This is a genomic window from Micromonospora sp. LOL_025 (assembly GCF_048060285.1).
Lineage (GTDB): Bacteria > Actinomycetota > Actinomycetes > Mycobacteriales > Micromonosporaceae > Micromonospora.
Window position 1 is genome coordinate 112,216 of the sequence record NZ_JBHMIR010000005.1, and the last position, 214,953, is coordinate 327,168.

Consider the following 214,953-nt stretch of genomic DNA (forward strand, 5'->3'; position numbering starts at 1 on the left):
CCGGCCGGCCCCGCGCGCCGGCCGGCCGTGGCGGGGGGTGTCGAGCAGCCGGCCGGTGAGGGCGTCGCCGAGCCAGACCGCGACCAGCGCGCCCAGCAGGGTCGCGGCCAGGTAGCCCAGGGCCACCTCCGGTGCGCCGGCGTCGAGCGTCAGGCGGACGTCCACCGCGTACGTGGCGAAGGTGGTGTAGCCGCCGAGGACGCCCACGCCGAGGAACGGGCGCAGCAGCGGTCGGCGGCCACCGGAGCGCTCCAGCGCCGCCATCAGGACGCCGATCAGCAGGCACCCGGTCAGGTTGACGGCGAAGGTGGCCCACGGAAAACCCGTCGGGCCGTGCGGGACGGCGTGCTGGAGGCCGGCCCTGGCCAGGGCGCCGAGCGCGCCGCCGGCCGCGACGGAGCCGAGCACCGCGCCGGGGCGGGCGGCCAGCTCGCCCCGGTCGGCGGGTACGCGCAGGTCGACGTCGGGGTCGACCCGCGGATCCGGTCCGGTCACCTCGCCCTCCCCGCCGGTGCCACGGGCGTGGCCTCGGCGCGCGCCCGCCAGCCTAGCGTCCGGCGCGGTGGTCGTCGGGGCGTCAGCGCACCCCGGCGACGGCGGCGTCGGGGCCGCCCCGCCACACGGTGCCCACCTCGGCGAAGCCGGCGGCGGTCAGCGCGGACAGGTGCCAGGAGACCGGCGGGGTCCACTCCGGGCTGTGCCCGCTCGGGTAGATGTCGCGCCGCTGCGCGACGAGCGGCCGCAGCGCCGGGTCGGCTTCCGCCCGGTCCCACCACTCCGACCAGGACAGCGCGGCGCCGGCGGCGTACCGGGCCGCCCGCCGGTCCCGGGCCCGGTCGAGCAGGCGCTTGGTGAGCTGCGGCAGGGCGTCGTCGGGCATGTGGTCGGCGTTGACCAGGATGCCGCCCGGCCGCAGCAGGTCGCGCAGTTCGGCGTAGAGCCGTTCGAGCCGCTCGCCCGGCAGCCAGTGCAGCGCGGTGGCGGTGAGGACGGCGTCGTACTCGCGGTGGGGGAGCGCGGCGTGCCAGTCGGGCCGGTTCAGGTCGGCGGTGACGACGGTGACCCGGTCCCCGAGCGAGGCGCGGGCGAGGGCGAGCAGCGCCGGGTCGAGGTCCACCAGGGTCACCTCGGCGTGGGGGAAGCGGCGCAGCGCCCGGTCGGAGATGGTGCCGGTGCCGCCGGCCAGGTCGAGCAGCCGCAGCCGGTCGTCGTCGCGGACCGCGTCGACCGCGTCGAGCATCGCCGTGAACCGGTGCTCCCGGTCCGGCAGGTACGCCTCCTGCTGGCGGTCCCAGCTCTCCTGCCAGGCCGCGACATCCGTGATGTAAGGACTCATGCGGGCCAGGCTAGTTACGGAAGCGGGACGCGTCCAGATGTTGTTGCCAAAGATTTGCAACAAGTCCGTGCGGCGGACAGGGCACGGGCGCGGCGGCCCCGCCACGCCGGTACGCCGTTTTGTCGCGCCCGCCCCGGGGCATAGGCCCCCTACCTGGGGATTCGTCGAAAGGGGAGCGCGATGTCCGACACGACGACCTCCGGCGCGCGTCCGGCCGGGACGCCCCGGGACGGGCGGTCACGCCGCCGGGCGGAGGGGCCGCCGTTCCGCAAACCGAGGTGGCCCAGGGCGTACGCCTTCGCGCTGGTGACCGGGGCGCTGTTCCTGCTCACCTGGATCGCGCAGTTCGTCTTCCAGGCCACCGTGGCGAGCGACGAGGCGAGCCAGCACGGCCGCTCCTTCGCCTGGGCCGACTTCCTACCGCAGTTCCTCGCCGCCACCTTCGAGAACTGGCAGTCCGAGTTCCTCCAGTTGATCTGGCAGGCGGCGGGCCTGGCCCTGTTCTACCACTGGGGCTCCTCCCAGTCCCGCGAGTCCGACGAGCGGATCGAGGCGAAGCTGGACGCGCTGCTGCGCGAGCGCGACCTGGACCCGGAGAACCCCTGACGGGTGCCGTGCGCGGCCGGCGTACGGTACCGGGACCGGCGGTCGAGGGGACCGCCCCGGACGGGCGTGGAGCGGTCGATGGGCGGGACAAGCGGGGCGTCGAGCAGCGGCGGTACGGCTGGGGTGGCCGGGCGCAACGCCGCGTACGACATGTTCGCCGCCGACGTCGCCTCCCGGGGGCTCGGCATCGAGCTGGTGGACGCCGCCGGCGGCGCGGCGGTGGCCCGGATGCGGGTGACCGCCGCGATGGTCAACGGCCACGCCATCGCCCACGGCGGCTTCGTGTTCCTGCTCGCCGACACCGCCTTCGCGCTCGCCTGCAACAGCCACGGCCCCGCGACCGTCGCCGCCGGCGGCGAGATCAGCTTCGTCCGTCCCGCCCGCGAGGGTGACCTGCTGACGGCGCACGCCACCGAGCGCACCCGGTACGGCCGCAGCGGCATCTACGACGTCACCGTCACCCGGGACGACGGCGCGGTGGTGGCCGAGTTCCGGGGCCGCAGCCGCACCCTGCCCCCGCCCGCCGGCTGAACCCGCCGTCGTCCGGGGCCGCCCTCGTCCCCGGCCGCCCCTTCCGGTGCCCCCACGACGGGCTCCGCCGGGGCTAGCATCGGCGCGGTGCGAGTACTGGTGGTCTCCGCGCCGTTGATCGGGCACGTCGCCCCGCTGCTGCCGCTGGCCGGCGCGCTGCGCGACGCCGGGCACGAGGTGCTCGTCGCCACCGCCGCCGACGGGCTGCGGGCCGCGCGGCCCGGGGTGCCCACGCGCGACGTCGCGCCGGCGTTCGACTTCGGACGCATCGCCCGCCGCGTGCTGCTGCGCCACCCGCTGATCGCCCGGGCCGAGCTGGCCGGCACCGCCGGCACCCGGGGTGCCGGGCTGCTCTTCGGCGCGGTCAACGACCAGCTCGCCGACGGGGTGGTCGCCGTCGCCCGGCAGTGGAAGCCCAATCTCGTCATCCACGAGCCGTTCGCGGTGGCCGGGGCGCTCGCCGCCGCGACGCTCGGCGTGCCCGCCGTACGCCAGGAGAACGCCCTCTTGGACGGCCGCGAGCTGGCCCGGGCCACCCTGGCGCGGCTGGGGCCGGCGCTGCGCCGGCACGGCCTGACCGCGCTGCCGCCGCCGGCCGCCGCGATCGCCGTCGCCCCGCCCAGCGTGCTGCGTCAGGACGGCTGGCCGATGCGCTACGCCACCGAGGCCGGCGGCGAGCTGCCGGGCTGGCTGCGCGAGCCGGGGGAGCGGCCACGGGTGCTGGTCAGCCGCAGCACCCTCGTCGGCCCCGGCAGCGCCGGACCGATGCCGGCCGTCGTCGCCGTCGCCGACCGGGTCGACGCCGAGTTCGTGCTGGTCCGCCCGGAGGCGCGGCTGGCCCGCCGGGCGCTGCCCGGCAACGTGCGTACGGTCGACTGGATCCCGATCCCCGCGGCCCTGCCGACGAGCGCGGCGCTGGTCCACCACGGCGGCGCGGGCAGCGTCCTCAGCGCGCTGATCGCCGGGGTGCCGCAGCTGGCCACCGTCGGGGCGGGCGACCGGCGGCACAACGCCGAGCTGGTGGCCGCGCGCGGGGTCGGCATCGCGGTCCGCACCCGCGACATCACCGCCGACACCCTGACCCGGCTCGTCACCGACCCCGCGCTGCGCGACGCGGCGCGGCAGGTCAGCGCCGAGATCGCCGCCATGCCGGGGCCGGGCGAGCTGGTGCGGCGGCTGGAGTCGCTGCGCTGACCCGGCGCCGACGGCCCGCCGGCGTCGGCGCCCCGGCCCGCGCGGCGGGCCGGGGCCGTCGCCACCGTCAGACAGAATGTCCCGATGGGACACGTCGTGCTGTTTCATTCGGCCTACGGGCTGCGACCCGCCGTGTTGACGGCCGCCGACCGGCTGCGCGCCGCCGGTCACCACGTCGTCACCCCCGACCTCTACGGCGCGCCGGCCGTCGACACGATCGAGGAGGGCTTCGCCCTGCTCGACGAGGTCGGCGAGGCGGCCGTGATGGGCCGGGCCAGGGCGGCGCTGCTCGAGGCGCCGCCCGACGCGGTGCTGGCCGGGTTCTCCATGGGGGCCGCGGTGGCCGGCGCGCTGCTAGGCGAGCGCCCCGCCGCCGCCGCGCTGCTGCTGTTGCACGGCGCCGGCGGCGCGCCGGAGGCGGTCCGGCCGGGCCTGCCGGTGCAGATGCACATGGCCGACCCGGACGAATACCCCCCGGAGCCCGAGCTCGGCCGGTGGCAGCGGGCGATGACCGGGGCGGGCGCGGAGCTGAGCGTCCACCGCTATCCCGGCGTCGGCCACCTCTACACCGACCCCGACCTGCCCGACCACGACCTGGCGGCCGCCAGCCAGACGTGGGAGCGGGCGGTCGCCTTCCTCGACGGCCGCTGACGCGCCGCGCCGCCGTCCCGCCGTCAGCCCAGGCGGGCCAAGTCCTCGCGGGTGAGCCGGATCGCCCCGGCCGCCACGTTCTGCGCCAGGTGCTCCGGATCGCCGGTGCCGGGGATGGCCAGCACGTGCGGCCCCTGGTGCAGCGTCCAGGCCAGCCGGATCTGGTGCGGGGTCGCGCCGTGCGCGTGCGCCACCGCCCGTACGGCCTCGTCGTGGTCGCCGCCCGCGCCCGCCTCCCGTCCGGCGCCCGCGATCGCGAAGAACGGCACGAAGGCGATCCCCCGCTCGCCGCAGACGCGCAGCAGCTCGTCGGCCCACCGGTTGACGTCGAGGGCGTACGCGTTCTGCACGCACACCACCGGCGCGATGTCCCGCGCCTCGTCCAGGTGGTCCACCCGCACGTTGGACAGGCCGAGATGCCGGATCAGCCCGGCGTCGCGCAGCTCGGCGAGGGCGGCGAACCGCTCCGCCACCGAGTCCCGCTCGGGCCGCCGGACGATCCGCAGGTCGACCACGTCCAGGTGGTCCCGGCCCAGCCGGCGCAGGTTCTCCTCCACCTCCCGGCGCAGCTCCGCCGGGGTCAATTCGCGGTGCCGGGTCGCCTCGTCGAAGGACGGCCCGACCTTGGTGGTGATGACCAGGTCGTCCGGGTACGGCGCGAGGGCCTCGCGGATCAGTTCGGTGGCGTACCGGGGCGAGCCGGCGCCGACGCCGAGCGGTCCACCCGGCGACACGTAGAAGGCGGCCGTGTCGATGTGGTTGACGCCCAGTTCGACGGCCCGGCGCAGGACGCGGACGGCGCGCGCCCGGTCCGGGTCGACGGTGAGCCGCATGGAGCCGAACCCCATCCGGTGCACGGTGCGGTCGCCGAGCGTCCAGGTGCCGGCGGCGGAGGCGGTGATCTCTTCGACAGGCATCGGGCGAACCTAGCCAGTCGGCGCCGGCCCGCGCACTCGGTCGGCCGCCCGATACCGCCCGGGTCGGGTGCCTGTTAGCTTGGATCGTGGGGGAGATCCGCCTGGCCGCCCGCACCCGCCGCCGCGTCCGGCACCCCCGTTCGACGAAAGCGGCCAGCACCCTGCCGGCCCGCTCACGCCGCGATCGGCGTGCCGCGCGGCAGGACCCATCTCGGCCGCTGCCCGCGCCCCTGCCACCGTGCCGACCCGTCCGGCCCGGGGGCCCACGGGCCGTCGCCGTCGGCCGCTCCGTACGGGTCAGCCGCCCGACCGGGGCCGGCGGACCGGCTCACCCGGTCGAGGCCGGCAGCCCTGTCGGATCCGGTCGTCCGATGAGGGCCGGCCGTCGGGCCGGAGGCCGTCGGACCGGGGCCGGCGGTCAGGTCGGGGGTGGCCGTCGGATCGGGGCCGGCCGAGGGGACGCGATCGCCGACGGCGGTCCATCCGCGCAGCTCCACCACCCGGCCGCCCCCGACACGTGCCGGGGGGACGGCGACCGGCGGACCGGGCACGGGACGCGCCCCCGGCACCACCGCGACCCGGGGCACGTCGGCGACCCGGGGCAGGGTCGCGAGCCTGGGCAGGGCCACCACCCGGGGCGTGCTGGCGGGCCGGGGCGTTTCGGGGAAACGGGGCGTGGCGGCGGGCCGCCGCAGCGGTGCCGGGTGCGCCGCGCGCGCGTCCCGGGCCGCCGGGCGGTCGGCGTCGGCGCGCGCCGGCGCCGGCGGTACGGGGGTGGTGGGGGCGTGGACGACCACGGGCACCGGCGGCGCGTCCGCCTCCGCGGGCCGCCCGGCCCGGCGGGCGAACGCGGCCCGCGCCGCCCTCGGCAGCCGGGCGTACGCGAGCTCGCGGACCACCGCGTCGGCGACGGCGTACCGGCCGTCGGCGCGGGCGACCAGCAGACCCGCCACGGCCAGCGCGCGCAGCACCGGGGCGGCCCGCCCGGGAGCCCAGTCGAGCAGGCGCGCCACCGTCGCGGCGGTGGTGCCCGCGCCGACGGTGGCGACGGCCATCAGCACGGCCCGCCGCGCCCCGTCGAGGCGGTCCAGCCGGGCGTCGACCTCCCGGCGCACCACCTCCGGCACGGACTGCGCCGCGCCCAGCGACGCCACGTACGCGGCGGCCCGCCCCGGATTGCCGCCGACCAGCGGCAGCAGCCGGGCGATCGTCGCCGCCGGCCGGTCGGCCCGGCCGAGCAGGTGGCGCAGCAGCCGTCCGGTCTCCACGGGGCGCAGCGGCGGCAGCGCCAACCGGTGTCGCCGATCCCGCGGGTCGGGCCGTACGTCCGTCCGCTCCGGGCGGTGCGAGGCCACCACCACCAGCGGCAGTGACCGCGCGGTGGCCGCCGCGAAGAGCCGGTGCAGGAAGCGGTCCAGCGCCGCGGTGGCCCGGTCGAGGTCGTCCACCGCCACCACCACCGGCTGCCGGGCGGCGAGCCCCAGGAGCGCCTCCCGGGCCACCTCGGCGCCCCGCGCCGCGTCGCCGGAGCCGTCCGGCGTGGCCAGCAGCGCCTCCAACGCGGACACCGCCTCGGTCAGGCCGGCGGGCGGCACCAGGTCCGTGAGGGCGGCGGTGAGCCGTCGCCGTACCGTCGCGGGCGGCTCACCGGCGCGGAGGCCGGCGAGCCCGCGCACCAGGTCCGCGACGGGCGCCAGCGGCTCCGGGTACGGCGGGCAGTGCGCGACGCACCAGCGCACCGGCGCCCCGTCCACGGTCCGTACCGCCCGCGTCAGCTCGTGCAGCAGGCGGCTGCGCCCGCTGCCGGCGGGACCGACCAGCGACAGCCAGCGCGGGTCGCGGCCCCGGACGGCCCGGACGATCAGGTCCCGGGCGGCGGCCAGTTCCCGCCGCCGCCCGACCAGCGGCCCCTCGTGCCGGGCCGGGGCCGGTCGGATCGTGCCGGTGGCATGCCACACGTCGACCGGCAGCGCCTTGCCGACCAGCGCCACCGGCGGTACGCGGCGCTGGTCGACCAGCCCCACAGTCGCGCGGTGGGTGGCCGCGCAGAGCGCCACCCCGCCCGGTGGGGCGTACTCCTGCAACCGCGCGGCGGTGGTGATCACCGCGCCGCTGGCCACGCCGTGTCCGCCGTCGCGCGCCGCGGCGAGTTCCACCAGCGCCTCACCGGTGGCCACCCCGGCCCGGACCCGCAGGCGCGGCGCGCCGGGCGGCGGTCGCCGGTCGAGGGCCCCCTGGATCTCCAGCGCCGCCCGCACCGCCCGGTACGCGTCGAACCCGTCGGACCGGCGGGCCCCGAACAGCGCCATCACCGCGTCGCCGACGTACTTCTCGACCACCCCGTGCCACCGGCGCAGCACCCCGCCCACGGTGTCGAAGTACGCCCGTTGCAGGATCCGCACGTCCTCGGGGTCGAGCCGGTCGACGAGCGCGGTCGACCCGACGATGTCGACGAACAGCACGGTGACGAGGCGTCTCTCCTCCGGGACCGGCCAGCCTGCCGACGTGAGCCGCTGCGAACCGGCGACGATGGTGGGCATGGGCATCGCACCCGCCTTTCCCCACGGTGGCTGACGATGCCTCGGACACTGTCACCGATCCGCCGACGGGGGATCTGCCGAACGACGTATGTCGGTCGCGCGCAACCTTCGGTCGCAATGTCGACGCGAGGAGTACCACAGGCGCGAAAGACCCGTAGAACGGTGCGGGGCCCTGTGACTAGGCTGCGTGCCATGGCCAGCGAAGTGGACACCGCACCACTCGTCGGCCGGGCCGACCTGGTGACGACGGTACGGTCCGTGCTGCTCGACGACGTCACGCAGGGCAACACCGCCGCCGTCTTCCTCACCGGCGAGAGCGGCGTCGGCAAGACCCGGCTGCTGCGCGAGGTGGGCACCCGGCTGCGCGACGCCGGGGCCCTGGTGCTCACCGGCTCCTGTCTGGACATCGGCGACGCGTCCCCCCTGCACCCGCTGCTCCAGGCGCTGCGCCGCCTCGACGCCGAACTGACCGGTTCCGAGGCCCGGACCTCCTCGGCGGTCCGTGGCCTCCTGCGGGTGTTCGCCGAGGAGACCGCCGGCCCGGACGGCGCGGGGGCGCTGCTGGAGCGGGTCTCGCGTGGGTTGCACCTGATCGCCGAGGGGCGGCCGCTGGTGCTCGTCCTGGACGACCTCCAGTGGGTCGACCGGAGCACCCGCCAGCTGCTGCTCTACCTGCTGGCCGGGCTGGGTGACCTTCAGCTGTCCGTGCTGGCGGCGGTGCGGGCCGAGTCGTTACAGGGCGCGCACCCGCTGCGCCGGGTGCTCACCGAGCTGCGCCGGCTGCGTACGGTGCGGGTGCTCGACCTGGCCCCGCTGGACCGGGCCGGCACCGACCGGCTCGCCGCCGCCGTGGTCGGGCGGGCGCTCAGCCCGGAAGCGGCGGAGCTGGTGTGGCAGCGCAGCGGCGGCAACCCGTTCGTGGTGGAGGAGCTGGCCCGCGACCTGCGCGACGGCCGGGACGGCCTCTCCGACACGCTGCGCGAGATCTTCCTGGCCCGGGTGGACGCGCTGCCGCAGCACGCGCACACCGTGGTGCACGCGGTGGCGGCCGGCGTCGAGCCGGTGGAGCACTGGCTGCTCGCCCGGGTGGTGCGGCTGCCCGAGGACGAGCTGATCGAGGCGGCCCGGGCGGCGGTCGCGCACCGGCTGCTGGTCAGCGCGGACGACGGCTACCGGCTGCGGCACCGGCTGGTCGCCGAGGTGCTGGAGCACGAGCTGTTGCCGGCCGAGCGGGCCGCCCTGCACCGCCGCTACGCCGAGGCGCTCACCGCGGCCCCGGCGGAGCTGCACCAGGCGCGCCTGGCGCACCACTGGCGGCGGGCCGGCGAGCCGGCGCGGGCGTTGCCGGCGGCGATGGCGGCGGCCCGGGAGGCCGAGCGGCTGCACGGCTGGGCCGAGGCGCACCGGCACTGGTCGGTCGCGTTGCAACTGGCCGCCTCGCCGGGCGTCGCACCGCCGGACGTGGACCGGGTCACGCTGCTCAGGCCCGCCGCCGAGGCCGCCCACCACTGCGGCGAGCACGCCCGGGCGCTGGCGCTGCTGGAGGAGCTGGCCACGGCCGAGACCGACCCGTCGACCTGCGCGCTGCACATCCGCCGGGCCCGCTACCTGGCCGCCGCCGGCCGGTCGGCGCCGGCGGAGGCGGAGTACCAGCGCGCCCTGGAGGCCGCCGACTGCACGCCCCGGGAGCGGGCCACGGCCGCGGCGCACCTGGCCGAGCTGCTGCTGCACCTCGGCCGGTACGCCGACGCCGGCCGGCGGGCCCGGGAGGCGCTGGAGCTCTCCGCCGACGTGCCGGGCTCCACGTCGGAGGTGGTGCTGGCCAGCGCCGCGCTCGGCTTCTCCGAGGCGTACCTGGAGGACCCGGACGCCGGGCTGGCGGTGATGCGCCGCGCCCTGGAGACCGCCGAGCGCTCCGGTCGCCCCGAGGACGTGGCGTGCGCGTACCTGCACCTGGCCGAGCTGCTGACCGGTCCGCTCAACGTGCTGGAGGAGGGCGTCGTGGTGGCCCGCCGGGGCGCCGAGCGGGTGGCCGAACTCGGCCTGGGCCGCACGTACGAGACCCGGCTGCTGGCCATCGCCACCAACGGGCTGTTCCGGGTCGGGCAGTGGGCCGAGGCGGAGAAGGTCGTCGCGGCGGCGCTGCGGCACCGCCCCTCCGGCGCCGACGCGGTGGAACTGCTGCTGGCGCGCTGCCGGCTGTCGGTGGGCTACGGCGACATCGAGGCCGCCGACCGCGACCTGGACGCCGTGGCCACGGTGCTCGCCGGCGGCGGGGCGCGGCACGTGATCCCGCTGCTCACCCTGCGGGCGGGGCTGGCCATGTGGCAGGGCCGGCACGACCTGGCCCGGCAGGCGGTGCAGCGCGGCCTGACCGAGAGCCGCTCCGACGACGTGGGCATCCTCGCCGCGCTCGTGTGGCACGGCCTGCGGGCCGAGGCCGAGGCGCACGCCGGCCGCACGATCGCCGTGGACGAGACGGCGGTGCGGCGGCTGCGGGAGGTGGCCGACCGGGTCGCCCGCAAGAGCGAGCACGCCGCCCGGCCGGTGCGCGACGTGGTCGACGGCTTCCTGGCGCTGTGCGCCGCCGAGGTGAGCCGCCTCGACAGCAGCGACCCGGAGCTGTGGGCCCGCTCGGTGGCGCAGTGGGACCGCCGCCACCACCCCTACCCGGCGGCCTACTCCCGGCTGCGGCAGGCCGAGGCGCTGCTGGCCCGGCGCAGCCGCAGCGCCACGGCGGCCAAGCTGCTGCGGCAGGCGTACGAGGTGGCACAGGGGCTCGGCGCGGTGCCGTTGACCTCGGAGATCCGTACCCTCGCCGGCCGGGCGCGGGTGTCGCTGGAGGAACGCCCGGCCACCGGCGGCCCGGCCGCCGGGGCGGACGGCGACGAGCTGGCGGCGCTGACGGCCCGGGAGCGGGAGGTGCTCGCCGCGGTCGCCGAGGGGCTCACCAACCGGGAGATCGGCCAGCGGCTGTTCATCAGCGAGCGCACCATCGGCGTGCACGTCTCGCACATCTTCGACAAGCTCCAGGTCCGCACCCGGGTGCAGGCCAGCGCGATCTTCCTACGCAACCGGCCCGGCTGACGCGCGGCGCGGATACGTCGTTCTACTGATCCGGCCGGCGGTCGCCGGCTGGCAGGCTGTGCTGCGTCGCCGACGGCACGGGGGGTGCCGGGAACCACTGTGGAGGAGAGATGACGGAACCGGTGTGGGGGCCCGTGCATCGGGACATCGTCGATCTGCTCGCCGACCATCCGGCCGACGTGCCGGCGGTGGTCGACCACCTCACCAAGCTCCAGGACCTGCTGGTCCGGCTGCCTCCGCTGGAGGCGAGCTGCCCGCTGGCCGACTTCAACCGGCTGTACCTGACGATCACCGAGAGCGTGCTGAACGGCCTCTACGACGACCGGTTCTCCGACCCGGTGTTCCTGTCCCGGCTCGACGTGGAGTTCGCCGCCCGCTACTTCGACGCGATGCGGCTGTGGACCGACTCCAGCCCGGGCACGCCGAAGGCGTGGGCCTGCCTGTTCCAGCGGATGCGCGGGCCGGACGCCCGCCCGCTGCCGTCGGCCGCCGCCGGGGTGAACGCGCACATCAACTTCGACCTGCCGTTCGCGTTGGTGACCACGTTCGACAGCCTGGAGTCGGAGCCGGTGGACGGCACCGACCAGCACCGCGACTACCTGGAGATCAACAACATCTTCGCGGACAAGATCCCCGGTCTGCGGCGCGGCTACCTGGAACGGTGGCAGCTGCTCATCGACATGCTCAACGGCGACATCGACGACTGGTACCAGGGGGAGCTGGTCGAGTACACCCGCGACGTCGCCTGGCGCAACGCGCAGAAGATCTGGCGGTGCCGGCACGACCCGGCCGCCCACGAGTGCGAGCGCGCGCGGCTGGACGACACCGCCGCGGCGCTCGGTCGGTTGCTGCTCTCGCCCCTCGGGGCGTTCCTGCAGTAGCCGTGACGGGGGGTCCCCGCGCTCCGCACCCGGCACCCGGCGGAGCGCGGGGACGCGTCCCCGCCGGACCAGGGCCCGTCAGCCGGGGGGCGTCGGGCCCGAGGTCGGGGACGGTGCGGCGGTCCGGGGGTACGCCGGGTGCGGGGGAGCGGGGTTCGCGGGTCGGCCGGCCCGGGGGGTGTCGGCCGGCCCGCACGGGGTACGCCCGCGCCATGAGTCACCCGGCCCGTCGGCCCGCCGCCCGACCCCGTCCCCGGCCCGTCGCCCCGCCCCGTCCCGCCCGACCGGGCGCCGCCCGCCCCACCGGCCGGGGCGGCGCGCGATGACCGGCGGGGCACACCGGTTCGCGTTCCGCTTCGACCCGGTCTTCCGGCCGGCGCTCGCGCTGGTGGGCGTCCGGCCGGCGACCGCCTGGGTCGACGTCGACCGGGCCGAGCTGGTGGTCAGGTTCGGCCCGTGGCGACTGCGCACCGCCCGGGGCAACGTCGTCGACGTCGCACCCACCGGCCCGTACCGCTGGTGGCGGGGGATCGGCGTGCGCCTCTCCCTGGCCGACGCCGGCGTCACCTTCGCCAGCAGCACCGCCCCCGGGCTCTGCCTGCGTTTCGCCGAGCCGGTGCCCGCCCTGCTGCCCGGCGGGTGGCTGCGGCACCCCGGGGCGACGGTCACCGTGGCGGATCCCGACGCCCTCGCCCGGGTGCTGGCCGCCCGCGACGGCGACTGAGCCGTCCCGGCTTCACCGTTCGGGCGGGCGGCCGGCCGGCGACCGCCTACGGTCGGGTCAGGACCGCCGAGGGTGGGGACGGGACATGCGTGACGAGCACGGGCCGAGGTCGCGGCGCACGCGTGGTCGCCGGCCACCGCCCGCCGGCCCGCCACGGGACCTGCGCGCCGCCCGGGACCCGACCCGTCCCGGCGACCGCGCCGGACGCCCGGTCGCCGTCCCGGAGGCGCAGGCCAGCCCCACCCGGCCCGCCGCGCCGCTGAGCCCGCTGCGCCGGTGGCTGTTCGCGCACCGGGTGCAGCCGGTCGGCCCCGAGACGGCGGAGGGGCAGACCCGTTCGCACCCCTGGTGGCAGGTCATGTGCCTGACCGGGGTCGACTACTTCTCCACCCTGTCGTACCTGCCCGGGATCGCGGCGGTGGCCGCCGGGGCGCTCTCCCCGCTGGCCACCCTGCTCATCGTCGCGCTGACGCTGTTCGGCATGCTGCCCATGTACCGCAGGGTGGCCCGGGAGAGTCCGCACGGGCAGGGCTCGGTGGCGATGCTGGAGCGGCTGCTGCCGTTCTGGCGCGGCAAGATCTTCGTACTGGTGCTGCTGGGTTTCGTGGCCACCTCGTGGATCATCACGATCACCCTCTCCTCCGCCGACGCCACCGTGCACCTGCTGGAGAACCCGCACATGCCCGAGGGCTTCGGCGGCACCGGTGTCGCCGTCGGCGTCACCGTCGTCCTGCTGCTCGTCCTGGGCGGGGTCTTCCTGCTCGGCTTCCGGGAGGCGGTCGCGGTGGCCGTTCCGCTGGTCGCGGTCTTCCTGGCCCTGAACGCGCTGATCGTGGCCGACGGGCTGGTCGGGATCGCGACGGACCCGCGGACGCTGTCGGACTGGACCGCCGCGCTGACCGTCGGTGGTGGCCCCGGAGAGGTGGCCGTGACCGCCGTGCTGGCGTTCCCACTGCTGGTGCTGGGGCTCTCCGGCTTCGAGACGGGGGTGAGCATGATGCCGCTGGTCGCCGGCGGGGGCGCGGACCGCGAGGCGCGGCTGGCGGCGCGGATCCGCAACACCCGCCGGCTGCTCACCGCCGCCGCGCTGGTCATGTCGGTGTACCTGGTCTCGACCACCCTCGTGACCACCGTGCTCATCCCCGCCCGGGAGTTCGAGCCGGGCGGGGCCGCTGACGGCCGGGCGCTGGCGTACCTCGCCCACGAGCGCCTCGGGGAGGCGTTCGGCACCGTCTACGACCTCAGCAGCGTGCTGATCCTCTGGTTCGCCGGCGCCTCCGCGATGGCCGGCCTGATCAACATCGTGCCCCGCTACCTGCCCACCTACGGCATGGCGCCGGAGTGGGCCCGGGCCGTGCGGCCGGTCGTGATCGTCTACACCCTGATCAGCGTCGCCATCACCCTGGTGTTCCGTGCCGACGTCAACGACCAGGCCGGGGCGTACGCCACCGGCATCCTCGCCATGATGGTCTCCGCCGCCGTGGCGGTCACGATCTCCGCGGCCCGCCGCCGGCAGCGCGTCGCGGCCGGCGGCTTCGCCGTGCTCACCCTGGTCCTGCTGTACGCGCTCGCCGAGAACGTCATCGCGAAGCCGGACGGCATCGCCATCTCCGCGCTGTTCATCTTCGGCATCGTGGTCGTCTCGCTGGTCTCCCGGGTGACCCGGACGACCGAACTGCGCACGGAGCGCATCGAGTTCGACGAGCCGGCCCGCCGGTTCATCGCCGAGTCGCTGGCGCACGACGGCCGGCTGCACCTGATCGCCCACAAGCGGGCCGCCGGCGCGGTCAAGGAGTACACGGTCAAGGAGCGGGCGCAGCGGGGGATGAACCCCGTGCCCGGCGAGGGCGACATCCTCTTCCTGGAGATCGAGGTCGTCGACCCGTCGGAGTTCAGCCAGATGCTGCGGGTGCACGGCGTGGAGGTGGGTGGCTTCCGGGTGCTGCGGGCCGGCAGCCCGGCCGTCCCCAACGCCATCGCGGCGATCCTGCTGGCGCTGCGCGACGCCACCGGCGTACGCCCGCACGCCCACTTCGAGTGGTCGGAGGGGAACCCGCTCGGGCACCTGCTGCGCTATCTCATCCTCGGCCGCGGCGACACCCCGCCCGTCGTGCGGGAGATCATCCGCAAGTCCGAGCCGGACCCCGCCCGCCGGCCCGGCATCCACGTCGGCGGCTGAGGGCGGCTGCGCGCCTCCGCCAAGATGAATAGTACGCTTATTCATGTTCGGCGGATTTTGCCCGGTTCTCGTCCGTATCGTGACCTTCGGCGGCTGTCGCGACGTCAGCCGCCCCGCGTCCCGTTCGACGCGGCCGTGTCACGCACTGCGCGAGAGGCAGGGGAAGCCTGATGACGACGTATCAAGGGGGCCGCCGAGCCGCACCACCCAGGCGGCGGTCGCGGTGGTTCTTAGCCGGCGGCCTCGTGGCGGGCAGCCTGGTGGCGGGGGCGGCCGGGCTCACGGGTGTCGCCGCCGTCGCCGCCGACCGGGACCTGCCCGCCGCCTCGGACACGCCGTCGCTGGCGCTGCGGGCCGACGACCACTCCGCGGACCGCGGCCGCGCCGACGCCGTCGAGGACCGCGACCACGCCCGCGAGGAGCAGCGCGGCGGGAAGCCGGGCGGCCGCCCCGGGCGGCCGGGCCAGGGGCCTCACGCGGAGGTCGCGGTGCCGTGCGACTCGGCGAAGCTGATCTCGGCGCTGGTCCGGGCCAACGCCGAGGGCGGCGCCCACCTGCGGCTGGCGTCGAAGTGCACGTACGAGCTGACCCACGCCTTCCAGCAGCCCGACGAGTACGACGGCGGGATCCGCGACGCCCGGGAGGCCGCCGACAGCGCCGAGAACCCCGGCGACGCCGAGGCACCCCCACGCAACCCGCAGCACGACCGGGCCGGGCTGCCCGTCATCTACCACCCGATCTCCATCCGGGGCGAGGGGGCCACCATCGTCCGGGGCGTGCACGCCGAGGCGTTCCGGTTCTTCACCGTGCGCGACGGCGGGGAACTGACGCTCTCCGACGTCGTGCTCCGCAACGGTCTCTCCGCCGCCGAGGGCGGCAGCATCCACGTCGTGCACGGCGCGTCCGCCGTGGTCGAGCGCACCACGATCGTCGACAGCACCTCCCTCTCGGCGGAGGGGGGCGGTGGCGGGATCTTCAACGACGGGCACCTGGTGGTCACCGGGAGCACGTTCGTCGACAACCACGCCGCCGGCACCAAGGGCAAGGGCGGGGGCCTGCTCAACGGTGGCGTGCTGAGCCTGGAGACCTCGCAGTTCCGGGGCAACAGCGCCGTCGCGTACGGCGGCGGCTTCGCCAACTACCGGGGCGCGGCCGAGGTGCACTCGAGCACCTTCGCGGGCAACAACGCGGCGCAGGGCGGCGGCGTCGCCAGCTTCTCGGCCCGTACCCGGGTCGCCGACACGAAGGTGCTGGGCAACACCGCCCAGACCGGCGGCGGCATCGCCAACTCGGACGCGCTGATCTTCCTGCGCGGCCTGGAGGTGCGCGACAACACCGCCACGGGCAACGGCGGCGGCATCTCCACCTTCCAGGGCCTGGTCCCGCTCGACGACAGCGTCGTGTCGGGCAACACGGCGCGGGGCTCCGGCGGCGGGATCCACGCCCAGAAGTCGAACCTCCTGCTGCGCCACAGCGAGGTCGACCGCAACCACGCCGTCGGCGCGGCGTCCACGGGCGGCGGCGTCTTCGCGTCGCTGGGACAGGTCTCCCTCTACTCCAGCCGGATCACCGGCAACGTCGCCATCGTGAAGCCGGGTGGCCTCTTCGTCGACAAGGCCCGCGTCAAGGTCGACGACGAGACCGACATCATCGACAACGAGCCCACCAACTGCGAGGGCAGCAGGGTGCCGGTGGCGAACTGCTTCCGCTGACCGGTCGGCGGGCCGTCCCGGCCGGGACGGCCCGCCCAGACCCGGGGGCGCGTCCTCCCGCCCGTCGGCGATCATCGCGATCGCGGCGGGCGGTGCCGGACGCGCCCCCGCGCGTCGGAGGGCTCAGCCGAGGGCGCGCAGCCGGCCGGCGAGGTCGCCGGCGAAGAAGTCGAGGAAGCCGTCCGGGTCGGGGCCGGCGTTCTGCAGCACGACGTGGTCGTAGCCGGCCTCGACGTACGGGCGGACAGCCGCCACGTGCGCCTCCGGGTCCGGCCCGACCGAGAACAACTCCCGGACGTGGCGCTCCTCGACGTACGCGCTCGCGGCGTCGAAGTTGACCGGGTTCGGCAGCTCGCTCATCACCTTCCAGCCGGTCACCATCCACCGACTGGTCTCCAGCACCGCCCGTACGGCCTGCTGGTCGTCGGTGGCCCAGGCCATCGGCACCTCGGCGTAGCGGGGACCGTCGCCCCCGGCCCGCCGGTAGTGCTCGACGATCGACGCCTTCGGCTCGGTGACGAACAGGCCGTCGCCGAGTTCCGCCGCCATCGTCGCCGAGGACCGGCCGCTCGCGGCGACCGCGATCACCGGCGGGGTCTCCGGCAGGTCGAAGATCCGGGCGTCCTCCAGGTGCAGGTGCTTGCCCTCGTACGAGCGGTAGCCGCCCTGCCAGAGCAGCCGGATGATCTCCAGCGCCTCGCGGAGCCGCTCGTGCCGGCCCCGTACGCTGGGAAAGCCCTGACCCACCACGTGCTCGTTGAGCCGTTCCCCGGCCCCGACGCCGAGGGTGAACCGGCCGTCGGAGATCAGCGCCATGGTCGCCGCGGCCTGCGCGATGATCGCCGGGTGGTACCGGACGGTCGGGCAGGTGACCCCGGTGGCCAGGCCGATCCGCTCGGTCTTCGCCGCGACCGCCCCGAGCACGCTCCACGTGAACGACGAGTGCCCCTGGGTGTCGAGCCACGGGTGGAAGTGGTCGCTCATCTCGACGAAGTCGAAGCCGGCCTGCTCGGCCCGGACCGCCTGGCGGATGATCTCCTGTGGTCCGTACCCCTCCGAGGCGAGCTTGTAGCCGATCCTCATGCCGGTGCTCCCGTCCCGTGCGGCGCTGGTGGCGCAACGCCGGTTCCCGCGGCGAGGCCCGACAAACGTCGGGCCGGGGAGGCGCGACGCGGGGCGCCGGCACCGATGACCCAGCCTCCTAGGACGCCGTACGCGATGTGGCGCACCGCCCGCGGACCCGGCCCGACCGGTCCAACAAGCGAGAGGGACGGCGGGGAGAGTGACGGCCGGCCCGGACGGGCGTCGGCGAGAGGGACGGAGACGGGGAGCCGGCGTGGCGTCTCCGGACACGGCTCGGCCCGCGCCCCGAGTGGGCGCGGGCCGGAGGAGTGCGTCCTACTTGGACGGCTGGGGCAGTTCGCAGTCGACCTTCGGGTTGGCCCCGATGTAGTTCAGCGGCCCGGCGACGATGGTCACCAGGATCGTGCCGGCCTCGGCACAGTTCGTGTCGTCGCCGCTGTAGTAGCCGCGCTGCCCGGCGGCGACCGCGCCGATGATCAGCCAGATGACGACCAGGACTCCGAATATCGACGTGCCGCGCATCGCTGCCTCCGCAAGGGTGTGGTGGTTCGAGGTGATGGGCGTTGTACCCAATCGCGATGAACGGCTAACGGTGCCGGGCGCCGAGGAGCCGGCGCGGCGGACGGCCGACGGGTGGACGGACGAGGCTGCGGGCCGAGACGGTAGCGCGCGGCGTCGGCAGTCTGCGCCGACTCCGAGACCGAGTTGGAGGCGGCCCGCTGCCCGGCGCCGGCGGCGAGCCGATGCGCGGTACTCCGCTCGGGTTCGGCCCGGAACGCCGACATCGCGGCGCCCGGCGGACGGGCGCCGCGATGTCGGCGACGACGGCGAGTTCGTGCGGCGGACCCGATCCACCGGGTGTCGCCGTCCGGTGCCGACGGAAGCACGGCAGCCGGGGCGAGGCCGGTCAGGCGTCGGTGCCGCCCACCGGGGTCGGCAGGGCGGCGGCCGCCTCCTGCGGAGCGCCGGCGAGCACCTTCGCCTGCTGCGGCCAGGTCGCCAGGCTCGGCGCGGCCCGCAGCCCGGCCGCCCGGATCGTCTCCCGCAGGGCGGCCTCGTCCAGCTCCGCCAGCTGCCGGTACGTCCGGATGCCGGCCGCCTGCAACGCGGCGGCCATCTTCGGGCCCACGCCCTGGATCCGGCGGAAGTCGTCGGCGGCGTCGGAGTCGGTCGCGGCCGGGGTGTCCGCCTCGCCGCGCGGCGCCGGAACGACCACCGGCTCGGCCGGAACGACCACCGGCTCAACCGGCGCGTCGGCCGGCGTCGACCCGGGCCCGACGGGTGCGCCGTCGGCCGTGGCCGGCTCGACCGCGGTGGTGGCGGCCGTGGCCGGCTCGACCGGTGCGTCGGCCGGCTCCGGCTCGACGGGGGAGGTGGCCACGGGAACGGGTGCGAGCTTCGGCTCGGACGGGCCGTCGGCGGTGGGTGCGGGCGCGGTGTCGGGCTCGGTCGGGGCGACGACCGTCGACTCCGGCTCGGCCGGGATCGCGCCCGTCGGCGCCGAGGCGACGGCGGCCGGGACGGGCTCAGCCTCGGCGGGGGGAGCGGGCTCCGTCGTGGCGGTCGGGACGGGCTCCTCCGCCGGTCGGCGGTCGACGGGGCCGGTCACCTCGGCGGCCACCGGCAGCACGATCTCGTGCTCCGGCCGGGCGTCGGCGGCGGTGTCGGACGGCACGGGGTCGGTGTCGGGCGCCGGCACCGGGTCGCCGGTCAGCGCCATGTCGGCCGGGTCGACGTCGTCGGCCCGGGACGCGTCGGCCGCGACGATCGTGGCCGGCGGGGCGTCGGTACCGCGCGGGTCGGCGTCGGTCGGGGCTTCGGCCCCCGGCGCGGCGGGGACGCGGTCGGCGACCGCGTCCGGCGCGGGGTCCACGGTCACCTCGGGGCGCGCTTCGTCCAGGGTGGCGACGGGAGGCGGGTCGACCACCACGGCGGTCATGCCGGCGACCGGGTCACCGTCCACCATGGGGGAGCCGTGGGTGGCGGCCGCCGCGTCCTGCCGGCCGCGCCAGAACCAGCCGCCCGCCAGACCCACCACCAGAGCCACGATCAGTATCAGCCAGTGCCCGAAAGACCACGCCACGGCAAACCTCCCTATCGTTCACGTCCGGAAACCCGCGAGAAAAACTCGCCGCAGCTTCGCACACGCCCGATGACGCCGACAGGCTGGACCGGGTGCCGGCCGTGGCGGCGCGACGGGCCGCGACGGGCGGTGTCCGCCGGGGCGACGGAGGGTCGCCGTCCCTGGGTCCGCGCGGTCAGGCGGGTACGCGGGACCCCGGCGCCCACTGGCGGCGCCGGGGTCCCGGTCGGACGGTCAGTCCTCCTCGCCCCGGTAGCTGTAGAAGTCGTCGACGAACCGGCGCGCCAGGCGGGGTACCCGGCTGATGACGCCGAAGTAGCCCCGCGCGCCGAGCAGCGCGAGCCGGCCGACGACCGGTTTGTACATCCGGTCGTCCCCACTGGTGCCGCTGCGGTTGAGCGAGTCGGCGACCCGGGCGAACCCGTACGGCACCATCGCGGCCTCGTAGTCGGCCACCGCCTGGAGCAGCGTCTTGTCGCCGGTGGCGGCCAGCCGCAGTTGGCGGCAGAGCAGGGCGGCGTCGCGCAGGGCGGTGTTGGCGCCCACCCCGCGTCCCGGCGTCATCGTGTGGATGGCGTCGCCGAGCAGGGTGACGGTGCTGCTCTTCCAGGGCGGCACCGGCTCGCTGGTGGCCACCTTGATGGGTAGGGCGCTGCCCGGGTCGCTGCGGGCGAGCAGTTCGCGCAGACTGGGGTGCCAGTTGCGGGTGAGTCGCAGGGCGAGCAGGACCAGGTCCTCGCCGCGCAGCTGCATGACGTCGGGCGGGAACCGACGGGCCGTGCTCCAGACGACCAGGTTGATGTTGTCGCGGGTGTTGTCGTGGCGCAGCCCCGGCCAGCCGCGCAGCAGCTCGGCGTCGGCGGGATCGACGCCGGGTTTCAGCGCGCCGTCGCGGTCCCACTTGAACTCCATCACGTGCAGCACGCCCATCATCCCGCCGGTACCGAAGATCAGCGAGATGCCCTGTTCGAGCCGCTCGGGCAGCAGACCCCGGGTGTGCGGGGTCAGCGGGATCCGGGTGGCGATGTTGATGGTGCCGGCGTCGCGGGTGACCGCGTGCGGCAGGTACTGGCGGCGTACCGCCGAGTGCGTGCCGTCCGCGGCGACGAGCAGGTCGCCGGTGGCGGTGCTGCCGTCGGCGAAGTGCGCGGTCACGGTGCCGTCGTCGCGTTGGTCGTACCGGGTGAAGGCCTTGTCGAAGTGGACGACGTCCTCCATGCCCGTGAGCAGGACCTGGCGCAGGGTCATCCGGGCGACGGACCGTTCGGTGTCCACCGGGTCGGTGTCCGGCCGGAGCGTGAACGAGGCCGTGCGCCGCATGCCCTGGGTGATGACGTTGAAGTAGCGGGGGGAGCGGGCGCAGGTGGCGAGGTAGACGTCGAACAGGGCGGGCGGCAGGCACTCGCGCAGCGCGCGGCTACCGGTCGGCCCGATTCCGACCCGGTAGCCGAGCAGCCCCTCGCCGCGGGTGCGGTACCGCTCGTAGACGGCGACGCTGATCCCGGCCCGGCGCAGGCCGTGCGCCAGGCACAGCCCGCCCGTGCCGGCCCCGACGATCAGGACGTGGGGTGGTCTGGACGACATGGCGACCGCCCGTTCAGCCGGCCGGATGCGACGACGACGACGCCGCCGCGTCGGCGGCGTCCCAGCGGTAGAAGCAGCCCGCGATCGCGTCGCGTGGCGAGCGCCAGGTCGGCAGGTACGGCGTGGTGTGCGCGGACAGCCGTTCGTTGACCTGGCGGTAGAGCGGGTGGTTGCGGGCGTCGGCCAACGCTTCCGGGGCCACGTCGGCGGTCTCCATCAGGTGTACGCACAGGTCGTGCAGGCAGTACAGGGACCGGTGCCGGACCCCGGTGAGGGCGGGCAGTTCGGTCGCGTCGGACTCGGCGAAGATCTGCGCCACCCGACCCTCCGCGCCCGGGATGATCCTGCTGACGATCAGTAGACGGCTCATGGGACCCCTCTCGCCGGTGGCGCTCCGCGACCATGTCGGACACCACGGACTGTTGTGCGGCCCACCGTGCCCCGACGGCTGTCACCTGTCCGTCACTCGCCCCGCCGCGGCGGTGACGCCGCCTCAGCGCGCGTGGGGCGCGATCCGGGTGGACGGCGCTTGGCGGGGCCCGGCCGGGGCGGTGCGGGTGGCCTGGCGGATCGGCGCCAGGGTGTCGTCGAGCAGGGCTGTCATCGCCGCCGAGGGCTCCAGCCGCAGTTCCCGCAGCAGCAGGTCGCGGTAGACGTAGAAGGCGTGCACGGCCTCGAAGGCGTTGCCCTCGGCGAGGTGGATGCGGACCACCAGCCGGTGCGGCGTCTCGCGCAGGGGTTCGGCGGCCATCGCCTCCAACGCGGCTTCCAGGGCCGCGCCGTGGCGACCCGCCGACAGATGCTGGCCGGCCAGTTCCTCCAGCATGTGCAGGCGCAGCTGGCGCAGCCGCTCCCGGTCGGCCAGCACCCAGTCGTCGTACCAGCCGGGGAGCAGGTCGTGCCGGCCGGCGGCGAACGCGGCGGCGGCGCACGGGTCGTCGCCGTCGCGTACCCGCGCCGCCGTGCCGACGAGCGCGTCGACGTCGACCCGCACGACCGGGCCGAGGGAGACCGTGTCGCCGGAGGTGGTGATCGGGCAGCAGGGATCCTGGCGCAGCCGCCACAGCGCGGTCCGCAGGGACGACAGCGCGCGGTCCTCCGGCGCATCCGGCCAGAGCAGGCCGGCCAGGTTGCTGCGGGTGGCGCCGGGGCGCAGCCCGATCAGCGCGATGACGCGTTGCAGGCCGCGCGGCACCACGACCGGCGCGTCGCCGTGCAGCAGCCGGAACCCGCCGAGCAGGTGCAGGGAGATCTCGGCGTCGGAACGGCAATCGGTGGTCGGCGTCGATCGATCAGCGGCCACGGCGGCACCCCCTGCGGAACGCTCGTCCCGACTCGTCTGCTGTCCCCGGCGCGGCTGCCCATGACCCCACTGTCGGATCGCTCCGCCGCGGCACGGCGTCGCGCGCCGCGGCCGCCGGGCTGACCGTGACGAAGATTATCAATTGTGGTCACTCTCGGTCAATATCCTGTACGGGATCGCGCTTGCCTGTCGGCGCCCACGAGATCCCTTCCCAACTGCGGATAGTCCACGTCGGATGATCGGCGTCGCACAGCGGATGCACAGGTGGCGTCAACGCAGCGTCACGGAAGCTGCGTCGCCGCTCGGCGGTCGCCGGTGACGCCGCCGTGACGCCCGGGGCCGGATCGTGTCGCCAGTCGTCCGGCTCGGCCGGTGCCGTCGTCACCGACGCCGGATGCCGTGGAGGGAGGCCCGTCCATGGACCGTTCGCTGATCGTCGCGAAGGTGGTGCCGAGCGCCGAGGCGCGCGTCGCCGAGATCTTCGCCGAGTCCGACGCGACCGAACTGCCGCGCCTGGTCGGTGTCCGGCACCGGTCGCTCTACCGGCTGGGTGACCTGTACGTGCACCTGCTGGAGACGGAGGCGCCGGGCGGGGGAGCGGTCGAGGCGGCCCGCGGACACCCCGAGTTCGCCAGGGTGAGTGCCCGGCTGCGGCCGTACGTGTCGCCGTACCTGCCGACGTGGCGGGAGCCGCGCGACGCGATGGCCTGCTGCTTCTACCGCTTCGACGCCGCGCCCGTCGGGCGGTCGTCGTGACCGCCACCGCGCCGCGGGAGGGACAGCTCTGGTCCCGCTGCGGCGGCTGCGCCACCCTGCTGTACCGCAAGCGGCTGCGGCGCAACCTCGACGTCTGCCCCGAGTGCGGGGCGCACGCCCGGGTCGACGCGCCCGAGCGGCTGCTCCAGCTCGTCGACCCGGGGTCGTTCACCGCGCTGCCGGAGCGGCCGGGCGAGGTCGACCCGATCGGCTTCGTCGACCTGCTGCCGTACCCGCACCGGCTCACCGCGGCGCGGGCCGGCACGGGGCTGGCCGAGGCGGTCGTCTGCGGCACCGCCGCCGTCGGGCGGCATCCGTGCGTGCTCGCCGTGATGGACTTCCGGTTCCTCGGCGGCAGCCTGGGCTGCGTCGTGGGGGAGCTGATCACCCTGGCGGCCGAGCGGGCCCTGGCCGACGGGGTCCCGCTGGTCCTGGTCACCGCCTCCGGTGGGGCGCGGATGCAGGAGGGCGCCCTGTCGCTGATGCAGATGGCCACGGTCAGCCAGGCGATCGCCGCGCTGCGGGAGGCCGGACTGCTCACCGTCAGCGTGCTCACCGACCCGACGTACGGGGGCGTGGCCGCCTCGTTCGCCACCAACACCGACGTGGTGCTCGCCGAGAGCGGCGCGCGGATGGGCTTCGCCGGTCCCCGGGTGATCCGGCAGGTCACCGGCAGGGATCTGCCGGAGGGCTTCCAGACCGCCGACTTCCTGCTCCGGCACGGCCAGGTCGACATGGTGGTGCCCCGGCACGCCCTGCGGGGCCGACTGGTGGCGCTGCTCGCCGCCGCGCGGGCCGGGCGGCGGCCGGCGTCGCGTCCCGGCGTACCCCGGCAGGAGCCGTCGCCGCTGGTGGCGCGGCCGGCCGGCGGGGCCGCCGCCACGACGGCGCCGGGCCCGGACGCCGACGCCTGGGAGACGGTACGGCTGGCCCGGCACCCGGGCCGTCCGACCACGCTGGACTACCTGGAGACGGCGTTCGACGGCTTCGTCGAGCTGCACGGCGACCGGCTCGGCGCGGACTGCCCGGCCGTGGTGGGCGGGCTGGCCCGGCTCGACGGGCGGCCGGTCATGGTCATCGGGCACCAGAAGGGACACACCACCGCCGAGCTGGTCGGGCGCAACTTCGGCATGGCCAGCCCGGCGGGGCACCGCAAGGCGCTGCGGCTGATGCGCCTCGCGGCCCGCCTCGGCCTGCCGGTGGTCACCCTCGTCGACACCCCCGGGGCGGATCCCGGCGTGCGGGCCGAGGAACAGGGCCAGGCGGCGGCCATCGCGGAGAACATCCTCGCCCTGACCGTGCTGCCCACCCCCGTCGTCGCCGTGATCACCGGCGAGGGCGGCAGCGGTGGTGCGCTGGCTCTCGCGGTGGCCGACCGGGTGCTCATGCTCCAGCACGCCGTCTACTCGGTGATCAGCCCGGAGGGCTGCGCGGCGATCCTCTGGCCGGACCGGGGCGCCGCGCCGCAGGCGGCCCGCGCCTTGCGGCTGACCGCCCCCGACCTGTGCCGGCTCGGGATCGTCGACGACCTCGTCCCCGAGCCGGCCCCGGCCGCCCACCACGACCCGCAGGCCGCCGCCCGGGCGCTGCGCGAGGCGGTGCTGGCGCACCTGCTGCCGCTGCTCGACGTGCCGCCCGCCACGCTGGTCCGCCGCCGGCGGCAGCGCTTCCGGCGCTTCGGCGCCGCCCGCCTCGGGGCCCGGACGGGTGCCCGATGAGCGCCGGCGGGATCCCGGTCGACGTCCCGCCGTCGGCGCCCGGCAGGGAGGCGACGACCGCCGCGCGGCCGACGCCCGGCACGCGGGGCACCCCCGACGCGCACCCGGCGCCCGCCGGGCAGCCGGCGCGAGACGTGGCGTCGGCACCCGCCGGGCAGCCGGCGCGGGACGCGGAGCCGGCGTCCGCCGGGCATGCGGCGCGGGACGCGGAGCCGGCGTCCGGCGTGACGGCGGAGGCGGGACACGGGGTGGACGCCGTGCTGGCCGGGCTGCGGCGGCACGCGCGGCACCTCGTCACCGAGTTGGCCGGCCCGCTGCGGCGGGTGCGGCTGCGCAACGGGGACACGGTGCTGGAGGTGGAGTGGCACGCCGCGCCCGCCGGCGCCGCGCCCGCCGCGGCGTCCCCGGGGGTCCCGCCGCCCGTCGCGCCACAGTCCGACCGCTACGCCGTGCGGTCGCCCATCGTCGGCACGTTCTACCGCGCGCCGGAGCCGGGCGCCGCGCCCTTCGTCGCCCCCGGCGATCTGGTCCGTCCGGGGCAGGTCGTCGGCATCGTCGAGGCGATGAAGCTGATGAACGAGGTGACCGCCGACCGGGGTGGCCGGGTCGTCGAGGTCCTCGCCGCCGACGGCCACCCGGTCGAGTACGACCAGCCGCTGGTCGCGCTGGATCCGGTCTGAGGGGACGGGCCGCGATGTTCGAGAAGGTGCTGATCGCCAACCGTGGGGAGATCGCCCTGCGGGTGCTGCGTGCCTGCCGCGAGCTGGGGGTGCGTACGGCGGTGGTCTACTCCACCGCGGACGCCGACTCGGCCGCCGTGCGCCTCGCCGATCAGGCCGTGCGGATCGGGCCGCCGGCCAGCCGGCGCAGCTACCTCAACGCCGCGGCGATCGTGGAGGCGGCCCGGCAGGTGGGCGCGCAGGCGGTGCACCCCGGCTACGGGTTCCTCTCCGAGGACGCCGACTTCGCCGAGATCTGCGCCGACAACGGCCTGATCTTCATCGGCCCGCCGCCGGAGGTGATGTCCGTGCTGGCCGACAAGTCCTCGGCGCGGGCGCTGATGCGCCGGGCCGGGCTGCCCCTGCCGCCGGGCAGCGTCGCGCCGGTGCCCAGCGCCGCCGCGGCGGCGGAGGTGGCCGCCGAGGTGGGCTACCCGGTGATCGTCAAGGCGGCGGCCGGTGGCGGGGGCCGGGGCATGACGGTGGTCGCCACCCCGGCGGAGCTGCCCCGGGCGTACGCGCGGACCCGGGCCGCCGCCCAGGCCGCCTTCGGCGACGACCGGGTGTACGTGGAGCGGTACCTGATCGGTGCCCGGCACGTCGAGGTGCAACTGCTGTGCGACTCCCACGGCAACGGCGTGCACCTGGGCACCCGGGACTGTTCGGTGCAGCGCCGGCACCAGAAGCTGGTGGAGGAGGCGCCGGCCCCGGCACTGTCGGCCGGCACCCTGGAGGCCATCGCGAAGTGCGCCCTGCGCGGCGCCCTGCACGCCGGCTTCACCGGCGCCGGCACCGTGGAGTTCCTCGTCGACCCCGACGAACGGTTCCACTTCCTGGAGATCAACTGTCGGATCCAGGTCGAGCATCCCGTCACCGAGATGATCACCGGGATCGACCTGGTGCACGAGCAGCTGCACATCGCCGCGGGGGTGCCGCTGCGCTGGCGGCAGGAGGACGTCCGGTCGCACGGGGTCGCCATCGAGTGCCGGATCAACGTGGAGGACCCGGACCGCGGCTTCGCGCCGACGCCCGGCCGGTTGGAGCGCTTCGTCCCGCCCGGCGGCCCGTTCACCCGGGTCGACACGCACGGCTACGCCGGCTACCTGTTCGGCCCGCACTACGACTCCCTGCTGGCCAAGGTGGCGGTCTGGGCGCCGGACCGGGAACTCGCGCTCAACCGGCTGGAACGCGCCCTCGACGAGTTCGACATCGCCGGTCCCGGGGTCCGCACCACCATCCCGTTCGTCCGGCGGGTGCTCGACGACGCCGGGTTCCGCAAGGGCCGCTACTCCACCGGCCTGGTCGAGCAGTTGCTCGCCGGCCCGCCCGACGCACACCACAGGAGGCTCTGATGACCGTCACCCATGGCCGTCCGCTGACCGCCGAGATCACCGACATCCTGGTGGCCAACTGCGGGCTGGACGCCGAGGCCGCCGCCCGCGCCCCGGCCGCGTCCCTGGAGGAACTCGGCATGGACTCGCTGGCGCTGCTCGAACTCTCCGCCGTGGTCGCCGACCGGTGGCAGGTGCGGATCCCCGAACAGGCCGGGCAGCTCAGCATCGCGGGCGTGGCCGAGCTGGTCGGCCGCCGCGCCGGTACGCCCGGACACACCGAGAACAGCGTCCTCATCGCCGCGCCGCTGCCGCTGGTGTGGGACGTCACCAACGACGTCGCCAACTGGCCGCAGCTGTTCACCGAGTACGCCCGGGCGGAGATCCTGCACCGCGACGGCGACACGGTGCGGTTCCGGCTCACCATGCACCCCGACGAGAACGGCACGGTGTGGAGCTGGGTCAGCGAACGCACCGCCGACCCGGTCACCCGGCGGGTCGACGCCCGGCGGGTGGAGACCGGGCCGTTCGAGTACATGCGCATCCACTGGCGCTACGCCCAGGAGCCCGGCGGAACCCGGATGACCTGGGTGCAGGACTTCGCGATGAAGCCCACCGCGCCGGTGGACGACGCGGGCATGACCGACCGGATCAACGCCAACAGCGCGGTGCAGCTCGCCGTCATCAAGGAGAAGATCGAGCGGCTGGCCGGGGCGGACCGGGCGACGGGAGCCGGCGATGAGTGAGCGGACCCTGCGGCTGGTCGCCGCCGCCGACGTCGCGCCCGACGGCCGCCGCGGCGGCGAGCTGCGGGTGCTGCTCGGCCCGAAGACCGTCGGCAGCACCTCGGGTTTCATGGGGGTGGCGACGCTGCGCCCGGGGGAGCGGATCGCCGAGCACTACCACCCCTACAGCGAGGAGTTCCTCTACGTGGCCCGGGGCGCGATCACCGTCGACCTGGACGACGAGCCGGTGCCGCTGGCCGCCGGAGAGGCGCTGTTCGTGCCGCGCAACGTCCGGCACCGGCTGCGCAACACCGGGGAGGAACCGGCCGAGGTGGTCTTCCACCTCGGACCGCTGGCGCCCCGGCCCGAACTCGGTCACGTCGACACCGAGCTGGTCGAACAGCGAGGCGGGTCGTGAGCGCGAGGAGTGAGCCGGGGTTGCGCGCCCCGCAGTCGCGAACCGAGGTGGCGCCGTGAGCGGGCGCCGCACGGTGGTGACCGGCGTCGGGGTGGTCGCCCCCGGCGGCGCCAGCCGGGACCGGTTCTGGAAGACCATCACCGAGGGGCGTACGGCGACCCGGCGGATCACCTTCTTCGACCCGTCGCCGTTCCGCTCCCAGATCGCCGCCGAGTGCGACTTCGATCCGGTCACCGCCGGCCTCGGCGCGGCCGAGCTGCGACGCGCCGACCGCTACGTGCAGTTCGCCCTCGCCTGCGCCGCCGAGGCTCTCACCGACTCCGGCCTGGAGCTGACCGACGCCGAGCGGGACCGCACCGGCGTGGTGCTCGGCACCGCCGTCGGCGGCACCACGGCCCTGGAGCAGGAGTACGTCACGGTCAGCGACGCCGGCAGCCGGTGGCTGGTCGACGCCGGGCGCGGCGGCCCGTACCTCTACCAGGCGCTCGTGCCCAGCAGCCTCGCCGCCGACGTGGCGTGCCGGCACGGGCTGCACGGCCCCGCGCAGGTGGTCTCCACCGGCTGCACCTCCGGCATCGACGCGATCGGGTACGCCCACCACCTCATCGCCGACGGCGAGGCCGACATCGTGCTGGCCGGGGCCGCCGACTCGCCGATCTCCCCGGTCACCGTCGCCTCCTTCGACGCGATCAAGGCGACCAGCCCGGACAACGACGACGCGGTGCACGCCTCCCGCCCGTTCGACGCCGACCGGCACGGTTTCGTCCTCGCCGAGGGCGCGGCGGTGCTGGTGCTGGAGGAGGCCGGGCGCGCCCGGCGGCGCGGGGCGCACGTCTACTGCGAGGTGGCCGGCTACGCCAGCCGCAGCAACGGCTACCACATGACGGGGCTGCGGCCCGACGGGCTGGAGATGGGGCTGGCCATCTCGGCCGCGCTCAAGCAGGGCCGCATCGCCCCCGAGCAGGTCTCCTACATCAGCGCCCACGGCTCGGGCACCCGGCAGAACGACCGGCACGAGACCGCCGCGTTCAAGCGGGCGCTGGGTCAGGCCGCGTACCGGGTGCCGATCAGCTCGATCAAGTCGATGGTCGGGCACTCGCTCGGCGCGATCGGCTCGATCGAGATGGCCGCGTGCGCGCTGGCCGTGGAGTTCGGCGTGGTGCCGCCGACGGCCAACTGGAGCACCCGCGACCCGGAGTGCGACCTGGACTACGTCCCGAACGAGGCGCGGGAGCTGCCGGTCGACGTGGCGCTCTCGGTGGGCAGCGGGTTCGGCGGTTTCCAGTCGGCGATGGTGTTCCGCCGGCTGCCGGGGCGGGTGCTGCCGTGACCGCGCGGGCCGTGGTGACCGGCATCGGCGTCGTCGCGCCCAGCGGGATCGGCGTGGACGCGCACTGGCGTACGGTGCTCGCGGGCACCCGCCGCACCGGGCCGATCACCCTGTTCGACCCCGCCGGCTACCCCACCCGCCACGGTGGGGAGGTGCCCGGCTTCGACGCCGCCGCGTACGCCGACAACCGCCGGCTGGTGCAGACCGACCGGTGGACGCACCTCGGCTTCGCCGCCACCCGGCTGGCGCTGGCCGACGCCGGGCTGCCCGAACGGGCCCCCGACCCGTACGGCTACGCCGTGGCCCTGGCCAGTTCCTCCGGCGGGAACCTGTTCGGGCAGCGGGAGCTGCAACGGCTCTGGGGCGGGCCGTCGCGCACCGTCGGGGCGTACCAGTCGATCGCCTGGTTCTACGCGGCCAGCGTCGGCCAGCTCTCCATCCACCACCAGTTCAAGGGGCCGTGCGGGGTGCTGGTCGCCGAGGCCGCCGGCGGACTGGACAGCCTGGCGCACGCCGCGCGGGCGGTGCGCCGGGGCACGCCGGTGGTGATCGCGGGGGCGACCGAGTGCCCGCTGAGCCCGTACGCCCTGGCCTGCCAGCTGCGCTCCGGGATGCTCAGCGACTCCACCGACCCGGAGCGGGCCTACCGGCCGTTCGACGCCGCCGCCAGCGGCTACCTGCCCGCCGAGGGCGGCGCGGTGTTCGTGGTGGAGGAGCTGGGTCACGCGCTGTCGCGGGGCGCCCGCGTCTACGGCGAGTTGACCGGCTGGGGTGCCACCCACGACGCCGTGCACACCGGACCGGACACGGCGGGCGACCCCGGGCAGTACGCCCGCGCCATGCGGCTGGCCCTGGACCGGGCCGGCGTCGGGGCGGAGGCGGTCGACGTGGTGCTGCCCGACGCGCTGGGCGTGCCTCGCTACGACCGCAGCGAGGCCGTGGCGCTGCGCGCCGTCTTCGGCGACCGGCCGCCCCCGGTGAGCACCCAGAAGCCGCTGACCGGCCGCGCGCACCAGGGCGGCTCGGCGCTGGACGTCGCCACCGCGCTGCTCGCGTTCGGCCACGACACGCTGCCGGCCTCCGCCGGGCCGGACGAGGTGGCCGAGGGCTGCGAGCTGGACTTCCTGCGGGAGCACCGACGACCGCGCAGCCGGCTGGCGCTGGTCTGCGCCCGCGGCTTCGACGGTTTCAACAGCGCGCTGGTCCTGCGCGGGGCCGCGCCGCAGAGGGGAGTGACGCCGTGAGCGAGCAGGTCACCGGTTCGACGCCCGTCGGGTCCCGGGTCGGCGCGCAGCGGGGAGCCGACGCGGGCGGGCAGCGGGCGCGGGTGGTGTTCCTGGTGCGGGTGCCGCGCGAGCGTACGGAGGCGTTCCTGGCCGCGTACGAGGCGGTCCGGCACCTGGTGGCCGGGGGCGTCGCGGGGCACCTCGTCGACCAGGTCTGCCGGTCGTCGAGCGACCCGGAGCAGTGGCTGATCACCAGCGAGTGGGCGAGCCTGGCCGACTTCGAGACGTGGGAACGCAGCCCGGAGCACCGGGACCTGGTGCGACCGATGCGCGAGTGCTTCACCGACGCCCGGTCGCTGCGCTTCCTCATCCACGCCCAGACCCCCGCCACGTCCCCGGCCTGATCCCGCCCGACCTGCCCCGTCGTCCCGGCTGCCGGGCCGCCGCTGAGGGGGGCAGCGACGCCGTGGGCTGTTCGCCCACCGGCCGCAGGGCACGAGTGGAACACCAGGGGTGTCAACGACGAGCGGTGACACCCCTGGTGTTCCACTCGTGCGGTGGTGCGCGGGTGCGCCGCCCGGCACACGTCGTTCCTGGCACGTTCCGCCGTCCGGCGAGCCCGCTGGCGAGGGCCGCGCTTGTACCGGAGGGCGCAGTCGACTGGCGAAACGCGAGATCCGCCGGCCGTCCCGCTCGGCCGTACCTCCCCGCCCGGCCCGGGTGGCCGCACCGACGCGCCTGAAGACCGCCATCGGCCGTCCCGTGGACGTGCCGCGCCGTACGCACGAGGGGTCATCCGGCGGATACCCTCAGTCGACGTACGCGTCCGATCCTGCCCGCCGAACCGGTCGTGGGCAATCCGGCCGGCCGCCCTTTCTGATCTAGCCATTTGCATCTAGCTATGTGTCCGGACGGCGTCGTAAGGTTCCCCGCAGCACCCCGACAGGCACACCTTATGGGCGGTTCCGCCCTTATTGAGGCTGGGCGGTGAACGGTAGTGACCACGGGAGATCCTGCGGCGACAGACCCGCTCTGGGTTGACGAAATTCTGCTCGAAGGCCGTTCGACCGACATTTGTCTCCGACTGCCCGAACCGGTCGACCGGGGCATCCTGCGGCGGCTGGTGACCGACGCGCAGGCCCGCCTCGGCGCCGCCGGACTGCGCCCCGGGGGCGCCGCCGCGCTGCGGATGCCGCCCTCGCTGGCGTACGTGGTGAACCTGCTGGCCACCTGGCGCTGCGGGGCGCAGGCGATCCTGCTCGACCACCGGCTCACCGACCACGAGGTCGACCGGGCGCTCGCGCGGCTCACCCCGCAGGTGGTCGTGGCCCCGGTCCGCACCGGCGGCGGCGGACTGCGGGTCTTCGTCGACGTCACCGAGGGCGTCACCGCGTACGCCGACCGCCCGGCGGTCAGCGGGCACGCGGTGATCCAGCTCAGCTCCGGCTCCACCGGACCGTCCAAGGTGATCGGTCGTACCGCCGAAGACCTGGTCGCCGAGGTGCACCGCTACACCCGCATCGACGGCGTGGCGCTGCCCGGCGAGCGGATCATCCTGCTGCCCTCGATGGTGCACGTGCTCGGCCTCGTCGGTGGCCTGCTCCACGGCCTGCACGCCGGCGTCGAGCTGGTGCCGCCGGAGCGGCTCGCCGGCGACGCGGTGCTGGCCGCGATCGCCGCCGACGACTCGCCGGCCACCGTGCTCGGCGTCCCGTTCCACATCGGACTGCTCGCCTCCACCCGCCCCGCCGGGCCCCTGCCGCAGTTCAGGCGGATGACCACCGGCGGGGAGCTGGTGCCGTCCGCCGTCGCCCGCGCCTTCACCGACCGGTACGGCGTACCGCTGGGCAACATGTACGGGATGACCGAGGTCGGCGTCATCGGCACCGACCTGTACGGCCGGCACCGCCCGTCGATCGCCCCGGCGCCCGGCATCGAGGTCCGCGAGGTCGACGGCGAGCTGTGGGTGAGCTGCCCCGCGTCGCCGTACGTCGGGTCGAGCGACCCCACCCGCTGGGCCGACGGCTGGCTGCGCACCCGCGACGCCGGCGCGGTGGACCCGGACACCGGCCTGGTCACCGTCCGTGGGCGGCTCGACTCGCAGGTCTCCGTCGGCGGCCTGAAGGTCGACCTGACCGAGGTGGAGGCGACCGTCGCCGAGCTGCCCGGCGTCGCCGCCGCCGTGGTCGTCTTCGACAGCGGCATCACCGCCTACGTGCAGCCGGACGGACCGCTGTCGGAAGAGGTGCTCGACAAGCTGATCGCCGAGCGGTTGGCCGGCTACAAGCGCCCCCGCACCCTGCGTCTGGTGGATCAGTTGCCCCGTACCACCACCGGCAAGCTGGTCCGCTCGGCCGACGCCCTGCGGGCGGCCGCCACGTGAGCGCCACCCCGCGCCGCCCCGGCTGTCCCGACCGTCCCGTCCGCGCCGACCGACACGGCCCCGACCGGCACCACGTGCACCGGCACCGCCTCGTCGGCGGCCACCGCGACCGCCAGAACCAGGCCCCCGCCCACGCGGGGATGCCCGACGCGCAGCCGCCCGGCCCCGGGCGGTTGCCGCAGCCCGCCGTCGAGAACGTCGGGCACCGGGCGCAGGTCGCCGTCCACGGCGTCGGGCACCGGCCACAACGCCCCGTCGGGGTCCTCGGGAACCGGCATGAGCCGACGCAGACCGCCGTCGCGCAGCCCCGTCCCGAGCGCCTTGCCCACGGCCTCCTTCGCCGTCCACAGCCGCAGGAAGTCCCGCGCCCGCCCGTCGGCGTCACGCCCGGCCAGCCACGCCGCCTCGGCCGGCGCGAACCATCGCCCGGCCAGCGCCAGCGCCAGCGCGGGCAGCGGGCGGCACCACTCCACGTCGACTCCCACCGGGCCGGCTGCCCGGGCGGCGACCGCGACCACGCCGTCGGCCCGGCTGACGCTGACCGAAAGCTCCACCCGCGCCCCCGCGCCGGCCACCGCGACCAGCGGACGCCCGTCGCGGCCGCGCGCCACCACGATCTCCGTCTCCGCGCGGCCGAGCAGCGTGGCACCCGCCCGCCGCAACAGCCGCCCGGCCGGGAGCGGCCGACCGCCGACGCCCCGACCGATCCACACGTACGCGGTGTCCCGACCGGGCACCGGTGACTGGCTCACGGAAAGAGGTTAACCATGCGACCCGAGATCCGCGCCTTCGTCGTCGAGCAGCTCGAGGACATGAACTACGACGTCGAGGGCCTCGACGACGACACGACCCTCGGCCCGTCCGGGGTGGACCTGGAATCGTTGGCCCTCGCCGACCTCGCCGTACGCGTCGAGGACCGTTACGGCCTGAAGTTCGCCGACGACGAGTCCGAGAAGCTGGCCCTGATGACGGTCGGCGAGTTCACCACGATGGTCGCCGACCGGGTCGCCGGGGCGACGAGCGACAACGCCTGATGGCCGGTCAGCCCGACCTGGGACGGGCCGACCTGGTGGCCATGCTCGCCGAACTGGCCGGGAAACCGGCCGCCGAGGTCGGCGACCGGATCGGCTCCATGGAGCTGGCCTGGCTGGTGCACCTCGTCGAGCAGCGCCTCGACCGGCGCCTCGACCTCACCGACGACCAGCTCGCCGGGATCCGGACCGTCGACGACGCCCTGGCGGTCTTCCGGACCACCCTGACCGCCGCCGCCGATGGCTGAGCGGGCGGCCGTCCAGCTCACCGGCGCCCACGCGACCAGCGCGTTCGGCAGGGGAACCGAGGCGCAGCTCGCCGGCGTGCTCGCCGGGGCCCCGGCGTTCCGGCCGGTGGACCGCTTCGACACGACGCCCCGCCGGGTCGACGCCGCCGCCATCCTGCCCGACGCCGGCGACCTGACCGACGAACTCGCCGAGGCGGTCGACGCCGCCTGCCGGGACGCCGGGCTCGACGCCGGCCGCCGGACCGGCACGGCCCTGCTGCTGGCCGTGCACGGCGGCGCGCACGTGCCGGCGCTCACCACCGGACTGGCCGCCCGGACCGGGCTCACCGGCCCGGCCCGGGCGTACACCACCGCCTGCGTCTCGGCCAGCAGCGCGGTCGCCGCCGCCGCCGCCCTGATCCGCCGGGGCGACGTCACCCGGGCGGTGGTGGCCGCCGGCTACCTGGTCGAGCCGGACCAGTACGCGCTCTTCGACGCCGGTCGCGCGCTCGCGACCGACGGCGCGGTGCGCCCGTTCAGCGCCGGCCGCACCGGGCTGCTGCTCGGCGACGGCGTCGCCGCGGTGGTGCTGGAGTCGCGGGCCGTCGCCCGGGACGCGGTCGCCGACCTGCTCGGCTGGGGCCGGAGCGGGGACGCGTTCCACCCCTGCCAGCCGGAGCCGGGCGGGCGGGGCCTGGCCCGGGCGGTCACCGCGGCGCTGCGCCGGGCCGGGCTTCCGGCGGAGGCGATCGGGTACGTCAACGCCAACGCCACCGGCACCGGCCACAGCGACGCCTCCGAGGCGGCGGCGCTGCGCACCGCGCTCGGCGCGGTGGCGGCACGCGTCCCGGTCAGCTCCACCAAGGCGCTGCACGGGCATGCCCTGGAGGCCTCCGGCCTGCTGGAACTGGTGGTGACCGTGCTCGCCGTGCGGCACGGGAAGCTGCCCGTCAACGCCGGCTGGCTCGGCCCCGACCCGGCCTGCCCGCTGGACGTCGTCCGCGACGCGCCCCGGCCCGCCGCCACCGGGTACGCGCTGAGCCTCAACGCCGCCTTCGGTGGCGCCAACACGGCGCTGCTGGTGGGTGCGGCATGAGTCCGACCGCCGGGCACCCCGCCGACCGCCGCACCGTGCTGGCGGAGGCGGCCTGGCCCGAGCCGGGCGACGGGGCGCCACCGCCGGTGCCCGGGTACGTGCACTCCAGCTTCCCGCCCCTCGTCGCGGCCGTCGCCGAGCGCTGCCTGACCCGGGCGTACGGCCGGCGGCCGGCCCTCGACGGCGAGCGGACCGCGATCGTGCTGGTCAGCGCGGCCGGGGACCGGGCCAGCGCGGCGCACGTGCGTGCCACGGTCGCCGGCGGCGGCCGGCCCGGGCCGCTGTTCTTCTTCCAGTCGGTGCCCAACAGCGTGGCCGGGCACGTGGCCGCCCGCTGGGGCCTCGGCGGGCCGGTGGTCTGCCTCGCGCCGACCGGCGATCCGCGCGCCGAGGGCACCGCCGAGGCCGAGTTGCTGCTGCACGACGGCGACGCCGACCGCGCGTTGCTGGTCCTGATCGAACAGGCACCCGACGACGGCGGTGCGCGGGATGCGGGCGGACAGCCCGGGACCCGAGCCGTCGCGGTGCTGCTGGGGGGAGGAGACGCACCATGAGGAACAGGGGACTGCGTGGGGCGCTGGCCGCCGACGAGCGGATCGGCGCCGGCAACGTGCTGGCCCGGGTGCTGGCGCACGGCGCCGACCCGGACGGGCCCGGCCTCACCTTCGACACCGCCGTGGACGGCCACCCGGCCGGGCGGGCGCTCACGCTGGGCCGGCTCGACGAGCGGGTCGCCGCCCGCGCCGCCTGGCTGCACGAGCGGGGGATCAGGCCCCGCGACCCGGTCGCCGTGTGGGCCACCGCCGCCGCCGACATGGTGCTCAGCTTCCTCGCGCTGACCCGGCTCGGCGCGATCCCGGCGCTGGTGAACGGCGGGCTGCGTCCCGAGATCGCCGCCGAGTACGTCCGCCGGCTGCGCGGCGTCGGCGTGCTCGCCGACGACGCGCACCGCGCCCTGCTGGCCGGCCACGACCTCGGCGTGCCGGTGCTCGGCACGCCCGCCGAGGCCGGCACCGGCGACCCGGCCGCCGCGCCGGAGCACCACCGGCACCACGCCGACGACCCGGTCGTCGTCACCCACACCTCCGGCACCACGGGGGTGCCCAAGGCGGTGCTGCACTCGCACGCCAGCCTGTTCGCCGCCACCCGGCACCTGCTCGCCATGCCGCAGGCGCAGGGCACCGGCCGCATCCTCAACGCCCTGCCCGCCCCGCACACCGCCACCGTGCTCATGGTCAACCAGGCCCTCGGCAACTCCGCCGAGATGCTCCTGCTCTCCGAGCAGGGCGGGGAGCGGGTGCTGGAGGCGATCCAGCGCTGGCGCCCCGACGGGGTCTTCGGGTTCTCCGTGACGTGGGCGGAACTGGCCCGCTTCGACCTGGCCGCGTACGACCTGGACTCGGTGTCGCTGTGGTTCAACACCGGCGACTGCTCCCACGAGCCGCACGTGCGCCGGCTGGTCGCGGTCGGCTCCCGCGACGTGGTGACCCGCGGGGGGATCACCCGGGTGCCCGGTTCGGTCTTCATCGACGGGCTCGGCTCCAGCGAGATGGGGCACTCGATGTTCCACATCACCCACCGCGTCGACACCGACCGGTACGGCCGCTGCGTCGGGCGGCCCTACCGGTTCGCCAGGGTCGCCGTGCTCGACGCCGACGGCGACCCGGTGCCGGCCGGCGAGGTGGGCTGGCTCGGCGTCGACTCGCCGTCGCTGTTCCGCGGCTACTGGAACGACTCCGTCACCACGTACCGGTCCCGGCGACGCGGCTGGTACCTGACCGGCGACCTGGTGTACGCCGACGACGAGGGCCGCTACCACCACCTGGACCGGGCCGTCGACGCGGTCGACGCGGGGGACGGACGGCGGTTCTACACCGCGCTGTCCGAGGAGCGCGTCCTCGCCGCCTGCCCGGACGTCACCGACTGCACGGTCGTGATCACCTCGGGGGCCGGCGGGGTGGTCACCGACGTGCTGCTGGAACTCGCCACCGGCGCCGACCCCGCCGAGGACCGCACCGGGCGGGTCCGGGCCGCGCTCGGCCCGGACGTCGGCGCGACCCTGCGCCGGGTCGTACCGGTCCGCTCGGCCGACATCCCGGTCACCGTCACGGGCAAGGTGCGCAAGGTGGCCCTGCGGCAGCGGTACCTCACCGAGACGCCGTCATGACCGCCGTCATCACCGGGATGGGGTTGTTCACCCCCGTCGGGCGGGGCGTCGACGCCACCTTCGACGCGCTCTGCACCGGCCGGTCCGGACTGACCCGGCCGCCGGCCGGGCACCCGGCGGCCGGGTCGCTCGAGGTGGCCGGCGTGCTCCCCGACGTCGATCCCCGCATGGTCGCCACCGGGCCGGAGACCAGGGTGCTGGACCGGGTCGTGGTGCTCGCCCTGCTGGCCGCCGCCGACGCGCTCGCCGACGCCGGCATCGAGGTGGGCCGGGACGTCGACCCGGGTCGCATCGGGGTGATCGTCGGCGGCGTCGGCGGGATGGCCACCCTGGAGGCGCAGGTGCTGGCCCGCGCCGAGCGCGGCCGGGCGGCGGTCAGCCCGTACCTGCTCACCGGCATCCTGCCGAACATGCCGTCGGCCCGGATCGCCATCCGGTACGGCATCCGCGGCTACACCTCGTCGGTCGGCACCGCGTGCGCCTCCGGCGCCCAGTCGATCGCCGACGCGGTGCGGCTGATCCGCGCCGGGGAGGCCGACGTGGTGCTCTGCGGGGCCAGCGAGGCGCCGCTGTTCCCGACCTTCGCCGACACCTTCGGCAACGCCCGGGCGCTCGCCCGGGGCTGGGCCGACCCGGCGGCGGCGAGCCGGCCGTTCGACGCCCGCCGCAACGGCTTCGTCCTCGCCGAGGGCGCCGCCCTGCTGGTGCTCGAACGCGCCGAGCACGCCGCCGCCCGGGGCGCCGCCGGCTACGCCGAGGTCGCCGGGTACGGGGCGACGACCGACGCGTACCACCCGACCGCCCCGCGCCCCGACGGCGCCGGCGCGGCGGAGTGCATGCGGCGCGCGCTGGTCAGCGGCGGCGTGCCCGCCGCGCGGGTCGGCTACGTCAACGCGCACGGCACCGCCACGAAGCTCGGCGACATCGCCGAGACGACCGCGCTGGCCGAGGTGTTCGGCGCCGGCGGCGTGCCGGTCAGCTCCACCAAGGCGCTCACCGGTCACCTGCTCGGCGCCTCCGGGGTGCTGGAGGCGGCGGCCACCGCGCTGGCGCTCGGCCGGGGCCTGCTGCCGCCGACGCACAACCTCGACGACCCGGATCCGGCCTGCCCGGCGGACCACATCCGCGCCGAGCCGCGGAGGACGGACACCGGATACGCGCTGACCAACTCCTTCGGCTTCGGCGGACAGAACGTGAGCCTGCTGCTCGCGCGGGCCGCCCGGCCGAGGGACTGACCACGCACCATCCCGGGCGGACCGCGCCCGGACGGCAACCACGGGCAACCGTGAAAGGGCTGAGGACATGGACATCCGTGGGATAGACCACATCGAACTCTTCGTGGGCGACGCCCGGCAGGCGGCCTTCTACTTCGACCGGGCGGTCGGCTTCCAGCTGCGCGGGCAGGGCGGCCCCGAGACAGGGCTGGCCGACCAGCGGTCGCTGCTGCTGAGCCAGGGCGACGTCCGCATGGTGCTCACCACCGGGCTCACCGCAGAGCACCCGGCGTCGAGGTACGTGCAGCGGCACGGCGACGGCGTGGCCGTGGTCGCGTTGGAGGTCGACGACGCCGCCGGCGCGTACGCCGAACTGGTGCGCCGGGGGGCGGCGGGGGTGACGCCGCCGACCACCCGCAGCGGCGCGGACGCCGAGGTGGTGACCGCCGAGGTGGGCGGCTTCGGCGACGTGCTGCACCGCCTCGTGTCCCGCCACGGCGACCGGGGCGAGTTCCTGCCCGGGGCGATCGAGATGATCCCCTCCGACGGCGGCGGCAAGCTGCTCGCCGAGATCGACCATCTGGCGGTCTGCGTGCCGCCCGGGCAGCTCGACGAGACCGTCCGGCACTACCGGGACGTCTTCGGCTTCGCGGAGATCTTCGCCGAGCACGTGGAGGTCGCCGGGCAGGCGATGAACTCCACGGTGGTGCAGAGCGGCTCGGGGCGGGTGACCCTGGTGCTGCTGGAACCGGACCGCTCCCGCCGGCCCGGGCAGCTCGACGCGTTCCTGGACCAGCACGTCGGCGCCGGGGTGCAGCACCTCGGGCTGCGCACCGACGACATCGTCACCGCGGTGGCCGCCCTCGCCGAGCGGGGCGTGCGCTTCGCCGGCACCCCGGCCAGCTACTACGACGCCCTGGAGGCGCGCGTCGGCCCGGTGGACGCGCCGCTGGAGCGGCTGCGCGACCTCGGCGTGCTCGTCGACCGCGACCACGGCGGCCAGCTGCTGCAGATCTTCACCGAGTCCATGCACGTGCGCCGCACGCTCTTCCTGGAACTGATCGAGCGGCGCGGGGCGCGGACCTTCGGCAGCGGCAACATCAAGGCGCTCTACGAGGCCAAGGAACGGGAACTGGCCGCGGCGGGATCCACCGTCACGGCCCCGACACCGCAGGAGGTGCGGGCGTGACCGCGACCGAGTTCGAGCCGACGCTGACCGTCGAGGAGGAGGCGCTGCTGCCCTCCGAGGAGGACGTGGCGCTCTACGCCGCGCACGGCTGGTACCTGTCGAAGAAGCTGCTCACCGACGACGAGGTGGACGCCCTCGCGGCCGCCGCCGACCGGTACTACGCCGGCGAGCGGGACCGCCGCCTGCCGGTACGCCCGCCCAGGCTCGCCTACTGGGAGCCGTCGAAGGGCCCGGTGCAACGGCACAACGACTACGTCCACCACGAGCACGACGTGCTCGGGGCGATCCTGCGCAAGCCGCTGATCGGCGCGGTCGCCGCCCGCCTCGCCCGGGCCACCGAGATCCGCGTCTTCCAGTCCACGCTGATCCACAAGCCGCCGGTCTCGGGCGAGCCGTCGAACATCGTGCCCTGGCACTTCGACAAGCACTACTGGGCGTCCTCGTCGTCGGAGGACATGCTCACCGCGTTCATCCCGTTCCACGACTGCGGCGAGGAGATGGGCACCATCACGATGGTCGACGGCTCGCACCGCTGGGCGGAGACCGGCGCCGACGACACGGTGGTGCGCCACTTCGCCGACCGCGACCGCGACCATCTGGAGGAGATGCTCGCCGAGAACGCGGCCCACAACGGCGCGCAGATCCGCAAGGTGCCGATGGTGATCCCCAAGGGACACATGAGCTTCCACCACTGCCGCACCTACCACGGCAGCGGCGCCAACGTCAGCGGCCGCCCGCGCCGGGCGATCTCGCTGCACCTGCAGGACGGCGACAACGCCTGGCGGGCGTATCCGCTCTCCGACGGCACCCTCGCCGCGTACAACCACGACGTGCTGGTCCGCCGCACCGACGACGGGCGGCCGGACTACGCGGACCCCGAGTACTGCCCGGTCATCTGGCGCCACCGCGCCCCGCAGGGAGGCTGACATGTCACGGTACGACTGGGGAAGGACCCACCCGGGGATCGAGCGGCTGGAGAAGGCGGTGAGCGAACGCCGCGAGGCGGTCGTGCGGCACCCCCTCTACGCCGCCCTCGACACCCACGAGGCGCTGGTCACCTTCATGGAGCACCACGTCTTCGCCGTCTGGGACTTCATGTCCCTGCTGACGTCGTTGCAGCGGCAGCTCACCTGCGTCACCGTGCCGTGGATCCCGACCGGGCCGACCGGCAGCCGCCGGCTGATCAACGACATCGTGATGGTGGAGGAGAGCGACGAGCTGGGAGACGGGTACATCAGCCACTTCGAGCTGTACGTGCGGGGCATGCGGGAGGCCGGCGCCGACACCACCGCCGTCGACCGGCTGGTCGAGCTGCTGCGTGCGGGCCGGCCGGTGGCCGAGTCGTTGGTGGCGGCGGGCGTACCGGCGCCGTCAGCGGCGTTCGCCGGCACCACCTGGCGGATCATCGAGACCACCCCGGTGCACTGCCAGGCCGCCGCCTTCGCCTTCGGCCGCGAGGACCTGATCCCCGACATGTTCACCCAGGTCGTGGCCGTCAACGAGCGCAGCGGGCGGCTGCACACGTTCGTCGACTACCTGGAGCGGCACATCGAGGTCGACGGCGAGCAGCACACCCCGATGGCGATGCAGATGCTCGCCGACCTGTGCGGCGACGACGACGCCAGATGGCAGGAGTGCGCGGACACCGTCAACACCGCGCTGGTCGCCCGAGCCCGGCTCTGGGACGACATCCTCGCCGCCGTGAAGGAGGGGAGCGACCGGTGACGGGCGCCGACCCGGTCCGGCTCTACCGGACGGTCCGGCTGATCCGCCGCTTCGAGGAGCGGGCGATCGAGCTGGTGCACTCCGGGCACGTCGTCGGGGGCATCCACCCGTACCTCGGGCAGGAGGGGATCGCCGCCGGGGTGTGCGCCGCGCTGCGCGCCGCCGACGTGGTCGCCGGCACCCACCGGGGACACGGGCACGTGCTCGCCAAGGGCGCCGACCCGGCCCGGATGATGGCCGAGCTGTGCGGCCGGGTCACCGGCCTCAACGCCGGCCGGGGCGGCTCGATGCACGCCGCCGACTTCGGCGTCGGCGTGCTCGGCGCCAACGCCATCGTCGGCGCGTCCGGGGCGATCGTCACCGGCGCGGTGTGGGCGCGCCGCCGCCGGGGCGACGACATCGTCGGGGTCAGCTTCTTCGGCGACGGCGCGGTCAACGAGGGGATGCTGCTGGAGGCGTTCAACCTGGCCGCGCTGTGGCGGGTGCCGGTGCTGTTCGTCTGCGAGAACAACGGCTACGCCACCACCATGCCCGTCGCGGGCGCGGTCGCGGGCAGCATCCCCGGCCGGGCCGCCGCCTTCGGCATCCCGGCCGCCGTCGTGGACGGTCAGGACCCCGAGGCGGTACGCGACGCCGCGAGCGCCGCCGTCGACCGGATGCGCGCCGGCGGCGGCCCCGAGCTGATCGAGGCGCGGACCTACCGGTTCGACGCCCACCACACCTTCGAACACGCGGTACGCCTCGACTACCGCCCGCCCGACGAGGTGGCCCGGGGCCGCTCCCGCGACCCGGTGGACATCCAGGGCGCCCGGCTGCCCGCCGCCGTACGGGCCGACGTGGACGCCGAGGTGGAGGCGACCCTGGCGACGGCCGTGCAGTTCGCGCTCGCCAGCGCGGAGCCCGATCCGGCCGACGCCCTGGCACACCTGTACGCCAGCGGCCTGACCGCCCGCACCGGAGGTGGCTAGATGCCCAGACTGTCCTACCGCAGGGCGCTCACCCGGGCGCTCGCCGACGAGTTGGCCCGCGACGAGTCGGTGTTCCTGCTCGGCGAGGACATCCGGGTGGCCGCCTCGAACGTCACCGCGGGGCTGGTCAAGCGGTTCGGCCCGGACCGGGTACGCGATACCCCGCTGTCGGAGCAGGCGTTCACCAGCTTCGCCACGGGGGCGGCCCTGGCCGGGATGCGGCCGGTGGTGGAGTTCCAGATCCCGTCGTTGCTGTTCCTGGTGTTCGAGCAGATCGTCAACCACGCGCACAAGTTCCCGCTGATGACCGGCGGGCAGTGCGCGGTGCCCGTCACCTACCTGGTGCCCGGTTCCGGGTCCCGGACGGGCTGGGCGGGGCAGCACTCCGACCACCCGTACGGCCTCTTCGCCCACGTCGGGGTGACCACGGTCGTGCCTTCCACCCCGGCCGACGCGTACGGCCTGCTGGTGTCGGCGGTGCGGTGCGACGACCCGGTGGTGGTCTTCGCCCCGGCCGGGGCGCTGGACGTCCGCGCCGACGTCGACCTCGCCGCGCTCGCCCCGGTGCCGCTGGGCCGCGCCCGGGTGCACCGGCCCGGCGACGACGTGACCGTGGTCGCGGTCGGGCACCTGGTGCACGACGCCCTCGCCGTCGCCGAGGAACTGGCCGAGCAGGTGTCGGTGGAGGTGTTCGACCCGCGCACGCTCTACCCGTTCGACTGGGACGCCCTCACCGCCTCGGTGGCCCGCACCGGGCGGCTGGTGGTGGTGGACGACTCCAACCGCTCCTGCGGCATCGCCGGGGAGATCATCGCGACCGTGGTCGAGCGGGTGCGGCTGGTCGCGCCGCCACGGCGGGTCACCCGCCCCGACGGCGCGGTGCTGCCGTTCGCCCCCGCGCTGGACCGGGCCGTGCAGCCCAGCCGCGAGCAGCTCCGGACCGCCATCGGACACGTCATGAAGGAGGGATGAATGGACGACGCCGACTACCGCTGGCCCTCCGCCGCGAAGGCGTGGCTCGACCTGCCCGCGCCGGTACGCGCCGAGATGGTGGCCGCCGGGGCCGGAGCCTGGCGCGAGGTATTCGACGGCCGCGCCACGTACAACGAGCAGTGGCGCCTGGCCCGGCCGCCGGTGATGGACGACACCTCGCTGGGCGTGCTCAACGCCGTCGCCGACCGGCTCGCGCAGCTCCTCTTCGAGGCGTGCCGGCGGCGGGCCGGCACGGCGGGGGAGCTGCGCCGGCTGCTGGACGTCGCCGACGGCGAGACCCGGCTGCTCGACGACGACGAGCCGCTGACCGAGGCGCTGCTGGATGCCTTCCGCCCGGACGTGCTGCTCTGCGACGGGGTGCCCCGGTTCGTCGAGTACAACATCGACAGCAGCCTCGGCGGGGCGTTCGACGCCGACACCACGGTGCGCCGCTTCGTCGAGGTCTACCGGCGGCGCGGCCTCACCGACCGGGTCCGGCTGGCGGCGGCGCCCTCGGCGGTGGACCGGCGCTTCGCCGCGATCCGCGCCGGCCTCGGCCTGCCCGAGGGCGCCCGCGTCGCCATGCTTGTCGACTTCGACGCCGAGTACCCCGGACTCGACGACCCGCAGCGGTTCATCCGGCTGCTGTCGCCGGTGGTGGAGCGGGCCGCCGCGTGCGGCATGGACCTGGTCATCGCGCCGGTCTCCCAGGTCGCGCTCGACGACCGGAAGCGGCTGGTCGCCGGCGGCGCCCCGGTCGAGGGGGTGTTCCGGCTCTTCGTGCCCAACCGGGTCACCCCGAGCACCGGGGTCGACGCCCTGGAGGCGGCGCTGGCGGCGCGCACGGTGCCGATGTGGGTGTCGGCGGCGGCGTGGCTGGTCGCCAACAAGCGCGCCTTCGCCTGGCTGTGGGAGGACGCCGACGCGCTGCCGGCCCCCGACCGGGACCTGGTGCACCGGTACGTGCCGCGTACCTGGTCGCTGACGGCGGATCTGCTCGACCTGGCGGTGGCCGACCGGGCCGGCCTGGTGGCGAAGCCGGCCGACGGCTCCGCCGGGGTGGACGTGCTGATCGGCCGGGATACCGGCGCCGACGCGTGGCGGGACGGGCTGACCCGCGCCCTCGGGCGGGGCGGCTTCATCCTCCAGGAGTACGTGAAGGCCGACGACGTGCCGCTGGACTTCGTGCACATCGGAACCGGCGAGACGGTCGCCGCCGAGGTGCCGTACAGCATCGCCCCGTACCTGTTCGGCCGTCGGCCCGCCGGCGCCTGCATCCGTACCGGCTTCCCGGGCTGTGACGGCGTGCTCAACCTGGCCCGCGGCGTCCTCCTCTCCGGCCTCCTGACCACCCCCTGACCCGCCCCCTCCGACGCGTCGATCATGCAGTTGTGGTGGGGTGCACTTCGGACAAGAAGGGGTGAGCCCCGCACCACAACTGCATGATCCACGTCGAGGGTGGGGTGGGTTCGGGTGGGGTTGGGCGTTGGGGAACTGCGGGAGGTGGCGCGGGCGGCGTTCGGGGGCGGGCGGGTGCTGGTGTCGGCCGCGCGGTTGGTTGGCGGCACGAAGAAGGGCGTCTACCGGCTGAGCCTCGACGACGGGTCCACGGGTGTCGCCTACGTGTGGCATCCGGCGGAGGACTACTGGCCGGCGCGGGCGGCACCGGAGAGCGACGACCCGTTCGGGCAGGCCACCGGGGCGGGGCTGTTCGCCGCGGCGCACCGGGAGTTCACCGCCGCCGGGGTGCGGGTGCCCCGGCTGCTGCTCGCCCCCACCGCGGGCCTGTTGCCCGGCGAGGTGGCGGTGGTGCAGGACGTCCGGGGCGGCACTCTGCGGGACCTGCGCCGGCACGACCCGCGACGCGCCGGGGTGGTGCTGGCCCGGCTCGGCGACGCCGTCCGGAGCATGCACGCCCGCCGTCGCGACCGGTACGGCCGCCCGGGGCTCGACGGGCCGACGCCCGGGCGGCCGGTGGAGCGGATCGTGCTCGACCGGGCGCTGCGGGACCTGACCGAGGCCGCCGCCCGGGTGGAGCGGATCGCCGCCGTGCGGGACCGTCTCGCCGACGCCCTGGCCGAGCGGTGCGCCGCCGTGGCACCCCGCTCCCGGTACGGCCTGATCCACGGCGAACTCGGCCCGGACCACGTGCTGGTCGACGACCGGGACCGCCCGGTGCTCGTCGACATCGAGGGCGCGGTGTTCCTCGACGTGGAGTGGGAGCACGCCTTCCTCGAACTGCGCTTCGGCGACGCGTATCCGGCGCTGGCCGTCGACGGTCTCGACGGGAACCGGCTGCGCCTCTACCGGCTCGCGACGTATCTGTCCCTGGTGGCGGGTCCGCTGCGCCTGCTCGACGGCGACTTCCCGGACCGGGCCGGCATGCTCGCCATCGTCGAGCACAACGTCACCCGGACGTTGGACCAGCTCGCCTGAGCCGTCGCCGCCCCCGGGTGACGAACCCGCCGCCGGTCGCCACCCCCGTGCACGGTGTGGATGACGGGCCATCGACCGTCGTCCCGAGACAGGACGAGGCGAGGTTCGCAGGCTAGCGACGGAGGGTGCTGGACGGCGACTCCCCGAAGCGGGACCGGTACTCGCCGGCGAAGCGACCCAGGTGGGTGAACCCGTGGTCGAGGGCGACGCTCGTCACGGACGTGCCGGGCTCGGCCGCGCGTAGCGTGGCGTGGACCGCGTCGAGCCGGCGGGCGCGCAGGTAGGCCATCGGGGTGGTCTGCAGCTCGCGACGGAAGCAGTCCTGCAACGTCCGTACGCTCACCCGCAGCGCCTCCGCGACGTCTCCCACCGTCAGCGCCTCGGCTCGGTGTTCCGTCATCAGCGCGCAGGCGCGTTGCACGAGACGCCCGGGCGCCGGGTGCCTCGCCGGCTCGGCCAGCAGGTCGGTGTGGGTGTGGCGGTGGGTCAGCAACAACTTGCCGATGAGCGCCTGCTCGAAGCGGTCGACGATCCGTGGGTGGTCGAGGAGGGAGGCGCTCGCCGGTTGGGACAGCTCGTCGGCGAGGAAGTCCACTCCGCGCGCCCAGGCCGCCGCCGAGGGCGTACGCATGACCATGCCGAGGTCGAAGCGGAGCTGGCCCTCCACGGGTCGGCCGAGCAGCCGCGTGAGCTCCCGGTCGACCGTCTGCCGGTCGGCGTAGAAGATCCGGTGTGCGGACGCCCCGGACCACCGCATGTCCGAGGGGTCGTAGGGGGAGAGGACGGAGGCGGTGTCCGGCGTCGAGGTCACGGTGCGTCCGGCGTGACGAACCTCGGCCTTGCCGCCACGGGGGATCTGTACGAGGTAGAAGGTCTCCAGCGCGGCGGGCTGGATCCGCACCGCCTGCGCATACTCGAGGTCGACGACGCCCACGCCGCCCGATCGGCGGGCCGTCATCCGCAGGCGGACGCCGCGGACGCCCGGCTGGGGCGTCAGCCGGTGCGGGCAGAAGACGCGACCCACCTCCGCGCGGGCGCGCTCGATGTCGTCCGTCCTGACCGTCGTGGCAGCCATCTGGGACCTCCTGATCGAGCCGGGCCGGGGCGGCGGTGCACCGCTGGTGACACGCGGAACAACGGTTCGCCCGGAGGCTGCGGCCCTGCGCCGGGACGCCCTGCTGCGCCGAGACTAGGACGGGGGCGGGACGCTCGACAGAGGCGTGCTCCGAACCCGACACAAGGGAGCGCGGGAGGGCCTTCGCCGCGGCTGCGCGAAGTGGATGCTGCCCGCGTTCAACGGATAGCAGCCCCGCCCCCGCGCTCGTTAGCGTGCGATCGCCGCCAGCGCGCTGCTGTCGCGGCTCCCACCATCGGGTCGCGGAGTCTTTGGAGGTTCGCCATGAGGATCGCCGTCGTCGGTGCCGGATTCGCCGGCTTGGGCGCAGCGAAGGTGCTGCGGCAGAGCGGATTCGAGGTCACCGTGTTCGAGAAGGCGCCCGACGTCGGAGGCGTCTGGAGCAGCACCCGGAGGTACCCCGGGCTCCGCACCCAGAACAACAAGGGCACCTACCACCTCTCCGACCTGCCGATGCCCGCCCACTACCCGCAGTGGCCCTCCGGCGAGCAGGTCCAGCAGTACCTCGAGAGCTACGTGGACCGGTTCGGGCTCGGCTCCGCCCTGCGACTGTCCACGGAGGTCGTCACCGCGGAACTCGTGGACGACGAGACCGCGTGGCTGATCGCGTCGCGCCCGACGGGCGGCCGGGACCCCGCGACCTGGGAGCGGTACGACCATCTCGTCGTCGCCAACGGCATCTTCTCCGAGCCGTTCATCCCGCCCTTCGCGGGCCGTGCGGACTTCGTCGCCGCCGGGGGACGCGTCCTGGCCTGCGGGGAGTTCCACGATCTCGAGGCGGCGCGGGGAAAGGACGTCCTCGTCGTCGGGTACGGCAAGTCGTCCTGCGACGTGGCGGTCCCGCTGAGCGACGTCGCCGCGCAGACCCGCGTCGTCGCCCGTCAACTGCTGTGGAAGATGCCCAAGAAGCTCGGCGGAGCAGTCAACTACAAGTACCTTCTGCTCACTCGCATGGGTGAGGCGCTGTTCCGGTACATCAGCGTGAAGGGCTTCGAGCGGTTCCTGCACGGCCCGGGCAACGGTCTGCGTCGCGGCATGCTCGACAGCGTGGGGTCGGTCGCGACCCGGCAGCTCAAGCTGCGCGAGCTGGGTCTCGTGCCGGACGGGACCTTCGAGGACATCGCGCGGAGCACGGTCAGCCTCGCGACGGACGGCTTCTTCGAGCGGGTCGCCGACGGTCGGATCAGCGTCCACCGCGATCGTCAGATCAGCGAACTCCTGGTCGATGGGGGGCGGCCGGCCGCCCGGCTCGACGACGGCACGGTGCTCCCCGCCGACCTGGTCATCTGCGGCACCGGCTTCCGGCAGCACGTGCCCTTCTTCGACGCCGCCCTGCACGCCCGGCTCGAGGACGCCGCCGGCAACCTCATGCTCCACCGCCAGATCCTGCCGGTCGACGTCCCGCGGCTCACCTTCGCCGGCTACAACTCCTCGTTCTTCAGCCCGCTCGGCGCCGAGATGGCAGCGGTCTGGACGGCCGCGTACCTGCGGGGAGGGATCCCGCTGCCGTCCAGGGAGCGGATGCGGGTGCAACTGCGGACGCGGCTGGCCTGGATGGCGGCGCGGACCAACGGGCAGCATGCCCGTGGTACGAGCATCATCCCGTTCTCGATGCACAACATCGACGACGTGCTCGACGATCTCGGGCTCAACCTCGGCCCGTTGGCCCGCGCCCGCCAGTGGCTGCTGCCCGTCGACCCGCGCTCCTACCGCGGGGTCACCCCCCGCATGATCCGGCGCACCGCGGCGACGGCGGCCAGGGAGTCGGCGAGGGAGTCCGTCTGACACGCCGGGCTGTGGCGGCCGGGGTCAGCTCGGGTGCCGGGGGCTCGCGAGGTGGGCGCCGAGGCGGCGGACGGTCTCGGCGGCGGCGACCGCGTCGCTGCGGGCGCTGCCGTGCCGGCCGTCGCTGCTGTACATCGTCGGGTCGGCGGCGAGCGGGTGGTCGGTGAGCCGCACGTGCACGGTGCCGAGCCGCTCCGCGAGGGCCCCGGTGTGGGCGGAGAGCCGCCGCATCCGTTCGCCGAGGCCGGCCCGGTGCCGCTCCGGCACGGCCGGGCTGAGCGACACGTCGAACATGCCGACGGTGATCACGTCCGCGCCGGCGGCCTGGAGCGCCCCGATCATCGCGGTCAGTTCCGCGTCGACGGCGTCCGCGTCGTAGCCCCGCCCGAAGGCGTCGTTGCCGCCGCAGACCACCAGCGCCAGGTCGGGGCGGAACGCCAGCGCCCGGGCGAGCTGGGCGGCGCGCACCTCGTGCGCCCGCAGCCCTCGCAGGCCCAGATTGAGGTACGCCAGCTCCGGCCGGACGGCCCGCAGTTCGGCGGCGATCCGGTCGGCCCACTGCACGTCGGGATAGCCGTCGGCGGGCTCGCAGAGCCCTTCGGCCACGCTGTCGCCCAGCACCGCGAAGCGCCGCCACGGGTGGCCGCGCAGCAGCGCCGCGCTCTCCCCGTCGCGCAGGCACCACGGATCCGTCGCTTCGGTAAACGTCGATGGCATGCCGGCACGCTAGCCGACGTCCGGGGACCGGAAAAGGGCCTGCCGGAGCGGTGGAACGGTGCGGTCGGTCGGATTCCGGTGCTCGGCTGTCACGGGTCAGCGGGCAGGCGTAAGAGGTCGGGCATCGGAGTCGGTCTCCTGCGGCTGGTCGGTCTTCGTGCCGTACCTGGCGCGGATGATCGCGGCGTTGCGGACGGCTGCCGGGGTGAAGTCCGGTCGGTCGGTCGCCCAGGTGGTCGGGGCGACAGTCGCGGTCGGTCGGATGGCCGGCTGCGGCTGGGGGGTCGGGTCGGTCGGTCCGTGGCCACACCGCCGGTCGGCCCGCCGCCTTGTACAGCCGCAGGTCCTCTACCGCCAGCACCGGCGACTGGATCCTGTACTTCACCGCGTGACGCAGGGCCTGCGGCGTTTCGATCGGGGTGAGCAGCCAAGCCAACGAGGCGAACTTCGGGGCCTGCACGTCGACACGGCCGGCGGCGTGCAGCTCACGGCGGCGCTGCCAGCGGGCGGTGCGGGACCCGGTGAACACGCCGAGGACGGACATGACCGCCACACCGAAGGCAGGCAGGGCGTCCGTGCCCAGCTCGGCGCGGCCCTCGGCCTTGGCCTGGTGGTCGGCGTGCCAGTAGATGAGCGCGGAGATGAGGCGCGCCGACTCCGGACCGCGCTGACCGTACGCGGGAGACGGAGCGGCCGGCCGGGATCGGCCGGCCGCTCCGTCTCACCAGGTGACCGGCAATTCGTGAACGCCGAAGAAAGCGCTCTCGTGTTTGTACGACAGCTCCTCGAGCGGCACGGTGCAGCGCAGGTCGGGGAACCGCCGAAACAGGGTCTCGAAGACGATCTCCAGCTCCGCATTGGCGATGTTCTGGCCGATGCACTGGTGGATGCCGTAGCCGTACGCCATGTGCCCGCGCGTCGAGCGATGAATGTCGAAGGTGTCCGGGTCCTCGAAGAAGTCCTTGTCGTGGTTGGCCGAGGCGGCGAGGAGATACAGACCCTCACCGGCCGCGATCCGTTGTCCCGCGATCTCGACGTCCTCCTTGGCGATCCGGGGCAGAACCAGATCGCCGACGCTGAGGTAGCGGAGCAGCTCCTCGACAGCCTTGGGCCACAGGGCCGGGTCGGCTTTCAGTTCGGCGAGCGTACCGGGGTGTTCCAGCAGGACCAGCGTGCCGAGGGCGATCATGCTGGCGGTCGACTCGTGCGATGCGTTCAGCACGCTCTGGGCCGCGCCGGCGAGCTCGGAATCCGCCAGCTCGAGTTCGGCCGGTGCGTGCGCGAGTTTGGTGAGGATGTCGTCGCCCGGGTTACGGCGTTTCTCGTCCAACAGGGCGAGCATGTGGGTGCGCATCTCCATCACGGCGGTCCGGAGGTCGTTCATCGTGCCGCTGCGCTGGAGCAGGAGATTCGCGCGGGTCTGGAAGAAGTGGTGCTCGGACTCCGGCACGCCGAGAAGTTCGCAGGTGAGCACCGACGGCACCCGTAGCGCCACCAGGTTCACGAGGTCGGCGGGCTGGCCACTGTCCCGCATGACGTCCAGCGCATCGTCCACCATCCGCTGGATCCGCGGGCGCAGGGTGCGGATCTTGCGCATCGTGAAGTCGGGCATCAGCAGTTTGCGGTACACGTCGTGCTCGGGCGGGTCCATCCGGACGAACGACGAACGCCGTCCTTGTGGGTCCACCCCGGTACCGCCGGCCAGGGGAATGCCCGGGATGGTGCTGTCGCTGCTGATCCGGGGGTCGGTGAGCGCGGCCTGGACGTCGGCGTACCGCGAGACCAGCCAGACCATGCTGCCGTCGCGAAGCATGGCCCGGGACACCGGTTCCGTCGAGCGCAGCGTCTCGTACTCCGGGGGCGGGGTGAACGGGCACCCGGAGCGGCGCATCGGGAACGACGGCGGACTGTCGGCCTTGCCGGCCGACACGGTGGGGCCCAACGTTGCCATGCTGACTCCTGTTCGCAGGTGACCGCGATGCGGGGTGATCTCGTCTGTTGCCGCGCTGAGGAACCTACGATCCGCCGTGGAACAAGCCGGTAATCACCGGGTAAGCAACGTGGATCGGCGAATACGGCCGCCACCGGCTATCCCGATGAAGGTCCGTGAGGGGTGGGGCCCGTTCCACCGATTGATTACCGTCGAACGAAAAGGCGTCGAGATCCTGTTTCCGGACGTCATTCGCGCCAGAACTGTCGGGGAGGGCACCGCGATGGGTCATCTCGCAGACGACAACCTCGTGGATGTTGTCCTGGAGGGCGGTCCGGCGGACCTTCCGCCCGGACGTCGCCTGCTCAAAGCCGTGGCTGCCGGCGAGAGGGTGAAGATCGAGCACTACGGCGGCTACGAGCATTTCGAACGCCAGACGGGCGCCGATCCCGCGGACGACGGCGCGATCGCCTTCCGCTGGACGATGCGTACCCGGATCGCCGAATAGCGGCCGCGAGCATTTCCGACGTCGGGGTGAGGGAGGAAGTCATCGTGCGTTCGGACGAGTCCGGGGAAAAGACCGGCTGGCGGGTCGCCGTGAACCGGAACCGGTGTACCGGGTCGAGCATGTGCGAAAATGTCGCGGCCGGGCACTTCGCCGTGGTGGACGGCGTCTCTCGGCCGCTGGCCGAGGTGATGGAGCCGAACCCCGAGATCCGCGAGGCCGCCGGATTCTGCCCGGTGGAGGCCATCACCCTCGTCGACACGGTGACCGGCGAGGAGATTCCCCCGGCGTTCTGATCCGGAGCGAAGGGCCGGCCGCGCGCGGCCGGCCCTTCGCTCCGTGCGGTCTATCGGGCCGGATGCGCGGGATCTTCCTTCCCGGCCCGGCGCAGGCTGCGCGGGCGCATGTCGGTCCAGACCCGCTCGATGTGTTCGAGGCACTCCTGCCGGCTGCCCGTCCGGACACACGGAGTTCCTCCGGCGCCCGGCCGCCGCCGTCACGACGCCCGCCGGCGCGTCACTCCCACCGGAAGTAGCGGGCCGCGATGCCGCCCAGCGCCACGGTGAACGCCACCATCACGGCCAGGTGCAGCAGCGTGGGCCACGAGCCCGCCCAGGCGTCCTGCACGGCCAGGGACGCGGCGCCCAACGGGGTGAAGTCGGCGATCCTCCGCACCATTTCCGGCATCTGCGGCCCCGGCGTCCACACCCCGGCGAAGAACATCATCGGGAAGTAGATCAGCTGGCCGACCCCCGACGAGGCCCGGGCGCTCGGCGTGACCGCCGCCACGAGCAGCGCGACGGCGCACATCGCGCTCGCCCCGAGCGTGAACGCCAGCACGAAGCCGACCGCGTTGCCGGGCGGCGGGACGTCGAAGACGGTCGCCGCCACCAGCCAGGCCAGGCCGCAGGCGAGCAGCATTGCGCCGACGTTCACGGCCACCTGCGCGAGGAGCAACGCCGCCGGCGAGACCGGGGTGGTCGCCAGCCGGCGCAGGACGCCCCGCTCGCGGTAGCTGGCCACCACGGCCACCAGCGTCACCATCGTCACCGTCGCGATGGCCAGCGTCATGGTGATCGGCAGGTAGACCTCCACGGGACGCCGGCCGCCCATCTCGTCCGACGGGTCGCGGGTCCCCGGCAGGGCCAGGCCGAGCACCAGGATCAGCAGGGCCGGGAACGCGATGGCGAAGAACGTGCCGACCGGATCCCGGAGGAACAGCTTCGACTCTACGCGGACGATCTTGGCAAGGGTGGTCATCGGAGGCTCCTGGCAGAGGTGAGGGAGAGGATCGCGTCCTCGAGGGTGGGCCGTTCGACGCCGGGCACCCGGGCACCGGCGATCAGGCTGCGGGGAGTGTCGACGGCGACGACCCGTCCGGCCGCGACGACCGCCAACCGGTTGCACAGCCGCTCCGCCTCGTCCATGAAGTGGGTCACCAGCACGACCGTGACGCCACGGTCCCGGACCTGCCGGACCAGCTCCCACGTGTCCCGCCGCGCCTGCGGGTCCAGCCCCGTGGTCAGCTCGTCCAGGATCGCCACCGACGGGTTGCCGACCAGCGCGAGCGCGATCGACAGCCGCTGCTTCTGACCGCCGGAGAGCTTCGCGAACACCGTGTTCCGTTTGGCGGCCAGGCCCAGCTCGTCCATCAGCGCCCGCCAGTCGGCCGGCTGCGGATAGAACGAGCTGTACAGGTCGAGCGCCTCCCACACCTTGATCCGGTCCGGCAGTTGGCTCTCCTGGAGTTGGATGCCCAGCTTCCGACGCACCGCCGCGCGGTCCCGGCGCGGGTCCAGCCCCAGCACCCGTACCGATCCGGAGTCCGGGGCCCGGAGCCCCTCGATGCACTCCACGGTGGTGGTCTTGCCGGCGCCGTTCGGGCCGACGAGCCCGAAGATCTCGCCCTCGTCCACGCTCAACGACACATCCGCGACGGCGGTCTGGTCGCCGTACTGCTTGCGGAGGTTCCGTACCTCGATGACTGACATGCCGACGACGGTAGGAACCTTGCAGACTCGGGAGAATGGGCTCAACTGCCTGGTGGAGGTGTACCCAGCCCCACCCCCGGCCGGTACCCTTCCCCAGTGCGGCGGCGGTCGGTACGACGAAGACTCGCCCCATGACCCGCTTCGCGCTCGCCGTGCCACGCTGCGTCGCCCTGGTCGTGCTGGGCGTGACCGGGTTCGCCTACGGACACCTCCTCGTGCTCGGTGCCACCCTGGTGGTCACCTACCCGCTCGCCGTCTCCGGCCAGTTCCGGCTGACCGCGCTGGCGCGCCGGCTCGCCCGCGCCTGGGCCGGGGCCGACCTCCCCGACCCCGTCCGGTCGCCACCACGTGCACCGCACCGGCGCGAGGACGGCTGGTACGCCCACGAGGGCACGTTGTTCCGGTCGCCACGGCTGCCGGCGTTCCTGCTCAAGCTGGACCAGCACGCGAAGGACCCGACGCTCGGCCGGGAATGGCTGTGGCTGATCCTCACCCCGGTCACCGGCGGGCTCCCGCTCCTGGTGCCGCCCGCGCTGATCGCGGCCGGCGTGTTCCTGCTCGCCTCTCCTCCCTGGGATCCCGCGTGGTCGGTGCCGGTGGCTGTCGGGGCCGTCGTGGCCGCGTTCCTGCTCGCGCCGGGTGCGCTGCGGGCGTACGGGCTGTGGGCCGGCGTGCTGCTGGGGCCCGGGGAGCGGCCGCAGACGGCGGTCGGCCGGTGGGTCACCCGGGCGTCGGCCGCGACCTGGCGGGGGGCCGGCCTGGCCGGGCTGTCCCTCGCCGCGTTCGGCGGTCTGCTGCTCAACCTGCTCGCCGCAGCCCTGTCGTGGGGCGGGCTGCTGCCGTACACCCTGCCGGCCACGCGGTCACTGGTGCAGCTCTACCGGCGCTACGCCCGCACCTGGACGGGCCGCGACCTGCCCGCACCGTACCGGCCGTACCCGCCGTCGCCCAGCCCCGGAGAGGACGGCAACTACCGGGTCGGGCGGGTCCTGTACACCGACCTCCCGGCAGCCGTCCAAGGTCAGCGGCCGGGGTGGTTGTTCGGTGACCCGGCCACCTGGCGGGACCAGCTGTGGGCACTGGGCTCGGTCGTCCTGGCCCCGCTCTCGTTCGTCCCGGCGGTCCTGGTCGCCTTCGGGTTCTACGGCCTGTTCTGTCAGCCCCTGACGTGGGTGGGCTGGGCGGTGCCGATCGGCCTGCTCACCGGCTACTGGGCCACCCCGTTCTACCTGTGGTTCGGCATCGAGCACGTCGGCCTCGTCGCGCCGTGGTTTCCGGACTGGGCGAGCATGCCCGGCGGGCTGGTCATGGCGCTGCTCGGGCTCGGCCTGGCCAGCCCACTGGTGAGGCTGCGGCTGTCGTGGGACCGGCTCCTGCTCACTCCCACGGCGGCCACCGTGCTCGCCTCGCGGGTCGCGCACCTCGCCACCACCCGGGCCGACGCCGTCGACGTGCAGGCGGCCGAACTGCGTCGCATCGAACGCGACCTGCACGACGGCGCCCAGGCCCGGCTCATCGCCGTCGGACTCGGCCTGGCCGCCGTCGCACGGCTCATGGATACCGACCCGGTGCGGGCGCGGCGGCTGCTCGAACAGGCGCAGGAGACGTCCGCCGCCGCGCTGGCCGAGCTGCGCGACCTGGTACGCGGCATCCACCCGCCGGTGCTCGCCGAACGCGGGCTCGGCGACGCGGTCCGGGCGATCGCGCTCGACACCCCGCTGCCGGTGGACGTGGACGTCGACCTGCCCGGCCGGCTCGACGCGCCGGTCGAGTCGGCCGCCTACTTCGTCGCCTGCGAGGCCCTCACCAACGCGGCCCGCTGCGCGACCCACATCTCGGTCTCGCTGTCGCACCGCGACGGGATGCTCCGGGTGGTCGTGACCGACGACGGTCCCGGCGGGGCCGACCCCGCGGCAGGGACCGGGCTGCGCGGCATCCGACGGCGGCTCGCTACATTCGACGGAACCATGACCCTGCACAGTCCGCCCGGCGGACCCACCGTCGTCACCATGGAGATCCCGTGCGCGTCGTCCTCGCCGAGGACCTCCACATCCTGAGGGATGGGCTGGTCCTGCTCCTCGAAAGCCACGGTTTCACCCTCGCCGAGGCCGTCGGCGACGGGCCGGCACTGCGCGCCGCCCTGGCTCGGCACCGGCCCGACGTGGCCATCGTCGACGTACGGCTACCGCCGACCTTCACCGACGAGGGCCTCCAGGCGGCGCTGGCCGCCCGGCGGGACGTGCCCGGCCTTCCGGTGCTGGTGCTGTCCCAGCACGTCGAGCAGCTCTACGCCCGGGAACTACTGGCCGACGGCGCCGGCGCGGTCGGCTATCTGCTCAAGGACCGCGTCCTGAACGCCGACCAGTTCATCGACGCCGTACGCCGGGTCGCGTCGGGCGGCACCGCGATGGACCCCGAGGTGATCGCCAGGCTGCTGACCGCCGGCGGCACCGCCTCGCCCCTGACCCGCCTCACGCCGCGCGAGCGCGACGTCCTCGAACTCATGGCCCAGGGACGCTCCAACGCCGCCATCTCGCAGCGGCTGTTCCTCAGCGAGAGTGCCGTGGGCAAGCACACCGCGAGCATCTTCGACAAGCTGCGTCTCCCCCCGTCCTCCGACGACAACCGCCGCGTCCTCGCCGTCCTCACCTACCTCAACAACGTCTGAGGCGCAGCCGGTTCGTGTCGAGCCCGTCGACGGCCAGCGCCGGTCGGGCCGCCGAGCCGCGCCAGCACCCCCGGCCCGTCGCGGGTCACGCCCCCCGCCGGAGCTTGAGAGGGCTCGTCGCCTCCGGGTAGCCGGCCTACGCGTGCCGCCCCGCCCGGTAGGCCGCCGCGAGCCGCTTCGGCGCCCGGTCCTGCCACGCCTCGACGACCAGCTCGGCCAGCTCGTCGGGGTCGATCCGGTCGAGCCGGACGAGGACCGCCGGGTAGCCGTCGAAGTGCGGGGTGGTGAAGTAGACGGCCGGGTCGTCGGCGAGCAGCGCCTCCTTCGCCCCCAGGTCCGGCACCCGTACGCCGAGGACCGGACCGTCGGGCGCCGCCGCCCCCAGGGCGTCGAGGTCGGCGCGGCGCAGCGGTCGCTCCCAGACGAACGCCTTGTCACGGACCTTCCACGCGGGCGCCCCCTGGTAGGACGGGTGCTCGCCCGTCTCCGGCAGACCCAGCGCGATCCGGCGTACGTCCTCCCACGTGGCCATGCCCCCGACCCTACGCCCGACCCACGACACCCGGCGCCCGCTCGGCCGGCGCGGCGGTGGACCGTGGACGCAGTCCGGGCAGGAGCGGCAGCAGGGTCACGACGAGGCAGAACGCCGCCATGACCAGCAGGGCGGGGACGAGGCCGAGCGCGGTGGCCGACCAGCCACCCAGCAGCGCGCCCAGCGGCAGGCCCGCGAACGCCAGCGACCCGGCCAGCCCGATCACCCGGGTCTGCAAGCCGGCCGGCACCCGCTCGTAGATCGCCACCCCGAGCAGCGGGTTGACCGCCGCGATGCCGATGCCGGAGGCGAACGTCACCGCCAGCACCACCGCCAGTTCCTCGCTCAGCGCCAGGACCAGCAGCCGCGGGGCGCCGCCGAGCGCCGCACCGACGACGAAGGTCAGGTACCGGGGCAGCCGGGGCCCGTACGCCGTGAACAGCAGGTTGCCCAGCAGCGCGCCGGCCGAGAACGCCCCGAGCACCAGGCCCAGCCCGGCGGGGCTGCGCAGCACGTCGGCCACCCAGAGCGGGATGTAGACCGCGACGCTCGCGTTGACCGCCATGTTCAGCGCCGAGACCACCAGCAGCATCGTCAGCAGCATCCGGTCGCGGCCCAGGTGGCGGAACCCGCCCGCGAGCGCGCGCAGGTATCGCTCCGGCGCCGTCGGCTCCGGCGCCTCGGCCGGCGGCCGGACCAGCAGGCCGACCAGCAGGGCGCACGCGGCGAAGCTGGCGGCGTCGATGAGGAGCGCCTGCGTCACCCCGAACCACCAGACGAGCAGCCCGCCCAGCCCCGCGCCGAGCAGGGTCGCCAGCCGGCCCAACCCGTCGTAGACGGAGGTCAGCCGGATCAGCCGGACCCCGGCGGCCTCGGCGGCCGGGCGGAACATCACGTGCTTGACCCGGTCGCCGACGCCCCGCAGCGCGCCCACCAGGGCGACCAGGGCGAGCAGCGCGCCGAAGCCGAGCCACGGGGTGAGGGCCACCGCCACCATCAGCGCGGCGCTGCCCGCGTCGGCCAGGATGGAGGTGCGGCGCAGCCCGATCCGGTCCGCCCAGGGTGTGCCCAGGGCGCTGGAGAGCAGGTAGGGCAGCGTCTCGGCGGCGGCCACCGCGCCCATCTTCGCCGGGCTGCCGGTGGTCTCCAGCACCAGCCAGGGAATGGCCACCACCGAGATCCGGCTGCCCAGGTTCGAGATCAGGTCGGCGGCGACCAGGACGGTCAGTTCCCGCCGGGGGGTCACGCCAGGGTGCCGATCGACGCCTCGGGGTGCTCGACCGACGACGGGTGGTCCGCGGCGTGGCGGGTTCGCAGCGCGCGCTTGTCCACCTTGGCCGAGCGGTTGAGCGGCAGCCGGTCGACGAACTCCACCCCGCCCGGCGCCCAGGTGTCGCTGAGCTCGGCGGTCACCACATCGATCAGTTCCCCGGCGGTCACCGTCGCGCCGGGCGCCGGCACCACGTAGGCGTACGGCAGTTCGCCAGCCGCCTCGTCCGGCACGCCGATCACCGCCGCCGCCCGCACCTGCGGGTGCCCGGCCAGGACGTCCTCGATCGGGCGGCAGTGGATCGGCCAGCTGCGCCGCCGGGTGAGGATGCGGTCCTGCAACCGGTCGACGAGGTAGAGGTAGCCGTCGGCGTCGAGGTGCCCGACGTCGCGGGTGCGGACCCAGCCGTCGACCAGCGTCTCGGCGGTCAGTTCGGGCTGGCCGTGGTAGCCGGCGAAGCGCAGGTCGGTGTGCACCCACACCTCGCCGTCGGCGCCGGGCGGCAGCACCGTGCCGTCCTCGGCGCGGACCTCGACGCGTACGTCGCCGTAGGGTCGCCCGCAGGAGCGCAGCCGCTGCGGGTGCGCCGGGTCGTCGGTCAGCCCCGGCAGGGCGGTGACCACGACGGCCTCGCTGAGGCCGTACACGATGCGCAGCACCGGGCCGAAGCGGGCGATGGCCTGGCGCAGGCGGGCGGGCGCGGCGGGCCCGGCGCCCACGTTGAACATGAACATGGCGGAGAAGTCCGCGCCGTCCAGGGCGGGGTGGTCGAGCACCTCGTAGAGCATCGGCGGCGTGACGAAGGTCGAGTTGATCCGCTCCCGGTCGACGGTGGCGATGAACCGCGCCGGGTCCCAGCCCTCGCGCGGGAACAGCACCCCGCCGGTGAAGAGGTTGAACAGCGTGGTGATCTGGCCGCTGGCCAGCCACATCGGCGAGTGCGACAGGTGTCGCAGGGGCGGGTGCCCGGCGGCGCGGAAGTCGGCGGCCAGGGCGAGGATCTGCGCGTAGAAGCTCTCCCGGTGGTGCACCAGCTTCGGGGTGCCGGTGGTGCCGCTGGTCTGCAGGAAGGACTCCGGCGCCGGCACCTCGGCCGGCAGCTCGACCGCACCGGCGCGCGCGGCCGCGGCGAGGAGGTCCGGGCCCGCGCCGCCCGGGCCAAGGCAGAGCACGGGTACGCCGGGCAGCCCGGCGGCCAACTCCGGGCCGAGGCCGGCCGGGTCCCGGGCGTCGTGGACGAACGCGTCGGGGCGGGCCAGCCGGACGAACTCGTCGACCTCCCGGCGTGACGTCACCGGGGCGACCCACATCGTCCGGCAGCCCAGCAGGTGCAGGGCGAGCTGCACCAGCGGCCCCTCCACCGGGTTGCCGAGCGCGAGCAGCACCGCCTGCCCCGGCCGTACGCCGTGCCCGAGCAGGGTCGCGGCCAGCCCGCGCACCTGCGCGGCGACCTCGGCGTAGCTGAGCCGGTGTCCGTTTCCGACCAGCGCCTCCCGGTCGCCGAAGCCCGCGAACAGCTCCAGCGCCCGGTGCACGTAGTCGGCCCGTCGCTCCGGTCGGTCGGTCATCCGACAGCCCCCTCGCCGCAGAAGTGTGGCCGTGCCGGGCAGCCCGGGACGGCGCGGCGGCCGGGCGAGCGCACCGCCGCCGTCCGTGAGCGTAGGTACCACCGGCTGTCACCGGACAGAGCCTGAACGGCGCTCCGGCCGGACCGGAGGACATTTGATCGCGTCGATCAGGTTGATTGACGGTCGTGAAACGGGGCGGCTAGGTTTCTGGACCATCGTCCAGGCGGTGCCGTCAGCGGACGGCCCTGGGCTGCCAACGATGGAGGTTCAATGTCGACTCCGAAGAGATGGCATGTCGTCGCGTCCGCCGCCGCCCTGATCGTCGCCGGCACCCCGGCGATGGTGGCCAGCGCCGGCCCGTCGGACACCGAGGCGTCCGACCGGCGCACGGTCTGGGCGGGCAGCTGGGCCGCCGCGGTCACCAGGGGAAACGCGACCGGCCTGACCAACAACGGCCTCAGCGACCAGAGCGTACGGATGGTCGTGCACACCACCGTCGGCGGAGAGCGGTTCCGGGTCCGGCTGAGCAACTCCTACGGCGAGCAGGCCGTGCGGGTCGGCCGCGCCACCGTCGCGAAGCCGAACACCGCGACGCCCGACGACCTGTCCGACATCGACACCTCGACCCTGCGGACGCTGACCTTCGGCGGTGCCACCTCGGCCACCATGAACCGCGGCGCCGAGCTGGTCAGCGATCCCGTCGCGCTGCCCGTCGGCGACCAGCAGGACCTGGTGCTGACGGTGCACTTCCCGACCCCCACCGGTCCGGTGACCTTCCACGGTCAGTCCCGGCAGACCAACTTCATCGGCGCCAGCGACCTGACCTCCGCCGCCGGCGGGGCCGGGTTCACGATCCGGCCGAACTGCTGCTGGTTCTTCCTGTCGGGCATCGACGTGCAGCGCCGGCACAGTCCCGGCTCGGTGGTGGTCTTCGGCGACTCCATCGCCGACGGCAACGGCAGCACCGTCAACGCCAACAGGCGCTGGCCCGACCTGCTCGCCGACCGGCTCATCGACGCCCGCCCGGACGTACGCACCCCGGGCGTGCTCAACCTCAGCCTCGCCGGCAACCGGCTCAACCACGAGGGCCCGGAGCCCGGGGCGGGCGGCTTCCCCGGCTACCACGAACTCGGCCCCAACGCCCTGGCCCGGCTCGACGAGGACGTCTTCGCGCAGACCGACGCCCGGACCGTGATCACCCATCTCGGCATCAACGACGTCTGGATGTCGGGCGACTCCGCCGAGCAGATCATCGCCTCGCTGCGGCAGATCAACCAGCAGGTGAAGGCGCGCGGCCTGCGCAGCCTCGGGGCGACGCTCACCCCGTACGAGGGGCACGGCAACCCGGGGGTGTGGACGCCCGAGAAGGAGGCCACCCGGCAGGCGGTGAACACGTGGCTGCGCGGCAGCGACGAGTTCGACGGGCTGCTCGACTTCGACCGGGTGCTGCGCGATCCGGCGCAGCCGAGCCGGCTGCTGCCCGCGTACGACTCGGGCGACCACATCCACCCGAACGACGCCGGCAACCAGGCGCTGGCGGACGCCGTACCGCTGCGGCTGCTCGGCCTGTGACCCCGCCGCGGGCGGCGGGCGACCCCGCCGCCCGCGGCGCCGTCGATGGGGGAGACCGGAGGACCGTGGACGTCACCCAGCTGCTGACCCGTCTCTACAGCGACGAGGGCCGGCAGGACCCGTACCCCTGCTACGCCGCCCTGCACCGCCTGGGGCCCGTCAGCCCGGTGCCGGCGCGCGCCGAACACCGCTCGGTCGCCGCCGTCGCGGTCGGCTACGACCTGGTCAGCCAGGTGCTGCGCGACCCGCGGTGGTACAAGCAGGCCCCGCCGGACTGGCGGGAGCAGGAGGTGCTGCGCACCCTCCAGACCTCGATGATGTTCGTCAACCCGCCGGAGCACACCCGGATGCGGGCGGTGTTCGCGAGGACCTTCACGTCCCGCCGGCTGAACGCGCTGGAACCGACCGTGCACCGGGTCGCCGACGGGCTGCTGGACCGGATGGCCGACGCCGGGGACGCCGGCCTGGACTTCGTCGCGGAGTTCGCGTACCCGCTGCCGGCCCTGGTGATGGCGGAGTTCATCGGCATCCCCGTCGGGGAGCTGGACTTCTACCGGCAGCGGGTGGAGCGCATCGACGAGTTCCTGGACGTGGCGGGCACGACCCCGCAGCGCCTCGCCGCCGCCAACACCGCCGCCGCCGAGCTGCGGGACTTCTACGCGGAGCTGATCGACCACCGGCGCCGCCGGCCCGGCACCGACCTGATCAGCGCGCTGGTGGAGGCGGTCGACTCCGGCGACGTGGCGTTGACTGCCGACGAGCTGGTCAGCAACCTGATCGTGCTGTTCAACGCGGCCTTCGTCACCACCGTCTACATGCTCTCCAACGGGCTGCCGCTGCTGCTGGCCCACCCCGCGGTGGCCGCCGCGCTGCCCGGCGACGACGCGCTGACCCGGGGGGCCGTCGACGAGATCCTGCGGCTGGAGGCACCCGTGCACTTCCTGGCCCGGGCCGCGCCCCACGACACCGAGGTCGGCGGGGTTCCGGTGGGCCGCGACCGCAACCTGCTGCTGATCCTCGGCGCCGCCAACCGCGACCCGGCCCGCTTCCCCCACCCGGACCGTTTCGACCCGCGCCGGAGCGGACCGCCGTCGCTGGCCTTCGGCGCCGGCCCGCACTTCTGCCTCGGCGCCGCGGTCTCCCGCCTGGAGGGTCGGCTCGCGCTGCCCAGGCTGCTGGCCCGCTTCCCCGGGCTCGCCGTCGCCGAGGCGCCGACGTACAGCGGCAGCCTCTTCCTGCGCGGCGTCGACAAGCTGACGGTGCATCCCCGAGGAGGTCCCGCGTGAGCGTCCATCCGCAGGTGGCGGCGTACCGGGCCGCCCGCGAGGCGGCCGGCACCCCGCCGCTGTACACCCAGACCCTGGCCGAGGCCCGCGCCGCCGACCTCGCCGCGATCCGCGCCGGCGGCGGCGCGGTCGAGCCGGTGCACGAGGTACGCGACACGATCGTGCCCGGCCCGGCCGGCGACCTGCCGGTGCGGATCCACCGGCCGGCGGGGGAGGGGCCGCTGCCCACCCTGGTGTACTTCTTCGGCGGCGGATGGACCCTCGGTAGCGTGGAGACCGCCGACGGCATCTGCCGGCGCCTCGCCAACGCGGTGCCCTGCCAGGTGGTCACCGTCGGCTACCGGCTGGCCCCGGAGCATCCCTTCCCGGCCGCCGTGCACGACTGCCACGCGGCCACCCGGTGGCTCGCCACGCACCCGGAGGAGTTCGGCGTCGACCCGCGGCGCGTGGCGGTCGGCGGGGACAGCGCCGGCGGCAACCTCGCCGCTGCCGTCACCCTGCTGGCCCGCGAGCGCGGCGGGCCCCGCCTCGCCGCCCAGCTGCTGGTGTACCCGAACACCGACCAGAGCGTCGAACCCGACGGCGACGGCGAGGACCCGCTGCTGTTCAACCGCCGCTCGGTCGCCTGGTACCGGGGCCACTACCTCCCCGACCCCGCCGACGCGCGGCACCCGCTGGCGTCGCCGCTGCTCGCCGCCGACCTGGCCGGCCTGCCGCCGGCCCTGGTGATCACCGCCGAGCACGACCCGCTGCGCGCCGAGGGGGAGCGGTACGCGCACCGGCTGCGCGACGCCGGGGTGCCCACCACCCTCACCCGGTACGCCGGCATGGTCCACGGCTTCTTCGCCATGCCGGCGGCGTTCGACGACGGCCGGCGCGCCCAGGACGAGGCCGCCGCGTTCCTGCGCGACCGGTTCGGCGCTACGGCCACGGGTGCGACGGCCACCGGTGCGTCGGGCGGCGGTGCGTCGGATCTGTCGGGCGGCGGTACGTCGGGCGGCGGATCGGCCGGCAGCGCGGCGACCGCCGGTGGGAAGGGAGAGCGGTGATGGTGGAGGGCGTACTGCCGAGGTCGGACCTGCCGGTGGCGGAACCGTCGCCGGCCAGCCTGGCCGACTTCGCGGGGCTGGCGCGGGCGGTGCTGCCGCCCGACGTGTGGGACTACGTCGACGGTGGCAGCGGCGCCGAGACGACGCTGGCCGCGAACCGCCGCGCGCTGGACCGGGTGGCCGTGCTGCCCCGGGTGCTGCGCGGCGTGCACACCCCGCGTACCGAGGCCCGGCTGCTCGGCGCGTCGTACGCCATGCCGGTGGCCGTGGCGCCAATGGCCTACCAGCGGCTGGTGCACCCCGACGGGGAGCTGGCGCTGGCCGCCGCCGCCGGCACGGCCGGCGTGCCGTACGTGGCCAGCACCCTGGGCAGCGTGCCGATCGAGCAGATCGCGCAGGCCGGCGCGACGGTCTGGTTCCAGCTCTACTGGCTGCGCGACCGGGGCCTGGTCGCCGACCTGCTGGACCGGGCGCACGCGGCGGGCTGCACCGCGCTCACGGTCACCGTGGACGTGCCGATCCTGGGCCCGCGGCGGCGCGACGTGCGCAACGCGTTCGCCATCCCGCCGCACGTCGTGGCGGCCAACCTGCCGGCCGGCCGGGACGACCTCGCGCACACCGCCACCCCGGGGGTCTCCGCCATCGCCGCGCACACCGGCGAGGTCTTCGCGCCCGCGCTGACCTGGGCCGACCTGGAGTGGCTGCGCGGCCGTACCGCCCTGCCGCTGGTGGTGAAGGGCGTGCTGGACCCGCGCGACGCGGAGCTGGCGGTGGCCGCTGGCGCGGACGCCGTGGTGGTCTCCAACCACGGCGGCCGGCAGCTCGACGGGGCGCCGGCCACCGCGACCATGCTGCCGGAGGTGGTGGCGGCGGTGGCCGACCGGTGCGAGGTGCTGCTGGACAGCGGCGTGCGCGACGGCGTCGACGTGCTGCGCGCGCTCGCCCTCGGCGCCCGGGGGGTGCTGGTCGGCCGGCCGATGCTGTGGGCGCTCGCCGCCGGCGGCGAGGCCGGGGCACGGACCGCGCTCGAGCTGCTGGCCGGCGAGTTCCGCGACGCCCTGGCGCTGGCCGGCTGCGCCGACCCGGAGGCCGCCCGCGAGCTGCGCGTGCTGACGGAGGGCTGAGCGGTGGCCGACCCGGTGGACCTGCACGTCGCCGACCTGCACGCGGCGGTCGACGACCCGGCGCTGAACTCGATGAACTTCCTCAACGAGGTGGCGCAGCACTATCCCGACGCGGTGTCGCTGGCGGCCGGCCGGCCGTACGAGGAGTTCTTCGACGTCGCGGCGCTGCACCGGCACCTGGAGAGGTTCCGCCGGCACCTGGCCGACGACCTCGGGCAGAGCCCCGCGCAGGTGCACCGGACGCTGTTGCAGTACGGCCGCACCAAGGGCATCGTGCACCACCTCGTCGCCCGCAACCTCGCCGTCGACGAGGGGATGACGGCCGACCCGGAGGCGATCGTGGTGACCGTCGGCTGCCAGGAGGCGATGTTCCTGGTGCTGCGGGCGCTGCGGGCCGACCCGCGCGACGTGCTGCTCGCCGTCGCCCCGACGTACGTCGGGCTGACCGGCGCCGCCCGGCTGCTGGACCTGCCGGTGCGGCCGGTGCGGGACGGCCCGGCCGGAATCGACCTGGCCGACCTGCGCGAGCAGGTGCGCCTCGCCCGGGCGGCGGGGCTGCGCCCACGCGCCTGCTACGTGATGCCGGACTTCGCCAACCCGTCCGGGACCAGCATCGGCCCGGCCGACCGGCGGCGGCTGCTCGACCTGGCCGCCGAGGAGGACCTGCTGCTGCTGGAGGACAACCCGTACGGTCTCTTTCCCGCCTCGGACGCCGGTCGGCCGCCGACGCTCAAGGCGCTGGACACCGCGCGGCGGGTGGTCTACCTGGGCTCGTTCGCCAAGACGGTGCTGCCCGGCGCGCGGGTGGGCTACGTGGTCGCCGACCAGCGCGTCGCCGGCGCCGACGGCACGGTGGGGCTGCTCGCCGACCAACTCGCCAAGATCAAGAGCATGGTCACGGTGAACACCTCGGCCATCGCCCAGGCGGTGGTCGGCGGGGCACTGCTGGAGCACGGGTGCAGCCTCGCGGCGGCCACCGTCCGGGAACGGGCCGCGTACGGACGCAACCTGCGCCACCTGGTCGACGGCCTGGCCCGGCGCTTCCCGGCGGGAACCTCGCCGGTGCGGTGGACCGTCCCGGCCGGCGGGTTCTTCGTCGTGGTCACCGTGCCGTTCGCCGTCGACGACGCCCTGCTGCACCGCTCCGCCCGCGAGTACGGGCTGCTCTGGACGCCGATGGCGCACTTCTACGACGACGGCGCCCCGGTCGACGCGCTGCGGCTGTCGGTCAGCGCCGTCACCCCGGAGCAGATCGACCTCGGGCTGGACCGGTTGGCCGCGCTGGTCGCCGACGAGACGGCCCGCCGGGCGGCGACGGCCGACGTGGGATGACACACCGCGTTCACCGCGCGGCAAAGCGCGACTGCCCGTGTTTCGCCGTCCTGGGTGGACACTCATAATGGACGCCATGGTCGCCTGGGAGTACGCGTTGCTGGTCCGCCGTTATCAGGGGCAGGGCCGCAACTTCCATGTCAGCTTCATCTGGTACGGCCCGGACGGGTCGCGCCGGGACATCACCGCGTACGGCGACACCGCGATCGCGCACCTCAACCGGGCCGGCCGGGAGGGCTGGGAGCTGGTCTCCGCGGCCGAGGACGTGAACAACGTCCAGGGCAGCACCGAGGTGCACCGCTACCACCTGAAGCGGCCCGTCGCCTGAGGCCTCGGCCCGTCCCTCTCCTCCCCGCCGCCCCTGGTCCGGCTAGCGTCCGGCCGCCCCGGTGCTGCTTGGGTCCGGCCGCCGGGTCCGGCCGCCTCGGCGTCGGTTCGGAGCACGCCGCCACCCGTCTGCGGCGTGCCGGGCGCGCGGCGGTTGTTGCTAGCGTCTTCTCCCGCCGTCGCCAACCGGTCGCCCGCCCCGGGGCACCGACGCCGCGCGGCAGGAGGAGGAGGAGCCGTGGCGGCAGGAGGAGACACGACGCGGCCGACGGCCGGGCCGGCCCGGTTCGTCGTCGGCGTCGACTTCGGCACCCTCTCCGGTCGGGCGGTCGTGGTCGACGTCGCCGACGGCGCCGTGCGGGGCGGGGCCGTCCACCCGTACCGGCACGGGGTGATCACCGAGCGGCTGCCCGACGGCACGCCGCTGCCGCCGGACTGGGCGTTGCAGCACCCCGAGGACCACCGCGAGGTGCTCCGCGTCGCGGTCCCCACCGCGCTGCGCGCCGCCGGGATCCGTCCCGAGGACGTGTGCGGCATCGGCGTCGACGCCACCTCCTGCACGATGCTGCCCGCCCTCGCCGACGGCACCCCGCTCTGCGAGCTGCCCGACCTGGCCGGGCGGCCGCACGCGTACCCGAAGCTGTGGAAGCACCACGCCGCCCAGCGGCAGGCCGCCCGGATCAACGACGTCGCCGCCGCGCGCGGCGAGAGCTGGCTGCCCCGCTACGGCGGCCGGGTCTCCGCCGAGTGGCAGCTCGCCAAGGCGCTGGAGGTGCTGGAGGAGGACCCGGCGGTCTTCGACCGGGCGGAGCGCTTCATCGAGACCGCGGACTGGCTGGTCTGGCAGCTCTGCGGCCGGGAGACCCGCAACGTCTCCGCCGCCGGCTACAAGGGGCTGCGGCAGGACGGGCGGTACCCGTCGGCGGAGTTCCTGCGCGCCCTGCATCCGCGCCTCGACGGGCTGCTGCACCGCGTCGACGGCCCGCTCGTGCCGATGGGCGCCCGGGCCGGCGCTCTCACCGCCACAGCCGCCGCGTGGACCGGGCTGCCGGTCGGGACCGCCGTCGCGGCGGGCGCCATCGACGCGCACGTCACCGCCGCGGCGGCCCGCGCGGTCGAGCCCGGCCGGATGCTGGCGGTGCTCGGCACCTCCACCTGCCTGATCATGAACGCGGCGGCGTACCGCGAGGTGCCCGGCGTCTGCGGCGTGGTCGACGGGGGCGTCACCACCGGTGCCTGGGGCTACGAGGCGGGGCAGAGCGGGGTCGGCGACATCTTCGCCTGGTACGCCCGCAACGCCCTGCCGGCCGGCTACGCCGACGAGGCGCGCCGCCGGGGGCTCAGCCCGTACGAGCTGCTGGACACCCTCGCCGCCGACCAGCCGGTGGGCGGGCACGGGCTGCTGGCCCTGGACTGGCACAGCGGCAACCGCTCGGTGCTGATGGACCACGAGCTGAGTGGCGTACTGGTCGGGCTGACCCTGGCCACCCGGCCCGAGGAGATCTGGCGGGCGCTGCTGGAGGCCACCGCCTTCGGGGCCCGGACCGTCGTCGACGCGTTCACCGCCGCCGGGTGGCCGTCGACGAACTGACCGTGGCCGGCGGGCTGACCGACAACCGGTTGCTGCTGCGGATCTACGCCGACGTGCTCGGCCGGCCGCTGCACGTGGTCGACTCCGCGCACCCGGCGGCGCTGGGCGCGGCCATCCACGCGGCGGTCGCCGCCGGTGCGTACCCGGACGTGCCGGCCGCCTCGGCGGCGATGGGCGCCGCCCGGCGCGAGACCTGGCATCCCGACCCGGCCCGGGCGGCGGCCTACGACGAGCTGTACGCCGAGTACCGCGCCCTGCACGACCACTTCGGCCGGGGCGGCACGGACGTCCTGCACCACCTCCGCACCCTCCGCCACCGCCCCCACTAACCCCCTAACCCCCCCCCCCCCCCCCCCCCCCCCCCCCCCCCCCCCCCCCCCCCCCCCCCCCCCCCCCACCCACCCCACCCCGCCCCGTCCACCCAACGCGTCGATCATGCAGTTGTGGTGGGGTGCAAAACGGCCTCAGAGCGTATGAAGCGGGCACCAGAACTGCATGGTCGACGCGGTACCCGGGTACGGGGACGCCCCCGCTCGGTGGGCCGGGCGGGGGCGTCGGGGTGGTGCGGTTCAGCCGAGGTCGACGGCCGGGTAGAGCGGGAAGCCGGTCAGCAGGTCGCTGGCCTGCTTGGCGACCCGGTCGGCGACGGCCGGGTCGAGGACGTACTTGGCCTTGGACGCGGTGCCGTCCGGGTTCGCGCCCGGCGTGGTCTGGCTGAGCACGGTGTGGATCAGCTCGGCCGTCTCGTCCATCTGCGCGGTGCCCAGCCCACGGCTGGTCAACGCCGGGGTGCCGACCCGGATGCCGGAGGTGTACCAGGCGCCGTTCGGGTCCTGCGGCACGGAGTTGCGGTTGGTGACGATGCCCGAGTCGAGCAGCGCCTGCTCGGCCTGCCGGCCGGTCAGCCCGTAGCCGGAGACGTCGATCAGCACCAGGTGGTTGTCGGTGCCGCCGGTGACCAGCTTGCCGCCGCGCCGCAGCAGCCCCTCGGCGAGCGCCTGCGCGTTGTCGACGATCCGCTGGGCGTAGTCGGCGAAGTCGGGGCGGCGGGCCTCGGCGAGGGCGACGGCCTTGGCGGCCATCACGTGCGGCAGCGGGCCGCCTAGCACCATCGGGCAGCCCCGGTCGACCTGGTCGGCCAGCTCGGGCTGGCAGAGCACCATGCCGCCGCGCGGGCCGCGCAGCGACTTGTGCGTGGTGGTGGTGACGATGTGCGCGTGCGGCACCGGGTCGAAGTCGCCGGTGAAGACCTTCCCGGCGACCAGGCCGGCGAAGTGCGCCATGTCGACCATGAAGGTGGCGCCGACCGAGTCGGCGATCTCCCGCATGATCCGGAAGTTGACCTTCCGCGGGTACGCCGAGTAGCCCGCGACCAGGATCAGCGGCTTGAACTCGCGGGCCGCCTCGGCGACCTTGTCGTAGTCGACGAGGCCGGTGACCGGGTCGGTGCCGTAGCTGCGCTGGTCGAACATCTTGCCGGAGATGTTCGGCCGGAACCCGTGCGTGAGGTGGCCGCCGGCGTCCAGCGACATGCCGAGCATCCGCTGGTTGCCCAGCTCCCGGCGCAGCGCGAACCAGTCCGCCTCGGTGAGGTCGTTGACCTGCCGCACCTGGGCCTTCTTCAGCGCCGGCGACTCCACCCGGTCGGCCAGGATCGCCCAGAACGCCACCAGGTTGGCGTCGATGCCGGAGTGCGGCTGCACGTACGCGTGGGCGGCGCCGAACAGCTCCCGGGCGTGCTCGGCGGCGAGCGCCTCGACGGTGTCGACGTTCTGGCAGCCCGCGTAGAAGCGGCGGCCGACGGTGCCCTCGGCGTACTTGTCGCTGAACCAGTTGCCCATGGTCAGCAGGGTCGCGGGGGAGGCGTAGTTCTCGCTGGCGATGAGCTTGAGCGACTCGCGCTGGTCGGCGAGCTCGGCGCCGATGGCGTCGGCCACCCGCGGCTCGACGGCGCGGATCACCTCGAGGGCGCTGCGGAAGGCGGTGGATTCGGCGTTCAGCGACATGCGACCTCCAGTGACGTGCGGAAGGCCCAGGCGCTCGGCATGCGTCCTCATGACGGGACCGCTTCCCGATGGTTCTCCATCCCTACGCGCCAGTCACGGCCCGTGCCGATCCTACCGGGTCGACCCCGGCGCTTCCCGGCCCACCTCGCCCGCGCAGTGGGCCCCGGCGAGGTGGACGCGCGCCGACAGTGGGATTAACCGGCCCGGACCGGGGCACAGTACACCCGGGACGGCCACGGTGCGCGCGGACCGCCCACCGACGAGGGGAGTGACGAGCAGATGACCACATCGGGCACGGACCGGCCGTTCGCCGTGGTGACCGGCGCGTCCAGCGGCATCGGGTACGAACTGGCGGTCCAGTTCGTCGAGCACGGCTACGACCTGGTGATCGCCGCCGAGGACGACGGGATCGGCACGGCGGCGGAGCGGCTGCGGCGCGACGGTGGGCCCCGGGTGGATCCCGTCCGGGCCGACCTGACCCGCGCCGAGGGGGTCGAGGAGCTGGCGGCGGCGGTGGCCGCGACCGGCCGCCCGGTCGACGCGCTGGCGCTCAACGCCGGGCGGGGCGCCGGTGGGGAGTTCGTCGGGGGCACCACGCTCGCGGACGAGTTGGCCGTGGTCGACCTGAACGTGCGCTCGACGGTGCACCTGGCCAAGCTGCTACTGCCCGGCATGGTGCGGCGCGGCGCCGGTCGGGTCCTGTTCACCTCGTCGATCGCCGCCACCCTGCCGGGACCCTTCCAGGCCGTCTACAACGCCTCGAAGTCGTTCGTGCAGTCCTTCGCGGAGGCGCTGCGCAACGAGCTGAAGGACACCGGGGTGACGGTGACCTCGCTGATGCCGGGGCCGACCGACACGGAGTTCTTCGCCCGTGCCGAGATGGAGGACACCCGGGTCGGCTCGGGACGCAAGGACGAGCCGCGGACCGTGGCCGAGCAGGGCTTCGCGGCGATGATGCGGGGCGACCAGACGGTGAGCGCGGGTTCGCTGCTCACCAAGGTGCAGACCGCCGCCAACAAGATCGTCCCGGACAAGCTCAAGGCGGCGCAGCACCGCAGGATGGCCGAGCCGGGCTCCGGCAGCTGACCCTTCCGTGGCCCGGCGGCGGGTCGCGGGGGCCCGCCGCCGGTGCGGTGGAGCTCGCGGCCGGGCGCACCGCTGCCTAGGATCAGCGGCATGGCGGGGGAGGACGGCGAGGGCGGCAGCCTGCTCGCCATCAGCGACCTGCACGTCGGTCACCGGGACAACCGGGAGGTGGTCGAGGGGCTGCGCCCCGGATCGCCGCGGGACTGGCTGCTGGTCGCCGGGGACGTGGGCGACACCGTGGCCGACGTGGAGTGGGCCCTCGGCCTGCTCAGCCGCCGCTTCGCGAAGGTGGTCTGGGCGCCGGGCAACCACGAGCTGTGGACCCCGCCGGCCGACCCGGTGGCGCTGCGCGGGGCCGCGCGTTACGCGTACCTGGTCGACGCCTGCCGGCGACTGGGCGTGCTGACCCCGGAGGACCCGTACCCGGTGTGGCGGGGGACGGGCGGGCCGGTGGTCGTGGCGCCGCTGTTCCTGCTCTACGACCACAGTTGGCGCCCGGTCGGTTTCGACACCCCCGAGGCGGCGCTGGAGGAGGCGTACCGGACGGGGATCGTGTGCACCGACGAGTTCCTGCTGCACCCCGACCCGTACCCGAGCCGGTCGGCGTGGTGCGCCGCCCGCGTCGCCGAGACCGCGCGTCGGCTCGCCGAACGGGAGCCGGGACTGCCGACGGTGCTGGTCAACCACTGGCCGCTGCTGCGCGAGCCGACCCGGGTGCTGCGCTACCCGATCTTCGCCCAGTGGTGCGGCACCGAGTCCACCGCCGACTGGCACCTGCGCTTCGACGCCGCCGCGGTGGTCTACGGCCACCTGCACATCCCCCGTACCACCTGGCACGACGGGGTGCGGTTCGAGGAGGTCTCGGTGGGCTACCCGCGGGAGTGGCGGCCCCGGGCCGCGCCCCCGGCGCTGCGGCGGATCCTGCCCGGGCCCCCGGCGTGACGACGGGCCCCGGCGCACCGGGGCCCGTGGAGTTCCGTCCGCTCAGGCCGTCACCGCGTCCAGCGACTTCTTGATCGCCTTCGGGTCGGTCGGCTTGCGGGGCGCGTCGGCGCGCAGCGCGATCATCCGCTCGCCGATCTCCTGGAGCTGCTTACGGCCGAGGGCCTCGCGCACCTTCGGGAACCACTCCTGCTCCTCCTCCTCGACGTGGTGCAGGACGTTCTCGATCAGCACCGTGGTCTTGGCGTTGAAGCGCTCGTCGGCGGCGTCCATGGTGAACAGCTCGGCGCAGAGCACGTCGGCGACGTGGTGCTCCTCGTACGACTCGAGGATGTCGTCCTCCAGATCGGGCAGGAGCCTGCGGACCTCGGGATACATCACCTCGTTCTCGAGGTAGGTGTGGACCGTGAGGGCTTCCAGGATCTCGTTCACCAGCTTCTGTCGCCGCGCCGCCGGACCCTCCTCGGCATCCTGGAACGCCTTGAACAGGCGGCGCATCTCCTTGTGGTCCTCTTTCAACAGGACGATGGCATCGGTGGACACCGTTGACCTCCTCGCTCGGCTGACACCTCCCCCCGTACCCCCGGTATGAGCAGCGAAAACGGGTGGGGCCCGGCGGATCACCGCCGGGCCCCACCACGGGTCGTGCCGTGCTGTTACCTCACCACGTTGTACGCGTTGACCATGCCGGCGCCGTAGAAGCCGTTGCGCTTGCCGCCGGAGCAGGTCGCGTCGTAGGCGTTCGGGCCGGCCGCGATCAGCGGCACGGGGTTGTAGACGCCGCCGGGGCATCCGATCGCCTCGGCGGCGTTGCCCAGGAAGGCCGACAGCTGACCCGAGGTCATGCCCGGGTGCGCCGAGACGGCCAGGGCGGCCACGCCGGCGGCGTGCGGCGAGGACATCGAGGTGCCCTGCTTGTAGCCCCAGCCGTTGGTCTTCGTGGTGGTGTTGTAGGTGGTGGACAGGATGCCGTCGGTGAGGGTCGAGCTGGCACCCCGGGTGCGGAAGCGGGTGTCGCCACCCGGCGCCGTCACCTCGATCACGCCCTGGCCGTACGAGGAGTAGTAGCTCTTCTGCCCGGTCGGGCCGACCGCCGACACGGTCACCACGCCCGGCGCCTCACCCGGCAGGACGAGGCAGGAGCTGGTGAGGTTCTCGCGCTCCTCGGGCGTCCCGTTGTTCGGGCTGCCCGTGTCGGTGATCTTGTGAGCGAGGTCGAAGTTCGAGTTACCCGCGGACGCCACGTGCAGCACGCCCTTGCTCTGCGAGTAACGCAGGGCCCGCTGGACGGCCTTCCACACCGGACGCTGGCGCGCGTCGTTGCGGCAGTTGAGCTGCCAGGGGTCGATGTAGTAGCTGTTGTTCGTCACCCGCATGCCCTGCTCGGCGGCCCACATGAACCCGCAGACCGCGGCCTCGGGGAAGATGTAGCCGTCGTCGTTGACCACCTTGACGGCGGCCACCTTGACGCCCGGGGCGACACCGGTCACCCCGACGCCGTTGACGGCGGCGGCGATGGTGCCGGCCACGTGGGTGCCGTGGTCGGAGGTGGTCGGGTTCCAGGCGGACTCGGTGGTGTCGGTGACCCCACCGATGCAGGACGTGCTCTTGTTCTTCGCGATCTGGCTGGCCAGGTCGGGGTGGCTGGAGGAGATGCCGCTGTCCAGCACGCCCACCACCACGTCGGCGCGGCCGGCGTTGACGGCGTGGGCCTGCGGGACGTCGATCATCGGCATGTCCCACTGCTGACCGAAGAGGGGCTCCTTGGTCGGGTCGGCGGTCGTGTTGGCCGCCTCGGCCGCGGAGACCTCCAGGGTCTCGCCCTCGTCGAGGGCGGTGCCCAGGCCGGCCGTGGACGCCACCGAGTCGACGCCCGCGCCCGCCACGTCCGTGACGAAGTCGGGGTTGGTCGACCGGACGACGAGCACGCCGATCTGGTCGTAGCTGGCCACCACGGTGCCGTTGGCGGCGGCCACGCGGGCGGCCGCCTTGTCGGTCTTGGCACCCTGCGGCGCGAGCACCAGGAACGTGGTGTCCGGGCCGGCGGCCGAGGCCGCCGGGGCCACCCCGCCGGCGACGGCGAGGCCGACGCCGAGCGTCACGGCGGACGCGGCAGCCAGTGTCTTGCGACGGAGGTTCTTCACACAGACTCCCAGGGGCTGTTTCCAGCCGGGGTGCGCCCCCTGGCGGGGAGCGACCGGCGGGAGGCGGGCGGGATGCACGCCTCCGCAACCACCAGCGTCGCGGCGTCCGGTGGCGTTACACGCGTCCGCGGGGCCCGGTCGGGAGGTGTCAGACGGTCGCCAGGGTGTGGGGGATCTCGTCGAGCAGCTCCCGGGCGAGGAAGCCGATGCGGCCGAACCGGGGGACCAGCCGCTGACCGCTCACCGCGTGGGCGAAGGCCGCCCAGCACGCGGACTGTGCCGGCTCCGCGCCCCGCGACAGCAACCCGGCCAGCAGCCCGGCGCGGACGTCCCCGCTGCCGGAGGTGCCCAGGCCGGCGTCGCCGCTCTCCTCCCGCCAGCTCCGGCCGTCGGGGGTGGCGATGTGGCCGTAGAGCGACACCACCGCGTCGTACCGGCGGGCCAGCTCCGTCGCCTCGGCGTCGAGGTCCTCGCCGGGCTCCCGGTCGAGCAGGTGCCGGGCCTCGGTGAGGTTGGGGGTGAGCACCACCGGCCGGCCGGACCCGACCAGCAGGTCCGGGGCGTGGCTGAGGGCCCCCAGGGCGTACGCGTCGAGCACCAGCGACGTCTCCGGACCGGCCGCGTCGAGCACCAGGCGCAGCAGGCGGCCGGTCTCGTCGATGTCCTTCAGGCCGGGGCCGACGGCCACCACGTCCGCCTCCGCCACCAGGTCGCCCAGCAGCTCGCCGGGCCGCCCCGCGACCGCCCCCTCGGCGGTCTCCGGCAACCCCACCACCAGCGCCTCGGGCACCTGGATGCTCAGCGCGGCGGCGGTGGACTCGGCGGCGGCGAGCTGGAGCACGCCGGCCCCGGCCCGCAGCGCGGCCACGCCGGCGAGCAGCACCGCGCCGGGGGTGAACCGCGAGCCGCCGACCACCAGCACCGTGCCCCGGGCCTCCTTGCCGCCGGTCGGCACGGGCAGCGCCCAGTCCCGCAGCAGGCCGGGGGTGATCACCCGGGTGTCAGACCGGTTCGGCATGGACCTCGTCCTCCCTGGTCGGTCGGGCGCCCTGCTCGCGCAGGTGACCGACGTCGTTGAACACGTCCGGGGTCAGCCGGCCGTCGGCCCCGGCGGACCAGCCGGTGATCGAGCAGTTGGCGATCACGTGTTCGCGGGTCAGCGCCATCAGCTCCGTCTCGGTGAGCCCCTCCACGAGGTAACGCGTCAGGAAGACCAGGGCGTCGTGGCCGAACAGCAGCACGCGCCGGCCCTCGTGGTCGCGGCGCAGGTCGCCGAGGAGGGCGCGCAGGCGCAGCGCCACGTCGGTCCAGGACTCCCCGCCCGGCGGCCGGTAGTAGAACTTGCCGAGCCGGTCGCGGCGCGCCGCCTCCTCCGGGTGCCGCCGGCGTACCCCCTGCCCGGTCAGGCCGTCCAGGATGCCCAGTTCCCGGTCGCGCAGCCGCTCGTCGCGGCTGAGCGGGACCCCGGTGCCGGCCAGGGCCAGCTCGGCGGTCCGCACCGCCCGCAGGTACGGCGACACCACCGCCACGTCCGGCCGGCGGGCCTCGGGCAGCCCGGCCAGCCACCGCGCGGTGGCCCGGGCCTGCTCCTCCCCGGTCGGGCTCAACGGCACGTCCGCGTCCCGGTGGGTCAGGTCGATCAGCTCGGCGCCGGACGCCTCGGCCGCCGTGGCCGCCACGTTCGCCGTACTCTCGCCGTGTCGGACGATCCAGAGCGTCGCCAGTTCCGCCATGCCGCACCCCTACCCGGGCGCCGCCCCGGGTAACCGCGCCCGCCACCGGTGTCGTCCGGCGGGGGCGGCGGACGGAGACGGTGCGCCGGTCGCGCCGGGGTGCCGGTTCCGCACCCGGCCCCCGGCGCCGACAGCACCGACTCGCTGATCCCGGGCAGGGCGCGGGTCAGCGCCGGCGGTCCGGCGTGGGGCGGGCGACCTCGCAGACCTCCCGTCGGATCTCCTCCAGCCGGTCGGCCAGCTCCCGCGGCCGGCTCAGGGCCACCGGGTGCCCGCCGTCCATCTCGTCCGGGGTGATCCCCAACCGGTCGGACACCAGCTTCCGCAGGAAGTCGATGGGGAAGAAGCGGTCACCCCGGCAGAGCAGCGCCCGGGTCGGCACGTCCGGCCAGGCGGCGAGCGGCCAGGGCTTCTCGAACGGCGTCCCCGACTGGTCCTGGGCGTTCGCCGTGGCCTCCTCGACCAGCCGGGGCGGCAGTTCGTGGAAGAAGACGACGCCGGGGTCCTGGCCCTGCTCGGGCGTCCAGCCCTCGCGTTCGGCCTGGAGCCGCCGGGCCTGCGCGTAGCCGGTGCTGCTCCACCACTCGCCCGGTGACTCGCCGGGGGAGGGCACCATCGGGGTCAGCAGCACGAGCAGGTCCGCGTGGACCCGGTCGCACACCAGCGGGCCGGTGAACGCGCCGAACGACTGGGCCACGACGACCAGGTCCTTACGGTCCCCGACGGCCCGGACGGCGGCGTCGGCGTACTCCGCCAGCCCCGCCGAGTCGTCGTCGCACGGCAGGTCGACCGCCACCACGTCGTGCCCCCGGTCCCGCAACTGCTCCGCCAGCAGGTGCCAGTACCAGGGCCCGCTGCCCGCGGGCGGGATCAGAACGTAGGTCGCCACGTCAATACTCCTTGTCGATCCGGACCGTCGGTAGCCGGCGCCGCTGAGCGCTCAACGCGTCGCGGGCCCGGGTGAGCTGCTTCTCGCTGACGAGCAGTTCCGCACGGGCCGCCTCCCACTCGTCTCGGCTGACAACTCTCGGCTGGGTCATGGTGTCTCTCCTGCCTTGGTCCTTCCGGCGACGGCAGCGTCGCGCCGCACGCCGGCCACCCCATTGAGACGGCGGGGCGCGGGAGAACTCATCGCCGCCGCCATCCGTCAACGGGTCATCGGCAGCCCGAAGGCCGGAAAGACGTCGGGCGGGAGCGCGGTGACCTCCACGACCTCGCCAGCCTCGATGCGGAGCACGTCGAGGCCCAGCGCGTGGTAGTGGGACCGGCCCGGCTCCCGTACGTAGCAGGCGACGGCGGGCTGGCGGTTGGCCCGGGTGGGCACGTGACACCAGTCCTTCCAGGCGCCGGGCCCGACCAGCGCGGGCGCCAGCCGAGCACGTCGCGCAGGATGAGCACCGCCCGTTGCCGGGACGGCCCGGAGACCCGGGACGACGTCGGCGCGACGAGCGGACCCGGCTGCCGCTGGCGGCGGTCGAGGTAGTCGCGACAGGCGTTGGTGGCGATCCGGTAGAGCCAGGCCCGCACGGTGGAGCGGCCCTGGAAGCTCTCCCGGCCGCGCCAGGCCCGCAGGAACGTCTCCTGCACGAGATCCTCGGCGTCGTCGAACGACCCGAGCATCCGGTAGCAGTGCACCCGCAACTCCCGCCGGTGCCCGGTCGGTCAGCTCCGCGAAGGCCTGCTCGTCGCCCGACCGGAGGGCCGCGCCGGCCACGGTCACCCCGCTCCCGCCCGATCCCGCGCCACCTTCGCCCACGAACCGTCTCCCCCGCCCGGTCATCGGATCATCGACGCACCGTAACGCACCGCTGCGTCGAAGGACGGAGCCGTCACCGGCGTCCGGTTCCGGCCCGGGAGGCGTCTGACCAGATCCGCCGGGGCGTCCCGCGCGGCGGGGCGTGATCGGGGCGGGGTCGGGTAAGCGCTGCCTCCATCGATCACCGAGACGGGGAGGTGCGCCGTGGCCACCATGGTCAGGGAGCCGGCGAGCCCGGTGAAGGACCAGAACTACGACCTGATCCACGCGCTCCAGATGTCGTTGCAGCACATCTGGCAGCTGGAGAACTATGTCGCCGACGCCGACGCGCGGGGCGACACGGAACTGGCCACCTGGTTCCGGAAGATGCAGGAGAACAACCGCAAGGCGGGCGAGCAGGGCAAGAGGATGCTCCTGGCGCGCCTCCAGGAGGAGATGAGCTGAGTTCGACCCGCAGGCGGTCGGGCGGCCGGAGACGGGCCGCCCGGCCGCCGGGCGGGTTACGGTGTCAGGCGTGGCGACGCCGGCCGAGGAGATCCAGGTGGGGGAGCGGCTGGTGCGCGTCTCCAGCCCCGACAAGCCTTACTTCCCGGAACTCGGGCTGACCAAGCTGGACGTGGTGCGCTACTTCCTCGCCGTCGGCGACGGCGTCCTGCGCGCCCTGCGGGACCGGCCGACCATGCTGGAGCGGTGGCCGCGCGGCGTCTTCGACGGCGCTAAGATCGGCACCCGGCAGGACAACCGGGGCGACGCCTTCTACCAGAAGCGGCTGCCGGCGGGGGCGCCCGAGTGGGTCCGCACCGCCCACATCACCTTCCCGAGCGGGCGTACGGCCGACGAGGTCGCGCCGAGCGAGCTGGCGGTGGTGATCTGGGCGGCCAACCTCGGCACCCTGCGGTTCCACCCGTGGCCGGTCTCCGCCGCCGACGTCGAGCGGCCCGACCAGCTGCGCATCGACCTCGACCCGATGCCGGGGGTGGGCTTCGACCAGGTGGTGCCGGTGGCCCACGAGGTACGCGCGTTCCTCGCCGAGCTGGGCCTGACCGGCTATCCGAAGACCACCGGCGGGCGGGGCCTGCACGTCTACCTCTCCATCGAGCCCCGGTGGAGCTTCGGCGACTGCCGGCGGGCGGTGCTGGCGCTGGGCCGGGAGATGCAACGCCGGTTGCCGGAGCTGGTCACCACCACCTGGTGGCGGGAGCAGCGGGACCGGCCCGTCTTCGTCGACTACAACCAGATGTCCCGGGACCACACGATGGCCTCGGCGTACTCGATCCGTCCCACCCCGCAGGCGCTGGTCTCCGCGCCGCTGGACTGGTCGGAGCTGGACGACGTCCGGCCGGAGGACTTCGCCGTGACCACGATGCCCGCCCGGTTCGCCGAGCACGGCGACCCGCACGCGGGCCTCGACGACCGGCGGTTCTCCCTGGAACCGCTGCTGGAGCTGGCCGACCGGGAGGGGCTGGAGGCCCCGCCGGAGCGCTGAGCCGGCCGGTCGCGGCCCGCCGGGAGAGCTGGGCGCCGGCTCACTCCCACGGGCTGCGTTCGCCGTCGAACTCCTCGAAGACCAGCCAGGTGCGGGTGGAGAGCACGCCGGCGATGCCCTGCACCCGGCCCAGCACCACGTCGCGCAGGGTGGCGTTGTCGGGCGCCCGGACCAGGGCGAGCACGTCGTGGTCGCCCCCGAGCAGGGCGGCGTGCTCGATGTAGCGGACCCGGGCCAGTTCCGCCGACACCTCCCGCCAGGTGTTCTGCTCGATCTTCAGCGCGATGTACGCCGAGGTGCCCAGCCCCGCCGCCTCCGGCGCGACCCGGGCCCGGAAGCCGGTGATCACCCCGTCGCGCAGCAGCCGCTCGACCCGGGCGTACGCGTTGGTGCGGGAGATGTGGATCCGCTCGGCGAGGGTGCGCACCGACGTGCGGCCGTCGCGGACCAGCTCGTCGAGGATCCGCCGGTCGACGTCGTCCAGCGGTCGCGCCGAACGTCCCGTTCCGGCCGCCGGCTCCGCTGCGCCTCCGGACTCCTGGCTCATCCCGCCGCCCTTCCCATGCCATCCGTCCCACGTTTGTCCTGGATCTTGAGTCAATCATCCGACAGCAGGAGCATAGGCCCACCACACGTCCAGGAGGTCCCGCCGTGACGACCACACCCGAGGCGGTCCGCAGGGCATCCCCGCGCAGCCGCCGGGCGGCCACCCCGCCCGACCCGGCCAAGCCGCTGCTGCCGGCCACCGAGCCCGTCCGCCTGCTCGATCCGACCGGCACGCCGCTGCGCGCCCCCGCCGACTACCCCGAGCCGCCCGTCGGGGCGCTCGTCGAGATGCACCGGCGGATGGTCGTCGGCCGCCGCTTCGACGTCCAGGCCACCGCGCTGACCAAGCAGGGCCGGCTGGCCGTCTACCCGTCCTCGCGCGGCCAGGAGGCCTGCCAGGTCGGCGCCGTCCTCGCCCTGCGCGAGGACGACTGGGTCTTCCCGACCTACCGGGAGTCGATGGCCCTCGTCAGTCGGGGCATCGACCCGGTCGAGGTGCTGACCCTGCTGCGCGGGGACTGGCACTGCGGCTACGACCCCGCCGCGCGGCACACCGCCCCGCAGTGCACCCCGTTGGCGACCCAGTGCGTGCACGCCGCCGGGCTGGCGTACGGCGAGGCGTACCAGGGGCGCGACACCGTCGCGCTGGCGTTCATCGGCGACGGGGCGACCAGCGAGGGCGACTTCCACGAGGGCGTCAACTTCGCCGCCGTGTTCAAGGCCCCCGTCGTCTACTTCGTGCAGAACAACCGGTACGCGATCAGCGTCCCGCTGTCCCGGCAGACCGCCGCGCCGTCGCTGGCGTACAAGGGCGTCGGCTACGGCGTGCCCAGCGAACAGGTCGACGGCAACGACCCGGTGGCCGTGCTCGCGGTGCTCACCCGCGCGGTGGCGCACGCGCGCTCGGGCAAGGGCCCGTTCCTGGTGGAGGCGCACACCTACCGCATGGAGGCGCACACCAACGCCGACGACGCGACCCGCTACCGCGACGGCGCCGAGGTCGAGGCCTGGCGGGACCGGGACCCGGTGGTCCGGCTGGAGACGTACCTGCGGGCCCGGGGCGCGCTCGACGACGCCGCCGTCGCCGCGGTCGCCGAGGAGGCCGAGGCGTACGCCGCCGACCTGCGCACCCGCATGAACGCGCAGCCGACGGTCGACCCGATGAGCCTCTTCGACCACGTCTACGCCGAGCCCACCCCGCAACTGGTCGAGCAGCGCGAGCAGGTCCGCGCCGAGCTGGCCGCCGCCCAGGACGAGGAGGGTGAGCGCTGATGGCCGCCCTGACCATGGCGAAGGCGCTCAACGCCGCGCTCGCCGACGCGATGCTCGACGACGACCGGGTGGTCGTCTTCGGCGAGGACGTCGGGGCGCTCGGGGGCGTCTTCCGGATCACCGACGGCCTCCAGGCCCGCTTCGGCGACAAGCGCTGCTTCGACACGCCGCTCGCCGAGGCCGGCATCGTCGGCTTCGCCGTCGGCATGGCCATGTCCGGGCTGCGCCCGGTGGTCGAGATGCAGTTCGACGCGTTCGCGTACCCGGCGTTCGAGCAGATCGCCTCGCACGTGGCGAAGCTGCGCAACCGCACCCGGGGCGCGCTCAGCGTGCCGATCGTCATCCGGGTGCCGTACGCCGGCGGCATCGGCGGCGTCGAGCACCACTGCGACTCCAGCGAGGCGTACTACGCCCACACCCCCGGGCTCAAGGTCGTCACGCCGGCGACGGTGGAGGACGCGTACTCGCTGCTGCGCCAGGCGATCGAGGACCCCGACCCGGTCGTGTTCATGGAGCCGAAGAAGCTCTACTTCTCCAGCGCCGAGGCGCAGCTTCCCGCGGCCGCCGCGCCGATCGGCCGGGCGGTCGTGCGTCGTCCCGGCCGCGACGCCACCCTCGTCGCGTACGGGCCGGCGGTGCCGGTCGCGCTCGAGGCCGCCGAGGCCGCCCGCGAGGAGGGCTGGGACCTGGAGGTCGTGGACGTGCGCAGCATCGTGCCGTTCGACGACGAGACCGTCACGGCCTCGGTCCGGCGCACCGGCCGGTGCGTGGTGATCCAGGAGGCGCAGGGCTTCGCCGGGGTGGGCGCCGAGATCGCCGCCCGGGTCCAGGAGCGCTGCTTCCACGCCCTGCACGCCCCGGTGCTGCGGGTGTCCGGGCTGGACATCCCGTACCCGGCGCCGATGCTGGAGCACACCCACCTGCCGTCGGTGGACCGGGTGCTCGACACGGTGGCCCGGCTCCAGTGGGACGACCAGCCCGACGGGCGCTGGCTGAGCCGGGGGAGCGCGGCGTGACCACCGTGGACGGGGCGCAGGTCTTCCTCCTGCCCGACCTGGGCGAAGGGCTGAGCGAGGCCGAGATCGTCGAGTGGCGGGTCGCCGTGGGCGACGTGGTCACGGTGGACCAGAGCGTCGTGGAGGTGGAGACCGCCAAGGCCGTCGTCGACGTGCCCTGCCCGTACGCCGGGCGGGTCGTGGCGCTGCACGGCGCGGCGGGCGAGACCCGCCCGGTCGGCCAGCCGCTGATCACCATCGCGCCGCTGGACGGCGGCGCCGAGCCCGCCGGGCACGCCACCTACCGCGAGGAGGAGCGGGCCGGCTCCGGCAACGTCCTCATCGGGTACGGCACCGGCCACGGCGGCCAGGGACGGCGGCGTCGCCGCCCCCGTCTCGTGGCCGCACCCGAGCCCACCCCGGCCGGTCCACCGGCGGCTCCCGCCCCGGTGGCGGCGACCCCGGCCGAGTCGGCCGACCGTCCGCACGGCGCGGCGGCGCCCCTGGTCATCTCGCCGATCGTGCGCCGGCTGGCCCGCGAGCACGGCCTCGACCTGGCCACCCTGCGCGGCACCGGCCCGGGCGGCGTGGTGCGCCGGGCGGACGTGGAGGCCGCCGCGAACCGGGCGGCGACGCCGGCCGCCCGGCTCGCCGCGGTGCCGGACGAGCCCGTCGCACCGGCGGTCCCCGGGACCGAGGACCTGGTCGTCCCACTGACCGGCATCCGCAAGGCGATCGCCGACAAGCTCTCCCGCAGCCGGCGGGAGATCCCCGAGGTGACCATCTGGGTGGACGTGGACGCCACCGGGCTGCTGGAGACCCGCGCGGCGATCAACGCGGCGACCCCGGACGCGCCGGTGAGCATCCTGGCCCTGCTGGCCCGGATCTGCCTGTCCGGGCTGCGCCGGTACCCGCAGCTCAACGCCCGGGTCGACACCGAGGGCCAGCGGATCGTCCAGTCCGCCGGGGTGCACCTGGGCATCGCCGCCCAGACCGACCGAGGGCTGGTCGTGCCGGTGCTGCGGGACGCGCAGCGGCTGACCACCGCCGAGCTGGCCGCCGAGCTGACCGCGACCACCACGGCCGCCCGGGCCGGCACGCTGCCCCCGGCCCGGCTGACCGGCGGCACGTTCACGCTCAACAACTACGGCGTCTTCGGCGTCGACGGCTCCACCCCGATCATCAACCACCCGGAGGCGGCGCTGCTCGGGGTGGGGCGGATCGTGGACAAGCCCTGGGTGGTGGACGGGCAGCTCGCGGTGCGGAAGGTGACGCAGCTCAGCCTGACCTTCGACCACCGGGTTTGCGACGGCGGGGTGGCCGGCGGCTTCCTGCGGCACGTCGCCGACTGCGTCGAGCGGCCGGCGGTGCTGATCGCCAACGTCTGACCCCGGCCGCGACGGCCCCGGCTCCGCCTCCCGCGGCGCCGGGGCCGTCGCCGTCGCGGCCCGCGTTTCCCGGGAGACGGGCCGGGAATGCGGGCCGGGCAGTCCCGCCGAGGGGAGGACGAGGTGGCGTATCCGGACATGCCCTCCGCCGGCGGCGTGCGGCGTCACGCGGTGGCCGGCGCCCCGCTGCTCTGCGACGCCCGGGAGCACGGCCTGATCGGCGACGGGGTGGCCAACGACCAGCCGGCGCTCGCCGCGCTGGTGGACCGGCTCGGCGACGCGTACGCCGCCGACGGCCGGGCCCGGATCATCTACTGCCCGCCCGGGGTCTACTCGATGCGGGACTCGGGCACCGTGTGGCGTACCGGGGTGTCGCTCGTCGGTGCCGGCCCGGGGGCGACCCGCTTCGTGCTCAGCAACTCGGGCAACCGCGCCGACCCGGCGCCGCTGGCCTTCTACACCACGAACGAGCACGGTGCCGACCGGAACCGGCACCTGGCCGACTGCACCTTCTCCGACTTCGAGATCGACGGCTCGGGCGTGGCGTCGGCGGACTACAACCCGCTGGCCAAGGGGCTCGGTTTGCAGTACGTCGTGCGGGGCACCTTCCGCAACCTGTACATCCACCACACCGCCGCCACCGGCCTGGGCTGCGACTTCCTCCAGGACTGCCTGATCGAGGGGGTGCTGGTCGTCGGGTGCGGACGGCTGGACAGCGGCACCGAGATGGGTGGCGCCGGCATCGGCGTCGGCATCGGCGGCTGGGGCAGCGTCGAGCGGTTCAACATCGTCAACTGCAGCGCCGTGGCCAACGCCACCAACGGCATCTTTCTGGAGTTGCAGGAGGCGGACCACCTGCGCCCACGGGGAGTGCGGATCATCGGCTGCCACGCCCAGGGCAACCGCTTCGGCATCTCCGACTGGGGCGCCAACGGCCTGATCGTCTCCTCCTGCACCATGACCGGAAACCTGGAGGCGGGCTTCCACGTCTCGGCGAAGGGCACCACGCACACCGCCGGGCGGGGCGGCATCCTCACCGACTGCGTCATCGACGGCAACCTGCGCGACGGGGTCAGCATCGGCAACACCCCCGGCCCGTACACGATCCGCGGCAACCGGATCAGCGGCAACGGCCGGTACGGCTACCACCAGCGCAACCTGGGCGGGTCCGAGGAGCGGACCGCCGAGGAGATCGTCATCGAGAGCAACGACTTCTACGGCAACAGCGCCGACGCCATCCGCATCGACCGTCCGGTCCGCGACGCCTTCCTGGTCGCCAACCGGATCCGGAACAACGGGCGGCAGTGGGCGCCGGCGACGAGCGAACACGGCGACTCGGTGCGGTACACCGAGAAGTCGGTGGTGAACCGGAGGGCGAACTGGCCGAACGACGGCCACCGGGGCAAGGTGGTGCGGGTCGGTGAGCGGATCGCCGTGGTGGCGGCCAACGACGACACCGAGCTCACCCTCGCGCCGATCCGGCCGGACTCCCCGAGCGGGTGGAGCGGGGCCACTCCGGCGCCGGGCACCCCGTACGAGCTGCCCGCCGGGCCGCCGGTGCGGGCCGGCATCGCGATCAACGCGGCGGTCGAATCGGCCATCATCCGGGGCAACCGGGTCTGGGACAACCGGGAGCCGAGCACACAGAACCACGGTCTGTGGATCACCGAGCGGGGCAGCTGCGTGGACTGCCGGGTCGAGGACAACGACTTCGCCGGCAACGCCGACTCCGCCATCCGACTGGACACCCCACCGGTCGGCGGCCGGTGGGAACGCAACCACGGCTGACGACGCCCCGCGTGGGTCCCCGGCCCCTCGGCGGACCCCGCGTCGTGCCGCACGGAGTCGCCTCGCCGACGGTCGCGGTGGGGCCGACGCCCCGACGCCTGTCCCGCCGATACCGAGACGCCGTGGCAGAACCGGGACGCGGCGGCAGTCCGGGGGCCGGTGGTGGCGCGTCGGACGATTCCGGACGGACCCGGAAACCGGCGCGTGCGGCCCTATTCGGTGCAGTGGGAGAAATGCTTCCCATAATTGCTTTCGCGATTCCTCCGAAATTGCGCGCCCAGTCGGTGCGGCGTGGAGAGAATGTGGCTGAGGGACACCAATCAACGGGGGGACGCATCATGGAGTTGAGGCGGCGACTGACGGTGCTGGCCGTGACCATCGCGGCCGCGCCGTTGGCCCTCGGCGGGTGCACCGCCGACCGCAAACCGGGTGCCCGGCCGGCCGAGGGGCAGGCGGCGGCGCCGGAACTGACCGTCACGCCCACCGACCGGGCCCGCGAGGTGCCGATCACCGCCGAGGTGGGGACCGCGGTCAGGAACGGGAAGGTCACCGCCGTGCGGATCACCGACGACAAGGGCGGGCAGGTCGCGGCGGAGCCCCGGGAGGACGGCTCGGGCTGGGTGCCGAAGGCGCCCCTGGAGCCGCGGCGCACGTACACCGCGGAGGTGACCGCCACGGGCGACTCGGGAACGACGACGACCCGCAGGACCACCTTCACCACGATGCCGAAATCGACGAAGCCGGAAATCACCAGCACGTTGTACTTCGCCGGCGATCGGACGTACGGCACCGCCATGCCGGTGACCGTGGCGTTCGACCCACCCATTCCGAAAGAGGCCAGGGACGACGTGCAGCGGCGATTGTTCGTGAAGACGGATCCGCCGCAGCCGGGCGCCTGGTCGTGGGTCTCCGACGGCAGTCAGGCCTATTACCGGGCCCCCGATTTCTGGCGTCCGGGGACCAGGATCAGCGTCCGGGCCGGGCTGGAGGGCCTGCCGATCGGCAAGGACCGGGTCGGCGACTCCGACCGCACCGCCACCTCCCGGATCGGCCGGCAGGTGGCCCTGGAGATCGACAACGCGACCAAGCAGATGTCGGTGCTGCGCGACGGCAAGGTCGTCCGCCGGATCCCGGTCAGCCTCGGCAAGCCGAGCACGCCGACCTCCAGCGGCAAGATGGTGATCATGGAGAAGCACCAGCAGACGACGTTCGACACGCGGGGCTCGGCCGACCCCTACGTGGTCGACGTCGAGGACGCCCAGCGGCTGACCTGGGGCGGCGAGTTCATCCACGGGGCGCCGTGGTCGGAGGGGGACCAGGGCAGCACCAACGTCTCGCACGGCTGCACCAACGTCTCCGCCGCCGCCGCGGACTGGCTGATGGGAGTCACCCAGGTCGGTGACCTGGTCACGGTCAAGGGCACCGAGGTGCCGTTGACCGAGGGCAACGGCTGGACGGCCTGGAACGTCAGCTGGGACGAGTTCGTCAAGGGCAGCGCGCTGCCCGTGCCCGCCGGGCTGCGGCCGTCCCCGTCGCCCGTGCCGCACCCCGGTGCGGTGGCCGGGGGCTCCCCGGCGCCGGCGCCGTCCGTCCGCGGCGGCTGAGCCGACCGTACGCACACCCGGGGGACCGGTCCGCCGCCACGCGGGCCGGTCCCCCCGCGCGTCGACCGCACCGGGGCGTTCCGCGTCGACCCCGTCCGGCGGCGCGGCTCAGCCCAGCGGCACCCGGGCCACCCCGGGACCCGTGAGGCTGCCCAGCCACAGGCGGTCGCCGTGCTGGCGGACGCCGGTGACCATGTCGTACGTCCCGCGCGGGCCGTGCAGGGTCCGCAGCACCCGCCCCTCGCCGTCGACGAGGGCCACCAGGCCGTAGCGCAGCGGTTTCGGCTGCACCGCCGCCGGCAGCACCGCCACCAGCTGCCGCAGCCGGGGGTGGGGCAGCAGCCGCTCGACCACCGGCACGCGAGGGCTGGGCAACGCGATCCAGTACGTCCCGTCGCCCACCGGGGTCAGGTTGTCCGGGTACGCCGGCAGGTCGGCCAGCACGGTGACCGCGCCGTCGGCCAGCGCCACCCGCACCAGTCGATGGGCGGCGGTCTCGACCAGCATCAGCGCCGACTCGTCCGGGGTGAGCGCGAGCCCGTTGGGGAAGTAGAACCCGGTGCGGACGACGTCGGTGCGCCCGCTGCGCGGGTCGTACGCCAGCACCCGCCCGTTGGGCCGGTGTTCCAGCAGGTCCCGCTTCCAGTGCGCGAGCGGGAAACGGTCGGAGGAGTCGGTGAAGTAGACCGTGCCGTCGCGGGCGACGGTGGCGTTGTCGGCCAGGTGCGCCCTCGCCCCGAGGCCGCCCAGCTCTCGCACCGCCCCGTCACCGGTCACCCGCAGCAGCCCCCGGTACGCGTCGCAGACCACGAGGCTGCCGTCGAGCGGGTCGACCTCCACGCCCAGCGGCCGGCCGCCGGTGTCGGCGAGCGGCCGGGGTCGGGTGCCGGGAGGCGCGTCGACCGGCCACCACCAGAGCCGGCCGTCCTCCGTCCCGCTGACCACCCGGCCGGACGGGTCGACGACCACGTCCTCCGGGCCGGACACCCCGTCGGGCAGGGGCAGCAGCTCCACGGAGTCGAGCCGCCGGTCGGCGGGCGTCCACGGCCCGTCGAGCGGAGGCGGGACCGTGGCGGGCTCGCGCACGGGGCGGATCAGCCGGGGCGCGCGGCGGCGGGGGGCGACCATCGGCTCATTCTCGCCCGCCGATGTGCAGCTCGCAGGCCCTCGTCGCGTCATCCCTGAGGGGGATCCGGCAGTCTCCGGGTATGACCCTGGGCGTACCCGGATCCGGTCCCTCAGCAGGGCGGAAATGTCGGTGGTGGGGGATAGGTTCGTCGTATGCGACAGCGCGACGACCGGCTCCACGTGGACATCACCGTGGCCGACCACGAGGTGGAGGTGCGGGCGACCGGCGAGGTCGACATCGCCACGGTCGCCGCGTTCCGCTCCGCGCTCTGGCACGCCCCGGCCCGGCCCGTGCTCCGGCTGGATCTCTCCGGCGTCAGCCTGCTCTCCGCGGCCGGGGTGCGGGCGTTGGTCGGCGCGCACCTGCGCGTCCGGGCCCGGGGCGGTGAGCTGGTGCTGGTCCGCCCCGACCCGGTGGTCGAGCGGGTGCTGCGGGCCACCGGCCTGCACCGGGTCATCCCGATCGTGCACCCGTGCGCCGACCGGGAGCTGGTGCCCTGCTGACCTGCGGCGCCGGGGTCCGGGGCCTCCCGACGAGCGGGCCGGTGCCGACGGCGTCGTCCGCCATCCGCACCGGCCCGTGGCCCGGCGGTCTGCCGTCTGCTCAGCGGTTCGTCACCCGCTCAGCGGAGCATCGTTCGCTCAGCGGACGCCGAGCAGGTCGACGACGAAGACCAGGGTCTCGCCCGGCTTGATGACGCCGCCGGCGCCCCGGTCGCCGTAACCCAGGTGCGGCGGGATGGTCAGGCGGCGCCGGCCACCGACCCGCATGCCCACGACGCCCCGGTCCCAGCCGGAGATGACCTGACCACCGCCGAGCGAGAACTCGAACGCCTCACCCCGGTTCCACGAGGAGTCGAACTCGCGACCGTTGGAGTGCGCGACCCCCACGTAGTGGACGCTGGCCAGCTGTCCCGGCTGGGCCTCCGGCCCCTCGCCGACGGTGATGTCCTCGATGACGAGATCGGCGGGCGGCGCGCCCTCGATCGGACCCACCTCGGGCTTGCCCGAGCGGGCGCCTGCTGCCTGGTTCATTCGGGAGTCTCCTGCCGTTTCGGTCCTGATGTCCGTCACCCGAGATCCTGCCCGATGGCGTCCGGCCGATGCCCGGCGGTCCCGGCGCATCCGTCGCGGCCGGCCCTCCGGACGACGGCGTGCCGCGGCGGGGCAGGCGGAAGCGGGCGTCACCGGTGGTGACGCCCGCCGAGGGGGAGGTGCCGCGCCGGGTCACCGCAGCCAGGGGAACCGCCGCACGATCGGGAGCTTCGCCCACGTCGCGCCCAGGCCGAGGGTCGCGCCGGCGTTGACCAGTGCGAGACCGACCAGCAGCGCCGCGTTGATCAGGTGCTCGTCCATGAAGGGGTTGTTCTCGGGAGGCAGGACGACCGTCCACATCATCACGTAGAGCACCGCTCCGGCGACGGCGGCGAGGCGCATCCCGATGCCCAGCAGCAGCGCGACGCCGATCGCGGCCAGGCCGGCCATGAAGAGCACGTCGGCCCAGGCGGCCCCGGCGATGCCGTGGTAGAAGTCCGCGAACGGGCCGGCCGCGCCGAAGGTCAGGAAGCCCTTGGTGGGGCTGCCGCCGTTGATCCAGGCGTTCTTCGCCTCGGTGGCGAACCCCAGACCGAAGACCTTGTCCAGGAACGCCCAGAGGAACGTCCAGCCGAGGGCGATCCGGATGCCGGCGAAGACGTACCGGGCGGCCCGCTCCCTGGTGGTCCCGCCGGTGTGCCGGGTCTCCGCCACCGCAGCGTCGGTCCCGACGGTGGTGCGCTCGATCGTCGCGGCCATTGTCTCCACGTCCCTTCGTGTGCCTGGCACCGCGCTTTCCGGTGGCATTTCCATTGGACGCCCGCCGGCGCCGGTCGGGCAGGGCCGACCGGGCCCCACCGGACCGGGACCTTCGACCCCTCCCGCACCGGTCCGTACGGACGTGCCGGCCCGGTCCGGCGGCCCTGACCCGGCGGCCCGCCGCGGCCGTAGCGTCGCGGTGGGAACGACAGGGAGGTCGCGATGAGGACGTGGCAGGTGGGCGACGTGATGACCCGGGAGGTCGCGACGGTGGGGGAGGAGACCCCCTACCGGAGGATCGTCGACGCGTTGGTCCGGCGGGGCATCAGCGGGGTGCCCGTGGTGGACGGCGCCCGTCGGGTCCTCGGCGTGGTCTCCGAGTCGGACCTGCTGCACAAGGTCGAACGGGCGGGCCGCCCGGACGAGCGGCGGGTCTTCGAGGGGCGCCGGCGCCGCACGGTCCGGGAGAAGGCCGAGGCGCTGCTGGCGCGTGACCTGATGACCGCCCCGGCGGTGGCGACCTGGCCGGAGGCGACGATCTCCGCCGCCGCGCGGCAGATGGACCGGGAATCGGTGAAGCGGCTTCCGGTGCTCGACGACCTGGGCCGGCTCGTCGGCATCGTCACGCGCGGCGACCTGCTGCGGGTGCACCTGCGCACCGACGCGGAGATCCGTGAGGACGTGGTGCAGGAGGTGCTGCGCCGGGTGCTCGCGGTACGGGACGGGCTGGTCACCGTCCGGGTGCGCGGGGGCGAGGTTGCGCTCGACGGCCGGTTGGACCGACGCAGCGCCGTCGAGCTGGCAGGCCGGCTCGCGGGGCAGGTCAGCGGCGTGGTCCGGGTGACCAGCACCCTCGCCTACGACGTCGACGACACCACGCTCGCCGATCCGCACACGGCCCGAATCACCCCGGCGGCCTGACGCCCGTGCGGGCCGATCCGCCCGACGCTGGACGGGCCCGGTCCGCCTGATGTCCGTGCGGGCTGGTCTGACGTCCGTGCGGGCCCGATCCGCTGACGGCCGGTCCGGTCCGCCTGACGGCCGGACGGGCGGCAGGACCCGTCCGGGCCAACGGTGGCAGGGAACCGTCCGGGCCACGGTGGCATCGACTTGGCCGGACCGCCGCCGGTCGGTGGGCGGCTCGCCTAGGCTCGGAATCGGACGCGCTCCGGGCCCGCCGCCGGGCCATCGGGGGCGGGCCCGCGCCGCAGGCCGCCGGGGCACCCGGGCCGGCCGGGGCCGCGCGCCGGGAGCGGAACCGCCGCCGGGATGCGGAGGATGCCGGGTGGACGAGGCGACGTTCGCGGCACCTCTCTGGGCCTGGGCGGCGGTGGGCGCGGTCATCGCCGTCATGCTCGCCGTGGACCTGCTCTCCCACCGCGACGACCACGTGATCGAGCTGCGCGAGGCGCTGGTGTGGAGCGGCGTCTGGATCACCGCGGGGCTCACCTTCGGCCTGGTCATCTGGCTGTGGCGGGGCGGCGAGCCGGCCGGGGCGTACTTCTCCGGATACCTGCTGGAGAAGGCGCTCTCCGTCGACAACGTCTTCGTCTTCGCGCTGCTGTTCGGGTACTTCCGGGTGCCGGCCGCGTACCAGCACAAGGTGCTCTTCTGGGGGGTCCTCGGCGCGCTCGCGTTCCGGCTGGCCTTCATCTTCGCCGGCGCGGGGCTGCTGGAGCGGCTGACCTGGGCCGGCGTCGTACTCGGCGCCTTCCTCATCTGGACGGGGTGGCGACTCGCGGTGCGCGGCGAGCCGGACGTCGACCCCGACCGCATCCTCGCGGTGCGGGCGTTCCGGCGGCTGGTGCCGACGGATCCGGGGTACCACGGCGGCCGGTTCACCGTCCGGGTCGACGGCCGGCGCAGGGCCACGCTGCTGCTGGTGGCGCTGGTCGCGATCGAGGCCACCGACGTGGTCTTCGCGATCGACTCGGTGGCGGCGATCCTGGCCATCACCACCGACACGTTCCTTGTCTGGACGGCGACCGCGTTCGCCGTGCTCGGTCTGCGCAGCCTCTACTTCTGCCTGGCGGGGCTGCTGCGGCACTTCGGCTACCTGCGGTACGGGCTGGCCCTCCTGCTGGCCTTCGCCGGGGCGAAGCTGATCCTGGCCGAGACGCCGGTCGGGAAACTGCCGGTCTGGTTGACCCTCGCGGTGGTGGTGCTGACGCTGTCGGTCGCGATCGGGTGGAGCGTCGTCGACGCCCGTCGGGAACGGCGCCGGCGGGCGCGCGGGTGACCGGTCGAGATGGGGCTGCGGCGGTCAGCCCGGGTGCACGACCGGGTCGGCGAGCTGGGCGGAGAGCACGGCGGGCGCTTCGGCGAGCGACGGGCCGTACCAGGTCAGGTGCCTGCCGGAGAGCAGGGCGCAGGGGGTGCCGGGAAACGCCTCCGGCCCGTCGTCGGCGGTGAAGCGGTACGGCTCGTCGGGCAGCACCACCAGGTCCGGCGCGCGGGCGCGCAGCTCGTCGAGGGTCGGCCGGGGATAGCGCTCCAGGTCGTCGGCGTACGCGTTGGTGACGCCGAGCCGGCGCAGCACGTCGCCGGCGAAGGTGTCGGCGCCCAGCACCACCCACGGCCGCCGCCAGACCGGCACCACCGCCCGGCGGGCGGGTCGGTCCGCGGGCAGCCCGGCCCACGCCCGGCGGGCCACGGCGAGCCACTCCGGTTCGGCCGGGGCGCCCAGGTCGCGGAGCAGGTCCGCCAGTTCGGTCAGCGCCTCGTCGACGGTACGCGGGTAGGTCACCCGCACCGGCACACCGGCGGCGGTCAGCGCGTCGGCGTCCTCCCGGCGGTTCTCCTCGACGTTGAGCAGGACCAGGTCGGGGCGCAGCGCGCGCACCCGGTCGAGGTCCGGGTACTTGCTCCCGCCGACCCGCGCCACGTCCAGCCCGGCCGGGTGGGTGCACCAGTCGGTGGCGCCGACCAGCAGACCCGGCAGGGTCAGGGCGACGGCCTCGGTCAGCGACGGCACCAGCGAAACGACCCGCACCCGCGCACCTCCCGGTCCCGTGCGCCGACCATCGGCGTACCGGTCGATCATGCCCCGACCCGCCGCGGGGGTCGCGGCCCGGGCGACCCTTGCGAGGTCTCTACAACGTTGTAATACTCGGCTGGTCCCGTCAGGAGGTTCGATGAGGTCCCACTCCACCGCGCCCGCGCCGCGCAGCGACCAGCCCGCCGCCCCCGCCGAGGAGGAGGTCCCCCTGGAGGCGCTCGGCGACCTCTACCGGGACGGCATCACCGCATGCCGGGGCGCCTTCGCCGTGGACTGGGTGGACCGGGTCGGCGAGGACATCGAGGCCGCCTTCCGGGAGGCCCGCTCCCGCCCGGACGGCGCGGTCGGCCGCGGCCCGCAGCGGTGGTACGTGGAGATCCACCCCGAGCAGCTGCGCGGCTTCGTCGACCTGGTGACCCACCCGTGGGTGGTGTCGGTGTGCCGGGCCGTGCTCGGGCCCGACTACCAGATCGTCGAGCTCGGTTTCGACATCCCGTTTCCCGGCGCGGCCATGCAGCCGTGGCACCGGGACTTCCCGATGCCGGAGGACACCCGCCGGCAGCGGCGACTGACCTCGCTGGCCTTCAACCTCACCACCGTGGACACGGTGGAGGAGATGGGCCCGTTCGAGATCGCCCCGGGCACCCAGTGGGACGACGGACACGACTTCGACCACCAGATGTTCCCGCCCCGGGAGCGCTACCCCCGCTACGCGCAACGGGCGGTCCGCAAGTACCCGCAGCGCGGCGACATCTCCGCCCGGTCCGCGCTCACCGTCCACCGGGGCACGCCGAACGTCTCCACCCTGTCCCGCCCGGTGCTGGTGCTCGGCGTCGACGCGCCGGGAGCGGGCAACGCCGACCACCACGACATGGCGGTCACCCGGGGCTACTGGGCGGGCCTGCCCGAGCAGGTGCGCGCCCACCTGCCCTGCCCGGTGGTCGACACCCTGACGCCGATCCGGCAGAAGCACACCATCGAGGGCCTGGTGATGGGCGCGGAGTGACCCGGGCGGCCGCGCCGGCCTAGTCGGCGTCGCGGCGCAGCCAGCGCTGCCGGGTCAGCGCGTACTCCACCTCGCCGTGCTCCGCGCCGTCGATCATCTCCGGCCAGTCCCCGACGTACGTCCGCACGAGCCGTAGCCCGGACTTCTCCATGACCCGGCGCGACGCGGCGTTGACGGACATCGTGTTCGCGGTGACCCGCTCCACGCCGAGCGCGGTGAAGCCCTTGTCGATCAGCGCCCGGCAGCCCTCGGTGGCGAGGCCGACGCCCCAGGCGGAGCGGCGCAGCCGGTAGCCCAGCTCCACCTCGCGGGCATCGCCGTCGCGGGTCGGGCGGAACTCGAACCAGCCCAGGAAGTCGCCCGACCCCCGACCCAGCGCCGCCCACCACCCGAGTCCCGGCGGTCGCCCGTAGTGGGCGAGGATCCGGGGCAGGACGCGTTCCCGGACCGCCTCGGGCGGCGTGGGACGCCCGCCGGTGAGGTACCGCATCACCTCGGGGTCGCCGTCCAGCTCGACGAGCAGGTCGGCGTCGTCGGAGGTGAACTCGCGCAGCACCAGCCGCCCGGTGCACAGGAAGACGCTCACCCGCCCATCCCACCGGCGCGGGCGGGGGACCTCAAGCGAATTGCGGGCGCACGGCCCGGGGGCACCACCACCACGCCGGTCATGATCGACGGCCTAGACTCGCCCCGGCCGACGCGTCGGCCTCCGATCGGCGGCGGGACGGACGGATCAGGCGGATGACGGGCACCGGTGGTGGGGACGGCTCCTGGTTGCGCGCGGTGGCCGGGGACGGTGGGCGCGGCCCGCTGCTCGCCCGGGGCGGCCAGCTCGTGCACGGCCCCCGCCGGCTCGGCGAACTGGCGCACGGGCGTCCGCCGGGCGTCACCGGCAACCAGTGGAGCACGGCCAGCCGGGAGGGCTACGACCTCGTCGTCTGCGCCGCCGACACGGCCCGGCCGGTCTTCGCCGTCGAGATCGGCCCCGTCGCGGCCCCCGGCTCCGCCGGGCAGCGGGCCGAGCGACTGAAGAACGCGGTGGCCGAGGCGGTCGGCCTGGCGGTGCTGCGGATCGGGTCGCCGACGCTGCGGGCCGCGGAGCACGGGCGCCGGATCGTGGCGTACGTGATCGACGCGCGCGCGTACGCGGCCGTCGGCGCGGGGGAGCCCGACGACGCCGGGGTGTCCCCGGTCGGCTTCCGCGACATCCTCGGTCGGCTTCCCGACGGGCGGACCGGGCACGTCAACGACCTCGGCGCGCTGGCCCGGGCCGCCGCCGTCGAGGCGTACGTGGCGCGGCGGCTGGTCGACCCGATCGTGCGGGGATTGCACGTGCGCTGGACGGGCGGGCCGGCCGAGGGGTGGAGCTGGGTGCGGGTGCGCCCCGACGCCTGCCTCGTGGAGCGGGTGACGGTGCACGCCCGGCGCGTCTCGGCCGGGGTGGATCCGGGGCGGCTGGCCGAGGACCTGGCGGCGGTGGCCGTCGGCGAGCGGCTGCGCGCGCCGGACGCCGCCGAGCCGGCCCTGACGCCCTGGGACGAGTTGCTCGCCGAGCTCCGGCGGCTGGAGTCCCGGCACGACGAGATGACGGGCGGCTTCGCGTTCGCCCACCTCTGCGCGGACTGACCGCTGCGCCTCGGCGTGCCACCGGTCGCCGGCCCGGCGTACGTCACCGGTCGACGCCCGGGTTCCTTCCTGATTCCCCGATGCGCGTTGAACCTTCGCGCCGGACGTCCCGTACTCCTGCGGGAATGGACAGGATCTCCCGACCGCGCGGCGCGGCGCGGCGGACGGTGCGAAAGGGCATCGTCGGTCTTCGACGTGCCACCGGTTCGCCGCGACGGTTCCCGTCGGGGGTGTGCCCCCTCAATTCCGTCGGTCCGCCGAGATCTCGAACCCACCACCGGCTCGCGAAGGAGAGCAATTCGATGCGCAGGTCCACACGGGCGCGCCGGTCATCCGGTAGCGCGCGGAGCAAGCGACTGCTGGCCGTCGTCGGCACGCTCGCGGTCTTCGGCGGGATCGTCGCCGTGACCCAGATCTCGTCGGCCGAGGACCGCCGGGCCACCACCACCCGACCGGCCTCCGCCGCCTGCGTGGAGCCCAGCCCCGGCGCGACCGCGCCGAGCGGGCGGGGCACGAGCCGGACGTGGCAGGACGGCCGCTGGGTGCGCAACCACTGGGGGGACGGGCAGCAGTCGGTCGCCGAGTGCGAGCAGACGCGGGGCGGCGGCGCCGACAACGGCGGGTCGGCCGTGGCCTGCCCGGACGTGGCCGGCCGGCTCCCGCGGGTACCCGACCGTGCCCGCGCCGAGGTCGACCGGAACCTGAACCTGTTGCAGACCCAGATCGCCGAGGCGGACCGGCGGCTGGCCGCCGAGGGCCGGCGGGGCGAGGAGTTCGTCAGCACCTCGATCCTCGAGCCGCTGGCCGGCAAGCGCCGGGCGACGCTGGAGCGGATCACCGTCGCGATCGACCGGGTGGGCCCCCGGCCGCAGGGCCTGGCCCGGCTCGCCGAGTGCCAGGTGGCCCCGACCGGTGACAACGGCGGCGGTGGCAACAACGGTGGTGGCAACAACAACGGTGGGCCCGGTGCCGGGCTGGGGGTGATCGCGAACGACTGCGACGACAGCCGGTTGCAGCCGCACGACGGTTTCCAGAACGGCAACCGCTGCGTCAGCACCGCGTTCGGCGAGGTCGGCGCCGCGGCGAACAATCCGTCGCTGCTGATCACCGAGTTCCCCGACCGGGTGAACGCGAACCAGCCGTTCACCCTCCGGGTCTCCACCCGCAACCTCGTGCGGGACCGCTTCCTCGCCGCCGGCCAGGGCGGGTACTACGTGGAGAGCTCGCTGCTCAACGAGCAGGGACTGGTGCGGGGCCACTTCCACACCGCCTGCCGGATGCTGGACAGCCTCCGGCAGCCGCCGGAGCCGCAGGAGGTGCCGGCCTTCTTCGTCGCCACCGAGGACAGCCGTGGCGGCGCCGAGCCCGACGACGTGGTCATCCAGATCCCCGGGCTGCCCGGATCCGGCACCGCCCAGTGCGCGGTCTGGGCCGGCGACGGCTCGCACCGGGTGCCGATGATGGAGCGGGCCAACCAGACCCCCGCCTTCGACGTGGTGCGCATCGAGGTCGGCTGACCACCGGCCGGGGCCGTCCGGGGGCGTACCCCGGCGGCCCCCGCCGGCGCGCTCACACCAGTGCCGCCGCCTCGCGTGGGCCGTCGGCCCCGCGGCGGCCCGCGGGGCGGCGGTCCGCCGGGCCCGGGGCCGGACCGCGGCGATCCCGCCGGGCACGCCCCCGCCGCCACGCTGCCGGCCCGTGCGACCCGATCACGACCCCGGCGTACGCGGGGCTGAGGCCGCGTACCGACACCAGACAGACGCCGAGTGGGTGGCGACGAAACTGCCCAGCCGGTTGATCAGCGTGGCCGTCCGGAGGTGCCAGAAGGTGCGCGGCAACCGCCGGCCGGCTGGCTTCACCATCGCGTCACCCGCCACCCCGGGATCCGTACCGGTAATGCCCGACAAAGCCGTCGCTCATTACGCTCGGGAAGTGCGACGATCTCCGGAGGAGCCGGTGCGATCGTGGCGATGATCACGGTCGCGAGGCCGGCGGGCGGCCGGTTGTGGGTCGACCCGGGGCACCCGGGAGACCCGCCGATGGCCGGAGCGGCTAATGGGCCGGGCTGAGAATGGACTCGCGGCCGGGTGCGGGTCGTGCGAATGGACGGCCGTGGGAAAAGACCGGCGGGGCCGCGCTGATTCCTCAGCGTGACCCCGCGCGAGCCCGAGCGTGAGCCCGGCGCCGGTCAGCGGTTCTTGTACGCCTCCACGACCTCGACCGGGATGCGGCCGCGCTCGGAAATCTTGTAGCCGTTCTTGGTGGCCCATTCCCGGATGGCCCGGTTCTGCTCCCGGTCCATTCCCGAGCCGCCAGGCGCGCCTGCCCGGCGGGGTGTCCGCCCGGTGTCGGCCGTTCCGCGACCGATTCGCCGGCCAGCGTTGATGTACGGGTCGAGGGCCTTGCGCAGCACGCCCGCGTTCTCGTCGGAGACATCGATGGTGTAGGCCACGCCGTCCAGACTGAACTCGACGGTCCGGTCGGCCTTTCCACCGTCGAGGTCGTCGGTCAGGACCGTGATTACTTTTCTCGCCATCGTCAATTACTCCCTGTGTGGGGCGGGGTGTGGTCAAAGTTTGACGTATCCCATGGCGAATCCGCAACAAAGCGCGTCGTCCTCATTTCGGCGGGTCGCGTTATCGCGGGAAAACGGCTCGGCGCAAAGCCCGGGGTCAGTCGCCGAGCAGACCGGCGTGCCCGGCGAGCGCCGCCGCCTCGGCCCGGGTGGATACCCGCAACTTCCGCAGTAGCGCGGCCGTCATCCGCTTCACGGTGCGTTCCGAGACGTGCATCCGTTCGGCGATCTCGACGGTGCTGCGGCCCGCCGCGATGGCCTGGAGCATCGTGCGTTCCTCGTCGTCGAGGTCGACCGGGGCCGCCCGGCCGGGACGCAGCAGCGCGCGGAGCAGGTGCCCCGGCAGCACCGCCCAGCCGTCGAGGACGGCCAGCAGCGGGGGCAGCAACTCCTCCGGCTCGGCGGTCTTCGGCAGGTAGGCCTCGGCGCCGGCGCGCAGCGCCTCCAGGGCGGGGGCCGGGTCCTCCGCGCCCGACATGGCCACCACCCGCACCCGGGGCGTGGTGCGCCGGATCGCCGCCACGGCCCGGATCCCGCCCGGTGGCGGCATGTGCAGGTCGACCAGCGCCAGGTCGGGCAGGCAGCGGCTGACCAGCGAGGCGGCGGCCGACGCGTCGCCGGTGGAGCCCACCACCTGCGCCCGCCCGTCGGTCGTGGCCGGCAGCAGCAGTTCCAGCCCACGGACGAACAGCGGGTGGTCGTCCACCACGGCCAACCGGACGACGGGGGGAGCGGGCATGTCTGGTCCGTTCCCGAGCGGGTACCGATCATGCGGCCGAACGAGGGAGGTCGGGCGGATGCGCGGACGGCACGGGGGGCGGGGACCGCTGCGACTGCTCCGGTGGGCGGGGCCCGAACCCGGTCCGGCCGACCCGGCGGCACTGGACACCGACCCGGAACTGCTGCTGCGCGTGCTCTGCCACGAGTTCCGTACCCCCGTCAGCGCCCTCACCTCGCTCACCCGGGCCCTCGCCGACGACAGGCTCCCGCTCACCGGCGACGACCGGCGCGCCATCACGGCCCTGGCCCACGAGCAGGCCGTACACCTTCAGGGCCTGCTGCGTGACGCCGCCGCTGGCACCGGGGCGCTCGCACCGGCGGCGGACCCGGCGGCGCCGCTGGCGCAGGTCCTGCGCGGCGCGGCGGCCCTCGTGCCCCCGCACCGGCGGCGGACCGGGGTGACCCGGCGGGCCGGGGACTGGCCGGTGCCGCGGCGGCGGACCCGGCAGGTGGTGACCAACCTGGTGGAGAACGCGCTACGGCACGGTCCGGCCGAGGGCCGCATCGGCATCCACGCCGCGCTCGGCCGCTCCGGCCTGCGCATCGTCGTCACCGACGAGGGGCGGGTCGACCCGCCCCTCGTCGAGGCGCTGTGCCGGCCCGCTCCCGGCGCCGGAGCCTCCGGGCTGGGGCTGTGGATCGTCCGGCGGCTGCTCGCCGCCGACGGCGGGCGGCTGCGCCTGCACCGGCTGCGACCGCGCGGGGTGGCCCTCGAGGTGGTGCTGCCCGCGTTCCCGTGGACAGGTTGACCCCGCCGGGCCGCCGGTTGGCCCGATAGGGCCGCCCGTCGCGGGAACGGCCTCGGTGACAGCCCGACCGGCACCGAGGAGGACACGTGTTCAGCCACATCAAGGACCTGCAGTTCGAGGCCAAGCCGGACGGCCCGGACGCCGCGTTCGCCCGCCGGCTCCAGGAGATCCTGGGCGGCAAGTGGGGCGAGATGACCGTCGCCAACCAGTACCTCTACCAGGGCTGGAACTGCCGGCTGCCCGGCAAGTACAAGGACCTGTTCCTCGACGTCGGCACCGAGGAGATGGGCCACGTCGAGATGATCGCCACGATGATCACCCGGCTGCTGGAGAACGCGCCGCTGTCGTTGCAGGAGGCCGCTGCCGACAACCCGATGGTGGGGGCGATCTACGGCGGGTCGAACCCGGCGCACTTCATCCACGGCGGCGGCGGAGCGCTGCCGGTGGACAGCGCCGGCGTGCCCTGGAACGGCAACTTCATCACCGCCAGCGGCAACCTGATGGCCGACTTCCAGCTCAACGTCACCGCCGAGGCCCAGGGCCGGCTCCAGGTGGCCCGGCTGTTCAACATGACCGACGACCCCGGGGTCAAGAACATGCTGCGCTTCCTGCTGGCCCGCGACACCATGCACCAGAACATGTGGATGGCGGCCATCGAGCAGCTCAAGGAGGACGGCCTGGAGGAGATGCCGGTGCCGGACGCGTTCCCCGACTCCAAGGAGTTCACCGAGAAGTTCAGCTACACGTACCTGGACTTCTCGCCGGGCACCGACGCGTCGGAGGGGCGCTGGGCGTCCGGGCCGGCGCCCGACGGCAAGGGCGAGTTCCGCTACGACCACAGCCCTCGCGCCCACGCGCCCGAGCCGGTCCTGCCGCCCGGCGACCCGCGCCTCTACGGCACGAACCCGGGCCTCGCCAAGGGCGCCGTCAACAAGGTCAAGAGCAAGCTCACCTGACGCCGTCGCGCCGGGTCGTCCGCGAGCGGCGGACGGCCCGGCGGCACCGTACCGCAGGAGGTGTGCCGTGACCGAACTCGTGCTCCGCCCGCTCGCGGACGCGTTCATGCAGGTGGGTGTCTACGTCGCCGTCATGGTGGCCTTCTTCGGCTGGCTGCGCTGGCGTCACGGCGACCGGGTCACCGACGGGCTCACCAGTCGGCCCCGGCTCGGTCCGCTGGTCGGCGCCCTGCTGGGCGTCAGTCCCGGCTGCGGCGGGGCGATCATCCTGATGCCGCTGTACGCCCGGGGCAAGGTCTCCTTCGGCACCGTGGTCGCCGCCCTGGCCGCCACCATGGGGGACTCGTCGTGGGTGGTGCTCGCCTGGAACCCGGTCTTCGCCCTCAAGATCCATGCGTTGCTCTTCGCGGTCGGCCTGGTGACCGGGTACGTCGTCGACGCGCTCGGCATCGACCCGGCCCGCGCGGTCGACCGCCGGGTCGCCGCGGCGCCCGCGCCCGAGCTGGTCGCCCCGGCCGCCGCGGGCGGGCCAGACCTCGCCGGGTCGCGGCGGCTGCTCGGCGGGCTGCTGCCCCGCGTGCCGGCGTCCACGGCGTTCTGGGGGTTGACCACGCCGGCGTTCGCGGTGTCGGTGCCGGTGGTCTTCCAACTGGTCGACCCGGGCGCGCTCACCCGGTCCCTCGGGGGCGTCGACCCGTACCTGGCGCTGGGGGTGCTCGGCTCCCTCACGGCCGCGCTGATCTTCGCCGGGGGGCGCGGCAAGCTGGCCGACGACAGCCTGGAGACGGCGCAGCCCCGGTCGTTGCGGCAGACGCTGCGGCACAGCGCACACGAGGCGTCCTTCGTCACCGTCTGGGTCGCCGTGGCGTACCTGGGCTGGCAGGTGGTGACCACCACGACCGGCTTCGACGGCTCGCAGCTCGCCCTCACCGGGCTCGTCGGCGTGCTGGTCGGCGCGGGCATCGGCCTCATCCCCGGGTGCGCGGTGCAGATCGTCTTCACCGGTTTGTACGTCGGCGGCGGCCTGCCGCTGCCCACCCTGGTCGCCAACGCGATCAGCCAGGACGGCGACGCGCTGATCCCGCTCGCCGCGCTGCGCCGGCACTCGGCGGCGCTCGCCACCGTCGTCACCACCGTTCCGGCGGCAGCCGTCGGCGCCGCCCTGCTCGTGCTGCTCTGATCCAAAAGGGAGATCCCGATGTCCGTCGCGATCCCGCTCGCCCGCGCCCGTCGCAAGCTCCTCGCCTTCGCCGTGCTGACCGGCGTCGCCGCGGTGGCCGGCCTGCCGGGCTGGACGGTCGCCGCGCTGGCGCTGACCTGCCTGGCGATCCCGCTCGCCGTGGCGGCCGCCGGGGGCGCCGGCCTGGCGCGTGAGCTGCTGTGCCCGCGGCGCCGCCCGGCGGGCGGGGGTGGTCTGGGTCACAGCCCGGAACAAGGGGAACGATTTGTTACTTGAGTTGGACACGCTCAACTCAACGCGATAGCAGGTGTTCGATGGCAACTCTCCCGGTACTTCCCCTGACCGACGCCGTGCTCCTGCCCGGCATGGTGATCCCGGTGACCCTCGACCCGACCACCCAGGCCGCCGTCGACGCGGCCCGCGCCACCGGCGAGGGCAAGCTGCTCGCCGTGCCCCGCCTCGACGGCGAGTACGGCCCCGTCGGCGCGGTCGCCACCATCGAGAAGGTCGGCCGGCTGCCCAGCGGCGAACCGGCCGCCGTCGTGCGCGGCCTGTCGCGCGCCCGGATCGGCTCCGGCGTACCCGGGCCCGGCGCCGCCCTCTGGGTCGAGGCGACCGAACTCGACGAACCCGCCCCCGCCGGCCGCGCCCGCGAACTCGCCCGCGAGTACCGCGCCCTGATGACGTCCGTGCTCCAGCAGCGCGGCGCCTGGCAGGTCATCGACGCGATCGAGCGGATGACCGACCTCTCCGAGCTGGCCGACTCGGCCGGCTACGTGTCCTGGCTGAGCCTCGCCCAGAAGACCGGGCTGCTCGCCGCGCCGGACGTCACCGCCCGGCTGGAACTGCTCGTCGGCTGGGTGAAGGACCACCTGGCCGAGCAGGAGATCGCCGAGCAGATCAGCACCGACGTCCGGGAGGGGCTGAAGAAGTCCCAGCGGGAGTTCCTGCTGCGCCAGCAGCTCTCCGCCATCCGCAAGGAACTCGGCGAGGACGAGCCGGACGGCTCCGCCGACTACCGGGCCCGCGTGGAGACCGCCGACCTGCCCGACAAGGTCCGCGAGGCGGCGCTGCGCGAGGTCGGCAAGCTGGAACGCGCCAGCGACGCCTCCCCGGAGGCGGGCTGGATCCGGACCTGGCTCGACACGGTGCTGGAGATGCCCTGGGGCACCCGTACCGAGGACAACACCGACCTGGCGGCGGCCCGCGCCGTGCTCGACGCCGACCACGCCGGCCTGGCCGACGTGAAGGACCGCATCCTGGAGTACCTCGCCGTGCGCAACCGGCGGGCCGAGCGCAACCTCGGTGTCGTCGGCGGCCGGGGCTCCGGCGCGGTGCTCGCCCTCGCCGGTCCGCCCGGCGTCGGCAAGACCAGCCTCGGCGAGTCGATCGCCCACGCGCTCGGCCGCAACTTCGTCCGGGTCTCCCTCGGCGGTGTACGCGACGAGGCGGAGATCCGTGGCCACCGGCGCACCTACGTCGGCGCGCTGCCCGGCCGGATCGTGCGCGCCCTGCGCGAGGCCGGCTCGATGAACCCGGTCGTGCTCCTCGACGAGGTCGACAAGCTCGCCGCCGGCTACTCCGGCGACCCGGCCGCCGCCCTGCTCGAGGTGCTCGACCCGGCGCAGAACCACACCTTCCGCGACCACTACCTCGAGGTCGACCTCGACCTGTCGGACGTGCTCTTCCTGGCCACCGCCAACGTGGTGGAGGCCGTCCCCGGCCCGCTGCTGGACCGGATGGAGCTGGTCACCCTCGACGGGTACACGGAGGAGGAGAAGGTCGCCATCGCCCGCGACCACCTGCTGCCCCGGCAGCGGGAGCGGGCCGGGCTCACCGCCGAGGAGGTCGACGTCGCCGACGACGCCCTCGCCCGGATCGCGGGCGAGTACACCCGCGAGGCCGGCGTGCGGCAGCTCGAACGGTCCCTGGCGAAGATCCTCCACAAGGTCGCGGTGGCCCTGGCGACCGACCCGGCGCCGGTCCGCGTGGACACCGGCAACCTCGCCACCTACCTCGGGCGGCCGAAGTTCACCCCCGAGTCGGCGGAGCGCACGGCGGTGCCCGGCGTGGCCACCGGCCTGGCGGTCACCGGAGCCGGGGGCGACGTGCTCTTCATCGAGGCCACCAGCATGGAGGGCGAGCCGGGGCTGACCCTGACCGGCCAGCTCGGCGACGTCATGAAGGAGTCGGCGCACATCGCGCTGTCGTACCTGCGCTCCAACGGGCGCCGGCTCGGACTCGACCCGAACGCCCTCGCCGGACGGCGGATCCACCTGCACGTGCCGGCGGGCGCGGTGCCGAAGGACGGCCCCAGCGCCGGCATCACCATGGTGACCGCCCTGGCGTCGCTGGCCAGCGGCCGGCCGGTGCGACCCGAGTTCGGGATGACCGGCGAGGTGACCCTCTCCGGCCGGGTACTGCCCATCGGCGGGGTGAAGCAGAAGCTGCTCGCCGCCCACCGGGCCGGCCTGACCGAGGTGATCATCCCGGCCCGCAACGAGCCGGACCTCGACGACCTGCCCGCCGAGGTCCGGGAGGCGCTGACCGTGCACACCCTGGCCGACGTCGCCGACGTGCTCGCCCTGGCGCTGCGCCCGGCCGACGCCGACACCCGCCCCGATCCGGCGCTCGCCGCCGCCTGAGGCGTCGAGGAAGGGGACCCGCCACGCGGCAGGGCCCCTTCCTTCGTCAGAGGCGTGCGGAAGGGGAAGGCCCTCTGCCCGCACCGTCCTAGCGGCGGTCGCGCCGGTCGAAGTCCCGGTCGCGGCGCTCGCGCCGGTCGGCCCCGTCGAAGCGGCGCTCGCCGCCGCCGTCACCGTCACGGTCCCGGCGTACGGTCGCCTTGCGGCCCTTGATGGTGCTGCCGCGCAGCCCGGCGATCACCTCGTCGGCGACGGTCTGGGGCACCTCCACCAGCGAGAACCGGTCGGCGATCTCGATCGAGCCGATGTCCCGGCCGCTGATCCCGGTCTCGCCGGTGATCGCGCCCACCAGGTCCTGCGGGCGGACCCCGGCGCGCCGGCCCAGCCCGATGAAGACCTGGGTGGTGCCGCCGGTACGGGGCCGGGCACCGCCCCGGCGCTCGCCCCGGCCGCCGGCCTCCGGCCGCCCCTCGCGCGGTCCCCGGACGGGGACCTGGGGGATCTCCTCCTCGTCGTCCGAGCCCGGCGACGTCGCCTCGTGCGCCAGCTTCACCGCCGCGAGGGCCACCTCCACCAGGTCGAACTCGTCGGTCAGCGACTCGACGATCGCCCGGTACGGGTCGAGGTCGTCCTCGAGCAGGCTCTCCCGAAGCGCGCCCTGGGTCAGCTCCAACCGCCGGGTGCGCATGTCCGCCACCGTCGGGATCTTGTCGATGGCGATGCGCTGGCCGGTGACCCGCTCGATGGTCTTGAGCATCCGGTGCTCGCGCGGCTCGGCGAGGGTGATCGCCACGCCCTCCCGCCCGGCCCGGCCGACCCGCCCGATCCGGTGCACGTACGACTCGGGGGCGGACGGGACGTCGTAGTTGACCACGTGGGTGAGCTGCTCGACGTCCAGGCCACGCGCGGCCACGTCGGTGGCCACCAGCAGGTCGGCGGTGCCGGTGCGCAGCCGGCCCATCACCCGGTCGCGCTGCTCCTGGCTCATCCCGCCGTGCAGCGCCTCGGCCCGGTAGCCCCGGCCGTTCATGGTCTCGGTGAGCCGGTCGACCTCCTCACGGCTGCGGCAGAAGACGATCGCCGCCGTGGGGGACTCGACGTCCAGCACCCGGCCCAGCGCCGCCGGCTTGTGCGCCCGGGCGACGATGTACGCGCTCTGCCGCACCCGGGGCGCCTCGCCGGCCACCGGCTGCTCGCGGGCGATGAGGATGCGTACCGGGTCGGTCAGGTGCTTGCGGGCCAGCCCGTCGATGCGCGCCGGCATCGTCGCCGAGAAGAGCACCGTCTGGCGCTGCTCCGGCGCGTGCTCCAGGATCGCCTCGATGTCCTCGGCGAAGCCCATGTCGAGCATCTCGTCGGCCTCGTCGAGCACCACCGTGGCCAGCGAGCCCAGGTCGAGCGTGCCCCGGGCGATGTGGTCCAGCGCGCGGCCGGGGGTGGCGACCACGACGTCCACCCCGAGGTCCAGGGCGCGCAGCTGCCGGCCGATCGGCTGCCCGCCGTAGATCGGCAGCACGCGCGCGCCCAGGTCCTTGCCGTAGCGGTGGAACGCCTCGGAGACCTGCACCGCGAGTTCGCGGGTGGGCACCAGCACGAGCGCCACCGGGGCGCCGCCGGGCCGGTCGTCGGGCATCCGCTGCAACAGCGGCAGCGCGAAGGCGGCCGTCTTGCCCGTACCCGTCGCGGCCTGGCCCAGCAGGTCCCGACCGGCCAGCAGGGGTGGGATGGCCTCCCGCTGGATCGGAGTGGGCTCCTCGTAGCCCAGGGCGGTCAGCGCGCCCAGCAACTCGGCGCGCAGCCCGAGGTCCGCGAAGGCGCTCGTGTCGTCGAGGGCGTCGGGGCCGGGCTCGGTGGGCGGGTCGTGCCGTACGGGTGCGGAACTCATGCCGTCAAGCTTTTCATCACCGCCGCGACGCCGTTTCGCCGACCGGCACAACGCGCGCCCGCGCGCGTCCGGCAGGCGCCCGTCGCCGTGCCCCGGCGGGCTAGCCTGGCGGCGTGCGTACGGTCGAACTGGTCTGCTCGCCCGACCTGGAGGCCGCCGTGCGCGGGGCCTGGGAACGGCTGGCCGCGATGGGGCTGCCCAGCCTGGCCCGCAACGTCCACCCGACGAACCGGCCACACCTGACCCTCGCCGCGGTCGACGAATTCCCGCCCGGCGCGCAGCGGCGCCTGGCCGACCTGTTCGACGCGGCGTTGCCCCTGCCCGTGCGGCTGGACCGGATCGCGGTACTCGACGGCAGCGCCCCGCTGGTGTGGCTGGTGCACCCGTCGCCGGAGCTGACCGCCCTGCACGCGTCGGTCTGGGACGTCCTCGCCGGGGCCCCGGGACAGCGTCCCTGGCACGCGCCGGGGCGCTGGCGCCCGCACCTGAGCCTGGCGCTGCGCTTCCGCGACGCCGACCGCCGGCTGGCCCGCGCGGTGGCCGGCGCCGACCGCCCCGACGGTGCCTTCGTCGCCGGCCGCAGCTACGACGGACAGAGCCGGACGGTCAGCCCGCTCGGCGGTGCCGACCACCGCACCTGACTACTGGGGGCGCGCCCGCCGGGAGCCGGGAGCGCGATCGGGCCCCCACCGTCCGGCGGGGGCCCGATCGCGCGGGGTCAGCGGTGGAAGCGCAGGTAGTCGAAGTGCGCGGTGACCGCCGGGTCGGCGCCGCCGTGCGCGACCAGCCCGATCCGGGGAGTGGTGTCGGCCGGGAAGGTCCACACCCCGCCCCACGTCCAGTTCCGCCCGTCCCGGCTGGATCCGGCCCGGAACTCGTGCTCGCCGGTGGCCGGGTCGACCCGGTGCGCCAGCCGCAGCCAGGTGGTGGTCGCCGGAGTGCCGACGATGTTGCCGCCGTAGACCGGCTGGCCGGCGAAGGGCAGCTCGTAGCCGTACTCCACCTGCCGGGTGTTCCAGATGGCGACCTGCGCCAGCCGGGCGAACCGGTCGTCGTCGACGTAGGCGACCAGCCCGGCCTGCTGGTAGTTGCGGACGGTCTCCTCGCCGAGGTCCAGGGTCACCTTCGTCTCCACGACGTAGTCGCCGACGGGCGCGTCGCGCAGCAGCACGCCGGCGGTGTTGCCGGTGCCGGTCAGGTCGGCGCCCTGCACCGGCCAGCGCAGCGCCCCGCCGGACGCGGTGGCCGCCGGGTCCTGCCGGACCCACCGCCACGCCGGGTCCAGCCCGCCGGTGAACTCGTCGGAGAACGCCGGCAGCAGGCGGCCCGCCCGCGGCTCGGCCACGGCGTGGCGCACCGGTCGGTGCAGCCGGGCGACGCTGACGTTGTCGAACCCGGCGGCCCCGCCGGTCGCGGTGAGCGTGAGCCGTCCGGCCACCGGCCGCGCCAGCCCCAGCGACACCACGGCCAGTCGGTCGCCGAGCCGGGCCGGGCTCAGCTCGGCCACCAGTTGCCGGCCGCGGACCTCGACGGCGAGGTGGTGCCCGGCCGCGGCGTCGAAGCCGGCGGGCAGCGGCGCGCTCGCGGTGCGGTCGCCGTCGCTGGCGATCAGCCGGCCGGCGGCGGCGTCCACTCGCACCGAGACCCGGTCGCCGAGGGTGAGCCCGGCCGTTCCGGCGGCGGGAAGCCGCAGGTCGGCCTCCGCGCGCACGTCCCCGCCCACGGTCGTACGGCTGGTCAGCGCGCCGCTGCCGGTGAGCCGGCCGTCGGCGACCCGCCAGTCCCCGGCGCCGCGTCGCCAGCCGGCAAGCCCGGCGTCGAAGCGCTCGTCCACCCGGCCGGTGGTGACCGGCGCGGGCCGGGCGCCCTCGGAGGGGCCGGCGCCGGCGTTCACCGTCGGCCAGCCGTCGATCCAGTCGAGGCGGTCCAGCAGCATCGGCCGCTCGTTGATGCCGAACGGCTCGTCCAGGTACGGGTCGGCCCGGTCGATCGCGTGGTAGACGATCCAGTCCTGACCCGAGAGGTCGGTGAGGAAGCCGTTGTGGCCGGTGCCGATCCACCGGTTGCCGTTCTGGGTGAGCACCGGCGTGCCGCCGGCCCGGGAGGCGGTCAGCGCGATGCCGTCGCGGTCGACGAACGGCCCGCGCGGGTCGCGGGACCGGCCGACGTGCACGGAGTAGCCGGTGGCCGGTCCGGCGCAACAGTTGGCCGTGGAGGCGAACAGGTAGTACCAGTCGTCGTGGCGTACCACGTGGCTGCCCTCGAACTTGTTGTCGATGGCGACCAGGGTGGGCGCGCCGACGGCGCGCAGCCCGTCGGCGGAGAGTTCGGTCACCGAGATGCCGCCGTAGTAGCTGCCGTGGTAGAGGTAGTGCCGGCCGTCGACGTCGGTGAACTGGCTCGGGTCGATGGTCCACAGCCAGCCCCCGCCACCGCCGGGGCGGGGCGCGACCACGGGCTCGTCGGCGAAGGTCCACGGGCCGGTCGGGGTGGGCGCGGTGGCCGCGCCGACGGCGAAGTCACCCCCGTCGGGGGAGACGGTCGTGTCGGTGACGGTCACGTACATGACCCAGCGGTCGCCGATCCGGCGCACGTCGGGGGCCCAGAAGCCGGCGCCGGGGGCCGCGTACGCCGGGCGCTGGCCGGCTCCGAAGGCGTCCCCGACGTACGTCCAGTCGACCAGGTCGGCCGAGCGGGCGGTGGGCACGCCGTGGAAGGTCCCCTCGCCCTCGCGCAGCGGGTCGGTGGTGCCGTACGCGTACCAGAAGCCGTCCTCACCACGGACGATGACGGGGTCGGCGAAGGTGTCGGCGAACCCGGCCGAGACGGGGTTGCGGTAGCGGGGATCGGGTGTGGCAGCGGCCGGCGCGGACGCCGTCGCGGCCAGGACCAGACCGATGACGGCGGCGAGCGCCCCGGCGCGGCGGAGATGTCCCATCAGACCTGCCTCGGGTGCGGGAGTTCGATCAGGATCGGTGCGTGTCCGTTTGTACAAGGTTGGATACAACGTTGTAAAGACGTGCCGACGCTTCGGTGCCCACCGCAGGGTGCCCGTGCCAGCATGGGGTCCGTGACCATCCCCGCCCCGGACGGCCGGGCCCTGGCCCGGCTCGCCGCCCTGCTCGCCGACGACACCCGGGCCCGCATCTGCCTGGCGCTGCTCGACGGCCGGGCGTGGACGGCGGGGGAGCTGGCCAGGCTGGCCGGGGTGGCCCCCTCCACCGCCAGCGACCACCTCACCCGGCTGGTCCGGGGCGGGCTGTTGGTCGAGCAGCGGCAGGGGCGACACCGCTACGTCCGGCTCGCCGGCCCCTCGGCGGCCCAGTTGGTCGAGGATCTGGCCGGCTACGCGCCCGGGCGGTCCGAGCCGGCCCGTTCGCTGCGCGCCGCCCGTGCCGGCGCCGCCCTGGCGTACGCCCGCACCTGCTACGACCACCTGGCCGGGCACCTCGGGGTGCTGCTGCGCGACAGGCTGCTCGCGCGCGGTCTGCTCGATGGCGCCGGCGGGTCGGCGCTCACCTCGGCCGGGCGCGGCTGGTTGGCTGAGCTGGGGGTGCCGATCGCGCCGCTGCGGGCCGCCCGCCGTCCCCTGGTGCGCGACTGCCTGGACTGGACGGAGCGTCGGCCGCACCTGGCCGGCGCGTTGGGCGCGGCGCTGTGCGCCCGCTTCTTCGAGGCGGGCTGGCTGACCCGCGGCGGCGGACGGGAGGTCCGGCTGACCCGGGACGGTGCTCCAGCGCTGGCCGCCGCACTCGGTCTCGCCCCGGTCGATCTCGCGCGGCCCGCGACCGCGCCGGACGGCGGCAGCGGGCGCGCCTGAGCGGGCTGCGCTGAGCGGGCTGCGCCTGACGGGGTCGTGCCGGACCGGGCTGCGCCTGACCGGGCTGCGCCTCGGCCGCCCCGTTCGACGCCCTCAGACCTCGTCTCCGAGACAGTTCGCGGTCTCTCGGAACGGCTCGGTGTCCCGTCCGGCGGAAAGTGGCACTGGTGTCGGTGCCTGAGCTGCGGTTGTGCCAGGTCCGCGCGGACAAGATCAGGTTAGTCGTCCGGATCTACTTGGCACTGTGGGCGATGAGTGCGTCCAGCAGCTGCGACAGGCTGAGGCGTGGGTGGTGTTCGGGCTCGGGTTGGTAGTCGAGCGGCAGGTCGTGGTTGGTGGGCCGGTCGGCGTAGTTCGGTAGCGCCCAGCTCGGAACATGGCGGTGCTTGTTGAACTCCTTGTTGGCTTTCTTGGCGAGGGTCTCGTCGGAGGTGGCGTGGTTGACCGGGACGCCGTCGAAGGTGACCCGGCGGGTCTGCGGGAACGTGCGGTTGGGCACGACGGCATCCGGCAGGCCGGCCATCGCCCGCAGCCAACGGTCCGTTTCGTACCCGGTCCACTCCTGGGTGACGGGCCAGTTATGGGGGACGGGCTCAGGTCCGATCTGCCGGCTGATGTCGGCGGTGATGGTGAGCCGGTGCTCCGCGGAGGTCAGCGCCCGGCGGGCAACGGCCCGCCACGTAGGCGAGCAGAACAGCCGCGCAAGGTTGACGATCTCGGGGTAGAACGCGGCGAGGAACACCGAGGTGTTGAACCGGGTGCGGGTAGGGATGAGCAGGTCGATGCGTTCCTGCCAACTGCGGCGTCCGGGAACGTCGATACGTTGCTGAAACCGCCGGTCGACGCAGACGGCGATGGAGACGTCGAACGCGTTGAAGACGTGCCGCCAGCCTCGGCGGCGCAGCAGCCGGGTGTGCCGTCGCTGCGCGGTGACGAGTTCGGGGACCAGCCGCGCGAGCTGTCGAGGACGCAGGTCCGGGATGGTGGGGACCGGCGGGCCGATCCAGTAGCCGTGGCGGGTGCAGACGAACTCGTGGTGGGCGAAGAACCGGACGACCGGCCCGCCCGGGTGCCGTGCGATGCAGACGGGGCAGGCCCGTTGGGGAAGGTGACGCAACTCCCGCCAGCGCGGGGCGGGGCCACGCAGTTCGGGCATCGCGTGCGCGAGCGCGGCGAGTTGGTGGCCGGTCGCGGCGACGAGCCGCTGCGCGACGATGAGCTGGCGGCGCTTGCTGGTGCCGCCGTAGGGCACCGAAGCGCTGAGGTGCTGCCAGAGGTCTCGGTAGCCGATGGAGTGCAGTGCGGCGAGGCGCCGGACGTAGGAGGTGACGGTTTCCTGCTGGGCAGGCCGAACCGTGATCGGCAACCTTCGGATCATGCGGTCGTGGCGGCCGGCGCCCGTGGCGCCGGTGCGGGGCTGGGGTGGGTCGCGGCGTATGCCTCGGCGGCGTGGTCGAGGCGGACCCGGTCGAGGTGGGCGCGGGTCAGGTGTTCGGTGCCGTTGAGGATGGCGTCGATGGCGGCGCCGCGGACCAGGTGCGACAGGCTGCCGATCATGCCGGCGGTGCGCCGGTGCAGGTACTCGTCCAGCGCGGCGAGCGTTCCGGGCTGGTGGGCGCGCAGCGGCAGAGTGGCTTCCAGGCTGGCGACCAGGGCGTGCCAGGCGGCGCGTTGGTCGGCGGTGCCGTAGGCGAACGCGGTGGTGGGGATGGTGGTGAACCGGCTGGCGAGCTGCTGACCTCGGGGGCCGGCGAACAGGACGACGCGTTCGACGTTGACGCCGGCGTAGATGAACGTGGCGGGCAGCCGCTCGGCGAAGTATTTGAGCTGGTCGGACACCTCGGCCCCGGCGCGGGTGGCGAGGTTGAGGTTGTGCACCTCGTCGACCAGGACCAGCTCGACACCGACGTGAGCGGCGGTCGCGCAGACGGCGTTGGTCACGTCGGTGATGTTGGCCCGGCGGCCCAGCGGCAGACCGAAGAAGCGGGCGAACTCGACGGCCAGCATCCGGGGTGTGGCCGCGGGCGGGACGGTGACGTAGACGACCGGCAGCCGGTTCTTCTCGTGCGGGTGCCGGCGACGCACCGCGACTTCGTGGGTGCGGCCCAGCGCGGTGATTGCGGTGGTCTTGCCGGTGCCCGGGACGCCGGTGACGATCAGCCCGCGGCGTGCGGACAGCTGGCGGCGGTTGAGCAGCACCAAGCGCCGTGCCGTCGCCACGACCTCGGCAACGACCGGGGTGTTGACCATGACCAGCTCGGACAGGTAGTCGATGCGCGCGTCGTCGGTGTCGGTCCCGTCGCCGGCGGCCGGCGGGGTGGGCCGGCGGTCCACGAACCGCGCCCAGCCCTCCTTGGTGGTCAACGGCTCGTCGGCCAGGACCTGCTTGGCCTGGTCGGGCTGGCTCAGGTGCTCCATCGGGGCGGGGCCTTTGCCTCTCAATCGGAAGGGACGTTTGCGGCGGAGGCGCACCGAGACGGGAGCCGGGACTGTGGCCCTGCGCCGGGTCATAGCCAGCGCTCGGCTTCGGCGTCGACGTCGAACAGCCCGAACGGCTCCACCGGCGCCGGCCCGGCGCCGGGTGCGGGTGCGGGCGTGGGCAGGTCGATGACCTGCGCCTCGGGCAGCACCCGGCGGCGTGCCGCCCGGGTGCGGGCCGCGACGCGGGCCGTGGCCTTGTTCGGCGGCCCGTTGCCGGCGCGGGTGAGCAGCTCGTCGAGGACCCGGGCGACCTCGGTCTCGTTGTCGTCGGGCAGGCCGCGGGCGGCGGCCATCCGGCGGGCGTGGCGCCAGGTGAAGTCGGCGAACGGCGCGCTGACCATCGGCAGGTGCGTCCAGGCCGCGGTGATCCAGCCGGCCGGGGTGCGGACATAGACGTGGGACAGGTCGTAGGGGTCGTAGTGCACTTCCCAGCGCCCGCCCTGCTCAGCGACGGTGGAGCGTTCGCTGTGGGGCAGGGCGTCGTCGTAGGTGCGGTGGTCGATGGTGATGCCGTACTCGTTGACGTGGCGCCAGTGCACCGGCAGCAGCTCCAGGTAGTCGGTCCCGGACAGCGTCAGGGGCAGGTAGCCGGACACGGCGACCATCGCGGCGTAGGCGTCGTTCGGGCTGAACGCCCGGCGCGGCGCGTGCGGGTCGCGGAGCCCGTCATGGGGCCGGTGCTGCCACCCGGCGACGATCCACTCGTCGAGCAGGTCTTGCAGCTCGGGCAGGCTCCAGAGCGGCTCGTCGGTGATCCGGTCGCCGCGGCGGGTGACGTTGCCGCCGGTGTAGCCGGCGACGTGCTGGCAGAACAGGCTGGCGATAGAGGAGAACTGCCGCTCGACCAGCGGCTTGTCGGTCGGGGTGCCCTTGCGGGCCGGCTGGATAGAGATGCCCAGCCGGTCGCAAGCGCGGGTGAACACCTCGGAGACGAACACCCGGCCGTGGTCGATGACGATCGTCTCCGGGACGATCACCGGCTTGGCCGCGGCGGTCTCCAGCCGGGCGTCGATGTCGAGCAGCCGCGTGTGCGGCAGCCGGGAGGCGGACATGCGCAGCGCGGCCGACCAGCCGGGCCGCATCGGCTCAGGGACCAGCGTGCGGGCCAGGAGCAACGCGGCGTCGACGGCCTTGGTGCCGGCCGGGCGCAGCACCGCCGCGGCGATGGTGCGGGTGGCCACGTCGACGACCATCGTCAGCTCGGGGCGGCCGGGAACGCCGGAGTCCAGCAGCACCATCACGTCCAGCGGCGTGGAGTCGATCTGCACCAGCTCACCGGGCCGGGTGGCGAACGTCGGGGTGAACGGCGCAACCGGCCGGTTGGCCAGGGACCGGCGCGTGGTCGCCGCGCCGAACGAGTGCCGCCCGCCGGCCAGCACGCCGACCAGCTCGTAGAACGCGCTGCGACCCGGAATCGGCACCACCCCGGGCCCGTGCTCGGCGTCCAGCGCGGTGCGCACCCGTCGCATCAGGCGCCCGCGGGTGCCCGTCGAGGCGTGCGTCTGCGCGTCCAGTTCGGCGCGGATCGCCGTGACCAGCCGCTCGTCGGCCCGGCCGACCGGGTCGCTGCCGCGGGTGTATCGCTGGTCGACCAGCCCCCACAGGCCCTGCTCGGCGTAGCGCAGCCGCATCCGCGTCACCGTCCGCGCCGAGGTCGGCTGCCCGGCGGCGCTCAGCTCGACGGCCTTGGCCGCGTCGCGGTCCTTCAGCGTGCTCGCCGCCGGGTCGTAACCCGGCCGCGGCCCGGCGCCCTCCGGCGCTTCCGGTGCCCGGCCGGTGACCACCTCGACGAGGTGCCGCTCCCAGCGCCGGGCCCGCTCGAGCACCTCGTGCGGCAGGGTCTCCAGCAGCCCCAGCGGTTCCACCGCCGGCACCGCCTGCTGCTCGTCGAGCAGCTCGAAGTCCGCGGCGGCGAGCAGGAACGCCAGCAGCACCACCTGCGCAACCCCACCCCGCGAGCGCAGCCGCACCGACGTGCCGGCCAGCGCCACCACCTGGTGCTCGTCGCCGTCGAAACGCACCCACTCCCCGACACGCAGCACCGGCAACTTGCCCGCGCCCATCAGCAGGCCCCGGCCGTGGTCACGATGGTCGCCTCGTGCAGCCGTACCCCGAGGTCACAGGCCAGCTCACCGCACCACAGCAGGTGGAACAACACCGGCAGGACCGCGATCGGCTCACCCGCCGCGCCAGCACCGTCCATCAACTGCGCGGGCTCGGCGAACACCTCCCGCAACGCCGCGCCCACCGCCGGCAGCCGGTACCGCGGATGCCGGTAACCGGCCAGCCAGCGCACATTGCGCACCATCACCAGCTCCGGCGCGCCGACCAGCCGATACTCCCATCCGACCAGCTCACACGCCCGGCCAGTCACGGCGAACGCCGCGGCGTCACGCGGCTTGATCCGGTCGACTGGTCGGCAGTCCACCACCAGGCCCCGCCCGTCGGCCAGCCGGGCGAAGTAGTCCGGCGCGTGCGAACGGCGCCGGCCGGAAGCCTCGTCGTCCCAGAACAGCCAGAACGGCTGCGACGCGATCCCGGCCACCGCCGGGTCGAAGTCGAGCAGCATCAGGTGATCGCGCTCCAGCCACGACTCGTACCCGACGTGAGCGCCGGTCGTCGACGACCACCACAAGCCCGGGAAGTTGCGCTGCCGCTTGTACGACGGAAAGCCGCGTACCGGCTTGACCAGCTCGAACAGCACCCCCGCCGAGTCGATCAAGGAGGTGCGGACCTCCGATCCCTCGGCGCCGACGTAGCCGACCTCGAACTCAGCCGTCAGCGGCCCACCCAGGCCCGGCACCGCGCGCAGCACCCGGCACCGTACCGGACGTGCCACCTCAACCCGGACGCGTACTGGGTTCGGGGCGGAACGCGGGCAGACTTTAGAGTGGCGCCGTGAGCAACCAGCCGGTCCGCGACGCCTACTCGCACATGTCCGAGCAGTACATCGCCCTGTTCGATGGTGACTGGCAGGCCCACGTGGATGACACGGCCCTTGTCCGAGACCACCTCGTCGGCTTGGACGGCGCCGTGCTCGATCTCGGTTGCGGCCCCGGGCATTGGAGCGCCTACCTGCATTCGCTCGGCGCCAACGTGACCGGCGTCGACTTGGTACCTGAGTTCATCGGCTACGCCCGGACCCACTTTCCCGGGCCGGCGTTCCAGCTCGGATCAATGACGGACCTGGACCTTCCCGACCACTCGGTGGCCGGCATCCTCTCCTGGTACTCGACCATCCACCTACCGCCATCGGAGCTGGATGCGGTACTCGCCGAGTTCCGCCGGATGCTGCCTCCTTCCGGGAACCTGGTGATCGGCTTCTTCGACAGCGACGACGATGTGGCCGCGTTCGACCACAAGGTCCACACGGCATACCGCTGGCCCGTAGACACATTCTCTGCCCGCCTGGCAAAGGCTGGTTTCACCGAACTTCAGCGCTTGCAGCAGCAGTCCCCGGACCGCCCGGACCGCAAGTACGCGGCCATTGCCGCAACAGTCGCCGCGCCGTAGTGCCCGATCGGCACACAGCTGACTGCCGGTCGAGACCAAATACACGCACACTCATCGGGAAGCCTGTCAACTCGCCGAGAACCCGCTAACCTCGCTGAGACCGGACAGCACCGTACCGGACGTGCCACCTCAACCCGGACAGTGCCAACCTCGTGCCAAGTCATACCGGACGGTGCCAACTCAACGCGGACGGGACACTCGGGCCTCCTCCCTTGGAGGGACGGCGAGGAAGTTGATCGCTGCCCTCGCTACCGTTCGTGACGGGCGAGGAAATCACTCAGTGTTACTGCCGGCGTCCCGCCCGCTCGGTGCCCGCTGCGCCCTTTGCTCTGCATTCCTCGACGCACCACCGCGCTGAACTGGAGATTCGGGGAGGATGCGATGACCTAGGGCGCAAGATTCGTTGACCCTCAGTAGCTGTGGCGTATGTGGATGCAGAGCAAAGGAGCCGGAGGCATGATGGCCGGCCGGCTCTTGCCGTCACCGTAGGTGACTGTGTGGCTGACGTCGGCAGGTCGCGACGATCCGTGGAGCGGTCCCGTGGTCCGACCGCGACGGCACCGCGCGCGCCGGCAGCCGACGTTTCGGCGGGCGCCGAAGGGTTCCGGTCCTACCGTCGCGGGGAGACGACCGTCGCCGGCCCCACGGGCCCGACCATGATCGAGGTGGAACCCCGATGAACGCGCGCTGTGCCGCCTTCCACGCCCTGCACCGCGCCGCCCGGCCGCTGCTGCTGCCCAACGCCTGGGACCACGCCAGCGCCGCCGCGTTCGCGGCGCGCGGTTACCCGGCGGTCGGCACCACCAGCCTGGGGGTCGCCGCCGCCGCGGGCGTGCCGGATGCGGCCGCCGCCACCCGGGCGGAGAACCTCCGCCTGGCCCGGGCGTTGCGCCCGCTGCCGGTTCTGGTGACCGTCGACGTGGAGGCGGGGTACGCCGACGACCCGGCGGTCGTCGCCGGGCTGGCGGCGGAGCTGGCCGCGCTCGGGGTGGTGGGGGTCAACGTCGAGGACGGCCGGGCGGACGGCACCCTCGACCCGCCCGAGCTGGCGGCGGCGAAGGTGGCCGCCATCAAGGCCGCGGTGCCCGACCTGTTCGTCAACGCCCGCACCGACCCGTGGTGGCTCGGCACGCCCGATCCCCTGCCGGAGGCCCTGCGCCGGGCCCGCGCCTACCTGGCCGCCGGAGCGGACGGGATCTTCGTGCCCGGGGCGCCGGACGCCGCCACCGTCGCCGCGCTCGTCGGGGGGATCGACGCGCCGCTGAACGTGCTGCACCGGCCGGGCGGGCCCACCCTCGACGAGTTGCGGGCGCTCGGCGTGGCCCGGGTGAGCACGGGCTCGCTGCTGTTCCGGGCCGCGCTGGGCGCCGCCCTGGACGCCCTGGACGCCGTCCGGTCCGGCGCCGCGCCGCGCGCGGAACCGCCCTCGTACGGCGAGGTGCAGCGGTTGAGCGGGGCGTCCCCACCGTGACCCTTCGTGCGCGGCGGTGACCTCGGACATCCCGAAGGAGTAGATAGGAGGATTGTTCGGACTCATCCCTCCCGGTCCGATTACGGTGTGTGCAGGGCGATGCACAGTGATGTTGTGACGGGAGAGAGGACCCGACCATGCGAGTGCCCAGCCGAAGCCCGGGACAGCAGCCCGGTTCCTCCGTCACCCCCGCCGCCCCGGCCCGGCGGCGCGCGTTCGCCACCCCGCCGCGGTCCGCCGCGCCGGACCTCGACGCCTACCGGACGGCCGTGGCCGAGCTGCTGGTCGAGGTCGGCGCCCTGGCCGGCGCGTCCTGCACCGCCGCCCGGCAGGTGCTGATCGACGACCGACTGCGCGAGCCCGCGATCGCCGCCGTGCTCGACGCCACCCCGCAGGGGCTCGTCGGCGCCCGCGAGACGCTGCTGCTGGAGATGGCCCGCTACCAGCCCAACGCGCGCAGCTCCGCCGCCGACCTCACCGCGCTGGTCCGGATCTACCTGCTCTCCCGCGTCGACGTGATGTGGTGGCGCGACGCCCCCACCTTCCTCACCGACGCCCAGGTCGACGCCAGCCCCGAGCTGGTGGACCTGGAGTGGCTGCGCCGGCGGGACCTGCTGCGCTTCCGCTACACCGAGCAGCCGCGGACGCTGCTCCGCCGCGGGATACGGGCGGTGCGGCGCCGGCTGCGGCCCGACGCCACGCCGCGCACCGCCGGACTGCGGTTCCGTCGGGCCCGGCGCGAGATGGTGGCGCTGCTCAACGACGTCGCCCGGCAGTTCGCCGCCAGCACCCCGCCCGCCACGCCGCCGCTGTGGGTGACCAGCCTCGTCCGCAGCGCCGAGCACCAGCACCGGCTGCGCCGACTCGGATACGCCGCCATGATGCCCAGCGGGCACTGCCTCGGCTGGGCGGTCGACGTCGAGATGGAGTGGTTCGACCGCTTCGGCACGCGGGACACCCTGGCCGAGCTGTTGCTGGCCCGGCAGCGCGCCGGCGAGGTCAACGTGGTCGACGAGGGGCAGGCGTGGCACCTGTGCCTCGCACCGGCGGCGCGGCGGCGGCTGCGCCGGGCGTACGAAGCCGAGATGGGGGTCTGACCCGATGTGCGGCATCGCGTTGAGCCTCGGCCCCGAGGCCGATCCGACGATCTTCCGGCGGATGCTCGCCACCCTCGCCCCCCGCGGCGAGGTCACCGAGACCCGCTACGAGAACGGCCTGCTCACCGGCACCCGCCGGCTGCCGATCGTGGACCGGGAACGCGCCGTGCAGCCGTGGGCCTCCGCCGACGAGCGGTGGCTGCTCTGCTACAACGGCGAGGTCTTCAACCACTCGGAGCTGCGCGCGGAACTGGTCCGGCTGGGGCACCACTTCCGCAGCGTCGGCGACACCGAGGTGGTGCTTGCCGCGTTCCTGCAGTGGGGCGAGGGGATGGTGACCCGGCTGCGCGGCGAGTACGCCTTCGCCGTCGTGGAACGGGCCACCGGCCGGGCCTACCTGGTCCGGGACCCGCTCGGCGTCAAGCCGTTGTACTGGGCGCGGACGCCCGGCTGCCTGCACGTCGCCAGCGAGGTCAAGGCGCTGGTCGGGCACCGCGCCCCGATCGCCGAGGTGCCGCCCGGGCACCACGGCTGGGCCGAGCCCGACGGGCCGGTCCGGCTGCGCGCGTACGTCGACCTGCTGACCCTCGGTGAAGGGCTGCCGGTGGTGGACGACCCGGACGAGGCCGCCCTGCTCGTCCGTGCCGCCCTCACCGACAGCATCCGGATGCGGGTGGACACCGACCTCACCGTGGGGGTGGTGCTCTCCGGCGGGCTGGACAGCTCGTTGGCCCTGCTGCACGTGCGCGAGATGCACCCCGACTGCGTCGCCGTCACGGTCGGGGTGCCCGACAGCCCCGACGTCGCGTACGCGCGGCGGCTCGCTGAGGACCTGGGGGTGCCGCACGAGGTGGTCGAGGTGCGGCCGCGCGACATCCGGCTGGCCGACATCCGGGAGACCATCCGGATGTCCGAGCTGACCGAGTACGGCGACATCATCAACGCGGTGGTCACCGTGCCGCTGTTCCGCCGGCTGCGCGAGCTGGGCGTGAAGGTGGTGCTCACCGGCGACGGCTCCGACGAGCTGTTCGGCGGCTACCCGATGTACCACGAGGTCGGCCCCGAGGCGTCCCGCCGGCTCTTCCTGCACAAGATCCGCAATCTCTGCCGTACGGAGTTGCAGCGCGTCGACCGGGCCAGCATGGGGCACGGGGTGGAGGCCCGCGTGCCGTTTCTGGACCTGAGCCTGGTCGAGCTGGCGATGCGGCTGCCGATCGGGTTGAAGATGCGCGAGGGGCAGGAGAAGTGGATCGTCCGGCGGGCCTTCGCCGACCTGCTGCCCGACTACGTCCGGCGGCGGCCGAAGAACCCGATGTCGTACTCCTCGGGGCTGCACGAGCGGGCCCGGCTCTACAAGCCGTTCTTCGCCCGGCTGCACCGCTCGTTCGGCTACCACCTGCTCGAACCGGTGCGCCGCGACTTCGACACGGTGCTGACCCGGTGCGGCAACGACCTGGACCGGGCCATCGCCGACGGCCGGGCCCGGCCCGACTACACCCTGCTGGAGCACGCCCGCGACCTGGCGGGCGCGGCGAGGTGGAACGCCGCCCCGGTGGTGCGCCGGCTGGTCGGGCCGCGTCGCACCCGGGGCGACGAGGCACCGCTGCCTGGGTGACCGGTCGGCACGCACCCCTCGCGGCGTCGGCCGGGGCGCACCTCGCGACCGGACACGCCCCGCGCGCGGCGCGGATCAACCCGGGCGCTCGCGGGTAGTGGTGCGGGCATGGCGGGACTGGACGTGATGGTGGTCGGGCAGGTGGCGCGGGACCTCGTGCTGCTGGTGGACGAGGTGCCGAGGGCCGGCGGGAGCGCACCGGTACGGCGGCGGCGCGAGCTGCTCGGCGGCAAGGGGGCCAACCAGGCCGTCGGGCTGGCGCAGCTCGGCGCCGCCGTCGGTCTGCTCGGGGTGGTCGGCGACGACGAGGTGGGGGAGCGGCTGCTGGCGCTGGTGCGGGCCGACGGCATCGACGTCCGGTGGGTACGGCGCCGGCCCGGCACCCCGACCGGGCTCATCGTCGACGTGGTCGACGCCGACGCCGACTGGCGTTACCTTGAGGACCTTCCGGAGGCCACCCTGCTCACCGCCGACGACGTCGCCGGGGCGGCATCCGCGCTGCGGGCCGCGCGGGCCGTACTGGTGCAACTCCAGCAGCCGGCGGGGGCCGCCCTGGCCGCGGCCCGGACCGCCCGGGAGGCCGGCCGGCTGGTCGTGCTCGACGGTGCGCCGACCGACGCGGCCGACGTCGACGCGCTGCTCGCCGTCGCCGACGTGCTGCGTGCCGACGCGCAGGAGGTCGAGCTGATCACCGGCGACGCGCCGCGGGACGCCGGGGCGGGGCTCGCCGCCGGGCGTGCGCTGCTGCGTCGCGGCCCGTCGATGCTGGCCGTCGAGGTGGCCGGGGAGGGCAACGCGTTCGTCTGGCCGGACGGCGAGCTGTTCGTGCCGCTGAGCGAGACGCCCACCGTGGACGACACCGGCGCCGGGGACGCCTTCGTCGCCGCGCTGACCCTCGGCGTGCTGCGCGGTGAGCCCCGGGAGCGGGTCGCGCGGTACGCGGTCGCGGCGGCCGGTGCCACCGTCGGCCATCCGGGCGGCCGGCCCGCGCTGACGCCCGAGGCGATCCGCGCGCAGCTCGACCGGATCCCGGCCGGGTGACCGGCGCTCACCCGCAGGTGCCGACGGCGGCGACGGAGGCTTGTCCACCGAGGAGGGTTTTCCGCTTCCGGGGCCCGGGTATCCCGGAAGCCTGACCGAGAGGCGGGTGACTGACATGAAGCGCAATCAATACCACGTCGTGCCGAACGGTGGCGGCTGGAAGGTCGAGCAGGGCAATCAGGTCGTCGGCACGTTCGACACCAAGCAGCTCGCCGTCGAGGCGGGGCGCCGGGCGGCGCACGGCAACGAGCCGAGCCAGCTCGTCGTGCACACGTCCGACGGCAAGATCGAGACGGAGTACACCTACCAGAACGACCCGTACCCGCCGGCCGGCTGACCGCCGTCCGCCGTGGACACCAACGGGCCCGACCCCCGCGGGGTCGGGCCCGTCGGCGCGTGTGCGGCTACCAGCTCAGGTAGCTGGGCTGGGTCTGCACGTTCAGCTCGCGGTACCGCACGAGGTTGGCCGACCAGGTGCGCCAGTCGGTCAGCTTCAGCACGTCGAGGCCCTTGGTCATGTCGTTGGAGTAGATGTAGCCGTTGTAGTAGTACGCGGACCAGGTGCCGCCGCCGACGAGCCGGTCGGCCGAGATCGGGCCCCGCTCCCAGAACGCGATCTCCTTGGGGTTGGCCGAGTCGGTGAAGTCCCAGACGGAGATGCCGCCCTGGTACCACGCCTGGACCATGATGTCGCGCCCGAGCACCGGGATGAGCGAGCCGTTGTGCGCCACGCAGTTCTCGGTGTCGGCGTTGATCCGGGGGATCTTGTAGTAGCTGCGGAAGACCATCGTCCGGGCGTCACCGCGACCGGTGATGTCGTAGATGGCGTCGGCGCCCCGCTCCGGTCCGATGGCCTCGGTGCAGGTGGCCGCGCCGCCGCCGCCCAGCTCGTCGGTGAAGACCACCTTGGTGCCGGCGTTGTTGAACGTGGCCGAGTGCCAGAACGCGAAGTTGACGGTGTCCCGGACCCGGTTGATCAGCCGGGGGGCCTCCCGGTTCGAGATGTCCATCAGGATGCCGTCACCCATGCACGCGCCCGCGGCGAGATCCTTCTCCGGGTAGGCGGTGATGTCGTGGCAGCCGGTGGTCGCCGAACCGCCGGGCCGGCCCTCGTAGCCGCCGTCCGGGAAGAGGTTCGGGGCGGCCACCACCGCCGCGTCCGTGGGGGACTTCACCGGCACCTTGACGATGGAGATGGAGTCGTGCGGGGGCTGGCAGTCGGGAAACTCCGCCCGCGGGCTGTACGAGGAGACGTACAGGTAGACGGTCTTGCGGTCCTTGCCCGGCACGAGGGTGTGGGTGTGCGACCCGCAGGCCGTCTCCACCGCCTTGACGTAGCGGGGGTTGGCCTTGTCGCTGATGTCGAAGACCTTGATGCCCTCCCAGGACGCCTTCTCCGTCGCCGGCGCGCTGGTGCTGTTGCAGGAGTCGTCGCTGCGGGAGGAGTCGGTGGAGAGGAACAGCAGGTCGCCGTGGACGGAGATGTCGTTCTGCGACCCGGGGCAGTACACCTGCGACACCACCGTCGGCGCGGTCGGTCGGGAGATGTCGTAGACGACGAAGCCGTTGTAGTTGCCGGCGAAGGCGTAGCGGCCCTGGAAGGCGAGGTCGCTGTTGGTGGCGTCCAGCGGCGCCTGCTTGGGCAGGTTGGCGACCTGCCGGAGGTTGGGGCTGCTGACGATCTCGTCGACGCCCGGGATGGTGTTGGTGGCGCCCACCGTGCCCGAGGGGGCCGACCGCGTGGCCACGCCGGCACTTCCCGGTGCGGCGGTGGCGACGCTGGCGAGGAGTAGACCGGCCGCGGCCAGGCTCACGGTGGTGAGCCGCCTGGCCCGCAAGGTGCGGAAACTGGTCATCGGCGACGTCCTTCGCAAGGGGATGGCGATTGTGGACACCTTACAGTCCGAAGAGTTCCATCGATGTGATGCAGATCACATGAAAGGTCGTCCGTCGATGGATAGCATCGCCATGACCTCTACCGGGGGGAGTGGCCCATGACCAACCGTCGCGCGCGGACCCTGGCCGTCGTCATATCCGCGTGTCTGTTGGCGGTGGTGGTCGTCGCCCTGTCCCGTTCCGCCGGCGGCCCGACCACGGCGCCGGCGGGACAGGCTGCCGCCCCGACGTCCGCCCCGGCCGGCCCGAGCCGTCCCGCGGTGATCGTTCCCGGTCGGCCCGGCGAGACCGCCGCCGTCCGGCCCGCCGAGGAGATGCGCGACGTCACCACGGCCCGGCACAATTCGATGGACGTCTGGTTCGTCCGGATGATGATCCCGCACCACGCCCAGGCGCTGGAGATGGCGGAGTTGGCCGGCGACCGCGCCGGCGACCCGGCCCTGCGCGCCCTCGCCGAGCGGATCCGGGCCAGCCAGGGCCCGGAGATCGGCCTGATGCGGGGCTGGTTGCAGGCTCGCGGGCTCTCCACCGACGTGGCCGGGCACGACCACGGCGGCATGCGGGGCATGCAGACGCCCGAGGCCATCCGGCAGCTCGCGGCGGCGCGGGGCGCCGAGTTCGACCGGCTCTTCGTGCGGATGATGACCGAGCACCACCAGGGCGCGGTCCAGATGGCCACGGATCTGCTCAAGGTCGGCGCCGACCTGACCCTGTCGGAGTTCGCCAACTCCGTAGCCACCGAGCAGACCGTCGAGATCGACCGGATGCGCGAGCTGCTGGCCTGAGCGGGCGGTTGGCCCGGGCTCGGGGCGGAGTGACCCCCTGACCTGCGGCACGTACGCTGGGTGACCGTGAACCGCACGATCCTCGGCCGCCCCCTGCGCGGCGTCGCCTTCGACGCCTTCGTCTCCGCCACGGTGGCGCTGCTGGGCCTCGCCGGCCTGGCGAACCAGCCCGGCGGTGGCATGGCCACCCTGGTCGGGGCCGCGATGGCGGTGGCGCTGCTGTTCCGCCGGACCCACCCGTCGGCGGTCGCGGTGGTCGTGGCGGCGCTCGCGCTGGTGCAGGTGGTCGCCGGGTGGGGGCCGCTGGCCTTCGACGTCGCCGTGCTGATCGCCCTCTACAGCGTGGTCAAGTACGCCGACCGGCTCCGCGACGGGGTCCTCGCCGGGATCGGCGCGGCCGTCGGGGTGGTGCTGGCCGGCCTCCAGACCCAGGGCGTCATCTCCTGGTGGGCGACGGCGATCTACTACGGCCTGGTCACCGGGGCCGTCTGGCTGGTCGCGTTGAACGTCCGCACCCGGCGGTTCTACGTGCTCAGCCTCGAGGAGCGGGCCGCCACCCTGGAACGGGAACGCGAGGCGGAGGCTCGCGCCGCGGTCGCCGGGGAGCGCACCCGCATCGCCCGCGAGCTGCACGACGTGGTGGCGCACAGCATGGCGGTGATGATCGTGCAGGCCGACGGGGCGCGGTTCATGCTCGACCGGGACCCGGAGACCGCCCGCCAGGCGGTGAAGGTGGTCGCCGACACCGGCCGGCAGGCGCTGGAGGAGATGCGCCGGCTGGTCGGTGTACTGCGGGAGCCCGACGCGCCGGACGCGGAGGCCGGGCCCGGCGCGGCGGGTGCGCCCGACGACGCCGGGGCGAGCGCCGACCCGGCGCACCGCCGGTTGGCGCTGGTGGAGCTGCCCGCCCTGCTCGACCGGTTCCGCGCCGCCGGCCTCCGGACCCGGCACGCGGTCTCCGGCGAGCCGGCGCCGATGCCGCCCGGGCTGGAACTCACCGTCTACCGGGTGGTGCAGGAGGGGCTCACCAACGCGTTGAAGCACGCCGGGGTCGGCGCCGACGTCGAGGTCACCGTCACGCACGCCGAAGGCGCCGTGCTGGTCCGGGTGGTCGACGACGGACGCGGCCGGCCGCCGGTCAGCCCGGCGCCGTCCGGCGGGCACGGCCTGGTCGGCATGCGCGAGCGGGTCGGCGTGTACGACGGCAGCCTCACCGCGGGGCCGCGACTCGCCGGGGGCTGGCAGGTCGAGGCGCGGCTACCGCTACCGTCGACGTCCCCGACGACGGAGGTGACGGCGGCATGACGGTCCGCGTGGTGATCGTGGACGACCAGGCGCTCGTCCGCGCCGGCTTCCGGATGGTGCTGGACTCCCAGCCGGACCTGGCGGTCGTCGGCGAGGCGATCGACGGCGCCGACGCCCTGCGGCTGCTGGCCCGCGTCGAGGCCGACGTCGTGGTGATGGACGTCCGGATGCCGACCATGGACGGGGTGGAGGCGACCCGCCGGATCTGCCGGGACCGTCCCGCCGGATCGCCCCGGGTGCTGGTGCTCACCACCTTCGACACCGAGGCGGACGCCTTCGCCGCGCTCCAGGCGGGCGCCAGCGGCTTCCTGCTCAAGAACGTCCCGCCGGAGGAGCTGCTGGCGGCCATCCGGGTGGTCGCCCAGGGCGACTCGGTGGTCGCCCCGTCCATCACCCGGCGGCTGCTCGACCGGTTCGCCGGCCGGCTCGGCCCGGGGCCCGCCGAGGACCCCCGGATCGGCCAGCTCACCGAACGCGAGCGGGAGATCCTCCTGCTGGTGGCGCAGGGGCTCTCCAACGCGGAGATCGCCGCCCGGGTGCACGTCGCGGAGGCCACCGTGAAGACGCACGTCGGGCGGATCCTCGCCAAGCTCCAGCTCCGCGACCGGGTGCAGGCCGTGGTGCTGGCGTACGAGACGGGGCTGGTCACCCCCGGCGGCTGAGCCGGTCTACGACCCAGGTCGTACGGGCCCACCCCGTCAGGGGCTCCCCAGGTCGCAGCGGGATCACCACGCGCGGGTGGACGCGGTCGCACCGGCGGCGTCCATAGCGTCGGAGACGTCCCAGCCACGATCTCCACGGGGAGCTCCACGTGTCCGTCGCACCTCCCGCGCACGCCACCGCCGGCGTCGCGGTCACCGCCCGCGGCCTGTCCAAGCGGTACGGCTCCGGCCAGGCCGCCGTCGTCGCCCTCGACGGGGTCGACGTCGACTTCGCCGCCGGCCGGTTCACCGCCATCATGGGCCCCTCCGGCTCCGGCAAGTCCACCCTCATGCACTGCCTCGCCGGCCTGGACCGGCCCACCTCCGGCAGCGTGCGCATCGGCGACGCCGACCTCGCCGGCCTCGACGACAAGCGGCTCACCCTGCTGCGCCGCGACCGCGTCGGCTTCGTGTTCCAGAAGTTCAACCTGCTGCCGGCGCTGACCGCCGAGGAGAACATCGTGCTGCCCCTGGCGATCGCCGGCCGGCGGCCGGAACCGGCCTGGCTGCGCCAGGTCGTCGCGGCGGTGGGGCTCGCCGACCGGCTGCGCCACCGTCCCGCCGAACTCTCCGGCGGCCAGCAGCAGCGGGTGGCGGTCGCCCGCGCACTGATCACCAAGCCGTGGGTCATCTTCGCCGACGAGCCGACCGGCAACCTGGACTCGCGCTCCGGCGCCGAGGTGCTGCGCCTGCTCCGCGAGGCCGTCGACACCCTCGGCCAGACGGTGATCATGGTGACCCACGACCCGTCGGCCGCCGGGCACGCCGACCGGGTGGTCTTCCTCGCCGACGGCCGACCGGTACGGGACCTCACCGCGCCGACCGCCGAGCGCGTGCTCGACGCGCTCGCCGGCCTCGACCCGGCGCGCGTACCGGCCGCCGGCCGCGAGGCGGTGACCCGGTGATCCGCACGACCCTGCGCCAACTCCGTGCCGAGGCACTGCGCCTGATGCTCTCCTCCCTGGCCGTCGTGCTCGGCGTCGCGTTCATCGCCGGCACGCTGATCTTCGTCGACGGGATGCGGGCCGGGGCGTACGAGCGGGCCGGGGCGTTCGACAGGCACACCGACCTCGCCGTCCACTCCACCACCGACGACCCGTTGCCGGCCGCCCTGGTCGAGAAGGTGCGCTCCCTCGACGGGGTCGCCGCCGCCGAGGGGGAACTGCTCGGCTCCGGCGGCGTCGTCGGCGCCGACGGCCGCCCCGTGCTCGGCTACGCCGTCCTCGCCGCCATCCCCGTCGACGAGGCGCTGCGCTCGTACGACGTGGCGACCGGCCGGCTGCCCGACCGCCCGGGCGAGGTCGTGCTGGACGCCGCGACCGCCGACGAGGAGGGCTTCGCCCTGGGCGCTTCCGTACGCGTCGGCGGCGGCGGGGGAGCGGCCCGCCCGTACACCCTGGTCGGCACGGTCGACGTGGCCGGCACCGCCCGCGACGTCGGCGGTCCGTTCATCGGCCTGGTCGGCGCGGACGCCCTCGCCGTGACCGGCCAGCGGGGCTACGACCGCATCATGGTGGCCGCCCGGCCGGGCGCGGCCGAGGCGGCGCTCGCCGAGCGGGCCGCCGAGGCCGCCGGCGCCGGCGCGACCGTCAAGACCCGGCAGCGCATCCTCGACGACGCCGTGACCGACGCGGTCCGCGACCTGCAGCAGTTCAACATGGCACTGCTGACCTTCGCCGGGGTCGCCGTCGTGGTCGCCGGCTTCGTCATCGCCAACACCTTCGCGATCGTGCTGGCCCAGCGGACCCGTCGGACGGCGCTGCTGCGGCTGGTCGGCGCGACCCGGGGCCAGCTGTTCCGTGCCGCGCTGCTGGAGGCCGCGCTGGTCGGGCTGGTCGCCTCCGCGGCCGGCGTGCTGATCGGCGTGGCCGTGGCCGGCGGCATGAACCAGGTGCTGGCGCGGCTCGACGCGCCGACCTCCGGCGGGCTCACCGTCACCGGGTCGACCGTGCTGGTCAGCCTGCTCCTGGGCACGGCGATCACGATGGGCGCCGCCCTGCTGCCCGCGTGGCGGGGCACCCGGATCGCCCCGGTCGCCGCGCTCACCGACGCGGCGGTCCAGCCCGCCCGGGGCGCCGGCCGGCTCCGGCTGACCGCCGGGGCGTTGGTCTTCGCCGCCGGGATCGCCGCGCTGGTCGGTGCCGCGTACGCCGTCCAGGTGGTGCTCGTGGCAGCCGGCGGCGTGCTCGCCTTCTTCGGCATCGTGCTCTTCGGCCCGGTGCTCGTGCCGGCGCTGGTCCGGGTGCTGGGGTGGCCGGCCCGCAGGCTGTTCGGGGCCACCGCCGGCCTGGCCGTGGCGAACGCCGTGCGCAACCCGCGCCGGATCGCCGCGACCGCCACGGCCCTGGTGATCGGGATCGGACTGGTGTCGGCCTTCGTGGTCGGCGCCCGCAGCACCAAGGACGGCATCGAGCGCAGCGTGGACGCGGAGATCGGCGTCGACTGGCTGGTCACCGGGATCGGCGGGGACCTGCCGGCGCCGCTCGCGGCCGAACTGCGCGCCCGACCCGAGCTGGCGGTCGTGCACGAGCAGCGCGGCGCCGTCGCCGCCGGCGTGCAGATCCAGGCCGCGCACCCCGCCCTGGTGGCCCGGACGCTGACGGGCGTCGTGGCGGGCGACGTCGACCGGCTGGGACCCGGGTGGGTGCTGGTGCACCGGGAGCTGGCCGAGGCCCGGGGCTGGACGACCGGCTCCACCGTCACCGTGCGCGGCCGGTCGTTGCGGGTGGCCGCGGTCGTCACCGCCGACGGACCGGCGCTCGCCGGCAGCACCGTCCCCGACGGCCACGTGATCGACGTGGTGGACGCCGACTTCGCCACCCTCTTCCCCGACGAGCGGGGCTACCTGGCCGAGATCGACCCCGCCGACGGGGTCTCCGCCGACCGGGCCCGGGCCGCCATCGAGGCGGTGGTCGCCCGGTATCCGACGGCCAACCTGATGGACCAGGGCGCGTACAAGAAGATGCTCACCGCCACGGTCGACATGCTGCTCGCCCTCGTCACCGCGCTGCTGGGCCTGGCCGTGGTGATCGCGCTGGTCGGGGTCGCGAACACGCTGAGCCTGTCGGTGGTGGAGCGGACCCGGGAGAACGCCGTGCTGCGGGCGGTCGGCCTGACCCGGGGGCGCATGCGCGCCATGCTGGCCGTCGAGGCGGTGCTGATGGCGCTGGTCGGCGCGCTGCTCGGAGTCGGACTCGGCACCGGCGTCAGCGCCGCCGCGATGGCCCTGCTGGCCCGGATCAGCGGCGACTTCGCCGTGGTGCTGCCGGTGGGGCAGCTGGCGCTGATCCTCGGGGTCGCGGTCGTGGCCGCCCTGGTCGCCTCGGTGCTGCCGGCCCGCCGGGCGCTGTCCCGGCCGGTGGTCGAGGCGCTCGGCGACCAGTGACATCCGCCGGCCGGTCCCGTCGCCCGTCGAGGTGACGGGACCGGCCAGCGGTGCCGGGTCTACAGGCGTTCCACCACCGGGCCGGCACACCGGTTGCGGGTGTCGAAGACGTACCGGGCGTGCCGGGTCACCAGGTCGTAGTCGAAGTCGTCGTGGTCGGTGACCACCACCACCGCGTCCGCCGCGTGGACCTCCCGCTCGGTCAGCTCCACCACGAGCACGCCGCCCGGGATCTGGTGCGGCTCCGCGTACGGCTCCACCGCCCGGACGTCCGCGCCGAGGGCCTGCAGCCGCCGGGCGACGTCGACGGCGGGGGAGTCCCGCATGTCACCGGTGTTCTTCTTGTACGCCAGCCCGAGCAGCAGCAGCCGGGCCCCGCTGACGGCGCGGCCGGTCCGGTTCAGCCCGTTCATGATCCGTTGGGCCACGTGCTCGGGCATCTCGTGGTTGACGTCGTTCGCCAGCTCGATGAACCGGAACTGCCGCCCGAGGCGCCGCTTGACCTGCCAGGACAGGTAGCACGGGTCGATCGGCAGGCAGTGCCCGCCGACCCCCGGGCCGGGCCGGAACGGCATGAAGCCGAACGGCTTGGTCTCCGCCGCCTCGATCGCCTGCCAGACGTCGATGTCGAGGTGGTGGGAGAGCATCGTCAGCTCGTTGATCAGGGCGATGTTGACCTGGCGGAAGGTGTTCTCGATCAGCTTGGTCAGCTCCGCCACCCGGGTGGAGTCCACCGGCACGGTCCGTTCCACGAGCCGACGGTAGAACCCGTCCACCCGGGCGAGCGCGACCGCGTCCACCCCGGAGACCACCTTCGGGGTGTTCTCCAGGCGCCAGGTCCGGTTGCCCGGGTCGATCCGCTCGGGGCTGTAGCCCAGGTGGAAGTCGCCCGGGCTGCGCAGCCCGCTGGCCGACTCCAGCAACGGGCGCAGCAGCTCCTCGGTGGTGCCGGGATAGGTGGTGGACTCCAGGATCACGGTGCAGCCCGGCCGCACGTACGGGCCGATGCCGACGCCGGCCTGCTCCACGAAGCTGAGGTCGGGCGTGCCGTCGCGCAGCGGTGTGGGCACCGTGATCACGCAGATGTCGAAGCCCTCCGCGTCGGTGTACGCCGTGCTCGGCCGGTACCGGCCGCTGCCCAGCGCCCGGCCCAGCCGGTCGGCGGGGATGTCCTCGACGAACGACTCGCCCGACGCGAGCCGCTTGACCCGGTCGGAGTCGACGTCGAGGCCGACCACGTCCAGGCCGGCCTCGACGGCCCGCATGGCCAGCGGCAGGCCGACGTACCCCTGGCCGATCACGACCAACTTCTCAACGCTCACCCGGGCTCCCGAGGCCGACGGCGGAAAGGACCTGCTCGGGAGCCTAGGGCGATTTGTGTGCCCGTAAGTCCGGTTTGGGATTATCGGTGCCCGTGGGGTGACCGAAGCGTCACCACCGGATCACGCGGGGCGACCTCTGACGGCCGTCGGGACCCCGCGCGGCCCGAGTCGGGTGACCGCGACCTCGCCGAGCGACCGTCCGCCGGAGCCTGTGGAACGGGACCACCGCGCTGCGGCACCCGGAGGGGCCGGCGCCGGGCGTCAGACCACCGGCGGATTGGCCGGGTCGACCGGGGTGGTGGTCTGCGTCTCGGTCGGCTCCGGCGCCGGTGGGGTGGTCTGCGTCGGGGCGGGGTTGCTGGGCGTCGCTGCCGGGGGATCGTCGGTCTTGGTGGGATCCGGCGACTCCGGAGCCGCTGACCCGCTCGGCTGGGGAGTGACCGGCGGCGCGGTGGCCGACGGCGAGGGGCTGGAGGTGGAGCCGGTGGGCCGGAACGGCCGGCCGGGGTCGACGGGGGCGTCCTCCTGGTCCGCCGGCGCCTCGGCGCCGCCGCTCGGCTCCGCGGCCGGGGTGGTCGCCTGCGGAACCTTGACCGCCGGTGCGTCGGCCTCGCTGGTCATGCCGAGCGCCGCGCCGAGCCCGGCCAGCGCCACCAGCACCGCCGCCGCCGCGCCGACCAGGGTGCCGCGTCGCCTCCGGCGGGCGGCGGTCGCGGCCACCGGCACGTCGGTGCGGGTGCCCGGGTCGACGCCGCCCGCCGCCGCGGCGGCGGGCACCATGGCGGTCGGCGCGGAGGGGTCGGACACGGCGGCGCGGGCCGCCTCGGCCATCGCCGCCGCGCTGCTGAACCGGTCGGCCGGATCCTTGGCCAGGGCGCGGGAGACCAGCGCGCGGACCGCCTCCGGAACGTCGTGCGGCAACTCCGGCGGCTCGTCGTCGAGGTGGCGCACGGCGACCTGGAGCGGGTTGTCGCCGGTGAACGGCGGGCTGCCGCTGAGGCAGCAGTAGGCCACGGCACCGAGGGCGTAGATGTCGGTCGCGCCGGACACCGGCCGGCCGGCGGCCTGTTCCGGCGCCATGTAGAGCGCGGTGCCCGGCACGGCGTTCGTGCTGGTGATGCTGGTGATGTTGGTCGACCGGGCGACGCCGAAGTCGACCAGCACGACGCTGCCGTCCTCCTGCACCAGCAGGTTGCTCGGCTTGACGTCGCGGTGCACGATCCCGCCGAGGTGCGCGGCGTGCAGCGCCTGCGCGACCTGCGCGACGATCGCCATCGTCTCGGCCACGTCGAGACGCCCGGCGGCCTCGATCCGCTTGGACAGCGGCTGACCGGTCACGAACTCCATGACCAGGTAGTCGGCCCGCCCGCCGTCGGGCAGGTCGTCCTCACCGCTGTCGAAGACCTGGACGATGCCCGGGTGGCGCAGGGCGGCCATGATCCGCGCCTCGGCACGGAAGCGGGCGATGAAGTCGGGGTCGGAGACCAGCGCCGGCAGCAGGACCTTGACCGCGACCTGGCGGCCGAGGACGAGGTCCTTGCCCCGCCAGACGTCGCCCATGCCGCCCGTGGCGACACGCTCGTCCAGGCGGTAGCGACCGCTGAGTACGACCTCCGATGACAACACAGCATTACCGTACCCAGAGCGGCGGGGATCGGCGCGCCGCGTGCCGCCGGCCCGACCCGCGCCGCCCGCCCGGCGGGGGCAGCGGCACCCGGCCCGCCTCGGATAGGCTGTGAGCGCCCGTGGACCGTGTGTGACGACATTCCCCCCAGGTCCGCCGTGGGCTGGCCGAATGCGCCGCTGCCCGCGCCCGGCGAGGGGGTGCAGCGTCCCGGGCCCCCGCGTCGTTACGGCGACGGGCCGTCCGAACGGCTAGATAATTCTCACTCTTCTGCCCACCGGGGCGGGCTTGCCCGATCGACCCGGCGCTCCTAGCGTTAGCCCGACTCGGGCCCGCCCCACGGCGTCGCCGCGGCACCTGCGCCACCGGCCGTGCCGCCACGGCAGGAGTCCAGACGTACCATCCGGGCGACGCGGTCCCGGTCGTGATCAGGTCAGCGGGGGGCTGAGGGTGCGGGATCAGGTCCGTTTGCCGGACCGTGCTTGCCTCGCGCACGCCCAGGTCGGCGTGCGCCGCCGGCGCGTGTCCACGGGGCGGAAGCGGCGACCTCATGGCGGGTGAGCTGAACGAGGCCGTCGTGGCGGCCCAGGCCGGCGACGAGGACGCCTTCCGCTTCCTCTACCGCAGCCTCCAGCCCGGCCTGCTCCGGTACCTGACCGCCCTGGTCGGCGCGGACGCCGAGGACGTCGCCTCGGAGACCTGGTTGCAGATCTCCCGCGACCTGCCCAGCTTCACCGGTGGCGAGTTCCGGGCCTGGACCGTCACCATCGCCCGCAACCGGGCCATGGACCACCTGCGCCGGCAACGCCGTCGCCCCTCGCTGCCGGTGCCGGTGCAGGCGCTCGCCGAGCTGGCCGGCGACGCCGACACCGCCGAACGGGCCGGCGAGACGATCGGCACCGAGGCGGCGCTCGCGCTGATCGGCACCCTGCCGCCCCGCGAGGCCGAGGCCGTCCTGCTCCGCGCGGTCGTCGGGCTGGACGCCGAGACCGCCGGGCGGGTGCTCGGCCGCCGGGCCGGCGCCGTGCGCACCGCCGCCCACCGGGGGCTGCGCCGGCTCGCCGCCCTGATGGAGCGCTACGACCCGAGCCGGTCACCGGCCACCCCCGAGGCCGCCGCGCCGCCCCTACCGCGAACCGGCCGGCGGCAGGCGCCGCACGCCGAGCCGGCGGACGGCTGACGTGAGGGGATTCAGGATGTTCTTCCGCCGGACCGAGCGGCCCGCCGACCGCCGCGCGTCCGACCGGCTCCTCGAGGCCGCCCGTACGCCGGACGCCGAGGGGTCCGAGCCGCTCGCCCGGCTGCTCGCCGCCGCCGCCGCCCCCGCCCGCCCCGGCGAGCTGGCCGGCGAGGAGGACGCCCTGGTGGCCTTCCGGGCGGCCCGTGCGGCCGCTCCCGCCGCCGGAGCCGTCCCGTCGCCACGCCGACGGCGGTTCACCGCCGGCGCCGTGGCCTGGGGCGCGGGGATCGCCGTCACCGCGACCGCGGGCGCCGCCTTCGCGGCCGTCACGCTGGACCGGGCCGACGACCCGGTCCCGCCGCCCCGCCCGGCCACCCCGACGTCGGCGGCCCCGACACCGGCCACCACGGACCCGCACCGGGACGGACCGACCGGAGACACCGCTGGCCGCCCCACCGGGACCCCGACCCGCTCCTCCGCCGCCGCGACCTCGGGCGCGCCCGTCCCCGGCCCCACCGCCGGCGACGCGCCGGGGACGCCGCAGCAGCGCACCGAACAACTGCGCGGGCTCTGCCGGGCGTACCTGGCCAAGAAGCCGGCGCAGCGGGAGAAGTCCCTGGACAGCCCCTCATTCGCCCACCTGGTGACCGCGGCGGGCGGCCGGGAGCAGGTCGAGGACTTCTGCGGGGAACTGGTGCCCGAGGCGGCGGCGAAGGAGTCGCCGGACAAGCCGAAGAAGGGGCCGCCCCCGACCCCGACCCGCTGACGTCCCTCGCGGTCGGTCCCGGCCGCCGATTCTCCCGCCCGTCGCGACGGGCGGGCGCCGCCCGTTTCCGCCGCCCGTTCCGGCCGGTCACGCGGAATTCGTCTGCTAGACAGGAGTGGGTGGGGCCACCGACGCCCGCGCCGATGACGGTGGGTGGCGTTACGGTGACACGGAACGGAAGTCGGCCGGGAAGGGGGCCCATGCCGTGGTGACGTCGCCGGAGCTCGACCGGACCACCGTCCTGCGGGAGTCCGCCGCCGCCGAGGGCCACCTCGCGCGCATCTGCTTCAAGACCGGCCCGCCGACCCGCACCGGCGTCGAACTCGAATGGACCGTGCACGACGCCGCCGACCCCGCCCGCCCGGTCGACGGCGAGCGGCTCCGGGCGGCCCTGGGGCGACACAGCCCCCGCACCCTCGACCGCGCGAGTCCCGCCGAGCCGCTCCCGCACGGTGGCACCGTGACCGTGGAGCCCGGCGGGCAGTTGGAGATCTCCACCGCGCCACGCTCCTCGCTCGCCACCCTCATCCACGCCACCGACGGCGACATCGCCGAGCTGAGCGGCCTGCTCGACGCCGCCGGGCTGGTCCTCGGGCGCAGCGGCATCGACCCGCACCGGCCGCCCCGCCCGGTGGTCGAAGGCCCCCGCTACCGCGCCATGCGCCACGTCTTCGACCGGCGCGGCCCGGCCGGCCGGACGATGATGTACAGCACCGCCGGTCTCCAGGTCTGCCTGGACGCCGGGGAGCCGGAGCACCTGCCGGAGCGCTGGGCGGCGGTGCACGCGCTCGGGCCGCCCCTGCTGGCCGCGTTCGCCACCGCCGACCGGCACGCCGGGCGCAGCACCGGCTGGGCGTCCGCCCGGATGGCCGCCTGGTACGGCATCGACCCGGCCCGCACCCGTCCCGTGTGGACGCCGCTGACCGACGCCGACCCGGTCACGGCCTGGACCAGGTACGTCCTCGCCGCTCCGCTGCTCTGCGTGCGCGGCGACGGCCCGGACTGGACGCCGCCGCCGGGGATCACGTTCGCCGACTGGGTCGACGGGGCGCTGCCCCGGCCGCCCACCACCGACGACCTCGACTACCACGTGAGCACCCTCTTTCCGCCGGTGCGACCCCGGGGCTACCTGGAGCTGCGCTACCTCGACACGCAGCCCGGCCGGGGCTGGGTGCTCCCGCTCGCGGTGCTCGCCGTCCTGCTCGCCGACCCCGGCACCGTCCGCGCGGCCCGCGCCGTCGCCGGGCCGGTGGCGCACCGCTGGCACGCCGCCGCCCGCCACGGCCTGCGCGACCCGGCGCTGGCCGCCGCGGCGGCGGACCTGTTCGACCTGGCCCTCGCGGCCCTGCCCCGGCTCGACCTGCCGGCGGCCCTGCACGACGACATCGACCGAGGCGTACGGCGGCGACGGGACGCCGCGGGGAGGAGTCACCGGTGACCGGAGCGACCACGCGCCGGGCGGGCCCGGAGCAGCTGCGCAGCCGGATCGCGGCGGAGCTGGAACGCACCCGCGCCCGCACCGCGCTGCTGACCGAGGCGGTCGACGAGGCCGACCTGACGCGGCAGCACTCGCCGCTGATGTCCCCGCTGGTCTGGGACCTCGCCCACGTCGGCAACCAGGAGGAGCTCTGGCTGGTCCGGGACGTGGGCGGGCGCGAACCCGTCCGGCGGGACATCGACGACCTGTACGACGCGTTCAAGCAGCCCCGCCGGGACCGCCCGACGCTGCCGCTGCTGCCCCCGCAGGAGGCCCGCGCCTACCTGCTCACCGTCCGGGACAAGGTGCTCGACCTGCTGGACCGCGTGGCGTTCACCGAGCGGCCGCTGGTCGCCGACGGCTTCGCCTTCGGCATGATCGTGCAGCACGAGCAGCAGCACGACGAGACGATGCTCGCCACCCACCAGCTGCGTGCCGGCCCGGCGGTGCTGCACGCCCCCCCGCCGCCGGAACCGACGGTCCGGGTCGACGCCGAGGTGCTGGTGCCGGCCGGCGAGTTCACCATGGGCACCGACACCGACCCGTGGGCGCTGGACAACGAGCGTCCCGCCCACCGGGTCCACCTGCCGGCGTACGCCATCGACGCCGCGCCGGTGACCAACGGGCGCTACCGCGAGTTCATCGCCGACGGCGGCTACGAGGACCCGCGCTGGTGGAGCCCGGCCGGCTGGCAGCACCGTCGGGAGGCGGAGCTGGTCGCGCCGATGCACTGGCGACGCGACGGCGACGGCTGGGCCTACCGGCGGTTCGGGCGGTGGGCGCCGGTACGCGACGACGAGCCGGTGGTGCACGTCTGCTACCACGAGGCACAGGCGTACGCCGCCTGGGCGGGCCGGCGGCTGCCGACCGAGGCGGAGTGGGAGAAGGCGGCCCGCTGGGATCCGGTCACCGGCCGCTCCCGCCGCTACCCCTGGGGCGACGACGACCCCACCGCCGAGCACGCCAACCTGGGCCAGCGGCACCTGTGGCCCGCCCCGGTGGGCGCCTACCCGGCCGGCGCCTCGCCGCTGGGCGTGCACCAGCTCATCGGCGACGTGTGGGAGTGGACCTCCACCCCGTTCCGGGGGCACCCCGGCTTCACCGCGTTCCCCTACCGCGAATACTCGGAGGTCTTCTTCGGCGACGACCACCGGGTGCTGCGCGGCGGGTCGTTCGGCACCGACCGGGCCGCCTGCCGGGGCACCTTCCGCAACTGGGACTTCCCGATCCGGCGGCAGATCTTCAGCGGCTTCCGCTGCGCCCGCGACGCCCGGCCGGAGGAGTCGCAGCCATGAGGGCGGGGCCGCCGGACGGACGGGTCGCGCGCCGCCCGCACGCCCTCATCCGGGGCCGCGCCGGCCCGGGACCGGGCGGCGCCGGGGGCCGGCGGCCTGGCCACCGCGCCGCCGGGCCGGGCGGTGCCGTCTGATGTGTCGCCACCTGGCCTACCTGGGGCCGCCGGTCACCCTGCGGGAACTGCTGTTCGACCCGCCGTACTCCCTCGTGCGGCAGTCCTGGGCGCCCCGCGACATGCGCGGCGGGGGGACGATCAACGCCGACGGCTTCGGCGTCGGCTGGTACCCGGGCGACGGTGAGCCGGTGCGCTACCGGCGGTCGCAGCCGATCTGGAGCGACCCGACCATCGCCCAGCTCGCGCAGGTCACCTCGGCCGGCGCGGTGCTGGCCGCCGTCCGCTCCGCCACGGTGGGCATGGCGGTCCTCGACGGGGCCGCCGCCCCGTTCGCGGAGGGGCGGTGGCTGTTCAGCCACAACGGGGTGGTGCGGGGCTGGCCCGACTCGATGGTCCCGCTCGCCGCCACCCTGCCCGTACGCGATCTGCTCACCCTCGACGCGGCCACCGACTCGGCGCTGCTGTGGGCGCTGGTGCGGCACCGGCTGCGGGCCGGGGTGAAGCCGGCGCGCGCGATCGCCGAGACCGTCACGGCGGCGGCCGGGGCCGCACCCGGGTCCCGGCTCAACCTGCTGCTCACCGACGGGCGCACCGTGGTGGCCAGCGTGGCCGGGCATGCGCTGTCGATCCGCGCGACGCCGGCCTCGGTGCTGCTGGCGTCCGAGCCGCACGACGACGACCCCGACTGGCAGGCGGTGCCGGAGGGGCAACTGGTGGAGGCCACCGCCACGGGGGTGCGCGTCCGCGCCCTCGCCGAGGTCTGACCGCCGGCCGACAGGACGTTCCACCCGACGACGAAGGGGACGACATGAGCGCGGAGCCGCTGGAGATCCACCTGGAGGAGCAGGACCTGGGCCGCAGCCTGCGGGAGGACGTCCGCACCGGCCTGACGGCCGAGGAGAAGTGGTTGCCCCCCAAGTGGTTCTACGACGCCCGCGGCAGCGAGCTGTTCGAGGAGATCACCCGGCTGCCGGAGTACTACCCGACCCGGGCCGAGCGCGCGGTGCTGGCCGAGCGCGCGGCCACGATCGCGGAGCTGACCGGGGCGAAGACGCTGATCGAGCTCGGTTCGGGTTCGTCGGAGAAGACCCGCCTGCTGCTGGACGCGTTCACCCGCCGGGGCGGGCTCGGCACGTTCGTGCCGCTGGACGTGTCGGTCAGCGCGCTGCGGCAGTCCACCGCCGAGATCGCCGCCGACTACCCCGGGCTGCGGGTGCGCGGCATCGTGGGGGACTTCACCCGCCACCTGGACCGCCTGCCGACCGGCGGGCGCCGGCTCGTGCTCTTCCTCGGCGGCACGATCGGCAACCTCCTGCCGGCCGAGCGGGCGCGGTTCCTCGCCGCGATGCGGGCCGCGCTGGAGCCGGGGGACTGGCTGCTGATCGGCACCGACCTGGTCAAGGACCCGGCGGTGGTCGTGCCGGCGTACGACGACGCGGCCGGGGTCACCGCCGAGTTCAACCGCAACGTGCTGCGGGTGGTCAACCGGGAGTTGGGCGCCGACTTCGATCCGGCGGGGTTCGCCCACGTCGCGCTCTGGGACGCGCAGCGGGAGTGGATCGAGATGCGGCTGCGGGCGCGGCGGCCGATGCGCGTACGGGTGCTCGACCTGACTGTCGACTTCGCCGAGGGCGAGGAGCTGCGCACGGAGGTGTCGGCGAAGTTCCGGCCCGAGGGGATCGCCGCCGAGCTGGGCTCGGCCCGCTTCGCCGCCCACGACTTCTGGACCGATCCGGACGGCCTCTTCGGCGTCACCCTGGCCCGCGCCGAGTGACCGGTGGCCCGTGCCGGGCCGACCGGGGCTGGCCGCCCGGGTGAGCATCTTCACCCGCCGGGGCCGGCCCGATCGGTGATCGGCTAGGCTGGGCGGCGCGAAGGGGAGTAGCCCTCAATGTCGTGGTCGACACACTGGTGCGTTCCGCATCCGGCCACGCGGCCTCGTCATCCGAGGCGGGCGAGACCTTCGACCCAGGCTGTTGCAGCCGGGTCGAGGGCGCCCCCGTACCTCCTCCCGGCTTGATCCGGAAGGATGTCATGGAAGGTTTCCTCGTCGCGCTGGTGGTCAGCTTCGGCGTCATCTTCGTCGCGGAGCTGGGGGACAAGTCCCAGCTGATGGCCCTGACCTTCGCCACCCGCTACAAAACCGTACCGGTCCTGATCGGGATCACCGTCGCCACCGCCGTGGTGCACCTGGCCTCGGTGGCGATCGGCTACGGGCTCGGCGCCGCCCTGCCGACGGAGTGGATCTCGCTCGTCGCGGGCCTGGCGTTCCTCGGCTTCGGGGCCTGGACCCTGCGCGGTGACACGCTCACCGAGGAGGAGAAGCGCAAGGCCGAGAAGACCAGCAAGTCCGCCATCGTCGCGGTGTCGGTCGCGTTCTTCCTGGCCGAGCTGGGCGACAAGACCATGCTCGCCACCATCACCCTCGCCACCCAGTACGGCTGGTTCGGCACCTGGCTCGGCTCGACGATCGGCATGGTGGCGGCGGACGCCCTCGCCATCCTCGTCGGGCGGATGCTCGGCCGGCGCCTGCCGGAGAAGACCATCAAGTACGGCGCGGCGGTGCTCTTCGCGATCTGCGGGCTCTGGCTGATCCTGGAGGCCGTCACGCAGCTCACCTGACGCCGACTACCGCCGTGCTGGCCGGGTAACGCCAGCGGATGGGCGTCGAGGAGATCCTGCGCCACGGTTACCAGGTCCTGGTCACCGCGGTGGAGGTCGCCGGGGCGGTGGTCATCTTCGTCGGGGCGGCGTGGGCGGCGCTGCGGTTCGTGGTCGAGGGACTGCGGCACCGCAGCGCCGCCGTGTTCACCCCGATCCGGCTCTCCCTGGGGCGGTTCCTCACCCTCGGGCTGGAGTTCCAGCTCGCGGCGGACATCCTGCGTACGGCGGTCTCGCCGACCTTCGCCCAGATCGGCCAGTTGGCCGCCATCGCGGCGATCCGGACCGCGCTGAACTACTTCCTGGGTCGGGAGATCCGCCAGGAGCAGCAGCAGGTCCGGGAGTCGGAGCGCGCCAGGTGATCCGTGCCCTGGTCACCGCCACCACCGCACTTGCCGCCCTGGCCGGGCTGGCGGTGCTGCTCGGCACGGGCTCCTGGCGGTGCGCGATGCGGGTGCTGTTGGACCTGCTGACCGCCGCGGGGCTGCTGCGGCTGGCCGGCGGCCAGGGCTGGACGGCCCTGGCCGCGGCGGCGGCGATCGTCCTGCTGCGCCGGCTGCTCTGGGCCGCGCTCACCGCCGGCGCGCCGGCCGGGCCGGTGCGCCGGGTCCGGAACCCGCCGGCGCGGGCTCCGGACGCGGCCGGATGATCGACGCCGGGCCCTCCGCCACCAGCAGCGACGGCAGGCCCGACGACCACGGCGGCCGGCGCGCGGCGCGTCGGCCGGCTCAGCCCTGCCCGCGCTGGTAGACGTCCGGCACGCCGTCGCGGTCGGCGTCGACCTGCTCCGCCTCGGCGATGCGCCGGTAGGCGGCGTTGCGCCGCGCCAGCACGACCGTGGCGAGCAGCGCGGCGATCACCGAGCCGCTCAGCACGGCCGCCTTCACGTTGTCGGCGGCGGCGCTGCCGGGGCCGAACGCGAGTTCGCCGATGAGCAGGGAGACGGTGAACCCGATCCCGGCGAGCAGCGCCACGCCGAGCAGGTCGGTCCAGGTGATGTCCTCGTCGAGCTGTGCCCGGGTGAACCGGGCGAGCAGGAACGTGGAGCCGAAGATCCCGACGACCTTGCCGAGCACCAGGCCGGCGACGATGCCGATCACGATCGGGTCGGTGACGATGGCACCCAGGTCGGCGCCCCGCAGCGACACCCCGGCCGCGAAGAACGCGAAGATCGGTACGGCGAAACCGGCCGAGACCGGGCGCCAGCGGTGCTCCAGGTGCTCGGCGAGGCCGTGCGAGTCGCCGGTCTTGCCCCGCAGGACGGGCACGGTGAAGCCCAGCAGGACGCCCGCCACGGTGGCATGCACCCCGGAGGCGTGCATGAGGGTCCAGGCGGTGAACGCGAGCGGGATCAGCGCCCACCACCAGGTCCTGCGCCGCTGCACGATCAGGCCGAAGACGGCGATCGGGGCCAGGGAGGCGAGCAGCGGCAGCGGGCTGAAGTCGTCGGTGTAGAACATCGCGATGATGGTGATGGCGAGCAGGTCGTCGACCACCGCGAGGGTGAGCAGGAAGGCACGCAGGCCCTGCGGCAGGTGGGAGCCGATGACGGCCAGCACGGCCAGGGCGAAGGCGATGTCCGTCGCGGTGGGGATGGCCCACCCCCGCAGCCCGTCGCCGCCGGCGGCGAGGTTGACCCCGAGGTAGATCAGGGCGGGCGCCGCCATGCCGCCGACCGCCGCGACCACGGGCAGTGCCGCCCGGCGCGGGTCGCGCAGGTCGCCCGCGACGAACTCCCGCTTGAGTTCGAGTCCGACCACGAAGAAGAAGATCGCCAAAAGGCCGTCGGCGGCCCAGGCGGCCAGGTCCAGGTCCAGGTGCAGGGCCGCCCCGCCCGACCAGGGCACCCACTCGCCGAGGGCGGCGTAGGAGGGCCCCCAGGGCGAGTTGGCCCAGACCAGCGCGATCACCGCGCCGAGCAGCAGGAGGCCGCCGCCGACGGTCTCGGTCCGCAGCACGTCGGCCAGGAACCGGGCCTCCGGCCAGGACGTACGCGAGAAGAACCGGCGGGGCGGGCCGGGGCGGTCGTGCGGGGCGCGGTCGGTCATGCGCGGGATCCACCTTGTCTCGGGCAGCAGGGGTCGACGCCGACCAGGCTTCCCGGCACACCGTCCCCGACCCTATCCAGCGCCGCCGTGACCGGCGAGTCGGGACGGGTGATTGCCGGCGACGTCACGTCCGGTCGGTTTCCTCCCGCCACCCGGGACCCCGTCCGCCCGTTTGTCCGGTGGTGGGTCGGGGCCGGATGTCAAGGGGTGAAAACACATAACTCGGGACATAAGGCGTATGAGTCGCTTTAATGGTTTCACGAGATTAAGTCGACCTTGGGGGTTTTCGTGAAGTTCTTTGGCGTTACCGGCCTGGTACGGAGGCGCGCCTGATGGACCTGTACCGCCAACTCCGCCTCGTGCGCCGGCACTGGTGGATCGTGCTCCTCACCGTCATGGTCGCGCTCGGCGTCACGGCCCTCGTGACCGTCCGGGCGCAGCCCCGCTACGTCGCCTCGGTGACCTTCTTCGTCACCACGCCCAGCCAGGGCGTCACCGACGCCTACCAGGGCGGCCTCTTCCTCCAACAGCGGGTCAAGTCCTACGCGGAGCTGCTGACCAGCGACCGCCTCGCGCAGAGCGTGGTCGCCGAGGCTCCGGTCGGGCTGACCGCCGAGGAGGTCCAGCGCCGGGTCAGCACCTCCACCGAGACCGGCACCGTGCTGCTGCGCGCGTCGGTGACCGACACGGACCAGAACCGGGCCCTGAAGGTCACCGAACTGCTCTCCGCGAAGTTCGTCGAGCTGGTGCAGAAGGTGGAGACGACCTCGGACGGCAAGGCCGGCCCGATCAGGATCGAGGTGGTCAGCGGGCCCCGGGTCACCCCGACGCCCGTCTCGCCGCAGCCGGTCCGCAACTTCGCCGTCGGTACGCTGCTCGGCCTGCTCGCCGGCGTGGGCCTGGCGATCCTGCGCGGGGTCGCCGACGTCCGCCTGCGCGACGCCGCCGGCCTCCAGCGCACCACCGGCAGTCCGCTGCTCGGCGAGATCCCGTTCGAGAGCACCGCGAAGTCGGAGCCGTTGATCGTCGGCGAGGCGGCGAACTCCGCCCGGGCCGAGGCGGTCCGCAAGCTGCGCACCAATCTGCGCTTCGTGGACGTGCACGAGCCCGCCCGGGTCATCGCGGTCACCAGCGCCCTTCAGGGCGAGGGCAAGACCACGCTCTCCTGCAACCTGGCGATCGCGCTGGCCGAGGCCGGCTGGCGGGTGCTGCTGGTCGACGCCGACCTGCGCCGCCCGAAGGTCGCCGACTACCTGGGGCTCGACGCGGGCATCGGGCTCACCGACGTCCTGGTCGGCGACGTCCAGGTCGGTGACGTGGTGCAGCGCTGGGGTGACAAGTCCCTGCTGGTGCTCCCGAGCGGCTCGGCCCCGCCCAACCCCAGCGAGCTGCTCGGCTCCAAGGCGATGGCGGACCTGTTGCTCGCCCTGCGGGAGTCCGCCGACATCGTCATCATCGACACCGCCCCGCTGCTGGCCGTGACCGACGGCGTGGTGGTGGCCGTGCAGGCCGACGGCGCGCTCCTGGTCTCCCAGCAGGGTCGCACCTCGCGCAGCCAGGTGGCGCAGGCCGCCCGCGCCCTGAACTCGGTCTCCGTCCGGCTGCTCGGCTGCGTGCTGAACATGGCGAAGGTGGCCAAGGCGGAGGCGTACCAGTACGAGGCCTACCGGGTGGTCGCCGCCGCCGCGACTCCGGACGTGCCCGCCGGTGCGGCTCCGTCCGCCCGGCACGCGGAGCGGATCGACGACGTCGTCAGCGACCGTACGCAGGAACTCACCCGGCTGTCGCGATGAGCGCCGCGAGGGGTCGCATCGACCGTTCGATCTCCTCCGCGCAGCGTCGGAAGTCGGCGACGGTGCCGCCGATCGGGTCCCGCAGGTCGTCCGCGTCTCCGGTGGCGGGTTGCAGCCGCCCCCGGGCGCGGGCGGCCGCCTCGACAGCCGCGCGCAGGGGTCCGTCGGCCGGGTCCGTCGTCGGATCGGCGGCCGCGGCCAGCCGGCCGAACTGGCGCAGGGTGAACGTCCTGTGCAGCGAGGCCGGCGCGAGGGCGGTGCACACCGAGCGCTGGCGGCGCGTGGCGGCCAGCACCAGCGTCGCCCCGACCAGGTGTTCCCGGCGCAGCCGGCGGCTGCGGAAGTCGGTGGGGTCCCCGCCGGTCTCCGCCGCCAGGTCCGCCGCGTACGGGTGCATCGGCAGGTCGTCGACGGCGTCCGTGCCGGCGCTGGCGACCGTCACCGCGCGCCCGGCCAACAGGCGACGGGCGATGTACTCGGCCATCGGTGACCGGCACAGGTTGGCGTGGCAGACGAACAGCACCCGGTCGACCATGTGGACCCCTCTCGTCGGTGCCGTCGCGGGCGGTGGCGCCGCGCCGGCCGCCGGCCGTCGGGACCGGCCGGACGTGGAGGGGTTGTCGGCATCGTACGCGGGCCGGACGCGTCCGCGTCACGGTGCCGCGCCGAGGAGCCCTGACCGGACGGAGGCGGGGCGGTGAGGATCGGGATCCTGTCGTACCACTTTCCGCCCGAGCCGGCGTTCATCCCGGGCAGTCTGGCCGAGGAACTCGCCGTCCGGGGGCACGAGGTGAAGGTGCTGACCGGCTTTCCCGACTATCCCGGCGGCCACGTCTACCCGGGCTGGCGGCAGCGCTGGCGGCACGAGACCCGCAGCGAGCGGCTGACCGTCCGGCGCGTCCCGCGCTACTCCGCCGGCGACGGCTCGCTGCGCGGCCGGATGGCCGGTCACCTGTCGTTCGCCGGCAGCGCGGCGGTGACCGGGCGGTCGTTCCTGGCCGACGTCGACGCCCTCTACGTCCACCTGCCGCCGGCGAACGCCTTCGCGGCGGCGGGCCTGCTCCGCCTGCTGGGCCGGGTGCCGACCGTCGTGCACGTGCAGGACGTCTGGGCGGAGGACGAGCCGGTCGGGGCCGAGAACGGGCGGTGGGCCGGCAGGATCGCCGCCGCGATGGCGCGTGTCTACCGGGCCGCCGACGGGATCGCGGTCGCCGCGCCGTCGCTGCGCGACCGGGTCGTCGCGGCGGGCGCGGAACCGACCCGGGTGCGGGTGGTGCTCAACTGGACCGACGAGCGGATCTTCCATCCGGCCCGGCCCAGCCGTGCGGCCCACCGGCTGGTCCGGCGCGACGAGCGCTGCGTGGTGATGCACGCCGGCACCATCGGCGCCCGGCAGGGCCTGGAGACCGCGGTACGTGCGGCGGCGGCGCTGGACCACACGGTGGACCTCGTCCTGGTGGGCTCGGGCGCGGACGAGCGGCGGGTGCGGGGGCTCGCCGCCGACCTGCGCGCCGAGAACGTGCGCTTCGTCGAGCGGCGCTCTCCACCGGACATGCCGGAGCTGTACGCCGCCGCCGACTACCAGCTCGTCATGTTGCGGGACCTGCCCGAGCTGCGCAGCACCCTGCCGGCGAAGCTCCAGGCGGCGTTCTCGTGCGCCGTGCCCGTGGTGGCCTCCGCCGGCGGCGACACCGCCGAGCTGGTGGAGCGGGCCCGGGCGGGGCTCTCCTGCCCGCCGGGGGACTGGGCGAGCCTGGCCGACCGGTTCTGGCTGGCCGCCACCATCCCGCCGCCCGCCCGGGCCGACATGGGGCGGCGTGGCCGGGAGGCGTACCTGCGGGAGATGTCGATGTCGGCGGGCGTGGACCGGATCGAACGCCTGCTGTACGAGGCGGCCGCCGGGCGCCCCGGCGCCCGGTGAGCGGTGAGCGGGGCTCGCGTACCGGTCAGGTGCGTCATCTCCGGGTGAAAACGATCGTTAGCAGTGGGGAACGGCAGCGGAACGGGGTCCGCTGCTCCGTTCCCCAGGAAGGACGTGTGGTGTGACGGAGAGCGCGAGACCGCGTCGACGGCGTGGTCGTTCCCGCCGGCGGCGGCAGCTGCGCCGGGCCCTGCTCGCCGCCCTCGTGGTGGGTTCGCTGCTGCTGCTGACCGGTGGCTGGGTGGGCTTCCGGGGCTGGCAGGCCCGCGCCCATCTGCTGAACGCCGCCGGCCTGGCCCGGGAGCTCAGTGCCCAGGTGGTCGGGGGCGACACCGCCAGGGCGCAGCGCACCCTCGCGGCGCTCCAGGAGCAGTCCGGCAGCGCCCGGGCGGCGACCGGTGACCCCGGCTGGTGGCTCGGTCGGCACACCCCGTACGCGGGGGACAACCTGGCGGCCGTCCGACAGATCTCGGTGGCCATCGACGACCTGGCCCGGCAGGCGTTCCCGCCGCTGCTGCGCGCCGACCTGACCAGCCTGGTGCCGGCGGGCGGGCGGCTGGACGTGAATCGGCTGCGCGCCCTGTCGTCCGAGCTGGCCAGGGTCAACGCCACGGTGCAGGGCGCCCGGGACAGCCTCGCGACGGTGCCCACCGACGGCCTGGTCGCCCAGGTCCGCCAGGCGCTCGGCGACCTGCGGGGAGAAATGGACCGGCTGGCCGGCCTGACCGCCGCCGCGGACGAGGCCACCCGCCTGCTGCCGCCGCTGCTGGGCGCCGACGGCCCCCGCACCTACCTCGTGGTCTCCCAGAATCCCGCCGAGCTGCGCGCCACCGGCGGCATGATCGGCGCGTACGCCGTCATCCACGCGGCCGACGGCCGGGTCCGGATGGGGCGGCAGGGCACCAGCAGCACCCTGGGCCGGTTCCAGCCGCCGCTGAAGGTGCCCGCCGAGGTACGCAGCCTCTGGGCCGACCTGCCCGGGATCTATCCGGCCGACGTCAACCTCACCCCGCACTTCCCGACCGCCGCCGCCCTCTACCGGGAGATGTTCCGGCGGCGTACGGGCACCACCGTGGACGGCGTGCTCGCCGTCGACCCGGTGGTGCTGTCGTACCTGCTCAAGGCCACCGGTCCGGTGATGGTGCCCGGCGGTGTCCCGCTGGCCGCCGAGAAGGTCGTGCAGACGATGCTCAGCGACAGCTACCAGCGGATGGGCAACGAGAAACAGGACGCCTTCTTCGCCGCCTCCGCTGCCGCCGTGTTCGACGCGCTCGTCACGAAGAAAGTAGACCCGAAGGCGTTATTGTCCTCATTTGACCGTGCTGTCACTGAACGCCGGATATTGTTCTGGAGTGCCCGACACGAAGAGCAACGGAAGATCGGCGACAGCCGGATGGCCGGGGCGCTTCCGGAGAAGGACACCGTGCCGACGGTCGGCGTGTTCCTCAACGACGGCAGCGGCGCGAAGCTCGGCTACTACCTCCGGCCGTCGGCGACCCTGGCGGTCGGCGACTGTCGGCCCGACGGCCGCCGGGAGCTCCGACTCCGGGTCACCCTGCGTTCGTCGGCGCCGAAGTCGGGTCTCAGCGAGTCGGTCCTCGGCCTCGGTCTGGCCGGTGACCCGTACACCGTCCGCACGTTGGTGTCGGTGCACAGCCCCGCCGGCGGGGCGGTGCTCGCCGCCCGTCTGGACGGCGTCGAGACGGCGGTGGGCAGCGGCACCGAACGGCGCCGCCAGGTGAGCACCGCCAACGTCGAGGTCGGCCCGGGGGACTCCCGCACGTTGGAGGTCACCGTCCTGACGGCGACCACCGGCGTCGGTACCGCCGAGCTGTGGCTGACCCCCACCGCCACCCCATGGACCACCCAAGTTGTTTCCGCACCAAGCTGTGATCAGTAGGAGGGAACCAATCATGCGGCTATCCCGCATCATCATGGCGCTCACGGTCGGTATGGCCGTGCTGGCCGCGCCGACCGCAGCGGGGGCGGCGCAGCCGCAGCCGGCGCCCGGCACCGGAACGCCACAGCCACCGGTCTACCCGCCGGGCGGCACCCCGACGCTCGCGGTGAGCCCGCCGACCGTCGTGGTCGGCCAGACCGCCACCCTGATCGGCAGCGGCTGGGCGCCGGGCGAGACGGTGATCATCACCGTCAGCACGTCGCCGCTCGCCGCCGCCGTGCCGGGCGCCGACCAGGCGCGCCGCAGCAACGGCGAGATGGTCGCCATGGCGCCGGTCTCGTTCCAGCGGGCGCCCCAGCCCAGCCCCAGCACCATCGTGGTCACGGCTGACGCCGCCGGCAACTTCCGTACCACCTACACGCCGCGCCACCCCGGCAGGTACACCTTCCGGGCCGAAGGCCAGACGTCCAACCAGGTGGCGACCGCGACGCTGACCGTGCTCAAGAAGCACGCACCGGCGCTGCCCGTCACGGGTGACAGCCTGAGCACTCCGATGAAGTTCGGCGGCGGCCTCGTCGGCGTCGGCGCGGTGCTCCTGCTGCTGTCGCTGGCCTGGCGCAAGCGCCACCGCTTCGGCATGGGAGCCGCGCGCTGACGGTGAAACTCCCTCCGGGCAGGGCCCGGACACCGCGAAACGGCTGGCGCCCGTCGGAGACCCTCCGGCGGGCGCCGGCTCGTCCCGTGTCGCCTCGGTCGCCCCGTCGCGCCGGCCCGTCCGACCTCGCCGCGGCCCGCCCCGGCGAGTCGACGGCCGGCCGTCCGGGCACCCTCGGCCGGCAGGCGGGGACATGGCACCATGACCGTGTCCTCCACCGCCGGATGGCCGGGGACACGACATCGATGGAGTCGGGATGACAGGACTGGCCGACGCGCCGGTGCCGGGGCTGGCGCCACTGTGGACGCACGACCCGGTCACCGCGGGCCCCTACCGGCTGGTCGGCCGGCTGGGCGCGGGCGGCCAGGGAGTGGTCTACCTCGGCGAGGACGACCAGGGCCACCGGGTGGCGGTCAAGATGATCAACATCGACCTGAGTGATCTGCGGGCGCGGTCGCAGTTCATGAAGGAGATCGCCGCGGCGCGCCGCGTCGTGCCGTTCTGCACCGCGCAGGTGCTCTTCGCCGAGGTCGACGGCGAACGGCCCTACGTGGTCAGCGAGTTCATCGAGGGCCCGACCCTCTTTCGGCACGTCCGCGAGCAGGGCCCGGTCGCCGGCAACGCGCTGCACCGGCTCGCCGTCGGTACGGCCACCGCGCTCGCCGCGATCCACCGCTCCGACATCGTGCACTGCGACCTGAAGCCCGACAACGTGGTGCTCGGCCGGGACGGCCCCCGGGTGATCGACTTCGGCATCGCCCGCGCCCTGGGCGTCACCGAGACGGTGACCAGCCGGGTGATGGGGACCACCGCGTACATGGCCCCGGAGCGGTTCCGCAACGACTCGGTCGGGCCACCCTGCGACGTCTTCGCCTGGGCCGCCACCATCGCCTTCGCGGCCGGGGGTCGGCCACCGTTCGGCAACGACTCGCTCTTCGCGGTGATGCACCGGGTGCTCAACGAGCCGCCCGACCTGCCTGCGCTGCCGCCGGGCCTCGACGAGCTGATCCGGCAGTGCCTGGCGAAGGACCCGGCGGAGCGGCCGGAGGCCGAGCAGGTGCTGATGCGGCTGCTCGGGCAGGACGTCCGGGACGCGGGCCCGCTGCGCCGGGACACCGTGCTCCAACTGGGCAACGAGACCGCCGGCGCGCCGACGCCGAACCAGCCGCTGCCGTTGCCCCGTACCGCGTCGGATCCGCCGCCGGCCCGGCCGGAGCCGACGGCGCCAACCCGAGTCGGTACGGCACTGGAGTCCTGGCCGGAACCGGTGCGACACCAGCAGAGCCCGTCCACGGCTTCCGCGCCCGCCGACCAGGCGGAAGGTGGCTGGGGGCGGCGGCTCCGTCGGGAGTCGACCGACGCCTGGGGAATCTCGACCGCGATCTTCCTCGGCTCGGTCGGCGCCGCGGCCGGCTACGTCGCGTCGAGCGCGGTGGACGCGGCCGCGGCCGCCGGGGCGTCCACCTTCGTCGTGGTCTACGCGGTGCGGCTGCTGGTCGCGACGGCCCTCGGCGGCCGCTCCGACCGCCACTGACCCAGGGCGCGCAGGTAAGCGGGGGTGGGCGTCCCGGACGTCGGGTCGGACACCGCCGGTGGCGCCGCACCGATAGGTTGACTGCCACCAGTTGACCGCCGAGGAGGACGTCGCCATGGCCCCAGCCCCGTCGCGTGCACGACAGTGGTTGCCGTACACCGCGGCCGTCACCGCCGGGCTGCTGGTCATCGGCGGGGCGTTCGTGCTCGTGCGGCAGCAGGACGCGGGCAGCGACCGGTCCCGGGCCGACTGCGCCGTCCGCCTGGACGTCAACTCCTCGACCGAGAAGGCGGCGCTGCTGGTCGAGCTGGCCGCGCGGTACAACGACAGCGACCGGACGCTCGAGGGCGGCGGCTGCGCCCAGGTGCACGTCAGCGCCCTGAACTCGGGCAAGGCCACCGAGGCGCTCGCCGTCGGCTGGAGCGGCACCAACCTGCCGGAGCCGCAGGTCTGGTTGCCGACGTCGAGCCTGTGGACAGGCCAGCTGCGGCTGCTCGACGAGGCCGCCGGGCGGCCGCCGCAGACGCCGGACCGGTACCCGTCGATCGCCAACAGCCCGCTGGTCATCGCGATGCCGCAGCCGAAGGGCGAGCTGGTACGCGGGCGCGGGCCGCTCGGCTGGGGGGAGATCCTCGGCCTCTCCGGGCGGCAGGGCTGGGCGGGCTTGGGCAGACCGGAGTGGGGCCGCTTCACCTTCGGCAAGGACAACCCGAACCTCTCCACCTCGGGCCTGGCGGCGACCATCGCCACCTACTACGCCGCCGCGAAGCGCTCCAGCGACCTGACCAGGTCAGACCTGTCGGACCCGACGGTGACCCGGTTCGTCCGGCAGATCGAGGCCAACGTGTCGCACTACAGCGACGACTCGGTGGAACTGCTCCGCGACCTCGCCGAGGCCGACCTGACCGGTACGGGCGCCGGCACGGGCGACATGAGCGCCATCGTCATGCAGGAGGAGCTGGTCCACCTCTACAACGAGGGCGGGCTGAGCCCGCGGCAGGAGGGCCAGGAGCGGGGCCCCCGGCCGAAGGTCCCGCTGGTCGCCGTCCACCCGAAGGAGGGCACCTTCAACCTGGACCACCCGTTCGTGGTGCTCCCCTCGGCCGACGAACGGCAGCGCGCGGCGGCGGACGACTTCCTGAAGTTCCTGACCGCCGACCCGCAGCAGCAGAGCTTCGCCCGCCTCGGTTTCCGGGACCACGAGCGTCGCGCCTCGGCGGAGCTGCTCGCCAGCGTCGGCGCGGAGCCCACCGGCGGGCTGGCCTACTTCGCGCCGCCGAACCCGGGGGTGGTCGAGGCGATGCTCAGCGGCTGGAGCACGCTGCGCAAGAAGGCCAACATCCTGATCGCGCTGGACACCTCCGGATCGATGTTGGCCCCGATCGGCGACGACACCCGCTTCCAGGTCGCCTCGGCAGCGGCGGCCAAGGGGCTCGCGCTGCTCAACTCCGAGGACCGGGTCGGGCTCTGGTCGTTCTCCTCCGAGACGCCGAAGCGGCCCGACAGTCCCTACCGGGAGGAGATCCGGCTCGGCGACTTCGACGAGAAGCGGATCAACAGCCGCATCGCCGGCCTGCACGTCGCGGGGGAGACCGCGCTCTACGCGACGGTCCGTGCCGCCCACAAGCAGATGCTCGAGCGGTACGACCCGCAACGGATCAACGCCGTCGTCGTGCTGACCGACGGCAAGAACGAGTATGCCCGGGACAACGACCTGAACCGGCTGCTCGCCGACGTCGCCCTGGACCCGCGGCGCCCGGTCAAGGTCTTCTGCATCGCCTTCGACGGGGACTCGGACCTCGCCACGCTGGACCGGATCGCCAAGGCGTCGTCCGGCAAGGCGTTCGACGCCACCGACCCCGCCATGATCGACGAGGCGTTCGTGAAGCTGGTCAGCAGCTTCTGAGCCGCCGGACCCCGTTGACGGCGGGCGGCCGACCGGTCAGATCAGGCCGTGGGCCAGCATCGCCTCCGCCACCCGGCGGAACCCGTCGATGTTCGCCCCGGCCACGTAGTCGCCGGGCAGCCCGTACTCCTCGGCGGTGTTCCAGCAACGGTCGTGGATGTTCCGCATGATCCCGCGCAGCCGCTGCTCCGACTCGGCGAACGTCCACGAGTCCCGGCTGGCGTTCTGCTGCATCTCCAGCGCGCTCACCGCCACCCCGCCGGCGTTGGCCGCCTTGCCCGGCGCGAAGCGCACCCCGGCCCGGCCGAGGATGCGGACCGCCTCCGGCGTGGTGGGCATGTTCGCGCCCTCCACCACCGCGACGCAGCCGCCGGCCACGAGCGCCGCGGCCTCCGCGCCGCCGATCTCGTTCTGCGTCGCGCACGGCAGCGCCAGCTCGCAGGGCACCTCCCAGACGGTACGGCCGGAGACCGCCACCGCGTGCGGGACGTGCCGGGCGTAGTCGTCGAGGCGGGCCCGGCGCTGTTCCTTCAGCTCCCGCAGCAGCTCCAGGTCGATGCCCTTGTCGTCCAGGACGTAGCCGGACGAGTCGGAACAGGCGACCACCTTCCCGCCGAGCTGGTGCACCTTCTCGATCGCGTAGATCGCCACGTTGCCGGAGCCGGAGACCACGACCCGCTTGCCGTCCAGGCTGTCCCCGACCTGCCTGAGCATCTCGTCGGCGAAGAAGACCGCCCCGTAGCCGGTCGCCTCCCGGCGCACCTGCGCGCCCCCGTACGCCAGGCCCTTGCCGGTGAGCACCCCGGACTCGTACCGGTTGGTGATCCGCTTGTACTGGCCGAACAGGTAGCCGATCTCCCGGCCACCCACGCCGATGTCCCCGGCCGGCACGTCGGTATCCGCGCCGATGTGCCGGTACAGCTCGGTCATGAAGCTCTGGCAGAACCGCATCACCTCCCGGTCCGAGCGCCCCTTCGGATCGAAGTCCGCGCCGCCCTTGCCGCCGCCGATCGACAGCCCGGTCAACGCGTTCTTGAAGATCTGCTCGAAGCCGAGGAACTTCACGATCCCGAGGTAGACCGACGGGTGGAACCGCAGCCCGCCCTTGTACGGGCCGAGGGCGCTGTTGAACTCCACCCGGAAGCCCCGGTTGACCTGGATCCGGCCGCGGTCGTCCTCCCACGGCACCCGGAAGATGACCTGCCGCTCCGGCTCGCAGATCCGCTCGATGATCCGCGCCTCGGCGTACTCGGGGTGTCTGGCCAGCGCCGGGCCGATGCTCTCCAGCACCTCGCGTACCGCTTGGTGGAATTCCGGCTCGCCCGGATTGCGGGCGACCACGCTGGTGAACACCGTCTCCACGGTCTCCGGCATACGACACGTCCCTTCGCTTGCGCTGGTAGTCCCTGTTGCTACCACCCGGACCCGGTTACCCGCCAACCGTCCCGCGATACGGACCGTGACCTCCGTCCGGTTCACTGTTCGCGTGGACGAGTCGATCTGGGACGCGGTCCGGGCCTCGCGCGGCTGGTTGGACGCCGCCAACGGCACCGGGCAGACCGAAATGACCTGCCGGATCCTCAAACTGACCGAGGAGGCGGGGGAGGCGGCGAGCGCCTGGATCGGTCTGCTCGGTCAGAACCCGCGCAAGGGTGTCACCCACAGCCGCGAGGACGTGGCGGCGGAACTGGCGGACGTGGCGTACACCGCGCTGGTCGCCATCGAGAGCCTCGGGTTGGACGCCCGTTCCGTGCTCGACGCGTGCGCCAGGAAGGCCCGCGCCCGTGTCGGGCCGCCTCCCGCCTGAGCCGCCGCGCTCCCCGCGTCGGACCGCTTCCCGGGCGGGGCGCCGCACTCCGGGCTGGGCGGCTGTGGTCCGGGCTGGGCCGCCATGTTCCCGGCTGGGCCGCCATGTTCCCGGCTGGGCCGCCGTGGTCCCGGCTGGGCCGCCGCGCGCGCGGCGCGGCGGCCCACCGGTGCCTGCCGCGATGTCACAGGCCGTGGCGACGGTTGCCCAGCACCTGCTCGCAGAGGGCCGCCTCCGACTTCGCGGAGAACGGATCGCGGTGGGCGGCGACGGCCCGCCGGGTCTCCTCGGCGACCAGATCGGCGTTGATCTGGGCCCCCGCGAACGCTCCGGCCGCCGCGGCGGCACCGACCTGGGCCGCCGGATCGGTGACGTTGCCGGCGACCCACACCCCGGGCACGTCGGTGCGGCCCGTCGCGTCGGAGGGTACGTGCTCGCCGATCCCCGCCGGGTGTTCCGCCGGGCGCAGCCCGAGCGCCGAGAGGAAACCGGCGCGCGCCATCATCCGCGACGAGACGGCCAGCGCCTCGCGGCGCACGAGCGTGCCGTCGCCCAGCCGTACGCCCACGAGGCGGTCGTTGACGATCTCCAGGGCCGCCACCTCGCCGTCCACCACGCCGATGCCGCGGGCCGCCAGCTGCTCCGCCTGCTCGTCGGTGAGCGGCGGCATGGTGTGGCAGAAGTACGTCACGTCGGCGCTCAGCTGCCGGAACAGCAACGCCTGGTGCACCGACATCGGCCCGCTGGCCAGCACGCCGATGGCCCGGTCGCGGACCTCCCAGCCGTGGCAGTACGGGCAGTGCAGGACGTCCCTGCCCCACCGCTCCCGCAGGCCCGGGACGTCCGGCAGCTCGTCCACCAGCCCGGTGGCCACCAGCACCCGGCGCGCACGGACCGTCCGACCGTCGGCCAGCGTCACCGTGAAGCCGCCGTCGTCGCGGGCCACGGCACCGACCTCGCCGGTGACCACCCGGCCGCCGTAGCCACGGACCTCCGCCCGGCCGCGGTCCAGCAGCTCGGCCGGCCGGATCCCCTCGCGGGCCAGCAGCCCGTGCACACCCTCGGCCGGGGCGTTGCGCGGAGCGCCCGCGTCGAGCACCACCACCGACCGCCGCACCCGGGCCAGCATCAGCGCCGCGCTCAACCCCGCGGCGCCACCCCCGATCACCACCACGTCGTAGCTGCCGTCCAACCGATCGGTCACCCTGACCACCTCCCGCGACCACGATGCGGTCGCAGCCGCAGTGGTGGCAAACATTGTTGCCATAGTGGCAAGATGGCGGCATGGACGACGACCTGGACCAGGCGCTCGGCGCGGTCGGGCCCCGGCTGCGCACACTGCGCCGGCAGCGGGAGACCACCTTGGCCGACCTGTCGGCGGCGACCGGCATCTCGGTGAGCACGCTCTCCCGGCTGGAGTCCGGTGCCCGCCGGCCCACCCTCGAACTGCTGCTCCCGCTGGCCAGGGCGCACGGCGTCACGCTCGACGAACTCGTCGACGCCCCGTCCACCGGCGACCCGCGCATCCACCTGCGCCCGGTCACCCGCCACGGGATGACCATGCTGCCCCTGACCCGCCGGCCCGGCGGCATCCAGGCGTACAAGCTCGTGATCCCGGGCGGCGGTCGCCGGGCGGAGCCCGACCCGCAGACCCACGAGGGCTACGAGTGGCTCTACGTCCTCAACGGGCGGCTGCGGGTCGTCCTCGGCGACCAGGACCTCGTGCTCACGCCGGGGGAGGCGGCCGAGTTCGACACCCGCGTACCGCACTGGTTCGGGTCGGCCGACGCCGAGCCGGTCGAGTTCCTCAGCCTCTTCGGCAGGCAGGGCGAACGCGCCCACCTACGCGCCCGCCCGAGGAGCCAACCCCCACCCTCCGACCACGGCTGACCCACCCCTCCGTTCCCGCCCTCCCTCGCCCTCTCCCGTTCGCTGAACCCGGTGATCATGAGGTTGGCGGTGCCAGTGGAGATCGACATCGCCGCTAGCCTCATGATCGACGCGGGCGAGCGAGAGCGGGGGGAGGATTGGTGGATGAGTGACGAGCGGGTGTGGGGCGAGCAGCCGGGTGTCGTCGTACTGCCCAGCGGGGTGGAGGTGCGGGGGCGGCGGATCGCGGACGCGGCGTCGCCCGCCGACTTCGCCCTGCTGCTGGCGCCCGGGCCGGTGCCCGCCTGGCCGCACCGGCGGATCCGGTGGCCCGATTTCTGGGTTCCGGTCGACCGGACGGACGCGGTCGACGCGCTGACCGAGGCGCTGCGCCGCGCCCACGGCGGCGAGCGGGTGGAGGTGGCCTGCGGGGGCGGCACCGGGCGTACGGGCACGGCGTTGGCGGCGCTGGCGATCCTCGACGGACTGCCGTCGGAGCGGGCGGTGGACTGGGTGCGCGCCACCTACCGCCCGCGGGCCGTGGAGACGCCCTGGCAGCGTCGCTGGCTGCGCCGCCTCACCTGACGCACCGCCCCGGACCCCCACCGCCCCCGACCCCCACCGCCCGGCGGCGCCGCATCGCACCGCGCCGCGCCGACCGCGCCGGCACCAAACCGCGCGCCACGCCACGTCGACCCGCGCCGCGTCGACCGCGCCGCGTCGACCGCGCCGCGTGCCGCGCCCGACCCGCGTCGCGTCGTGGGCGCCGGACCGGCGACCGCCCCGCCCGGGAAGCCGGGGCGCGGCGGTTGTGGCGCTTGTCATCGGGCGTGTTTGGGCAGTTCACGGGGGGTAGGAGTGGTGCCGCACCCGATCTCCGAGGCAGGTACCAGGCACCATGGCTCCACCCCGCGTCCCCGTCCGCCACCACGGCGCCCACCGGGCGCCCGCCCGCCCGGCGTCGGTGACTGCCCGCACCGTGGCGTCGCTGACCGTCCTCGTCGTACTCGCCACGCTCTTCCTCGACGCCCTGCTGATCATCGTCGGCCTGCTCACTCCGGTCGCGGCGGCGGTGTCGCCGCTACGGCGTTGGCTGCGCCGGCTGGCGGCTCCGTCCGCCCGGGCGGTCCCCGTGTCGGGACGCTGACCGTCCGGCGGGCTTCCCGGGCACCGCCCCCGGGCAGGCAGCCGGGGCGGTGCCCGGGTGACCGGGGGCGATGCGTGGCCGGGCCGGACGCGACCGACCCGGTGACCCGGCCCGGTGCGGGCGTCCGGAGGGTCGCTCCGTCCGGCCGGTGACTCAGCGGCCCACGTACTCGCGCAGGTGACGGGCGGTCAACGTGTCGCCGTGGGCGACGAGATCGGCCGGCGTGCCGGTGAAGACGATCCGGCCGCCGTCGTGCCCCGCCCCCGGCCCGAGGTCGATGAGCCAGTCGGCGTGCGCCATGACTGCCTGATGGTGCTCGATCACGATGACGGTGTTGCCGGCGTCGACCAGCCGGTCCAGCAGGGCGAGCAGCTGGTCCACGTCGGCCAGGTGCAGGCCGGTGGTCGGCTCGTCCAGCACGTACGTGCTCCCGCTGTCGGCCATGCGGATGGCCAGCTTGAGTCGTTGCCGCTCGCCGCCGGAGAGGGTGTTGAGCGGCTGGCCCAGGGTGAGGTAGCCGAGGCCGACGTCGACCAGCCGGTCGAGGATCGCCCGGGCGGGGCCGCCGGGGAAGAAGTCCCGGGCCTCCGTGGCCGGCATCGCGAGCACCTCGCTGATGTTCTTCCCGCGCAGGCGGTAGGTGAGCACCTCGTCGGTGAAGCGGCGCCCCTCGCACCGCTCGCAGACGGAGGCGACGCCGGCCATCATCGCCAGGTCGGTGTAGACCAGGCCGATGCCCTTGCAGGTCTGGCAGGCGCCCTCGGAGTTGGCGCTGAACAGCGCGGCCTTCACCCCGTTGGCCTTGGCGAAGGCGGTACGGATCGGGTCCAGCAGGCCGGTGTAGGTGGCCGGGTTGCTGCGCCGGGAACCCCGGATCGGCGACTGGTCGACGACCACCACGCCGTCTCGGCGGTGCAGCGAGCCGTGGATCAGTGAACTCTTGCCGGAGCCGGCCACCCCGGTCACCACGGTCAGCACCCCGAGCGGGATGTCGACGTCGACGTCCCGCAGGTTGTGCAGGTCGGCGTTGCGGATCGGCAGCCGGCCGGACGGCCGGCGTACGTGCTCGCGCAGGCGGACCCGGTGGTCGAGGTGCCGGCCGGTGAGGGTGTCGGAGCGGCGCAGCCCGGCGACGTCACCGGTGAAGCAGATCCTGCCGCCGGCCGTGCCGGCCCCGGGCCCGAGGTCGACCACGTGGTCGGCGATGGCGATCGTCTCGGGCTTGTGCTCGACGACCAGCACCGTGTTGCCCTTGTCGCGCAGGCGCAGCAGCAGGTCGTTCATGCGGGCGATGTCGTGCGGATGCAGGCCGACCGTCGGTTCGTCGAAGACGTACGTGACGTCGGAGAGGCTGGAGCCGAGGTGCCGGACCATCTTCACCCGCTGCGCCTCGCCGCCGGAGAGGGTGGCGGACTCGCGGTCCAGGCTGAGGTAGCCCAGGCCGATCTCGACCAGCGAGTCGAGCAGGTCGCGCAGGTTGCCGACCAGCGGGGCGACCGACGGGTCGTCGACGGCGCGGACGAACGCGGCCAGGTCGCTGATCTGCATCGCCGAGCACTCGGCGATGTTGCGCCCGGCGATCCGGGCGGACAGGGCCGCCTGGTTGAGCCGGGCCCCGCCGCAGTCGGCGCAGGTGGTGAAGGTGACCGCCCGGTCGACGAACGCGCGGATGTGCGCCTGCATCGACTCGCGGTCCTTGGCCAGGTAGAGCCGGCGCACCTTGACCACCAGGCCCTCGTACGTCCAGTTGTTGCTGCCCACCTTGATCTTCGTGGACGGCTTGTGGAGGAAGTCCTCCCACTGCTGCGACGTGTAGTCCTGGAGCTTGGTGTCGGGGTCGAACAGCCCGGAGTTGACGATGGTCTGCCAGTACCACGAGTCGACGGCGAAGTTGGGCACCTTGATCGCGCCGTCGTTGAGCGAGCGCTCGCGGTCGACCAGTTCGTCGACGTCGAGGTCGGAGACCCGCCCGAGGCCCTCGCAGGTCGGGCACATGCCCTCGGCGAGGTTGAAGCTGAACGCGCCGGCCCCGCCCACGTGCGGGGTGCCGAGGCGGCTGAAGACGATGCGCAGCATCGCGTACGCGTCGGTGGCGGTGCCGACGGTGGAGCGCGAGTTCGCGCCCATCCGTTCCTGGTCGACGACGATGGCCGCGCTCAGGTTGCGCAGCGAGTCGACGTCGGGGCGGCTCAGATTCGGCATGAACGACTGGAGGAAGGCGCTGTAGGTCTCGTTGATCAGGCGCTGCGACTCGGCGGCGATGGTCCCGAAGACCAGGGAGGACTTGCCGGAGCCGGAGACGCCGGTGAAGACGGTCAGCCGGCGCTTGGGGATGTCGACCGAGACGGAGGCGAGATTGTTCTCCCGGGCTCCGCGTACCTCGATCATGTCGTGACTGTCGGCGGCGGACCGTGCTGGCTGCTGCATGCGAACCCTTCGCGAGATCGTGGGCGGAGTCCCGCCCGAGGTACATCTACGGGGGCCAGGCCGCCTTCAATCGTCTCATTCAACCGCCCGTGGAGGGTTACACCTCAGTGAGCGGGCACGGCCGCCCGATGCGGCGGGGAAAGTCTCAAACCACGTGGAGACGGATAGGGTGGCCGGGTGGCGGATGCGGGACGACGGGCCGGACGGTGGCGGGGGGCGGAGGTCGCGGCGACGGCGGGCATCTCCGTCCAGCAGGTGCGCAACTACGTCGACCTGGGCGTGCTGCCGCCGGTGGAGCGCACCCCCGCCGGCTACCGGGTCTTCACCGGTGACCACGTGCGGGCGCTGGCGGTGGTCCGGCGGATGGCCGAGGGGCACGGCTGGGCGCGCACCCGGGAGGTCATGGTCGCGGTGCACCGGGGCGACCTGGCGGCGGCACTGGCGGCGCTCGACGCCGGCCACGCCGAGCTGGACCGGGAGCGGGCCGACATCCGGCGGGTGCTCGGCGCTTTCGAGACCGTGGTGACCAGCCCGGCGGCCGTCCTGCCGGCGCCCCGGCGCGGGGCCCGTATCGGCGAGGTCGCCGACCTGGTCGGCGTCCGCACCTCGCAGCTACGGCTGTGGGAGCAGCGCGGCCTGCTCCGGCCGGTCCGCGAGCGCGGCACCGGCTACCGGGTGTACGACGCGGCCGAGCTGCGCGCCGCGCAGGTCGTGGCGCTGCTGCGCCGGGGCGCGTACCCGTTCGACATCGTCGCGGCCGTGCTCGGCGAGATGCGCACCACCGGCAGCGCCCAGCGGGTCCACGCGGAGCTGGCCAGGCGGGAGCAGGAGCTGCACCGGCGCAGCCTGCGACGACTGCGCGCCTCGGCGGCGCTGTACGACTACCTGCGGCACCGCGACCCGGCCACGCCCGGATGACTCAGCGCAGCACGAGCAGGTCGAGGTGGTCGACGACCGGGCCGCTCGCCCCGCCGGCCGCGGCCCGCAGCCGGGCCAGGCCGTCGGCGTACTCCTCGTCGGTGATCGACCGCAGCGGCGTGTGGGCCCGGCGGTCGAGCCGCTCGGCGAACTCGGCCAGCGACGCCGCCGTGGTCTGCGCGACGGGCTCGACGGTGCTGACGGTGAACCCGGCCGCGGCGAAGACCGCGCGCACCCGGGCCAGGTCCGGGTAGGTCTCGAGGACCCGTACCGCCTCCGGGAACCAGCGGAACAGCGTGATCCGCTGGTGGCGGCCGGGAAACGGGGAGCGGATCAGCACGGGGGCGCCCGGGCGGAGCACCCGGCGCAGCTCCCGTGCCGCCGCGTCGAGGTCGGGGATGTGGTGCACCATCGTGGACAGCCACGCGGCGTCCGCCACGGAGTCGCGCAGCGGCAGGGCGACCGCGTCGCCGGCGAGCAGCGGCCGGTGGCTGGCGCGGGAGCGCATTGCCGCGGCGGGCTCCACCCCCACGACCCGGGCGCCGAACCACTCGGTGAAGGCGGCGGCCCAGGCGCCGGTGCCGGCTCCGAGGTCGAGCACCGTGGTGCCGGTACGCGGCCGCAGGTGTTGCTGTACCGCGTGCCGCCACCGGTCCAGGCCGCTACGCGGCAGTTCCCGGGTCGCGGCGAAGGCCGCCGAGTCGGTGTCGTCGTAGGAGATCAGAGCCACGGCCATCACCTCGCCACCGTCGCCGGGAGGTCCGGGCGATCGTTCCCCGGTTCTAGTCGGTGAGCGACGCCGGAGGCAACGGCTTGTGAGCCAACCGACGCGCGGTGTCCCGCCCCGTGGGAGCCCTCCCGTCGACGCGGGCCCGCGTCGACGGGCAGCGCCCCGCCCCGCCGGGATCAGAGCGCGACCGCTACCAGCACCAGCAGGGCGCACGCCGTCTCGATCAGGCCCACCCGCATCGGCGCGACCCGGCGCCCGGCGAGCAGCACCGCCCGGGCGAGCAGCACCGCGAAGACCACGGCGACCGGCACCGGCGCCCAGAGCGCCGCGGCGACCGCGACGACGGCGTGGTACGTCCACGACACCCACCGCTCCCGGACGCTGTTCCGCTCCCGGATCATCGTCTTGACATGCAGGACGGTGCCGACCAGGTAGCCCAGCGCCACGACCGTCACCCCGGCCACCCTGGTCCACGACACCTCGGCGACCGTGGCGACGACGAGGCCGAGCAGGCCGCACTGCGTCACGAAGGCGAGGTCGTTGACGAACGCCCGGTCCCGGCGCCAGCGCGCGTGGCCGGCGTTGACGGCGCTGAGGGCCACGAAGAGCGGGGCGTAGGCGAGCGTCGCGGGCCGGGCCACCAGCACCGGGGCGCCGAGCGCGACCGTGGCGAGGCCGTACCCGACGAGGTGCGGTCGTACCCGGCGGATCCGCCCGGTCTTGACCGCCTGCAACCCGAAGTACGACAGCGGGTATGCGGCGAGCGCGGCTCCGAGCAGGGGCAGGTGCAGCGGGCACGGGCCGGTGACGGTCAGCGCCGCCAGGACGGGCAGCAGCAGCATCGCCCACGCGCCGTGCTGCGGCGGCACCCAGCCCGGCGACCGCCCCCGGCCCGGAGCGTGGCCGGGGGCGCCCGCCCTGGGCCGCCCGGCCGGGTCGACGACCGGGCGGTGACGACGGGCCGGGACGGTGCTCACGGCCGCGGCGTCACGGTGAGCAGGACGGCGGCGTCCGTGACGGCGTGCAGCGCGTGCCGCCGCGGCGGAATGACCACGAGGTCGCCGGCGTCGCCCTCCCAGGACTCGTCCCCGGCCGCCAGGCGCACCTGCCCGACGAGCACCTGCAGCGTCGCCTCGCCCGGACTGTCGTGCTCGTCGAGGGACCGACCGCCGCGCAGGGCGAGCAGGGTCTGCCGCAGCCGGCGGTCCCGGCCCGGGTGCAGGGAACGGGCGCTGCGTCCGCTGTCGGCCTCCCGCGCGGCGGCGAGCTGCTCGTCGGCGAGGCGGGTCAGCGAGAGGGCTTCCATGGTCGTCCCTTCGTCGGTGTCGTGCGGCCCGCGGGCGGGGACGCCGGTACGGCGGCGCCCGGCACGCAAACCGGAAGATCGTCTACCGCTTTCATTCTCCAGCTTCCGTCCCGGTCGGGCCCTGCGGCAGGGCCGATGGTCCCGGAAGCGGGGTGGTCCGCGCCGCCGGACACGGTCGGACGGGGGCGAGCCGGCCACGCCTCCGGGACATCCGGGAGCCTGGGCCTAAAGAACCCGGCCCGCGCCCCGAACTCGGCCGACTAGGGTGCGGGGCATGAAGGTTCGGCTGCTGGCGGCCACGGCGACCGCCGTCCTCCTCGGCACCGGCGCTCCCGTCCCCGCGGCGGCCGGCCCGGCCGGTCCCACCGCCCTCGTGAGCTCCGCGCCCGGCGTCGTCGCGTCCGCGACTTCCGCCTCCGGCCCCGTGGCGTCCCCGCCCGGCGCGGTGCCGCCCGCGCCCGGTGCCGGGTCCGCGCCCGGTGTCGTCGCATCCGTGCCCTGCCCGAAGGCGCCCGCGCCACGGGTGTCCCGGCCGCCACGCCCGTCGCCGCCGCCGCCCGTGCCGCAGGAGCGGGCCGTGGGCGGCCCGGCGCTCGACACCGCCGGTCTCGTCGTCCCGGCGGGGGCAGCCCGCCCGCCGGCGGTCACCGCGACCTCGTGGCTGGTCGCGGACCTGGACACCGGCCAGGTGCTGGGCGGCTGCGGGCCGCACGAGTACGGCACCCCGGCCAGCGTGCAGAAGCTGCTGCTGGCGGCCACCATGCTGCCCCGACTCGACCCGCAGCAGGTCGTCACCGTCACCGACGGGGACATGGACATCGAACCCGGCTCCTCGGCCGTGGGGCTGGTCGCCGGCGGGCGGTACCGGATCGAGACCGTCTGGCTCGGGCTGCTGCTCCAGTCCGGCAACGAGGCCGCCAACGTGCTGGCCCGCCTCGGCGGCGGACCGGACGGCATGGCCGGCGGCGTGCGGGCGATGAACGAGGAGGCGCACCGCCTCGGCGCCCTGCAGACCCACGCGGTGACCCCCTCCGGACTCGACGGACGAGGCCAGTTCACCAGCGCGTACGACCTGGCGCTGGTCGCCCGGGCCTGCTTCGCCGACCCGACGTTCCGCCGGTACGCGCTGACCGAGACACACCGCATCCCCGCCCAGCCGGCGCAGCGGACCAAGGGTTTCGAGATCCAGAACGAGAACCAGCTCATCTACCGCTACCCGGGCGCGCTCGGCGGCAAGACCGGCTTCACCGACCTGGCCCGGCACACGTACGTCGGGGCGGCCCAGCGCAACGGGCGGCGGCTGGTGGTCGCCTTGCTCGGTGCCGAGCCGCAGCCCGCGCGGGGCTGGGAGCAGGGCGCCGCCCTGCTCGACTGGGGCTTCTCGCTGCCCCGGGACGCCGCGGTCGGCCGGCTGGTCGAGCCGGGGGAGCTGACCGCCTCGGCGGCCCCCACGCCACCCGCGCTCGCCGCCACCGGCGACCCGCGCCCGGCCGCGGCCAGCGGCCCGCTCGAGGACGGGCTGGTCGCCCGGTGGCCGGTGGCCGCGCTCGTGGCGGCGGCGGTCGCGCTGCTGGGGACGGCGCTGCTCTGGCGCCGCCGGGCGGCCCGGCGTCGGTGAGGGAGGCCCCCTCCTGACCTCGGCGGAGGCGGGACGGATCGACAAGCGACGACGGGATCCATAGACTCCGGTCTTTCCGGCGCCACGAGTCCAGGAGGATCCCCGTGTCGAGCGAACCCCGACCGCACCCCGTCCCGCCGTCGATCGAGGCGCGCCGCCGGCCGGCCCGTACGCTGTCCCGCCTCGCCGGGGTGGCCCTGGTCGCGGGCGCGCTGGTCACCGGTGGTGGCGCCGCCGCGGTCGCCGCGCCCGGCGGAGCCCCGGCCGACGCCATCGCCGACTTCCGGGTCACGCCCGGCCCGTGCGCCTACACCGAGACGCCCGAGGACCCCGCCGCCAGGCCGGTCCCGCTGCCGCCGGACCCGAGGCGCACCCCCGACCGGGGCACCGTGCGGGTCACGCTGCGCACCAACCAGGGGTCGATCGGGCTGACCCTCGACCGGGAGGCGGCCCCCTGCACCGTGCAGAGCTTCCTGCACCTGGTGCGCCACCGCTTCTACGACCGGACCTCCTGCCACCGGCTCACCGCGTACCCGACGTTGCGGGTGCTCCAGTGCGGCGACCCGTCCGGGACCGGCTCCGGCGGTCCCGGCTACCGCTACGCCGACGAGCTGCCCACCGACCTGCCGCCGGCGCCGACCGACCCGACCGGCGTGCGCCGGCTCTACGCCCGGGGCACCCTCGCCATGGCCAACGCGGGTCCCGACACCAACGGCAGCCAGTTCTTCCTGGTCCAGGGCGATTCCGCGCTGCGCCCCAACTACACCGTCTTCGGCTCGGTCGACGCCGCCGGCCTGGCCACCCTCGACCGGATCGCCGCCGGCGGCATCGCCCCCACCGTCGAGGATCCCGCGCCGGTCGACGGCGCGCCGGCCCTGCCGGTGGACATCCGGCGCGCGGTCCGGCACCAGCACCACCACCGCTGAGCGCGAAGCCGCCGGTCCCCGCCGCCCGCGGTGTCGCCCCGGAACCCCGGGGCGGCCGGGGAGCGACGTGCCGTGCCGGGATCTCCGGCCGGCCGGGCGGTGGGCCGGCCGCCACGCGGGCGGCGGCCGACCGGAAGTTCCGGAATGCTACCGGGAGCGCGGCGGGGTGGCGGCGGGCACCGGAACGGCCGTCACGGCCGGCGCGGCGGGGCCGTGCTGTCCCGGACGACCAGGTTGGTGGCGAGTTCCACCCGGGGGGAGTCGATGGCCTCGCCCTGCGCCAGCCGCAGCACGGTCCGGGCGGCCAGGCGACCCATCTCCACCAGCGGTTGCCGGACGGTGGTCAGCGGCGGTGAGGCCCAGCGGGCCTCGGGCAGGTCGTCGAAGCCCACGACGCTGACGTCGTCGGGGATCCGCAGCCCCCGGCGGCGTACGGCCTCGTAGACGCCGAAGGCCATCTGGTCGCTGGCCGCGAAGATCGCCGTCGGCGGGTCGTCGAGGTCGAGCAGCGCCGTCCCGGCGGCGAAGCCCGAGGCGTGGTAGAAGTCGCCGGGGTGCACCAGCCGGTCCTCCACCGGCACCCCGGCCGCCTCCAGCCCGGCCCGGTGGCCGTCCAGGCGGGCCCGGCTGCACAGCAGGTGCGTCGGCCCGGCGACGAAGCCGATCCGCCGGTGCCCGAGCGACAGCAGGTGCTCGGTCGCGGCGAGCCCGCCGGCCCAGTTGGTGGCGCCGACGGTGGGCACGTCGGTGGCGGGCACGCCGGCCGGGTCGACGACGACCACGGGCACGTTGAGGCGGCGCAGCTGCGCGTGCAGCGGCGGGCTCAGGTGCGAGGTCACGAAGATGACGCCGTCGGTGGCGCGGGCCCGCAGGTTCTGCAACCACTGCCGGGCGGCGGTCGACTGGCGGTGGATCGCGGAGACCACCGTGCCGACGCCCGCGCCGTGGCCGACGTCCTCGACCCCCCGGATGATCTCCACCGCCCAGGGGCTGTCCAGGTCGTTGAAGACCAGGTCGACCAGGCCGACGTGGCTCACCGTGCGGCTGCCGCGGCGTTGGTAGCCGTGGTGGCGCAGCAGCTCCTCCACCCGCTCGCGGGTGCCGGGAGCCACGTCCGAGCGCCCGTTGAGCACGCGCGACACGGTCGGCACCGAGACCCCGGCCTCCCGCGCGATAGCGGTGATGGTGATCCTGCGCCCGTCGTCGCCGTCCACCCGCGTCTCCTTCACCGGTCGGAAGACCGACCGTACCCGTCACCACCGAAAAACGTCCGGAACGGCGGGGCCGCTCCACCGGCCCATCTTGCCTCACGATCGGGGGTTGACGACACGGCAGGTCGGTTCTAGCGTTCGGACGAGTTACGGAAGTATTCCGGAAACTTGTCGGACACCTTTCGGTCGTCGCGCCGGCGGCGACGTCCCCCACCACACCCCCCACCACGAAGGGTCGATCATGACTGTACGCACGCGGCTCGCCCGGGTCGTCGCGCTCGGCGCCGCCCTGGCGTTGGCGTTGCCACTGACCGCCTGCGGCGACGGTGACTCGGCCGCCGGCCCGGACGAGATCCGCATCCTGGTGTACGGCGACGCCACCAACAAGGTCGAGAAACAGCTCGTCGAGACGTTCAACAAGACGTCGAAGGTCAAGGCGGTGCTGGACACCATCCCCGGTGCCGACTACCAGACCAAGCTCCAGACCATCATCAACACCAAGCAGGCGCCGGACGTCTTCTTCAACTGGGGCGGCGGCAGCATCACCCCGTTCGTCAAGGCCGACCTGCTGCTGCCGCTGGACGACATGATCGCCAAGGACCCGGGGCTGAAGGCGAACTTCCTGCCGTCGGTCTTCAACACCGCCATGGTCGACGGCAAGGCGTACGGGGTGCCGATGCGTGGCACGCAGCCGGTGCTGCTGTTCCACAACAAGAAGGTCCTCGCCGACGCCGGGATCACCCCGCCGAAGACGTGGGACGACCTGCTGGCCGCCGTGCAGACCCTCAAGGGCAAGGGGATCACGCCGATCGCCCTCGGTGGCGGCGACCAGTGGCCGACCCAGATGTGGTACCAGTACCTCTACGACCGGGTGGCCGGCCCCGAGCTGTTCGCCAAGGCGCTCGACGGCGACAAGAGCGCCTGGGAGAGCCCGGAGAGCCGCCGCGCCCTGGAGCTGCTGCGGCAACTGACCGACGCGGGCGCGTTCGGCACCAACTTCGACTCGGTCAAGTTCACCGACGGCGGCTCGCCCGCGCTGCTGGCGGGCGGCAAGGCCGGCTTCGAGCTGATGGGCTCCTGGAACTACTCGACCCACCATGACGCCAACCCGACCTTCGCCGCCGAGGGCCTCGGCTGGAGCGCCTTCCCGAGCGTCCCGGGCGGCAAGGGCGACCCGCGCAACGTGGTCGGCAACACCAACAACTTCTACTCCGTGCTGAAGAAGACCCGGCACCCGGAGGCGGTGGCCGAGTTCCTCAAGCTCCAGTACTCCGACGAGTTCGTCCAGGCGCAGCTCGCCATCGGCAACCTGCCCACCACCACCAACACCGAGAAGTTCCTCGACGGCGCCACCAACCCGGACTACCTGAAGTACCAGTTCGCCATGGTCAAGGAGGCCCCGAACTTCCAGCTCTCCTGGGACCAGGCGTACCCGCCGGCGGCGACCACGACCATCCACCAGGCCGTGCAGCAGTACTGCAACGGCCGGATGGACGCCGCCGGCTTCATCAAGGCGATGCAGTCCCTGCAGGCGGGCTGAGCACGACCATGTCCACCACCACCCTCGCCGCCCCCACCGCGACGGAGCAGCGACGGGCCCGACGAAGCCCGGGCGGCCCCACCCTCAGCCGCCCGGGCTTCGCCTGGGCCCTGCCCGCCACCCTGTTCTTCGGGCTCTTCGCGCTCGTCCCGCTGGTCCTCGTGGTCGTGCTCAGCTTCACCAGCTGGGCGGGCCTCGGCTCGCCGGAGTACGTCGGGCTGGACAACTGGCGGCGGCTCGCCCGTGACCCCGTGATGATCAACAGCCTGTGGCTGAGCGTCCTGCTCACCGCCCTCGGCGTGCTGGTGCAGACGCCGCTGAGCCTGCTGATCGGCGTGTGGGCGGCCGGGCCGCAGCGCAACCGGGCCGTGCTGTCCGCGATCTTCTTCCTCCCGCTGCTGTTGTCGGCGACCGCCGTGTCGGTGCTGTGGCGGGCGCTGCTCGACCCGAACTTCGGCGTGCCCGGCCAGGCCCCGTGGCTGTTCGGCGACGGCAACCTCTTCGGCAGCCGCACGGGCGCGATCGCCGTGCTGGTCTTCGTCGGCAGCTGGCAGTTCATCCCGTTCCACGCGCTGATCTACCAGGGCGCGGCCCGCGCCGTACCGGCGGTGCTCTACCAGGCCGCCGAGGTCGACGGCGCCGGCCGGTGGGGCCAGTTCCGCCACGTCACCCTGCCGCAGCTGCGCAACGCCATGATCACCTCGGTGGTCCTCATGGTCGTCGGCGGGCTGACCACGTTCGACACCGTGCTGATCCTCACCCAGGGCGGGCCGGGCACCGACACCACCATCACCGCCTACCACATGTACGAGCAGGCGTTCCGCAGCTTCGACTTCGGCGCCGGCGCGGCCATCGCCCTGCTCCTCGTCGTCGTCGCCACCGTCATCTCGCTGATCGTGGTCCGGGTCTCCGGCTACGACCGGATGCGCTCCACGATGGAGGGCCTGTGAAGCGGCACCGCCCCAACTGGCTGGCCGGGCTCGGCGCCGTGGCCTGGCTCCTCCTCGTCGGCCTGCCGATCTACGTCATGCTGGCGATCACCGTGCAGACCCGCGAGGGGTACGGCCGCAACGGCCCGATCGCCCCGCCCGACACCTTCACCCTGGACAACTACACCGGCGCCTTCGACGAGGGCTTCGGCCGGTACCTGTTCAACACCCTGGTGGTGACGGCGAGCGTGGTGGCCATCGTGCTGCTGCTCGTGCCGCCGCTGGCGTACGCCATCGTGCGCAGCCGCAGCCGGCTCACCTCCGGCGTGTTCCGGCTGTTCCTGCTGGGCCTGGCGATCCCGGCGCAGGCGGTCATCGTGCCGATCTTCTACCTGATCAGCAAGGCGGGGCTCTACGACAACCTCGTCGGCGTCATCCTGCCGACCGCCGCCTTCTCCCTGCCGGTGTGCGCGCTGATCCTCAGCGGCGTCATGCGGGACATCACCCCCGACCTGTACGAGGCGATGGCCATCGACGGCGCCAGCCCCGCGCGGGTCTTCGGCCAGCTCGTGCTGCCGCTGTCGCGCGGCGGGATCGCCACCATCGCGGTCTTCTCCGCCCTACAGGCGTGGAACGGCTTCCTGTTCCCGCTGATCCTCACCCAGTCCGACTCCACCAAGGTGATCACCCTCGGCCTCTACAACTTCCAGACGCAGTACGGGATCAACATTCCCGGCCTGCTCGCCGCGGTCGTGCTGTCGATGGTGCCCGTCCTGCTCGTCTATCTGTTCGCCCGGCGGGCCCTGGTGCAGGGGCTGATGGGCGTCGGAGGAAAGTGACCGACAACGTGACCCTCGACATCGCCCCCGGCACCGCGATCTGGACCGACCCGACCCTCGACCTCGCGACCCGGGTGGACGCCCTGGTCGCCGCGATGACCCTGCCGGAGAAGGTGGCCCAGCTCTACGGCGTCTGGGTCGGCGCCGCCGCCGACGGGGGAGAGGTCGCGCCGTACCAGCACGAGATGGAGGAACCGGTCGACCTGGCCGCCTTGCTGGACACGGGTCTCGGCCAGCTGACCCGTCCGTTCGGCACCGCCCCGGTCGACCCCGCGCTCGGTGCGCTGTCGCTGCTGCGGACGCAGCAGCGTGTCGCCGCCGCGAACCGGTTCGGCATCCCGGCGATGGCGCACGAGGAGTGCCTGGCCGGCTTCGCCGCCTGGGGCGCCACCGCGTACCCCGTGCCGTTGTCCTGGGGCGCCACCTTCGATCCGGAGCTGATCGGGCGGATGGCCGCCGCCATCGGCGCCGACCTGCGCCGCGTCGGGGTGCACCAGGGGCTGGCCCCGGTGCTCGACGTGGTGCGCGACGCGCGCTGGGGGCGGGTGGAGGAGACCATCGGCGAGGACCCCTACCTGGTGGGCACGATCGCCACCGCGTACGTGCGGGGGCTGGAGTCCGCCGGCGTGGTGGCGACGCTGAAGCACTTCGCCGGCTACTCCGCCTCCCGGGGCGGGCGCAACCTGGCGCCGGTGGCGATGGGCCCCCGCGAGCGCGCCGACGTGATCCTCCCGCCGTTCGAGATGGCGATACGCGAGGGCGGCGCGCGGTCGGTGATGCACGCCTACACCGACACCGACGGGATGCCCTCGGCGGCCGACGAGGAGCTGCTGACCGGCCTGCTCCGCGACGCCTGGGGCTTCCCGGGCACCGTGGTGGCCGACTACTTCGGGGTCGCCTTCCTGCGCACCCTGCACGGGGTGGCCGGCAGCTGGGCGGAGGCGGCGGCCGTCGCCCTCGCCGCAGGCGTGGACGTGGAGCTGCCGACGGTGAAGACGTTCGGCGAGCCGCTGCGCGAGGCGCTCGCGGCCGGCGCGGTGCCGGAGGCGGTGGTCGACCGGGCGGTCCGTCGGGTGCTGACGCAGAAGGCGCAGCTCGGTCTCCTCGACGCCGACTGGAGCCCGGTGCCGGCCGCGCTGGCCGGTGCCGACCTGTCCGACCCGGAGGCGCTGCGCGGCACGGTCGACCTGGACCCGCCGGCCAACCGGGCGCTGGCCCGCGAGGTCGCCGAGCGCGCCGTGGTGCTGCTGGCCAACGACGGCACCCTGCCCCTGCACCGGCCGGCCCGCATCGCGCTGGTCGGCCCGCAGGCGGAGAGCCCCACGGCGGTGCTGGGCTGCTACTCGTTCCCGGCCCACGTCGGCTCCCGGCACCCCGAGGTGCCCGTCGGCATCGCGTTGCCCACCCTGGCGGCGGCGCTGCGTGCCGAGTTCGGAGACAGTGTCGTGGTCACCGTGGCCGGCGTCTCCGTCGACGGCGACGACACCGGCGGGGTGCCGGCGGCGGTCGAGGTGGCGCGGGGCGCGGACGTGGTGGTCGCGGCGCTCGGCGACCGGGCGGGACTGTTCGGCCGGGGCACCAGCGGCGAGGGCTGCGACGCCGAGTCGCTGGCCCTGCCCGGGGCGCAGCAGCACCTGCTCGACGCGCTGCTGGACACCGGTACGCCCGTGGTGGTGACGCTGCTCGCCGGGCGGCCCTACGCGCTGGGCCGGGCGGTGACCGAGGCGGCGGCGATCGTGCAGTCGTTCTTCCCCGGCGAGGAGGGCACCCCGGCCATCGCCGGCGTGCTCAGCGGCCGGGTCGCGCCGCAGGGGCGGCTGCCGGTCAGCGTGCCCCGGGGGCCGGGCGCGCAGCCGACCACCTACCTGTCGGCCCGGCTGGGCCAGGCCAGCGACGTGTCCAACGTCGACCCGACGCCGGCGTACGGCTTCGGGCACGGCCTGGGCTACACCACGTTCGACTGGTCCGGCCTGGTGGTCGACGAGCCGGTCGCGGCGACCGACGGTGAGCTGCGGCTGCACTTCACGGTGCGCAACACCGGCTCCCGGTGGGGCAGCGAGGTGGTGCAGGTGTACGCCCACGACCCGGTGGCCTCGGTGGTCCAGCCGGTGCAGCGGCTGGTCGGCTACCTCCGGGTGCCGCTGGAGGCGGGCGCGGCCTGCCGGATCGATCTGGCCGTGCCGGCCGACCTGTTCTCCTTCACCGGGCGCGACGGGCGGCGCGTCGTCGAGCCGGGCGAGCTGGAGCTGCGGCTCGCGGCCTCCAGCACGGACCACCGGCTCGTGGCGGCGGTCGCGCTGCGTGGTCCCGTCCGGCACGTCGACCACACCCGGCGGCTGCACCCCCGGTTCGCCGTCACGCCGTCGGCCGGTTGAGCGGTGGCCCTCACCGACCTGCCCGAGGAGCAGTTGCGGGCGTACCGGGGCCAGGTGGCGGAGCCGGCGGACTTCGACCGGTTCTGGGCGGACACGATCGCCGAGGCGCGGGAGTGCGGCTGGCCGGTGCGCGCCGAGCCGGTGCCCACCGGGCTGGCCACGATCGACGTGCAGGACGTGGGCCTCGGCCGGCTTCGCGCACCTGCAGATGGACACCCGGGGGCAGGGGGCGGGCTGGGCCCGGGGGGACACCCCGGATCCGGCCGCCGCCGGCCCCGAGGCGCCCGGGGTGGCCACCCGTGGCGTAGCGGACCCCCGCACGTACTACTACCGGCGGTTCCTCACCGACGCCGTGCGGGCGGTGGACGCCGTCCGGACCCTGCCGGCGGTCGACCCGGCGCGGGTCGCGGTCCTCGGGCACAGCCAGGGCGGCGGCGCGGCGCTCGCCGTCGCCGCGCTGATGCCCGACCTGCGGGCCGTCGTGGCCGGCGTGCCCTTCCTGTGCGACATCCCGCGCGCGCTCGTGCTCACCGACGCGCATCCGTACCGGGAGATCCGCGACTATCTGGCCGTCCACCGGCACGCCGAGGAACGGGTGCTGGCCACCCTGGCCTACGTCGACGGGGTGAACTTCGCCCGCCGGTGCCACCTGCCGGCCCGCTTCTCCGTCGCGCTGATGGACGAGATCGTGCCGCCGTCGACCGTCTTCGCCGCCGTCAACGCCTGTCGTGGGTCGACGGAGCTGTCGGTCTGGCGGTACAACGGTCACGAGGCCGGCGGGATCGACGACGACGAGGCGGCGCTGCGCTTCCTGCGCGTACACCTGTCGCCGGACCGGGCGACCGACGGCCCGTAGCCTGATAGACAGGGGGCGTGGCCAGGCCAGTCCGGATCCGCCGGCGAGCCCCGGGCGCCGCGACCGCCCGTGGGCGGGCCGTCGCGGTGGCCGTCGTGATCGCGGCGCTCGCGCCCGGCTGCACCCGGCCCGCGCCGCCGCCGTCACCGCCGGCCGCGCCGCCGCCGTCCGCCCCGGCGCCGCCGTCCCCGGCGTCCCCGGCCTCCGCCCCCGCCGCGGCGCCGTCCGGGCCGGGCCTCGTCGTCCTCACCGACGTCGACCCCCGCATCCGCACCGACATCCGGTACGCCACCGCGCACAACTTCGTCGGACGGCCAATCGTCGGCTACCCCGAACCGCTCTGCCTGCTCACCCGCCGGGCCGCCGAGGCGCTGCGCCGGGTGCAGGACGCCGCCCTCGCCCGGGGCCGCAGCCTGAAGGTGTACGACTGCTACCGCCCCCGGCGGGCCGCCGACGACTTCGTCGAGTGGGCCAGGCAGCCCGGCGAGCAGCGAATGAAGGCGGAGTTCTATCCCCGGGTGGCGAAGTCCGACCTGTTCGACGAGGGATACATCGGCGCGCCCACCGCGCACAGCCGGGGCAGCACGCTCGACCTGACCCTGGTCGACGTGCCGACCCCCACCCAGCCCCCGTACGCCCCGGGCCAGCCCCTGGTCTCCTGCACCGCCCCCCGGGGGCAGCGCTTCGCCGACAACGGCGTCGACATGGGCACCGGCTTCGACTGCTTCGACCCGCTCGCGCACACCGACTCGCCGCAGGTCACCGGCGTGCCCCGGGACAACCGGCGGCTGCTGCGGCAGTTGATGACCGACGGCGGCTTCGTCAACTACGACCGCGAGTGGTGGCACTACCGCTACCGCGACGAACCCTGGCCGGACACGTACTTCGACCTGCCGGTGGCCCGCTCCTCGGCCGAGCCCGCGGGCGGCTGACGCTACCGCGCCGGCCGGGGTCCGCCCCGCCTACCTGAAGGCGGCGTGGCCGGTCAGCACCTGTCCGATGATCAGCTGATGCACCTCGGACGTGCCCTCGTAGGTGAGCACGGACTCGAGGTTGGCCGAGTGCCGGATGATCGGGTAGTCGAGGGTGATCCCGGCGGCGCCCAGGATGGCGCGGCACTCGCGGGCGATTGCGATGGCCTCCCGCACGCTGTTGAGCTTGCCCAGGCTGATCTGCCGGTGGTCGAGCGTGCCGGCGTCCTTCATCGTGCCGATCTGCAACGCCAGCAGCATCCCCTTGCCCAGTTCCAGCCCCATGTCGGCGAGCTTGAGCTGGGTGGCCTGGTACGCGGCGAGCGGCTTGTCGAAGATCTGCCGGCTGCGCGCGTACGCGATCGTCGTCTCCAGGCAGTCGTGGGCCGCGCCGAGCGCCCCGAAGACGATGCCGAAGCGGGCCTCGTTGAGGCACGACAGCGGCCCGGACAGGCCGGCGGCCTCCGGCAGCATCGCGTCGGCGGGCAGCCGCACGTCGTCGAGGACGAGTTCCGAGGTCACCGAGGCGCGCAGGGAGAGCTTGCGGGTGATCTCCGGGGCGGTGAAGCCGGGGGTGCCGGCCGGGACGAGGAAGCCGCGTACGCCCTCGTCGGTGCGGGCCCACACCACGGCGACATCCGCGACGGAGCCGTTGGTGATCCACATCTTGGTGCCGTTGAGCACCCAGTCGTCGCCGTCGCGGCGGGCCCTGGTCCGCATGCCGGCCGGGTCGGAGCCGAAGTCCGGTTCGGTCAGGCCGAAGCAGCCGATCGCCTCGCCGGCGGCCATCCGGGGCAGCCACTGCTGCTTCTGCTCCTCCGAGCCGAAGCGCCAGATGGCGTACATGGCGAGCGACCCCTGCACCGAGACCAGGGAGCGCAGCCCCGAGTCGCCCGCCTCCAGCTCGAAGCAGGCCAGCCCGTACGCGGCGGCGGAGGTGCCGGCGCAGCCGTAGCCGCGCAGGTGCATGCCGAGCACGCCGAGCTCGCCGAGTTCGCGGGCCAGGTCCCGTACGGGCAGGCGGCCCTCCTCGTACCAGGTGGCGATCTCCGGGCGGACCCGTCGGTCGACGAAACCGCGTACGGCGGCCTGGAGGTCTCGGGTGTCGTCGTCGATCAGGGTGTCGACGCCGAAGTACGCGAGCGTGGACGCGGGGGTGGACAGGGTCACGGTTCGTTTCCTTCCGGGGCTTGCAGGTGCGCGATCACGCTACGCGCGACGGCGACGGCCATCGCGTCCAGCGCGTCGCGGGTCATAGCCGCCATGTGCGGGGTGGCGAAGACCCTCGGGTGGTGCAGGAGCGGATCGTCGGGGCGGGGCGGCTCGGGCGCGAAGACGTCCACCGCGTAGCCCCGCAGCCGCCCGGCGTCGAGCGCGGCGAGTACGGCCCCGCTGTCCACGACCCCGGCCCGCGCGGTGTTGACCAGCAGGGCGTCCTGTCGCATCCGGGCGAGCGCGGCGGCGTCGACGAGTCCGGTGGTCTGCGGGGTCTGCGGCACGTGCAGGCTCACCACGTCGGCCTCGCGCAGCAGCTCGTCCAGCGCGACGAGGCGTACTCCCGGCGGTGGGGTGGTCGTGGCAACGTCGTACCCGATCACGCTCATGCCCAGTCCCCGGGCGCGGGCCGCGACGCCCCGGCCGATCGCGCCGAGCCCGACCAGGCCCAGGGTGCGGCCGGCCAGCATGGTCCCGGTCAGCCCGGCCGCGACGACCGCGGACGGCAGTGACCGGCCGGCCGGCAGGGCGCCCCGGGTCAACGACGCGGCGGCCGCCGGCGCCTGCCGGGCGAGGGCGAGGGCGGCCAGGATGACGAACTCGGCCACCGATTCGGCGTTGGCGCCCGGCGTGCCGACCACCCGGATGCCCAGGCGGTCGGCCGCGGCGAGGTCGATGCCGTCCAGCCCGGCGCCGTGGCGGCCGACGATCCTGAGCCGCCGGCCGGCTTCGAGCATGCCGGCCGTCACCGGAGAGGAGCGCACCACGAGGGCGTCGGCGCAGGTCAGCGGCCCGGCGGCGAGTGCCGCCGGGTCGGTGACGTGGGCGACGTGCACCTCGCCCGCCGCCCGCAGCAGCGCCATGCCGGCCTCGGCGATCGGCTCGGTGAGCAGGATCTTCGGTGTCATGGCGTCCTCACCAGCCGGTGTAACAGGTCACCGGCACGGAGTAGAAGTCCCGCGCGTAGCCGCCCTGCTCCCGGGGCCCGTGGTTGGAGGCGCCCGTGCCACCGAAGGGCAGGTGCAGCTCGGTGCCGGCGGTGGGCAGGTTGACCGAGACGATGCCGGCGCGGGCGTCGCGCTTGAACCGTTCGGCCGCCGCCAGCGACGTGGTCACGATGCCGGCCGAGAGCCCGTAGTCGGTGTCGCCGGCGACGCTGATCGCCTCGTCGAGGTCGTCGACCCTGATCACGCAGGAGACCGGGCCGAAGATCTCCTCCCGGGCCAACCGCATGTCGTTGCGCGCGTCGGCGAAGAGGGTGGGTCGCATGAACTGCCCCTCGTCCGGGTGGTGCGTCCCGCCGGCCACCACGGTCGCGCCCTCCTCGCGCCCGATCCGGACGTAGTCGAGGTTCTGGGCGAGCTGTTCGGGGCTCACCACGGGGCCCAGGTCACTGAGCGGGTCGAGTGGGTCGCCGACCCGCAGCGCACCGGCCGCCGCGGCCAGCGCCTCGACGAACCGGTCGTGGATGCCCGCCTGCACGATCAGCCGGCTCGACGCCGTGCAGCGCTGGCCGCTGCTGAAGAAGCTGCCGTCCAGGGCGCAGCGCACCGCGACCTCCAGGTCGGCGTCGTCGAGCACCACGAGTGGGTTCTTGCCACCCATCTCCAGCTGGAACCGCTTGTTGCCGTGGGCGAGGCACCGCTGTGCCACGTGGCTGCCGGTGCCGGTGCCCCCGGTGAAGGAGACGCCATCGATCCCGGTCGAGGTCAGCAGCTCCTCGCCGACCACCCGGCCGGCGCCCATGACGAGGTTGAACACGCCGGGTGGCAGCGCGGACCCGGCGATGATCCGGGCCAGCTCCCCGGCGGAGGCGGTGACCAGTTCGGCCGGCTTGAGCACGACCACGTTGCCGTAGGCGAGCGCGGGCGCGACCTTCCACGCCGGGATGGCGAGCGGGTAGTTCCACGGCGTGATGATGCCGACCACGCCCAGCGGTCGGCGCCGGACCTCGGCGTGGACGTCGGGTCGGGTGGAGGAGTAGACCTCGCCCTGCGGTTGCAGCAGCTGGTGGGCGTAGTAGCGGAAGGTCTGACCGGCCCGGGTGACCTCCCCGCGCGCCTCGCTGAGCAGCTTGCCCTCCTCCCGCGAGAGCAGGACCGCGAGCTCCTCGGTCCGTCGCAGGATGGTGGTGCCGATGTGGTCCAGGATCTCCATCCGGGACCCGACGGACTGCCTGGCCCAGCCGGGCTGGGCGCGGCGGGCGGCCTCGATCGCCGCGCGGGCGGTGTCCCGCCCGGCCACGGCGTACTCGCTGACGACCTCGCCGGGGCGCGCGGGGTTGCCGTTCGGCCGGCGCTCCCCGTCGACCCACTCGCCGTCGACGAGATTGAGATGCGCGGTCGTGCTCATCGGCCACCGGCCGCGGCGGCGAGGGGCTGGTCCAGCGGACCGGGTTCCTCCGGGAAGTGGCAGGCGACCTGGTGGCCGCTGCCGGCAGCCGTGGTGAGCACCGGCTCCTGCGCCGCGCAGATCTCCTGCGCCTTCCAGCACCGGGTGCGGAAGCGGCATCCACTGGGCGGGTTGAGCGGGCTCGGCACGTCTCCGGTGAGGATGACGCGCTGGCGTTCGGTCTCGACCAGCGGATCGGGAATCGGCACCGCCGACAGCAGCGCCCTGGTGTAGGGATGCTGGGGCCGGCGGTACATGTCCTCGCACTCGCCCACCTCGACGACGGTGCCGAGGTACATCACGGCGATGCGGTCGCAGAGGTGTCGCACCACGGCCAGGTCGTGGGCGATGAACATCATCGTCAGGCCCAGGTCCTCCTGCAACTGTTCGAGCAGGTTGACGATCTGGGCCTGGACCGAGACGTCCAGCGCGGAGACCGGCTCGTCGGCGACGATGAAGTCCGGGTTGCTGACCAGCGCCCGCGCGATGCCGACCCGTTGCCGCTGGCCGCCGGAGAACTCGTGCGGATAGCGACCGTGCCATTGTTCGCTGAGCCCGACCAGCCGCATGGTGTCCACCGCCTTGGCCCGCCGTCCGGCGGCGGAGAGATCCGCGTGCACCAGCAGCGGCTCCTCGATGAGTTCGCCGATGGTCATGCGCGGGTTCAACGACGCGTACGGGTCCTGGAAAATCATCTGCATCCGGCGGCGCATCGCCCGCATCCGACCCCGGCTCAGGGTGGTCAGCTCGGTGCCGTCGAAGGTCACCGTCCCGCTGGTGGGCTTGAGGAGCTGGAGGATGGCCCGCCCGGTGGTGGACTTGCCGCAGCCGGACTCGCCCACCACACCGATGATCTCGCCCCGCCGGACGTCGAGATCCACTCCGGACACGGCACGCAGGCGGGCCGGTCGCAGCTTGCCACGCGCGGGCACCTTGAAGTCGACCGCCAGATCGCGCACCCGCAGCAGGGTGTGCTCCGGAGCGGTGACGGGGGATTCGGTCATCGGCTCTCCTCGGTCGACAGGTAGGGGTGCCGGTCCTCCGTGGAGAGCCAGCCGCCCTCGCTTTCGGGTCGCATGCCCCAGCAGCGGGTCAGCTGACCCCGGTCCGGCGTCTCCCACGTCGTGATGAGGTCGGGTGCGCCGCCGTGGCAGGTGTCCCGCACGTGCGCGCAGCGGGGCGCGAACCGGCAGCCGGGGGGCATCTCCGACAGCTCCGGCGGGCGGCCGGCGATCGGGCGGAGCTTGCCGCCCCGGACGAGGTCCAGCCGGGGCACCGACCCCAGCAGCCCCCAGGTGTAGGGCATCTGCGGGCGGTGGAACAGGTCGACCGTCTCGGCCCGCTCCACGATCTGCCCGGCGTACATCACGTTGACCCGCTCCGCCATGCCGGCCACGACCCCGAGGTCGTGGGTGATGAGCAGGAGGGCGGTGCGGGTCTCCCTCGCCAACTCCCGCAGCAGCTCCAGGATCTGCGCCTGGATGGTGACGTCGAGTGCGGTGGTGATCTCGTCGGCGAGGATCAGCCGGGGCTGGCAGGAGAGGGCCATCGCGATCATCACGCGTTGCCGCATGCCGCCGGAGAGTTGGTGCGGGTAGGAGCTCAGCCGGGTCTCCGCGGCCGGGATGCGCACCATCTCCAGCAGTTCGACGGCGCGCGCCCGCGCGGCCCTGCGGCCGAGTCCAAGGTGGAGCTCCAGGGTCTCGGTGAGTTGCCTGCCCACGGTCAGCACCGGGTTGAGCGAGGTCATCGGGTCCTGGAAGATCATCGAGATGCCCTTGCCCCGGACGGCCCGCAGTTCGCGAGGGCGTAGGCGCACCAGGTCCCTTCCTTCGAAGAGCACCTGTCCGCCGGTCACCTGACCGGCCGGCGGCACGATCAGGCCCATGATGGACTGCGCGGTGGCCGATTTTCCGCAGCCGGACTCGCCCACCAGCGCCACCGTCTCGCCCGCGTCGACGGTGAAGGAGACACCGTCGACTGCCGTCACCGAACCCCGTGCCGCACGGAATTCGGTGCGCAGGTCCCGCACCTCCAACAAGGCCATCGAACCCACCCCGCAATCTGGACGTCTCAACGTCGCCATTCGTCAACCAGGAGTGTTGCACAGACGATGTTCGTCGTCTAGGCTCCCGGCAGCGACGAATACCGTCACCAAGTGAAGTTGGAGCAACGTTGGCATCCAAGGGCTCGATCGAAAAAGATCGCAGCATCATCCGGGAACTCGTCCAGGACCCGAGGCAGACGAACGTGGCGCTCGCCGCCAAGGTCGGCCTGTCCGAGGGGTCGGTCCGACGACGGATGGAACGACTGGTCGCGGACGGGCAGTTGCAGTTCGCCGCGATCCCCAGCGCCGCTTTCATGGGTCGTCCGGTGCACACACTCTTCGAGATCCAGAGTGCGCCGGGCAGCACCGAACAGCTCATCGACAAGCTCGCCGGCATGCCCGAGATCGCGTACGTCTACCACGTGACCGGGCAGTTCGACGTCATCGCCGTCGGCTACTTCGCCTCCAGCAACGCCATGCGGCGGTTCTGGACGGAGCGGCTGGGCCACCTCGACGGGGTGATGGAGAGCCGCTCGGTGATGGTGCTGCGGGTCGCCAAGCGGGCGCACGAGTGGGCCCGCGACATCGCGGTCACCGGCGACGAGGACTCCGCCTGGGACACAGGCTCGGATCCTGGCATGCCCGGTTCCGAAGTCTGACCAGACCGAGAGAGGCAAGACATGCTGCGCATCACGCTGATCCGCCTTATATCGGTTATTCCGGTCCTGCTCGGGATCTCGGTGATCTCCTTCCTGGTGATCCGCATGATCCCCGGCGACGTGATCAGCTCGATCATGGGCCAGGATTTCGGCGACCCCGCGATCGAGGCGGAGATGCGCCGCTACTTCGGGCTCGACATGCCCGTCTACGAGCAGTTCGTGAGGTGGTTGGGCGCCCTCCTCCAGGGCGACCTCGGCACCTCGATGCGTACCGGCCAGCCGGTGCTCGAAGAGATCATGCAGCGCTTCCCGTCCACGCTGCTGCTGGCGGTGTCGGCACTGCTGGTCTCGATCCTCATCTCGATCCCGCTCGGTGTGCTCAGCGCCACCAAGCGCAACGGCCTGCTCGACGCCAGCACCCGGGTCGCCTCGCTGATCGGGCTGTCGCTGCCGAACTTCTGGCTCGGCATCCTGTTGGTGTACATCTTCTCGGTCTCGCTGGGCTGGCTGCCGTCACAGGGCGCGGGGGAGGGTGAGGGCTTCCTGGGCAGCCTGAAGTACCTCATCCTCCCCTCGGTCACCCTGGGGGCCAGCCTCGCCGCGATCAGCATGCGGATGACCCGGTCCAGCATGCTGGAGGTGCTCAACCAGGACTACGTCCGCACCGCCCGCGCCAAGGGGCTGGGCGAACGCGGCGTCATGGTCCGGCACGCCCTGCGCAACTCGCTGATCCCGGTGGTGACGGTGCTGGGCATCCAGGCCGGCGCGCTGCTGGGCGGCACGGTCATCGTGGAGCAGGTCTTCGCGTGGCCGGGGCTCGGCACCATGGTCATCCGCGGGATCAGCCAGCGCGACTACCCCGTCGTCCAGGGGACCCTGCTCTTCCTGGCCTTCTTCTACGTCGTGGTCAACCTCCTCGTCGACCTGCTCTACACCTACCTGGATCCGAGGTTGCGCAGTGGTCACTGAAGCCGCTCCCGGCCGCCGCCAACGTCGCGGCAAGCAGCAGGAGGGCGCCTCCCCGAAGCCCGCCGGGCGCCGCGGCGGCCACCTGCTGAGACTGATGACGCGGGACAAGGTCGGCCTGGTCGGGCTGGTCATCGTGGTGCTGATGCTCGCGGCCGCGGCGTTGGCCCCGCTGATCTCCCCCTACGACCCGACCGCGATGTCCGACCAGCGGCTCGCCCCGCCCGGCGGCGACTTCCCGCTCGGCGCCGACGAGGCCGGGCGCGACCTGCTCAGCCGGGCGCTCTACGGCGCGCGCACCTCGCTGACGGTGAGCCTGATCGTGGTGACCTGCGCCGGGGCCATCGGCGTGCTGCTGGGGCTGCTCGCCGGCTTCTACCGGGGCGTACTCGACGCGATCATCACCCCGGCGACCGACATCATGTTCTCCTTCCCCACCCTGCTGCTGGCCCTCGCGGTCGTGGCCGCCCGCGGACCGGGCACGGAGAATCTCGTCCTGGCCCTGGTCATCGTCTTCATCCCCAGCTTCGCCCGGATCGTGCGCGGCACCGCGATGTCGGTGCGCCGGGAGCCGTACGTGGAGTCGGGGCAGGCGGTCGGGCTGAGCAACACCCGGCTCATCCTCAAGTACATCCTGCCGAACTCGATCGCTCCGATCGCGGTGCAGTTCACCACGAGCATCGCCTACGCGATCCTCATCGAGGCGTCCCTGGGCTACCTCGGGCTCGGTGTGCAGCCGCCCCAACCGTCCTGGGGCTCGATGCTCTCCAACGGCAAGTCCTTCATGGAGATGTCGATCTGGCCGTCGGTCGTACCCGGGGTCTGCATCATGATCGCCGTCCTCGGTTTCAACCTCCTGGGCGACACCCTTCGCGACGTACTGGACCCGCGGCTGCGGGGCCGCTCCAGTCGCTGACCCGCAAGGAGCACAACCGCGTGGAATCCATCGACGAGCACCTGGTCCGCCGCCTCACCGAGTGGTCCGCGGGCCAGCCGCTGCCCGAGGAGACCTCCCCGGACGTCGACATCGACCCCGGCCTGCTGGTGGACTACCTCGACGCCCAGATCCAGAGCCGGCACCTCGACCTCGCGCTGCGCTGGTTGCAGACCCGGCAGGAGGGGTTCTACACGATCGGGTCCAGCGGGCACGAGAGCAACGCCGCCGTCGCGCTGGCGCTGCGCCCGACCGATCCCGCCCTGCTGCACTACCGCTCCGGCGCCTTCTACGCGGCGCGGGCCGGCCAGGTCGCCGGCTCCACGCCGATCGCGGACGTGCTGCACTCGGCGGCGGCGTCCCGGCAGGACCCGATCTCCGGTGGCCGGCACAAGGTCTTCGGCCACCGGGGCCTGAACGTCATTCCGCAGACGTCGACGATCGCCTCCCACCTGCCCCGGGCCATGGGCATGGCGTTCGCGCTGGACCGGGGCGTCACCGACACCGGATACCCGGCCGACGCCGTGGTGGTGTGCAGCTTCGGCGACGCCTCGGCCAACCACTCGACGGCGGCCGGAGCCCTGAACGCGGTGGGCTACAGCGCCCACCAGGGAATCCCGGTGCCGCTGCTGTTCGTCTGCGAGGACAACGGCATCGGCATCAGCACCCGCTCCCCACGGGGCTGGGTGCGGCGGATGCTGTCGGCCCTGCCCGGCATCCACTACGCGTACGCCGACGGCACCGATCCCGCCGGCCTGCTGGCGACGGCGGCCGAGGTGGCGCACCGGGTGCGTACCCGACGCCAGCCCGCCGTGCTGCACCTGAGCACCGTACGGTTCATGGGCCACGCCGGTTCCGACGCCGAGCTGGCCTACCGGACCCGCGCCGAGATCCTCGCCGACCATGCCCGCGACCCGATCCTGGCGACCGCGGCCCTGCTCGCGCGGCGGCGGATCCTCAGCCCGGCCGAGACCCTCACCCGCTACGAGCACTCCCGCAAGCAGGTCATGGACCAGGCCCGGCTGCTCCCGGGCCGGGTCGCGCGGCTGGACGATCCGGCGGCGGTGACCGCACCACTGACCGCCCGCCGGGTGGGCCGGGTCGGCGCCGCCGCCCGCCGCACCGGCGCCGGGCGGGAGAGGGCGTTCGGCGGCAGGCCCCCCGAGTCCCGTGGCCCGCTCAACCTGGCCCAGTCGATCAACGCCGCCCTGCACGACGCGCTGCTGACCTGGCCGCAGGCGCAGGTCTTCGGCGAGGACGTGGCGCGCAAGGGCGGCGTCTACGGCGTCACGCGGGGGCTGCGGAAGGTCTTCGGGGCCAACCGGGTCTTCGACACGCTCCTCGACGAACAGACCGTCCTCGGGGTCGCGCTCGGTGGGGCCCTGGCCGGCACCCTGCCGATCCCGGAGATCCAGTACCTGGCGTACCTGCACAACGCCGAGGACCAGCTGCGCGGCGAGGCGGCCTCACTGCGCTTCTTCTCCGACGGGCAGTACTCCAACGGCATGGTCGTGCGGATCGCCGGCCTCGCCTACCAGAAGGGGTTCGGCGGGCACTTCCACAACGACAACTCGGTGGCGGTGCTGCGGGACATCCCCGGCCTGGCCTTCGCGGTCGCGTCACACCCGGCCACCGCCCCCGCTCTGCTGCGCCAGTGTCTCGCCCTGGCCGAGCAGGAGGGGCGGGTGTGTGTCTTCCTGGAACCGATCGCGCTCTACCACCGGCGTGACCTGCACACCGACGGCGACGGCGGCTGGCTCGCCGACTATCCGGAGCCGGCGGCCTGGGCGGCGACGGAGAACCCGCTGGGCCAGGTGCGGACGGTCCGCGAGGGCACGGACCTGGCGATGGTCACCTTCGGCAACGGTGTCCCGATGAGCCTGCGGGTGGCCGGGACGCTGGCCCGGGAACGCCAGGTCGGCACCCGGGTGATCGACCTGCAGTGGCTGGCGCCGCTGCCGGCCGCGAGCCTGCGCGCCGCGCTCGCCGGGATCCCCCGGGTCCTCGTCGTCGACGAGAGCCGCACCAGCGGCGGCGTCTCGGAGGCGGTGGTGGCCGCGCTGGTCGACGGCGGCTTCACCGGCCGCATCTCCCGCGTCAACAGCGTCGACAGCTACACCCCCCTGGGCCCGGCCGCAGACCAGGTGCTGCTGGGCGAGGACGACGTGCTGGCGGCGGCCCGCTCGATGCTCGGGGTGATCCCGACTCCGACGGTCTGACGTCGGCGGCCCACCCGGTCGACCGGGTGGGCCGCCGACGTGGCTGCGGGACGCGCACGGCGTGTCCGCCCCGTCGAGCCGAGTCGTCACGACATCGGGCGCCACGTCCGTCCGGACGCCGGGCACGCAGCGGCCGGGCACGCAGCGGCCGGGCACGCAGCGGCCGGGCACGACGTGCAGGCGGCGGCACACCCGGTGTCCGGGTGCGCCGCCGCCTGCCGACGCGGGCGGGGTCGGTCAGTACCCCAGCTCCGGCTGACGCTTCGTGCCGGTCAACGGCTCGCCGGCCAGGTACAGGTCGAAGTTGGCGCAGAAGTCCGCGTAGAGCCGTTGCAGGTTGCCCGAACCCCGGAACGACGTGTGCGGGGTGGCCGTCGTGCGGGGCAGGCTCCACAACCGGTGGTCGGGAGGCAGCGGCTCCTCCTCGAACACGTCGAGGACGGCACGGGCGATCCGGTCCTGCCGCATGGCGTCGACGAGCGCGTCCTCGACGATCAACGCACCCCGCCCGACGTTGACCAGGATGCCGGTCTCCCTCATCGCCGCGAAGTGCGCGGCGTCGAAGAAGTACCGGTTCTCCTCGGTCAGCGGCATGGCCAGCACCACGGAGTCGGCCTCGGGCAGCAACGCGAGGCGGTCGGCGAACGACTCCACCCGGTCGAAGCCCTCGGCGGGCGTACCCGCGCGGTTGACCCCGATCACGGTGACGCCCAGGGCCCGGGCACGCCAGGCCACCTCACGCCCGATCCCGCCGGTGCCGAAGACCAGCATGGTGCTGCCGATCAGGTCGCGGCCGACGATCCGCACCCACTCGCGGCGCTCCTGCGCCTCGCGCAGCTCGGGAAACGCCCGCTGGTGCAGGAGCACGGCACCGATGATGTACTCGGCGATCGGCACGTTGTACGAGTTCCCGGACCGGGTGTAGATCAGCCCCTCGTCGAGGCGGCGGCGCATGATGTCGCCGCCCACCCAGTCGAAGCCGGCGGCGGTGATCTGGATCCAGCGCAGCCCGTCGCACTTGCTGAGCAACTCGTCGAAGGTGTCCTCGTTCATCGCGCTGCGCAGGATCACCTCGGCGTCGAGGTACTCCTCGCGTACCGGCTCGTCCTCCGGCACCGGCGTGAACCGGCACTGCGGATAGCGCTTGCGCAGCTGCGGCAGCAGCTCGGCCAGGTTCGGCGTGATCAGGACGTGGGGTCCCCGGGTGGCGACGGTCATGACGACTCCTGCGCCTGCTTCTTCCGCTCGTTGTAGGTCAGGCCGCCCTTGGCCCAGTTGTCGTACGAGACCTCGTAGAGCAGGACGTGGGTGTTCTCGCGCGGGGAGCCGTACTTGACCAGCACGTCGGTCAGCTCGGCGATGATCGCGTTCTTGGTCTCCTGGTCACGCTTGCCGATCTCGGCACGGATTATTGCCATCGTCAGTTCTCCTTTGTCGTCGCCGCCGCGGCGAAGTCGGGATTGTTGGCGTACTCGGCCTTGACCGCAAGGTAGGCGAAGGCGTGCGTGACACCGGTCCGCAGCACCCCGTCGAAGACCTCACGGGCCTTCTCGACGTCACCCTCGTGGTAGTACCAGTTGCCCAGACCGTAACCCTGGGTGACGGTCTTCAGGTCGTTGCCGTCGCACATCGCCCACAGCTGCTCCGGGGTGATGTCGCCGGTGTAGAGCTGCATCCGGCCCTCGTACCCGACCAGGTGGTCCTCCTGGACCAGGCTGATCTTGCGGAACCGGTCGAGCATCTCCTCGGCCTCGGCCGGTCGGCCGAGCCGGCGCAGCGCCATGTACTGCCAGTCCTGCGACGCCACGATGCCCTCCTGGTGCCGCGAGGACTCCTCGGCCGCGCGGAAGCTGGGCAGGCAGCCCTCGAAGTCACCGCTCAGGTACTGGGCGACCCCGAGGTGGTACCAGATGCCGGCGTGCAGCGTCGTGTTGTACCGGTCGAGGGCCTCCGGGTCCTGGGCGGCCATGGTGTCGGTGAGGTGCTGCGGGCGCACCTGCTCGGGCCTGCCGAGGATCAGGCTGACGACGTCCTTCTCCACCTCGGGCTGGTACATCTCGTACTCGTCCTCGACGCCGGGCAGCTGGTCGGCCGCGGCGCGCAGGTCGGCGATGGCACCGGCGTAGTCACCGATCGAGATGCGTCGGTGTCCCCGGAAGCGCAGCAGGCGTGCGCTGCCCGGCTCCAGCTCCAGCGCCTCGGTCAGCAGTGCCACCGACTCGCCGTGCTTGTTGAGGTAGCCCTTGAGCCGGGCGGCGATGACATAGCGGTCGGTCAGCGGTACGGACGTCATGGGCCTGCCTTTCGTCGTCTTCGCGGGTGGTGGCGGGGGCGCCGGGAGGTCGGCGTCCCCGCCACGGCCGTCAGCGGTCGAGCCAGATGTGCCGGTAGAAGCGGTACGTCGGTGTCGGGTCGCCCTGGTATCCCATGACGTCCTTCTGCACCACGTCGAAGTCCGCGTTCAGGAAGGTCATGGCGACCGGCCCGCGCTCGGCCAGGATCTTCTCGGCCTGCTGGTAGAGCGCGGCGCGCTTGTCCTTGTCCATCTCCGAGCGGGCCTGCACGACGAGGCTCTCGTACTCCTTGTCGGACCAGTTGCCGTAGTTCAGGCCGCCGCCGGGAAGGAAGCTGGCGGTGAACCGCTCGTCCGGGTCGTAGGTCAGACCGAAGCCGGACTGGTACATGTCGAAGTCCGCGGACTTCGTCTTCGTGTCGGCGATGGTCGACTCGACCGACTCGATGGTCACCTTGATGCCGATCTTGGCGAGCTGCTGCTGCTCCACCTCGGCCGAGCGCACCTGGAACGCCGAGGTGGCGATGACCATGAGCTTGGCCTCGAAGCCGTTCGGGAACCCCGCCTCGGCCAGCAGCGCCTTGGCCTTCTCGATGTCGGCCTTGCCGTAGATCGGCTCCTTCACCGCGCCGAACCGGTCCGGCGGCAGGTAACCCGCGTTGAGCGCGGTCCCGAAGCCGGAGTTGGCCACGTTGAGGATCTCCTGGCGGTCGAGCGCGAGGAAGATGGCCTGCCGGACCTTCACGTTGTCGTAGGGGGCCTTGGAGGTGTTGAGCCGCAGGTGCAGCGAGAGCGACCCGGATCCGCCGTACCACTTGAGCTTCTCGTCGCGCTTGAGCGCGTCGATGAACTCGGGCGCGGGACGCCAGAGGAAGTCGACGGTGCCACTGCGGACCGCCGCGGCGCGGGCGTTGTCGTCCGGGTTGAAGGTGAAGTCCATCCCGTCGAGGTAGGGAACGCCCTGCTCCCAGTACTGGGCGTGCTTGTCGAGCTTGATGGCCTGGCCGGTGACCCGCGAGGCCATCTTGAACGGGCCGCTGCCGCCGTCGACGCTGCCGTTGAGGCCGCCCGCCTCGGCCACCGTGCGGTCCACGATCGACGAGGCGGCGGTGGAGAGCAGGGTCAGGATGGCCGCGTTCGGCTTGGCCAGCTTCATCTCGACGGTACGCTCGTCGACCGCCGTGACCGAGCTGATGCCCTCGTAGCTACGGGCCCGTGGCGCCCGGGTCGCCGGGTCCTTGATCCGTTCGATCGAGTACTTCACGTCCGCCGCGGTCACCTTGCGCCCGCTGTGGAAGACCGCGTTGTCGCGCAGCTTGAACGTCACCGTCAGCCCGTCGGTGCTCTGCGTCCACGACTCCGCGATCGCCGGCTTGATCTCGCCCCGGTACGACTGCACCAGCGACTCGTAGATCTGCTCGTTGATGACGAAGGCCGAGGTCTCCGACATGCGGTGCGGGTCGAGTTCGTTGGCGTCCAGCCGGATCATGATCCGCAGCCGACCGCCGGACTTCGGGGTGCCTGCCGGCTGCGACTCGTCCTGCAGGCGGACGCTGCCGCTCAGGCCGTCGTTGGAGCTGTTGCCGCTGTTCTTGGACGGAGGCTCACCGCCTCCGCAGCCGGCGGCGAGCGCCGAGATGACGCCCACTGCCAGCACCTTGGTCAAAACACGAGTACGCATTGGTCTCCTTGGCTGGTGTCACGATCAGCACTTACAGGTCAGGCCGGCTTCCACGTCTGTCCGTAGACCCGGAGCCAGTTGCCGCCGAGGATCTTGGTCACGTCCGCCGGCGAGAAGCCGCCGTTCAGCAGGGCCCGGGTGAAGTTGGGGAAGTCCGCGGCGTCGTCCATCCCGATCGCCCGGCGCTCGGTCCAGCCGAAGTCACCGAGGAGGTTCTGGTGCTCCTTGGAGTTCGACTGCGCGATGGACTTCAGCTGCGCGATCCGCATCGGCTCGGTCCACGTCTCGTCGTAGTCGGTGGCGATCGCGACGTGGTCGATGCCGGCCACCTCGACCACGCGGCTGACGTGCTCGACGAAGCGGGCCAGATCCGGACGCCGGGACGGGTCCTCCGGGTAGTACAGGAACCCGGACAGGGTGGTGATGCCCATGACGCCGCCCTGCTCGCCGAGGCTGCGCAGGTAGCCGTCGGACTTTGCCCGGATGTGCGGCGACATCGCGTCGCAGAAGGAATGGGTGACGACGACCGGCTTGGCGGACGCCTCCATGGCGTCCAGGCCGGTGCGCTCGCCGCAGTGCGAGACGTCGACCAGGATGCCCAGCTCGTCCATCGCCTGGACGAAGCGGCGACCCCGGTGGGTCAGGCCCGAGTCGGTCTCCTCGCCGCAGCCGGCGCCGAGCAGGTTCTGCCGCTGGTAGGTCAGCTGCAGGATGCGGACGCCGAGATCGTAGAAGGTGCCGAGCAGGTCGAGATCGGCACCGATCATCTCGGTGTCCTGCGGACCGAAGATGACGGCTTCCTTGCCCTCGGCCTTGGCCCGCTGGATGTCGGCGACGGTCAGCGCGAGCAGCACGTCGTCGGAGTGCTCGTCGATCCACCTGCGGCACCGGTTCACCTCCCGCAGGGCGGTGACCGTGTCCGCGTACGGCCTGGTGACCGTGTGGTTGACGGCGGTTACGCCGCCTCGCCGGATCCGGTCGAGGTGGGCGTCGCTGAGCTCGATGACCGTGCTCCCGTCCACCACGGTGGCGGCGGCGTGCAGCTCGGTCGCCTGGTTGGCGGGAATTTCCGTGACGGCAGTGTTCACATCATCTCCAGGATCATCGGAAGATGGTGAGACCCTACGAGTGCCGCCGGTTCCTGTCCATAGATCCTGGCGAACTCGTCAAATATTGGTGCGTGAGCGACGAATTTCGTCGTATTTAGGGATCGCGACTCGCCGCAGCGGAGCATCACGGTACAAATCGGACGGTTGCCTGCGGCCGAACCGTCTCGCCCGGCGCCGCGACTGTGGGCGCAGTCGCCTCGCTGGCGCTGTCGAGCTGCCCCCATGGACGGGGCAGGGCGGCCGTCCCGGCCCCCCGAGGGCACGGCGACACACGGTGGTGACGATTGGTCTCATCAACGGGGCAGCTCGACAGCGCGGACACGGCCGGCCACCCCCGCGCTCCGGGCCCCGGCCGCACCGGACCTCGCACCCGTGGCGAGGACGTGCCGCCGGTCCGGTCGGACTCCGGCGACTTCCAGGTGGCGTACGACGCCAGCGGCGCCCCCGCGCCGGTCCGCCCGGCCACCGGTACCGGCGCCGCTCAGCCGGCACCCGGGGTCGGTCGGATCAGCCGCCGGTGCGCAGCGGCAGCCAGGCCAGCACGTCCTGGATCTTCGCGTCCCAGTACGCCCAGTCGTGCGCGCCGGGGGAGAAGTTCACGGTGAGCGGGACGCCGCGCTCGCGGGCCGCCGTGACGAAGGTCAAGTTGTCCTCGTACAGGAAGTCCTCGGTGCCGCACGCGACGTGCAGCGCGGGCAGGTCGGCGCCCGCCGCCGCGTCGAGCAGGGCGACGGTGTCGTCGTCGGTGCCGGTCACCGTGCGCTCGCCGAAGACGGTGTGCCAGACGGCGGGGTCGAGGGGCGCGGTCGGATGGTGGCGGCGGTTGACCACGTCCAGCGCCCCGGACAGGCTCGCCGCCGCGGCGAACCGGCCCGGGTCGCGCAGCGCCCACTTCAGCGCCCCGTAGCCGCCCATCGACAGCCCCGCGACGAAGGTGTCCTCCCGACGTGCCGACAGCCGGAAGAACTCGTGGCACAGCCGGGGCAACTCGTCGGTGAGGAAGGTCCAGTACCGGTTGCCGTGCTCCTCGTCGCTGTAGAAGCTGCGCCCGACCTGGGGCATCACCACGGCCAGGCCGAGCGGCGCCACGTACCGCTCGATCGAGGTGCGGCGCAGCCAGATCGTGTCGTCGTCGGACAGCCCGTGCAGCAGGTAGAGCACGGGCGGATCGCCCTGCGGGGCGCTGCCGGACATGCCGACCTGCGAGGAGGTGTGCTGCGGCAGAATCACGGTCATGGAGGTGCTGAGACCGAGCACCTCGGAGTGGAAGTCGACGCGCATCAGGGCCACGGTCGTCGACCGTAGCTGATCCTCATGTCCAGTAGAGGACCCGGCAGGCCGGCAGCCGGGCGGCCAGCTCGCGGTCGAACCAGGTGCGCAGCTCGGCCATGGTGTCGCGCGGGTAGACGTACTTCACCGCGCCGAACCTGCCGTACTTGCGGCTGCGGGCGGACTCGTCCATCTCCAGCCTCGTGCGCGGGTACCAGCCGAGCAGCACCTCCTTGCTGCCCGGGGTGAACCGGTGGGTGATCAGCTCGGCGGTCAGGTCGAGCCCCGGCACCCCGGCGACGGCGTCCGCGACCGCGTCGAGCAGTTCGCCGTAGTGCTCCCGCCAGCCGGGCAGCGGCATGATCGGCGCGACGGTCAACCCCACGGGGTAGCCGTCGAGGGCGAGCCGGCGCAGCGCCGCCAGCCGGTGCGGCACGGGGGCCGTGCCGCCCTCCATCCGCTCGCTGACCGGGCGGCAGTTGACGCTGAACCGGACCCGGGTGCGCCCGGCGTGCGGCAGCCCCACGAACGTGTCGACGTCGGCGTACTTGGTGGTCCAGCGTAGCTGCACCGGGGCGTCCCAGCCGGCGAAGTGCTCCACCGCCCGCCGCCAGCTGCCGGTGAGGTGCTCCAAAGCCAGCGGGTCCGTGTAGCAGGACGCCTCGAAGGTGGTGCCCTCGGCGGCCCGTCCGGCGTCGCGGCTGGTCACCGTGCCCCGCCCGGCGTAGTCGGCCAGGCCGGCGAGGATGTCGTCCAGGTCGGCGTACACCCGCGTCACCGGTGGCCCCGACAGCGAGCCGGCCAGGTAGCAGTACTGGCAGTGGGCCGGGCAACCCTCCGCCAGGTCGAAGCGCCAGTCCGCGCTGGGCGCGATGGGTTGCAGCTTCCGGCGCGACGGCGGGCTGACCACGATCGCCATGGTCGCCTTCGCCCGCGCGTACGTCTCCCGCTCGGTGGCGCCGCGGACGCCGGTGAGCCGGTTGGCGCGCAGCCGCTCGACCTCGATGCCCAGGGCCTCGACCCGCTGGACGATCCGTCGGCCGTGCGGGTGCTCCAGCGCGGCGGGCGTGGCGACCACCCGGCGCGGCGTCCACCGCCGCGCCGGCCGCGCCGCCGGCGCCAGCCCGGCCAGGTCGCGGGTCGGCACGCGCTCGCCGCTGGCGTCGTGCGGCGCGGGCGGTACGTCGACGGCCAGCGGCTCGTCGACGTCCACCGGCTCGGCCTCCGGCCTCATCCGCGCCGGTTACCCGCCCCGCGCGCCGGCAACCCCGGAGCGGTCAGCCGCGCGTCGGCGCCCCGTCCGGCGCGGGTGCGGCCCCACCGGGTCCCGCCGCCGGCGCCAGGCGGGCGTCGAGGGCGTCGAGGTCGGGGACGAACCACACGTGGCCGGAGCGGTTCGACTCGTGGACGAGGGCGCGCAGGGCCGAACTGGCCGCGAGGTGCTCACCGATGTCGCCGACGACGACCAGGCGGAGCCGGTAGTTGACGAACTTCTGCATGATCTCGCCGGCGAAGCGGGTGCCGAGGGCGAAGAAGGAGGCGTCGAGCCGGTTCACCGGCACGGCCACCACCTGGGCGCCGAGGAAGGCCGAGCCGATCAGGTCCAGCGCGTCCTGCTCGGTGGTCACCGGCGGGCCGTCCGGGTCGCACACCAGCACCGGCACCCCGGCCCGCTCCTGGATGACGTCAGGCATCGCCGGCCTCCCCGGCGAGCAGGCCGTTGTCGCCGTCGAGCACGGCGTCGACCAGGCGCAGCACGTCGGCGGTGGCCGAGGCGCCGCCCAGGATCACGATCTTCATGCGGTTCCGCTCCTCGTCGTGGACGGTCTGGATGCGCAGCGGGTGCGCGGGGTGGTGGTGGGTGCTGTTCGCGGCGGCCAGGACGAGCGTGGCCAGCCGGTCGGCCCCGGCCCGGTCGACGCCGTCGATCTGCACGATGCTCGACACCTCCACCGCCGCACGGCCGCCGGGCCGGGCGGGTGCCGGTCGACCGGTCAGCGCGTCGAGGTCGGCGCGGGCGATCCGGTACTGCTTGCCGATCCGCACCGCCCTGAGCCGACCGGCGCGGATGTAGCCCCGCACGGTGCGCACGTGCAGGCCCAGCCGCTCGGCGACCTGCTCGACCGAATACACTTGCTCACTCATCGTTCCTCAATCTAGCCCCGATGGGGAAGGATAGGGAAGCGGTTGTGACACAGGTGTCGTTCCCGCCCGCGCCGGTGCCGGCCGAACGGAACGCGAATATCCATTGCGGCCACCGTCCCGGCCCGCCTACCGTCATCGGCGCAAGGTCAACCGAACGACCCAGGGGAGTACGCCGTGTCGCAGCGCACCCGCACCGACGCCGTGTGGCCGACGCCGCGCGGTGGTGCCCTGCTGCCCACGGGCACACCAGCCTGCGGGCGACGCCGTCCCGGACAGGGGTGGCAGCGGGGGTGGCGGCGCGTCTAGCGCCCGCGCGTACGCGCAGCCGCCCACCCCACCGGGGCCGGGCGGCTTTTTCGTCCACCCGGTCGCCCCACCACGGGCGACCGGGAGCACGACCGTCACCGGGACGAGGGAGCTGGCTGACCCGCTCGCCTTGGGCGCGAGAGACACGGGGTTCGATTCCCCGGTCCCGGACGGCAGGGGCGGGGCTTCGGCCCTGCCCTGACACGGGCCGTCGGAGCACCGGGAGGCTCACCCGGTGCCCGGCCGGCCCACCCGCTGCACCCGTCGGGTCCCGCCCGGCGGGCCGGCCGCGCGCTGGGCGCGGAGAGGCCGTGCAGGCCACTCCCGCCGGGTTCGATTCCCGGGCGGTCGTCGATGCCTTCCGGTCCCGCCGCCTCGGTGGCGGCCGGCCGACGACACGAGGAGACGACGATGAGCTACACCCCGCTCGCGGGCACCCGCGCGCCGGTCCGGGTCTGGACCGACCCGTACGGCATCGAGCCGCAGGCCGCCCAGCAACTGCGCAACATCGGCGCGCTCCCGTGGGTGCAGGGCGTCGCGGTCATGCCCGACGTGCACTTCGGCAAGGGCGCCACGGTCGGCTCGGTCATCGCGATGCGGCAGGCCGTCTCGCCGGCGGCGGTCGGCGTCGACATCGGCTGCGGCATGTCCGCGGTGCGCACCTCGCTGACCGCCGCCGACCTCCCGGACGACCTGGCGGGGCTGCGCTCGGCGATCGAGGCCACGATCCCGGTCGGGTTCAACCAGCGGGAGAAGCCGGTCGACCCGCGCCGGGTCCGTGGCCTGGAGCAGGCCGGCTGGGACGACTTCTGGCGCCGGTTCGCCGACCTCGACCGGCGGGTGGCGCAGTTGGAGACCCGGGCCCAGCGGCAGATGGGCACGCTCGGCGGCGGCAACCACTTCATCGAGGTCTGCCTGGAGCAGGGCGGCGTCGACGAGGGACGGGTGTGGCTGATGCTGCACTCCGGCTCCCGCAACATCGGCAAGGAGCTGGCGGAGCGGCACATCGCGGTCGCCCGGCGGCTGCCGCACAACACCGACCTGCCCGACCGTGACCTCGCGGTGTTCCTCGCCGGCACGCCGGAGATGGACGCCTACCGCCGGGACCTGTGGTGGGCGCAGGAGTACGCGCGGCGCAACCGGGCGGTCATGCTCGCCCTGCTCTGTGGGGTGGTCCGGGAGCAGTTCCCGCACGTCGGCTACGACGAGCCGATCAGCTGCCACCACAACTACGTGGCGGAGGAGAGCTACGACGGCGTCGACGTGCTGGTCACCCGCAAGGGGGCGATCCGGGCCGGTCGGGGGGACCTGGGCATCATCCCGGGATCGATGGGCACCGGCTCGTACGTCGTGCGGGGCAAGGGGAACCCGGACGCGTACTGCTCGGCCTCGCACGGGGCGGGGCGGCGGATGTCGCGGGCGCAGGCGAAGCGGACGTTCAGCACCGCCGACCTGGCCGCGCAGACCGCCGGCGTGGAGTGCCGCAAGGACGCCGGAGTGGTCGACGAGATCCCGGGGGCGTACAAGGACATCACCCAGGTGATGGCGCAGCAGGAGGACCTGGTCGAGGTGGTGGCGCACCTCAAGCAGGTGGTCTGCGTGAAGGGATGACCGCCGACCGGCGCCCGGGAGGGGAGGGCGCCGGTCGCACCCCTCCGGCGGCCCGCGCGACGCCGACCACGCCCGGTGGGGATCCCCCCGTCCGGGTCGGGCCGCGATCGATACCCGTAGAGTCTCGCCGTGACCGAGATCGACGTACAGGTCGACCTGTTCCATCCGGCGGACCGGCTGTGGCACGCATTGACGGATCGCGCTCTGCTCGCCCGGTGGTTCACCGAGGTCGAGCCGATGGCCGGGGCGCGCGGCCGGCTGCTGCTGTTCACCGCCGGCCTGCCCGGGTTCGACGCCGCCGTCGACGCGGAGGTGACCGACCGGCGGGAGCCGGAGCTGATCGCGTTGCGGTGCCTCGAGGGCGGCCGGCGCAGCCGGCTGGTCTGTGCCGTCGCCCCCACCGCCGAGGGGTGCCGGCTGTCGGTCCGCGAGGTGCTGGAGCACGGCAGCTGGAGCGAGGAGCAGCGCGAGCGCCGCGAGGAGTCCTACCGGCAGGCGTTGACGGGACGACTGCCGGCGATCCTCGACTGGCTGGCCTTCCGGCAGGTCGACCTGCGTCGGGGCGAGGCCGGGATGACCGCCGAGATGCCGGTGACCGAGGTGGTCGGCGACGAGCCGGCACCGGCCGGCCGCCGCCGCTGGCCGCTGTTGGTCGCGGGGCTGGCCGGCGTCGTGCTGGCCGCCGGGGCGGCGGCGTGGGCGGTCCTGCCCGCCGAGCCGGACCTGGTCGCCGGCCCGGTCGCGACGCCGTCGCCGACCGCCGCGGCCACCCCGAGCCGTACGCCGCGGGCGACCCCGTCGGCCCGCCCCACGCGCAGCGCCACGCCGACCCCGTCCCGCCCGAGCCGGACGCCGTCGGCGAGCCCCTCGGCGACGCCCTCGCGTACGCCCACCTCGAACGCGCCGTCGGCCCCCGCCATGACCGCCCGCTACCAGACCGTGTCGACGCGGCTGCTCGGCTTCACCGGCGAGGTGGTCGTCGACAATCCCGGCAGCACGGCGGTGAACGGCTGGGCGGTGGTCGTCACGCTGGCCGAGGGCGGCACGCTGACCGACGTCAGCGGGGCGGACTGGCGGCGGGACGGGCAGGTCGTCACCTTCACCGGGCCGCCCGTGCCGGCCGGCCGCTCGCGGACCTTCACGTTCGCCGTGCGCGACGTCGACCAGCTCACCAGGGCGCCCGAGGACTGCTCGCTGGGCGACGACCCGTGCGCGGGCCTCTGACGCCGTCGCGGGTACCCGTGGCACCGGACCCGCGCTGTTAGGATGGGCGCGAGTGATCGGGACAGGGAGACCAGACGTGGCGGGTGACGACGACATCTCCGGGTGACACCGGAAGTGCCCGGCCAGCGGCAGGCGTTCGACCGCCGCCGTGGCCGCGGGCCGTCGTTCCCGAATCCCGTCCCCAGGGCGCCCCGCGCGCCCACGTCACACCAAGGGCTTCCGCATGTCCGATGCGTTCATCATCTGTTCTCGCCTCTCCTTCTCCTGGCCGGACGACACCCCGGTCTTCGAGGGCCTGTCCTTCACGGTGGGCGCCGGCCGCACCGGCCTCGTCGCGCCGAACGGCGCCGGCAAGACCACGCTGCTCAAGCTGATCGCCGGCGAGCACCGGCCCACCGGCGGCTCCGTGACCGTCGACGGGCTGCTCGGCTACCTGCCGCAGAGCCTTCCGCTGGCCGGCGACCTGACCGTGGCCGAGGTCATGGGCATCGCGCCGGTGCTCGGGGCGCTGCACGCCATCGAGTCCGGGGACGCCGACGAGAAGCACTTCACCACGATCGGCAACGACTGGGACATCGAGGAGCGCACCCGCGCCCAACTGGACCGGCTCGGCCTCGACGACGTGTCCCTCGGCCGGCCCCTGCACACCCTCAGCGGCGGTCAGGTCGTCTCCCTCGGCCTGGCGGCGCAACTGCTGCGGCGGCCCGACGTCCTGCTCCTCGACGAGCCCACCAACAACCTGGACCTCGACGCCCGCCGCAAGCTGTACGCCGTGCTGGAGGACTGGAACGGTTGCCTGCTGCTGGTCAGCCACGACCGGGCGCTGCTGGACCGGATGGACCGCATCCTCGAACTCGACCGGAGCGAGGTCCGCTCCTACGGCGGCAACTACACCGCGTACGAGGAGGCGGTACGCGCGGAGCGGGAGGTCGCGGAGAAGAACGTCCGCCACGCCGAGCAGGAGGTCAAGCGGGAGAAGCGGGAGATGCAGCAGGCGCGCGAGCGGGCCGAGCGCCGGGCGGGCAACGCCGCCCGCAACCTGAAGAGCGCCGGCCTGCCGAAGATCTTCGCGGGCACCATGAAGCGGGGCGCCCAGGAGTCGGCGGGCCGGTCGAACGAGACGCACGCCGCGCGGGTCGGCGACGCCAAGGCCCGGCTCGACGAGGCGGGCCGGGCCCTGCGCGAGGAGCAGCGCATCATGCTGGAACTGCCCGGCACCAACCTTCCGGCCGGCCGCACGGTCTTCCACGGCGAGGGGATGCAGGTCCGCTACGGCGAGCGTGCCCTGTTCGCCGGTGACGGCGTGGACCTCACGATCCGGGGGCCCGAGCGGATCGCGCTCACCGGTCCGAACGGCGCCGGCAAGTCCACCCTGCTGCGCCTGGTCAGCGGCGACGTGCAGCCGGAGGGCGGTCGGACCAGGCGGGCCGACGGCCGGATCGCGTACCTGTCCCAGCGGCTGGACCTGCTGGACCTCGACCGCACGGTGGCGGAGAGCCTGGCCGCGTACGCGCCCGCGATGCCGGAGGCGCAGCGGATGACCCTGCTCGCCCGCTTCCTGTTCCGGGGCTCCCGCGCCCACCTCCCGGTCGGGGCGCTCTCCGGCGGCGAGCGGCTCCGCGCCACCCTGGCCTGCGTGTTGTTCGCCGAACCGGCACCGCAGTTGCTCCTGCTCGACGAGCCGACCAACAACCTGGACCTGGTCAGCGTCGGCCAGTTGGAGAGCGCGCTCGACGCGTACGAGGGCGCGTTCGTCGTGATCAGCCACGACGAACGGTTCCTCGCGGCGATCGGCGTGGACCGCTGGCTGCGGCTCGCCGACGGCCGGCTGCGGGAGACCGGCGCCCCCGCCGGCGTCGCGTCGGAGTCGTGACCGGGGGTGTCAGCCGATGCGGTACTGGTCGCCGTAGACGGCGAACACCAGCGGCGTGTTCAGGTTGAAGTTGCCGTTGTTGAGGAAGACCCGCTGCGCGGTGTCCACGCGGGAGGTGTCCGAGTGGGCGGGTTCCTTCCTCATCTCGGCGACCCGCTCGTCGAGGAAGGCGTGCAGCCAGGTCCGCTCGTCGCCGCCCTGGGCCGGGGGCTTCGCCCGGGCCAGGGCGCGGCTGCGGATCGCGCGCATGCCCTCGTAGCCGTGCATCACCGCCGCGTCGTAGTAGGCGAACTGCCCGAGCGCCCGCACCCCGTCGGCCTTGCCGTCGCGGACGGACGGGTTGAAGTAGACGCGGTCCCGCTCGGCCTCCTGCGCGGCCCGGAAGACGGGGTCGGCGGCGGCGGTGCGCCAGTCGCGGGGGAAGTACGGGTCGAGGCCGGCGTGCGAGTCGCTGCCGTTGACGGCGCGCAGCGCCGGCAGGTAACCGGCCAGCACGTTGCCGGGCTTGGTCCGGGTGTACGCCTCCACCAGTTCGAGCATGTCGCCGGTGCCGGAGCAGAAGCCGATGATGCCGGCGGTGTAGCCGCGCCCGTCGCCGATGTCCTCGATGTAGGAGAACTGCGCGCGCCAGTCGAGGGAGGAGTTCTCCGCCGCCGACACGAGCTGCATGGCGACGTCCTTCTTGGCCGGGTCGTCGAGGGGGACGCCGGCCGGGGCGGACGGGGTGGGCGTGGCGCCGCCGCCGGGCAGGGTCCACCGTTGGTTGGCGGTGCCGGAGCAGCTCCAGATCTGCAACCGGGTGCCGTTGGCCGTGCTCCAGTCCGTGACGTCGAGGCACTTGCCCGAGCCGGTGTTGACCAGCGTGCCGTTGCTGGCGGTCCACCTCTGTGCGCCGGTGCCGTTGCAGTCGTACAGCTGCACCTTGGCGCCGTCGGCGGTCGACGCGGCGGTGACGTCCAGGCACTTGCCGAGCGCGCGGAGCGATCCGTCGGCGTTGCCGACCGTCCAGACCTGGGCCGCGGTGCCGTTGCAGTCCCAGAGCTGGATCGGCGTGCCGTTGGCGGGACTGGCCCTGCGACGTCGACGCACTTGCCGCCGAGGCCGGTGACCGGCCCGGCCGCCGCGGCGCTGGCCGAGGGCAGGCCGTAGCCGATCGCGGCGACGGTGACGGCGAGGGCCCCCGAGAGCTGGGCGACTGTCCGCTTGCGAGGCGTGGCGCTCCTCAGGGGGAAGGGTGGGCCGACCTGCGGTTGCGGGCCTCGCGCTGCGTCGCGTCGACGCGACACCACAACACTGGAAACCCTGTTAACGAATAGCAGCTTGTCGATTGGTGGTCAATCCGTGTCGAACCGCGGGCGTCAGCACGCCGGGCGCCGCCATGATCCACGCTGCTGCACCTCATCGGCCAGCGGGTGCCGCTGTACCAGGTAGTACCGGTCGGGCAGGCGTAACACCGTCGCTGCCGAGTCGGCACCGAGGTCGCGGGCGAGCACCACCGTCGCACCGCCCTCCCGGGCGACGACGCTGACGGCGAGTGCCCCGGCCCGACCGCACAGCGTGAGGGGATCGACGGATGGTTCGAGCAGCGTCACGGTGGCCGGCGTGACGGATTGGTCGAGCAGGCCGGTGCGCAGCTCCGAGGGCACGTGACCGTCGCGCAGCGCCACGGAGGCCGCCTGCTCACGGCCGTTCAGCCACTCGGACACGGACGTCACGACCAGCCCCGCGACGACGGCGACGATCGCGGTCGCGGCGACGGCGACCCACCAGGGTTGCGATCGCCGGGCGATGGCGTAGAGGTCCTGGCGCACGGCGTCGAGCACCGACGCCGGCGACCACCGCAGCACCGTGGCCGGGCGGCGCCGGGCGATCCTGACGCACAGGAGCGTCGCCGCCGCGGCCAGGACGGTCGTGTACCCCACCGCCGGCGCGGGAGCGGCCAGGATGCGGCTGGCACCGACGCCTGCTGCGGCGGCGAGGGCGAGAGTGGCGACGCCGAGGGCGTATCCGGCGGTGTACGTCTGCCACGGCGCCCGCCGGTTGGCGAGCGGATAGTGGAAGGCCAGCAGTGCCATGAGCGCGAACGCGTATCCGAGCTGGGCCCGGAGCCCGCCGGTCACCGCGAGGACGGGCACCAGGACGCCGAGGACGACGACGGCGAGAGCGGCCGACTCACCGACGGCGTGGGCCAGGCGGGCGCTGCTGCCCAGCAGGTAGCCGACGCCCATCGCCGCCACCATGGCCAGGCCGACCAGCGCCGCCAGCGCCGTGGCGAGAGCGGCGGACGCGGCCATCCCCGCCTCGTCGACCGGCAGTTCGGAGGCGGGCACTCCCAGCCCGGCGCTGAACACTCCGTGCCCGGCGCGGAGCGTGAGGTAGATCAGCAGGAACAGGCCGACCGTGGCCACCGCCGCGGCCAGCGGCCACCAGCGGCGCAGGCGCCGGGGCGCGGCGCCGGGTGTCTCCGGGTCAGGGGAGAGGCCGCTGAACGGAGGCAACAGCCCCGGCACGTGCAGCCAGATCGTCGTCCGGGTCTCCTTGACCGGCGCCCGCACCGGCTGGAAGGTGTTCGACGGGAGATCCCGGTAGTCGTGGCGCACGATCGCCCGGTAGATGTCGTCGGAGGCGATCAGCACGACCGGTCCTCCGCTCAGGCGCAACACGTCCCGTGCCGGCTGTGCGTCCAGGATCCGGAAGGCGTGGATGAGCGGCTCGCCGGAGTAGCCGTGCTCGTCGGCCTGCACGTCGCCGGCATGCACGGCGAGGCGTAGATGGAACCGCTCGTCGATGTCGGCGCCGCGGTTGTGCTCGGCCACCCGCTCGCCGAGCAGGACCGGCAGGCGGGCCAGCAGAGGCAGCTTGGACACCTGCGGCGGCACGAGCAGGAACAGGCCGTCGCCGCGGTCCTCGTGGTAACAGCGCTCCCAGTCGACGCCCGCCTCTCGCAGCGCCTCCCGTACGCACCGGTACAGGTGCTCGCGAACGACCTGCTGCTGCACGTTGCGTCGCTTGCTGAAACTCGCCACGTCCACCGCCAGGATGGTGAAGTACGCGGGCCCGTCCGTCGCGGGGTGCTCCGTCGCCCAGGTGGCGGTGGATGACACGTCAGGCCACCTTCGGGTCGACGGATGCCTGCCGCCGGCGCGACCCGGTGGCGACGGCGCGCAGCGGCTCGAGATGGTGCACCCGCACCTGGCCGCGGCCGGTGCTGACGTGCCCGAGTTCGCGCAGCACCCGCAGGGCCCGGACGACCTGCTCCCGCGAGGCGGCCACGGCTGCGGCGATCTCGGTCTGCGTCAGGGGCAGCGCGGCGCCGGACGCCGCGATCGGGTCCTGTCGATCCACACTGACCTCGACGAGCAGGGCGGCCAGCCGTTGGACCACGTCGGCGCTGGCGTAGCCGGTGCGATGCCGGTCGGCGTGCCGCAGACGCTCGGCCAGGACCGCGAGCATGACCCAGGGCAGCCGGGTGAACTCGTGGAGGAATGACGTGAATGCGGCGGCATTCATCAACCGCACCTGCACACGACCCACCGCCTGTACCGTCGCCGACCTTTGCGGAGATCCGAAAATCGACAGTTCACCGAGGAGTTCGCCCGCACCGCGAAAGGCCAGGATCACCTCGCAGCCGGTGGCGGAGTTGCCGACGACCTTCAACCAGCCCTGCTGTACCAGTACGACCTTTCCTGCCGGTTCACCCTGCCGGAACAGCACGTGACCATGGGCCAGTTCCAGCGCGTCGCTGCGGGCTTCGAACGCGTCCCGCTCGGGGCCGGTCAATTGGCCCCAGAAATGTCCCGTCGCCAACACGGCGTCAGTGTAGTCCTCTCATCGTCGAGCGGTGTGCGTCATCTGACGCAGACATTGTCCCCGGTCGCTGTCGAAATGGGTGCACCGGCGAGCGGAAAGAGGTGGCCCGATGACGGTCGGCCGGACGGTTTCGATGGTCCTGGGCATGGTGCTGACCCTGTCGGCCGGCCCGCCCCCGGCGGCCGGTGTGACGGGCCCGGCCGCCGGTGCGCCGCCACCCGGTGGCGGCGAGCGTGCCGCGCTGGCCGAGGCCGCGCTCACGGGCCGCCGCGTCGAAGTCGCCTCGGGGCGCTCCGCCTACGCGGAGGTCTACGCCAATCCGCACGGCACGCTCACGACGGTGGTGCACGCCCGCCCACAGTGGGTGCGCCAGGGCGGGGGCTGGGTGCCGGTGGACACCACGCTCGTAGCCCGGTCCGACGGCACGGTGGCACCGCGGGCCACCGCCCTCGACGTGGCGTTCTCCGGAGGTGGGGACGACACCGTGGCGACGGTGACCGCCGGTCCGTCGCGACTGGCTCTCACCTGGCCCGCCCCGCTGCCGGAGCCCGTCCTCGACGGGCCGGTCGCCACCTACGCCGACGTGTTGCCCGGAGTGGACCTCAGCGTCCGCGCCGACGTCACGGGATTCGCGGAGACCCTGGTCGTCAGGACCGCCACGGCGGCGGCCAACCCGGATCTGCGGCGCATCCGCTTCGGCCTGCGCGGGCCCGGCCTGCACGTCGGCGCCGACGCCGCCGGCAACATCAGCGCACGCGACCGGCAGGGGCGTGTGGTGCTCGGCGGCGCCACTCCGCAGATGTGGGACGCCGGCACGGTGGCAGCCGTGGGACGGGCCGGAGCGGTCGCCGGCCCGCCGACCGGTTCGCGCGTGCGCGCCATGGGCGTCGCCGTGCGCGACGACGCCGTGGTCGTCCGTCCCGACCTGGCCATGCTGTCCGACCCGCGCACCCGTTATCCCGTCTACCTGGATCCGGGGTTGACCGGCGGACGCGTCAACTGGACCTCCGTGTGGCGCAGGTTCCCGAACACCCGTTACTGGAACTCCGGCGACGTGGCACGGGTCGGCTACGAGTCGCAGGAGGGCAACCTCAACCGCTCCCTGTTCGCCATGGACACCTCCGGGGTGGTCGGCAGGCGCATCATCCGCGCCACGTTCCGCGCCTTCGAGACCTATGCCTGGTCGTGCTCGGCGCGCCCCGTGCAGTTGTGGAACACCGGCGGCATCGACACGAACACCACCTGGAACAACCAGCCAGGCTGGCACCACCACCTCGGCACCGTCTGGGCCGCCAAGGGCTACTCGGGCAACTGCGCGCAGGGTGGCGTGGACTTCGACGCGACCTGGGGCACCCAGCTCGCGGCCGACTCCGGCTGGCACGTCTTCACCCTCGGACTACGCGCCGAGAACGAGGGCGACGCCTTCGGCTGGAAGAAGTTCCGCAACGACCCCGTCCTGGAGATCGAGTACAACAGCCGACCGGATCCGCCGGGCGGCCAGCACACCGACGCGTCGGTGCCGTGCGTCGCCGGGGAGCAGCGGCCGTTCGTGGCCACCACGACCCCGACGCTGAAGGCCGTGCTGACCGACCCGGACGGCTGGGCCGGGCAGCACGTGTCGGCCCGCTTCGAATGGTGGATCCGGGACGGTCAGCTGCGCGGCGAGTACCACAGTGCCGCGGCGCCGTCGGGCTCCACGTTCCAGGTACGCGTACCCGACGGGCACTTCGTCGACGGCGCGGTGATCGCGTGGCGGGTGCGGGCCGACGACGGCGTCACCACCGGTGAGCACGGTCCGTGGTGCGAGCTCGCCGTCGACCTGACGGCCCCCGAGCGTCCGCCGGCGGTGACGTCCGAGCAGTTGCCGGAGGACGAGTGGGGCAGCGCGAGCGTCGGCCGTCCCGCCGCGGTCACCTTCGCCGCCAACGCCGTCGAGGACGTCGCCGGCTACCTGTACGGCCTGCACGACCCGCCCACGTCGTTCGTCCCCGCCACCCACCCGGGCGGCCCGGCGAGTGCCACCGTCACTCCCGTCACCGACGGGCCGCAGATTCTGTTCGTGCGCAGCCGTGACGGCGCGGGCAACCTCGGCCCGGTACGGCGCTACCTCTTCTACGCCTGGGCGGGCGCGCCGCCCGTCGCACACTGGCGGCTGGACGCCGCGCCCTCGGGGCGCAGCCCGGACGAGTCCGGGGCACACGAGCTGACGCTGCGGGCGACGGCGGGCGTCACGACCGACGCGGGGGCGCCCGCCGGTTCCGGCTACCTCACCACGGATGCCGACGGTGACCATGCCGCCACCGTCGGCCCGGTGACCCGCACCGACACCAGCTTCAGCGTCGCCGGGTGGCTGCGGTTGGGCGAGGGCGGCACCTGGCGTACCGCCGTGGTGCAGGACGGCGTGCACAGCAGCCGCTTCGCCCTGCAGTACGCACCGGTCGACGGCGGTCGGTGGGCGTTCAACCTCGCCGACCAGGACGCCCAGCCCACCTCCACCCTGGCCATGTCGACCGAACCCGCCGTGCTGCACCGCTGGACCCACGTCGCCGGCGTCTACGACGCCAGCAGCCAGCAGATCCGGCTGTACGTCGACGGCGTCCTCGTCGCGGCGACGCCGCACACTCACGCCTGGCACGCCGCCGGGCCGGTGTGGATCGGCACCGGCTGGTGGTACGGCGCCGTCGGTGGCCAGTGGCTGGGCGACATCGACGACGTACGGATCTGGGACCGGGTCGTCACCGACGACGAACTGCACCAGCTCGCCGCCTCGAACGGGCACTACGTCACCGCCAACCTCGCCCGCCGGCAGCCGGCCACCGCCGACTCGGCCTGCGCCCCGGACGAGGGCCCGTCGCGAGCCGTCGACGGCAGCACGGCCACCAACTCCAAGTGGTGCTCCTCCAGCGGGGACCGGTGGCTGACCGTCGACCTCGGCGTCCGGCAGGCCATCGGCACCGTGACGGTCCGGCACGCCGCCGCCGGTGGCGAGAACCCCGTGTGGAACACCCGCGACTTCGACCTGCAGACCTCCGACGACGGCCTCACGTGGGCCACCGTCGCGCAGGTCAGAGCCAATACGACGGCGGTGTCCCGGCACCACCTCGGCGAGACGACGCCCGCCCGGTACCTGCGGGTCGCCGTCCGGGTGCCCACTCAGGACGGCGACCCGGCCGCCCGCGTCTACGAAGTAGAGGTGAGCCGGCGATGAAGCTGGAGCGGGCCCGAGGCCCGATAGCCGTGTGACCGCTGTCGTGCTGCTGGCGGGCGTTCCCGTCGTACCGCCGGCCGCCGCGGCCGCCGCCGGGATCACCCTGCCGCCGCTGCCGCAGCAGCGGTCGGTGCCCGCCACGGCCGTGCCGGTCGCGCCGCGCGGCGCCGACCCCGAAGCCGGCTCCGCGTCGCCTCCCGCCGGATCGCCCCGGTGGCCGCGCGCACACACCGGCACCCTCGTCCTGCCCGCCGCCGCGACCGGACCCGCCGCCGGCCGGCCGCACGCGGTACCCGCCGGCGACAGCCCGGTGTCCGTGGCGCGCGCCGTCGGGCCCGGCAGCGCCACCGCTGTCGAGGTGGCGGTGGCGGACCGGTCGTCGACGGTGCGGGCCGGCGTCGACGGACTGCTGCTGGCGGTGCGTCCCACCGGCACCCGCGCCGCCGGTCGGGTGCGCGTCGGCGTCGACTACCGGGGCTTCCGGCAGGCATACGGCGGCGACTGGGCATCGCGGCTGCGGCTGGTCGCGCTGCCCGACTGCGTCTTGGCCGAGCCCGACCCCGTCCGCTGCTCACGGCGACAGCCGGCGGCCGGCACGAACGACACGCGTACGCACCGCGCCAGCGCCGTGGTGACCGCGGCGGCCGGCGGCAGCGTGTACGCGCTGACGGCGGACGAGTCGGGACCCGCCGGCGACCACGGCGCCACGCCCCTGGCCGCCTCGGCGACCTGGGACGCCGGCGGACCCTCCGGTGACTTCTCCTGGTCCTACCCGATGCGGGTGCCACCGTCGCTCGGTGGGCCCGCCCCCGAACTGGAGCTGGCCTATTCCTCGGGCTCCGTGGACGGACGCACCGCCGCCACCAACAACCAGGCATCCTGGGCGGGGGAGGGCTTCGACCTGGGCTCCGGGTTCATCGAACGCCGCTACACCGGCTGCGCCGACGACACGGCCGGTGCCGGCAGCCCGAAGACCGGAGACCTGTGCTGGCAGGCGGACAACGCCAGCTACTCCCTCGGCGCCGGCGGCGGCGAACTCGTCCGTGACGACGCCACCGGGCAGTGGCGGCCGCGCCGCGACGACGGCAGCCGCGTCGAGCGCCTCGTTGGCGCCGGCAACGGCGACAACGACGGCGAGTACTGGCAGCTGACCACCACCGACGGCACCCGCTACGTGTTCGGCCGCCGGCCCGACTCCGCGTGGACCGCACCGGTGTTCGGCAACCACCCGGGCGAGCCCTGTCACGCCGCGACGTTCGCCGCCTCCTGGTGCCAGCAGACATGGCGGTGGAACCTCGACACGGTCATCGACACCCACGGCAACACGATGACCTACCACTACGGCACCGAGACCAACCACTACGGCCGCAACCTCACCGCGTCCGCGGGCACCGCGTACACCCGTGGTGGCTGGCTGGCGCGCATCGACTACGGCACCCGCCAGGACACCTCCGCTCCGGCCCCCGCCAGGGTGGTCTTCGACGTCGCCGACCGGTGCCGGCCGACCGGACCCTGCGACGGGCAGCCGGCCCAGCTGCCCGACGTGCCGCTCGACCGGGCCTGCGCGGCCGGCACCGCCTGCACGGGCCGGCTCAGCCCCACGTTCTGGACCCGCCAGCGACTGGCGAAGGTGACCACCGAGGTGCGCTCCGGCGACGGCTACCGCCCGGTCGACTCGTGGACCCTGGCGCACACCTTCCCGGATCCCGGCGACGGCACCGCGCCCAGCATGTGGCTGAACGCGGTCCGGCACACCGGGCACGTTGGCGGGAACCAGGCCGTACCCGAAGTCAACTTCGACGCGGTCCACCTGCCGAACCGGGTCGACGCGCTGGAGGGCGTGCCCCCGCTCAACCGCCCCCGCATCGCCGCCGTGCACAACGAGAGCGGCGGCGTCCTCGGTGTCAGCTACTCGCCGCCGCAGTGCCGCCGGGCGGGGGCCATGCCGACCGCCCCGGACCGCAACACCATGCGGTGCTTCCCCGCCCACTGGATGCCGGACGGGGCCACGGCGCCGGTCCTCGACTGGTTCCACAAGCACGTCGTCACGCAGGTCGTCGAGACCGACCGCACGGGCGGCTCTCCCAACGAGGTCACCACCTACGAGTACCTCGACGGCGCGGCCTGGCACTACGACGACAACGACCTGACCCCGCAGCACCTGCGCACCTGGGGGCAGTGGCGCGGCTACGGGCGGGTGCGCACGCTGCACGGCGAACCCGCTCCCGGGGTCGTGCGCTCCGTCACCGAGCACCGCTACCTGCGCGGGATGGACGACGACCGGCTCGCCTCCGGGGGCCGCCGCGACGTCTGGGTCGCCGACACCGACGGCGGCAGCGTGGAGGACCATTCCGCCCTGGCCGGCTTCCTCCGCGAGGAGATCGAATACGACGGCGACGGCGGCCCCGTCGTCACCGCCACCGTCCACCATCCCTGGCGGCGCGGACCCACGGCCACCCGCAACCGCGGCGGCGTCACCGTCGAGGCCTTCGACGTCGAGGTCGGCCGCACGCAGGTGCGCACCGCGCTGGCGGCCGGCGGCTGGCGCCGCACGGAGGTCGGCACCGAGTTCGACGGGTACGGGCAGGTCAGCCGGATCGACGACCGCGGCGACCTGAGCACCCCTGACGACGACGAGTGCACCCGGTTCAGCTACGCCCGCAACCCGCACTCCTGGCTCGTCGAGCTGACCTCGCGCGTGGAGACCGTGGCGGTGCCCTGCGCGCAGGCCCCGCGCTACCCGGACGACCTGGTCAGCGACGTGCGCAGCTACCACGACGACGCCGACGAGCACGGCGCCGTGCCGACCCGCGGCGACGTCACCCGGGTGGAGGAGGTCTCCGGCCACTCCGGCGGCACGCCCACGTACGCGGTGACCACCCGGCGTCGCTACGACGCCCAGGGACGCGTGACCGAGGCCCACGACGCCGCCGGGCGCCGGACCGTCACCACCTACCAGGCCGACGGCGGCGGGCCGGTGACCGCCACGACCACCGCCAACACGCTGGGCCACACCACCACCACCGAGCTGGAACCGGCCTGGGGCGTGGCCACCGCCGAGATCGACGCCAACGGCCGGCGCACCGACCTGGCGTACGACCCGCTCGGCCGGCTGACGGCGGCCTGGCTGCCCGGGCGCTCCCGCGCCGCCGGGCACACCCCCACCACCGAGTACCGCTACCTCGTGCGCACCGACGGCCCGGTCGTCGTCACCACCCGCTCGCTGGCCCCCGACGGCGGCCACATCGACAGCCACGACCTCTACGACGGGCACCTGCGCCTGCGGCAGACGCAGGCACCCGCGCCCGGCGGCGGCCGGCTGGTCACCGACACCAGCTACGACAGCCGTGGTCTGCCGGTCCGGGAGAACGACACCTACCACCACACCGCGCCGCCCGACACGACGCTGCGCGTCGCCGCCGACAACACGGTGCCGGCCCAGACCCGGACGGTGTACGACGGCGCCGAGCGGCCCGTCGCCGAGATATTCCTCGTGCTCGGGGTGGAACGCTGGCGCACCACCACCGCCTACGGCGGTGACCGCGAGAGCGTCGCCCCACCCTCCGGCGCCGTCGCGACCACGGAGCTGACCGACGCCGACGGGCGTGTCGTCGAGTTGCGCCAGCACCACGGCGCGAGCCCCGACTCCGACTACGACGCCACCCTTTACCACTACCACCGCAACGGGGCCCTCGAGCGCGTCACCGACGCCGACGGCAACACCTGGCGCTACCACTACGACCTGCGCGGCCAACTCGTCCGCACCGAGGACCCCGACCGGGGCACCAGCACCTTCACCTACGACCAGGGCGGCGACCTGGCCAGCGTCACCGACGCGCGCAACCAGAAGCTGACCCCGGTGTACGACCCGCTCGGCCGCGTCGTGCGGGTGCACCACGGCGGCACCGACGGGCCCAAACTCCTCGAGTACGGCTACGACACCCTCGCCAAGGGACACCTCGGCACCGCCACCCGCTACGTCGGCGCCGACGCGTACACCACCTCCGTCACCGGCCTCGACGAGGCGTACCGGCCCACCGGCACCGCCGTGGACGTCCCGGCGGCCGCGGCGGGACGGCTCGCCGGCCGGTACGAGTTCACCGCCACCTACCACGCCGACGGCAGCCTCGCCACCACCGGTACCCCGGCCGTCGGCGGCCTGCCCGCCGAGACCGTCCAGCACGCCTACGACCCGCTCGGCCTGCCCACCCGCACCTTCTCGACGCTGGCCACCTACGTGGCCGAGACCACCTACAACGGCTACGCCGAGCCGCAACGCCTCACCCTCGGCGCGACCGGGAAGCGCATGTGGCACACCTACTACCGGCAGGAGGGCACCCGCCGGCTCGAACGCAGGATCACCGACCGGGAGTTGGCCAGCTCGCCCCGGGTCGCCGACGTGCAGCACACCTACGACGACGCCGGCAACCTGCTGCGCATCGCCGACACGCCACGGGGCGGCCCGGCCGACATCCAGTGCTTCCGCTACGACCACCTGCGCCGGATGACCGACGCCTGGACCACCCCCGACCCCTGTGGGCAGCCCGCCTACCACGGCGCCGGCCCCGCCCCGTACCACCACTCCTACACCTACGACCGCAGCGGCAACCGGCTCACCGAGACCCGCCACGGCGCCGGCGAGCCCACCCGGGCGTCGTACCGCTACCCGGCCGCGGGCGACCCGCAGCCGCACGCCGTGAGCTGGGTCGAGACCACCACCGCCACGGTCACCCGCCGGGACAGCTACCGCTACGACGCCACCGGCAACCTGGTGGAGCGCCTCGTCGACGGCAACACCCAGCGCCTGACCTGGGATCCGGAAGGCCGGCTCGGCGCGGTCACCGGCGGCGGCGGGACCACCTCCTACGTCTACGACGCCGACGGCAACCGCCTGCTGCGCCACGACCCGACCGGCAGCACGCTCTACCTCGGGACAATGGAGGTGCACGCCGACAGGGACGGCGGTGCGATCACCGCCACCCGCTACTACGGCCACGACGGCGAGACCGTGGCCGTACGGACCAGCCAGGACGGTCTCGTCTGGCTCGGCGGCGACCACCACGGCACCCACCAGACCGCCGTCTCGGCCGACACCCTCACCGTGCGGCAGCGGCGCTTCCTGCCCTTCGGCGAGCAACGCGGCCCCGACACCGCCTGGAGCGGCGAGAAGGGCTTCGTCGGCGGCACCGTCGACAGGTCCACCGGCCTCGTCCACCTGGGCGCCCGCGAGTACGACCCGGGCACCGGAAGGTTCGTCTCCGTCGATCCCATCATCGACCCCGGCGACCCGCAGCAGATGAACGGGTACGCCTACGGCAACAACGCCCCCGCCACCTTCAGCGACCCCGACGGCCTCAAGCCGTGCAGCAGCTCCGGTTGCCGCTCCGGTGGAGGCAAGGGCCCCTCCGCGAAGGACCTCGCCTGGGCCAAGAAGGTCAAGAAGCAGAGCGTGGTCCGGGTCGCCATCAACGCCGGCGGCAAGATCCTCAGCGAGTTCCTCGGCATCAACGACATCAAGCGCTGCTTCGGCAAGGGCAAGGTGTCGTCCTGCCTCTCCCTCGCACTCGACCTCATCCCGTGGGGCAAGATCCTCAAGGCCAAGAAGCTCGCCAGCGCGGTCAAACGGGCCTGGGACGGCGTGCAGGCATGGCGCAAGAACGTCAAACGGGCCGACCGCATCCTCGACTCGCACCGGCGCGCGCAGAAGGCGTCGAAGTCCCGCAAGGCGTCCGAGGCCGTCCCGCGCCGCGCCGAGCAGTCACCGAAGGCGACCAAGTCCAAATCCGCACCCAAGCGCGAGAAGGCCAGCCCCACCCGGGAGAAGCCGGCGGGCTCCTCCGCACGGAAGGGCGGCAGCGGCGGCGGTACCAGGTCGGGTTCCTCGTGCAAGGTGAGGCACAGCTTCCACCCCGACACCAAGGTCGTGATGGGCGACGGGCGACGGACGGCCATCCGCGACATCAAGCCCGGGGACACCGTGCTCGCCACCGAGCCTCGCACCGGGCGGACCGACCGACGCCAGGTCACGGCGACGCACCGCAACCTTGACCGTGACCTGGTCGACGTCAGCGTCCGAACCGGCAACCGCACCAGCACGGTGAGGACCACCGCGCACCACCCGTTCTGGAACAGCACGAGGGGTGAGTGGACGGACGCTGGCCAGCTCGCGCCGGGGGACAGGCTGCGCAGCTCCGGATCGGGATCGGCACGCGTCACGGTCGAGGCTGTCGGCGGACGTGCGGGCGAGGCACTGATGCGCGATCTCACCGTCGCCGACATCCACACGTACTATGTAGTCGCCGGTGGCACTCCGGTCCTGGTGCACAACTGCGGTGAGGCTTTCCTGGACAACGCTGGTGAGGTATACGTACGAAAGAACCACACGGCCGGCGGCGCAGGAACGGATGAAACCAAGGGTCTGTTCAACAAGGACGAGGATCTGTACAAACTCGCGGATGACTCCAGCAATTTCCACGCCACGCCGCAAGCCAACGGTCGCTGCGCCAGAGTCTGCGACGCCGGGCGGTCCATCGGAACTGACGTCGAAACCGGCTTGCCGACATCCACCTATACAGTAATCACGGATAAGTACGGTGGCGTGATCACCATGCATCCGGGCGTTCCGCGATAGTCTGGCGCTCAGCCCGAAGACAGATCGCTGCTGTGACCAGGTTGGAGGGATCGGACTACGTCTGGCGTCTCCAACCTGGTCATACTGAGAGGAGTGGATCGGATGCCCCTGAGTGTCAGGGTGTGGACCCTGCCGGACATGAACCTTGCTTGTTGCATTCATCCGGACCTTAATCGGCTAGTGGATTTTGCTCAGTCATTGAAGCTGCCCATGCTGGGAAACGTCGATCCTTACGACGATACCCGATTTAATGGTATGCAAATGAGCCTTGTTGTCTCCGAACTGCGGATGCTCGCTGACTCTGCTCCAGAGGGCGCGGCCGATGCTGCCCAAGAATTGCTGGCTCTGACTGAACTGGTGGACGCAAAGCCTCACCGATACCTCGTCTTCATAGGTGACTAACCTCGGCCGAGGCGGCATTGTCGCAACGCTGGATTGATGGTGGGCGGCGGAGTGGTTGTACCACCATAAGTATTGGTGCCATTCTTCTGTGTGGCTGGTGGGTGCGGCCGTGTTTCCCGGTTGCTGTGATGGCTGATGTCGGATGCTTGGAATATATGGAAATTGACTATCATGGATATGCCCGACCTGGACCCCGGGTTGCGGCTGCTCCTCGGCGCGTCGCGTCACGGCGTGGCGTCGATCCCCGGACGCCACGGCGGTGCTTGCTTGATGAAGCGACCGTCACGGCCCGTTCCAGGTCGGGCTGATCGCCCGCGAGGCGACCGCAGACCAGGTGGCCGTCCTGGGTCAGCCGGACGTCGCACTCCATCCCGTCGGCCCCCTCGTCGATGCGCCGATCGGCTTCCTTGCTGCGCTTGAAGGCTCGTTACGTCCGGCGGGTTCGGGTGGTCGGTTGTGTGGGCGCGTGCGCGCGGCCCGGCGTCAGCCGGGCCGTCTCGATCTGGTGAAGCAGTTCTTAGCCCAGTGGCTCCGTCGGCTTGGCGGGCTGCTGGGCTACGCCTTTGGGGCGCGGCCTCGTCTTGGTGCTGGCCGGCTCGCAGGCCCGGTGCTGGTGGTGCCGGCGGCTCGTCCGAGGTCGGCTTCGTAAGCGGCGAGGTCGTCGGCGAGGTCGGTGTGTGCTTGTTGGAGAGTGGCGAGTTTCTCGGTGGCTTGCCAGGCGGCGGCGGTGTCCTTGTTCAACTCGATGCACGTCCCCGCTGGGCCCGCCACCAGGATCAGCGGAAAGAGATCACCATGGAGCCACCGCAGGGTCTTCCCCCGTCTACACCCGACACCGCTGACCTCGGCGCGAAGCTGTGGGCCGCCGGTGAGGCCGCCGGGCACAGTCTTGCCGGGATGGCCGCGCTCACCCACTTCACCAAGCCCTGCCTCGGCCTCGTCGAAACCGGCCGCCGCCCTGCCACCCCCGACGTTGTCGAACGGTACGAACACGTCCTCGGCGTGCCGGTCGGCACCCCACACAGCCCGGTCCGCCGCACCCACGAATGGCTCCTCGGCAACCCGCCCGTCATCCGCTGTCTGCGTGCCGGTCGGCGCATCGGCGTCGGCCTGAACCGAGCCCTCAAAGCCCGGCGTGGTGGAGCTGCGGCACCTCGACGGCGCTGTCGGCAGCCGCATCCTGCTTCCCGTCATCCGTGCCGAACTCGAGGTCTGGCGCTGCTCGCCCCGGCCGCCGGGGACGTGGGGCGGGTCCTGCGGGCGATTCACTGAGCCAGCCGGCGGGGATCACGGGCAACATCCGTCTGCGCCGGTATGACGGTTCCGCTATGCCGCATATCGGCGGCCTTCGCCTTAGCATTCACGTACATCGATGACCGGCGGTGGCACGCCGCCGGACAACCCGAGGAGTGCGTGTATGTTCCGACGACAACTGCTGCACGCGGCGACCGCCGCGCTGGCGGCGGTGCTGGCCGCAACCGGAATGCAGGTTGCCACCGGCGCGAGCGCGTCCGCCGACACGGGCGCGTCCGCCGCCCGGACCGTCTACTACGACGCGAGCCGGGCCGGCGAGTTCCGCACCAACTTCGACCAGGCCGCGGCCATCTGGAACAGCCGGGTCAGCAACGTCCAGCTGGTCGCCCGTACGCCGGGCAACGTCACCATCTACGTCGACAGCGGCTGGCCGCGCGCGCAGGTGACCAGCCTCGGCGCCGGCCGGGTCTGGATGGGCTGGACCGCCGTCAACCAGGGGTACAACCGCACCCGCATCGCCACCCACGAGCTCGGCCACATCCTCGGCCTGCCCGACCGGCGTACCGGGCTCTGTTCCGACCTGATGTCGGGCAGCAGCGCGCCGGTCTCCTGCACCAACGCGTACCCGAGCGCCGCCGAGGCGTCGCGGGTGAACCAGCTCTTCGCCGGTGGTCTCGCCGCGTCGGAGGTGCCCACCGGAACCTTCACGTGGAACGACACCGACGACATCTCGCCGCAGGTGGTCAACGGCCGGCCGGCGACCGAGAACTACCCGTGGATGGTGTACGTCTCCGGCTGCACCGGCACGCTGATCAAGGCCAACTGGGCGGTCACCGCCAAGCACTGCGGGACCCCCTCCTCGGTGCGCGTCGGCAGCATCTACCGCAACAGCGGCGGCACCGTCGTCCCCGTCGTCCGGGCGGTCAACCACCCGAGCGTCGACGTGAAGCTGCTCCAGCTCGCCAGCTCGGTCAGCTACGCCCCGGCGCCGATCCCGACCACCTCCGGCGCGGTCGGCACCGCCACCCGGATCATCGGCTGGGGCCAGACCTGCGCCCCCCGGGGCTGCGGCAGCGCCCCGACCGTCGCGCACGAGCTCGACACCTCGATCGTCGCGGACAGCCGGTGCCTCGGCATCAACGGCCCGTACGAGATCTGCACCAACAACACCAACGGCAACGCGGGCGCCTGCTACGGCGACTCGGGCGGCCCCCAGGTGCGCCGGATCAACGGGGCGTGGGCCCTGATCGGTGCCACCAGCCGGGCCGGCAACAACAACTCCACCTGCGCCACCGGCCCGTCCATCTACGTGGACCTGCCGTCCATCCGGTCCTGGATCAACACCCAGGTCGGCGGCCTGCCGGCCTGACCCACCCCGCTACGGGGGACGCCGCGTGCGGCGTCCCCCGTAGCGTCGTCGCCGGTCGTACGACCGGGGCGTCACGCGGCGACCACCCGGAGTGCGGTACGGTGCCTGACACATCGACCCCCTCTCGAGGTGAACCATGCGTGTCGTGGCCGCGCTCGCCCTGACCCTGGCGCTCGCTCCCGCGCCGACGCCGTCGGCCTCCGGTGGGCCGGTCGGTGACCTGCTCGGCGGCGTCGGGCGGGTCGTCGACGACCTGCTCAAGGGAGGCGGCAGGGCCACCCCGGGCGCCTCCCCGACACCCGCGCCGTCCAGCTCGGCGGCTCCCGCGCCGTCCCCGGCCGGCCCGTCGACCGCGCCGGCCGTCCCGGCGGCACCGGGCCGGTCCGCGCCCGCGCCCAGCCCGGGGGGTGCGTCCGCGCCCGCACCCGCCGGCGACCGGACCGCCGGGCGACCGGCCGAACGGGAGGCCGACGCGCCGTCCGGGCGGGGCGTCGCCTCCGAGACTCCCCCGACGGTCGCGGCCGCACCACGCGACGGCGACGGGGGCACGGACCGGTGGCTGGTCTACGGCCTGGTGCTGGGTGCCCTGGCGGTGCCGGTGCTGTTCGTCCTGCACCGACGGCGCCGATCCGCCGCCGCGGCTACCGGCCCTGCCGGGCCGGCCGGCCCACCGACCCCCGTACCCGCCCTCGACTCCGATCCGGACGACGGACCCGTGGTCGACAACGTGACCCACCTGCCGACGGAACTGAACGCGATCTACGAACTCGGCCGGCTCGACGAGCGGCTCAGTCAGGAGCGCAACCGCCGGTCCTGAGCGGGGCGGGCGGCAGGGGCGGGAGAGAACCCTGGGCATGACGAAAGGGCCGGGCCCCTGTGCGGGGTCCGGCTCTTGTCGTGGTGCGGGTGTTGTCGTCGGTCAGGCGGTGTAGCCGCGGGTGGCGATCCAGTCGGCGAGGTTGTCGACGCTCATCCGGTAGGAGGCCTGGTTCGGGTTGGCGGAGTCGGCGATGGTGACGGTGTTGCCGTTGTCGCGGTAGCCGACGACGCTGATGTAGTGCCCGCCCT

General features: G+C 74.1%; 184 protein-coding genes, 1 tRNA gene, 9 pseudogenes and 1 riboswitch (2 of these 195 cut by a window edge). Of the genes and pseudogenes, 119 read left to right on the top strand and 75 right to left on the bottom strand.

Annotated elements, in window-relative coordinates:
• Window position 1 carries a 1-nt sliver of a fluoride efflux transporter CrcB gene (gene crcB, locus ACFHW0_RS09190; protein ID WP_416606854.1) on the bottom strand. 362 nt of this gene lie to the left of the window's left edge, so just 1 of its 363 coding nucleotides falls inside the window; the start codon is cut by the window's left edge — 1 of its three bases falls inside, at window position 1; the stop codon falls past the left edge of the window.
• On the bottom strand, window positions 1–495 hold the 5' portion of the coding sequence (locus ACFHW0_RS09195; RefSeq protein WP_416606855.1) for a fluoride efflux transporter FluC. 3 nt of this gene lie to the left of the window's left edge; the window shows 495 of its 498 coding nt (coding positions 1–495); the start codon lies at window positions 493–495; its stop codon lies beyond the left edge, outside the window. The genes crcB and ACFHW0_RS09195 overlap by 4 nt, the downstream gene beginning before the upstream one ends.
• Window positions 496–577: 82 nt before the next feature.
• Window positions 578–1,336 carry a class I SAM-dependent methyltransferase gene (locus tag ACFHW0_RS09200; RefSeq protein WP_121398754.1) on the bottom strand — a complete coding sequence of 253 codons (759 nt, stop codon included), beginning with the start codon at window positions 1,334–1,336 and terminating at the stop codon, window positions 578–580.
• Window positions 1,337–1,516: 180 nt separating this feature from the next.
• Here ACFHW0_RS09200 and ACFHW0_RS09205 point away from each other — a divergent pair, with 180 nt between their 5' ends.
• From ACFHW0_RS09205 to ACFHW0_RS09220, 4 genes and pseudogenes are all read left to right on the top strand, one after another.
• Complete coding sequence (locus ACFHW0_RS09205) at window positions 1,517–1,942, top strand: DUF6766 family protein (protein ID WP_416606856.1); 426 nt, start codon at window positions 1,517–1,519, stop codon at window positions 1,940–1,942.
• Between the two features lie 78 nt (window positions 1,943–2,020).
• Window positions 2,021–2,473 carry a hydroxyphenylacetyl-CoA thioesterase PaaI gene (paaI, locus tag ACFHW0_RS09210; protein ID WP_416606857.1) on the top strand — a complete coding sequence of 151 codons (453 nt, stop codon included), beginning with the start codon at window positions 2,021–2,023 and terminating at the stop codon, window positions 2,471–2,473.
• Between the two features lie 87 nt (window positions 2,474–2,560).
• Complete coding sequence (locus tag ACFHW0_RS09215) at window positions 2,561–3,667, top strand: nucleotide disphospho-sugar-binding domain-containing protein (RefSeq protein WP_416606858.1); 1,107 nt, start codon at window positions 2,561–2,563, stop codon at window positions 3,665–3,667.
• A 72-nt stretch (window positions 3,668–3,739) separates the two neighbouring features.
• Window positions 3,740–4,318: pseudogene (locus tag ACFHW0_RS09220) on the top strand (dienelactone hydrolase family protein); the annotation flags it as partial.
• Window positions 4,319–4,341: 23 nt separating this feature from the next.
• Here the strand turns inward: ACFHW0_RS09220 and ACFHW0_RS09225 are convergent.
• Both ACFHW0_RS09225 and ACFHW0_RS09230 read right to left on the bottom strand, forming a co-directional pair.
• Window positions 4,342–5,235: an aldo/keto reductase gene (locus tag ACFHW0_RS09225; RefSeq protein WP_416606859.1), complete on the bottom strand. Its 894-nt coding sequence runs from the start codon at window positions 5,233–5,235 to the stop codon at window positions 4,342–4,344.
• 173 nt (window positions 5,236–5,408) lie between these two features.
• The gene (locus ACFHW0_RS09230) at window positions 5,409–7,781 is read right to left on the bottom strand and encodes an AAA family ATPase (RefSeq protein ID WP_416606860.1); all 2,373 of its coding nucleotides are present in this window, start codon (window positions 7,779–7,781) and stop codon (window positions 5,409–5,411) included.
• Between the two features lie 186 nt (window positions 7,782–7,967).
• Between ACFHW0_RS09230 and ACFHW0_RS09235 the strand changes: the two genes are divergently transcribed.
• The 5 genes from ACFHW0_RS09235 (at window position 7,968) to ACFHW0_RS09255 (ending at window position 16,358) form a co-directional block, all read left to right on the top strand.
• Window positions 7,968–10,862: a helix-turn-helix transcriptional regulator gene (locus tag ACFHW0_RS09235; RefSeq protein ID WP_416606861.1), complete on the top strand. Its 2,895-nt coding sequence runs from the start codon at window positions 7,968–7,970 to the stop codon at window positions 10,860–10,862.
• Window positions 10,863–10,972: 110 nt separating this feature from the next.
• Complete coding sequence (locus tag ACFHW0_RS09240) at window positions 10,973–11,743, top strand: DUF5995 family protein (protein ID WP_416606862.1); 771 nt, start codon at window positions 10,973–10,975, stop codon at window positions 11,741–11,743.
• Window positions 11,744–12,065: 322 nt separating this feature from the next.
• Window positions 12,066–12,467 (top strand): hypothetical protein, encoded by a 402-nt coding sequence (locus tag ACFHW0_RS09245; protein ID WP_416606863.1) that lies wholly within the window; start codon window positions 12,066–12,068, stop codon window positions 12,465–12,467.
• Window positions 12,468–12,552: 85 nt separating this feature from the next.
• Window positions 12,553–14,646, top strand: coding sequence for an amino acid transporter (locus tag ACFHW0_RS09250; protein ID WP_416606864.1), 2,094 nt, complete (start codon window positions 12,553–12,555; stop codon window positions 14,644–14,646).
• A 170-nt stretch (window positions 14,647–14,816) separates the two neighbouring features.
• Complete coding sequence (locus ACFHW0_RS09255; protein ID WP_416606865.1) at window positions 14,817–16,358, top strand: hypothetical protein; 1,542 nt, start codon at window positions 14,817–14,819, stop codon at window positions 16,356–16,358.
• 123 nt (window positions 16,359–16,481) lie between these two features.
• Here ACFHW0_RS09255 and ACFHW0_RS09260 read toward each other — a convergent pair whose 3' ends face one another.
• From ACFHW0_RS09260 to ACFHW0_RS09285, 6 genes are all read right to left on the bottom strand, one after another.
• Window positions 16,482–17,441, bottom strand: coding sequence for a TIGR03557 family F420-dependent LLM class oxidoreductase (locus ACFHW0_RS09260; RefSeq protein ID WP_416606866.1), 960 nt, complete (start codon window positions 17,439–17,441; stop codon window positions 16,482–16,484).
• A 315-nt stretch (window positions 17,442–17,756) separates the two neighbouring features.
• Window positions 17,757–17,963 carry a hypothetical protein gene (locus tag ACFHW0_RS09265; RefSeq protein WP_091630565.1) on the bottom strand — a complete coding sequence of 69 codons (207 nt, stop codon included), beginning with the start codon at window positions 17,961–17,963 and terminating at the stop codon, window positions 17,757–17,759.
• Between the two features lie 385 nt (window positions 17,964–18,348).
• Window positions 18,349–19,524, bottom strand: coding sequence for a hypothetical protein (locus ACFHW0_RS09270; protein ID WP_416606867.1), 1,176 nt, complete (start codon window positions 19,522–19,524; stop codon window positions 18,349–18,351).
• A gap of 234 nt (window positions 19,525–19,758) precedes the next feature.
• Window positions 19,759–21,108 carry an FAD-dependent oxidoreductase gene (locus ACFHW0_RS09275; protein WP_416606868.1) on the bottom strand — a complete coding sequence of 450 codons (1,350 nt, stop codon included), beginning with the start codon at window positions 21,106–21,108 and terminating at the stop codon, window positions 19,759–19,761.
• A 13-nt stretch (window positions 21,109–21,121) separates the two neighbouring features.
• Complete coding sequence (locus tag ACFHW0_RS09280) at window positions 21,122–21,478, bottom strand: TcmI family type II polyketide cyclase (RefSeq protein WP_416606869.1); 357 nt, start codon at window positions 21,476–21,478, stop codon at window positions 21,122–21,124.
• Between the two features lie 123 nt (window positions 21,479–21,601).
• Window positions 21,602–22,411 (bottom strand): AfsR/SARP family transcriptional regulator, encoded by an 810-nt coding sequence (locus ACFHW0_RS09285; protein ID WP_416606870.1) that lies wholly within the window; start codon window positions 22,409–22,411, stop codon window positions 21,602–21,604.
• Between the two features lie 417 nt (window positions 22,412–22,828).
• Between ACFHW0_RS09285 and ACFHW0_RS09290 the strand changes: the two genes are divergently transcribed.
• From ACFHW0_RS09290 to ACFHW0_RS09335, 10 genes are all read left to right on the top strand, one after another.
• Window positions 22,829–23,167 (top strand): TcmI family type II polyketide cyclase, encoded by a 339-nt coding sequence (locus ACFHW0_RS09290; RefSeq protein WP_416606871.1) that lies wholly within the window; start codon window positions 22,829–22,831, stop codon window positions 23,165–23,167.
• On the top strand, window positions 23,164–24,885 hold the full coding sequence (locus tag ACFHW0_RS09295) for an acetyl-CoA carboxylase carboxyltransferase subunit alpha (protein ID WP_416606872.1): 1,722 nt from the start codon (window positions 23,164–23,166) through the stop codon (window positions 24,883–24,885). Before ACFHW0_RS09290 ends, ACFHW0_RS09295 begins: the two co-directional genes overlap by 4 nt.
• Window positions 24,882–25,565: a biotin/lipoyl-containing protein gene (locus ACFHW0_RS09300; RefSeq protein WP_416606873.1), complete on the top strand. Its 684-nt coding sequence runs from the start codon at window positions 24,882–24,884 to the stop codon at window positions 25,563–25,565. The genes ACFHW0_RS09295 and ACFHW0_RS09300 overlap by 4 nt, the downstream gene beginning before the upstream one ends.
• 14 nt (window positions 25,566–25,579) lie before the next feature.
• Window positions 25,580–26,956 (top strand): acetyl-CoA carboxylase biotin carboxylase subunit, encoded by a 1,377-nt coding sequence (locus ACFHW0_RS09305; RefSeq protein ID WP_416606874.1) that lies wholly within the window; start codon window positions 25,580–25,582, stop codon window positions 26,954–26,956.
• A complete protein-coding gene (locus tag ACFHW0_RS09310) occupies window positions 26,956–27,681 on the top strand; it encodes an SRPBCC family protein (RefSeq protein WP_416606875.1) in 726 nt (241 codons plus the stop codon). The genes ACFHW0_RS09305 and ACFHW0_RS09310 overlap by 1 nt, the downstream gene beginning before the upstream one ends.
• Entirely contained in the window at window positions 27,674–28,078 is a 405-nt protein-coding gene (locus tag ACFHW0_RS09315) for a cupin domain-containing protein (protein WP_416606876.1), read from the top strand. Before ACFHW0_RS09310 ends, ACFHW0_RS09315 begins: the two co-directional genes overlap by 8 nt.
• Before the next feature lie 55 nt (window positions 28,079–28,133).
• Window positions 28,134–29,408, top strand: coding sequence for a beta-ketoacyl-[acyl-carrier-protein] synthase family protein (locus ACFHW0_RS09320; protein WP_416606877.1), 1,275 nt, complete (start codon window positions 28,134–28,136; stop codon window positions 29,406–29,408).
• Window positions 29,405–30,652: a beta-ketoacyl synthase N-terminal-like domain-containing protein gene (locus ACFHW0_RS09325; RefSeq protein WP_416606878.1), complete on the top strand. Its 1,248-nt coding sequence runs from the start codon at window positions 29,405–29,407 to the stop codon at window positions 30,650–30,652. The genes ACFHW0_RS09320 and ACFHW0_RS09325 overlap by 4 nt, the downstream gene beginning before the upstream one ends.
• 83 nt (window positions 30,653–30,735) lie before the next feature.
• Window positions 30,736–31,038, top strand: a complete 303-nt coding sequence (locus ACFHW0_RS09330; protein WP_416607024.1) for an antibiotic biosynthesis monooxygenase family protein — start codon at window positions 30,736–30,738, stop codon at window positions 31,036–31,038.
• Between the two features lie 593 nt (window positions 31,039–31,631).
• Window positions 31,632–33,017 carry a class I adenylate-forming enzyme family protein gene (locus ACFHW0_RS09335; RefSeq protein WP_416606879.1) on the top strand — a complete coding sequence of 462 codons (1,386 nt, stop codon included), beginning with the start codon at window positions 31,632–31,634 and terminating at the stop codon, window positions 33,015–33,017.
• Here ACFHW0_RS09335 and ACFHW0_RS09340 read toward each other — a convergent pair.
• Window positions 32,948–33,769, bottom strand: a complete 822-nt coding sequence (locus ACFHW0_RS09340) for a 4'-phosphopantetheinyl transferase family protein (RefSeq protein ID WP_416606880.1) — start codon at window positions 33,767–33,769, stop codon at window positions 32,948–32,950. The genes ACFHW0_RS09335 and ACFHW0_RS09340 overlap by 70 nt on opposite strands.
• A gap of 15 nt (window positions 33,770–33,784) precedes the next feature.
• Here ACFHW0_RS09340 and ACFHW0_RS09345 point away from each other — a divergent pair, with 15 nt between their 5' ends.
• The 13 genes from ACFHW0_RS09345 (at window position 33,785) to ACFHW0_RS09405 (ending at window position 46,042) form a co-directional block, all read left to right on the top strand.
• Window positions 33,785–34,051 (top strand): acyl carrier protein, encoded by a 267-nt coding sequence (locus ACFHW0_RS09345; RefSeq protein ID WP_121398730.1) that lies wholly within the window; start codon window positions 33,785–33,787, stop codon window positions 34,049–34,051.
• Window positions 34,051–34,296: an acyl carrier protein gene (locus tag ACFHW0_RS09350; RefSeq protein WP_416606881.1), complete on the top strand. Its 246-nt coding sequence runs from the start codon at window positions 34,051–34,053 to the stop codon at window positions 34,294–34,296. The genes ACFHW0_RS09345 and ACFHW0_RS09350 overlap by 1 nt, the downstream gene beginning before the upstream one ends.
• Entirely contained in the window at window positions 34,289–35,371 is a 1,083-nt protein-coding gene (locus ACFHW0_RS09355; RefSeq protein ID WP_416606882.1) for a beta-ketoacyl-[acyl-carrier-protein] synthase family protein, read from the top strand. Before ACFHW0_RS09350 ends, ACFHW0_RS09355 begins: the two co-directional genes overlap by 8 nt.
• Complete coding sequence (locus ACFHW0_RS09360) at window positions 35,368–35,925, top strand: beta-ketoacyl synthase chain length factor (protein ID WP_416606883.1); 558 nt, start codon at window positions 35,368–35,370, stop codon at window positions 35,923–35,925. Before ACFHW0_RS09355 ends, ACFHW0_RS09360 begins: the two co-directional genes overlap by 4 nt.
• The gene (locus ACFHW0_RS09365; RefSeq protein ID WP_416606884.1) at window positions 35,922–37,538 is read left to right on the top strand and encodes a class I adenylate-forming enzyme family protein; all 1,617 of its coding nucleotides are present in this window, start codon (window positions 35,922–35,924) and stop codon (window positions 37,536–37,538) included. Before ACFHW0_RS09360 ends, ACFHW0_RS09365 begins: the two co-directional genes overlap by 4 nt.
• The gene (locus ACFHW0_RS09370; RefSeq protein WP_416606885.1) at window positions 37,535–38,773 is read left to right on the top strand and encodes a beta-ketoacyl-[acyl-carrier-protein] synthase family protein; all 1,239 of its coding nucleotides are present in this window, start codon (window positions 37,535–37,537) and stop codon (window positions 38,771–38,773) included. The genes ACFHW0_RS09365 and ACFHW0_RS09370 overlap by 4 nt, the downstream gene beginning before the upstream one ends.
• A gap of 67 nt (window positions 38,774–38,840) precedes the next feature.
• A complete protein-coding gene (gene hppD / locus ACFHW0_RS09375; protein ID WP_416606886.1) occupies window positions 38,841–39,941 on the top strand; it encodes a 4-hydroxyphenylpyruvate dioxygenase in 1,101 nt (366 codons plus the stop codon).
• Window positions 39,938–40,867: a phytanoyl-CoA dioxygenase family protein gene (locus ACFHW0_RS09380; protein ID WP_416606887.1), complete on the top strand. Its 930-nt coding sequence runs from the start codon at window positions 39,938–39,940 to the stop codon at window positions 40,865–40,867. The genes hppD and ACFHW0_RS09380 overlap by 4 nt, the downstream gene beginning before the upstream one ends.
• Window position 40,868: 1 nt before the next feature.
• Window positions 40,869–41,666, top strand: a complete 798-nt coding sequence (locus tag ACFHW0_RS09385) for a DUF3050 domain-containing protein (protein WP_416606888.1) — start codon at window positions 40,869–40,871, stop codon at window positions 41,664–41,666.
• Entirely contained in the window at window positions 41,663–42,634 is a 972-nt protein-coding gene (locus ACFHW0_RS09390; RefSeq protein WP_416606889.1) for a thiamine pyrophosphate-dependent dehydrogenase E1 component subunit alpha, read from the top strand. The genes ACFHW0_RS09385 and ACFHW0_RS09390 overlap by 4 nt, the downstream gene beginning before the upstream one ends.
• Window positions 42,635–43,606 carry an alpha-ketoacid dehydrogenase subunit beta gene (locus ACFHW0_RS09395; protein WP_416606890.1) on the top strand — a complete coding sequence of 324 codons (972 nt, stop codon included), beginning with the start codon at window positions 42,635–42,637 and terminating at the stop codon, window positions 43,604–43,606.
• On the top strand, window positions 43,607–44,965 hold the full coding sequence (locus ACFHW0_RS09400) for a hypothetical protein (RefSeq protein WP_416606891.1): 1,359 nt from the start codon (window positions 43,607–43,609) through the stop codon (window positions 44,963–44,965).
• 114 nt (window positions 44,966–45,079) lie between these two features.
• Complete coding sequence (locus tag ACFHW0_RS09405; RefSeq protein WP_416606892.1) at window positions 45,080–46,042, top strand: phosphotransferase family protein; 963 nt, start codon at window positions 45,080–45,082, stop codon at window positions 46,040–46,042.
• Window positions 46,043–46,154: 112 nt separating this feature from the next.
• Here ACFHW0_RS09405 and ACFHW0_RS09410 read toward each other — a convergent pair whose 3' ends face one another.
• Window positions 46,155–47,117, bottom strand: coding sequence for an AraC family transcriptional regulator (locus ACFHW0_RS09410; protein ID WP_416606893.1), 963 nt, complete (start codon window positions 47,115–47,117; stop codon window positions 46,155–46,157).
• A gap of 324 nt (window positions 47,118–47,441) precedes the next feature.
• Between ACFHW0_RS09410 and ACFHW0_RS09415 the strand changes: the two genes are divergently transcribed.
• Window positions 47,442–48,962, top strand: coding sequence for a flavin-containing monooxygenase (locus tag ACFHW0_RS09415; RefSeq protein ID WP_416606894.1), 1,521 nt, complete (start codon window positions 47,442–47,444; stop codon window positions 48,960–48,962).
• Between the two features lie 24 nt (window positions 48,963–48,986).
• Here the strand turns inward: ACFHW0_RS09415 and ACFHW0_RS09420 are convergent, their stop codons facing one another.
• Window positions 48,987–49,679: an SGNH/GDSL hydrolase family protein gene (locus ACFHW0_RS09420; RefSeq protein ID WP_416606895.1), complete on the bottom strand. Its 693-nt coding sequence runs from the start codon at window positions 49,677–49,679 to the stop codon at window positions 48,987–48,989.
• 721 nt (window positions 49,680–50,400) lie between these two features.
• A complete protein-coding gene (locus tag ACFHW0_RS09425) occupies window positions 50,401–51,504 on the bottom strand; it encodes a cytochrome P450 (RefSeq protein WP_416606896.1) in 1,104 nt (367 codons plus the stop codon).
• A 271-nt stretch (window positions 51,505–51,775) separates the two neighbouring features.
• Between ACFHW0_RS09425 and ACFHW0_RS09430 the strand changes: the two genes are divergently transcribed.
• Together ACFHW0_RS09430 and ACFHW0_RS09435 are read left to right on the top strand one after the other, a co-directional pair.
• On the top strand, window positions 51,776–52,117 hold the full coding sequence (locus tag ACFHW0_RS09430) for a DUF5988 family protein (protein WP_416606897.1): 342 nt from the start codon (window positions 51,776–51,778) through the stop codon (window positions 52,115–52,117).
• Between the two features lie 44 nt (window positions 52,118–52,161).
• Complete coding sequence (locus tag ACFHW0_RS09435; RefSeq protein ID WP_416606898.1) at window positions 52,162–52,410, top strand: ferredoxin; 249 nt, start codon at window positions 52,162–52,164, stop codon at window positions 52,408–52,410.
• 220 nt (window positions 52,411–52,630) lie between these two features.
• On the opposite strand, the gene ACFHW0_RS09440 is transcribed toward ACFHW0_RS09435, so the two are convergent.
• Both ACFHW0_RS09440 and ACFHW0_RS09445 read right to left on the bottom strand, forming a co-directional pair.
• Window positions 52,631–53,374 (bottom strand): ABC transporter permease, encoded by a 744-nt coding sequence (locus ACFHW0_RS09440; protein ID WP_416606899.1) that lies wholly within the window; start codon window positions 53,372–53,374, stop codon window positions 52,631–52,633.
• Entirely contained in the window at window positions 53,371–54,105 is a 735-nt protein-coding gene (locus ACFHW0_RS09445) for an ABC transporter ATP-binding protein (RefSeq protein WP_416606900.1), read from the bottom strand. Before ACFHW0_RS09445 ends, ACFHW0_RS09440 begins: the two co-directional genes overlap by 4 nt.
• A 131-nt stretch (window positions 54,106–54,236) precedes the next feature.
• Here ACFHW0_RS09445 and ACFHW0_RS09450 point away from each other — a divergent pair, with 131 nt between their 5' ends.
• Window positions 54,237–56,162 carry a sensor histidine kinase gene (locus ACFHW0_RS09450; protein WP_416606901.1) on the top strand — a complete coding sequence of 642 codons (1,926 nt, stop codon included), beginning with the start codon at window positions 54,237–54,239 and terminating at the stop codon, window positions 56,160–56,162.
• Window positions 56,126–56,773, top strand: a complete 648-nt coding sequence (locus tag ACFHW0_RS09455; RefSeq protein WP_416606902.1) for a LuxR C-terminal-related transcriptional regulator — start codon at window positions 56,126–56,128, stop codon at window positions 56,771–56,773. Before ACFHW0_RS09450 ends, ACFHW0_RS09455 begins: the two co-directional genes overlap by 37 nt.
• A gap of 136 nt (window positions 56,774–56,909) precedes the next feature.
• Here ACFHW0_RS09455 and ACFHW0_RS09460 read toward each other — a convergent pair whose 3' ends face one another.
• The 3 genes from ACFHW0_RS09460 to ACFHW0_RS09470 are packed head-to-tail and all read right to left on the bottom strand — an operon-like array spanning window position 56,910 to window position 60,143.
• The gene (locus ACFHW0_RS09460; protein ID WP_416606903.1) at window positions 56,910–57,305 is read right to left on the bottom strand and encodes an MmcQ/YjbR family DNA-binding protein; all 396 of its coding nucleotides are present in this window, start codon (window positions 57,303–57,305) and stop codon (window positions 56,910–56,912) included.
• 10 nt (window positions 57,306–57,315) lie between these two features.
• Window positions 57,316–58,551, bottom strand: coding sequence for an MFS transporter (locus tag ACFHW0_RS09465; RefSeq protein ID WP_416606904.1), 1,236 nt, complete (start codon window positions 58,549–58,551; stop codon window positions 57,316–57,318).
• A complete protein-coding gene (locus tag ACFHW0_RS09470) occupies window positions 58,548–60,143 on the bottom strand; it encodes a class I adenylate-forming enzyme family protein (protein WP_416606905.1) in 1,596 nt (531 codons plus the stop codon). The genes ACFHW0_RS09465 and ACFHW0_RS09470 overlap by 4 nt, the downstream gene beginning before the upstream one ends.
• 270 nt (window positions 60,144–60,413) lie before the next feature.
• Between ACFHW0_RS09470 and ACFHW0_RS09475 the strand changes: the two genes are divergently transcribed.
• The 7 genes and pseudogenes from ACFHW0_RS09475 to araB all read left to right on the top strand — a co-directional run bounded on the left by ACFHW0_RS09475 (window position 60,414) and on the right by araB (window position 68,753).
• The gene (locus ACFHW0_RS09475; protein WP_416606906.1) at window positions 60,414–61,715 is read left to right on the top strand and encodes an SGNH/GDSL hydrolase family protein; all 1,302 of its coding nucleotides are present in this window, start codon (window positions 60,414–60,416) and stop codon (window positions 61,713–61,715) included.
• A gap of 65 nt (window positions 61,716–61,780) precedes the next feature.
• Window positions 61,781–63,001: a cytochrome P450 gene (locus tag ACFHW0_RS09480; RefSeq protein WP_416606907.1), complete on the top strand. Its 1,221-nt coding sequence runs from the start codon at window positions 61,781–61,783 to the stop codon at window positions 62,999–63,001.
• Window positions 62,998–63,930: pseudogene (locus tag ACFHW0_RS09485) on the top strand (alpha/beta hydrolase); the annotation flags it as partial. The gene ACFHW0_RS09480 and the pseudogene ACFHW0_RS09485, both read left to right, overlap by 4 nt.
• Before the next feature lie 119 nt (window positions 63,931–64,049).
• On the top strand, window positions 64,050–65,174 hold the full coding sequence (locus ACFHW0_RS09490) for an alpha-hydroxy acid oxidase (protein ID WP_416606908.1): 1,125 nt from the start codon (window positions 64,050–64,052) through the stop codon (window positions 65,172–65,174).
• Between the two features lie 3 nt (window positions 65,175–65,177).
• The gene (locus ACFHW0_RS09495; protein WP_416606909.1) at window positions 65,178–66,506 is read left to right on the top strand and encodes a PLP-dependent aminotransferase family protein; all 1,329 of its coding nucleotides are present in this window, start codon (window positions 65,178–65,180) and stop codon (window positions 66,504–66,506) included.
• A gap of 67 nt (window positions 66,507–66,573) precedes the next feature.
• The gene (locus ACFHW0_RS09500) at window positions 66,574–66,834 is read left to right on the top strand and encodes a hypothetical protein (protein ID WP_121398707.1); all 261 of its coding nucleotides are present in this window, start codon (window positions 66,574–66,576) and stop codon (window positions 66,832–66,834) included.
• A gap of 330 nt (window positions 66,835–67,164) precedes the next feature.
• Window positions 67,165–68,753, top strand: a pseudogene (araB, locus tag ACFHW0_RS09505) (ribulokinase).
• A 240-nt stretch (window positions 68,754–68,993) separates the two neighbouring features.
• On the opposite strand, the gene ACFHW0_RS09510 reads toward araB, so the two are convergent.
• A complete protein-coding gene (locus ACFHW0_RS09510) occupies window positions 68,994–70,430 on the bottom strand; it encodes a glycine hydroxymethyltransferase (protein ID WP_416606910.1) in 1,437 nt (478 codons plus the stop codon).
• Window positions 70,431–70,447: 17 nt separating this feature from the next.
• A riboswitch (ZMP/ZTP riboswitch) is annotated at window positions 70,448–70,537 on the bottom strand.
• 172 nt (window positions 70,538–70,709) lie between these two features.
• On the opposite strand from ACFHW0_RS09510, the gene ACFHW0_RS09515 reads away from it, so the two are divergent.
• Window positions 70,710–71,516, top strand: a complete 807-nt coding sequence (locus tag ACFHW0_RS09515; RefSeq protein WP_416606911.1) for an SDR family NAD(P)-dependent oxidoreductase — start codon at window positions 70,710–70,712, stop codon at window positions 71,514–71,516.
• A gap of 90 nt (window positions 71,517–71,606) precedes the next feature.
• Window positions 71,607–72,458: a metallophosphoesterase family protein gene (locus ACFHW0_RS09520; RefSeq protein WP_416606912.1), complete on the top strand. Its 852-nt coding sequence runs from the start codon at window positions 71,607–71,609 to the stop codon at window positions 72,456–72,458.
• A gap of 42 nt (window positions 72,459–72,500) precedes the next feature.
• Here ACFHW0_RS09520 and ACFHW0_RS09525 read toward each other — a convergent pair whose 3' ends face one another.
• From ACFHW0_RS09525 to ACFHW0_RS09560, 8 genes and pseudogenes are all read right to left on the bottom strand, one after another.
• Window positions 72,501–73,001 carry a hemerythrin domain-containing protein gene (locus ACFHW0_RS09525; protein WP_416606913.1) on the bottom strand — a complete coding sequence of 167 codons (501 nt, stop codon included), beginning with the start codon at window positions 72,999–73,001 and terminating at the stop codon, window positions 72,501–72,503.
• Window positions 73,002–73,114: 113 nt separating this feature from the next.
• The gene (locus ACFHW0_RS09530; RefSeq protein WP_416606914.1) at window positions 73,115–74,602 is read right to left on the bottom strand and encodes a S8 family peptidase; all 1,488 of its coding nucleotides are present in this window, start codon (window positions 74,600–74,602) and stop codon (window positions 73,115–73,117) included.
• Between the two features lie 148 nt (window positions 74,603–74,750).
• The gene (locus ACFHW0_RS09535; RefSeq protein ID WP_416606915.1) at window positions 74,751–75,620 is read right to left on the bottom strand and encodes an NAD(P)H-hydrate dehydratase; all 870 of its coding nucleotides are present in this window, start codon (window positions 75,618–75,620) and stop codon (window positions 74,751–74,753) included.
• The gene (locus tag ACFHW0_RS09540) at window positions 75,604–76,335 is read right to left on the bottom strand and encodes a histidine phosphatase family protein (RefSeq protein ID WP_416606916.1); all 732 of its coding nucleotides are present in this window, start codon (window positions 76,333–76,335) and stop codon (window positions 75,604–75,606) included. Before ACFHW0_RS09540 ends, ACFHW0_RS09535 begins: the two co-directional genes overlap by 17 nt.
• Before the next feature lie 166 nt (window positions 76,336–76,501).
• On the bottom strand, window positions 76,502–77,224 hold the full coding sequence (locus ACFHW0_RS09545) for an alpha/beta hydrolase (RefSeq protein ID WP_416606917.1): 723 nt from the start codon (window positions 77,222–77,224) through the stop codon (window positions 76,502–76,504).
• Window positions 77,225–77,228: 4 nt separating this feature from the next.
• A pseudogene (locus ACFHW0_RS09550) lies at window positions 77,229–77,375 on the bottom strand (DUF899 family protein); the annotation flags it as partial.
• Window positions 77,376–77,482: 107 nt separating this feature from the next.
• On the bottom strand, window positions 77,483–77,659 hold the full coding sequence (locus ACFHW0_RS09555) for a hypothetical protein (protein WP_416607030.1): 177 nt from the start codon (window positions 77,657–77,659) through the stop codon (window positions 77,483–77,485).
• A 167-nt stretch (window positions 77,660–77,826) separates the two neighbouring features.
• Window positions 77,827–78,001: pseudogene (locus ACFHW0_RS09560) on the bottom strand (sigma factor); the annotation flags it as partial.
• Between the two features lie 303 nt (window positions 78,002–78,304).
• On the opposite strand from ACFHW0_RS09560, the gene ACFHW0_RS09565 reads away from it, so the two are divergent.
• Together ACFHW0_RS09565 and ACFHW0_RS09570 are read left to right on the top strand one after the other, a co-directional pair.
• On the top strand, window positions 78,305–78,535 hold the full coding sequence (locus ACFHW0_RS09565) for a hypothetical protein (protein WP_121399352.1): 231 nt from the start codon (window positions 78,305–78,307) through the stop codon (window positions 78,533–78,535).
• A 70-nt stretch (window positions 78,536–78,605) separates the two neighbouring features.
• Window positions 78,606–79,577, top strand: a complete 972-nt coding sequence (locus tag ACFHW0_RS09570; protein ID WP_416606918.1) for a DNA polymerase domain-containing protein — start codon at window positions 78,606–78,608, stop codon at window positions 79,575–79,577.
• Window positions 79,578–79,617: 40 nt separating this feature from the next.
• On the opposite strand, the gene ACFHW0_RS09575 is transcribed toward ACFHW0_RS09570, so the two are convergent.
• A complete protein-coding gene (locus tag ACFHW0_RS09575) occupies window positions 79,618–80,124 on the bottom strand; it encodes an Lrp/AsnC family transcriptional regulator (RefSeq protein WP_416606919.1) in 507 nt (168 codons plus the stop codon).
• Window positions 80,125–80,228: 104 nt separating this feature from the next.
• On the opposite strand from ACFHW0_RS09575, the gene pdhA reads away from it, so the two are divergent.
• From pdhA to ACFHW0_RS09600, 5 genes are all read left to right on the top strand, one after another.
• Window positions 80,229–81,395, top strand: coding sequence for a pyruvate dehydrogenase (acetyl-transferring) E1 component subunit alpha (gene pdhA / locus ACFHW0_RS09580; RefSeq protein ID WP_416606920.1), 1,167 nt, complete (start codon window positions 80,229–80,231; stop codon window positions 81,393–81,395).
• Window positions 81,395–82,411, top strand: a complete 1,017-nt coding sequence (locus ACFHW0_RS09585; RefSeq protein WP_416606921.1) for an alpha-ketoacid dehydrogenase subunit beta — start codon at window positions 81,395–81,397, stop codon at window positions 82,409–82,411. Before pdhA ends, ACFHW0_RS09585 begins: the two co-directional genes overlap by 1 nt.
• Window positions 82,408–83,778, top strand: a complete 1,371-nt coding sequence (locus tag ACFHW0_RS09590) for a dihydrolipoamide acetyltransferase family protein (RefSeq protein ID WP_416606922.1) — start codon at window positions 82,408–82,410, stop codon at window positions 83,776–83,778. The genes ACFHW0_RS09585 and ACFHW0_RS09590 overlap by 4 nt, the downstream gene beginning before the upstream one ends.
• 138 nt (window positions 83,779–83,916) lie before the next feature.
• Window positions 83,917–85,566, top strand: coding sequence for a right-handed parallel beta-helix repeat-containing protein (locus tag ACFHW0_RS09595; RefSeq protein ID WP_416607025.1), 1,650 nt, complete (start codon window positions 83,917–83,919; stop codon window positions 85,564–85,566).
• Between the two features lie 338 nt (window positions 85,567–85,904).
• Window positions 85,905–87,170, top strand: coding sequence for an Ig-like domain-containing protein (locus tag ACFHW0_RS09600; protein WP_416606923.1), 1,266 nt, complete (start codon window positions 85,905–85,907; stop codon window positions 87,168–87,170).
• Between the two features lie 108 nt (window positions 87,171–87,278).
• Here the strand turns inward: ACFHW0_RS09600 and ACFHW0_RS09605 are convergent, their stop codons facing one another.
• Window positions 87,279–88,298, bottom strand: a complete 1,020-nt coding sequence (locus tag ACFHW0_RS09605; protein WP_416606924.1) for an SMP-30/gluconolactonase/LRE family protein — start codon at window positions 88,296–88,298, stop codon at window positions 87,279–87,281.
• A 153-nt stretch (window positions 88,299–88,451) separates the two neighbouring features.
• On the opposite strand from ACFHW0_RS09605, the gene ACFHW0_RS09610 reads away from it, so the two are divergent.
• Window positions 88,452–88,802: an STAS domain-containing protein gene (locus ACFHW0_RS09610; RefSeq protein WP_416606925.1), complete on the top strand. Its 351-nt coding sequence runs from the start codon at window positions 88,452–88,454 to the stop codon at window positions 88,800–88,802.
• Window positions 88,803–88,940: 138 nt separating this feature from the next.
• On the opposite strand, the gene ACFHW0_RS09615 is transcribed toward ACFHW0_RS09610, so the two are convergent.
• Both ACFHW0_RS09615 and ACFHW0_RS09620 read right to left on the bottom strand, forming a co-directional pair.
• On the bottom strand, window positions 88,941–89,333 hold the full coding sequence (locus ACFHW0_RS09615) for an FKBP-type peptidyl-prolyl cis-trans isomerase (RefSeq protein ID WP_416606926.1): 393 nt from the start codon (window positions 89,331–89,333) through the stop codon (window positions 88,941–88,943).
• Between the two features lie 192 nt (window positions 89,334–89,525).
• A complete protein-coding gene (locus ACFHW0_RS09620) occupies window positions 89,526–90,101 on the bottom strand; it encodes a hypothetical protein (RefSeq protein ID WP_416606927.1) in 576 nt (191 codons plus the stop codon).
• Window positions 90,102–90,314: 213 nt separating this feature from the next.
• Between ACFHW0_RS09620 and ACFHW0_RS09625 the strand changes: the two genes are divergently transcribed.
• Together ACFHW0_RS09625 and ACFHW0_RS09630 are read left to right on the top strand one after the other, a co-directional pair.
• Window positions 90,315–91,013, top strand: coding sequence for a CBS domain-containing protein (locus tag ACFHW0_RS09625; protein ID WP_416606928.1), 699 nt, complete (start codon window positions 90,315–90,317; stop codon window positions 91,011–91,013).
• Between the two features lie 364 nt (window positions 91,014–91,377).
• The gene (locus ACFHW0_RS09630; RefSeq protein WP_416606929.1) at window positions 91,378–92,331 is read left to right on the top strand and encodes a TerC family protein; all 954 of its coding nucleotides are present in this window, start codon (window positions 91,378–91,380) and stop codon (window positions 92,329–92,331) included.
• 24 nt (window positions 92,332–92,355) lie between these two features.
• Here the strand turns inward: ACFHW0_RS09630 and ACFHW0_RS09635 are convergent, their stop codons facing one another.
• Window positions 92,356–93,084 carry a helical backbone metal receptor gene (locus tag ACFHW0_RS09635; RefSeq protein ID WP_416606930.1) on the bottom strand — a complete coding sequence of 243 codons (729 nt, stop codon included), beginning with the start codon at window positions 93,082–93,084 and terminating at the stop codon, window positions 92,356–92,358.
• 142 nt (window positions 93,085–93,226) lie between these two features.
• On the opposite strand from ACFHW0_RS09635, the gene ACFHW0_RS09640 reads away from it, so the two are divergent.
• A complete protein-coding gene (locus ACFHW0_RS09640; protein WP_416606931.1) occupies window positions 93,227–94,096 on the top strand; it encodes a phytanoyl-CoA dioxygenase family protein in 870 nt (289 codons plus the stop codon).
• Window positions 94,097–94,115: 19 nt separating this feature from the next.
• Here ACFHW0_RS09640 and ACFHW0_RS09645 read toward each other — a convergent pair whose 3' ends face one another.
• Window positions 94,116–94,682: a GNAT family N-acetyltransferase gene (locus tag ACFHW0_RS09645; RefSeq protein WP_416606932.1), complete on the bottom strand. Its 567-nt coding sequence runs from the start codon at window positions 94,680–94,682 to the stop codon at window positions 94,116–94,118.
• A gap of 155 nt (window positions 94,683–94,837) precedes the next feature.
• Between ACFHW0_RS09645 and ACFHW0_RS09650 the strand changes: the two genes are divergently transcribed.
• Together ACFHW0_RS09650 and ACFHW0_RS09655 are read left to right on the top strand one after the other, a co-directional pair.
• Entirely contained in the window at window positions 94,838–95,722 is an 885-nt protein-coding gene (locus ACFHW0_RS09650) for a hypothetical protein (RefSeq protein WP_416606933.1), read from the top strand.
• 302 nt (window positions 95,723–96,024) lie between these two features.
• Complete coding sequence (locus ACFHW0_RS09655; protein WP_416606934.1) at window positions 96,025–97,239, top strand: hypothetical protein; 1,215 nt, start codon at window positions 96,025–96,027, stop codon at window positions 97,237–97,239.
• Between the two features lie 671 nt (window positions 97,240–97,910).
• On the opposite strand, the gene ACFHW0_RS09660 is transcribed toward ACFHW0_RS09655, so the two are convergent.
• Both ACFHW0_RS09660 and ACFHW0_RS09665 read right to left on the bottom strand, forming a co-directional pair.
• Window positions 97,911–98,258 (bottom strand): histone-like nucleoid-structuring protein Lsr2, encoded by a 348-nt coding sequence (locus tag ACFHW0_RS09660; protein WP_416606935.1) that lies wholly within the window; start codon window positions 98,256–98,258, stop codon window positions 97,911–97,913.
• Window positions 98,259–98,394: 136 nt separating this feature from the next.
• A complete protein-coding gene (locus ACFHW0_RS09665) occupies window positions 98,395–99,036 on the bottom strand; it encodes a response regulator transcription factor (RefSeq protein ID WP_416606936.1) in 642 nt (213 codons plus the stop codon).
• 58 nt (window positions 99,037–99,094) lie between these two features.
• On the opposite strand from ACFHW0_RS09665, the gene ACFHW0_RS09670 reads away from it, so the two are divergent.
• The 5 genes from ACFHW0_RS09670 to lon all read left to right on the top strand — a co-directional run bounded on the left by ACFHW0_RS09670 (window position 99,095) and on the right by lon (window position 104,607).
• A complete protein-coding gene (locus ACFHW0_RS09670) occupies window positions 99,095–99,826 on the top strand; it encodes a sensor histidine kinase (protein WP_416606937.1) in 732 nt (243 codons plus the stop codon).
• An 86-nt stretch (window positions 99,827–99,912) separates the two neighbouring features.
• Window positions 99,913–100,782: a manganese catalase family protein gene (locus ACFHW0_RS09675; protein ID WP_334607017.1), complete on the top strand. Its 870-nt coding sequence runs from the start codon at window positions 99,913–99,915 to the stop codon at window positions 100,780–100,782.
• Between the two features lie 67 nt (window positions 100,783–100,849).
• On the top strand, window positions 100,850–101,962 hold the full coding sequence (locus ACFHW0_RS09680; protein ID WP_416606938.1) for a putative manganese transporter: 1,113 nt from the start codon (window positions 100,850–100,852) through the stop codon (window positions 101,960–101,962).
• Window positions 101,963–101,980: 18 nt separating this feature from the next.
• Window positions 101,981–102,238 (top strand): hypothetical protein, encoded by a 258-nt coding sequence (locus tag ACFHW0_RS09685; protein ID WP_416606939.1) that lies wholly within the window; start codon window positions 101,981–101,983, stop codon window positions 102,236–102,238.
• A gap of 38 nt (window positions 102,239–102,276) precedes the next feature.
• Window positions 102,277–104,607, top strand: a complete 2,331-nt coding sequence (gene lon / locus ACFHW0_RS09690) for an endopeptidase La (RefSeq protein ID WP_416606940.1) — start codon at window positions 102,277–102,279, stop codon at window positions 104,605–104,607.
• 88 nt (window positions 104,608–104,695) lie between these two features.
• On the opposite strand, the gene ACFHW0_RS09695 is transcribed toward lon, so the two are convergent.
• Window positions 104,696–106,492: a DEAD/DEAH box helicase gene (locus ACFHW0_RS09695; RefSeq protein WP_416606941.1), complete on the bottom strand. Its 1,797-nt coding sequence runs from the start codon at window positions 106,490–106,492 to the stop codon at window positions 104,696–104,698.
• Window positions 106,493–106,605: 113 nt separating this feature from the next.
• On the opposite strand from ACFHW0_RS09695, the gene ACFHW0_RS09700 reads away from it, so the two are divergent.
• A complete protein-coding gene (locus tag ACFHW0_RS09700) occupies window positions 106,606–107,133 on the top strand; it encodes a 2'-5' RNA ligase family protein (RefSeq protein WP_416606942.1) in 528 nt (175 codons plus the stop codon).
• Between the two features lie 77 nt (window positions 107,134–107,210).
• Here ACFHW0_RS09700 and ACFHW0_RS09705 read toward each other — a convergent pair whose 3' ends face one another.
• Window positions 107,211–109,430 (bottom strand): family 43 glycosylhydrolase, encoded by a 2,220-nt coding sequence (locus ACFHW0_RS09705; protein ID WP_416606943.1) that lies wholly within the window; start codon window positions 109,428–109,430, stop codon window positions 107,211–107,213.
• Window positions 109,431–109,568: 138 nt separating this feature from the next.
• Between ACFHW0_RS09705 and ACFHW0_RS09710 the strand changes: the two genes are divergently transcribed.
• Window positions 109,569–110,312, top strand: a complete 744-nt coding sequence (locus ACFHW0_RS09710) for an ArsR/SmtB family transcription factor (protein WP_416607026.1) — start codon at window positions 109,569–109,571, stop codon at window positions 110,310–110,312.
• Between the two features lie 232 nt (window positions 110,313–110,544).
• Here ACFHW0_RS09710 and ACFHW0_RS09715 read toward each other — a convergent pair whose 3' ends face one another.
• The 4 genes from ACFHW0_RS09715 to ACFHW0_RS09730 all read right to left on the bottom strand — a co-directional run bounded on the left by ACFHW0_RS09715 (window position 110,545) and on the right by ACFHW0_RS09730 (window position 115,632).
• Window positions 110,545–111,678 (bottom strand): TniQ family protein, encoded by a 1,134-nt coding sequence (locus tag ACFHW0_RS09715; protein WP_416606944.1) that lies wholly within the window; start codon window positions 111,676–111,678, stop codon window positions 110,545–110,547.
• 8 nt (window positions 111,679–111,686) lie between these two features.
• Window positions 111,687–112,730, bottom strand: a complete 1,044-nt coding sequence (locus tag ACFHW0_RS09720) for a TniB family NTP-binding protein (protein ID WP_416606945.1) — start codon at window positions 112,728–112,730, stop codon at window positions 111,687–111,689.
• Window positions 112,731–112,819: 89 nt separating this feature from the next.
• The gene (locus ACFHW0_RS09725) at window positions 112,820–114,856 is read right to left on the bottom strand and encodes an integrase (RefSeq protein WP_416606946.1); all 2,037 of its coding nucleotides are present in this window, start codon (window positions 114,854–114,856) and stop codon (window positions 112,820–112,822) included.
• A complete protein-coding gene (locus tag ACFHW0_RS09730; protein ID WP_416606947.1) occupies window positions 114,856–115,632 on the bottom strand; it encodes a TnsA-like heteromeric transposase endonuclease subunit in 777 nt (258 codons plus the stop codon). Before ACFHW0_RS09730 ends, ACFHW0_RS09725 begins: the two co-directional genes overlap by 1 nt.
• A 95-nt stretch (window positions 115,633–115,727) precedes the next feature.
• Here ACFHW0_RS09730 and ACFHW0_RS09735 point away from each other — a divergent pair, with 95 nt between their 5' ends.
• The 6 genes from ACFHW0_RS09735 to ACFHW0_RS09760 all read left to right on the top strand — a co-directional run bounded on the left by ACFHW0_RS09735 (window position 115,728) and on the right by ACFHW0_RS09760 (window position 121,867).
• A complete protein-coding gene (locus tag ACFHW0_RS09735; RefSeq protein ID WP_077938073.1) occupies window positions 115,728–116,306 on the top strand; it encodes a class I SAM-dependent methyltransferase in 579 nt (192 codons plus the stop codon).
• Between the two features lie 676 nt (window positions 116,307–116,982).
• Entirely contained in the window at window positions 116,983–117,777 is a 795-nt protein-coding gene (locus tag ACFHW0_RS09740) for an isocitrate lyase/PEP mutase family protein (RefSeq protein WP_416606948.1), read from the top strand.
• 137 nt (window positions 117,778–117,914) lie between these two features.
• Complete coding sequence (locus tag ACFHW0_RS09745) at window positions 117,915–118,874, top strand: DUF5715 family protein (RefSeq protein WP_416606949.1); 960 nt, start codon at window positions 117,915–117,917, stop codon at window positions 118,872–118,874.
• A gap of 4 nt (window positions 118,875–118,878) precedes the next feature.
• Window positions 118,879–120,489 carry an asparagine synthetase B family protein gene (locus tag ACFHW0_RS09750; protein ID WP_416606950.1) on the top strand — a complete coding sequence of 537 codons (1,611 nt, stop codon included), beginning with the start codon at window positions 118,879–118,881 and terminating at the stop codon, window positions 120,487–120,489.
• Between the two features lie 108 nt (window positions 120,490–120,597).
• Entirely contained in the window at window positions 120,598–121,530 is a 933-nt protein-coding gene (locus tag ACFHW0_RS09755; protein WP_416606951.1) for a PfkB family carbohydrate kinase, read from the top strand.
• A 115-nt stretch (window positions 121,531–121,645) separates the two neighbouring features.
• Complete coding sequence (locus ACFHW0_RS09760; protein ID WP_121398663.1) at window positions 121,646–121,867, top strand: DUF2188 domain-containing protein; 222 nt, start codon at window positions 121,646–121,648, stop codon at window positions 121,865–121,867.
• Between the two features lie 67 nt (window positions 121,868–121,934).
• Here the strand turns inward: ACFHW0_RS09760 and ACFHW0_RS09765 are convergent, their stop codons facing one another.
• Window positions 121,935–123,386, bottom strand: coding sequence for an LVIVD repeat-containing protein (locus tag ACFHW0_RS09765; protein WP_416606952.1), 1,452 nt, complete (start codon window positions 123,384–123,386; stop codon window positions 121,935–121,937).
• A gap of 138 nt (window positions 123,387–123,524) precedes the next feature.
• Between ACFHW0_RS09765 and ACFHW0_RS09770 the strand changes: the two genes are divergently transcribed.
• From ACFHW0_RS09770 to ACFHW0_RS09790, 5 genes are all read left to right on the top strand, one after another.
• Window positions 123,525–124,211: a DUF305 domain-containing protein gene (locus ACFHW0_RS09770; RefSeq protein WP_416606953.1), complete on the top strand. Its 687-nt coding sequence runs from the start codon at window positions 123,525–123,527 to the stop codon at window positions 124,209–124,211.
• Window positions 124,212–124,271: 60 nt separating this feature from the next.
• Window positions 124,272–125,516, top strand: a complete 1,245-nt coding sequence (locus ACFHW0_RS09775; protein WP_416606954.1) for a sensor histidine kinase — start codon at window positions 124,272–124,274, stop codon at window positions 125,514–125,516.
• Window positions 125,513–126,178: a response regulator gene (locus ACFHW0_RS09780; RefSeq protein WP_121398659.1), complete on the top strand. Its 666-nt coding sequence runs from the start codon at window positions 125,513–125,515 to the stop codon at window positions 126,176–126,178. Before ACFHW0_RS09775 ends, ACFHW0_RS09780 begins: the two co-directional genes overlap by 4 nt.
• Before the next feature lie 149 nt (window positions 126,179–126,327).
• Window positions 126,328–127,122 (top strand): ABC transporter ATP-binding protein, encoded by a 795-nt coding sequence (locus tag ACFHW0_RS09785; RefSeq protein WP_416606955.1) that lies wholly within the window; start codon window positions 126,328–126,330, stop codon window positions 127,120–127,122.
• On the top strand, window positions 127,119–129,602 hold the full coding sequence (locus tag ACFHW0_RS09790) for an ABC transporter permease (RefSeq protein ID WP_416606956.1): 2,484 nt from the start codon (window positions 127,119–127,121) through the stop codon (window positions 129,600–129,602). Before ACFHW0_RS09785 ends, ACFHW0_RS09790 begins: the two co-directional genes overlap by 4 nt.
• Before the next feature lie 59 nt (window positions 129,603–129,661).
• Here the strand turns inward: ACFHW0_RS09790 and ACFHW0_RS09795 are convergent, their stop codons facing one another.
• Window positions 129,662–130,924 carry a nucleotide sugar dehydrogenase gene (locus ACFHW0_RS09795; protein WP_416606957.1) on the bottom strand — a complete coding sequence of 421 codons (1,263 nt, stop codon included), beginning with the start codon at window positions 130,922–130,924 and terminating at the stop codon, window positions 129,662–129,664.
• 261 nt (window positions 130,925–131,185) lie between these two features.
• Window positions 131,186–132,550 carry a protein kinase domain-containing protein gene (locus tag ACFHW0_RS09800; RefSeq protein ID WP_416606958.1) on the bottom strand — a complete coding sequence of 455 codons (1,365 nt, stop codon included), beginning with the start codon at window positions 132,548–132,550 and terminating at the stop codon, window positions 131,186–131,188.
• 548 nt (window positions 132,551–133,098) lie between these two features.
• Here ACFHW0_RS09800 and ACFHW0_RS09805 point away from each other — a divergent pair.
• The 9 genes from ACFHW0_RS09805 to ACFHW0_RS09845 all read left to right on the top strand — a co-directional run bounded on the left by ACFHW0_RS09805 (window position 133,099) and on the right by ACFHW0_RS09845 (window position 140,692).
• The gene (locus ACFHW0_RS09805) at window positions 133,099–133,728 is read left to right on the top strand and encodes an RNA polymerase sigma factor (RefSeq protein WP_416606959.1); all 630 of its coding nucleotides are present in this window, start codon (window positions 133,099–133,101) and stop codon (window positions 133,726–133,728) included.
• 16 nt (window positions 133,729–133,744) lie between these two features.
• Window positions 133,745–134,494, top strand: coding sequence for a hypothetical protein (locus tag ACFHW0_RS09810; protein WP_416606960.1), 750 nt, complete (start codon window positions 133,745–133,747; stop codon window positions 134,492–134,494).
• A 205-nt stretch (window positions 134,495–134,699) separates the two neighbouring features.
• On the top strand, window positions 134,700–135,932 hold the full coding sequence (gene egtA, locus ACFHW0_RS09815) for an ergothioneine biosynthesis glutamate--cysteine ligase EgtA (protein ID WP_416606961.1): 1,233 nt from the start codon (window positions 134,700–134,702) through the stop codon (window positions 135,930–135,932).
• Window positions 135,929–137,266: an ergothioneine biosynthesis protein EgtB gene (gene egtB, locus ACFHW0_RS09820; RefSeq protein ID WP_416606962.1), complete on the top strand. Its 1,338-nt coding sequence runs from the start codon at window positions 135,929–135,931 to the stop codon at window positions 137,264–137,266. Before egtA ends, egtB begins: the two co-directional genes overlap by 4 nt.
• Before the next feature lie 133 nt (window positions 137,267–137,399).
• Window positions 137,400–138,146: an ergothioneine biosynthesis protein EgtC gene (egtC, locus tag ACFHW0_RS09825; protein WP_416606963.1), complete on the top strand. Its 747-nt coding sequence runs from the start codon at window positions 137,400–137,402 to the stop codon at window positions 138,144–138,146.
• Window positions 138,147–138,190: 44 nt separating this feature from the next.
• Complete coding sequence (gene egtD / locus ACFHW0_RS09830; RefSeq protein ID WP_416606964.1) at window positions 138,191–139,156, top strand: L-histidine N(alpha)-methyltransferase; 966 nt, start codon at window positions 138,191–138,193, stop codon at window positions 139,154–139,156.
• A gap of 260 nt (window positions 139,157–139,416) precedes the next feature.
• Window positions 139,417–140,004, top strand: coding sequence for a TMEM165/GDT1 family protein (locus tag ACFHW0_RS09835; protein WP_416606965.1), 588 nt, complete (start codon window positions 139,417–139,419; stop codon window positions 140,002–140,004).
• Between the two features lie 38 nt (window positions 140,005–140,042).
• The gene (locus ACFHW0_RS09840; protein WP_416606966.1) at window positions 140,043–140,405 is read left to right on the top strand and encodes a DUF1622 domain-containing protein; all 363 of its coding nucleotides are present in this window, start codon (window positions 140,043–140,045) and stop codon (window positions 140,403–140,405) included.
• Window positions 140,402–140,692 (top strand): hypothetical protein, encoded by a 291-nt coding sequence (locus ACFHW0_RS09845; RefSeq protein ID WP_416606967.1) that lies wholly within the window; start codon window positions 140,402–140,404, stop codon window positions 140,690–140,692. The genes ACFHW0_RS09840 and ACFHW0_RS09845 overlap by 4 nt, the downstream gene beginning before the upstream one ends.
• Window positions 140,693–140,771: 79 nt before the next feature.
• Here the strand turns inward: ACFHW0_RS09845 and nhaA are convergent, their stop codons facing one another.
• Window positions 140,772–142,091 (bottom strand): Na+/H+ antiporter NhaA, encoded by a 1,320-nt coding sequence (nhaA, locus tag ACFHW0_RS09850; protein WP_416606968.1) that lies wholly within the window; start codon window positions 142,089–142,091, stop codon window positions 140,772–140,774.
• A 332-nt stretch (window positions 142,092–142,423) separates the two neighbouring features.
• Between nhaA and ACFHW0_RS09855 the strand changes: the two genes are divergently transcribed.
• On the top strand, window positions 142,424–143,884 hold the full coding sequence (locus ACFHW0_RS09855) for a polysaccharide biosynthesis tyrosine autokinase (protein WP_416606969.1): 1,461 nt from the start codon (window positions 142,424–142,426) through the stop codon (window positions 143,882–143,884).
• Here the strand turns inward: ACFHW0_RS09855 and ACFHW0_RS09860 are convergent.
• Window positions 143,865–144,419, bottom strand: a complete 555-nt coding sequence (locus tag ACFHW0_RS09860; RefSeq protein ID WP_416606970.1) for a low molecular weight phosphatase family protein — start codon at window positions 144,417–144,419, stop codon at window positions 143,865–143,867. The genes ACFHW0_RS09855 and ACFHW0_RS09860 overlap by 20 nt on opposite strands.
• A gap of 162 nt (window positions 144,420–144,581) precedes the next feature.
• Between ACFHW0_RS09860 and ACFHW0_RS09865 the strand changes: the two genes are divergently transcribed.
• From ACFHW0_RS09865 to ACFHW0_RS09885, 5 genes are all read left to right on the top strand, one after another.
• Window positions 144,582–145,805: a glycosyltransferase family 4 protein gene (locus ACFHW0_RS09865; RefSeq protein ID WP_416606971.1), complete on the top strand. Its 1,224-nt coding sequence runs from the start codon at window positions 144,582–144,584 to the stop codon at window positions 145,803–145,805.
• 121 nt (window positions 145,806–145,926) lie between these two features.
• On the top strand, window positions 145,927–147,705 hold the full coding sequence (locus ACFHW0_RS09870; protein WP_416606972.1) for a DUF4012 domain-containing protein: 1,779 nt from the start codon (window positions 145,927–145,929) through the stop codon (window positions 147,703–147,705).
• Between the two features lie 13 nt (window positions 147,706–147,718).
• Complete coding sequence (locus ACFHW0_RS09875; RefSeq protein ID WP_416606973.1) at window positions 147,719–148,360, top strand: hypothetical protein; 642 nt, start codon at window positions 147,719–147,721, stop codon at window positions 148,358–148,360.
• A 256-nt stretch (window positions 148,361–148,616) separates the two neighbouring features.
• Window positions 148,617–149,894, top strand: coding sequence for a serine/threonine-protein kinase (locus ACFHW0_RS09880; protein ID WP_416606974.1), 1,278 nt, complete (start codon window positions 148,617–148,619; stop codon window positions 149,892–149,894).
• Between the two features lie 91 nt (window positions 149,895–149,985).
• Window positions 149,986–151,800: a substrate-binding and vWA domain-containing protein gene (locus ACFHW0_RS09885; protein ID WP_416606975.1), complete on the top strand. Its 1,815-nt coding sequence runs from the start codon at window positions 149,986–149,988 to the stop codon at window positions 151,798–151,800.
• Window positions 151,801–151,836: 36 nt separating this feature from the next.
• Here ACFHW0_RS09885 and gdhA read toward each other — a convergent pair whose 3' ends face one another.
• A complete protein-coding gene (gdhA, locus tag ACFHW0_RS09890) occupies window positions 151,837–153,174 on the bottom strand; it encodes an NADP-specific glutamate dehydrogenase (RefSeq protein WP_416606976.1) in 1,338 nt (445 codons plus the stop codon).
• A gap of 112 nt (window positions 153,175–153,286) precedes the next feature.
• Here gdhA and ACFHW0_RS09895 point away from each other — a divergent pair, with 112 nt between their 5' ends.
• Entirely contained in the window at window positions 153,287–153,607 is a 321-nt protein-coding gene (locus tag ACFHW0_RS09895) for a MazG-like family protein (protein ID WP_416606977.1), read from the top strand.
• A 184-nt stretch (window positions 153,608–153,791) separates the two neighbouring features.
• Here the strand turns inward: ACFHW0_RS09895 and ACFHW0_RS09900 are convergent, their stop codons facing one another.
• Complete coding sequence (locus ACFHW0_RS09900; RefSeq protein WP_416606978.1) at window positions 153,792–154,811, bottom strand: NAD(P)/FAD-dependent oxidoreductase; 1,020 nt, start codon at window positions 154,809–154,811, stop codon at window positions 153,792–153,794.
• Window positions 154,812–154,891: 80 nt separating this feature from the next.
• Here ACFHW0_RS09900 and ACFHW0_RS09905 point away from each other — a divergent pair, with 80 nt between their 5' ends.
• The 3 genes from ACFHW0_RS09905 (at window position 154,892) to ACFHW0_RS09915 (ending at window position 156,623) form a co-directional block, all read left to right on the top strand.
• The gene (locus ACFHW0_RS09905; protein WP_416606979.1) at window positions 154,892–155,497 is read left to right on the top strand and encodes a helix-turn-helix domain-containing protein; all 606 of its coding nucleotides are present in this window, start codon (window positions 154,892–154,894) and stop codon (window positions 155,495–155,497) included.
• Between the two features lie 144 nt (window positions 155,498–155,641).
• Window positions 155,642–156,061, top strand: coding sequence for a protein-tyrosine phosphatase family protein (locus ACFHW0_RS09910; RefSeq protein WP_416606980.1), 420 nt, complete (start codon window positions 155,642–155,644; stop codon window positions 156,059–156,061).
• A 313-nt stretch (window positions 156,062–156,374) separates the two neighbouring features.
• Window positions 156,375–156,623 (top strand): hypothetical protein, encoded by a 249-nt coding sequence (locus tag ACFHW0_RS09915; protein WP_416606981.1) that lies wholly within the window; start codon window positions 156,375–156,377, stop codon window positions 156,621–156,623.
• A gap of 153 nt (window positions 156,624–156,776) precedes the next feature.
• Here the strand turns inward: ACFHW0_RS09915 and ACFHW0_RS09920 are convergent, their stop codons facing one another.
• Window positions 156,777–159,050 (bottom strand): ATP-binding cassette domain-containing protein, encoded by a 2,274-nt coding sequence (locus ACFHW0_RS09920; protein ID WP_416606982.1) that lies wholly within the window; start codon window positions 159,048–159,050, stop codon window positions 156,777–156,779.
• A gap of 177 nt (window positions 159,051–159,227) precedes the next feature.
• On the opposite strand from ACFHW0_RS09920, the gene ACFHW0_RS09925 reads away from it, so the two are divergent.
• The gene (locus ACFHW0_RS09925; RefSeq protein WP_416606983.1) at window positions 159,228–159,968 is read left to right on the top strand and encodes a MerR family transcriptional regulator; all 741 of its coding nucleotides are present in this window, start codon (window positions 159,228–159,230) and stop codon (window positions 159,966–159,968) included.
• A gap of 1 nt (window position 159,969) precedes the next feature.
• Here the strand turns inward: ACFHW0_RS09925 and ACFHW0_RS09930 are convergent, their stop codons facing one another.
• The 3 genes from ACFHW0_RS09930 to ACFHW0_RS09940 form a co-directional block, all read right to left on the bottom strand.
• On the bottom strand, window positions 159,970–160,698 hold the full coding sequence (locus ACFHW0_RS09930; RefSeq protein WP_416606984.1) for a class I SAM-dependent methyltransferase: 729 nt from the start codon (window positions 160,696–160,698) through the stop codon (window positions 159,970–159,972).
• Window positions 160,699–160,874: 176 nt separating this feature from the next.
• Entirely contained in the window at window positions 160,875–161,675 is an 801-nt protein-coding gene (locus tag ACFHW0_RS09935; RefSeq protein WP_416606985.1) for a YwiC-like family protein, read from the bottom strand.
• Window positions 161,672–162,004: a cupin domain-containing protein gene (locus tag ACFHW0_RS09940; RefSeq protein WP_416606986.1), complete on the bottom strand. Its 333-nt coding sequence runs from the start codon at window positions 162,002–162,004 to the stop codon at window positions 161,672–161,674. The genes ACFHW0_RS09935 and ACFHW0_RS09940 overlap by 4 nt, the downstream gene beginning before the upstream one ends.
• Window positions 162,005–162,278: 274 nt before the next feature.
• On the opposite strand from ACFHW0_RS09940, the gene ACFHW0_RS09945 reads away from it, so the two are divergent.
• Together ACFHW0_RS09945 and ACFHW0_RS09950 are read left to right on the top strand one after the other, a co-directional pair.
• Entirely contained in the window at window positions 162,279–163,622 is a 1,344-nt protein-coding gene (locus tag ACFHW0_RS09945; protein ID WP_416606987.1) for a D-alanyl-D-alanine carboxypeptidase family protein, read from the top strand.
• Window positions 163,623–163,726: 104 nt separating this feature from the next.
• Window positions 163,727–164,548: a peptidylprolyl isomerase gene (locus ACFHW0_RS09950; RefSeq protein ID WP_416606988.1), complete on the top strand. Its 822-nt coding sequence runs from the start codon at window positions 163,727–163,729 to the stop codon at window positions 164,546–164,548.
• Window positions 164,549–164,739: 191 nt separating this feature from the next.
• On the opposite strand, the gene ACFHW0_RS09955 is transcribed toward ACFHW0_RS09950, so the two are convergent.
• Window positions 164,740–165,762 carry a LacI family DNA-binding transcriptional regulator gene (locus tag ACFHW0_RS09955; RefSeq protein ID WP_121398632.1) on the bottom strand — a complete coding sequence of 341 codons (1,023 nt, stop codon included), beginning with the start codon at window positions 165,760–165,762 and terminating at the stop codon, window positions 164,740–164,742.
• A 238-nt stretch (window positions 165,763–166,000) separates the two neighbouring features.
• Between ACFHW0_RS09955 and ACFHW0_RS09960 the strand changes: the two genes are divergently transcribed.
• From ACFHW0_RS09960 to ACFHW0_RS09985, 6 genes and pseudogenes are all read left to right on the top strand, one after another.
• Complete coding sequence (locus tag ACFHW0_RS09960; protein WP_416606989.1) at window positions 166,001–167,299, top strand: ABC transporter substrate-binding protein; 1,299 nt, start codon at window positions 166,001–166,003, stop codon at window positions 167,297–167,299.
• 8 nt (window positions 167,300–167,307) lie between these two features.
• Window positions 167,308–168,249: a carbohydrate ABC transporter permease gene (locus ACFHW0_RS09965; protein WP_121398630.1), complete on the top strand. Its 942-nt coding sequence runs from the start codon at window positions 167,308–167,310 to the stop codon at window positions 168,247–168,249.
• Window positions 168,246–169,067, top strand: coding sequence for a carbohydrate ABC transporter permease (locus tag ACFHW0_RS09970; RefSeq protein ID WP_416606990.1), 822 nt, complete (start codon window positions 168,246–168,248; stop codon window positions 169,065–169,067). Before ACFHW0_RS09965 ends, ACFHW0_RS09970 begins: the two co-directional genes overlap by 4 nt.
• Entirely contained in the window at window positions 169,064–171,442 is a 2,379-nt protein-coding gene (locus ACFHW0_RS09975; RefSeq protein WP_416606991.1) for a beta-glucosidase family protein, read from the top strand. The genes ACFHW0_RS09970 and ACFHW0_RS09975 overlap by 4 nt, the downstream gene beginning before the upstream one ends.
• Window positions 171,443–171,445: 3 nt before the next feature.
• Window positions 171,446–172,298 (top strand): annotated as a pseudogene (locus ACFHW0_RS09980) (acetylxylan esterase).
• 17 nt (window positions 172,299–172,315) lie between these two features.
• Complete coding sequence (locus tag ACFHW0_RS09985; RefSeq protein ID WP_416606992.1) at window positions 172,316–173,230, top strand: M15 family metallopeptidase; 915 nt, start codon at window positions 172,316–172,318, stop codon at window positions 173,228–173,230.
• Between the two features lie 30 nt (window positions 173,231–173,260).
• On the opposite strand, the gene ACFHW0_RS09990 is transcribed toward ACFHW0_RS09985, so the two are convergent.
• From ACFHW0_RS09990 to ACFHW0_RS10010, 5 genes are read right to left on the bottom strand one after another with little or no spacing between them, the layout of a single operon-like run.
• Entirely contained in the window at window positions 173,261–174,388 is a 1,128-nt protein-coding gene (locus ACFHW0_RS09990; RefSeq protein WP_416607027.1) for an acyl-CoA dehydrogenase family protein, read from the bottom strand.
• Window positions 174,389–174,435: 47 nt separating this feature from the next.
• The gene (locus ACFHW0_RS09995; protein ID WP_416606993.1) at window positions 174,436–175,392 is read right to left on the bottom strand and encodes an NAD(P)-dependent oxidoreductase; all 957 of its coding nucleotides are present in this window, start codon (window positions 175,390–175,392) and stop codon (window positions 174,436–174,438) included.
• Window positions 175,393–175,399: 7 nt separating this feature from the next.
• A complete protein-coding gene (locus ACFHW0_RS10000) occupies window positions 175,400–176,836 on the bottom strand; it encodes an aldehyde dehydrogenase family protein (RefSeq protein ID WP_416606994.1) in 1,437 nt (478 codons plus the stop codon).
• Complete coding sequence (locus ACFHW0_RS10005) at window positions 176,833–177,879, bottom strand: ABC transporter ATP-binding protein (protein WP_416606995.1); 1,047 nt, start codon at window positions 177,877–177,879, stop codon at window positions 176,833–176,835. The genes ACFHW0_RS10000 and ACFHW0_RS10005 overlap by 4 nt, the downstream gene beginning before the upstream one ends.
• Window positions 177,876–178,922, bottom strand: coding sequence for an ABC transporter ATP-binding protein (locus ACFHW0_RS10010; RefSeq protein WP_416606996.1), 1,047 nt, complete (start codon window positions 178,920–178,922; stop codon window positions 177,876–177,878). The genes ACFHW0_RS10005 and ACFHW0_RS10010 overlap by 4 nt, the downstream gene beginning before the upstream one ends.
• Window positions 178,923–179,050: 128 nt before the next feature.
• Here ACFHW0_RS10010 and ACFHW0_RS10015 point away from each other — a divergent pair, with 128 nt between their 5' ends.
• The 4 genes from ACFHW0_RS10015 (at window position 179,051) to ACFHW0_RS10030 (ending at window position 183,700) form a co-directional block, all read left to right on the top strand.
• Window positions 179,051–179,581 (top strand): Lrp/AsnC family transcriptional regulator, encoded by a 531-nt coding sequence (locus ACFHW0_RS10015; protein ID WP_148710089.1) that lies wholly within the window; start codon window positions 179,051–179,053, stop codon window positions 179,579–179,581.
• Between the two features lie 21 nt (window positions 179,582–179,602).
• Entirely contained in the window at window positions 179,603–180,550 is a 948-nt protein-coding gene (gene nikB, locus ACFHW0_RS10020) for a nickel ABC transporter permease (RefSeq protein ID WP_233599939.1), read from the top strand.
• Window positions 180,540–181,463: an ABC transporter permease gene (locus ACFHW0_RS10025; protein WP_416606997.1), complete on the top strand. Its 924-nt coding sequence runs from the start codon at window positions 180,540–180,542 to the stop codon at window positions 181,461–181,463. Before nikB ends, ACFHW0_RS10025 begins: the two co-directional genes overlap by 11 nt.
• A gap of 80 nt (window positions 181,464–181,543) precedes the next feature.
• Complete coding sequence (locus ACFHW0_RS10030) at window positions 181,544–183,700, top strand: thiamine pyrophosphate-dependent enzyme (protein WP_416607028.1); 2,157 nt, start codon at window positions 181,544–181,546, stop codon at window positions 183,698–183,700.
• 237 nt (window positions 183,701–183,937) lie between these two features.
• Here ACFHW0_RS10030 and ACFHW0_RS10035 read toward each other — a convergent pair whose 3' ends face one another.
• The 9 genes from ACFHW0_RS10035 to ACFHW0_RS10075 all read right to left on the bottom strand — a co-directional run bounded on the left by ACFHW0_RS10035 (window position 183,938) and on the right by ACFHW0_RS10075 (window position 192,197).
• Window positions 183,938–184,918 (bottom strand): D-2-hydroxyacid dehydrogenase, encoded by a 981-nt coding sequence (locus tag ACFHW0_RS10035; RefSeq protein WP_416606998.1) that lies wholly within the window; start codon window positions 184,916–184,918, stop codon window positions 183,938–183,940.
• Window positions 184,915–185,118 (bottom strand): tautomerase family protein, encoded by a 204-nt coding sequence (locus ACFHW0_RS10040; protein WP_089000078.1) that lies wholly within the window; start codon window positions 185,116–185,118, stop codon window positions 184,915–184,917. Before ACFHW0_RS10040 ends, ACFHW0_RS10035 begins: the two co-directional genes overlap by 4 nt.
• Before the next feature lie 2 nt (window positions 185,119–185,120).
• On the bottom strand, window positions 185,121–185,993 hold the full coding sequence (locus ACFHW0_RS10045) for a tetratricopeptide repeat protein (RefSeq protein WP_416606999.1): 873 nt from the start codon (window positions 185,991–185,993) through the stop codon (window positions 185,121–185,123).
• A 70-nt stretch (window positions 185,994–186,063) separates the two neighbouring features.
• Window positions 186,064–187,674, bottom strand: a complete 1,611-nt coding sequence (locus ACFHW0_RS10050) for an ABC transporter substrate-binding protein (RefSeq protein WP_416607000.1) — start codon at window positions 187,672–187,674, stop codon at window positions 186,064–186,066.
• Between the two features lie 38 nt (window positions 187,675–187,712).
• A complete protein-coding gene (locus tag ACFHW0_RS10055; protein WP_416607001.1) occupies window positions 187,713–188,762 on the bottom strand; it encodes a dipeptidase in 1,050 nt (349 codons plus the stop codon).
• Between the two features lie 528 nt (window positions 188,763–189,290).
• Window positions 189,291–190,073, bottom strand: coding sequence for an alpha/beta hydrolase (locus tag ACFHW0_RS10060; protein WP_416607002.1), 783 nt, complete (start codon window positions 190,071–190,073; stop codon window positions 189,291–189,293).
• 22 nt (window positions 190,074–190,095) lie between these two features.
• Window positions 190,096–191,286, bottom strand: coding sequence for a spore photoproduct lyase family protein (locus ACFHW0_RS10065; RefSeq protein WP_416607003.1), 1,191 nt, complete (start codon window positions 191,284–191,286; stop codon window positions 190,096–190,098).
• Between the two features lie 43 nt (window positions 191,287–191,329).
• Window positions 191,330–191,746 carry a DUF4180 domain-containing protein gene (locus ACFHW0_RS10070; RefSeq protein ID WP_416607004.1) on the bottom strand — a complete coding sequence of 139 codons (417 nt, stop codon included), beginning with the start codon at window positions 191,744–191,746 and terminating at the stop codon, window positions 191,330–191,332.
• Window positions 191,739–192,197 carry a helix-turn-helix domain-containing protein gene (locus ACFHW0_RS10075; protein ID WP_416607005.1) on the bottom strand — a complete coding sequence of 153 codons (459 nt, stop codon included), beginning with the start codon at window positions 192,195–192,197 and terminating at the stop codon, window positions 191,739–191,741. The genes ACFHW0_RS10070 and ACFHW0_RS10075 overlap by 8 nt, the downstream gene beginning before the upstream one ends.
• A 404-nt stretch (window positions 192,198–192,601) precedes the next feature.
• On the opposite strand from ACFHW0_RS10075, the gene ACFHW0_RS10080 reads away from it, so the two are divergent.
• From ACFHW0_RS10080 to abc-f, 4 genes are all read left to right on the top strand, one after another.
• Window positions 192,602–192,674 (top strand) — tRNA-Pro (locus ACFHW0_RS10080).
• Between the two features lie 240 nt (window positions 192,675–192,914).
• Window positions 192,915–194,114, top strand: a complete 1,200-nt coding sequence (locus ACFHW0_RS10085; RefSeq protein WP_416607006.1) for an RtcB family protein — start codon at window positions 192,915–192,917, stop codon at window positions 194,112–194,114.
• Between the two features lie 129 nt (window positions 194,115–194,243).
• A complete protein-coding gene (locus tag ACFHW0_RS10090; protein ID WP_416607007.1) occupies window positions 194,244–195,338 on the top strand; it encodes an SRPBCC family protein in 1,095 nt (364 codons plus the stop codon).
• A gap of 223 nt (window positions 195,339–195,561) precedes the next feature.
• A complete protein-coding gene (abc-f, locus tag ACFHW0_RS10095; RefSeq protein WP_416607008.1) occupies window positions 195,562–197,211 on the top strand; it encodes a ribosomal protection-like ABC-F family protein in 1,650 nt (549 codons plus the stop codon).
• A gap of 9 nt (window positions 197,212–197,220) precedes the next feature.
• Here the strand turns inward: abc-f and ACFHW0_RS10100 are convergent, their stop codons facing one another.
• The 3 genes from ACFHW0_RS10100 to ACFHW0_RS10110 all read right to left on the bottom strand — a co-directional run bounded on the left by ACFHW0_RS10100 (window position 197,221) and on the right by ACFHW0_RS10110 (window position 201,021).
• A complete protein-coding gene (locus ACFHW0_RS10100; RefSeq protein WP_416607009.1) occupies window positions 197,221–198,300 on the bottom strand; it encodes a chitosanase in 1,080 nt (359 codons plus the stop codon).
• A gap of 269 nt (window positions 198,301–198,569) precedes the next feature.
• Complete coding sequence (locus ACFHW0_RS10105; RefSeq protein WP_416607010.1) at window positions 198,570–200,315, bottom strand: hypothetical protein; 1,746 nt, start codon at window positions 200,313–200,315, stop codon at window positions 198,570–198,572.
• Window position 200,316: 1 nt separating this feature from the next.
• A complete protein-coding gene (locus ACFHW0_RS10110) occupies window positions 200,317–201,021 on the bottom strand; it encodes a Crp/Fnr family transcriptional regulator (RefSeq protein ID WP_416607011.1) in 705 nt (234 codons plus the stop codon).
• A gap of 109 nt (window positions 201,022–201,130) precedes the next feature.
• Here ACFHW0_RS10110 and ACFHW0_RS10115 point away from each other — a divergent pair, with 109 nt between their 5' ends.
• The 3 genes from ACFHW0_RS10115 (at window position 201,131) to ACFHW0_RS10125 (ending at window position 211,262) form a co-directional block, all read left to right on the top strand.
• On the top strand, window positions 201,131–204,229 hold the full coding sequence (locus ACFHW0_RS10115; protein ID WP_416607012.1) for a LamG-like jellyroll fold domain-containing protein: 3,099 nt from the start codon (window positions 201,131–201,133) through the stop codon (window positions 204,227–204,229).
• Between the two features lie 31 nt (window positions 204,230–204,260).
• The gene (locus ACFHW0_RS10120; protein ID WP_416607013.1) at window positions 204,261–210,860 is read left to right on the top strand and encodes a polymorphic toxin-type HINT domain-containing protein; all 6,600 of its coding nucleotides are present in this window, start codon (window positions 204,261–204,263) and stop codon (window positions 210,858–210,860) included.
• 102 nt (window positions 210,861–210,962) lie between these two features.
• On the top strand, window positions 210,963–211,262 hold the full coding sequence (locus ACFHW0_RS10125; protein ID WP_416607014.1) for a hypothetical protein: 300 nt from the start codon (window positions 210,963–210,965) through the stop codon (window positions 211,260–211,262).
• A gap of 325 nt (window positions 211,263–211,587) precedes the next feature.
• On the opposite strand, the pseudogene ACFHW0_RS10130 reads toward ACFHW0_RS10125, so the two are convergent.
• A pseudogene (locus ACFHW0_RS10130) lies at window positions 211,588–211,659 on the bottom strand (glycerophosphodiester phosphodiesterase family protein); the annotation flags it as partial.
• 158 nt (window positions 211,660–211,817) lie between these two features.
• On the bottom strand, window positions 211,818–212,255 hold the full coding sequence (locus ACFHW0_RS10135) for a hypothetical protein (RefSeq protein ID WP_416607015.1): 438 nt from the start codon (window positions 212,253–212,255) through the stop codon (window positions 211,818–211,820).
• Between ACFHW0_RS10135 and ACFHW0_RS10140 the strand changes: the two are divergent.
• From ACFHW0_RS10140 to ACFHW0_RS10150, 3 genes and pseudogenes are all read left to right on the top strand, one after another.
• Window positions 212,160–212,472: pseudogene (locus ACFHW0_RS10140) on the top strand (transcriptional regulator); the annotation flags it as partial. The gene ACFHW0_RS10135 and the pseudogene ACFHW0_RS10140 overlap by 96 nt on opposite strands.
• Window positions 212,473–212,745: 273 nt before the next feature.
• On the top strand, window positions 212,746–213,885 hold the full coding sequence (locus tag ACFHW0_RS10145; RefSeq protein WP_416607029.1) for a snapalysin family zinc-dependent metalloprotease: 1,140 nt from the start codon (window positions 212,746–212,748) through the stop codon (window positions 213,883–213,885).
• A gap of 136 nt (window positions 213,886–214,021) precedes the next feature.
• Window positions 214,022–214,702: a hypothetical protein gene (locus ACFHW0_RS10150; RefSeq protein WP_416607016.1), complete on the top strand. Its 681-nt coding sequence runs from the start codon at window positions 214,022–214,024 to the stop codon at window positions 214,700–214,702.
• A 102-nt stretch (window positions 214,703–214,804) separates the two neighbouring features.
• Here ACFHW0_RS10150 and ACFHW0_RS10155 read toward each other — a convergent pair.
• Window positions 214,805–214,953: pseudogene (locus ACFHW0_RS10155) on the bottom strand (phytochelatin synthase); the annotation flags it as partial.

What these genes read in the sequence shown, in the direction of transcription:
- ACFHW0_RS09705 (WP_416606943.1), bottom strand. Translation starts at nt 109,430, where the DNA reads ATGGGACATCTCCGCCGCGCCGGGGCGCTCGCCGCCGTCATCGGTCTG.
- ACFHW0_RS09250 (WP_416606864.1), top strand. Translation starts at nt 12,553, where the DNA reads ATGCGTGACGAGCACGGGCCGAGGTCGCGGCGCACGCGTGGTCGCCGG.
- ACFHW0_RS10145 (WP_416607029.1), top strand. Translation starts at nt 212,746, where the DNA reads ATGCAGGTTGCCACCGGCGCGAGCGCGTCCGCCGACACGGGCGCGTCC.
- ACFHW0_RS09265 (WP_091630565.1), bottom strand. Translation starts at nt 17,963, where the DNA reads ATGCGCGGCACGTCGATATTCGGAGTCCTGGTCGTCATCTGGCTGATC.
- ACFHW0_RS09475 (WP_416606906.1), top strand. Translation starts at nt 60,414, where the DNA reads ATGTCGACTCCGAAGAGATGGCATGTCGTCGCGTCCGCCGCCGCCCTG.
- ACFHW0_RS09660 (WP_416606935.1), bottom strand. Translation starts at nt 98,258, where the DNA reads ATGGCGAGAAAAGTAATCACGGTCCTGACCGACGACCTCGACGGTGGA.
- ACFHW0_RS10065 (WP_416607003.1), bottom strand. Translation starts at nt 191,286, where the DNA reads ATGAGGCCGGAGGCCGAGCCGGTGGACGTCGACGAGCCGCTGGCCGTC.
- ACFHW0_RS09275 (WP_416606868.1), bottom strand. Translation starts at nt 21,108, where the DNA reads ATGTCGTCCAGACCACCCCACGTCCTGATCGTCGGGGCCGGCACGGGC.
- ACFHW0_RS09205 (WP_416606856.1), top strand. Translation starts at nt 1,517, where the DNA reads ATGTCCGACACGACGACCTCCGGCGCGCGTCCGGCCGGGACGCCCCGG.
- ACFHW0_RS09915 (WP_416606981.1), top strand. Translation starts at nt 156,375, where the DNA reads ATGGCTCCACCCCGCGTCCCCGTCCGCCACCACGGCGCCCACCGGGCG.
- ACFHW0_RS09670 (WP_416606937.1), top strand. Translation starts at nt 99,095, where the DNA reads ATGCGCGGACGGCACGGGGGGCGGGGACCGCTGCGACTGCTCCGGTGG.
- nhaA (WP_416606968.1), bottom strand. Translation starts at nt 142,091, where the DNA reads ATGACCGACCGCGCCCCGCACGACCGCCCCGGCCCGCCCCGCCGGTTC.
- ACFHW0_RS09655 (WP_416606934.1), top strand. Translation starts at nt 96,025, where the DNA reads ATGCGCAGGTCCACACGGGCGCGCCGGTCATCCGGTAGCGCGCGGAGC.
- ACFHW0_RS09260 (WP_416606866.1), bottom strand. Translation starts at nt 17,441, where the DNA reads ATGAGGATCGGCTACAAGCTCGCCTCGGAGGGGTACGGACCACAGGAG.
- ACFHW0_RS09855 (WP_416606969.1), top strand. Translation starts at nt 142,424, where the DNA reads ATGGACCTGTACCGCCAACTCCGCCTCGTGCGCCGGCACTGGTGGATC.
- ACFHW0_RS09430 (WP_416606897.1), top strand. Translation starts at nt 51,776, where the DNA reads ATGAAGGTCCGTGAGGGGTGGGGCCCGTTCCACCGATTGATTACCGTC.
- ACFHW0_RS10085 (WP_416607006.1), top strand. Translation starts at nt 192,915, where the DNA reads ATGAGCTACACCCCGCTCGCGGGCACCCGCGCGCCGGTCCGGGTCTGG.
- ACFHW0_RS10125 (WP_416607014.1), top strand. Translation starts at nt 210,963, where the DNA reads ATGCCCCTGAGTGTCAGGGTGTGGACCCTGCCGGACATGAACCTTGCT.
- ACFHW0_RS09490 (WP_416606908.1), top strand. Translation starts at nt 64,050, where the DNA reads ATGGTGGAGGGCGTACTGCCGAGGTCGGACCTGCCGGTGGCGGAACCG.
- ACFHW0_RS09760 (WP_121398663.1), top strand. Translation starts at nt 121,646, where the DNA reads ATGAAGCGCAATCAATACCACGTCGTGCCGAACGGTGGCGGCTGGAAG.
- egtD (WP_416606964.1), top strand. Translation starts at nt 138,191, where the DNA reads ATGAGCGCGGAGCCGCTGGAGATCCACCTGGAGGAGCAGGACCTGGGC.
- ACFHW0_RS09960 (WP_416606989.1), top strand. Translation starts at nt 166,001, where the DNA reads ATGACTGTACGCACGCGGCTCGCCCGGGTCGTCGCGCTCGGCGCCGCC.
- ACFHW0_RS09310 (WP_416606875.1), top strand. Translation starts at nt 26,956, where the DNA reads ATGACCGTCACCCATGGCCGTCCGCTGACCGCCGAGATCACCGACATC.
- ACFHW0_RS09415 (WP_416606894.1), top strand. Translation starts at nt 47,442, where the DNA reads ATGAGGATCGCCGTCGTCGGTGCCGGATTCGCCGGCTTGGGCGCAGCG.
- ACFHW0_RS09640 (WP_416606931.1), top strand. Translation starts at nt 93,227, where the DNA reads ATGAGGTCCCACTCCACCGCGCCCGCGCCGCGCAGCGACCAGCCCGCC.
- ACFHW0_RS09360 (WP_416606883.1), top strand. Translation starts at nt 35,368, where the DNA reads ATGAGTCCGACCGCCGGGCACCCCGCCGACCGCCGCACCGTGCTGGCG.
- ACFHW0_RS09650 (WP_416606933.1), top strand. Translation starts at nt 94,838, where the DNA reads ATGACGGGCACCGGTGGTGGGGACGGCTCCTGGTTGCGCGCGGTGGCC.
- ACFHW0_RS09685 (WP_416606939.1), top strand. Translation starts at nt 101,981, where the DNA reads ATGTCCGTCGCGATCCCGCTCGCCCGCGCCCGTCGCAAGCTCCTCGCC.
- egtC (WP_416606963.1), top strand. Translation starts at nt 137,400, where the DNA reads ATGTGTCGCCACCTGGCCTACCTGGGGCCGCCGGTCACCCTGCGGGAA.
- ACFHW0_RS09695 (WP_416606941.1), bottom strand. Translation starts at nt 106,492, where the DNA reads ATGAGTTCCGCACCCGTACGGCACGACCCGCCCACCGAGCCCGGCCCC.
- ACFHW0_RS09720 (WP_416606945.1), bottom strand. Translation starts at nt 112,730, where the DNA reads ATGGAGCACCTGAGCCAGCCCGACCAGGCCAAGCAGGTCCTGGCCGAC.
- hppD (WP_416606886.1), top strand. Translation starts at nt 38,841, where the DNA reads ATGGACATCCGTGGGATAGACCACATCGAACTCTTCGTGGGCGACGCC.
- ACFHW0_RS10050 (WP_416607000.1), bottom strand. Translation starts at nt 187,674, where the DNA reads ATGCGTACTCGTGTTTTGACCAAGGTGCTGGCAGTGGGCGTCATCTCG.
- ACFHW0_RS09230 (WP_416606860.1), bottom strand. Translation starts at nt 7,781, where the DNA reads ATGCCCATGCCCACCATCGTCGCCGGTTCGCAGCGGCTCACGTCGGCA.
- ACFHW0_RS09460 (WP_416606903.1), bottom strand. Translation starts at nt 57,305, where the DNA reads ATGGCCACGTGGGAGGACGTACGCCGGATCGCGCTGGGTCTGCCGGAG.
- ACFHW0_RS09345 (WP_121398730.1), top strand. Translation starts at nt 33,785, where the DNA reads ATGCGACCCGAGATCCGCGCCTTCGTCGTCGAGCAGCTCGAGGACATG.
- ACFHW0_RS09880 (WP_416606974.1), top strand. Translation starts at nt 148,617, where the DNA reads ATGACAGGACTGGCCGACGCGCCGGTGCCGGGGCTGGCGCCACTGTGG.
- ACFHW0_RS09350 (WP_416606881.1), top strand. Translation starts at nt 34,051, where the DNA reads ATGGCCGGTCAGCCCGACCTGGGACGGGCCGACCTGGTGGCCATGCTC.
- ACFHW0_RS09420 (WP_416606895.1), bottom strand. Translation starts at nt 49,679, where the DNA reads ATGCCATCGACGTTTACCGAAGCGACGGATCCGTGGTGCCTGCGCGAC.
- ACFHW0_RS09725 (WP_416606946.1), bottom strand. Translation starts at nt 114,856, where the DNA reads ATGGGCGCGGGCAAGTTGCCGGTGCTGCGTGTCGGGGAGTGGGTGCGT.
- ACFHW0_RS09600 (WP_416606923.1), top strand. Translation starts at nt 85,905, where the DNA reads ATGGAGTTGAGGCGGCGACTGACGGTGCTGGCCGTGACCATCGCGGCC.
- ACFHW0_RS09965 (WP_121398630.1), top strand. Translation starts at nt 167,308, where the DNA reads ATGTCCACCACCACCCTCGCCGCCCCCACCGCGACGGAGCAGCGACGG.
- ACFHW0_RS09605 (WP_416606924.1), bottom strand. Translation starts at nt 88,298, where the DNA reads ATGGTCGCCCCCCGCCGCCGCGCGCCCCGGCTGATCCGCCCCGTGCGC.
- ACFHW0_RS09575 (WP_416606919.1), bottom strand. Translation starts at nt 80,124, where the DNA reads ATGAGCCAGGAGTCCGGAGGCGCAGCGGAGCCGGCGGCCGGAACGGGA.
- ACFHW0_RS09305 (WP_416606874.1), top strand. Translation starts at nt 25,580, where the DNA reads ATGTTCGAGAAGGTGCTGATCGCCAACCGTGGGGAGATCGCCCTGCGG.
- ACFHW0_RS09565 (WP_121399352.1), top strand. Translation starts at nt 78,305, where the DNA reads ATGGTCAGGGAGCCGGCGAGCCCGGTGAAGGACCAGAACTACGACCTG.
- ACFHW0_RS09370 (WP_416606885.1), top strand. Translation starts at nt 37,535, where the DNA reads ATGACCGCCGTCATCACCGGGATGGGGTTGTTCACCCCCGTCGGGCGG.
- ACFHW0_RS09225 (WP_416606859.1), bottom strand. Translation starts at nt 5,235, where the DNA reads ATGCCTGTCGAAGAGATCACCGCCTCCGCCGCCGGCACCTGGACGCTC.
- ACFHW0_RS10045 (WP_416606999.1), bottom strand. Translation starts at nt 185,993, where the DNA reads ATGACGTCCGTACCGCTGACCGACCGCTATGTCATCGCCGCCCGGCTC.
- ACFHW0_RS10000 (WP_416606994.1), bottom strand. Translation starts at nt 176,836, where the DNA reads ATGAGCACGACCGCGCATCTCAATCTCGTCGACGGCGAGTGGGTCGAC.
- ACFHW0_RS09735 (WP_077938073.1), top strand. Translation starts at nt 115,728, where the DNA reads ATGTCCGAGCAGTACATCGCCCTGTTCGATGGTGACTGGCAGGCCCAC.
- ACFHW0_RS09940 (WP_416606986.1), bottom strand. Translation starts at nt 162,004, where the DNA reads ATGGAAGCCCTCTCGCTGACCCGCCTCGCCGACGAGCAGCTCGCCGCC.
- ACFHW0_RS09765 (WP_416606952.1), bottom strand. Translation starts at nt 123,386, where the DNA reads ATGACCAGTTTCCGCACCTTGCGGGCCAGGCGGCTCACCACCGTGAGC.
- ACFHW0_RS10005 (WP_416606995.1), bottom strand. Translation starts at nt 177,879, where the DNA reads ATGACCGAATCCCCCGTCACCGCTCCGGAGCACACCCTGCTGCGGGTG.
- paaI (WP_416606857.1), top strand. Translation starts at nt 2,021, where the DNA reads ATGGGCGGGACAAGCGGGGCGTCGAGCAGCGGCGGTACGGCTGGGGTG.
- nikB (WP_233599939.1), top strand. Translation starts at nt 179,603, where the DNA reads ATGCTGCGCATCACGCTGATCCGCCTTATATCGGTTATTCCGGTCCTG.
- ACFHW0_RS09755 (WP_416606951.1), top strand. Translation starts at nt 120,598, where the DNA reads ATGGCGGGACTGGACGTGATGGTGGTCGGGCAGGTGGCGCGGGACCTC.
- ACFHW0_RS09875 (WP_416606973.1), top strand. Translation starts at nt 147,719, where the DNA reads ATGCGGCTATCCCGCATCATCATGGCGCTCACGGTCGGTATGGCCGTG.
- ACFHW0_RS09745 (WP_416606949.1), top strand. Translation starts at nt 117,915, where the DNA reads ATGCGAGTGCCCAGCCGAAGCCCGGGACAGCAGCCCGGTTCCTCCGTC.
- ACFHW0_RS09200 (WP_121398754.1), bottom strand. Translation starts at nt 1,336, where the DNA reads ATGAGTCCTTACATCACGGATGTCGCGGCCTGGCAGGAGAGCTGGGAC.
- ACFHW0_RS09450 (WP_416606901.1), top strand. Translation starts at nt 54,237, where the DNA reads ATGACCCGCTTCGCGCTCGCCGTGCCACGCTGCGTCGCCCTGGTCGTG.
- gdhA (WP_416606976.1), bottom strand. Translation starts at nt 153,174, where the DNA reads ATGCCGGAGACCGTGGAGACGGTGTTCACCAGCGTGGTCGCCCGCAAT.
- ACFHW0_RS09500 (WP_121398707.1), top strand. Translation starts at nt 66,574, where the DNA reads ATGGACGCCATGGTCGCCTGGGAGTACGCGTTGCTGGTCCGCCGTTAT.
- ACFHW0_RS09400 (WP_416606891.1), top strand. Translation starts at nt 43,607, where the DNA reads ATGGACGACGCCGACTACCGCTGGCCCTCCGCCGCGAAGGCGTGGCTC.
- ACFHW0_RS09520 (WP_416606912.1), top strand. Translation starts at nt 71,607, where the DNA reads ATGGCGGGGGAGGACGGCGAGGGCGGCAGCCTGCTCGCCATCAGCGAC.
- ACFHW0_RS09515 (WP_416606911.1), top strand. Translation starts at nt 70,710, where the DNA reads ATGACCACATCGGGCACGGACCGGCCGTTCGCCGTGGTGACCGGCGCG.
- ACFHW0_RS09315 (WP_416606876.1), top strand. Translation starts at nt 27,674, where the DNA reads ATGAGTGAGCGGACCCTGCGGCTGGTCGCCGCCGCCGACGTCGCGCCC.
- ACFHW0_RS09540 (WP_416606916.1), bottom strand. Translation starts at nt 76,335, where the DNA reads ATGGCGGAACTGGCGACGCTCTGGATCGTCCGACACGGCGAGAGTACG.
- ACFHW0_RS09780 (WP_121398659.1), top strand. Translation starts at nt 125,513, where the DNA reads ATGACGGTCCGCGTGGTGATCGTGGACGACCAGGCGCTCGTCCGCGCC.
- ACFHW0_RS09665 (WP_416606936.1), bottom strand. Translation starts at nt 99,036, where the DNA reads ATGCCCGCTCCCCCCGTCGTCCGGTTGGCCGTGGTGGACGACCACCCG.
- ACFHW0_RS10070 (WP_416607004.1), bottom strand. Translation starts at nt 191,746, where the DNA reads ATGCCTGACGTCATCCAGGAGCGGGCCGGGGTGCCGGTGCTGGTGTGC.
- ACFHW0_RS09535 (WP_416606915.1), bottom strand. Translation starts at nt 75,620, where the DNA reads ATGCCGAACCGGTCTGACACCCGGGTGATCACCCCCGGCCTGCTGCGG.
- ACFHW0_RS09840 (WP_416606966.1), top strand. Translation starts at nt 140,043, where the DNA reads ATGGGCGTCGAGGAGATCCTGCGCCACGGTTACCAGGTCCTGGTCACC.
- ACFHW0_RS09770 (WP_416606953.1), top strand. Translation starts at nt 123,525, where the DNA reads ATGACCAACCGTCGCGCGCGGACCCTGGCCGTCGTCATATCCGCGTGT.
- ACFHW0_RS09445 (WP_416606900.1), bottom strand. Translation starts at nt 54,105, where the DNA reads ATGTCAGTCATCGAGGTACGGAACCTCCGCAAGCAGTACGGCGACCAG.
- ACFHW0_RS09235 (WP_416606861.1), top strand. Translation starts at nt 7,968, where the DNA reads ATGGCCAGCGAAGTGGACACCGCACCACTCGTCGGCCGGGCCGACCTG.
- ACFHW0_RS09245 (WP_416606863.1), top strand. Translation starts at nt 12,066, where the DNA reads ATGACCGGCGGGGCACACCGGTTCGCGTTCCGCTTCGACCCGGTCTTC.
- ACFHW0_RS09510 (WP_416606910.1), bottom strand. Translation starts at nt 70,430, where the DNA reads ATGTCGCTGAACGCCGAATCCACCGCCTTCCGCAGCGCCCTCGAGGTG.
- lon (WP_416606940.1), top strand. Translation starts at nt 102,277, where the DNA reads ATGGCAACTCTCCCGGTACTTCCCCTGACCGACGCCGTGCTCCTGCCC.
- ACFHW0_RS09860 (WP_416606970.1), bottom strand. Translation starts at nt 144,419, where the DNA reads ATGGTCGACCGGGTGCTGTTCGTCTGCCACGCCAACCTGTGCCGGTCA.
- ACFHW0_RS10150 (WP_416607016.1), top strand. Translation starts at nt 214,022, where the DNA reads ATGCGTGTCGTGGCCGCGCTCGCCCTGACCCTGGCGCTCGCTCCCGCG.
- ACFHW0_RS09300 (WP_416606873.1), top strand. Translation starts at nt 24,882, where the DNA reads ATGAGCGCCGGCGGGATCCCGGTCGACGTCCCGCCGTCGGCGCCCGGC.
- ACFHW0_RS09365 (WP_416606884.1), top strand. Translation starts at nt 35,922, where the DNA reads ATGAGGAACAGGGGACTGCGTGGGGCGCTGGCCGCCGACGAGCGGATC.
- ACFHW0_RS09585 (WP_416606921.1), top strand. Translation starts at nt 81,395, where the DNA reads ATGGCCGCCCTGACCATGGCGAAGGCGCTCAACGCCGCGCTCGCCGAC.
- ACFHW0_RS09395 (WP_416606890.1), top strand. Translation starts at nt 42,635, where the DNA reads ATGCCCAGACTGTCCTACCGCAGGGCGCTCACCCGGGCGCTCGCCGAC.
- ACFHW0_RS09995 (WP_416606993.1), bottom strand. Translation starts at nt 175,392, where the DNA reads ATGACACCGAAGATCCTGCTCACCGAGCCGATCGCCGAGGCCGGCATG.
- ACFHW0_RS10040 (WP_089000078.1), bottom strand. Translation starts at nt 185,118, where the DNA reads ATGGCAATAATCCGTGCCGAGATCGGCAAGCGTGACCAGGAGACCAAG.
- ACFHW0_RS09595 (WP_416607025.1), top strand. Translation starts at nt 83,917, where the DNA reads ATGCCCTCCGCCGGCGGCGTGCGGCGTCACGCGGTGGCCGGCGCCCCG.
- ACFHW0_RS09805 (WP_416606959.1), top strand. Translation starts at nt 133,099, where the DNA reads ATGGCGGGTGAGCTGAACGAGGCCGTCGTGGCGGCCCAGGCCGGCGAC.
- ACFHW0_RS09750 (WP_416606950.1), top strand. Translation starts at nt 118,879, where the DNA reads ATGTGCGGCATCGCGTTGAGCCTCGGCCCCGAGGCCGATCCGACGATC.
- ACFHW0_RS09835 (WP_416606965.1), top strand. Translation starts at nt 139,417, where the DNA reads ATGGAAGGTTTCCTCGTCGCGCTGGTGGTCAGCTTCGGCGTCATCTTC.
- ACFHW0_RS09355 (WP_416606882.1), top strand. Translation starts at nt 34,289, where the DNA reads ATGGCTGAGCGGGCGGCCGTCCAGCTCACCGGCGCCCACGCGACCAGC.
- ACFHW0_RS09610 (WP_416606925.1), top strand. Translation starts at nt 88,452, where the DNA reads ATGCGACAGCGCGACGACCGGCTCCACGTGGACATCACCGTGGCCGAC.
- ACFHW0_RS09410 (WP_416606893.1), bottom strand. Translation starts at nt 47,117, where the DNA reads ATGGCTGCCACGACGGTCAGGACGGACGACATCGAGCGCGCCCGCGCG.
- ACFHW0_RS09290 (WP_416606871.1), top strand. Translation starts at nt 22,829, where the DNA reads ATGGACCGTTCGCTGATCGTCGCGAAGGTGGTGCCGAGCGCCGAGGCG.
- ACFHW0_RS09280 (WP_416606869.1), bottom strand. Translation starts at nt 21,478, where the DNA reads ATGAGCCGTCTACTGATCGTCAGCAGGATCATCCCGGGCGCGGAGGGT.
- ACFHW0_RS09470 (WP_416606905.1), bottom strand. Translation starts at nt 60,143, where the DNA reads ATGACCGACCGACCGGAGCGACGGGCCGACTACGTGCACCGGGCGCTG.
- ACFHW0_RS09255 (WP_416606865.1), top strand. Translation starts at nt 14,817, where the DNA reads ATGACGACGTATCAAGGGGGCCGCCGAGCCGCACCACCCAGGCGGCGG.
- ACFHW0_RS09440 (WP_416606899.1), bottom strand. Translation starts at nt 53,374, where the DNA reads ATGACCACCCTTGCCAAGATCGTCCGCGTAGAGTCGAAGCTGTTCCTC.
- ACFHW0_RS09910 (WP_416606980.1), top strand. Translation starts at nt 155,642, where the DNA reads ATGAGTGACGAGCGGGTGTGGGGCGAGCAGCCGGGTGTCGTCGTACTG.
- ACFHW0_RS09385 (WP_416606888.1), top strand. Translation starts at nt 40,869, where the DNA reads ATGTCACGGTACGACTGGGGAAGGACCCACCCGGGGATCGAGCGGCTG.
- ACFHW0_RS10115 (WP_416607012.1), top strand. Translation starts at nt 201,131, where the DNA reads ATGACGGTCGGCCGGACGGTTTCGATGGTCCTGGGCATGGTGCTGACC.
- ACFHW0_RS09920 (WP_416606982.1), bottom strand. Translation starts at nt 159,050, where the DNA reads ATGCAGCAGCCAGCACGGTCCGCCGCCGACAGTCACGACATGATCGAG.
- ACFHW0_RS09810 (WP_416606960.1), top strand. Translation starts at nt 133,745, where the DNA reads ATGTTCTTCCGCCGGACCGAGCGGCCCGCCGACCGCCGCGCGTCCGAC.
- ACFHW0_RS09905 (WP_416606979.1), top strand. Translation starts at nt 154,892, where the DNA reads ATGGACGACGACCTGGACCAGGCGCTCGGCGCGGTCGGGCCCCGGCTG.
- ACFHW0_RS09740 (WP_416606948.1), top strand. Translation starts at nt 116,983, where the DNA reads ATGAACGCGCGCTGTGCCGCCTTCCACGCCCTGCACCGCGCCGCCCGG.
- ACFHW0_RS09240 (WP_416606862.1), top strand. Translation starts at nt 10,973, where the DNA reads ATGACGGAACCGGTGTGGGGGCCCGTGCATCGGGACATCGTCGATCTG.
- ACFHW0_RS09615 (WP_416606926.1), bottom strand. Translation starts at nt 89,333, where the DNA reads ATGAACCAGGCAGCAGGCGCCCGCTCGGGCAAGCCCGAGGTGGGTCCG.
- ACFHW0_RS10010 (WP_416606996.1), bottom strand. Translation starts at nt 178,922, where the DNA reads ATGGCCTTGTTGGAGGTGCGGGACCTGCGCACCGAATTCCGTGCGGCA.
- ACFHW0_RS09945 (WP_416606987.1), top strand. Translation starts at nt 162,279, where the DNA reads ATGAAGGTTCGGCTGCTGGCGGCCACGGCGACCGCCGTCCTCCTCGGC.
- ACFHW0_RS09625 (WP_416606928.1), top strand. Translation starts at nt 90,315, where the DNA reads ATGAGGACGTGGCAGGTGGGCGACGTGATGACCCGGGAGGTCGCGACG.
- ACFHW0_RS10035 (WP_416606998.1), bottom strand. Translation starts at nt 184,918, where the DNA reads ATGACCGTCGCCACCCGGGGACCCCACGTCCTGATCACGCCGAACCTG.
- ACFHW0_RS10075 (WP_416607005.1), bottom strand. Translation starts at nt 192,197, where the DNA reads ATGAGTGAGCAAGTGTATTCGGTCGAGCAGGTCGCCGAGCGGCTGGGC.
- abc-f (WP_416607008.1), top strand. Translation starts at nt 195,562, where the DNA reads ATGTCCGATGCGTTCATCATCTGTTCTCGCCTCTCCTTCTCCTGGCCG.